The sequence below is a fragment of the Pseudomonas sp. MS646 genome (assembly GCF_036693845.1).
Taxonomy (GTDB): Bacteria; Pseudomonadota; Gammaproteobacteria; order Pseudomonadales; family Pseudomonadaceae; genus Aquipseudomonas; species Aquipseudomonas chlororaphis_E.
The window spans coordinates 785,001-1,015,686 of sequence record NZ_CP144763.1; the positions used below are offsets into that span (position 1 = coordinate 785,001).

The 230,686-nt window shown below is 60.9% G+C and carries 174 protein-coding genes, 3 tRNA genes, 2 rRNA genes, 1 other RNA gene and 1 pseudogene (1 of these 181 running past the window's edge); 110 read left to right on the forward strand and 71 right to left on the reverse strand.

Annotated features, from left to right (window positions below; translation table 11 throughout):
- Positions 1-69 precede the first annotated feature (69 nt).
- The 8 genes from V3H56_RS03380 to V3H56_RS03415 all read left to right on the forward strand — a co-directional run bounded on the left by V3H56_RS03380 (position 70) and on the right by V3H56_RS03415 (position 15,086).
- Positions 70-2,961, forward strand: a 23S ribosomal RNA gene (locus tag V3H56_RS03380).
- 137 nt (positions 2,962-3,098) lie between these two features.
- Positions 3,099-3,214: ribosomal RNA gene (gene rrf / locus V3H56_RS03385) — 5S ribosomal RNA — on the forward strand.
- A gap of 154 nt (positions 3,215-3,368) precedes the next feature.
- Positions 3,369-6,821 (forward strand): exodeoxyribonuclease V subunit gamma, encoded by a 3,453-nt coding sequence (gene recC / locus V3H56_RS03390; RefSeq protein ID WP_338474209.1) that lies wholly within the window; start codon positions 3,369-3,371, stop codon positions 6,819-6,821.
- Complete coding sequence (recB, locus tag V3H56_RS03395) at positions 6,818-10,507, forward strand: exodeoxyribonuclease V subunit beta (protein ID WP_338474210.1); 3,690 nt, start codon at positions 6,818-6,820, stop codon at positions 10,505-10,507. Before recC ends, recB begins: the two co-directional genes overlap by 4 nt.
- Positions 10,504-12,603, forward strand: a complete 2,100-nt coding sequence (gene recD, locus V3H56_RS03400) for an exodeoxyribonuclease V subunit alpha (protein ID WP_338474211.1) — start codon at positions 10,504-10,506, stop codon at positions 12,601-12,603. Before recB ends, recD begins: the two co-directional genes overlap by 4 nt.
- 135 nt (positions 12,604-12,738) lie before the next feature.
- Positions 12,739-13,314 carry a YfiR family protein gene (locus V3H56_RS03405; RefSeq protein ID WP_042732471.1) on the forward strand — a complete coding sequence of 192 codons (576 nt, stop codon included), beginning with the start codon at positions 12,739-12,741 and terminating at the stop codon, positions 13,312-13,314.
- Positions 13,311-14,579 carry a diguanylate cyclase gene (locus tag V3H56_RS03410; RefSeq protein ID WP_047738444.1) on the forward strand — a complete coding sequence of 423 codons (1,269 nt, stop codon included), beginning with the start codon at positions 13,311-13,313 and terminating at the stop codon, positions 14,577-14,579. The genes V3H56_RS03405 and V3H56_RS03410 overlap by 4 nt, the downstream gene beginning before the upstream one ends.
- 3 nt (positions 14,580-14,582) lie before the next feature.
- The gene (locus V3H56_RS03415; protein WP_053145719.1) at positions 14,583-15,086 is read left to right on the forward strand and encodes an OmpA family protein; all 504 of its coding nucleotides are present in this window, start codon (positions 14,583-14,585) and stop codon (positions 15,084-15,086) included.
- On the opposite strand, the gene V3H56_RS03420 is transcribed toward V3H56_RS03415, so the two are convergent.
- Entirely contained in the window at positions 15,083-16,030 is a 948-nt protein-coding gene (locus V3H56_RS03420; RefSeq protein ID WP_047738440.1) for a LysR family transcriptional regulator, read from the reverse strand. The genes V3H56_RS03415 and V3H56_RS03420 overlap by 4 nt on opposite strands.
- Before the next feature lie 138 nt (positions 16,031-16,168).
- Here V3H56_RS03420 and V3H56_RS03425 point away from each other — a divergent pair, with 138 nt between their 5' ends.
- Together V3H56_RS03425 and mmsB are read left to right on the forward strand one after the other, a co-directional pair.
- On the forward strand, positions 16,169-17,695 hold the full coding sequence (locus tag V3H56_RS03425; protein ID WP_123578290.1) for a CoA-acylating methylmalonate-semialdehyde dehydrogenase: 1,527 nt from the start codon (positions 16,169-16,171) through the stop codon (positions 17,693-17,695).
- Positions 17,696-17,705: 10 nt separating this feature from the next.
- Positions 17,706-18,593 (forward strand): 3-hydroxyisobutyrate dehydrogenase, encoded by an 888-nt coding sequence (mmsB, locus tag V3H56_RS03430; protein ID WP_338474212.1) that lies wholly within the window; start codon positions 17,706-17,708, stop codon positions 18,591-18,593.
- Between the two features lie 190 nt (positions 18,594-18,783).
- Here the strand turns inward: mmsB and V3H56_RS03435 are convergent, their stop codons facing one another.
- Both V3H56_RS03435 and V3H56_RS03440 read right to left on the reverse strand, forming a co-directional pair.
- Positions 18,784-19,128 (reverse strand): cupin domain-containing protein, encoded by a 345-nt coding sequence (locus tag V3H56_RS03435; protein ID WP_003177747.1) that lies wholly within the window; start codon positions 19,126-19,128, stop codon positions 18,784-18,786.
- A 98-nt stretch (positions 19,129-19,226) separates the two neighbouring features.
- A complete protein-coding gene (locus V3H56_RS03440) occupies positions 19,227-20,108 on the reverse strand; it encodes a LysR substrate-binding domain-containing protein (RefSeq protein WP_042732449.1) in 882 nt (293 codons plus the stop codon).
- A gap of 214 nt (positions 20,109-20,322) precedes the next feature.
- On the opposite strand from V3H56_RS03440, the gene V3H56_RS03445 reads away from it, so the two are divergent.
- Positions 20,323-21,087 carry a sulfite exporter TauE/SafE family protein gene (locus tag V3H56_RS03445; RefSeq protein ID WP_042732450.1) on the forward strand — a complete coding sequence of 255 codons (765 nt, stop codon included), beginning with the start codon at positions 20,323-20,325 and terminating at the stop codon, positions 21,085-21,087.
- Here the strand turns inward: V3H56_RS03445 and V3H56_RS03450 are convergent.
- Complete coding sequence (locus V3H56_RS03450) at positions 21,077-21,391, reverse strand: putative quinol monooxygenase (RefSeq protein WP_042732451.1); 315 nt, start codon at positions 21,389-21,391, stop codon at positions 21,077-21,079. The two genes, V3H56_RS03445 and V3H56_RS03450, sit on opposite strands and share 11 nt — an antisense overlap.
- 199 nt (positions 21,392-21,590) lie before the next feature.
- Here V3H56_RS03450 and V3H56_RS03455 point away from each other — a divergent pair, with 199 nt between their 5' ends.
- The 3 genes from V3H56_RS03455 to V3H56_RS03465 all read left to right on the forward strand — a co-directional run bounded on the left by V3H56_RS03455 (position 21,591) and on the right by V3H56_RS03465 (position 24,210).
- A complete protein-coding gene (locus V3H56_RS03455; protein WP_042732452.1) occupies positions 21,591-22,181 on the forward strand; it encodes an NAD(P)H-dependent oxidoreductase in 591 nt (196 codons plus the stop codon).
- Positions 22,182-22,302: 121 nt separating this feature from the next.
- Positions 22,303-23,220 (forward strand): LysR family transcriptional regulator, encoded by a 918-nt coding sequence (locus V3H56_RS03460; RefSeq protein ID WP_042732453.1) that lies wholly within the window; start codon positions 22,303-22,305, stop codon positions 23,218-23,220.
- A 96-nt stretch (positions 23,221-23,316) separates the two neighbouring features.
- Entirely contained in the window at positions 23,317-24,210 is an 894-nt protein-coding gene (locus tag V3H56_RS03465; RefSeq protein WP_123578288.1) for an NAD-dependent epimerase/dehydratase family protein, read from the forward strand.
- A gap of 125 nt (positions 24,211-24,335) precedes the next feature.
- Here the strand turns inward: V3H56_RS03465 and V3H56_RS03470 are convergent, their stop codons facing one another.
- Positions 24,336-25,781, reverse strand: a complete 1,446-nt coding sequence (locus V3H56_RS03470) for a SulP family inorganic anion transporter (RefSeq protein ID WP_047738428.1) — start codon at positions 25,779-25,781, stop codon at positions 24,336-24,338.
- Positions 25,782-26,073: 292 nt separating this feature from the next.
- Between V3H56_RS03470 and V3H56_RS03475 the strand changes: the two genes are divergently transcribed.
- The 4 genes from V3H56_RS03475 (at position 26,074) to V3H56_RS03490 (ending at position 30,377) form a co-directional block, all read left to right on the forward strand.
- Positions 26,074-27,423, forward strand: a complete 1,350-nt coding sequence (locus V3H56_RS03475; RefSeq protein ID WP_338474213.1) for a gluconate:H+ symporter — start codon at positions 26,074-26,076, stop codon at positions 27,421-27,423.
- A gap of 27 nt (positions 27,424-27,450) precedes the next feature.
- Positions 27,451-28,311, forward strand: a complete 861-nt coding sequence (locus V3H56_RS03480) for a MurR/RpiR family transcriptional regulator (RefSeq protein ID WP_123578286.1) — start codon at positions 27,451-27,453, stop codon at positions 28,309-28,311.
- 1 nt (position 28,312) lies between these two features.
- A complete protein-coding gene (locus tag V3H56_RS03485) occupies positions 28,313-29,758 on the forward strand; it encodes a D-aminoacylase (RefSeq protein WP_338474214.1) in 1,446 nt (481 codons plus the stop codon).
- 250 nt (positions 29,759-30,008) lie between these two features.
- Positions 30,009-30,377 (forward strand): glyoxalase superfamily protein, encoded by a 369-nt coding sequence (locus tag V3H56_RS03490; protein ID WP_042730888.1) that lies wholly within the window; start codon positions 30,009-30,011, stop codon positions 30,375-30,377.
- A gap of 19 nt (positions 30,378-30,396) precedes the next feature.
- Here the strand turns inward: V3H56_RS03490 and V3H56_RS03495 are convergent, their stop codons facing one another.
- The 4 genes from V3H56_RS03495 to V3H56_RS03510 are packed head-to-tail and all read right to left on the reverse strand — an operon-like array spanning position 30,397 to position 44,806.
- On the reverse strand, positions 30,397-33,177 hold the full coding sequence (locus tag V3H56_RS03495) for an RHS repeat-associated core domain-containing protein (protein ID WP_338474215.1): 2,781 nt from the start codon (positions 33,175-33,177) through the stop codon (positions 30,397-30,399).
- Positions 33,174-37,646, reverse strand: coding sequence for a SpvB/TcaC N-terminal domain-containing protein (locus tag V3H56_RS03500; RefSeq protein ID WP_338474216.1), 4,473 nt, complete (start codon positions 37,644-37,646; stop codon positions 33,174-33,176). Before V3H56_RS03500 ends, V3H56_RS03495 begins: the two co-directional genes overlap by 4 nt.
- On the reverse strand, positions 37,643-42,214 hold the full coding sequence (locus V3H56_RS03505) for a neuraminidase-like domain-containing protein (RefSeq protein WP_338474217.1): 4,572 nt from the start codon (positions 42,212-42,214) through the stop codon (positions 37,643-37,645). Before V3H56_RS03505 ends, V3H56_RS03500 begins: the two co-directional genes overlap by 4 nt.
- A 33-nt stretch (positions 42,215-42,247) precedes the next feature.
- A complete protein-coding gene (locus V3H56_RS03510) occupies positions 42,248-44,806 on the reverse strand; it encodes a Tc toxin subunit A (RefSeq protein WP_338474218.1) in 2,559 nt (852 codons plus the stop codon).
- A 235-nt stretch (positions 44,807-45,041) separates the two neighbouring features.
- Between V3H56_RS03510 and V3H56_RS03515 the strand changes: the two genes are divergently transcribed.
- Both V3H56_RS03515 and V3H56_RS03520 read left to right on the forward strand, forming a co-directional pair.
- Positions 45,042-45,287, forward strand: a complete 246-nt coding sequence (locus V3H56_RS03515) for a plasmid stabilization protein (RefSeq protein ID WP_042728168.1) — start codon at positions 45,042-45,044, stop codon at positions 45,285-45,287.
- Positions 45,284-45,703 carry a type II toxin-antitoxin system VapC family toxin gene (locus V3H56_RS03520; RefSeq protein ID WP_123578281.1) on the forward strand — a complete coding sequence of 140 codons (420 nt, stop codon included), beginning with the start codon at positions 45,284-45,286 and terminating at the stop codon, positions 45,701-45,703. Before V3H56_RS03515 ends, V3H56_RS03520 begins: the two co-directional genes overlap by 4 nt.
- A gap of 54 nt (positions 45,704-45,757) precedes the next feature.
- Here V3H56_RS03520 and V3H56_RS03525 read toward each other — a convergent pair whose 3' ends face one another.
- On the reverse strand, positions 45,758-47,677 hold the full coding sequence (locus V3H56_RS03525; protein WP_338474219.1) for a methyl-accepting chemotaxis protein: 1,920 nt from the start codon (positions 47,675-47,677) through the stop codon (positions 45,758-45,760).
- Between the two features lie 244 nt (positions 47,678-47,921).
- Between V3H56_RS03525 and V3H56_RS03530 the strand changes: the two genes are divergently transcribed.
- The 4 genes from V3H56_RS03530 (at position 47,922) to V3H56_RS03545 (ending at position 52,130) form a co-directional block, all read left to right on the forward strand.
- Positions 47,922-48,614: a histidine phosphatase family protein gene (locus V3H56_RS03530; RefSeq protein WP_338474220.1), complete on the forward strand. Its 693-nt coding sequence runs from the start codon at positions 47,922-47,924 to the stop codon at positions 48,612-48,614.
- A 23-nt stretch (positions 48,615-48,637) separates the two neighbouring features.
- A complete protein-coding gene (locus V3H56_RS03535; protein ID WP_338474221.1) occupies positions 48,638-49,486 on the forward strand; it encodes a phosphatase PAP2 family protein in 849 nt (282 codons plus the stop codon).
- 736 nt (positions 49,487-50,222) lie between these two features.
- Positions 50,223-50,564 (forward strand): DUF6124 family protein, encoded by a 342-nt coding sequence (locus V3H56_RS03540; protein ID WP_042728173.1) that lies wholly within the window; start codon positions 50,223-50,225, stop codon positions 50,562-50,564.
- A gap of 60 nt (positions 50,565-50,624) precedes the next feature.
- Positions 50,625-52,130 (forward strand): leucine-rich repeat domain-containing protein, encoded by a 1,506-nt coding sequence (locus tag V3H56_RS03545; protein WP_338474222.1) that lies wholly within the window; start codon positions 50,625-50,627, stop codon positions 52,128-52,130.
- Between the two features lie 19 nt (positions 52,131-52,149).
- Here the strand turns inward: V3H56_RS03545 and V3H56_RS03550 are convergent, their stop codons facing one another.
- The 6 genes from V3H56_RS03550 to V3H56_RS03575 form a co-directional block, all read right to left on the reverse strand.
- The gene (locus V3H56_RS03550) at positions 52,150-52,455 is read right to left on the reverse strand and encodes a HigA family addiction module antitoxin (protein WP_042728178.1); all 306 of its coding nucleotides are present in this window, start codon (positions 52,453-52,455) and stop codon (positions 52,150-52,152) included.
- A gap of 8 nt (positions 52,456-52,463) precedes the next feature.
- Positions 52,464-52,742 carry a type II toxin-antitoxin system RelE/ParE family toxin gene (locus tag V3H56_RS03555; RefSeq protein ID WP_047738402.1) on the reverse strand — a complete coding sequence of 93 codons (279 nt, stop codon included), beginning with the start codon at positions 52,740-52,742 and terminating at the stop codon, positions 52,464-52,466.
- 173 nt (positions 52,743-52,915) lie between these two features.
- A complete protein-coding gene (locus V3H56_RS03560; protein WP_047738400.1) occupies positions 52,916-55,288 on the reverse strand; it encodes a TonB-dependent siderophore receptor in 2,373 nt (790 codons plus the stop codon).
- Between the two features lie 121 nt (positions 55,289-55,409).
- Positions 55,410-56,390: a DUF4880 domain-containing protein gene (locus tag V3H56_RS03565; RefSeq protein ID WP_047738399.1), complete on the reverse strand. Its 981-nt coding sequence runs from the start codon at positions 56,388-56,390 to the stop codon at positions 55,410-55,412.
- On the reverse strand, positions 56,377-56,892 hold the full coding sequence (locus V3H56_RS03570) for a sigma-70 family RNA polymerase sigma factor (RefSeq protein WP_042728200.1): 516 nt from the start codon (positions 56,890-56,892) through the stop codon (positions 56,377-56,379). The genes V3H56_RS03565 and V3H56_RS03570 overlap by 14 nt, the downstream gene beginning before the upstream one ends.
- Before the next feature lie 126 nt (positions 56,893-57,018).
- The gene (locus tag V3H56_RS03575; RefSeq protein WP_047738397.1) at positions 57,019-57,942 is read right to left on the reverse strand and encodes a LysR family transcriptional regulator; all 924 of its coding nucleotides are present in this window, start codon (positions 57,940-57,942) and stop codon (positions 57,019-57,021) included.
- 144 nt (positions 57,943-58,086) lie between these two features.
- Between V3H56_RS03575 and V3H56_RS03580 the strand changes: the two genes are divergently transcribed.
- From V3H56_RS03580 to V3H56_RS03590, 3 genes are all read left to right on the forward strand, one after another.
- Positions 58,087-59,622: an MFS transporter gene (locus tag V3H56_RS03580; RefSeq protein ID WP_338474223.1), complete on the forward strand. Its 1,536-nt coding sequence runs from the start codon at positions 58,087-58,089 to the stop codon at positions 59,620-59,622.
- 162 nt (positions 59,623-59,784) lie between these two features.
- Complete coding sequence (locus V3H56_RS03585) at positions 59,785-60,618, forward strand: oxidoreductase (protein WP_338474224.1); 834 nt, start codon at positions 59,785-59,787, stop codon at positions 60,616-60,618.
- A 23-nt stretch (positions 60,619-60,641) separates the two neighbouring features.
- Positions 60,642-61,580, forward strand: coding sequence for an AraC family transcriptional regulator (locus tag V3H56_RS03590; protein ID WP_123578273.1), 939 nt, complete (start codon positions 60,642-60,644; stop codon positions 61,578-61,580).
- A 1,192-nt stretch (positions 61,581-62,772) separates the two neighbouring features.
- On the opposite strand, the gene V3H56_RS03595 is transcribed toward V3H56_RS03590, so the two are convergent.
- From V3H56_RS03595 to V3H56_RS03615, 5 genes are read right to left on the reverse strand one after another with little or no spacing between them, the layout of a single operon-like run.
- Positions 62,773-63,618, reverse strand: coding sequence for a hypothetical protein (locus tag V3H56_RS03595; protein ID WP_338474225.1), 846 nt, complete (start codon positions 63,616-63,618; stop codon positions 62,773-62,775).
- Positions 63,615-65,264: an AAA family ATPase gene (locus V3H56_RS03600; protein ID WP_338474226.1), complete on the reverse strand. Its 1,650-nt coding sequence runs from the start codon at positions 65,262-65,264 to the stop codon at positions 63,615-63,617. Before V3H56_RS03600 ends, V3H56_RS03595 begins: the two co-directional genes overlap by 4 nt.
- 18 nt (positions 65,265-65,282) lie before the next feature.
- Positions 65,283-66,878 carry a restriction endonuclease subunit S gene (locus V3H56_RS03605; RefSeq protein ID WP_338474227.1) on the reverse strand — a complete coding sequence of 532 codons (1,596 nt, stop codon included), beginning with the start codon at positions 66,876-66,878 and terminating at the stop codon, positions 65,283-65,285.
- Positions 66,871-68,349, reverse strand: a complete 1,479-nt coding sequence (locus tag V3H56_RS03610) for an N-6 DNA methylase (protein WP_338474228.1) — start codon at positions 68,347-68,349, stop codon at positions 66,871-66,873. Before V3H56_RS03610 ends, V3H56_RS03605 begins: the two co-directional genes overlap by 8 nt.
- Positions 68,346-69,509: a Fic family protein gene (locus tag V3H56_RS03615; RefSeq protein WP_338474229.1), complete on the reverse strand. Its 1,164-nt coding sequence runs from the start codon at positions 69,507-69,509 to the stop codon at positions 68,346-68,348. Before V3H56_RS03615 ends, V3H56_RS03610 begins: the two co-directional genes overlap by 4 nt.
- 716 nt (positions 69,510-70,225) lie before the next feature.
- Between V3H56_RS03615 and V3H56_RS03620 the strand changes: the two genes are divergently transcribed.
- The 5 genes from V3H56_RS03620 (at position 70,226) to V3H56_RS03640 (ending at position 74,806) form a co-directional block, all read left to right on the forward strand.
- Positions 70,226-70,762 carry a LasR-specific antiactivator QslA gene (locus V3H56_RS03620; RefSeq protein ID WP_338474230.1) on the forward strand — a complete coding sequence of 179 codons (537 nt, stop codon included), beginning with the start codon at positions 70,226-70,228 and terminating at the stop codon, positions 70,760-70,762.
- A gap of 1,067 nt (positions 70,763-71,829) precedes the next feature.
- Positions 71,830-73,236, forward strand: coding sequence for a YfjI family protein (locus V3H56_RS03625; RefSeq protein WP_338474231.1), 1,407 nt, complete (start codon positions 71,830-71,832; stop codon positions 73,234-73,236).
- Positions 73,223-73,576, forward strand: a complete 354-nt coding sequence (locus tag V3H56_RS03630) for a hypothetical protein (RefSeq protein WP_338474232.1) — start codon at positions 73,223-73,225, stop codon at positions 73,574-73,576. Before V3H56_RS03625 ends, V3H56_RS03630 begins: the two co-directional genes overlap by 14 nt.
- Positions 73,560-74,540, forward strand: coding sequence for an integrase domain-containing protein (locus V3H56_RS03635; protein WP_338474770.1), 981 nt, complete (start codon positions 73,560-73,562; stop codon positions 74,538-74,540). The genes V3H56_RS03630 and V3H56_RS03635 overlap by 17 nt, the downstream gene beginning before the upstream one ends.
- On the forward strand, positions 74,537-74,806 hold the full coding sequence (locus V3H56_RS03640) for a hypothetical protein (RefSeq protein ID WP_338474233.1): 270 nt from the start codon (positions 74,537-74,539) through the stop codon (positions 74,804-74,806). The genes V3H56_RS03635 and V3H56_RS03640 overlap by 4 nt, the downstream gene beginning before the upstream one ends.
- Before the next feature lie 166 nt (positions 74,807-74,972).
- Here the strand turns inward: V3H56_RS03640 and V3H56_RS03645 are convergent, their stop codons facing one another.
- The 8 genes from V3H56_RS03645 to V3H56_RS03680 form a co-directional block, all read right to left on the reverse strand.
- Positions 74,973-76,229, reverse strand: coding sequence for an integrase domain-containing protein (locus V3H56_RS03645; protein WP_338474234.1), 1,257 nt, complete (start codon positions 76,227-76,229; stop codon positions 74,973-74,975).
- A gap of 186 nt (positions 76,230-76,415) precedes the next feature.
- Positions 76,416-76,812: a transfer-messenger RNA gene (ssrA, locus tag V3H56_RS03650) on the reverse strand.
- Between the two features lie 97 nt (positions 76,813-76,909).
- A complete protein-coding gene (locus V3H56_RS03655; protein ID WP_338474235.1) occupies positions 76,910-77,191 on the reverse strand; it encodes a hypothetical protein in 282 nt (93 codons plus the stop codon).
- 127 nt (positions 77,192-77,318) lie between these two features.
- Positions 77,319-80,129 (reverse strand): FAD-binding and (Fe-S)-binding domain-containing protein, encoded by a 2,811-nt coding sequence (locus V3H56_RS03660; protein ID WP_338474236.1) that lies wholly within the window; start codon positions 80,127-80,129, stop codon positions 77,319-77,321.
- On the reverse strand, positions 80,126-80,797 hold the full coding sequence (locus V3H56_RS03665; protein ID WP_047738376.1) for a lactate utilization protein: 672 nt from the start codon (positions 80,795-80,797) through the stop codon (positions 80,126-80,128). Before V3H56_RS03665 ends, V3H56_RS03660 begins: the two co-directional genes overlap by 4 nt.
- The gene (locus tag V3H56_RS03670; RefSeq protein ID WP_042730884.1) at positions 80,794-82,251 is read right to left on the reverse strand and encodes a LutB/LldF family L-lactate oxidation iron-sulfur protein; all 1,458 of its coding nucleotides are present in this window, start codon (positions 82,249-82,251) and stop codon (positions 80,794-80,796) included. Before V3H56_RS03670 ends, V3H56_RS03665 begins: the two co-directional genes overlap by 4 nt.
- On the reverse strand, positions 82,248-83,072 hold the full coding sequence (locus V3H56_RS03675; RefSeq protein ID WP_042730883.1) for a (Fe-S)-binding protein: 825 nt from the start codon (positions 83,070-83,072) through the stop codon (positions 82,248-82,250). Before V3H56_RS03675 ends, V3H56_RS03670 begins: the two co-directional genes overlap by 4 nt.
- 150 nt (positions 83,073-83,222) lie before the next feature.
- Complete coding sequence (locus V3H56_RS03680) at positions 83,223-84,917, reverse strand: lactate permease LctP family transporter (protein ID WP_047738373.1); 1,695 nt, start codon at positions 84,915-84,917, stop codon at positions 83,223-83,225.
- 263 nt (positions 84,918-85,180) lie between these two features.
- Between V3H56_RS03680 and V3H56_RS03685 the strand changes: the two genes are divergently transcribed.
- Positions 85,181-85,948, forward strand: a complete 768-nt coding sequence (locus V3H56_RS03685; RefSeq protein ID WP_042730881.1) for an FCD domain-containing protein — start codon at positions 85,181-85,183, stop codon at positions 85,946-85,948.
- A 111-nt stretch (positions 85,949-86,059) separates the two neighbouring features.
- Here V3H56_RS03685 and smpB read toward each other — a convergent pair whose 3' ends face one another.
- On the reverse strand, positions 86,060-86,542 hold the full coding sequence (smpB, locus tag V3H56_RS03690) for an SsrA-binding protein SmpB (RefSeq protein ID WP_042730880.1): 483 nt from the start codon (positions 86,540-86,542) through the stop codon (positions 86,060-86,062).
- A 118-nt stretch (positions 86,543-86,660) separates the two neighbouring features.
- On the opposite strand from smpB, the gene V3H56_RS03695 reads away from it, so the two are divergent.
- Genes V3H56_RS03695 through V3H56_RS03705 form a run of 3 tightly spaced genes read left to right on the forward strand, consistent with a single transcriptional unit; the run spans position 86,661 to position 88,814 of the window.
- On the forward strand, positions 86,661-88,064 hold the full coding sequence (locus tag V3H56_RS03695) for a sodium-dependent transporter (protein WP_042730887.1): 1,404 nt from the start codon (positions 86,661-86,663) through the stop codon (positions 88,062-88,064).
- A gap of 7 nt (positions 88,065-88,071) precedes the next feature.
- Positions 88,072-88,515: a type II toxin-antitoxin system RatA family toxin gene (locus tag V3H56_RS03700; protein WP_042730879.1), complete on the forward strand. Its 444-nt coding sequence runs from the start codon at positions 88,072-88,074 to the stop codon at positions 88,513-88,515.
- A complete protein-coding gene (locus tag V3H56_RS03705) occupies positions 88,512-88,814 on the forward strand; it encodes an RnfH family protein (RefSeq protein WP_042730878.1) in 303 nt (100 codons plus the stop codon). The genes V3H56_RS03700 and V3H56_RS03705 overlap by 4 nt, the downstream gene beginning before the upstream one ends.
- A 56-nt stretch (positions 88,815-88,870) precedes the next feature.
- Here V3H56_RS03705 and V3H56_RS03710 read toward each other — a convergent pair whose 3' ends face one another.
- Positions 88,871-89,398: an outer membrane protein assembly factor BamE gene (locus V3H56_RS03710; protein ID WP_042730877.1), complete on the reverse strand. Its 528-nt coding sequence runs from the start codon at positions 89,396-89,398 to the stop codon at positions 88,871-88,873.
- A gap of 97 nt (positions 89,399-89,495) precedes the next feature.
- Here V3H56_RS03710 and fur point away from each other — a divergent pair, with 97 nt between their 5' ends.
- Positions 89,496-89,900: a ferric iron uptake transcriptional regulator gene (gene fur, locus V3H56_RS03715; RefSeq protein ID WP_042730876.1), complete on the forward strand. Its 405-nt coding sequence runs from the start codon at positions 89,496-89,498 to the stop codon at positions 89,898-89,900.
- An 86-nt stretch (positions 89,901-89,986) separates the two neighbouring features.
- Here the strand turns inward: fur and recN are convergent, their stop codons facing one another.
- Positions 89,987-91,660 (reverse strand): DNA repair protein RecN, encoded by a 1,674-nt coding sequence (gene recN / locus V3H56_RS03720; RefSeq protein WP_338474237.1) that lies wholly within the window; start codon positions 91,658-91,660, stop codon positions 89,987-89,989.
- A 241-nt stretch (positions 91,661-91,901) separates the two neighbouring features.
- Here recN and grpE point away from each other — a divergent pair, with 241 nt between their 5' ends.
- From grpE to V3H56_RS03760, 8 genes are all read left to right on the forward strand, one after another.
- A complete protein-coding gene (gene grpE, locus V3H56_RS03725; protein ID WP_042730874.1) occupies positions 91,902-92,468 on the forward strand; it encodes a nucleotide exchange factor GrpE in 567 nt (188 codons plus the stop codon).
- A gap of 65 nt (positions 92,469-92,533) precedes the next feature.
- Positions 92,534-94,486 carry a molecular chaperone DnaK gene (gene dnaK, locus V3H56_RS03730; RefSeq protein WP_256207084.1) on the forward strand — a complete coding sequence of 651 codons (1,953 nt, stop codon included), beginning with the start codon at positions 92,534-92,536 and terminating at the stop codon, positions 94,484-94,486.
- A gap of 368 nt (positions 94,487-94,854) precedes the next feature.
- Positions 94,855-95,979 carry a molecular chaperone DnaJ gene (gene dnaJ, locus V3H56_RS03735; protein ID WP_042728695.1) on the forward strand — a complete coding sequence of 375 codons (1,125 nt, stop codon included), beginning with the start codon at positions 94,855-94,857 and terminating at the stop codon, positions 95,977-95,979.
- Positions 95,980-95,988: 9 nt separating this feature from the next.
- Positions 95,989-96,795, forward strand: coding sequence for a 4-hydroxy-tetrahydrodipicolinate reductase (dapB, locus tag V3H56_RS03740; protein WP_042728696.1), 807 nt, complete (start codon positions 95,989-95,991; stop codon positions 96,793-96,795).
- Positions 96,796-97,050: 255 nt separating this feature from the next.
- Complete coding sequence (gene carA / locus V3H56_RS03745) at positions 97,051-98,187, forward strand: glutamine-hydrolyzing carbamoyl-phosphate synthase small subunit (protein WP_338474238.1); 1,137 nt, start codon at positions 97,051-97,053, stop codon at positions 98,185-98,187.
- 105 nt (positions 98,188-98,292) lie between these two features.
- Complete coding sequence (carB, locus tag V3H56_RS03750; protein ID WP_042728698.1) at positions 98,293-101,514, forward strand: carbamoyl-phosphate synthase large subunit; 3,222 nt, start codon at positions 98,293-98,295, stop codon at positions 101,512-101,514.
- Positions 101,515-101,516: 2 nt separating this feature from the next.
- The gene (greA, locus tag V3H56_RS03755) at positions 101,517-101,993 is read left to right on the forward strand and encodes a transcription elongation factor GreA (RefSeq protein ID WP_042728715.1); all 477 of its coding nucleotides are present in this window, start codon (positions 101,517-101,519) and stop codon (positions 101,991-101,993) included.
- Positions 101,994-102,021: 28 nt separating this feature from the next.
- Complete coding sequence (locus V3H56_RS03760; protein WP_042728699.1) at positions 102,022-102,426, forward strand: hypothetical protein; 405 nt, start codon at positions 102,022-102,024, stop codon at positions 102,424-102,426.
- Between the two features lie 9 nt (positions 102,427-102,435).
- On the opposite strand, the gene V3H56_RS03765 is transcribed toward V3H56_RS03760, so the two are convergent.
- Entirely contained in the window at positions 102,436-102,744 is a 309-nt protein-coding gene (locus V3H56_RS03765; protein WP_003177852.1) for a YhbY family RNA-binding protein, read from the reverse strand.
- Positions 102,745-102,851: 107 nt separating this feature from the next.
- On the opposite strand from V3H56_RS03765, the gene rlmE reads away from it, so the two are divergent.
- From rlmE to V3H56_RS03845, 16 genes are all read left to right on the forward strand, one after another.
- The gene (gene rlmE / locus V3H56_RS03770; RefSeq protein WP_039592319.1) at positions 102,852-103,502 is read left to right on the forward strand and encodes a 23S rRNA (uridine(2552)-2'-O)-methyltransferase RlmE; all 651 of its coding nucleotides are present in this window, start codon (positions 102,852-102,854) and stop codon (positions 103,500-103,502) included.
- 191 nt (positions 103,503-103,693) lie between these two features.
- Positions 103,694-105,604: an ATP-dependent zinc metalloprotease FtsH gene (gene ftsH, locus V3H56_RS03775; RefSeq protein ID WP_047738366.1), complete on the forward strand. Its 1,911-nt coding sequence runs from the start codon at positions 103,694-103,696 to the stop codon at positions 105,602-105,604.
- A gap of 8 nt (positions 105,605-105,612) precedes the next feature.
- The gene (gene folP / locus V3H56_RS03780) at positions 105,613-106,464 is read left to right on the forward strand and encodes a dihydropteroate synthase (protein ID WP_047738364.1); all 852 of its coding nucleotides are present in this window, start codon (positions 105,613-105,615) and stop codon (positions 106,462-106,464) included.
- Between the two features lie 16 nt (positions 106,465-106,480).
- On the forward strand, positions 106,481-107,818 hold the full coding sequence (glmM, locus tag V3H56_RS03785; protein ID WP_042728702.1) for a phosphoglucosamine mutase: 1,338 nt from the start codon (positions 106,481-106,483) through the stop codon (positions 107,816-107,818).
- Between the two features lie 66 nt (positions 107,819-107,884).
- Positions 107,885-108,640 (forward strand): triose-phosphate isomerase, encoded by a 756-nt coding sequence (gene tpiA, locus V3H56_RS03790; RefSeq protein ID WP_042728703.1) that lies wholly within the window; start codon positions 107,885-107,887, stop codon positions 108,638-108,640.
- Between the two features lie 4 nt (positions 108,641-108,644).
- Entirely contained in the window at positions 108,645-109,028 is a 384-nt protein-coding gene (gene secG / locus V3H56_RS03795) for a preprotein translocase subunit SecG (protein WP_080964337.1), read from the forward strand.
- Between the two features lie 21 nt (positions 109,029-109,049).
- Positions 109,050-109,135: transfer RNA gene (locus V3H56_RS03800), tRNA-Leu, on the forward strand.
- A 97-nt stretch (positions 109,136-109,232) separates the two neighbouring features.
- Positions 109,233-109,309, forward strand: a tRNA-Met gene (locus V3H56_RS03805).
- Between the two features lie 140 nt (positions 109,310-109,449).
- Positions 109,450-109,908 carry a ribosome maturation factor RimP gene (gene rimP / locus V3H56_RS03810; protein WP_042728716.1) on the forward strand — a complete coding sequence of 153 codons (459 nt, stop codon included), beginning with the start codon at positions 109,450-109,452 and terminating at the stop codon, positions 109,906-109,908.
- Positions 109,909-109,967: 59 nt separating this feature from the next.
- A complete protein-coding gene (gene nusA, locus V3H56_RS03815) occupies positions 109,968-111,449 on the forward strand; it encodes a transcription termination factor NusA (RefSeq protein ID WP_042728705.1) in 1,482 nt (493 codons plus the stop codon).
- Between the two features lie 26 nt (positions 111,450-111,475).
- Positions 111,476-114,004, forward strand: a complete 2,529-nt coding sequence (gene infB / locus V3H56_RS03820) for a translation initiation factor IF-2 (protein ID WP_042728706.1) — start codon at positions 111,476-111,478, stop codon at positions 114,002-114,004.
- Between the two features lie 158 nt (positions 114,005-114,162).
- Positions 114,163-114,558 carry a 30S ribosome-binding factor RbfA gene (gene rbfA, locus V3H56_RS03825; protein WP_042728707.1) on the forward strand — a complete coding sequence of 132 codons (396 nt, stop codon included), beginning with the start codon at positions 114,163-114,165 and terminating at the stop codon, positions 114,556-114,558.
- 3 nt (positions 114,559-114,561) lie between these two features.
- The gene (gene truB / locus V3H56_RS03830) at positions 114,562-115,479 is read left to right on the forward strand and encodes a tRNA pseudouridine(55) synthase TruB (protein ID WP_024779941.1); all 918 of its coding nucleotides are present in this window, start codon (positions 114,562-114,564) and stop codon (positions 115,477-115,479) included.
- Positions 115,480-115,621: 142 nt separating this feature from the next.
- Positions 115,622-115,891 (forward strand): 30S ribosomal protein S15, encoded by a 270-nt coding sequence (gene rpsO / locus V3H56_RS03835; protein ID WP_039592311.1) that lies wholly within the window; start codon positions 115,622-115,624, stop codon positions 115,889-115,891.
- A 175-nt stretch (positions 115,892-116,066) separates the two neighbouring features.
- The gene (gene pnp / locus V3H56_RS03840; RefSeq protein WP_338474239.1) at positions 116,067-118,172 is read left to right on the forward strand and encodes a polyribonucleotide nucleotidyltransferase; all 2,106 of its coding nucleotides are present in this window, start codon (positions 116,067-116,069) and stop codon (positions 118,170-118,172) included.
- A 125-nt stretch (positions 118,173-118,297) separates the two neighbouring features.
- A tRNA-Thr gene (locus V3H56_RS03845) sits at positions 118,298-118,370 on the forward strand.
- 12 nt (positions 118,371-118,382) lie between these two features.
- Here the strand turns inward: V3H56_RS03845 and V3H56_RS03850 are convergent.
- Positions 118,383-118,928, reverse strand: a complete 546-nt coding sequence (locus tag V3H56_RS03850; protein WP_212803403.1) for a hypothetical protein — start codon at positions 118,926-118,928, stop codon at positions 118,383-118,385.
- 299 nt (positions 118,929-119,227) lie between these two features.
- On the opposite strand from V3H56_RS03850, the gene V3H56_RS03855 reads away from it, so the two are divergent.
- Positions 119,228-119,533, forward strand: a complete 306-nt coding sequence (locus V3H56_RS03855; protein ID WP_042728710.1) for a DUF6388 family protein — start codon at positions 119,228-119,230, stop codon at positions 119,531-119,533.
- A 75-nt stretch (positions 119,534-119,608) separates the two neighbouring features.
- Here the strand turns inward: V3H56_RS03855 and nadC are convergent, their stop codons facing one another.
- The gene (gene nadC, locus V3H56_RS03860; protein ID WP_047738356.1) at positions 119,609-120,457 is read right to left on the reverse strand and encodes a carboxylating nicotinate-nucleotide diphosphorylase; all 849 of its coding nucleotides are present in this window, start codon (positions 120,455-120,457) and stop codon (positions 119,609-119,611) included.
- Positions 120,458-120,726: 269 nt separating this feature from the next.
- Between nadC and V3H56_RS03865 the strand changes: the two genes are divergently transcribed.
- The 4 genes from V3H56_RS03865 (at position 120,727) to V3H56_RS03880 (ending at position 126,697) form a co-directional block, all read left to right on the forward strand.
- A complete protein-coding gene (locus V3H56_RS03865) occupies positions 120,727-122,934 on the forward strand; it encodes a DUF1631 domain-containing protein (RefSeq protein WP_338474240.1) in 2,208 nt (735 codons plus the stop codon).
- 64 nt (positions 122,935-122,998) lie between these two features.
- Complete coding sequence (gene ampD, locus V3H56_RS03870) at positions 122,999-123,559, forward strand: 1,6-anhydro-N-acetylmuramyl-L-alanine amidase AmpD (protein ID WP_042728713.1); 561 nt, start codon at positions 122,999-123,001, stop codon at positions 123,557-123,559.
- Positions 123,556-124,392, forward strand: coding sequence for a regulatory signaling modulator protein AmpE (ampE, locus tag V3H56_RS03875; RefSeq protein WP_338474241.1), 837 nt, complete (start codon positions 123,556-123,558; stop codon positions 124,390-124,392). The genes ampD and ampE overlap by 4 nt, the downstream gene beginning before the upstream one ends.
- Before the next feature lie 274 nt (positions 124,393-124,666).
- Positions 124,667-126,697 (forward strand): methyl-accepting chemotaxis protein, encoded by a 2,031-nt coding sequence (locus V3H56_RS03880; RefSeq protein WP_338474242.1) that lies wholly within the window; start codon positions 124,667-124,669, stop codon positions 126,695-126,697.
- Between the two features lie 484 nt (positions 126,698-127,181).
- On the opposite strand, the gene V3H56_RS03885 is transcribed toward V3H56_RS03880, so the two are convergent.
- Together V3H56_RS03885 and cra are read right to left on the reverse strand one after the other, a co-directional pair.
- The gene (locus V3H56_RS03885; RefSeq protein WP_042729975.1) at positions 127,182-127,958 is read right to left on the reverse strand and encodes a TatD family hydrolase; all 777 of its coding nucleotides are present in this window, start codon (positions 127,956-127,958) and stop codon (positions 127,182-127,184) included.
- A 3-nt stretch (positions 127,959-127,961) separates the two neighbouring features.
- A complete protein-coding gene (cra, locus tag V3H56_RS03890) occupies positions 127,962-128,957 on the reverse strand; it encodes a catabolite repressor/activator (protein WP_042729974.1) in 996 nt (331 codons plus the stop codon).
- Between the two features lie 288 nt (positions 128,958-129,245).
- Between cra and ptsP the strand changes: the two genes are divergently transcribed.
- The 4 genes from ptsP (at position 129,246) to V3H56_RS03910 (ending at position 136,549) form a co-directional block, all read left to right on the forward strand.
- Entirely contained in the window at positions 129,246-132,110 is a 2,865-nt protein-coding gene (ptsP, locus tag V3H56_RS03895) for a phosphoenolpyruvate--protein phosphotransferase (RefSeq protein ID WP_338474243.1), read from the forward strand.
- The gene (pfkB, locus tag V3H56_RS03900; protein ID WP_042729972.1) at positions 132,110-133,051 is read left to right on the forward strand and encodes a 1-phosphofructokinase; all 942 of its coding nucleotides are present in this window, start codon (positions 132,110-132,112) and stop codon (positions 133,049-133,051) included. The genes ptsP and pfkB overlap by 1 nt, the downstream gene beginning before the upstream one ends.
- 13 nt (positions 133,052-133,064) lie before the next feature.
- The gene (locus V3H56_RS03905; RefSeq protein ID WP_042729971.1) at positions 133,065-134,807 is read left to right on the forward strand and encodes a PTS fructose-like transporter subunit IIB; all 1,743 of its coding nucleotides are present in this window, start codon (positions 133,065-133,067) and stop codon (positions 134,805-134,807) included.
- 200 nt (positions 134,808-135,007) lie between these two features.
- Positions 135,008-136,549, forward strand: coding sequence for an alkaline phosphatase D family protein (locus V3H56_RS03910; protein WP_047738344.1), 1,542 nt, complete (start codon positions 135,008-135,010; stop codon positions 136,547-136,549).
- A gap of 133 nt (positions 136,550-136,682) precedes the next feature.
- Here V3H56_RS03910 and V3H56_RS03915 read toward each other — a convergent pair whose 3' ends face one another.
- Positions 136,683-139,208, reverse strand: coding sequence for a sulfite reductase flavoprotein subunit alpha (locus tag V3H56_RS03915; RefSeq protein ID WP_047739540.1), 2,526 nt, complete (start codon positions 139,206-139,208; stop codon positions 136,683-136,685).
- A gap of 269 nt (positions 139,209-139,477) precedes the next feature.
- Positions 139,478-141,796, reverse strand: a complete 2,319-nt coding sequence (locus tag V3H56_RS03920; RefSeq protein WP_047738342.1) for a TonB-dependent siderophore receptor — start codon at positions 141,794-141,796, stop codon at positions 139,478-139,480.
- 211 nt (positions 141,797-142,007) lie between these two features.
- Here V3H56_RS03920 and V3H56_RS03925 point away from each other — a divergent pair, with 211 nt between their 5' ends.
- From V3H56_RS03925 to V3H56_RS03940, 4 genes are all read left to right on the forward strand, one after another.
- On the forward strand, positions 142,008-142,688 hold the full coding sequence (locus V3H56_RS03925; protein ID WP_042729968.1) for a Fe2+-dependent dioxygenase: 681 nt from the start codon (positions 142,008-142,010) through the stop codon (positions 142,686-142,688).
- A gap of 57 nt (positions 142,689-142,745) precedes the next feature.
- Positions 142,746-143,456, forward strand: coding sequence for a tetratricopeptide repeat protein (locus V3H56_RS03930; protein WP_042729977.1), 711 nt, complete (start codon positions 142,746-142,748; stop codon positions 143,454-143,456).
- A 216-nt stretch (positions 143,457-143,672) separates the two neighbouring features.
- Entirely contained in the window at positions 143,673-145,943 is a 2,271-nt protein-coding gene (locus V3H56_RS03935) for an alpha-xenorhabdolysin family binary toxin subunit A (RefSeq protein WP_338474244.1), read from the forward strand.
- Positions 145,944-145,964: 21 nt separating this feature from the next.
- Positions 145,965-146,876, forward strand: a complete 912-nt coding sequence (locus V3H56_RS03940; protein WP_338474245.1) for a hypothetical protein — start codon at positions 145,965-145,967, stop codon at positions 146,874-146,876.
- Between the two features lie 48 nt (positions 146,877-146,924).
- Here V3H56_RS03940 and V3H56_RS03945 read toward each other — a convergent pair whose 3' ends face one another.
- Positions 146,925-148,088: a type III PLP-dependent enzyme gene (locus V3H56_RS03945; protein WP_042732281.1), complete on the reverse strand. Its 1,164-nt coding sequence runs from the start codon at positions 148,086-148,088 to the stop codon at positions 146,925-146,927.
- Positions 148,089-148,955: 867 nt separating this feature from the next.
- Between V3H56_RS03945 and V3H56_RS03950 the strand changes: the two genes are divergently transcribed.
- Both V3H56_RS03950 and V3H56_RS03955 read left to right on the forward strand, forming a co-directional pair.
- Positions 148,956-150,395, forward strand: a complete 1,440-nt coding sequence (locus V3H56_RS03950) for a DUF2599 domain-containing protein (protein ID WP_047738337.1) — start codon at positions 148,956-148,958, stop codon at positions 150,393-150,395.
- Positions 150,396-150,533: 138 nt separating this feature from the next.
- On the forward strand, positions 150,534-152,051 hold the full coding sequence (locus tag V3H56_RS03955; protein ID WP_212803413.1) for a hypothetical protein: 1,518 nt from the start codon (positions 150,534-150,536) through the stop codon (positions 152,049-152,051).
- A gap of 3 nt (positions 152,052-152,054) precedes the next feature.
- Here V3H56_RS03955 and V3H56_RS03960 read toward each other — a convergent pair whose 3' ends face one another.
- From V3H56_RS03960 to V3H56_RS03975, 4 genes are read right to left on the reverse strand one after another with little or no spacing between them, the layout of a single operon-like run.
- The gene (locus tag V3H56_RS03960; RefSeq protein WP_042731842.1) at positions 152,055-153,212 is read right to left on the reverse strand and encodes an ABC transporter ATP-binding protein; all 1,158 of its coding nucleotides are present in this window, start codon (positions 153,210-153,212) and stop codon (positions 152,055-152,057) included.
- Positions 153,209-153,862: an ABC transporter permease gene (locus V3H56_RS03965; protein WP_042731843.1), complete on the reverse strand. Its 654-nt coding sequence runs from the start codon at positions 153,860-153,862 to the stop codon at positions 153,209-153,211. The genes V3H56_RS03960 and V3H56_RS03965 overlap by 4 nt, the downstream gene beginning before the upstream one ends.
- A 12-nt stretch (positions 153,863-153,874) precedes the next feature.
- Positions 153,875-154,768, reverse strand: coding sequence for a glycine betaine ABC transporter substrate-binding protein (locus V3H56_RS03970; RefSeq protein WP_042731844.1), 894 nt, complete (start codon positions 154,766-154,768; stop codon positions 153,875-153,877).
- A gap of 23 nt (positions 154,769-154,791) precedes the next feature.
- Positions 154,792-155,481, reverse strand: a complete 690-nt coding sequence (locus V3H56_RS03975; protein ID WP_185057636.1) for an ABC transporter permease — start codon at positions 155,479-155,481, stop codon at positions 154,792-154,794.
- 355 nt (positions 155,482-155,836) lie between these two features.
- On the opposite strand from V3H56_RS03975, the gene V3H56_RS03980 reads away from it, so the two are divergent.
- Positions 155,837-157,420, forward strand: a complete 1,584-nt coding sequence (locus V3H56_RS03980; protein ID WP_042731846.1) for a peptide chain release factor 3 — start codon at positions 155,837-155,839, stop codon at positions 157,418-157,420.
- 335 nt (positions 157,421-157,755) lie between these two features.
- Entirely contained in the window at positions 157,756-158,001 is a 246-nt protein-coding gene (locus tag V3H56_RS03985) for a hypothetical protein (protein ID WP_042731847.1), read from the forward strand.
- A gap of 68 nt (positions 158,002-158,069) precedes the next feature.
- Here the strand turns inward: V3H56_RS03985 and V3H56_RS03990 are convergent.
- Positions 158,070-158,201 (reverse strand): annotated as a pseudogene (locus V3H56_RS03990) (dipeptide ABC transporter ATP-binding protein); the annotation flags it as partial.
- 635 nt (positions 158,202-158,836) lie between these two features.
- Here V3H56_RS03990 and V3H56_RS03995 point away from each other — a divergent pair.
- From V3H56_RS03995 to V3H56_RS04035, 9 genes are read left to right on the forward strand one after another with little or no spacing between them, the layout of a single operon-like run.
- Complete coding sequence (locus V3H56_RS03995; protein WP_047738333.1) at positions 158,837-159,862, forward strand: ATP-binding cassette domain-containing protein; 1,026 nt, start codon at positions 158,837-158,839, stop codon at positions 159,860-159,862.
- Complete coding sequence (locus V3H56_RS04000; RefSeq protein ID WP_047738332.1) at positions 159,859-160,650, forward strand: ABC-2 family transporter protein; 792 nt, start codon at positions 159,859-159,861, stop codon at positions 160,648-160,650. The genes V3H56_RS03995 and V3H56_RS04000 overlap by 4 nt, the downstream gene beginning before the upstream one ends.
- Positions 160,650-161,432, forward strand: coding sequence for an ABC-2 family transporter protein (locus V3H56_RS04005; RefSeq protein ID WP_047738330.1), 783 nt, complete (start codon positions 160,650-160,652; stop codon positions 161,430-161,432). The genes V3H56_RS04000 and V3H56_RS04005 overlap by 1 nt, the downstream gene beginning before the upstream one ends.
- A 41-nt stretch (positions 161,433-161,473) precedes the next feature.
- The gene (locus tag V3H56_RS04010) at positions 161,474-167,584 is read left to right on the forward strand and encodes an amino acid adenylation domain-containing protein (RefSeq protein ID WP_338474246.1); all 6,111 of its coding nucleotides are present in this window, start codon (positions 161,474-161,476) and stop codon (positions 167,582-167,584) included.
- Positions 167,541-168,494 carry a 2,3-diaminopropionate biosynthesis protein SbnA gene (gene sbnA / locus V3H56_RS04015; RefSeq protein WP_080964335.1) on the forward strand — a complete coding sequence of 318 codons (954 nt, stop codon included), beginning with the start codon at positions 167,541-167,543 and terminating at the stop codon, positions 168,492-168,494. The genes V3H56_RS04010 and sbnA overlap by 44 nt, the downstream gene beginning before the upstream one ends.
- Positions 168,495-168,544: 50 nt before the next feature.
- Positions 168,545-170,308 carry a non-ribosomal peptide synthetase gene (locus tag V3H56_RS04020; RefSeq protein ID WP_047738327.1) on the forward strand — a complete coding sequence of 588 codons (1,764 nt, stop codon included), beginning with the start codon at positions 168,545-168,547 and terminating at the stop codon, positions 170,306-170,308.
- 3 nt (positions 170,309-170,311) lie between these two features.
- On the forward strand, positions 170,312-171,598 hold the full coding sequence (locus V3H56_RS04025; RefSeq protein WP_047738325.1) for a condensation domain-containing protein: 1,287 nt from the start codon (positions 170,312-170,314) through the stop codon (positions 171,596-171,598).
- Between the two features lie 8 nt (positions 171,599-171,606).
- A complete protein-coding gene (gene sbnB / locus V3H56_RS04030) occupies positions 171,607-172,656 on the forward strand; it encodes a 2,3-diaminopropionate biosynthesis protein SbnB (RefSeq protein ID WP_053007396.1) in 1,050 nt (349 codons plus the stop codon).
- Between the two features lie 60 nt (positions 172,657-172,716).
- Entirely contained in the window at positions 172,717-174,957 is a 2,241-nt protein-coding gene (locus V3H56_RS04035) for a PhpK family radical SAM P-methyltransferase (protein ID WP_047738322.1), read from the forward strand.
- A gap of 54 nt (positions 174,958-175,011) precedes the next feature.
- Here the strand turns inward: V3H56_RS04035 and V3H56_RS04040 are convergent, their stop codons facing one another.
- The 10 genes from V3H56_RS04040 to V3H56_RS04085 form a co-directional block, all read right to left on the reverse strand.
- A complete protein-coding gene (locus tag V3H56_RS04040) occupies positions 175,012-175,452 on the reverse strand; it encodes a DUF2087 domain-containing protein (RefSeq protein WP_047738321.1) in 441 nt (146 codons plus the stop codon).
- A 345-nt stretch (positions 175,453-175,797) separates the two neighbouring features.
- Positions 175,798-176,778, reverse strand: coding sequence for a peptide ABC transporter ATP-binding protein (locus tag V3H56_RS04045; RefSeq protein WP_047738320.1), 981 nt, complete (start codon positions 176,776-176,778; stop codon positions 175,798-175,800).
- Entirely contained in the window at positions 176,778-177,746 is a 969-nt protein-coding gene (locus V3H56_RS04050) for an ABC transporter ATP-binding protein (RefSeq protein ID WP_042732219.1), read from the reverse strand. The genes V3H56_RS04045 and V3H56_RS04050 overlap by 1 nt, the downstream gene beginning before the upstream one ends.
- A gap of 10 nt (positions 177,747-177,756) precedes the next feature.
- Entirely contained in the window at positions 177,757-178,668 is a 912-nt protein-coding gene (locus V3H56_RS04055) for an ABC transporter permease subunit (RefSeq protein WP_042732218.1), read from the reverse strand.
- 10 nt (positions 178,669-178,678) lie between these two features.
- Positions 178,679-179,689: an ABC transporter permease subunit gene (locus tag V3H56_RS04060; protein ID WP_030139822.1), complete on the reverse strand. Its 1,011-nt coding sequence runs from the start codon at positions 179,687-179,689 to the stop codon at positions 178,679-178,681.
- 73 nt (positions 179,690-179,762) lie between these two features.
- Positions 179,763-181,358 (reverse strand): ABC transporter substrate-binding protein, encoded by a 1,596-nt coding sequence (locus tag V3H56_RS04065; protein WP_047738318.1) that lies wholly within the window; start codon positions 181,356-181,358, stop codon positions 179,763-179,765.
- Positions 181,359-181,431: 73 nt separating this feature from the next.
- Positions 181,432-182,847 (reverse strand): OprD family porin, encoded by a 1,416-nt coding sequence (locus tag V3H56_RS04070; protein WP_047738316.1) that lies wholly within the window; start codon positions 182,845-182,847, stop codon positions 181,432-181,434.
- Between the two features lie 172 nt (positions 182,848-183,019).
- Positions 183,020-184,606, reverse strand: a complete 1,587-nt coding sequence (locus V3H56_RS04075; RefSeq protein ID WP_047738314.1) for an ABC transporter substrate-binding protein — start codon at positions 184,604-184,606, stop codon at positions 183,020-183,022.
- 394 nt (positions 184,607-185,000) lie between these two features.
- Positions 185,001-186,626: an ABC transporter substrate-binding protein gene (locus V3H56_RS04080; protein WP_042732602.1), complete on the reverse strand. Its 1,626-nt coding sequence runs from the start codon at positions 186,624-186,626 to the stop codon at positions 185,001-185,003.
- Positions 186,627-186,881: 255 nt separating this feature from the next.
- Complete coding sequence (locus tag V3H56_RS04085) at positions 186,882-188,483, reverse strand: ABC transporter substrate-binding protein (RefSeq protein ID WP_047738313.1); 1,602 nt, start codon at positions 188,481-188,483, stop codon at positions 186,882-186,884.
- Positions 188,484-189,578: 1,095 nt separating this feature from the next.
- Here V3H56_RS04085 and V3H56_RS04090 point away from each other — a divergent pair.
- On the forward strand, positions 189,579-189,968 hold the full coding sequence (locus V3H56_RS04090; protein ID WP_047738311.1) for a DUF6124 family protein: 390 nt from the start codon (positions 189,579-189,581) through the stop codon (positions 189,966-189,968).
- Between the two features lie 208 nt (positions 189,969-190,176).
- On the opposite strand, the gene V3H56_RS04095 is transcribed toward V3H56_RS04090, so the two are convergent.
- Positions 190,177-190,893: an SIMPL domain-containing protein gene (locus V3H56_RS04095; RefSeq protein WP_042732382.1), complete on the reverse strand. Its 717-nt coding sequence runs from the start codon at positions 190,891-190,893 to the stop codon at positions 190,177-190,179.
- A gap of 349 nt (positions 190,894-191,242) precedes the next feature.
- Here V3H56_RS04095 and V3H56_RS04100 point away from each other — a divergent pair, with 349 nt between their 5' ends.
- The 4 genes from V3H56_RS04100 to V3H56_RS04115 all read left to right on the forward strand — a co-directional run bounded on the left by V3H56_RS04100 (position 191,243) and on the right by V3H56_RS04115 (position 195,922).
- Positions 191,243-192,502 (forward strand): ATP-binding protein, encoded by a 1,260-nt coding sequence (locus V3H56_RS04100; RefSeq protein WP_042732381.1) that lies wholly within the window; start codon positions 191,243-191,245, stop codon positions 192,500-192,502.
- Positions 192,499-193,059: a response regulator transcription factor gene (locus V3H56_RS04105; protein WP_042732380.1), complete on the forward strand. Its 561-nt coding sequence runs from the start codon at positions 192,499-192,501 to the stop codon at positions 193,057-193,059. The genes V3H56_RS04100 and V3H56_RS04105 overlap by 4 nt, the downstream gene beginning before the upstream one ends.
- Before the next feature lie 98 nt (positions 193,060-193,157).
- The gene (locus V3H56_RS04110) at positions 193,158-194,885 is read left to right on the forward strand and encodes an ABC transporter ATP-binding protein/permease (RefSeq protein WP_047738309.1); all 1,728 of its coding nucleotides are present in this window, start codon (positions 193,158-193,160) and stop codon (positions 194,883-194,885) included.
- A 290-nt stretch (positions 194,886-195,175) separates the two neighbouring features.
- Positions 195,176-195,922 carry a FadR/GntR family transcriptional regulator gene (locus V3H56_RS04115; protein WP_172679703.1) on the forward strand — a complete coding sequence of 249 codons (747 nt, stop codon included), beginning with the start codon at positions 195,176-195,178 and terminating at the stop codon, positions 195,920-195,922.
- A 554-nt stretch (positions 195,923-196,476) separates the two neighbouring features.
- Here the strand turns inward: V3H56_RS04115 and V3H56_RS04120 are convergent.
- Positions 196,477-196,875: a hypothetical protein gene (locus tag V3H56_RS04120; RefSeq protein ID WP_080964412.1), complete on the reverse strand. Its 399-nt coding sequence runs from the start codon at positions 196,873-196,875 to the stop codon at positions 196,477-196,479.
- 359 nt (positions 196,876-197,234) lie between these two features.
- Here V3H56_RS04120 and kdgD point away from each other — a divergent pair, with 359 nt between their 5' ends.
- The 5 genes from kdgD (at position 197,235) to V3H56_RS04145 (ending at position 203,932) form a co-directional block, all read left to right on the forward strand.
- Entirely contained in the window at positions 197,235-198,146 is a 912-nt protein-coding gene (gene kdgD, locus V3H56_RS04125) for a 5-dehydro-4-deoxyglucarate dehydratase (RefSeq protein ID WP_042731719.1), read from the forward strand.
- A gap of 67 nt (positions 198,147-198,213) precedes the next feature.
- Positions 198,214-199,659, forward strand: coding sequence for an aldehyde dehydrogenase family protein (locus V3H56_RS04130; protein WP_042731718.1), 1,446 nt, complete (start codon positions 198,214-198,216; stop codon positions 199,657-199,659).
- An 84-nt stretch (positions 199,660-199,743) separates the two neighbouring features.
- Complete coding sequence (locus V3H56_RS04135) at positions 199,744-201,108, forward strand: MFS transporter (protein ID WP_042731717.1); 1,365 nt, start codon at positions 199,744-199,746, stop codon at positions 201,106-201,108.
- A gap of 13 nt (positions 201,109-201,121) precedes the next feature.
- Positions 201,122-202,675 (forward strand): galactarate dehydratase, encoded by a 1,554-nt coding sequence (garD, locus tag V3H56_RS04140; protein ID WP_047738305.1) that lies wholly within the window; start codon positions 201,122-201,124, stop codon positions 202,673-202,675.
- 315 nt (positions 202,676-202,990) lie between these two features.
- Positions 202,991-203,932, forward strand: coding sequence for an AEC family transporter (locus V3H56_RS04145; protein ID WP_042731715.1), 942 nt, complete (start codon positions 202,991-202,993; stop codon positions 203,930-203,932).
- A 144-nt stretch (positions 203,933-204,076) separates the two neighbouring features.
- On the opposite strand, the gene V3H56_RS04150 is transcribed toward V3H56_RS04145, so the two are convergent.
- From V3H56_RS04150 to gatC, 6 genes are all read right to left on the reverse strand, one after another.
- The gene (locus V3H56_RS04150) at positions 204,077-204,457 is read right to left on the reverse strand and encodes a carboxymuconolactone decarboxylase family protein (protein WP_047738303.1); all 381 of its coding nucleotides are present in this window, start codon (positions 204,455-204,457) and stop codon (positions 204,077-204,079) included.
- Positions 204,454-205,515: a calcium/sodium antiporter gene (locus V3H56_RS04155; RefSeq protein WP_042731713.1), complete on the reverse strand. Its 1,062-nt coding sequence runs from the start codon at positions 205,513-205,515 to the stop codon at positions 204,454-204,456. Before V3H56_RS04155 ends, V3H56_RS04150 begins: the two co-directional genes overlap by 4 nt.
- Before the next feature lie 49 nt (positions 205,516-205,564).
- Positions 205,565-205,942 carry a septal ring lytic transglycosylase RlpA family protein gene (locus V3H56_RS04160; RefSeq protein ID WP_042731712.1) on the reverse strand — a complete coding sequence of 126 codons (378 nt, stop codon included), beginning with the start codon at positions 205,940-205,942 and terminating at the stop codon, positions 205,565-205,567.
- Positions 205,943-206,126: 184 nt separating this feature from the next.
- Positions 206,127-207,572: an Asp-tRNA(Asn)/Glu-tRNA(Gln) amidotransferase subunit GatB gene (gene gatB, locus V3H56_RS04165; protein ID WP_338474247.1), complete on the reverse strand. Its 1,446-nt coding sequence runs from the start codon at positions 207,570-207,572 to the stop codon at positions 206,127-206,129.
- Positions 207,573-207,721: 149 nt separating this feature from the next.
- Positions 207,722-209,173: an Asp-tRNA(Asn)/Glu-tRNA(Gln) amidotransferase subunit GatA gene (gatA, locus tag V3H56_RS04170; RefSeq protein WP_338474248.1), complete on the reverse strand. Its 1,452-nt coding sequence runs from the start codon at positions 209,171-209,173 to the stop codon at positions 207,722-207,724.
- Between the two features lie 16 nt (positions 209,174-209,189).
- Positions 209,190-209,477, reverse strand: a complete 288-nt coding sequence (gatC, locus tag V3H56_RS04175; RefSeq protein WP_338474249.1) for an Asp-tRNA(Asn)/Glu-tRNA(Gln) amidotransferase subunit GatC — start codon at positions 209,475-209,477, stop codon at positions 209,190-209,192.
- Positions 209,478-209,714: 237 nt separating this feature from the next.
- Between gatC and mreB the strand changes: the two genes are divergently transcribed.
- From mreB to tldD, 8 genes are all read left to right on the forward strand, one after another.
- The gene (gene mreB, locus V3H56_RS04180) at positions 209,715-210,752 is read left to right on the forward strand and encodes a rod shape-determining protein MreB (RefSeq protein ID WP_002555108.1); all 1,038 of its coding nucleotides are present in this window, start codon (positions 209,715-209,717) and stop codon (positions 210,750-210,752) included.
- Positions 210,753-210,921: 169 nt separating this feature from the next.
- The gene (gene mreC, locus V3H56_RS04185) at positions 210,922-212,037 is read left to right on the forward strand and encodes a rod shape-determining protein MreC (protein WP_237614162.1); all 1,116 of its coding nucleotides are present in this window, start codon (positions 210,922-210,924) and stop codon (positions 212,035-212,037) included.
- A complete protein-coding gene (gene mreD, locus V3H56_RS04190; RefSeq protein WP_042730611.1) occupies positions 212,034-212,519 on the forward strand; it encodes a rod shape-determining protein MreD in 486 nt (161 codons plus the stop codon). Before mreC ends, mreD begins: the two co-directional genes overlap by 4 nt.
- Before the next feature lie 120 nt (positions 212,520-212,639).
- Positions 212,640-213,239, forward strand: a complete 600-nt coding sequence (locus V3H56_RS04195; RefSeq protein WP_042730610.1) for a Maf family protein — start codon at positions 212,640-212,642, stop codon at positions 213,237-213,239.
- Positions 213,240-213,284: 45 nt separating this feature from the next.
- Positions 213,285-214,742 carry a ribonuclease G gene (gene rng, locus V3H56_RS04200; protein ID WP_042730609.1) on the forward strand — a complete coding sequence of 486 codons (1,458 nt, stop codon included), beginning with the start codon at positions 213,285-213,287 and terminating at the stop codon, positions 214,740-214,742.
- A 60-nt stretch (positions 214,743-214,802) separates the two neighbouring features.
- Entirely contained in the window at positions 214,803-218,606 is a 3,804-nt protein-coding gene (locus tag V3H56_RS04205; RefSeq protein WP_042730608.1) for a YhdP family protein, read from the forward strand.
- A 140-nt stretch (positions 218,607-218,746) separates the two neighbouring features.
- Complete coding sequence (locus tag V3H56_RS04210) at positions 218,747-219,610, forward strand: carbon-nitrogen hydrolase family protein (RefSeq protein ID WP_042730607.1); 864 nt, start codon at positions 218,747-218,749, stop codon at positions 219,608-219,610.
- Between the two features lie 5 nt (positions 219,611-219,615).
- A complete protein-coding gene (gene tldD, locus V3H56_RS04215; RefSeq protein WP_042730606.1) occupies positions 219,616-221,058 on the forward strand; it encodes a metalloprotease TldD in 1,443 nt (480 codons plus the stop codon).
- 167 nt (positions 221,059-221,225) lie between these two features.
- Here the strand turns inward: tldD and yjgA are convergent, their stop codons facing one another.
- Positions 221,226-221,750 carry a ribosome biogenesis factor YjgA gene (yjgA, locus tag V3H56_RS04220; RefSeq protein ID WP_042729892.1) on the reverse strand — a complete coding sequence of 175 codons (525 nt, stop codon included), beginning with the start codon at positions 221,748-221,750 and terminating at the stop codon, positions 221,226-221,228.
- Positions 221,751-221,857: 107 nt separating this feature from the next.
- On the opposite strand from yjgA, the gene pmbA reads away from it, so the two are divergent.
- The 5 genes from pmbA to V3H56_RS04245 all read left to right on the forward strand — a co-directional run bounded on the left by pmbA (position 221,858) and on the right by V3H56_RS04245 (position 226,202).
- A complete protein-coding gene (pmbA, locus tag V3H56_RS04225; RefSeq protein ID WP_042729891.1) occupies positions 221,858-223,204 on the forward strand; it encodes a metalloprotease PmbA in 1,347 nt (448 codons plus the stop codon).
- Between the two features lie 131 nt (positions 223,205-223,335).
- Entirely contained in the window at positions 223,336-223,731 is a 396-nt protein-coding gene (locus V3H56_RS04230) for a hypothetical protein (protein WP_042729890.1), read from the forward strand.
- Positions 223,724-225,100 carry a class II fumarate hydratase gene (locus V3H56_RS04235; RefSeq protein ID WP_123578226.1) on the forward strand — a complete coding sequence of 459 codons (1,377 nt, stop codon included), beginning with the start codon at positions 223,724-223,726 and terminating at the stop codon, positions 225,098-225,100. The genes V3H56_RS04230 and V3H56_RS04235 overlap by 8 nt, the downstream gene beginning before the upstream one ends.
- Positions 225,101-225,126: 26 nt before the next feature.
- The gene (locus V3H56_RS04240; RefSeq protein ID WP_338474250.1) at positions 225,127-225,567 is read left to right on the forward strand and encodes a hypothetical protein; all 441 of its coding nucleotides are present in this window, start codon (positions 225,127-225,129) and stop codon (positions 225,565-225,567) included.
- Between the two features lie 2 nt (positions 225,568-225,569).
- The gene (locus V3H56_RS04245) at positions 225,570-226,202 is read left to right on the forward strand and encodes a superoxide dismutase (RefSeq protein ID WP_338474251.1); all 633 of its coding nucleotides are present in this window, start codon (positions 225,570-225,572) and stop codon (positions 226,200-226,202) included.
- Here V3H56_RS04245 and V3H56_RS04250 read toward each other — a convergent pair.
- The 7 genes from V3H56_RS04250 to lptA form a co-directional block, all read right to left on the reverse strand.
- Positions 226,181-226,456, reverse strand: coding sequence for an HPr family phosphocarrier protein (locus V3H56_RS04250; RefSeq protein ID WP_042729886.1), 276 nt, complete (start codon positions 226,454-226,456; stop codon positions 226,181-226,183). The genes V3H56_RS04245 and V3H56_RS04250 overlap by 22 nt on opposite strands.
- 15 nt (positions 226,457-226,471) lie before the next feature.
- Complete coding sequence (gene rapZ / locus V3H56_RS04255) at positions 226,472-227,329, reverse strand: RNase adapter RapZ (protein WP_042729885.1); 858 nt, start codon at positions 227,327-227,329, stop codon at positions 226,472-226,474.
- A gap of 2 nt (positions 227,330-227,331) precedes the next feature.
- The gene (gene ptsN, locus V3H56_RS04260) at positions 227,332-227,796 is read right to left on the reverse strand and encodes a PTS IIA-like nitrogen regulatory protein PtsN (RefSeq protein ID WP_042729884.1); all 465 of its coding nucleotides are present in this window, start codon (positions 227,794-227,796) and stop codon (positions 227,332-227,334) included.
- 12 nt (positions 227,797-227,808) lie between these two features.
- The gene (gene raiA / locus V3H56_RS04265) at positions 227,809-228,117 is read right to left on the reverse strand and encodes a ribosome-associated translation inhibitor RaiA (RefSeq protein WP_003178005.1); all 309 of its coding nucleotides are present in this window, start codon (positions 228,115-228,117) and stop codon (positions 227,809-227,811) included.
- 76 nt (positions 228,118-228,193) lie between these two features.
- Positions 228,194-229,687 (reverse strand): RNA polymerase factor sigma-54, encoded by a 1,494-nt coding sequence (locus V3H56_RS04270; protein ID WP_042729883.1) that lies wholly within the window; start codon positions 229,685-229,687, stop codon positions 228,194-228,196.
- 164 nt (positions 229,688-229,851) lie between these two features.
- The gene (gene lptB / locus V3H56_RS04275; RefSeq protein ID WP_018614004.1) at positions 229,852-230,577 is read right to left on the reverse strand and encodes an LPS export ABC transporter ATP-binding protein; all 726 of its coding nucleotides are present in this window, start codon (positions 230,575-230,577) and stop codon (positions 229,852-229,854) included.
- Positions 230,577-230,686, reverse strand: partial view of a lipopolysaccharide transport periplasmic protein LptA gene (gene lptA, locus V3H56_RS04280; protein WP_042729882.1) — the 3' end only. The gene runs 436 nt beyond the window's last position; 110 of the gene's 546 nt are visible here — the last part of the coding sequence; its start codon lies beyond the right edge, outside the window; it ends in the stop codon at positions 230,577-230,579. Before lptA ends, lptB begins: the two co-directional genes overlap by 1 nt.

Genomic DNA, 230,686 nt, shown 5'->3' on the forward strand with positions numbered 1-230,686 from the left:
CTTAATTGAGCATGCAAATTTTCGGCGAATGTCGTCTTCACAGTATAACCAGATTGCTTGGGGTTATATGGTCAAGTGAAGAAGCGCATACGGTGGATGCCTTGGCAGTCAGAGGCGATGAAAGACGTGGTAGCCTGCGAAAAGCTTCGGGGAGTCGGCAAACAGACTGTGATCCGGAGATGTCTGAATGGGGGAACCCAGCCATCATAAGATGGTTATCTTGCACTGAATACATAGGTGCAAGAGGCGAACCAGGGGAACTGAAACATCTAAGTACCCTGAGGAAAAGAAATCAACCGAGATTCCCTTAGTAGTGGCGAGCGAACGGGGACTAGCCCTTAAGCTTCTTTGATTTTAGCGGAACGCTCTGGAAAGTGCGGCCATAGTGGGTGATAGCCCTGTACGCGAAAGGATCTTAGAAGTGAAATCGAGTAGGACGGAGCACGAGAAACTTTGTCTGAATATGGGGGGACCATCCTCCAAGGCTAAATACTACTGACTGACCGATAGTGAACTAGTACCGTGAGGGAAAGGCGAAAAGAACCCCGGAGAGGGGAGTGAAATAGATCCTGAAACCGTATGCGTACAAGCAGTGGGAGCAGACTTCGTTCTGTGACTGCGTACCTTTTGTATAATGGGTCAGCGACTTATTTTCAGTGGCGAGCTTAACCGAATAGGGGAGGCGTAGCGAAAGCGAGTCTTAATAGGGCGTCTAGTCGCTGGGAATAGACCCGAAACCGGGCGATCTATCCATGGGCAGGTTGAAGGTTAGGTAACACTGACTGGAGGACCGAACCGACTACCGTTGAAAAGTTAGCGGATGACCTGTGGATCGGAGTGAAAGGCTAATCAAGCTCGGAGATAGCTGGTTCTCCTCGAAAGCTATTTAGGTAGCGCCTCATGTATCACTGTAGGGGGTAGAGCACTGTTTCGGCTAGGGGGTCATCCCGACTTACCAAACCGATGCAAACTCCGAATACCTACAAGTGCCGAGCATGGGAGACACACGGCGGGTGCTAACGTCCGTCGTGAAAAGGGAAACAACCCAGACCGTCAGCTAAGGTCCCAAAGTTATGGTTAAGTGGGAAACGATGTGGGAAGGCTTAGACAGCTAGGAGGTTGGCTTAGAAGCAGCCACCCTTTAAAGAAAGCGTAATAGCTCACTAGTCGAGTCGGCCTGCGCGGAAGATGTAACGGGGCTCAAACCATACACCGAAGCTACGGGTATCACGTAAGTGATGCGGTAGAGGAGCGTTCTGTAAGCCTGTGAAGGTGAGTTGAGAAGCTTGCTGGAGGTATCAGAAGTGCGAATGCTGACATGAGTAACGACAATGGGTGTGAAAAACACCCACGCCGAAAGACCAAGGTTTCCTGCGCAACGTTAATCGACGCAGGGTTAGTCGGTCCCTAAGGCGAGGCTGAAAAGCGTAGTCGATGGAAAACAGGTTAATATTCCTGTACTTCTGGTTATTGCGATGGAGGGACGGAGAAGGCTAGGCCAGCTTGGCGTTGGTTGTCCAAGTTTAAGGTGGTAGGCTGAAATCTTAGGTAAATCCGGGGTTTCAAGGCCGAGAGCTGATGACGAGTTACCCTTTGGGTGACGAAGTGGTTGATGCCATGCTTCCAAGAAAAGCTTCTAAGCTTCAGGTAACCAGGAACCGTACCCCAAACCGACACAGGTGGTTGGGTAGAGAATACCAAGGCGCTTGAGAGAACTCGGGTGAAGGAACTAGGCAAAATGGCACCGTAACTTCGGGAGAAGGTGCGCCGGTGAGGGTGAAGCACTTGCTGCGTAAGCCCACGCCGGTCGAAGATACCAGGCCGCTGCGACTGTTTATTAAAAACACAGCACTCTGCAAACACGAAAGTGGACGTATAGGGTGTGACGCCTGCCCGGTGCCGGAAGGTTAATTGATGGGGTTAGCTAACGCGAAGCTCTTGATCGAAGCCCCGGTAAACGGCGGCCGTAACTATAACGGTCCTAAGGTAGCGAAATTCCTTGTCGGGTAAGTTCCGACCTGCACGAATGGCGTAACGATGGCGGCGCTGTCTCCACCCGAGACTCAGTGAAATTGAAATCGCTGTGAAGATGCAGTGTATCCGCGGCTAGACGGAAAGACCCCGTGAACCTTTACTATAGCTTTGCACTGGACTTTGAATTTGCTTGTGTAGGATAGGTGGGAGGCTTTGAAGCGTGGACGCCAGTCTGCGTGGAGCCATCCTTGAAATACCACCCTGGCAACTTTGAGGTTCTAACTCAGGTCCGTTATCCGGATCGAGGACAGTGTATGGTGGGTAGTTTGACTGGGGCGGTCTCCTCCTAAAGAGTAACGGAGGAGTACGAAGGTGCGCTCAGACCGGTCGGAAATCGGTCGTAGAGTATAAAGGCAAAAGCGCGCTTGACTGCGAGACAGACACGTCGAGCAGGTACGAAAGTAGGTCTTAGTGATCCGGTGGTTCTGTATGGAAGGGCCATCGCTCAACGGATAAAAGGTACTCCGGGGATAACAGGCTGATACCGCCCAAGAGTTCATATCGACGGCGGTGTTTGGCACCTCGATGTCGGCTCATCACATCCTGGGGCTGAAGCCGGTCCCAAGGGTATGGCTGTTCGCCATTTAAAGTGGTACGCGAGCTGGGTTTAGAACGTCGTGAGACAGTTCGGTCCCTATCTGCCGTGGACGTTTGAGATTTGAGAGGGGCTGCTCCTAGTACGAGAGGACCGGAGTGGACGAACCTCTGGTGTTCCGGTTGTCACGCCAGTGGCATTGCCGGGTAGCTATGTTCGGAAAAGATAACCGCTGAAAGCATCTAAGCGGGAAACTTGCCTCAAGATGAGATCTCACTGGAGCCTTGAGCTCCCTGAAGGGCCGTCGAAGACTACGACGTTGATAGGCAGGGTGTGTAAGCGCTGTGAGGCGTTGAGCTAACCTGTACTAATTGCCCGTGAGGCTTGACCATATAACACCCAAGCAATTTGCGCTTAGAAAGCCAGATTGCGGTGTGGTGAAGACGAAACGAACCGAAAGTTTGCGGCTCACACCCGATCACATACCCGATTCGCTGGAGCGCTGAAAAGCGCGCTGGCTCAAGAATTTCTTGACGACCATAGAGCATTGGAACCACCTGATCCCATCCCGAACTCAGAAGTGAAACGATGCATCGCCGATGGTAGTGTGGGGTTTCCCCATGTGAGAGTAGGTCATCGTCAAGATTAAATTCCGAAACCCCAATTGCGAAAGCAGTTGGGGTTTTGTTTTGCCCGCAGGAAAACTCTGACAACAAGCTCGGAAAGCGGGCGGCTGTCACAGCCCCCCGACAGTGCTAAGGTTCTGTCCTAGCTTTTTGCATTTTCAAGGATGCCTTTCATGCCGGACGCAACGTCCCTCAGCCCAGCGTTCATGGTGGTTCACGGGAATCGCCTGGATGAATTGCGCAGCCTGGTGATCAGCCTGATGCGGCGTTATCCGTTGGCTCCTCTTGAAAATGAAATAGCCCTGGTACAGAGCAACGGCATTGCCCAATGGCTCAAGCTGGCCCTGGCTGAGGACCCGGAGGATGACGATACGGGTGGTTGCGGTATCGCCGCTGCCATTGATGTGCAACTGCCCGGCAGCTTCATGTGGCAGCTCTACCGAACCGTCCTGGGGCGTGACGAGATTCCGGCCAAATCCTTGCTCGACAAGTCACCGTTAACCTGGCGCCTGATGCGCTTGCTGCCGCAACTGATCGAGCAACCCCATTTCGAACCGTTGCGTCGTTTCCTTACCCACGACACCGATCTGCGTAAGCGCTATCAATTGTCCGAACGCCTTGCCGACCTGTTCGACCAATACCAGGTATACCGCGCCGACTGGCTGGAAGACTGGGCTGACGGTCGACACCAAACGCGAAACGTGCGAGGGGAAATCAAACCCCTTGCACCGGAAAATTGCTGGCAGGCCGAACTGTGGCGAGCCTTGTTGGTAGACGTGGGGGAGGCCGGTATGGCGCAGAGCCGGGCCGGCGTTCACCAGCGCTACATTGAACGCATCAACAGCCTGGAGACGGCGCCCCACGGTCTGCCGGCGCGGGTCATCGTCTTCGGCATTTCGTCGTTGCCCGCCCAGGCGCTCGAGGCGCTCGCCGGGCTTTCCCGGTTCAGTCAGGTCTTGCTGTGCGTCCACAACCCGTGCCGCCACCACTGGGCGGACATCGTGGCCGACAAGGACCTGCTGCGGCATCAATACAAGCGCCAGGCCCGCAAGAGCGGCATGCCCGTCGCCCTCGATCCGCAAACCCTGCATCAGCACGCCCACCCGCTCCTGGCTGCCTGGGGCAAGCAGGGGCGTGACTATATCAACCTGCTCGACAGCTACGATGATCCCAACAGCTATCGCTCGGTATTTCGCGACGGGCGTATCGACCTGTTCAGTGAAGCGAATCCCACGATGCTGCTTGGCCAGTTGCAGGATGACATCCTCGAACTGCGCCCCCTCAACGAAACCCGCGAACATTGGCCGGCTGTCGATACGGCGCAAGATGGTTCGATCCGCTTCCATGTTGCCCACAGTGCCCAGCGCGAAGTCGAGATTCTCCATGACCAGTTGCTGGCTCATTTCAGCGCGGATCCGACCCTGCGTCCCCGGGACATCATCGTCATGGTTCCTGACATCGACAGCTACGCGCCGCACATTCGCGCGGTGTTCGGCCAACTGGATCGAACCGACCCTCGCTTCATTCCCTTCACGTTGACGGATCAGGGGCAGCGCGGACGCGATCCGCTGCTGATCGCCGTGGAGCATTTGCTCAAGCTGCCTGACAGTCGTTTCCCCGTCAGCGAAATCCTCGATTTGCTCGACGTCCCGGCGTTGCGTGAACGGTTCGGTATCGATGAGGCCGACCTGCCGACGTTGCACCTTTGGATCGAAGGGGCTGGTATCCGCTGGGGCATGAACGCCGAGCATCGCGCCGGGTTGGGTTTACCGGCGGAGCTTGAGCAGAATAGCTGGCGATTCGGGCTGCGCCGGATGTTGCTGGGGTATGCTGTCGGTCGCTCGGATGCTTACGAAGGCATCGAGCCCTACGATGAGATTGGCGGCCTGGACGCAGCCTTGATCGGTCCGCTTGTGGCTTTACTGGACGCACTGGAGGTCGCTCATCAGGCACTCACCCAGCCGGCCTCTCCACAGGAATGGGGAGCGCGCCTGCACGACCTCCTACAGCTGTTTTTCCAGGCGAGCAACGAACACGACGACTACCTGCTGGCCCAACTCGAAGACCTGCGTGAAACCTGGCTGGAAACCTGTGAATCGGTTGGCCTGTTGGACGAAATGCCGCTGACGGTCGTACGTGAAGCCTGGCTGGCCGGGCTGGATCAAGGCCGACTGTCCCAACGCTTTCTGGCCGGCGCGGTCAATTTCTGTACCTTGATGCCGATGCGGGCGATTCCCTTCAAGCTGGTGTGCCTGTTGGGCATGAACGATGGTGACTACCCGCGCGCCCAGCCACCCCTGGATTTCGACCTCATGGGCAGCGACTATCGTCCCGGCGATCGCTCCCGACGTGAGGATGATCGTTACCTGCTGCTGGAGGCGCTGCTTTCGGCTCGGGAAAAACTGTACATCAGTTGGGTGGGCCGCAGCATCCGTGACAACAGCGAGCGCCCCGCCTCGGTATTGATCGGCCAGTTGCGTGATCATCTGGCCAGCGGGTGGCGGTTGGTCGACGACCGCGAAACGCTGCTCGACGCACTGACCCAGGAACATCCGCTGCAACCATTCAGTGCGCGTTATTTTCATCGCGGTGATGTGCTGTTCAGCTATGCCAGCGAATGGCGAATGCTTCACGATGCCCCGGACCACACCGGCAAGCCCCAGGTGTTGGATCCCTACATCCAGGACGAGCCCTTGGGCCTCGGCCAACTGCAGGATTTCCTGCGCAATCCGGTCCGCCATTTCTTCAGCCAGCGGCTGAAAGTATTCTTCGAGGCCATCGAAGCCCCCCTGGCCGACGACGAACCCTTCGTGCTCGACGCCCTGCAACGCTACAGCCTGAGCGACAGTTTGCTGGAGGCCGCGCTGATGCGCCTGGACCAACCGGATCTCGCCCTGAGCGCTCACGCCAGGCGGCTTCAGAACAGCGGCCTGTTGCCGATGGCCGGCTTCGGTGAGTGCATGCAACGCGAGTTGATCGAGCCCTTGCCGGACCTGCTCCAGCGTTACCAACAACTCCTGGCGCTATGGCCCACGCCGCTGACCAGCGCCGTGCAGGTCAGTGTGCAGTCGCAAGGTGTGAGCGTCGAAGGGTGGCTCAGCGGCCTGCATCAGCGAGGCGACGGCGCGGTCCTCGCGATCACGGCGATACCCAATGGCATTGGCGCCTCCAAGACGCGTAAATGGCATCGCCTGATACGTCCGTGGGTCAACCATCTTGTGGCCTGTGCCAATGGCCTGTCGCTGACGACAGCGTTGGTGGCCAGTGATGACAGCTTGTTGCTGGATCCTTTCGAGGCGCCTGTGGCGCAACGGCTGTTGGGCGACCTGTTGCAAGCCTGGCAGGCCGGTATGCGCCAGCCGCTGCCCATTGCAGTGAAGACGGCCTTTGCCTGGCTTGGCCAGAGCGAGGTGCCCAAGGCTGAAGCGGCTGCGCGAAAAGCCTATGAAGGCGACGGGCAGACCTCTGAAGGCGAGCGACGGGAAAGCCCAGCCCTGGCTCGCCAGTTCCCGGACTTCGATGCGCTGATGGCCGACGAAACCTTTCCCGATTGGTGCGACGCGCTTTACCGGCCATTGCTCCAGGCGCCATGGGTTTCATCGGCCGGCGAGCAGGTGCGTCCATGAGTCGGCAAACACCGCTGGCCCTGGCGTTTCCGCTACGTGGCAGCCAACTGATCGAAGCCAGCGCCGGTACCGGCAAGACCTTTACCATCTCGGCGCTGTACCTGCGCCTGGTGCTCGGGCACGGTGGCCCTGCCAGCGGGTTCGGCCGCGAGCTGCTTCCGCCGCAGATCCTGGTGGTGACCTTTACCGACGCGGCCACCAAGGAGTTGCGCGAACGGATCCGTACCCGTCTTGCCGAAGCGGCGCGTTTCTTTCGTGACGAAATTCCCGCCCCGGACGCGCTGATCGCCGATCTGCGTGATGAGTTCGACACCGCGCAATGGCCGGCCTGTGCGAACCGTTTGGACATTGCCGCGCAGTGGATGGATGAAGCGGCCGTCTCCACCATCCATAGCTGGTGCCAGCGGATGTTGCGAGAGCATGCGTTCGACAGTGGCAGTCTATTTACCCAGACCCTGGAAACCGATCACAGCGAATTGCTCGGCGAGGTGCTGCGCGATTATTGGCGGTTGTTCTGCTACTCGATGCAGGGCGATGCATTGAATTGGGTGCGTAGCCACTGGGGAAGCCCGGCTGCGCTGCTGCCACGTGTGCGAGGGTTGTTTTCCAGCGAACGGGATAACGGTGACGGGACCGAACCGGCCGAACTCATCGCCGCGTCCTTGCAGGAGCGCAGTGCCGCCTTGCTTGATCTCAAGGCGCCCTGGCGTCAATGGGCCGTGGAGTTGCTACAGATCTGCCAGCAGGGCGTCGCCAGCAAGAGCGTCGATGGGCGCAAGATGCAGACGCGTTATTTCGAACCGTGGTTTCAGAAGATCACGGCCTGGGTCGAGGACGAAAGCCTCGAGCTGTTGGACATTGGCAGTGGCTTCACCCGGCTGACGCCCGAGGGGATGGCTGAAGCCTGGAAGGGCGAAGTGCCCAGCCACCCCGGACTGGATGCTATGGCCGGCCTCAAAGCCAGCCTGGACGCATTGCCCACACCCGATGCTGCCGTGCTGCAACATGCCGCGCAATGGGTCGGTGCGCGCTTCGAGTCCGAGAAGCGTCGTCGGGCGGAGATGGGCTTCGACGACATGCTGCTGCGTCTCGATGCAGCGTTGCAGGCCGACGGCGGTGAGCGCCTGGCGAGTCTGATTCGCGAGCAGTTTCCGGTGGCGCTGATCGACGAATTCCAGGACACGGATCCGGTTCAGTACCGGATCTTCGAGAGTATCTATCGCATCGAAGAGAACAATCCTGAAACCGGGCTGTTCCTGATCGGCGATCCGAAACAGGCGATCTATGCCTTTCGCGGGGCCGACATCTACACCTACCTGCGTGCTCGCGAGGCCACCGCTGGCCGATTGCACACGTTGGGCACGAACTTCCGCTCGAGTCATGCCATGGTGGGCGCGGTCAACCACATTTTCCTGAATGCCGAAGCTCGGCGGGAGGGCCGCGGGGCTTTTCTGTTTCGTGAGCGCTCGGGCGAGAACCCGGTGCCATTCCTGGCCGTCGAGTCCCAGGGCCGCAAGGAATCCTTGCAGATCGCCGGGCACACTGTCGCCGCCCTGAACGTCTGGCAGTTGCCTTCGGATCAACCGGTTTCCGGTGCGGTGTACCGGCAGCACATGGCGGCTGCCTGCGCCAGCCAGATCACCGCGTTGCTCAACGGCGGCCAGGCGGGGCGCGACGGCTTCAGGGGCGATGACGAGACCCTCCGCGGATTGCGCCCGGCGGACATCGCCATCCTGGTGCGCGACGGCAAGGAAGCACAGGCCGTGCGAGATCAGTTGTCCGCCCGGGGTGTGCGCAGTGTCTATCTGTCGGACAAGGACTCGGTCTTCGCTTCGCAGGAAGCACGGGACCTGCTGACCTGGCTCAAGGCCTGCGCCGAGCCGGATGTGGAACGACCGTTGCGGGCAGCGCTGGCCAGCATCACGTTGAACCTGCCGTTGACCGAACTGGAGCGCCTCAACCAGGACGAGTTGGCCTGGGAAGCCCGGGTCATGCAATTCCGTGGCTATCGCACCGTCTGGCGTACCCAGGGCGTGCTGCCGATGTTGCGGCGCCTGCTGCATGATTTTGAGTTGCCCCAGGCACTGATGGCGCGCAGCGATGGGGAGCGGGTGCTGACGAACCTGTTGCATCTGAGCGAGCTGTTGCAGCAGGCGGCTGGCGAACTGGATGGCGAACAGGCCCTGATCCGGCATTTATCCGAACACCTGGCGTTGTCCGGGCAGGCCGGGGAAGAACAGATCCTGCGGCTGGAAAGCGATGAGCAACTGGTCAAGGTGGTCACGATCCACAAGTCCAAGGGCCTCGAATATCCGTTGGTCTTCCTGCCTTTCATCTGCTCGACGAAACCGGTGGATGGCAGTCGATTGCCGTTGCATTACCACGATGAAGCCGGCAGGGCGCAGATCAGTCTCCAGCCTACGACCGAGTTGATTGCCAAGGCCGATGACGAGCGGTTGGCCGAGGATCTGCGGCTTCTCTACGTGGCGCTCACGCGAGCGCAACATGCCTGCTGGCTGGGCGTCGCCGATCTCAAGCGGGGCAGCAATAGCCGCTCGATCCTGCACCTCTCTGCGCTGGGCTATCTGTTGGGCGGTGGCAGCCCGCTGGCCGAATCGGTCGGGTTGAGGCGCTGGCTGGAGGACCTGCAACAAGGCAGCGATGCAGTCAGTTGCCAGGAAATGCCCCAGGCCACCGACGAGCGCTATCACCCTCCCCGCAACGAGGCGGTGTTGCTCGAACCCCTGGTACCCGTGCGCAAAGCCAGCGAGCATTGGTGGATCGCCTCCTACAGCGCGTTGCGCATTGGCGAAGTGATGAGCGAAGGCAGCGATGCCGCGCCAGAAAATCCGCAGGCCCAGAAACTGTTCGACGATGAGCGTCTGGACCCGCAAGCCCCCAGAGAGGCCAACGCCGTGGGCGGCGATATCCACCGCTTTCCTCGGGGTCCCAACCCGGGCACTTTCCTTCACGGCCTGCTGGAGTGGGTGGCCGGAGAGGGCTTTTCTCCTGCGCCCACGGTTATCGAGGATGCGGTGGCCCGACGCTGCAATCGCCGAGGCTGGAAGGGCTGGATCGCCACGCTGAGCGATTGGCTGCAGCACGTGGTCAAGACGCCTTTGCCTGTCGGCGATGGCCAGGCGCCGGTGGTGCTCGAACACCTGGCCCAGTTCCAGGTGGAGATGGAGTTCTGGTTCGCCAGCCACAAGGTCGACGTGCAAAAGCTCGACCAGTTGGTCTGCCGATTCACCCATGGCGGCGTCGCCCGTGTCGCGGCGGAGCCTGTGTTGCTCAACGGCATGTTCAAGGGCTTCATCGATTTGACGTTCGAGCACGGTGGTCGGTATTACGTGGCCGACTACAAGTCCAACTGGCTGGGTGTCGATGACACGGCCTACACCGCACAGGCCATGGAGCAATCGATCCTGGATAACCGCTATGACCTGCAATACGTGCTGTACCTGTTGGCCCTGCACCGACAGCTCAAGGCGCGGTTGCCCGACTATGACTATGACCGGCACGTCGGTGGCGCGCTGTACCTGTTCCTACGCGGGACCCGCTCGGCCAGCCGTGGCGTGTATTTCACCAGGCCGCCACGGGCCTTGATCGAACAGCTCGACCGCCTGTTCCAGGGCGCGCCCGAACCCAAGGCCGAGCCCGCGTGGGTACAGGGAGAATTGCTATGAGCCGTTCCTTTGCCGACCTGCTACCCACGCCGGCCGACGACGAGCGCCTGGTCGACCTGGCCCCTTTGAGCCGGGCAGATGATCTGCTGTTGCTGCTGACGCGCTGGGTCGAGCGAGGCTGGTTGCGTGCCCTGGACAAGGCCTTCGTCGCATTCCTCCATGAATTGGCGCCGGATGACGATCCGCTGGTCCTGCTCGCCGCCGCCCTCACCAGTCACCAATTGGGCCACGGGCACGTTTGCCTGGACCTGTTTGAAACCCTCAAGGAACCGGACTTCGCACTGTCGCTGCCTCCCGAGGGCGATGCGCAGGCCGGGGCCATGCTGCTGCCCTCGCAGATACTGCGCACACTGGACGGGGCCCATTGGTGCAAGGTGCTGGCGGCCAGTCGACTGGTGGCGCTGGCGGTCGATGAGCATGAAGAAGCCCGGCAACGGCCGTTGGTGTTGTCCGGCAAACGGCTTTACCTGCGCCGCTACTGGGGCTACGAGCGCCGTATCGACGAGGCATTGCGGCAACGGCTCGCTGAGCAGGAAGCCGCGCCCGACGACCTGCGCGAGCGTCTGGACGGGCTGTTTGGGCCGGCCCATGCGGCGGGCCCGATCGATTGGCAGAAACTGGCCTGTGCCCTGGCGACCCGCGGTGCCTTCAGCATCGTGACGGGAGGGCCCGGCACGGGCAAGACCACCACGGTCGTGCGCTTGCTGGCCTTGTTGCAGGCACCGGCCGTCGAGGCGGGGAAGCCGCTGCGGATCCGCCTGGCCGCCCCGACCGGCAAGGCCGCGGCGCGCCTGACCGAGTCCATCAGCCAGCAGGTCCGCACCCTGGACGTGGCTGACGCGGTACGCGAACGCATTCCCTGTGATGTGACCACGGTCCACCGTTTGCTGGGCAGTCGTCCCGGCACCCGGCATTTCCGTCACCATGGCGGTAACCGGCTGCCGCTGGACCTGCTGGTGGTCGATGAAGCGTCCATGATCGACCTGGAGATGATGGCCAACTTGCTGGATGCGCTGCCGCCCCAGGCGCGATTGGTGTTGCTGGGGGACAAGGATCAGTTGGCCTCGGTTGAAGCAGGGGCCGTGCTGGGGGATTTGTGCCGGGACGCCGAGGACGGCTGGTATAGCCCCCGGACCCGCGCCTGGCTTGAGTCGGTCAGCGGCGAAAACCTTGCGGCCAGCGACTTGCAGCAGGACCTGGACGGTTCTCATCCCCTGGCGCAGCAAGTGGTCATGCTCAGGCATTCACGGCGTTTCGGCGAAGGCAGCGGGATCGGCCAGATGGCTCGCCAGGTCAATCAGCAGCAGCCTGAAAAAGCTCGTCAGTCATTGGTGGGCGGCCAGTATGCCGACCTGTTTTCCCTGGCGTTGACGGGGGAGCACGATGGCAAGCTCGAGCGTCTGGCGCTCGAAGGCCATGCCGGCGGGCCACAGGGCTACCGGCACTACCTGAACGTGTTGCGCGAGCGTCGCCCGGCCCCGGATCGCCCGCTGGCGGACAGCTGCTGGGCCGATTGGGCCCGGGACGTCCTGTCGGCGTTCGACGCCTTCCAGTTGCTCTGCGCCGTGCGCAAGGGCCCATGGGGCGTTGACGGCTTGAACCAGCGGGTCACCGCCGCGTTGCTCAAGGCTCGCCTGATCGAGAGCGATCACCAGTGGTATGAAGGACGCCCGGTGTTGATGACCCGCAATGACTATGGCTTGGGGTTGATGAACGGTGATATCGGAATCGCCCTCAAATTGCCCGAGGGTGCCGGGCCCGATGCCGGCAAGCAGGTCTTGCGGGTGGCCTTCCTGCGCAACGACGGCGAGGGGGGCGTGCGCTTCGTGTTGCCCAGTCGCCTGAACGATGTGGAAACCGTCTACGCCATGACCGTACACAAGTCACAGGGCTCGGAGTTCACCCACACCGCGCTGATCCTCCCGGATGCACTGAACCCGGTATTGACCAAGGAACTGGTGTACACCGCCATTACCCGGGCCAAGCAGTGGTTCAGCCTGATCGAACCGCGTGCGGGGGTATTCGAGGAAGCGGTGCGACGCAAGGTCAAGCGCTTGAGCGGTTTGATGCTGGAACTGGAGCGGGAGACGGACTGATCTGCTTTTAGTGTGCAAGGGATCTGACGTTGTTTTGACGCTTTTCTGTCGCAGGTCACTGTAGAACGGCTTCTCGCTGGCTTTTTGGCACTGTGCTATCGTTCCGACATTTACTGTATCGGATAGAGACTTGCCATGGTTTTGGCTGTTCGGGAGGCAATGCGCTACGGAAGCTGGAGGCATTACGTGCTGGCCAGTCTCCTGTGCCTGTTGCCGCCTGTCGTGATGGCCGAGGAACAAGTGTCGCCGAGCAAGGCCGAGCTGCGGGCCGAATCCGTGACGCAGGTGGTCCTGGGCATCCTCAGCTACGCCCGTTGGCCTGTGGAGCCTACGCAATTGGCGTTGTGCATCGTCGGGCCGACCCAGTACACCGACGACCTGATCAACGGCACTACCCAGGCCACCGGCCGGCCAGTGATCGTGCAGCGCTTGCTGGCCGACAGCCCTCGCATCGCCACCGATTGCAACGCCCTCTACATTGGTCGGCTGACCGACGATGAGCGCTCGCGGCTGTTCGCCTCGTTGATCGATAAACCCGTGCTGAGCATCAGCGAAGGCGGTGACCAGTGCACGGTTGGTAGCCTGTTCTGCCTGAGGGTCGGCGATGATCAGGTCTCGTTCGAGGTCAACCTCGACTCGGTGGCGCGCAGCGGCGTGCGCATCCATCCGAGTGTCCTGCAGTTGTCCCGCCGCCGGCCGGCAAGCCCATGAGCCCGGCCCCGACACGGATCCGCCCGACCCTGGGCTCGGTCATCGGTCGAGGTCATTTGATCGTCGCGCTGGTGGCCGTGGCCATGGCCAGCGTCTCCTTGACCCTGCTTGGGGTGCTTGCGCTGCGGGTCTACGCCGATCACAACCTGCACCTGATCGCCCGCTCGATCAACTACACCGTGGAGGCGGCGGTGGTGTTCGATGACTCGGCCGCGGCCACCGAGGCGCTGGCGCTGATTGCGACCACCGAAGAAGTGGCCGAAGCCCAGGTCTTCAATGAGCACGGTCGCCTGCTGGCGCGGTGGCAACGACCGGACACCGGATTGTTGTCTGAACTGGAAATGCACATCGCCAAGGCGTTTCTTGAAAAACCCATCAGCCTGCCGATCGTCCACCAGGGGCAGAACATTGGCAGGATCCAATTGGCGGGGCACGGTGGCAGCCTGTTGCGTTTTTTGCTCAGCGGTCTGGCGGGAATTATCGTCTGTACAGCGGTGAGTGCCGGGGTGGCACTGTACCTGGCGCGGCGCCAGTTGCGGGCGATCACCGGGCCCCTGCGCAGCCTCGCCGAAGTGGCGCACGCGGCGCGTAGCGAGCGGGCCATGGACCGACGAGTGCCGCCGGCCGCCATCGCCGAGCTGGACAACCTGGGCAACGACTTCAATGCGCTGCTCGACGAGCTTGAGTCCTGGCAGACCCATCTGCAAAGCGAGAACGAAACCCTGGCTCACCAGGCCAGCCACGACAGCCTGACCGGGTTGCCCAACCGGGCGTTCTTCGAAGGCCGGCTGATCCGCGCCTTGCGCAACGCCAGCAAACTCGACGAGCAGTTGGCGGTGCTGTACCTGGACAGCGACCGGTTCAAGGGCATCAATGACAATTTCGGCCACGCCGCCGGTGACGCGGTGCTGACGGCGGTGGCGACCCGCGTTCGGGCGCAGTTGCGTGAGGATGACCTGGTGGCGCGCCTGGGCGGCGACGAATTCGCCGTGTTGCTGGCTCCCCTGCACGATGCCGAGGACGCCGAGCGAATTGCCGAAAAGATCATCGCCTGCATGGAACTGCCGATTCAATTACCCGGAGATGCGTCGGTCCTGACTTCCCTCAGTGTCGGCATTGCCGTTTACCCCGATCATGGCGCCACCCCCGGCGCACTGCTTCATGCCGCCGATGCGGCGATGTACCAGGCCAAACGCCTCGCCCGAGGTGGGCAACACATGGCGGGGGCGGAGCACCCTGTCACTGACTTTCAAACCAGGAGCTGATTCGTGCGTGTACTTTTTCAACTTCCCTTGAGGCGGTTCGCCGCGTTCGTGTTGATCGCCGTCCTGGCCCTGACCGGCTGCCAGACCGCACCGCAGAAAGGCTTGAGCCCGGCCCAGGTTGCCGTCCTCAAGCAACAGGGGTTCGAACTGACTGACGAAGGCTGGGCCTTTGGCCTGTCGGGCAAGGTGCTGTTCGGCAGCGACGTGGAAAAGCTCAACCCGGCCAGCACCGAAATCGTCGAGCGCATCGGCAAGGCACTGTTGGGCGCCGGTATTGCGCGGGTACGGGTGGATGGCCATACCGATGCATCGGGCTCGCAAGCCTACAACGAACAACTGTCGAAGCGTCGGGCCAGCAGCGTCGGCACGGTGCTGGCAAGTGTCGGCATGCGCGAGGAAAACATCCAACTGCGCGGCCTCGGCAGCAGCAAGCCGGTCGCCTCCAACGACACGGCCAGCGGGCGCACCGAGAACCGTCGCGTCGCCATCGTGGTCATCGCCGATTAATCGGCGAACACCATCTCCCGACTCTCGCCCATCAACAACGCCTGATTGCGCTCCGTCACCTCGCGGATGTAATCCCACAGCAACGTGATCCGTTTGAGCTTGCGCAGGTCCTCGCGGCAGTACATCCAGAACTGCCGGGTGACGGTGATCTCGTCCGGCAACACCGGCAGCAGGCGCGGGTCCTGGGCGGCGAGGAAGCACGGCAGGATCGCCAGCGACCGGCCTTGTTGCGCGGCCACGAACTGGGCGATCACGCTGGTGCTGCGCAGGTGGGCGTTGGCGCCGGGGAGTACGTTCGCCAGGTAGAGCAGTTCGGAGCTGAAGGCCAGGTCATCCACGTAGCTGATGAACGAATGCCTGCTCAAGTCGGCCGGGCGCTGGATGGGCGGGTGGTTGTCGAGGTAGGGCTGGGTGGCATAGAGCTGGAGCCGGTAGTCGCAGAGTTTGCAGCACACATACGGGCCGTGTTCCGGGCGTTCGAGGGCGATGACGATGTCGGCTTCGCGCTTGGAGAGGCTGATGAAGTGCGGCAGCGGCAGGATGTCCACCGAGATGGCCGGGTAGGCGTCGACAAAATGGCTCAGTTGCGGGGTGATGAAGAAGCTGCCGAAACCTTCGGTGCAGCCCATGCGCACGTGGCCGGACAGCGCGACGCCAGAGCCGGACACCTGCTCGCACGCCATGTGCAGGGTGCTTTCGATCGATTCGGCGTAACCCAGCAGGCGCTGGCCTTCGGCGGTCAGGACAAAACCGTTGGTCCGGGATTTCTCGAACAGCAGCGTGCCTAAAGATGCCTCCAGCGAACTGATGCGTCGCGACACCGTGGTGTAGTCGACGGCCAGGCGCTTGGCTGCGGTGCTGGCCTTGCGGGTGCGGGCCACTTCGAGGAAAAACTTGAGGTCGTCCCAGTTCAGCGAGCCCAGGGAGGTGAGGTTTTTTTGCATGATGGACCGGTTTTTATGTGCGTTCTTATTAGAAGTTTGCACATCTATACTCCACAAACGGTCTTATCACCAAGGTGTCTGTACGCCCTGGTTCCTGCTGAAGCAGCGCTCTCTATAAGAACAATCCCGGAGGCCAGCATGAATGTTTCCCTTACCCCCAGCGATACCACCCTGCAAACCGTCAAACTGCTGATCGATGGCGAGTGGGTTGAATCCCAGTCCAGCGAATGGCACGACATCGTCAACCCGGCCACCCAGCAGGTGCTGGCGAAAGTCCCCTTTGCCACGGCGGCGGAAGTCGATGCCGCCATCGCCGCTGCTCAGCACGCGTTCCAGACCTGGAAGCTGACGCCCATCGGGGCGCGGATGCGCATCATGCTCAAGCTCCAGGCGTTGATCCGCGAACACTCCAAGCGTATCGCCGCCGTGCTCAGCGCCGAGCAGGGCAAGACCATCGCTGACGCCGAGGGTGACATTTTCCGTGGCCTGGAAGTGGTCGAACACGCCTGCTCCATCGGCACCCTGCAAATGGGCGAGTTCGCCGAGAACGTCGCCGGTGGCGTCGACACCTACACCCTGCGCCAACCGATCGGGGTGTGCGCGGGCATTACGCCGTTCAACTTCCCGGCGATGATCCCGCTGTGGATGTTTCCGATGGCCATCGCCTGCGGCAACACCTTCGTGCTCAAGCCCTCGGAACAGGATCCGCTGTCGACCATGCTGCTGGTGGAGCTGGCGATCGAGGCCGGTGTGCCGGCGGGCGTGCTCAATGTGGTGCACGGCGGCAAGGACGTGGTGGATGCGCTCTGCACCCACCGGGACATCAAGGCGGTGTCCTTCGTCGGCTCGACTGCGGTCGGCACCCATGTGTATGACCTGGCGGGCCGCCATGGCAAGCGCGTGCAATCGATGATGGGCGCCAAGAACCACGCGGTGGTGCTGCCGGATGCCAACCGCGAGCAAACCCTCAATGCCCTGGTCGGCGCCGGTTTCGGCGCGGCGGGCCAGCGCTGCATGGCCACCTCGGTGGTGGTGATGGTGGGCGCGGCCAGGCAGTGGTTGCCGGAGTTGAAGGCACTGGCGCAAAAACTCAAGGTCAACGCCGGCAGTGAGCCGGGCACGGACGTGGGGCCGGTGATTTCCAAGCGGGCCAAGGCACGGATCCTCGAGTTGATCGAGAGCGGCGTGCAGCAAGGGGCGAAGCTGGAACTCGACGGCCGTGACATTCGCGTGCCGGGGTTCGAGCAGGGCAATTTCGTCGGGCCGACCCTGTTTTCCGGGGTGACCACCGACATGCGCATCTACACCGAGGAAATCTTCGGGCCGGTGCTGGTGGTGCTGGAAGTCGACACCCTCGACCAGGCGATTGCCCTGGTCAACGCCAACCCGTTTGGCAACGGCACGGGCCTGTTCACCCAGAGCGGCGCGGCGGCCCGCAAGTTCCAGAGTGAGATCGACGTCGGCCAGGTGGGGATCAACATTCCGATCCCGGTGCCGGTGCCGTTCTTCAGCTTCACCGGTTCGCGGGGTTCGAAACTCGGCGACCTCGGCCCGTACGGCAAACAAGTGGTGCAGTTCTACACTCAGACCAAGACCGTTACCGCGCGCTGGTTCGATGATGACAGCGTCAATGACGGCGTGAACACCACCATCAACCTGCGTTAAGGAGCCGGACATGAACATCGCATTTATCGGCCTTGGCAACATGGGCGCCTCGATGGCGCGCAACCTGCTCAAGGCCGGCCATTCGTTGAACCTGTTCGACTTGAACCAGACGGTATTGGCCGAGCTGGCGGCGTTGGGCAGCACGATCAGCGCCTCGCCGCGCGATGCGGCCCAAGGGGCTGGACTGGTGATCACCATGTTGCCGGCCGCGGCCCATGTGCGCAGTGTCTGGCTGGGTGAAGACGGCGTACTGGCCGGGATCGCCGCCGGCACGCCCGCGGTGGATTGCAGCACCATCGATCCGCAGACCGCCCGCGAGGTCGCCGCCGCTGCCGCCAAGCAGGGCGTGGCGATGGCCGACGCACCGGTCTCGGGTGGCACCGGTGGCGCGGCGGCCGGCACGCTGACGTTCATGGTGGGCGCGAGCGCTGAACTGTTTGCGACCCTGCAACCGGTGCTGGCGCAGATGGGCCGCAACATCGTGCATTGCGGCGACGTCGGCACGGGGCAGATCGCCAAGATCTGCAACAACCTGCTGCTGGGGATTTCCATGGTCGGCGTCAGCGAGGCCATGGCCCTGGGCGACGCCTTGGGCATCGACACCCAGGTGCTGGCCGGCATCATCAACAGTTCGACGGGCCGTTGCTGGAGCTCGGACACTTACAACCCATGGCCGGGCGTGATCGAAACCGCGCCGGCGTCCCGGGGTTACACCGGTGGCTTTGGCGCCGACCTGATGCTCAAGGACCTGGGCCTGGCCACCGAGGCCGCGCGACAAGCCCATCAGCCGGTGGTGCTGGGGGCGGTGGCGCAGCAGTTGTACCAGGCGATGAGCCAGCGGGGCGAAGGCGGCAAGGATTTTTCAGCGATCGTTAACAGCTATCGCAAGCCGCAGTAACGCTGTCACGACAGTTAGAGGCGACTTTCGTGGCGAGGGAGCTTACTCCCGCTCGGTTGCGCAGCAACCGCTTAAAGCAAAGGGCCGCTGCGCTGCCCAGCGGGAGTAAGCTCCCTCGCCACGGGGAAAGGTGTGTAGGCCGTCAGTACTTTGCGAGGGACCACGTCGGGTGGTCCCTCGCTTTTTTGCTTCAGGCAAAGACGAAGTATTTGCGCACGGTCTCGACCACTTCCCAGGTGCCTTTCATGCCGGGCTCGACCACAAAGATGTCACCGGCACGCAGGTGGATCGGCGCCATGCCGTCGGGGGTGATGACGCAGTAGCCTTCCTGGAAATGGCAGTATTCCCACTTCACATAATCCACCCGCCATTTGCCGGGGGTGCAGATCCAGGTGCCCATGATCTTGCTGCCGTCCTCGCTGGTGTAGGCGTTGAGGTTGACGGTGTGCGGGTCGCCTTCGAGTTTTTCCCATTTGCAGGCGTCGAGTACGGGCAGCGGATGGGTGTCGCGCAGGACGGTGATGGGTGCGGTCATGTGAGCTCCGAAAAGGGGCGGAAGAGAACCGGCACCCTAACGCGCGGGATGAATGCAAAGATGCCTGTGTTCGACACCGGGTTGTCCAGAACCGCGCTTCAACCGGCCAGATGCCGCGCCAGGGCCCTGGCATAGGCGGGCAAACCGTCGAAGTCGCGGGCACACAGCAACAGCGCCCGGTGCGCCCAGGCCTCTTGCAGCGGGAGACACCGATACCCGGGTTCGGTTGGACGCCGGTCGATGGCCGCCTTCGGCACGATGGCAATGCCTGCCCCATGGGCCACCATACGAATCATCCCGTCGAAACCATCGGCGCGAATGCGCACTTGCATGCGCGAGCCGATGTGCAGGGCCTGCTCTTCCAGGTGGATCGCCAGGGCGCTGGATGCGTTCAGGCCGACATAATCGTGGCTGAGTGTCTCGCTGAAACGTACGGCGCGACCGTCAGCCAGGGGGTGTCCGGTCGGTAGGATCAATACCAGCGGATCGTCCCGAAAAGGCCAGGTCTGAAGGCCATCGGTGTCCACTGCGTCGGAAACGATCCCGAGGTCTGCCGCGCCTTGGCGCAGCGCATGGGTGATCCGTGAGCTGGGCAATTCCTGCAGGTCAATGTCGAGGTTGAGATGGGCCTGGAGAAAATCGGCCAACAGCTCGGGCAGGTATTCGGTCATGGCGCTGGTGTTGCACAGCAACCGCACCCGGCCTTTGACGCCCTTGGCGTATTCGGCCAGGTCCTGTTGCAGGCGTTCAGCCTGTTGCAGCAAGCCTCGGGCATGCTGGGCCAGGGCTTTGCCTGCGGGAGTCGGCGTCACGCCGCGCCGGCCGCGTTCGAGCAGGTCGATGCCCAGGGACGCCTCCATGGCCCGGACGCGAGCACTGGCCGCCGCCAGCGACAAATGGCTACGAGCCGCACCGGCGGTGATGTTGCCGGTGTCGAGGGTGTTCAGGTAGAGGCGCAGGTCGGTGAGGTCGAAGTGCATGGAAGGGGTCCTGTCTCGAATTCTGCGGTGTTGGGTATGCCGCCTTCGCGGGCAAGCCCGCTCTCACCGTTTGAAATACGATCCACGGTGGGAGCGGGCTTGCCCGCGAAGGCGCCAGTGGCACCCCACAAGGTTTTCAGCCTCTTGCGGGAAGAGAGGCTGCCTCAGTATATGGCAGATTTAAAACCTGTCCTCCAGGGCTCACCATGGCCCCATGAACACACTCATCGCTTTCTATCAGAACCTTGGTCCGGCCCTTTCTTTATTGGTCATGGTCACCTTCTTGCTGGCTGGCACCCTCAAGGGCGTCATCGGCCTCGGCTTGCCGACCCTTTCCATGGGCTTGCTCGGGCTGGCTATGGCGCCGACGCAGGCTGCGGCGCTGCTGGTCATTCCGGCGACCCTGACCAACGTCTGGCAACTGGCGTTTGGTGGGCACCTGCGAGCGTTGATCCGGCGATTGTGGCCGTTGCTCCTGGCGATAGGCCTGGGCACCGGGCTCGGTACGCTGTGGATCGGCATGACGGGCGGGGCGTGGGTCGTGCGTGCCTTGGGCGGAGCCTTGTTGCTGTATGCACTGGCCGGGCTGTTGCTGCCGACGCTGCGGGTGGGGGCTGGTGTCGAGCCGTGGCTCGGCCCGCTGTGCGGAATGATCACCGGCGTCATCACCAGCGCCACCGGGGTGTTCGTGATTCCGGCGGTGCCTTATCTGCAAGCCTTGGGCTTGGACAAGGATGAGCTGGTGCAGGCCCTGGGCCTGTCGTTCACGGTCTCGACCCTGGCCCTGGCCGCCGGCCTGTTCTGGCGCGACGCCCTGGGCGTGGGTGAGATGAGCGCTTCATTGCTGGCGTTGTTGCCGGCGCTGCTGGGCATGTGGCTGGGGCAATGGTTGCGCCAGCGGATCAACGCCGTGTTGTTCAAGCGTGTGTTCTTCGTGGGCCTCGGGGTGCTCGGCGGCCATCTGCTGATCAGCGGCTAGCCGAGGATGGGCTGAGCATGTCGATGCGACGGATCTCGAAGTCGCGCTCCAGGTAATCCATGCGCTGCGCGAAGAATTGCTGCATGTGCGGCAGGTTCGAGTGCACGTCCAGGTGTGCCTGGGAGGCCCACACCTCGTAGAAGATAAACAGTGTGGGATCCTGCTGGTCCCGCAGCATGTGGTATTCGATGCAGCCGGGTTCGGCGCGGCTCGGTTCGACATAGGCGCGAAACAGTGCTTCGAAGGCGTCGGCTTTTTCCGGGCGGGTCTTGGCGTGAAGGATGAAAGCGTGTTGCTCGCTCATCGCGTGGCTCCTGGAATGAATTTCGGTGCAGGAGTCTAAGGCAACAATCTGTGGTTGATTCGTGCGTTTGCGTCAAATCAGTTTTGCCGGTGCGGGGCTTATTCCGCGCGAGGTGCCTCGGTAGTCTGCCGCCATCATTTTCAACCTTCTCCTTCGGCAGCCTTCGAGGCGGTGCCGTGGAACCCGAATGAGGCGCTCCATGAAAAAAGTCCTGTTGCTCAACGGCGGCAAACAATTCGCCCACTCCGATGGTCGCTACAACGCCACCCTTCACGACACGGCGCTCAGCGTGCTGGACCGTGGCGGCCTGGATGTGAAGACCACGTTCATCGACGGCGGCTACGACATCCAGGAAGAGGTGGCCAAGTTCCTCTGGGCCGACGTGATCATCTACCAGATGCCCGGCTGGTGGATGGGCGCGCCGTGGACCGTGAAAAAATACATCGACGAAGTCTTCACCGAGGGCCATGGCAGCCTTTATGCCAGCGACGGTCGAACCCGCTCCGACGCCTCTCAGAAGTACGGCAGCGGTGGCCTGATACAAGGCAAACAATACCTGTTGTCCCTGACCTGGAACGCCCCGCAACAGGCCTTCGACGACCCCACCGACTTCTTCGAGGCCAAAGGTGTGGACGCGGTGTATTTCCCCTTCCACAAGGCCAATCAGTTCCTCGGCATGACCGCGCTGCCGACGTTCCTGTGCGTGGACGTGATGAAGCGCCCGAACATCGAGGCGGATGTGGCGCGGTATGAGCAGCATCTGGTTGAGGTGTTCGGTCTGAAGGCTTGACCTTCCTTTCCCTACGCATCCCGTTACTATCCTGTGGCAATGGATTTGCCTGTGGCGAGGGGATAAATCCCCTCGCCACAGATAGATCCTTGCCACAACAGCTCAGTCGACAGGGGGATACGTGAAAGCCAGATCCGACGAACTGCAGATCTTCGTCTGCGTCATCGAGTGCGGGTCGATTTCCGCCGCCGCCGAGCAGGTCGGGCAAACGCCGTCGGCGGTCAGCCGCACGTTGTCGCGCCTGGAAGCCAAGCTCGAGACCACGCTGATCAACCGCACCACGCGGCGCATGGATCTGACGGAGGAGGGCAAGTATTTCTTCGAGCAGGCCAAGGGCATTCTCGACCAGATGGACGAACTGGAAGAGCGTCTGTCGTCGCGCCAGAAAAACCCCGCCGGGCGCTTGCGGATCAACGCCGCGTCGCCGTTCATGCTCCACGCCATCGTCCCTCACATCGAAGAGTTCCGCAGCCTTTACCCGGACATCCAGCTTGAACTCAACAGCAATGACTTGATCATCGATTTGCTGGAGCAAAGCACCGACGTCGCCATTCGCATCGGCACCCTCACCGATTCGACGCTGCACGCCCGCTCGCTGGGTTGCAGCCCGCTGCACATCCTGGCGAGCCCGGCTTACCTGAAGCGACACGGCACCCCTGCCAGCGTCGCCGAACTGGCGGAGCATGCGTTGCTGGGGTTTGCCCAGAACGAAGGGCTCAACCAGTGGCCGTTGCGCCATGTGCACGGCGACCGCTGGCCGATCCAGCCGCTCATCAGCGCTTCCAGTGGCGAGACGGTGCGGCACCTGGCGCTGGAAGGCCAGGGCATTGCCTGCCTGTCGGACTTCATGACCCGTGACGACATCCGTACCGGCCGGTTGAAGGTGCTGCTGGCGGAGGCCAACAGCGGCTACCGCCAGCCGATTCATGCGGTGTACTACCGCAACTCCCAACTGGCGTTGCGGATCCAGTGCTTTCTCGATTTCATCCAAGGCAAGCTTGCCGACTACGCCTCGCGGGAATTCAAGGGCGATTCGTGACTCCAGGACAAGAGTGATTTGGGCAAGGCGGTCTGTTTCCCCCGGCAGCCGTCCTCGATACTCGTCCCATCACTTATCTGGCCAAGGAGTTTGACCATGAACGTATTCATCACCGGCGCCGCCGGTTTCATCGGCGGTTCCATCGCCACCGGTTTGGTTCGCGCCGGGCATCGAGTCACCGGGTTGGTGCGTAACGCCGAGCAGGCGAGCGAACTGACTGCGCTGGGCATCGAGCCGGTGATCGGCACCCTTGACGACAGCGCGCTGCTGGCCGAGCAGGCCCGTGCCGCCGACGCGGTGATCAACGCCGCCAGCAGTGACCACCGCGGGGCGGTCGAAGCCTTGATCGACGGGCTCAAGGGCTCGAACAAGGTGCTGCTGCACACCAGCGGTTCGAGCATTGTCGGCGACGCTTCGGGCGGGCATCACAGCGATGAGATCTACCAGGAAAACCACTTGCCGCAGCCCACTGCCGACAAGGCCGCGCGTGTCGCGATCGATACGCTGGTGCTGGACGCCGCCAGCCAGGGCGTGAATTCGGCGGTGATCTGCAACACCCTGATCTACGGCCACAGCCTGGGCGTCAAGCGCGACAGCGTGCAATTGCCACGCTTGCTCAAGCAAGCGCGCAAGAGCGGGGTGGTGCGGCATGTCGGGCCGGGGCAGAACATCTGGTCCAACGTGCACATCGAAGACGTGGTCCAGTTGTACACACTGGCCCTGAGCCGCAATGTGCCGGGCACGTTTTACTTCGTCGAAAGCGGCGAGGCCTCGTTCATCGACATGACCACCGCCATGGCCCAGGCCCTTGGCCTCGGGCAGCCACAGGACTGGCCATTGGCCGAGGCCGAGGCCGAATGGGGCTACGAAATGGCCAACTACGGCCTGGGCTCCAACAGCCGCGTGCGTGGCCGCAATGCTCGTGAACTGCTGGGCTGGGTGCCGAAGCGGACGTCGGTGGTGGAGTGGATACGCAACGAGATGGTGTGAACGATCCCCTGCTTGTGGGAGCGAGCGTGCTCGCGAAGCGGTGTGCCGGTCGACATCGAGGTTGGCTGGGTCGGCGCCTTCGCGAGCAAGCTCGCTCCCACAAGGGTTTGTGGGAAGCTTGATGCTCAGTCGTGATGCGCATCCGCGCGCTTGAGCATCTGCTTGCATCGCTCGGAGAGGTGGAACACCCGCAGGTGCTTGCCGGCCTTGCTGTAGCGCTCGCGCAGGGTCATGAGCGCGGCGATGGCCGAGTAGTCGACGAAGCGCAGGTGGCGGCAGTCCAGGGTGACCTGGGCCGGGTCGTTGGCCGGGTCGAACTGGTTGAGGAACGGTGTGGTCGAGGCGAAGAACAAGGTGCCGTGCAGGCGGTAGAGCTTGCTGCCGTCGGCTTCCAGGTGCGTGTCGGCGTACAACTCCCGCGCCTGCTGCCAGGCAAAGTTCAGCGCGGCGATGATGATGCCGCAGAGCACGGCGACGGCCAGGTCGGTGAACACGGTGATGAGGGTCACCGCGATGATCACCAGCACATCGTTGACCGGCACCTTGTTGAGCACCCGCAGCGAGGCCCAGGCAAACGTCTGCTGCGACACCACGAACATCACGCCCACCAGCGCGGCGAGCGGGATGCGCTCGATCAGCGGTGACAGGAACAACACGAACAGCAACACCATCACCCCGGCCACCACGCCCGACAGGCGCCCGCGTCCGCCGGAGCTGAGGTTGATCACCGTCTGGCCGATCATCGCGCAACCGCCCATGCCGCCGAACAGGCCCGAGACGATGTTCGAGGCGCCCAGGGCCACGCATTCACGGTCCGGGTAACCGCGGCTCTCGGTGATTTCGTCGGTCATGTTCAGTGTCAGCAGGGTTTCCAGTAGGCCTACCATGGCCATGATCACGGCGTAGGGGGCGATGATCTGCAGGGTTTGAAGGTTCCAGGGAATGTCCGGCCAGGCGAGGCTTGGCAAACCGCCGGCGATGTGGGCCATGTCGCCCAGGGTGCGGGTGGGCAGGCCGAGCAGGTAGACCGCCAGGCCGACACCCAGGATCGCCACCAGGGCCGGTGGTACGCTGCGGGTCAGGCGCGGCAACAGGTAGACGATGGCCATGGTCAGTGCCACCAGGCCTGCCATCAGGTACAGCGCTGTACCGCTCAGCCAGGTGCCGCCACTCTTGAAGTGTTCCAGCTGGGCCAGTGCGATCACGATCGCCAGGCCGTTGACGAAACCGAGCATCACCGGGTGCGGCACCATGCGCACCAGCTTGCCCAGCCGCAACAGCCCAAACGCCATCATGATCACCCCGCCCAATAGCACGGTGGCCAGCAGGTACTGCACGCCGTGCTGCACCACCAGGGCGACAATCACCACGGCCATCGACCCCGCCGCGCCGGACACCATGCCCGGACGCCCGCCGAACAGGGCGGTGAGGGTGCAGAGGATGAACGCGCCGTAGAGCCCCATCAGTGGATTGAGGTGAGCAACCAGGGCGAAGGCGATGCATTCGGGAAGCAAGGCGAAAGACGTGGTGAGGCCGGCGAGGACGTCGGCGCGAGGGCGTGCTGGTTTCATGATTTACCTGACAGGGCACCGATTGAGGCTCGGCGGCCGGGGGACGTGGTGCAAAAACAGGGGCGGATGGTACGCAATTGCCGGGCGCAAGAACAGTGAACCTGTGGGCGCCGGCGCTGCTTGCACAGGAATGAAAGTTTCACAGCGGATTTTCATCAGGCCTGCCGGGCGATGTCCCTGGGCGACACTTCTTGTCTGTGCACGAAAATGACTTTCAGAATGTTTGAAGAATGCTCCTTGAAATGATTTATGAGTTTCACAACTCGCCGTGACCCTGTTCAAGGAGTACCGCATGGCCCCTGCTTTCGGATACTGGCTGCTGGTCTACGCGGCCATTGCCATCATTGCGCTGATCGTGCTGATCGCCCGTTACCGGCTCAATCCGTTCATCGTGATCACGCTGGTGTCCATCGGCCTGGCGTTGCTGGCGGGGATGCCGCCGTCGGGCGTGGTGGGGGCCTATGAGGCCGGAGTCGGCAAGACGCTGGGGCACATTGCGCTGGTGGTGGCCCTGGGCACGATGCTCGGCAAAATGATGGCCGAGTCCGGCGGGGCGGAGCGGCTGGCGCAGACGCTGATCGAACGCTTCGGCGAGCGCAACGCCCATTGGGCGATGGTGTGCATCGCCTTCCTGGTGGGGCTGCCGTTGTTCTTCGAAGTCGGTTTCGTGCTGCTGGTGCCCATTGCCTTCACCATCGCCCGGCGCGTGGGGGTGTCGATCCTGATGGTGGGGTTGCCGATGGTCGCCGGGCTCTCGGTGGTCCATGCCCTGGTGCCGCCGCATCCGGCGGCGATGCTGGCGGTGCAGGCGTTCCAGGCCTCCGTGGGGCAGACCCTGTTGTACGCGATCCTGATTGGCATCCCCACCGCGATCATCGCCGGGCCGCTTTATGCGAAATTCATCGTGCCGCGCATCCCGCTGCCGGCGGAAAATCCGCTGGAACGGCAGTTTCTCGACCGCGAACCCCGCGCCCGGTTGCCGGGGTTCGGCATCACTCTAGGGACCATCCTCCTGCCGGTGTTCCTGATGCTGATCGGCGGTTGGGCCAACCTGATTTCCACGCCGGGCAGCGGTTTCAACCAGTTCCTGCTGTTCATTGGCAACTCGGTGATTGCCTTGCTGCTGGCGACCCTCCTCAGTTTCTGGACCCTCGGCCTGGCCCAGGGCTTCAACCGCGAATCGATCCTCAAATTCACCAACGAATGCCTGGCACCGACGGCGAGCATCACCTTGCTGGTGGGCGCCGGCGGCGGCTTGAACCGGATTCTGGTGGACGCCGGGGTCACCCAGCAGATCGTCGGCCTGGCCCAGGCATTCCAGTTGTCGCCACTGGTCATGGGCTGGCTGTTCGCGGCCTTGATGCGCGTCGCCACGGGGTCGGCCACGGTGGCGATGACCACGGCCTCGGGTATCGTCGCGCCCGTGGCGATCAGCCTCGGCTACCCGCACCCCGAGCTGCTGGTGCTGGCCACCGGGGCCGGGTCGGTTATCTTTTCCCACGTGAATGACGGCGGCTTCTGGCTGATCAAGGAATACTTCAATATGACCGTTGCCCAGACCTTCAAGACCTGGACGGTGCTCGAAACCCTGATTTCCCTGGTCGCCTTCGGCCTGACCCTCGGGCTTGCGCGTTTGCTCTGAGCGTTACGCACCCACACAGGAGCCCCCATGGACATCCTCTACCAGATCCGCGCTCGCCAGGATTCCTTCAGTGCCGGCGAAGGCCGAATCGCCCGGCTGATGCTCGACGACGTCGGCTTTGCCGCCTCCGCCAGCCTGGACGAACTGGCCCAGCGCGCCGACGTCAGCAGCGCCACGCTGTCACGGTTTGCCCGTAGCGTCGGTTGTCGCGACCTGCGGGACCTGCGCCTGCAACTGGCCCAGGCCAGCGGTGTCGGCAGTCGGTTTCTCGACCCGACGGGCGCGCCCGAGCAATCGGCGTTTTATGGGCAGATTGTCGGCGACATCGAGTCCACGTTGCGCCAGCACCTCTCGGCATTCGAAGAAACACGGTTCGCTGATGCTGTGCGGATGCTGGGCAAGGCGCGGATGATCCATGCGTTCGGGCTCGGCGGCTGGTCGGCGCTGTGTTGCGAAGAGTTGCAGGTGCGCCTGGTGCGTTTCGGCTATCCGATTGCCGCGTGCCGCGATCCGGTGATGATGCGCATCACCGCCACCTCGCTCAGCGAAGCCCATCTGGTCATCGCCTGCTCGCTCACCGGCATCACCCCGGAACTGCTCGATGCCGTTGAACTGGCCCGCGGCTATGGCGCGCCGATCCTGGCCATTACCCGAGCCGACTCGCCGCTGGCCCAACTGGCCGATGGGGTGCTGCCCCTGCAAGGCGCCGAAACCTCGTTCATCTACAAACCCACGGCGGCGCGCTACGGCATGCTGCTGGCCATCGACGTGCTCGCCACCGAGCTTGCCCTGGCCCACCCCGAAGACAATCAAGAGCGCCTGCGGCGAGTCAAACTCGCGCTGGACGACTACCGTGGCGGCGACGACGACCTGCCGCTGGGAGACTGACATGCTGTACGACACGCTTATCCGCAACGCGCACGTCATCGATGGCCGCGACACCCCTGGCTACGATGCCGACGTCGCAATTCGCGCCGGGCGCATCGAGCGCATCGGTGACGTAGGCGCTGCGCGGGCGGTGGTCGACATCGACGCCGCTGGCCGCGTGCTGGCGCCGGGGTTCATCGACGTGCACACCCATGACGACACGGTGGTGATCCGCCAACCGCAGATGCTGCCCAAGCTCAGCCAGGGCGTGACCACGGTGATCGTCGGCAACTGCGGCATCAGCGCCTCGCCGGTGAGCCTGCGGGGCGATCCGCCTGACCCGATGAACCTGCTCGGCCCGGCCTCGGCGTTTACCTACCCGCGCTTCAGCGATTATCGCGACGCCGTGGAAGCGGCTGCACCGGCGGTTAACGTTGCCGCGTTGGTGGGCCACACGGCGTTGCGCAACAATCACATGGACGATCTGCTGCGCACCGCCAGCGCGCCGCAAATCGCCGCCATGCGCCGGCAACTGCGCGAAAGCCTGGAGGACGGCGCGCTGGGGTTGTCCACCGGCCTGGCCTACGCCAACGCGTTTTGCGCGTCCACCGACGAAGTCATGCAACTGACCGAAGAGCTGCAGGCCTTCGGTGCGGTCTACACCACTCACCTGCGCAGCGAATTCGAGCCCGTGCTCGAGGCCATGGCCGAAGCGTTCCAGATCGGTCGTCATGCGCAGAGTCCAGTGATCATTTCCCACCTCAAATGCGCTGGCGCCGGTAATTGGGGGCGCAGTCCACAGGTGCTCGCGGCGCTGGAAAATGCCGCGCGAAACCATCCTGTCGGTTGTGACTGCTACCCCTATGCGGCGAGTTCTTCGACGCTGGACCTCAAGCAAGTGACTGACGCCCATCGCATCACGATCACCTGGTCGACGCCGCATCCGTCGATGGGTGGCCGCGACCTGACCGATATTGCCGGCGAGTGGGGCGTGTCGCTGCTGGACGCGGCGCAACGCCTGCAACCGGCGGGTGCGGTGTACTACGGCATGGATGAAGGTGATGTAAGACGAATCCTCGCCCACCCGCTGTCCATGGTCGGTTCCGACGGATTGCCCGAAGACCCGTTTCCCCACCCGCGCCTGTGGGGCGCTTTCCCACGGGTGCTGGGACATTTCAGTCGTGACGTCGGGCTTTTTCCGCTGCATACCGCCGTGCATAAAATGACCGGCCTTTCTGCGGCGCGCTTCGGCTTGGAAGGGCGCGGGGACATCCGTGAAGGGCATTGGGCTGATCTGGTGCTGTTCAATCCACAGACCATTCGTGATGTCGCCGATTTCATCGAACCGCAACGGGCTGCCGAAGGCATTGATGGCGTGTGGGTCAATGGCGTCCTGAGTTATGACGAAGGCCAGGCGAATGGGCGCCGGGGAGGACGGTTCCTGGCGCGGGGAAGTCTCGCGGGGTGATGAGTCAGTGTGGCGAGGGCGCTTGCTCCCGCTGGGGTGCGAAGCAGCCCCTGTGTTGACATCATCACACGGCAGGGGACGCTGGCGCGTCCAGCGGGAGCAAGCTCCCTCGCCACGGGTTCGTTGGAGCCTTCGAATGTGCAGTGTTATCCAGGGGGGTGGCACTTCGACATTAAAGAACCCCGCGCCAAGGCCGAAGCACTGGGTTCAACCCAGCTAGACTGGGTCCTTTCAGCCAGGGAGCAAACCCATGAGCTTCGGTAAAACCACTCCGATCCTGCGGATCTTCGATGAAGCCAAGGCGATGGAGTTCTACGTCGACTTCCTGGGCTTTACCGTCGACTGGCAACACCGCTTTGGCGACAACTTCCCGCTCTACCTGCAAGTGTCCCGTGGCGAGTGCGTGTTGCACCTGTCCGAGCACCATGGCGATTGCACGCCGGGCTCGGCGCTGCGCATCGAGACGGATGAACTGCAAGCGTTCCAGCAGCAATTGCGGGCCACGCAGTACCGTTACGCTCACCCAGAGATCCAGGCGATGCCTTGGGGGACCCAGGAACTGACCGTCACCGACCCGTTCGGGAACCGGTTGGTGTTTACCGACGCGATCAGTGCCTGAGTCCTGAACTGCCAAGGCGCTAAGGTCGTGTGATTGCCTGGACGTGATCGTTGTACATCTCATAGCTCCTGGGGTGGCGCTGCGTGGGAATATGGACGTTTTCGGGAATGATCCCGCTGCAGTTGAAGCAGGCAATGAACGGTTCCGGTTGAGCCACGCCGGTGATTTTTTCGGTGAACAGGTACGTGTCCGAAAGCACTCGCTCGGCCTGGCCCGGATAGAGCGCGACGACATCGTTCAGTACCCGGACTTCCCCATGCGCCCCCGGCCCCCCGGCGCGCACGGGGATGATGCCGTTGCAGCGCTCGATATGCGTGGCGATGAGGTTCTGGGTGTTGGGCTGGAGCTCCGACAGGGCATCGACCGTCCTGCTCAGCGTGGGCTCGCGCTTGAGTAACTCGGGATCCACTTCGAGTCTGTGGATCGGGTCGTTCTTGGTGGCGCGGTAGCGTTCGGCCAGGTCGCTCAGGTACTCGCTGGTATTGCCGATCCTGTAGCTGCCGAAGTTCAGGTAGAAACTGTCGCTTTTAGCGCTGCCTTCGTAGTGGGCGTCCACGCCGCGATAACCCGTCGGGCCGGATTTGGGGCCGGAGAGATTGTGGTACTCGTAGAGCGCCACCGGCTTACTGTCCAGGGTATCGCCGGTCACGCCAAACGAGTGAACCACCAGGTCCTTGCGCTTTGTCTTGCTCAAGCCTGGGGTCGGACGCAGGGCCAGGTTGAGCGCGGCGTTTTCTCGGTCGTCACCGGCCATTCGCCTGGGCGGCAGGGCCGAGGGAGGCTGCATCATCGCCAGGGACCGGGCGTGCCCATCAGCCTCCACCCCTTTGACGACGTCATCCTTCAGCCATCCCTGATGGTCGACGAACCTGAGCGGATTGTTGGCCACCATGGCGTACAGGTTCAATCCGTCGACCGCCCCCGCCGGGTCGGGGCTGATCCAGCGTTGCAACCAGGGCGCGTAGTAGCGTTGGCCGTAGTAATACAGGCCGCTGGCGTCGCGCTCCTTGCCGCAATAGCGAAGGGTGCGATAGCTGACTTCCAGCGCCGAGCGCGAGGCCAACCAGGCGGTCCCTCCGTAGGGCAGGTAGCCTTCCTGGCTGATCAACCCGCCTTGGGCGTCGAGCTCCAGTGAGCAGGAGCTCAGGTGGTCGCCAAGGCCGTAGCGCATTGGGTTGGCGGCGATGCCGGAGGGTCGGCCTGCGGTCCAGTGCAGGTAACGCACGCTGAAGCGGCCGGCTTGCAGGCTGATCATTTCCAACCGTTCATTGGGACGGGTGTGGATTTCCAGGCCCGGCAGGTAGCGCACCTCCCGGGTATGGATGATGGCCTCGGTGTGGACCGTGCGGACCTTGCGCACCCGTTGGCCGCCGTTGTCGTAGAGATAGCGCTCAACGTCGTCGGGCGCGTCTGCACGCTGGACCAGCACCACGCTGTCGAGTTGATTGCGGTTGTTCCAGGCCAGCGCCTGCCCGGGCAGCAGCGCCTGCTGGTTGCCGTTGGCATCGAAGGCCATCGTGACGTCGGGCGCCGACTGGCCGGTGTTCCAGCTCAGCAGGCGGTTGCTGGTGGGGCTGACGTTGAACGTCCGGGTGTAGTGGTTGCGCTCGCGGACATGGCGCAGCTCGGTCAGGTTGCCGCCGATGTCGTAGGTGTAGTGCTCGGTGTAATTGAACAACTGACCGGCATCGATCGGAATGTTGAGGAGGGTCGGAGCCAGGCCTGCGGTTTCACGCCCTGTCGCACGGATCAATTGATACAGGCTGTCGTAGGTGAAGGTGCGCGTGGCTTCGACCCGCTGGTTACTGCCGTACTGCACCGGCTGGGCCTTGTCTTCGATGCGCAACACGTTCCCCACCGGGTCGTAGGTGTAATGCAGGTCCTGCAGGGTTCGGGTGGACAGCGATGCGCTGAGGGCGGTCAGTCGCCCGGTGGCCGGGTCGAACACGGCGCGGCTGATGACACCGTTGCCGGCGGCCTGGGATTCGAGCTGGCCGGAGGCGTTGTAGGTGAGTTGGCTTGCGACGGTTGTTTCGACGGTGGCGTCCCGGGGCTTTAGGCTCACGGCACTGAGCTGGCCCGCGCGATCGAACGTGTACCGCTGTTGGTGCCGGGCCGCATCGGTTTGTTGGATGACCTGCCCGAGTGCGTCGTAGCGCCAATGTGTGGTGTGGCCGTCGCCCTGTTCCAGCAGCAGGTCTCGGTCTTTTTCGTTCCCTGGCCAGTCGCCGGGCGCGGTGTCGGCTGACAGGTGCCGGGTCTGACTCAGCGGGTTGGCGCAAAGCGCGTAGGCATGGGTGAGCAGGGTGCCGGCGCTGTCATCCTGACGGACCAGGGCACCACACAGGTTACGGGCGGCAGACGCTGGCGAACTGTCGCCGTAGCGCAGGCATTCGACTGTGCGTGGCGCCTGCCCTGGCGTTTGCTCGCGACGCATGACCGGCCGCCGTTGATCGTCGAAGGTGGTTTGCTCCTGATTTCCCCGTTGGTCCCAACGGCGCAGCACCTGCCCGGCGTCGCCCGGCAGGCTCAGGCGCCACCCGGCGTCGACACTGCTCACCCGCAGTGGCTTGCCCGACAAGCTGTAGACAGTGTGCAGGTTGGCCTCGGGGGCGTTGGCGAACAGCCGGGCGTCCCACTGGGCCACCTGCCGCCCCGCCGCGTCGTAGTGATGCCGGATGATGCGCGCCTGGCTTGGCTCGTCTGCCTCGCGTCGGTGGTAAGCCACCTGCCGCACGGGCAGGCCACGGTTGTCGATGACGTTGATCGTGGGCGTCTTGTGGTGAAGGCGGGCGCTCATGCAGCACCCCCGCGGGTCGACATGACCTCCTGCAAGGTGTCGTTCTCGTCCTCGTCCACGCTGTACCAGGGGTGGCGCGTGTGGCGGCGCAAATAGCAGAGGTCATCCTGCCGGGCGAGCCAGGTGTGGGTCAGGCGTCCGAGGGGGTCGTGGACATGCTGGTCGAAATGACCGCACTGGCGCAGGGACGCATCGTTGATGTGGCGATGATGATCGGCAAAGTAAGGCCGATAGACCCGCACCACCCACCCCTTGCCGTTGTATTCCACCCGTTCGCTGACACGCCAGCGCACCGCGGCGATCTGCGCCTTGGGCTTTCCATCTGCCAGGGTCAGTTCGCCTTTGGCGTCGACGACACAGGCCATGCCCGACTCGACCCGCTGTTTGTTTTGCAACGTTCGACCGAAGCCATCGAAATGGGTGATGGCAATGCGGACCTGTTGCTGCGGGTCATCGGGGTAGCGGTCGGCGACCAGGGTCGCGACATGCACGGGCTCTCGGCTTGAGGCCTCGAGTTCGTCTTTGAGCTTCAGGTCGTCGCCGGACAGTGCTCGGCCAGACGACAACCGGGTTCGGGCTGACGCGCAGAGATGCCCGTCGGCAAGCAGGTCCCCTCTTGCTACGCAACGCGCCAGCCAGTCGGTGTCGGCCAATGCGGCCGTCGATACCCGCCCCATCCAGCTGAAGGGCGCGTAATAGTGGGCCGTGGCGGCGCCCTGCACGGCTTCCCTTTCCCGGCGGACGGCCTGCGCCGCAGGCTCGAACGAAGGGCGCTTGAACTGGGCGAGGGGCTTGAAGCCCACGGTCGTGCCGTCTTCATCGCCATGAAAAGAGCTGGCCAGGACCTGGCCGAACCCATCGAACAAGCCTTCTTGGACGTTGCCGTTGGGGTCGGTGATGCGCACCGGTTGCAGCGAGCGGTAGTCGTGGACAGCCTGGGTGGTGCAGCCATCGGGCAGCGTGAAGGCGATGACCCGGCAGGCATACGGGTCGTAGCTGATCTGGGTCACGCCCTGGCTTTGGCTCGGCTGTACAGCGTTGACCTTGTAGAAACCTTCCAGCGGCGCGTAGCTCGCGAAGTCGCTCTTGACTGACCAGAGCCTTGCGGAGGGAGCGGAGGGCAGGAAGTCGGTCATGTGGTGATAGCCGATTTGCTCCAGCAGTTTTCCTTGAGGGCGGGCGTCTTGTGGCAGCGACTGGAAGGCTTCCAGGGCCTTTTCATCCAGCTCGGCGTGCTCCAGGTGATCGACCAGGGCCTGCAGGTCGGCGACGCCGTCGGGCCAGATGGCTCCGTTCGACGCCTGTTTATAGCGCTGCACGGACAGGCCGGTGAGCACGCCTTGGGTGTTCCAAGTGGTGGCTGTCACACGGTCATCGAGTGTTTCGAACGTGATGTCCCGTGGGGCCAGCCCTTCGTCTACAGGGGCCTTGGGGCGCTGCAACGTCTGGGTACGCTGGCGATAAGGCAGGCCGAGTCGCCATTGCTGGGCTGTTTGCAGGTGGATGAACTCGGCGCGGGTTTCGTTCAGGTGGTAGCGCTGCTGCGCCGGGTCGTGAGCGTCGCGCCACCACTGCTGTTGGTCGGCGTCGTTGAATGGCGGGGTGTCGCTGGCGGTTGTTCGTCGGGCGTAATGGACATCCACGCTGCGGGTCTGCGCACCGTACAGGTCGTGTTGCAGATTCAGGGTGTGCCGGCATTGCGGGTCATCGACAAAGCCGTCGTATTGATACGTGATCGACTCCAGCAGCAGCGGCAGCATCCGGGCCTGGCGGCGATGGTTGTCGGGGGCTTGTAGCAGGCGCAGCCCGTAACGGTGCTCCTGGACCGTATAGAGGCGGGTGGCGTTGCGGCGTTCATCGACGCCGAAGATTTCGCTTCGCAGCACTCGGCCACACAAGGCGCGGGCCATTTCCAGGTCGGTGGTCGCGTCTGGCGAGGCGATGATCCGGTCGCGCGGCGTCTCGGGTTGGTATTGGCAAAGCAATGTCTTGCCCAGCGCCATGGCGTGCTTGTCTGCGCGGCTGTAGCCGTTTCGCGGAATATCTACCCTGCGCCCGGTGTGAAACCAGGTTTTCTTAAGGCACGTGGCGCTGAAGTCCTGGGGGGCGCCATCGCCGGGGCTGGCTTGGGTATCGGTTTGCAGCAGCAGGCCGAAACCGCGAAATTCCCGCTCGCTGCCGTCGTAGTAACCTTGGCGATAGGCGAACGCCTGGGTCAGCTGGTTGCCGATGGTTTCGTCCAGGCGGGTCTGACTGCTCACCAGGTGCAGGGCCAAGGGCAGGCGGCAAGTGAGTGGCTTGCCAGCGGCGATTCTCTCCTGTTTCTCATCCAGCCATTCCTGCGCCGAGCTGCGGTAGTCGATGCGGTCGTCGGCGCCCATGTTGTTGTTGGTGCCGGTGAGCAGATACGGTTTGGCGCTGACGAAGTCGTAGTGCCAATGTTGCGAGCTCATGTGCGGTGAACTCAGGATCAGGCTTGAACAGCCGAGCCCTTGCAGGTCGGCGACGCTCACTTGGCACAACGGATCGTAGCGCAGCTCTTCGGGCCAGGGCAGGGCCACTGCGGGGGCGAAGCCCTGGCCGCAGCGGTTCATGAAAATCAGTGCCTGATCCGCTTGCAGGTAGATCAGGTCGACGGCGCCGGAGCCATCCAGGTCCGCCAGGCGAATACGCGAGGCGTCGAAGCTTTCGTGGGCCAACCCGGGGAAATCCAGCACCCGGCCTTGGCCGAAGCGTCCACGCCCGAGGTTGTGCCAGCACTTCACTTCGTTATGACGAATGCGCACCAGGTGCTGCTGGCCGCTGCCCAGTACATCGCTGAAAGCCACCAGTTCGCCGGGAGAGCCGGTGAGCACGGGCAGGGCGTCTTCATGCGCTTCTCGGGGGACCTCGAATGGCGGTGAAAAACCGTATTTGCGTTGGTTGGCGTACAGACGAACGCTACGCGGGCCGATCAATGCCAGATCGCCGAGCCCGTCCCCCATCAGATCGGCCAACTGCCCCTGAGGACTGAAGAACTCTGGGGGAAATGCATCGAACGTGGCGAAGTCCGACCAGCTTCGATCGGCTTCGAGGGAGAAGAAACCGCTCACTTGCGGCCGGGCGATGAGCCAGTCCAAACGACCGTCCCCCGTGAGATCGCTCAAGGCCTGGTGCACCGATGTTGTCGCGTCGGCTACCGGGAGGTTGGGGAGCGTTCGCCACGGCGCGTAGGCCACTTCGTTGCCGTTGTCCTTGGCGCGCATGGGTTCACGGTAATGCCAGCCTTTTTCGTTTCGATGGAGCACACCCGGCAGGCCTTCGCCGTACAGGTCCACCAACTGATAGCTGTGGCCGTCGTTGAGCCCCGGCATGTCCGCAAAACGTTGCCAGGCGAGCGGGTCGAGCGTGAGCTTGAATGTGCTGTAGCTGAACTCGACGGGAGGGCGTCGTTCGACGGTTTCGTCTTCGGCGAACGCCTGTTCGTGGGCGGCGCTCAAGTGCTGGTAACCCAAGGGCGTCTGTCGATAGTCAAGCAGCAGGCGCCGCACCAGGATGGGGGCCGCGCCCAGCTCATCGGGAAAACGGTGAAACATCAGGACCTGGCGGCACAGGCGTTCGGTGCGTAATTCAAAACCGTAGGCGAAGCTGGAAAATGGATCGCTGCGGGTCGGCCACTGCCGGCCCTCATACGGCGGCTTTTCTGTATAGGCAGTGGTTCGTTCACCGTAGTCGAACACCAGTTCGAAGTGCCATTGCACGGCCGTGAGCCGCTGCGCAGTCCATGAATAGAGCTGCGTGTCGGCCTTGAAATTGCCATAGCTGACCCGGCTCAAATAGCGTTGGGCCGTGGCGTCTGTCTGGTATTGATAGAGGATATGTTCGCCGTGGGCGTTCAGGCTTTCCTCCAGCAGCCATTCGCCGACTCGGCGCGCATCCTCGGGATCGACGCGCCGCGAGGCCTGGCTCTTTCCGAACACGTGGAGGCTGCCGTCGGCACCGTGCACCAGCCAGAAGCCCGGCGTATCGCCTGGCGAAGCCCAATGCTCGATCCGGTCGAAACGGCTTTCGGTCCTGGGAAAGTGTCGGGTGACGGTGTAGGTCGTTCCCAGTGCCAGCGCGTTGTAGTGGTCGACGCGGGTCGAGTCGACAGCCTCTTGCGCATCACGCTCGGGCAGCCACACCACCCCGGTGGGGCCGATGATTTCGTCGTCTTGCCCGTAGGCCGGCACACCCTGGCTGGTGCGTCGTGCCACGCTGGGCAATGACAGCCCCCAGCCGATGCCGAACACACCGTTGCCGAGCGTACTGGCGTAGTTCAAGGACAGAGGCGGCGCAAAGCCGCGCCCCGGCGAAATGGGCAAGGCCATCTCATAGACAGCCGTACCGTGGGCGCCCACGGGGCTCCATCCTTTGCCAATGCTTTGAATGGCGCCCCCACCCTTGGACAGGGAAGGGGCGGTGACCGGCAACGCGGAGGGCTCGTTCATTGCGCACCTCCGCCGACCCTGGCCGTGTAGCTCACGTGCACGATGATGTCGGTCAGCGATTCCAGCAGGTCTTTTTGCGCCTTGGGGTTCGGGAAGGTCAGCTGCCATTGGGAAATGGCACCGGTGTATTCGAACGGCAGGTAGCGTTCATCGTTGAAGCTCAGGGTAAACAGACCGTTGTCGTCGATCCCTGTCGACAGGGCGATCTGCTGATTGGCGCGGCGGCTCTCCATGGCCTTGCCTCGGTCACCTGGCGACAGGAACACCGTGCTGGCGGTCTGGGTCAGCGTGGCCCGAATGTTTTCGTAAGGACCGACGACGGCCGGCAAGGTCACGCTGATGGTCTTGAGGCGCCGCAGGTAATGTTGCTGGCCCTGGTAATCGTCTTCGAACAACTGATGAGGCAGTTCGAACTCACACGCGCCTTTCTTCAGGTTGTCCAGCATCTGCGGCCATGGTTTGTTCAGGTGGCTGGCCGGGGTCTTGTCCTTCAGGTGTCGCAGCGACACCGTCTTGCGGATCTCCAGCTCGCGCTCATGGCGTTGCAGGTAGCCGGCGTGCATGTTCATCAGGTTCAGCTTCAGCGACTCGCCGGCGCCGAGCCCTCGATAGGTCGTGTGCCACGCCCCGGGTTGAATAAAGCGACTGTCGAAGTCGGCGGTCTCATATTGCCAACAGGCTTCGGCGGCCAGGCACAGGCTCAGGGTGGCGTCGTAGGCCTGGCGATAGACCACGGCCAACTGGCTGTTGAGCCATTGGTACAGTTGCGTCCTGGAGAAGCGCTTGCTCAGGAAATCGTAGTTGGCTTTGGCCTGGCCGAGGGTCGCTTCGACCAGGCGCAATTGCAGGCGGGTGGCGGTTTCCTGCTCGGCGAAGTGCGCCAGTTGGGCGTCGAGTTGCTCCAGTTCGAGTTGGGCCTGGTCGTACGCATGGCGCCACTCGTCCCACCGACGATTGAACGAGGCTGTACGCTCGCAGTGGTCCGCTGCCGTACGGGCGAGGATGGCCGCGCTGTGAGCCGCCGCCGAGGCGGCGAGCGTTGGCCCTTCCCAGCGACTGCCACCGTTGGCGAGGCCAAAGATGTTGGGCAGCGTCATCATGGCGCCTGCCGCGATCTGGCAGGTCATGGCGGCGAGCTCGGCACTGCCGCTGGCCAGGTAGAACTGAGTGGCGTGTTTTTCCGAGTCGTTGAGGTTCTCTTCCATCAGTTTTCCGTAATGGCGGGCTCGGTCCTGGACGATCCCTTTGGTGGCCTCCAGTGCCTGACGGTTGCGATGATCGATGTTCAAGGCCTGGCGTTGCAGGTCGACGGCGCGCTTCGCCAGGTCCCAGGCTTGCTGTTGCTGCAAGGCCTGCAACTGGGCTTCTTCCTTGCGTTCGATCAGCGACAGCAACAGGGTGCCGAATTGGCTGAGGCTGTCCACCGCTTGCAGGGCGTGGCTATGCAGGGTCGTGAAGCGGTAAGGGGGAATGGCGGCGGTGGGCAGGCGGGTCGTTGCACTGTCCGCCAGGTTCAGGGCCAGGGTGCTGGAGAGGGCGCGAGGGTCCAGCGGCGCCGCGATGACCGGCAGGTGCAGCGGCTTGCCGGCGATGTCGAGGTTGTGCCGCAGGTTGTGCAGCCGGCTCTCGGCCGTGTCCCAGCCTCTGAGCAACTGCGGGTTGAACGGCAGATGCAGATACGGGCTATCGATGGCCGGCAGGGTCGAGCGTGCACTGCCTTCGCGAAGGACCAACGCGCGGTGGTCGTTCAGGCGGGTCAGCGAGTACTCGAAGGTGCGCAGGTCGTCGTCGGGTGTTTCGACCAACGTTTGCAGGCTGAGGGCCGTCCAGGGCGCCACTGGCCGAACGACCGGGCGCGGGCCCAGCAGGTCGAGCACACGCACGTACCACAGCTTCGCTTCGCTGAGGCCTTCCGGCGTCATGGCGCGGTATGCGGCATCGCCCCGGTTGATCAGGATGTCCAGGTACAGGAAGTACAGCGCCTTGCACAAGTGCACGGGATGACTGAGGGCGATCTGGTGCGGGTCATGAGGCGCCTGATCGGCGTACGACGGCACGCCGCGATCGACCAGCGGCACGCTGCGCCAGCATTCATCCTGGTTGCGATCCGGATCGAAGGCGTAGCGCAACCAGCGCTCGGCTTCCTCATACCGCTGCTCCGCGTTCAAGCGATGGGCGACCAGCCATGGCACATGGAGGAACAGCTCGGTGAAGTAACGGCCGTAGGCGCCATGAAAATCCATCGCGATGTTCGGGTCGTCGGGTATCGCGGGTTCCTGCAGGTGTTGTGTCGTCCAGTCGAACAGTTCATCCAGGCCGTCCTCGGTACGCCGGATCAGTTCGGCGGCGAACACGGTGTTCAAACGGATCGGCGAGCGCCGTCGACTGGAGGCGTCACTGGTTTTGATCGTGGACTTGGCGAAATCGATGAACTGGGTGGACCCCACGCCGGGCGCCGTGACCTGGGTAATGTCGGGCGGTTGCTGGCGCTTCAAGGGGCGTTTGAGCGTGACGGCCCGGAGGACGGAGTAGAGCTTTCTTGTCGGATCGAGAGGGTGGACGAACGCCACCCCGAGAAGCAGGATGGTGCCGTCGCCGCCGGGATCGGTGCCGGGCCACTCGAAGTCAAAGGACGGCGGCAGATGCTCGGCCGGAACGGACTCGGCCACGACGCTCAGGTCTGCGTAGGTCAGCGGTCGGTCTAATGAGGCGGCGGGTTGCCGGAAGACGACGTATTGCTTGTCCAGCGGTTCATCGCAGAGCACGGCGACGTGTTCCACGTCAAAAGTTTTGGCATGCTCGGTCTGCAGGGTCATGGTTTGCGAACCGCTGGTGGAGGAGCTTCTGTTCTTACGCCGGCTGGCCTTGATCAGGTGTCTGACGGCATCCGTGGAGATGAATTTTCCCTCAAGGCTGGTCTGGCTGGAGAGCGTAATGTTGGGCGTGTGTTCGCTGTCTCTCAGAACGTCAGCCGTGTGCGAAAAGGACACCGTGAAGCTTCGATCGAGGGCGACGGGGAGCTTGCTGAGATTAAGGCTCGAACCGCCATGAAGCCGCATGTAGGGTGCCTGCGGCAGGCGTTGGGCAGGGAACAGCAGGTTCATTTGCAGGCGAGGTTCAAGACTGAAGGCGTTCTCCACCCTCAAGCGCATTACGTTGCGCGGCAGGTACCCCATGTTCCCTGCGCTGGTCATGTCGATGTTGGCCGCCATTTGCAACGTGAGCCTGGAGTCGTGCCGGGTGTAGGTGAGCGTGATGCGATCGCGATAGGCGCTTTCGAAATCCGACAGAGTGGGGGGCAGGTTGCCGGGCAGGGCAACTTCTGTGATTTCGAGGTTGGTGGACGTTGTGGCTTGGATACGCTGTGCGGCGGCGCTCAGGAGTTGCTGTTCGTTGTCCGCGTCCGTTGAGCGACCCGGCTCATGATTGAGGTGCCTGTCGATGCAGACCGTCTGTCTGAAGGCAAGCTCCTTGCCGCTGGCCAGGCCTGACGCTGCCGGTGATCCATAACCCTGCAAGGCGAGAAACAGCGAGTCGCGCGAGCCTTGGCGATAATGCACGGCGACCGTGGCGAGCAACGTCTTGATCGCCGCAAGGCCTTTGTTGCCCAGGGAACTGTCTTCCCAATGGCTTTGCAGGGCCACCCGCGGCGTACTCCAGGTTCCATCGTGTTTTTTGAAGCAATAGCTCAGGCGCAACAGCGGATGGTGCTTGCTCGCTGCCGTTGTATCGTCCTGCGAAGAGGCGCTGGAGGCTGAAGGGTCCTGGTGAATGCATTCGGCCCAGATAACGAACAGCCGATTGTTGAACCAGACCGGTCGCACCGAATGCTCGGGCGCGTTCTCGGGGATGGGGACGTCGGCTTTTTCCCAGTCCGACCAGGCGTACGGGGCCGGCGGGTCCAGCTTGGGCGTGATGCCCGGTGGTTGTGTCGGCACACCCGCGAGGGGCCGCTGCGCCATGTTCAGTGAACGCCAGAAGTAGCTGTTTTCGCTGCGGGACTTGGCGATGAAATAGTAGGTGCTGTTGGCGTAGTCCTCGCCATCGATGTAGCCGTTGAGGATGTTCAGGTTGGCCACTTCTTCGAATCGGGTCAGGTACGCCATGACCGCCGATTGAACGGCGTCGGGTTGGATCTGGTTCTGGTTGAGGGCGTTTTCCAGTTGTTGGAAGTTGGCGCTTTTGTCGGCTCTCAGGTTCGGGTCGAGGTACATCGCAGGGAAGTAAAGCAACTGCTGGTGGGCGGCCCAGGTCGGGTACTGGTGCATTTCGTCGCGCCAGATTTGCCGCAGATCGGTGGTGATGTCGGCGGGCTCATAGCCGGGCTCCAGGTTCATCAGGATGCGGTTGATGTACTGCTGCAAACTGGCAATGGCGCAGGCCACGGGGGTGGTGGGCACGTCCTGGCTGACGAGTACGTCCAGCAGCCAGAATTCGTAGAGGTCCCGGGCGGTCTTGATCTTGTAGGGTTTCATCCTGTCCCGATCGGGCGCGACCTTGTTCAGGTAAAGCGCCAACAGCGCATCGCGCAGGCTTTCATCGAGCTGCTTCTTAAGGGCAACGGTCATATTCAATCCTTGAATGTTGAAGCGGGGCGCCGGTCAATGGCAGGCCGCGATCAGTGCTGCGCCGACGGTTTTCCAGTCCGATGCAGGACTTTGGGTTTTCAGCGAGGTTGCCTGGAGCAACAGGTCTGCCGACAGTCCTGTGCTGACGCAGCACGCCTGGCAGCGCATGATCCAATCCACCGCTTCCATTGAGGTGGCCTGTCCTGGCTCCAACTGCGCCGTCAGACGACTCACTTGCTCAGTGTTCCAGTTCAAAAGGTTGGCCAGCAGGTTGTTGGCCTCTTTTTCCGAGGAATGCCCATCCTGATTGGCCACTTGCAGGTAGTGCAGCAGGTTCTCTTGCGACTGCGCCTGATGGCGGGCGCAATGGCTGAAGCGTTCGAGCAGATACAGCGTGTGGGGTGTGAGGGTTACGGAGGTCTTCGAGGCCAGCCATGTCGGATTATCCATCAGGGTTTTCAGCGTGCTGCTGTCCAGGTGCAGGCGCTGGAAGGCCTCGGCGATGCGAAGGACTGTTGCCAGCACAGGCGGCATCATGCCCGGGGTTGTGTTGATGGCCGTGACGATCGCCTTTGCGTCGGTACCGGCCATTTGCGTCGCGCAAAGGACGTATTCGGCCGGAAGGTCCGCAATGTCATGCAGCAGCGTTTCAATCAGACGCTGAGGATCCTGGTTGGCGTTGTTGTCCGCTCGTAGTCTCGCCAGTCGTTCCTCCAACTTCTGATTCAGCGGCAAGCTCGTTCCTGGTTCATCGAACAGACGGCACCACTGCAGTACATCAAGCTGGTTTTGCCTGAGCCAGTCCACGGCCCATTCCAGCGCCATCAACACGTCGAGAATGTCCGCCTCTTTGGATTGCGAGGTGTGCAATCGCCCGGTTACCAGTGCCTTGCAGAAGTCGTCTCCTCCCAACAACCGGGCCAGCTCGGTGCATTCAAGAGGAGACAGGCCCAGCATCCGGGCGATACGGGCCTGGCGGTAGAGTGAAGAGACCGTCGGCAAGTCGTGTTTTGGCGAGCCCAGGTACTTCTCGCTCTGCCGCACAAGCAGTAGCAGTGCATCCTGGGTCATGGGGAGTCCGAGACCTGCGCTCAGATAGCTGAGGGTTTGCCGGCCGGCGGTCAGAGGGCTCTGGGGGAGTTCCCACACGGGGCTTTCAAGCAGTCGGGTGCGATTGAACACTTGATCGAACAATGGCATGCGGTCGCCGCAAGCATCCACCGGCATGTCGTGCAGCAAAGAGGCAAACTCTTCAGGGGCAATGCCATGGCGTTGATTCAGGTAGCGGTAGACGCCCAGTGTGCGCAACGTGTTGGCGTTGAGTGTGTCAGTCCCTTCGGAGCGCTGGGCATTGACGATCAGCGTATCCAGTTCGGCAACGGGGATGCCGGTCCAGCGATGCAGGCGGATCATTCGCTGCGCACGGTCGAAACGCTCATGGGAGTGATGGGTGAAAACCTGCGTCTCCCCTTGGGTGGCAATACTCAGGACGGAAGTCTGTTCCGGCCCGTTGATGTAGCTGGCGCCATAGCCGGTCTGCCTGGCGTCTGGGCTGTTGATTGAGGACCGAGGGGTGTAATTACCTTGCGCCAACAGTTGTTCCACTTGCCCCGTCGTCAGGCCGGTGCGTTCCTTGAAAAACTCCAGCTGACCCAGGTTCGTTATGTTTCGGGTTCCGTAGTTCTTCTTCAGTGGATCTGGCTTGGAGATCGACGCAATGGGCGCGAGCAACAGGTTCTGTTGTTCCGGACTGAGACCGGACAGCAGTATTTGCGCGTCGAGAGGGGACGTCGTTACGCTGCCGTAGGTTGAGTTGCCTCGTGAAAACGGCAATTGCAGGCTGACCCGATAGTTCAGCTCGCCCAGCGCGGGCTTGCCGGCCCCCAGCCCGAGCAGACACTGGTGATGGTGCAGGTTGTAGGGCAGCGAAAAGGGATAGCGCTCGCTGCTCAGCGCCTGCGGGATTGCCCTGTCCTTGCCTTCCTCTTTCAGGTAAGCCTCGATGTTGCTGCGCAGGGTGTCATTGATGAGGTCAAGCATCGGACGCGTGGCGAAGGCGCTCTGCCGATCGAGCATTAGTTGCTTGAGGTCCGGACGGCGTTCTTCCAGGGTGATCCTGGCGGATGAGGCGGACGCCGGGAGCTGCTCCAGTTGCCTGGCAAACAGATACAGGGCACGTAGATACGCCACGGGTGAGTCGATTGCCGCGATATCGCCTTCGTTGCAGAACTGATCCCAGTTTTCCTCGAAGAGGGCCTGGTAGCCGGCGGACGCGGGCGTCGAGTCCGATCCCAGGCTGCGCCGCACGCGCCCCGGGGCCTCCTTCCCGGCCGACACACGATGCGCCTGGTACCGGCGAGCGATTTGCCCGGCGTAGCTCGCCGCACGGTCATAGGCCAGCCCGGCATCCGCGTCGCTGTACTTGGCCAGCTCAAGGGCGAACGGTGCCTTGCCCATGCGCACGATATCGAAAACCGACGCCAGCCCCATCCGCTGCAGGGCGGTTGCAAAGCGAGCCTTTGCGGTGTCGCTGTCGTTGTCGTCGGCAAAGGCGACGAGCCTGTGCAGCAGCGAGTCATTGCTTGCGTCCATGTAGGGTCCATCTCCTGTTCGCACAAAGGTGCTTGTCCAGGGGAAACCGTACAACAGCGGTCAAAAAAAGGCGGTAGGACGAGAGTGGGGGATTTGTACGAAAGGGCGATGCGTGGGGAGGGTTTTGGTTAACCGGGAATCCAGGAGAGGGGCTGGTGAGTGGAGGGTGGCTGGACAAATTGGCTATTCTTAAACTAGGCTGCAATCAATGATTTCATTGATTGCATGGAGCGCTATGGCCAGCATCACTATTCGAAACCTGGACGATCAGATAAAGGAACAATTGCGTATCGCGGCAGCCCATAACGGCCATTCCATGGAAGAGGAGGCTCGGCTGATTTTAGGGCGTGCACTGGCAAAAGTGAGTCCGGAAGGTGGATTGGGAAGTCGTATCCGAAAAAGATTCAGTACTCTGGGCGATGTTGATCTGGATCTACCCTCGCGCGACGAAAAGGCCACTGCGGCGGATCTTTTCGAATGATAGTGCTCGATACCAATGTTATTTCAGAGTTTATGCGTGCAGAGCCAAACCCCAGTGTCTTGGCCTGGATTGATTCGCAGCCGGCAATGGATCTGGTCATTTGCGCTATTACCGTGGCGGAAATTCTTCATGCTGTCGCCCGGCTACCCTTTGGTAAGCGCAAGCGAAAGCTTGAAGCCCATGCAATGGCAATGTTCGAAGAGGATTTTGCCGGCAGGATCCTGCCTTTTGATGCCCATGCTGCCGTTGAGTATGCGACCCTCGTTGCGTCATGCGAGGCCAAGGGGAGGGCGGCAAGCACGGCTGATGCTCAAATCGCCGCTATTTGCCGGACTCACGGGGCGTGGATTGCAACCCGCAATATCAGAGACTTTGAGTTCCCAGGCGTTGAGGTGATCAACCCCTGGAACGCCTGAAGGAGGCCTGGCGCAAAACGCCCGTGTCCCACCGGACCCGGGCGTTGTGCCTGATCAAACGCGGAAGTGGCTGACCATCATCTGCAACTGATTGCCCAACCGCGCCAGCTCGACACTGGAGGCGGCGGTTTCTTCGCTGGCGGCGGCGGTCTGTTCGGAGACGTCGCGCACGTTGATGATGCTGCGGCTGATCTCTTCGGCCACGGCGCTTTGTTGCTCGGCCGCGGCGGCAATCTGCTGGTTCATCGACTGGATGTTCGACACCGTGCGGGTGATGTTCTCCAGTGAGGCGCCGGCCTTGCGGGTCAGGGCCACGCTGCTGTCGGTGAGGCTGCGGCTGTTGTTCATCACCGCGGCCACTTGTTGCGTGCCGTTCTGCAGGCCGGCCACCAGGCCTTCGATTTCCTCGGTGGATTTCTGCGTGCGCTGGGCCAGGCCACGGACTTCGTCGGCCACCACGGCAAAGCCGCGACCGGCTTCACCGGCACGTGCCGCTTCGATCGCGGCGTTGAGGGCCAGCAGGTTAGTCTGCTCGGCCACGGCCTTGATCACGTCCATGACGCTGCCGATCTTGTCGCTTTCCTGTTGCAGCACGGTCATGGCGTCGGTGGAGCGCACCACTTCGCTGGCCAGGCGCTCGATCTGGGCGATGGCTTCGCTGACCACCTGGTCGCCGGCACGGGCTTCGCCGTCGGCCGCGGCGGCGGCTTGAGACGCTTCCTCGGCGTTACGCGCAACTTCCTGCACGGTGGCGGTCATCTCGTGCATGGCGGTCGCCACCTGGTCGGTCTCGACTTTCTGGCTGTTGACGCCGGCACTGGTCTGCTCGGTGACGGCGGACAGCTCTTCGGCGGCGCTGGCGATCTGGGTCACGCCATCGCGGATGCCGCTGATCAGGTCGCGCAGGGTCACGCCCATGCGAGCGATGCCTTGTTGCAGCACGCCGAGTTCGTCGCGGCGGGTGACGGTGACCGTGTGGGACAAATCGCCACTGGCGATGCGTTCGACCACGGCCAGGGTTTCGCGCAACGGCCCGGTGATCTGGCGCGTGATGACCACGGCGGCAATGATGCCCACCAGCAACGCCAGCAATGTGCTGACCAATTGCAGGGTACGCGCCTGGGCGCTTTCGGCGTCGCGACGGTCAAGCTGGATCTGGTACAGCTGCTCGCTCAGGTTCACGATGGCCGTGCCCTGGTCGGTCATTTCCTTGCGTGCCTGCACTGTATCGGCGGTGGCGACCTTGAAGGCCTGCAACGCGCTGCGGTACTGAACCAGGGCGTTCTCCAACTGGCGCATTTCAGCTTGGCGGGTGCTGGCGAAATGTTCATCCAGCGGCTTGAGCGAAGCGATGGCGGCGTCCAGTTGAGCGACGGCCTTGCGTTCGGTATCGGCGTTGCTGTTGGCGGTATAGCCGCGCACTTCATAGCGGGCCAGCATGAATTCCTGCTTGGCGCGGGTGATCGCCTGGAATTGCTCGAAGCGCTGGTCGCTCAGGGCCATTTGCTGCACGTCGGTGTTGATCGCCTCGATCAGCTTGTAGGCGGCCTCGGCGTTCGCGCCCATGGCATCGCGGGCGGTGTTGCCCGTGCGATAGGCACTGCGCATTTTGTTCAGGGAAACCTGGTAGGCGCTGATGGTCGCGCTCTGCTCCTTGAGCAGCCTGACGTTTTCAGGGCTCTTGAAGCTATTGAGCAGCGCGTTCTGTTGCGCCATGAAACCATCGAGGGTGGTCTGCACATTTTGTGCGGCGGTTTCGTCGCCGTTGGTCAACATGTATTGCAGGCGCGCGACCCGCAACTTGGTCAGGCCGGCATTGAGCTGGGTGATGTCGCTCATCCAGTTGCTGCGATCGATCAGCCCGCCCAGGCTGGTCCAGCCGGTCAGGGCCAGGATGCAAGTCAGGACCAGGACCAGGCCGAAGCCCAGGCCCAGCTTCATGTTGACGCTAATGTTGCCAAACCAGCTGTTCATCCAATTCCTCCAGGAAACGTTGTGCTGCTTGTCGTCGGTTGGCTGGAAGAGTTGTTGTTGTTAAGCACCAGCAGAAATGTGTAGCAGGCTTGTATCGGCCGCCGCCTCTGGATCTGAAAGATTTTTTTCCGGGGCTTCGGCTTTCGTTGAAAGATCGGGATCTGCGCCAAGCTTTTTTTCACATCGGTTTCACCGCTTGCCTACGTGAGCCCCTCTACTGTCGCGCCATCGAATGTTTGGGTGGATGCCGTCGGGGCGGCTTGATGTGGAACTGAGACTGAGTCTTTTCGGCCAGACACGCTCGATTGATACGAGCCGGTTTGCCCGTTACCGAAACACCGCGGTCGTCCTGGCTTCGGCGCTGCTGGTGAGTGCGCTGAGCCTCTGGCTGCTGGGCCCGGCGACGCTGCCGGACCTGGCCCATGGCAACGTCGCCGGTGCGCAGGCGTTGGCTGACGGCTGGGCGAAGGGGGAAATGATCGTGCTGGTACGCCACGTCGAGCGCTGCGACCACTCCAAGGCGGCGTGCCTGAACGATCGCGAAGGCATCACCGATCGCGCCCGTGCCGTGGCGGTGGGCCTGGGAGCGCAGTTCGAGCAATTGGGCCTGGACCACGCCGACCTCTACAACAGCCCGTTGACCCGCACCGCCCAGACGGCGGGGTACATGTTCAACAAGGTCAGCGCCGGCGACGATTGGCTGGTCAATTGCCGGCACGACCTGCTGCGCAACGCCCTGGCCCACAAGGTGCCCGGGCGCAACCTGATCCTGGTGACCCACAGCGAATGCATGCAGGCCATGGAAACCGCGCTCAAGCAACCGACCTCGACGTTTGGCTATGGCGCGTCGCTGTTCGTTTCCACCGCCCAACCCCAAGCGCCCCGGCTGCTCGGCTTTATCGAAGCGTCTGACTGGCGCTCGGTGACCTTTCAGTAACCTTCCCACGATCAGGACTGCCCATGCTGACGTCTGCTCGCTCCCGTTTCTACGGGCTCAATCTTGGAATTCCCCTGGTTTGCGCCGTTGTGGTGTTCCTGCTGTTCGACATGACCCGCATCGACATCGCCATCAGCGATTTTTTCTACGACCCGGTGCACCAGGTGTTCCCTTTGGAACATGTACGGCTGTTCGAGCAGATCACCCACAAGTGGGCCAGGATCATCCCGAACTGGACTGGCGAGGCGGCGATCATCGGTGCGCTGCTGTCGTTCATCTGGCCGCTGCTCAAGCCGCAGAATCGCCCTGGGTTATTGCGCGTGCTGGACAAGGCCAGGCTGAGCAAGCCACTGCGTTTTGCCTACAGGCACCGTCGTGATTTCCTGTATGTGGTCTTCGCTTTTTCCCTCAGCACGGGGGTCATTCATTACCTCAAGGGACACACCAGCGTGTACTGCCCGGTGGAAACCACCCAGTACGCCGGCAAAATCGAGCACAAGGAGTGGTATCAGAATTTCGACCTGCTGAAGGTCGCCGGTGACGGCCGCTGCTGGCCCGGCGGCCATGCCTCCGGCGGCTTTACCATGCTCGCGCTGTACTTTGTCGCCCGTCGTTATCGCTGGCGTCATTCCAAAGCGTTGATGTACGGCGCACTGGCCCTGGGGTTCGTCTACGGCACCACACGCGTCCTGCAGGGCTGGCACTACATGTCGCACACCTTCTGGGCGGGGATTTTCGTCTGGTTGAGCTGCTGGCTGATGGCGCTGGTGTTCTACGGCCGCCGGGTCCTGGAGCAACCTGTGCTGAACAAACCCCAGCCGATGGCGACCCGTGTCTTGCCGAACCTGGACGGGGCTCATCCTTCGGCCTGAAGGGCAGGCAAAAAAAAAGCCCGCGGGAGAGCGGGCTAAAACCTTAGTTTCTTGAATGAGCGAGGGGACTGTACCGAATCAGGCAGGCGCATGGGGTGAAGAAAAGTTTATACGGGTAAAGGGGATTTCCTGATCCGCTGGCCGAACAATCGCTTTTTTGTGGGAGCGGGCTTGCTCGCGAAGACGGTGGGTCAGTCGATATCGATGCCGGATGCTAGAGCGCTTTCGCGGGCAAGCCCGCTCCCACAGGTGACTTGGGGTGCTCACAAAGGCTGTATTCACCCTAAAGCCCATGTGGGAGCGGGCTTGCTCGCGAAGACGGCGGCACAGTCAACACCACCACAAACTGACCCACCGCTTTCGCGAGCCTGCTCCCACCAGTGTGGGTGCAGGCTCGTGCTCTAAATTTTGAAATGCCTTGTGTAGGCACCTTTCCCATTGACTTGCAGGACATTTCCTAGAAAATTCCAACCCCTTGCGCCTGCGGATTTCGGTGCCTAGTCTCTGTTCGCCGCTGCCCATTCAGCGGTCGGGTTTAGCAGCTCGGAAATCACGTTAGGCGCATGGCAATCACCATGAACGCGGGCATCTTGATCGTCCGAACTTATGGCGGCTGTGCGCAGGGCATCTTCGGGTGCGCCGGTTTCCTAACGTGCCGGTCTGCTAACCTGCGCATGGCTGCCACCCAATCGTTTAGCAGCGAACGTGGCGGCTCCGACATACGTTAGGAGTACCCATGGAAAAACTCATCCCAGACCCGCCCGTCCCACCGCTGCACCTGGACATCGCCGCCGATCCCAACGCCGAACGTGTCATCGATTCCTACCTGAACGCCAACGCCGCCCAGCCCGCAGAGAACCCCTCGCCGGACCTGCTCTTCACCATCGTCGATGGCGTCGATGCGGAGAGTCTGTTGGCCAACCTCAGCGAAACCCTGGCCTCTGCCAACGTCATGGCCGGTGACCTGGCATTCGAACTGGAGGGCTCGCGACGGCACTTTGCGTTGGGGCTGCAACAGCTGATCGAACTGGGCCAACTTTTGGCCAACCGGGCGCTGGATACGGTGGACCCGAGGTAGAAGTAAAAAATGTGGGTTTGGTCGATGATCAAACCCATTTTTTGCGGCAGCATACCGGGCATGTTCACTTCGGACCTCCAGCCCGTGCCAACCCCCAACCGCGACGCCCTGACCGCCCACCTCGCCCGCGCACCCGATGACGTGGCGGCGCGTGCCTCCCTTTATCGTGATCTGCTCGATGGCGCCGAGGTTTCCCTGGCGGGCGTGCGGGTGGCGGCCGGGTTGTGTGACCCGGCTGCGATGGCGGTGATTGCCGCGTTGAACGTCACGCCCCATTGCAATCGCCCCGGCCCTTTATTGCCGCAGTTGCGTGGCCTGCCGGTGGACCAGGTGGTGCTGGAGGAGGCCGAGTCGCAGTGGCTCGATGCCCTGGCTGGGTTGCCGTTGCGGACACTGGTGCTTAACGGCCCGAGGTTTTGTTGCGGGCCGGACATCTGGGGGCGTTTGCCGGGTGTCGCCCTCGAAAGCCTGGCCATCAGCGGCTTTGCCCGCAGCGATGACGCCACCAGCCTCCCGTCGCTCGAACGTCTGCGGCACTTGAAGCTGGACACCTACGGTGAGGACTTCGACGACGGTTTTCTTCGGCGATTGGCCGGCAGCCCGTTGCAGACGTTGTCGTTGAACCGCTGCGATGACATCACCGATGACGGCCTTCGCGCGTTGTCGTCTTTCTCGTTGCGCTCGCTCACCTTGGGCTGTGCAGGGGCGCTGACTTCTGCCGGTATGCGGCACCTGTGCGCGCAGCCACTGGAACAACTGAGCGTCGGCTCCAGCAGCGCCATCCTGCAAGATCCTGCGTGGCTCAGCGCGCTAACGGCGTTGCGGTCATTGAGCCTGAACGATTGCTACGCGAGCGATGCCGCGCTCCAAGCCATTCGCGATCTGCCCCTCGAGCGACTGTCACTTCACGCGGCGTATGTTTGCGAGGACGATTTCGAAGGGCTCGAAGGCATGCCGCTCGCCGACCTGGACCTCAAGGGCTCACGGCAAATGATCGAGCGACTCGATGTACTGCACGGTTTTCCACTCAAGCGGCTTGGGCTCTGCGATGTGCAGGGGATCAGCGCGCAGACGTTGCGCGATCTTGAAGGGTTGGGGCTGGAGGCGCTCGACCTGTCCTTGAACGAGGTCACCTGGAAGGAACTCAAACAACTGGCCGGCCTGCCGCTGAAGCGATTGAGTCTGAGTTTCTGTCAGGGCGTGGATGGCAAGGTGTTGCGCAAGCTCACCGAACTGGGATTGCCGTTGGAGCAACTGGAAATCAGCGGCCTGGACCTGCGCGACAGCGACCTGGCGTGTCTGCGTAACCTGCCGTTGCAACGCCTGGGCTTGTATGAAAGCCCGTGGCTGACCGATGCCGGCGTCGCCCATCTGGCCGGGCTGCCGTTGCGGGATCTGACGCTTGAGGCGGGGCCGGGGGAGTCGCGGCTTACGTCGGCCATGGTGTCGGTGCTGGAAGGGTTGCCGCTGGAAAGGTTGTCGTTGCGCAATGGCTCGCAGATCAGCGCAGACGGGTGGGATCGCCTGGCCAGGCTGCCGGCCCGCGTCAGCGGCCCGGGTATTTGATGCGCCGCGGTACTTTTAGTTATGCGCAGTGAGGAACCTTCTCCACTTCCCGGTAGATCTGCTCACCTTTAGCAATCTCGGCTGTACGTAAATCATAGGCAATCTGCAGGTTCAGCCAAAATTGCGCTGACGTATCCAACGCGGCTGCCAAGCGCAAGGCAACATCTGCGCTGATGCTGCGACGCTTCAACACAATGTCATTTATCGTGGGAGCCGAAACGTGCAAAGCCCTTGCAAGCGCGGCTGCCGAAAGACCAAGTGGTTCCAGGTATTCTTCTTTGAGAATTTCCCCGGGATGTACAGGCCTCATGCCGTTCTTAAACATGGCTCACCTCAGTGATAATCGACGATTTCTACCTGTTCGGGGCCATTGATGCCCCAGACAAAACAGATTCGGTACTGACCATTGATCCGAATGCTGTGCTGACCCTGTCTGTCGCCCTGCAGCGGCTCCAGCCTGTTTCCCGGTGGGGAGCAGAGGTCATTGAGTTCGACCGCTGCGTTGAGCATCCCCAGCTTTCGTTCCGCAACTGAAAGGATAGCGGCCCAGCGCCGGGCCTTGCCGGTTTCAAAAAGGGCTTGGATGTCGGCGCATTTGAAGCTTCGGATCATAGCTTAATGCTTAACGTTATTCGTTAAGGCGAGTCTACATCGTTTGCAGGGATACTCAACGGGTTGCCGCATACCGGTTGTCGTGAGGCAGCAAGCCTTGATGCTGGTCGGGCCCATAGAACCCTGTTCGATAACTGACCGCATCAAGTCGAGCACCGCCATAAACAGCAGACTTACCAGTTGTAACTCAGCTTCGCGGTGATTTCGCGGCCGGGGTTGTAGTAGTTCGCGGTCCCTGAGCCGACCACATGCTGCTCATCCAGCAGGTTGCTGACGTTGATCGCCAGGTCGGTGCCTTTGAAGAGTTTGTAGTTGAACGCCGCGTCGAACAGTGTCGTGCCATCGCTGGTGTCGGTGTTGGCCGCGTCGAAGTAGTAAGCGCCCACATAGCGTGCACCCAGGCCAACGCTGACATCGGTGTCGGGTACGTTGTAGTAGGTCCACAGCGATGCGGAGTGTTTTGGCGCCGTGGCGAATTCATTGCCCTTGAGTGAGCTGCCGTCATACAGCGTGCCGCGCAACACTTCGGACTCCATGTAGGAATAACCACCCACCAGGCTCAGGTTGGGGGTCAGCTCGGCCTTGGCTTCCAGGTCCAGTCCGCGGACCCGTGATTCACCCACGGTTTGTTGTTCGATGACACCGCTGGGCAGTACCACGGCGATGCTGACATTTTCCTGGGTCAGGTCGTAGACGGCCGCCGAGAACAACGCGTCCATGCCGATGGGCGCATATTTTACCCCCACCTCATATTGTTTGCCGGTTTTCGGAATGACCCCCACCGTTGGTGGCGAGACCGACTCGACCATGCTGATGTAGGTGGAAACTTCGTCGTTGACGATGTAGGTCAGCGCGCCACGATAGGACGTCTCGGAGAAGTTGTCCGACTCTTTTACGCGGTTGATGTCGGTGCTGGACAGGTCCATCGAGTCGTTACGCACACCGGCGGTGACGATAAAGCGCTCGTAGAAGGACAGGTTCTGTTGCAGGAACACGGCCTTGGTCTTGGTATCGAGCTTGTCATTGCTATAGGGCGCTACGCCGCGTGGAACGCCGGTGAACACCGGGTTGGCCAGGTCGATGGAGCCGGTTGGGGCATAGACAGATCGTTCCTCGGTCGAGGAGTCGCCATACTCCACGCCCACCAAGGTGCTGCTGTCGATGTTTTCGAAGCGGGCATCGTATTGCAGCATCAAGTTGCCGTTCAGTTGCTCGGCTTCGCTGTCCGTGCCAAAGATGTAGCGAGGCACGGTGGTGCCGGTGCGCGTGGTGGAGTCGCTGAGGAACACATAGCCGAAATCATCGGTCAGCTCGCTGTAGCGCAGGTTGCTGCGCAAGACGAAACCATTGTCGAAGTCATGGCTGAAGGTGCCGCTGAGGTTGGTGCGTTCGACATCGTGGAAGTTGTAGCTGGGTTCGCCGTAGAACTTCTTGCGGTCGTATTCCTTGTCCAGCGGGTAACCGCCACTGTTGGGCGAGCTTTGGGTTTTCAGGTAGTCCACGATCACCGAGGCCGAGGTGAAGTCGGTGGGTGACCAGGTCAGACCGCCCATCACAAACTTGTTGTCGTCCTGGGAGTGGTCGTACTCGCGCTCACTGTCTTGCATTTTTGCCGTGAAGCGACCGGCCACGGTCTTGTCTTCATTCAGCGAGTCGCCGACGTCGATGCCGGTTTCGGCGTGGTCGAAAGAGCCGTAGGTGACATAGCCCTGGCCGAACTTTTCGAAGCGCGGCTTCTTGCTGACGAAGTTCACCGAGCCGCCCGGGTCGGCGGGGCCGAACAACGTGGAGTTGGCCCCGCGTATCACTTCAACGCGTTCATAGGCGAACGGTTCCTCGCGCACACCGCGCATCGAGCCCAGGGTCAGGCCATCCCGATAGGTGGTGGCCTGGAAGCCGCGGATCTGGAAGTAATCGTTGCGGTCGTCAGTGCCGTAATAGTCGGTGATCACCCCCGGCGTGTACTGCAGCAATTCTTCCGTGGTGCTGGCGCTGCGTTGCTGCATTTCCTTGTCGGTTACCACGGAAACCGAGGCGGGCGTGTTGAGAATGCTGGTGGCCACCTTGCCACCGACCCAGAGTTCCTGGGCGACCACCGACTGGGTGTCCTCGGTGCCATCGACCCGGGCCTTGGCGTTGACGAGGATGGGGGCGAGGCGATAGTCGTCCAGTTCGCCGTCCACCTTGGCTTGCGGCGTCAGCAGGTAAGCGTTCGGGCCTTGCTTTTGAATCTCCATGTCGCTTCCCTGTAACAGCGCCGACAGGGCTTGAGGGGTATCGAGTGCGCCGCTCACACCCGAGGTCGTGCGGTTCGCGACGCTTGGCGCATCGAAGGAAAGACTGATGCCGGCTTCACGCGCAAAGCGATCCAGCGCCGGTGCCAGTGGACCGGCAGGGATGTTCCAGTGGTGAACGGCGTGGGGCTGCTCGACGCTTGAGGTTTGCGCCAGGGACGGTAGCGCGTAGCTGCTGACGATGACGCCAAAGACCGCGCCGTGCAGGGCGCGATTCAGTCGAAGGCGCTGTGGAACCAGGGACGAACTCATTTACTCGCTCCGTGAAAGGGGATCGGCAGATCGGCCTGTATGTCGGCCTTTCTTACATGCCGAACGAGAATGAGAAATCACCTCATTTTTATTTGATAAGGTTGCGCAACGAGAACGTCACTCAGCTGGCGGCGCTCAAGGTCACCCAATAGTGGGTTCGATAATCGATGCGCAACTGCAATGACTGCGCAACCAAGGCCAGTACCTGATCGGTATCGGCGAGCTGGAAAGTGCCGGAAACGCGCAGCCCCGAGACTTCTTTGGCGCAGCGCAACACGCCGGGGCGATAGCGCGACAAGGCCTCGATAAAATCATCGAGGCGCATGTGGCGGGCGCTGATCACGCCGTCGCTCCAACTCCATAGGTCCAGGCCGTTGTCCTGGAACTCAGCCACGCCCTTGGCGGTGAACAACCGTTGGTTGGCGGCTTGGACGGTGTCGCTGGCCAGGCTTCGACTGGACCCGGGAAACACCGTGACGGCGCCCGACTGCACCGCGAGGAGGGTGCCGTCGTCACGCTCGTGCGCCAGGAAGCGGGCATTGAGGGTGCGTATGAACCCGTCGCGGGTCTGCAGCCAGAATGGACGCGGTTGCGCCGCGCCGGCATCCGCACCGGTGTTCACGATGATTTCGCCGCGCCGCAGAATCACCAGACGCCTTTCTGCGGTGAAGTCGCTGTCGACGGCACTGTCGCTGTTGAGCTGGATAAGACTGCCATCGTCGAGTTGGACGCGTTTGCGCTCGCCGGTTTTGCTGTGCTGTTGGGCGAGCAGGGCCGGCAGCGGCGTGTAGTCCCGGCTGAGCCAGGCCGCGCCGCCTGCCGTGGCAAACATGCCCAGCAGCTTCAGGCTCTGGCGCCGATGCAGGCCTGAGCGCGTGCCCTTGAGGGTGTGCCGGGCCAGATCAGGCGGGATACCGGCGAAGTCATCGCCAAGCGCTTCGACACGTTGCCACGCCAACCGATGCTCCGGCCGCTGGGCCAGCCAGTGCTCGAAGGTGCGTTGGGTTTGCTCATCGGCCGGGTTGAAGCGCAGGCGCACCAGCCAGTGGATCGCCTGGTCGACCACGGCCGGGTCCAGCCCCCGGGCTTCACTGGTCGGCATAGCGCAAGCGATAGCAGTGTTGCAGGGCCTTGGCCAGGTCGCGTTCCACCGTAGAACGGGAAACCCCCAATTTTTCGGCGATTTGCAGGCAGGTCAAACCGTCGAGCTGGGCGAGCAGAAACGCCTCGCGCACTCTCGGCTTGAGCAGGTCAAGCAGGCGGTCGATCCGTTCGAGGCTGTCGAGAATCAGCAGCCGTTCTTCTTCAGAGGGAGCCTCTTGGGCAGGCAGCAGCGCGAGGCTTTCAAAGTAGGCACGTTCGAGCTCGCGACGGCGGTACCGATCGATCATCAGCCCGCGGGCGATGCTGCTCAGATACGCGCGCGGTTCGCGCAAAGGGCTGGATTGACGGGACTTGAGCAGACGCACGAACGTGTCCTGCGCCAGGTCTGCTGCGCTTTCGCGACAACCGATGCGCCGGCTCAGCCAGCCATGCAACCACGAATGGTGGCTGCGGTAGAGCAGCGCGAGATCGGCATCACCCAGTGTGTCGTTGCTGCGCATCAGCATCCCGGAAACTACATAATTGATAATGAATCGCATTATATTCAGGCGGCAGACGCCAGAGCAAATTTGCCGGCTTTTGGCGTTCGCCACGGTGTTCTCGGGCTGCTAGGAGCAGGCAAGGCTTCACGAGCGAGCTGTGCCCGGGCCCTCCAGCGGTGGATTGGCAAACAGGTGCTCGGCGGCGAAGTCTACGAATACGCGGATTTTTGGCGAAAGATGACGACTGGACGGCCACAGTGCCCAGAATTGCCCCTGGTCTTCGCTGTGACCATCGAGCAGCGTTTCCAGGCGACCTTGGGCGATGGCTTCGCGCGCCAGGAAGTCCGGGACAAAGGCGATTCCGTGCCCATCCACCACGGCCATCAACATGGCCTCCATGTTGTTCAGCGTCAGGGCGGTGGGCAGGCGCAACTGCACGAACTCCGGGGCGGCAGACATGCTCCAGTCCATTATTTTGCCCGTCGTGACAAATCGATAACGCAAGCACTCGTGGTGTTCGAGGTCGCTGATCGCGGTGGGCCGTCCCTTGCGTTGCAAGTAATCGGGTGACGCGCACAGGACAAACTTGAAAGGCCCCAGCTTTCGCGCCATCAACTTCGAGTCGGCCTGGCCGCCGCTGCGAATCACCACGTCAAAGCCCTCATCGATCACATCCACCAATTGATCGTTGAAGTCCAGCTCCAGCTCGATGTCCGGATAGGTCTTGCGGAACCGCGTCATGTGCGGCAACAGAAAGCGATAGCCAATGGTGGGCAGGCTCACGCGCAGCTTTCCGCGGGGCTCCTGCGTGGCGTGGGACAGCATCGCCTGGGCGTCTTCAAGGTCGTCGAGGATCTTTCGGCAGCGTTCATAGAACAGCTGTCCTTCGGCTGTCAGGCTGACTTTGCGCGTGCTGCGGTGCAGCAGCCGCACATTCAACGAGGCCTCCAGTTTGGCCACGTTCTTGCCCACGGCGGAGGCGGAAATCCCCAACGCCCTGGCGGCACTGATAAAACTCAGCGCCTCGGCGGTTTTTACGAAAGAGGTCACGCCACTGAGACTGTCCACGAATCGATTACATCCTTTTAGTTCATTATAAGTGGAATAAAAGCCCGTTTATCTTCGATTGTATCCTAACTAGAGTGTACGAAACGATCGCGCGCCTTAGCCTGGACAGCACGGTTACTTCAAAGATATGCAGGGAATGACGTCATGAACTCAGCTACCGAACCGCTGCCGACCCGGGGCCGGTATTCCATCCTGGCTGCCATTTGCCTGGCAGCCCTGGTATTGCCCATGAGCTTTACCGGCGGGGCAGTGGCCACGCCGTTCATTGGTCAGACCTTCGATGCCCATCCCACCGAACTGGCCTGGATCACCAACGCCTTCATGCTCAGTTTTGGCAGCCTGTTGATGGCGGCCGGCACGCTCGCCGACCTCTATGGGCGTAAGCTGGTGTTCATGTGCGGTATCGCGCTGTTTGCGTTGGTGTCGATCCTGTTGGCGGTGGTGCCCGACATGATCTGGCTGGACCTCTTGCGTGGCGTACAAGGCATCGCCGCGGCGGCTGCGTTGGCCAGCGGTTCGGCGGCCCTGGCCCAAGAGTTCGACGGACATGCCAGGACACGTGCGTTCAGCCTGCTGGGCACCACGTTTGGCGTTGGCCTGGCCTTCGGCCCGTTGGTATCGGGTTTGCTGATCGAGTCCATGGGCTGGCGCAGCATTTTTCTTTGCACCGCCTTGCTCGCCATTCTTTCCTTGATCTTTGCGCTGCCCAAAATGCGCGAAAGCCGCGACCCGCAGGCTCAGCGCTTGGATACGCCCGGCGTGCTGACGTTTTCCGGCCTGTTGGTGGCCTTCACCACGGCAGTGATCCTGGCGCCGGAGCAGGGCTGGGGTTCGCCGGTCATCCAGGCCCTGTTTGGCGCGGCGGCGGTCTTCTTGCTGCTGTTCATCATTGTTGAAAATCGGGCGAAGCATCCGATGCTGGAACTGGGCTTGTTCCTGTTTCCGCGTTTTGTCGGCGTACAGATCCTGCCGATCGGCACCTGCTATTGCTACATCGTCTTGATCGTACTGCTGCCGTTTCGGTTTATCGGTGTGGAGGGGGCCAGTGCCTTTGAAGCGGGGTTAATGATGTTGGCCCTGTCCGCCCCGATGCTGGTGATCCCCATGATCGCCGCGTCGCTGACCCGCTGGTTGTCCGCGGGCGTGCTGTGCGCCATTGGTTTCGTGATCGCCGCGGTGGGGCTCTACTGGCTCAGCGTGATCCCGGCCGGCGAACACGGGCAGATCCTCGCGGCCATGTTGCTGACCGGGATCGGCACAGGACTGCCCTGGGGCCTGATGGATGGCTTGTCGGTCAGCGTGATCCCCAAGGAACGAGCCGGGATGGCCGCCGGTATCTTCAACACGACACGAGTGGCCAGCGAAGGCGTCGCCCTGGCAATCACTGTCGCCGTGCTGACGGCGCTGGTCGCGCACCACCTGAGCCTCAATGCCTCGGTCAGGCTGCCTGTCGCTGATTATTCAACGATCGCGCAACGGCTGGTCATGGGCGATCTCCAGCACGCCAGCACCAGCGCCAGCCAGATCCCCTTGACGATGCTGCGCTTGGCCTACACCGCAGGCTTCAAGACCTTGCTGCAACTGCTGGCGATCTTCACCTTGCTCACTGCCACTGTGGTCTTTCTGTTTTTGGGACGCCAAAGCGAAGTCGGTACCGAGTCCATGCCGATAATGAATTAAGTTATGTTTGGGCTGGAGACCCCAAGGCAAATTTGCCGGCCATTGGCGTTCGCCACGGTGTTCTTTGCCTGATAGGAATAGGCAATGCTGCAAGGCAAATCGGCATAGGTGAGGCGCCTGCCGATGGCTACCATGGCGCACACCAACCGATGGGAGTTCGTCATGAATGGTATAAAAACCCTGTTCATCACCGGCGTCAGCAGCGGCTTCGGCAACGCCCTGGCCCAGGAAGCCCTGGCGGTCGGGCACCGGGTCATCGGCACCGTGCGCAGCGAGGCGGCCTTGCAGGCTTTCGAGCAACTGTCTGCCGAGCGGGCCCACGGCGTTCTTTTGGATGTCACCGACTTCGCCCTGATCGACAGCGTGGTCGCCGCCACAGAAGCTGCTCACGGCCCGGTCGATGTGCTGGTCAACAATGCCGGCTACGGCCACGAGGGCATTTTCGAAGAGTCGCCGCTGGAAGAGATGCGGCGTCAGTTCGACGTCAATGTGTTTGGTGCCGTGGCGGTGACCAAGGCGTTCCTGCCGTATTTCCGCCAGCGCCGCGCCGGGCATATCCTCAACATCACGTCGATGGGGGGCACCATCACCATGCCAGGCATCACCTACTACTGCGGAAGTAAGTTCGCCCTGGAGGGGATCTCCGATACCCTGAGCAAGGAGTTGCAACCGTTCAACATCTTCGTGACGGCCGTCGCGCCCGGTTCGTTTCGAACGGACTGGGCCGGTCGTTCGATGCAGCGCACCCCGCGCAGCATTGCCGACTACGATGCCAGTTTTGACCCGGTTCGCCAGGCGCGCCAGGAGAAGAGCGGCAGGCAACTCGGCGACCCGCACAAAGCGGCGCGGGCGATGTTGCAGGTGATCGCCAGCCCGACCCCGCCTGCCCACTTGCTGCTGGGCAGCGACGCCTTGAACCTGGTGCGCGACAAGCTCAGTCGTGCGGCCAGTGAGATCGATCAGTGGGAAGCGCTGACCCGTTCGACCGACGGCTGAGCGACCCGCGCAAGGAGAAGTGGATGACCGAGGCTGATCCGCGCACCGCGCGCATGGTGACGTTGATGGAGCGGCTGGCGCCGGTGGAAGGCTACAACCTCAGCGCTCTGGAGGATGTGCGTTTCCTGCGTTCGAACCGGCCATTGAGTCGCACGCCGGTCTTGTATGACCCCGGTATCGTCATCCTGTGCCAGGGGCGCAAACGCGGTTACCTGGGGGATGACGTCTATGTCTACGACGCCCGGCATTACCTGGTGGTGTCCGTTCCCGTGCCGTTCACCATGGAGACCGACGCCAGCGAGGCGCAGCCCATGCTGGCGGTGTATATGCGCCTGGACCTGCAGCTGGCGAGCGAGTTGATGTTGCAGGTCGACGAAGCCCTCGGCCCGAGCGATGCCCCGCCCAAGGGCATGTACGCCTCGCCCATGGACGAGGGCTTGTGCGCCTCGACGCTGCGCTTTCTTGAAGCCATGAGCACACCGGGTGACGCGCACATTCTCGGGCCAGCGCTGGTGCGGGAAATCTACTACCGCATTCTCACCGGCGAGCAGGGCGGCTCGATGCGTGCGGCGCTGAGTCGTCAGGGCCACTTCGGCCAGATCACCCGCGCGATCCGCAAGATCCACAGCAGCTATCCAGAGCGCCTGGATGTCGAGACTCTCGCCCGCGAAGCCAACATGAGCGTGCCCAACTTCCACCTGCACTTTCGCAGCGTGACAGACGCCTCGCCCATGCAATACCTCAAGTCGACACGCCTGCACCAGGCGCGCCTGCTGATGCTGCGCAACGCCATGAACGCCAGGGCGGCGGCGTTCAGCGTGGGCTACGAAAGCGCCTCCCAATTCAGCCGTGAGTTCAAGCGCCTGTTCGGACGAACGCCTCAGGCTGAGGTGCAGTGGATGAAGGCGACGTATGCGTTGCCGGCGCCGGTGGGGGCGTCGGTTTATGTGGCGTCGCATTAGGCATCGGGTGAGTTGGCCAGGGCTGTCGCCGCGCATCGACGAGGCGCGGCAGATTGCGCCGTTCAATACGGTTACCAGCTTGCAAGTGGCTGCTGGTGTGTACTCAGGCATCATCTGGGGCGTCGAAAATATGGTGGTGGTTATTGGACGGTAAGCTGTTTGTCGTCTTGTTAAAGCGATTCCCTGCGTATGGGAATTCGGAGCCTTCCTATGCGCAGCGACTTTGCTGAAAAACGCAAAGCGGGATGAAAAATGGCGGCGGTTGCCCTATCTGTCGCTAGAGGGCGTGCTCGAATTTAAAGGGGCAGCGCCGCTGTCGCCGTTGTCGCAATCGGACCTTGTAGCTCCAGAGCCGATGTTGATGCGCTTTTGGGGCACCGGTTCGCGGTAGTTGAAATCCAGAGCGCCGAGCCGTCGCTGCGTACGCGGAGCTGCAAACTGTCACCTTCTGTGAGGGCTTAGGCTATGTACGAAATAGCTTGAAACTTGGTTATTCGGCGTTAAAAACCGGCTCGGAATGCTCATTGACAACCAGTCAACTGCGCTTCCTCGCCGGTTTTTGCCTTGCCTAACCTGCGTTTCAAACTATTTCGTACACAGCCTAATCCCTTGGACTCTGGAGGCCGCGTATTTACTGGAGCGCAGGCACAAAAACAAACATCTGTGGAGGTCTTTAGATGATGAAATGGGGGGCCGGGGTAATCTGAATCGGTCCTCTAGGTTATTGATTATTGAGTTAAATATGAATTTTGTATTTTGATTGGAATACCAATTGGAATACATCATGGAATAGTTTTTCCATTGAGCCGCCTAGATGTAACCAGAAATATTGCTTCGCAGTGATTTCGTGCGGCAGTCAGGATAGGAGGCAGCAATTGATCCGAGTTGGAAGACTAGGGCAAAAAACACGGCCATCAACAGCTTTTCGTTGGCCGTACGCCGGTCAATGACAGTCATCCTTTAAAAAGGTTATACCTGAATTAGAGTTGTATATTGAAAATACCCAAAAAAATAAGCCTAGGATACCTAAAATAGCGCCGATATTCGGGGCTTTGTAATTAAATCGTGTTTGTTGCTCGTGCTTTATTTGAAACTAATTCCTAAAATCCTCGACGGACTTTTGATCAGTAATTGTAAATGGGGCGACCTAAGGGCTAGGCTCTAAGGTGCCGTGCGCATTCAATCACCGTATCTAAGCCGCATCCATAGCTCTATCAATGAATATATCTGATGCTCCAAGCTTTTGGAGCTGCACGCGCACTGCCCGGCTAAATGCTGAATCGGCACGAGTTTTCGCCTTGAGTGTCTCAATTTGCCGTTCAATTGCTCGCATTGGAGCCTGATCGCCCAGCATATCTAGATCCTCAGCGTTTATTTGTATGGTTTCATAAAGCTCCTTTGCCTCTTTCATTGCCGCAAATCGAGCTTCCCTCATGCGCTCGAAATTTAGCCCATAAATAATAGCTGACTCTTTGATACGTCTCGCTGGTAAACCAACACAAAATAAGCTCTTAACGAAAAGTCCACGGTCATCAAAATCTATAAAGTTCAGATCGCCTCTAACCAGCGGGTCAAGTAACAACGGTAACTCATCATCAATGCAACGGTCGTCCCAACTAGCTTTTTTGCTGCCGTCCAGTAAAGGGAACCAACTTCCCTTGCCTACGGTAACTTCATTGCCTTCATCTTTATTCAAACGATTACAATTCTGGGCTGAAAGCCGGAAATTTTCCCAACTGAAGGCGAGCCATGCGTAGCCGTGTTCGTCCATAATTTCTTCAGTGCGTTTAGCCTCTGACTTCGGACGAAAATGATCTACATCAAAATTGGCGCCCGCATCCTTTGCCTCGGAATACCAGCATTTCCCATGCGACATCTTTGAGAGGTGCTTAGCGAAGCCACGCCAAATGTGAGACTTGCTCTTAATATAATCTTTTCTTTCCTCTATAGGTAGTTGCTCCAGCTTTATCTGTGCACGCGAAGCGACATCAAGAACTTTCTGAGGAATAATATCAGCATTTCTATTGATATAAATCATTTGCTCAGAACCTCTTTTTCTAATAGAGCGGTAATAACCTTTTTCATTGCTTCGCGCCTTCTCGCAGCTTTGTCAGGCGTTAACGGTGGTTTTTCAGCATATCGCAAGTCCTGCCAAGCCAAAAGAAACTCATTATAAAGTGGCTCCCTGTTTTCGAAGGAAAATCCCAAGCGATTAAGTTCATCATTAAGGACGGCTAGAGCATCATCTTGATCAGGGGACCGTAATTGAATATGAGCCAGTTCATTACGATCATCTACAAGCTTTTGAGTCTCTAGGTCTAGCGTTGTATTTAGCCCAAAGATCTCCGTTAAAGTTGACATAAATCCAATGCCACGAGGATCTACATATGGCTCCCTTGAATGGACCCTGTAATTGTCATCCCGCCACATCACTTGGACTTGTTGTCTTTTAAGCTCCGCTATTGCTAGCGGATGGTGTGTGACCATAAGCAAATGACTAGTTTCGTGATTGGGTACAAATTCTCGTAAAAATTGGAGGTACTTTATGGCCCAAGAAGGGTTTAAGTGGGTGTCGGGCTCATCCAATAAAAACAATGAATCTTTACCGCCTGTAAATCTTAACAAGCCTAGCACTGTTAATAATTGCTGCTCACCTTCGCTAAGCTCACGAAAAGTTAACGCTTCATTACTACTAGAAACTTTGACGCGTATACTGACTTCTGAAATTATTTCAGAGAGAAGCGTGCTTTCCAGCATTTTAAATAGCTCAGCTGCTGTCAACCCTTCAGCAAATTCGCGTAATGAATCCAAGTTCGGCAAGAATAAATGAAAAAACTCATTTTTATTTCCCTTCCCCGTTAAGGTCATCCCTTCGTTTCGCTCAACCTTTACCGGAGCTATTACATGGGGATATAGAGCATCTAGAAATTTTCTTACGACACCAAATGCGCCCCAGAAAAGCTCTTTCTTTTTATCTGACTGAGTCCATGCTGCACGTCTCATAACAAAATGAATGCTGTCTAGCCCTTCGATACCTAGATGCTCTCGAAGAAAATTACTTTGAGTTTCACTTTTTTCAGCAAGAAAAAAAGCAAGCAATACAAACTGACTATGGTTAGGCTTGGCATAGAATAGCGGCCGGATATCACCCTTGAGGTCAACTTTACTCTCGAGCAACCTTTTATAAAAATTTGCACGGTGTCTATGAAAGTATTTTTCAAGTCTATCGCTAGGGCCGGAGTAATAAGCAAACACATACTTAGGAAGATAAGGGGCATTACCATCCTTATCTCTTTTTACCTTGGAAAATGGAACGGTTAAACCAACTGCTTCACCGAGCAATTTCGAGGAGTCAAGAGTTAGAAGATCTACGACTTTAACCTCATATTGTTTGGCAAGCGTGCCCCGATTTGGTTCTCCGTCAATGGTTACCTCTAACCAATTATCACTGGGGCTATTCTCGTGAGGTTGTTGTCCGAGCCGATAGACTAGATGATAGGAGAACGGGGGAGCTTCGCCCAAGTCCAGATTTCGAAAAATCGATACTAAAGCTTCCAATACGTTGGATTTGCCGGAACCGTTACGTCCAACAATAACAGTCATCAGGTTGTTCTCATCAAACTCAACAAGAACATTTTCTAGGTTTTTGAAGCGTGACCGAATATGTAGCTTATCGACTTTCATGAGCCTTCCCTAGCAATTTTATTCCGTCTCTTTCAAGGCGAACCAGTCTTGGCCGTCGTTATCCCGATATTGCTTGACGATTTGCTGCAAATTCAAGGCAGATCGGATATCCAAAAAAAACTGTTCGAGTTGCTCAACGTTACTATCGCGGGGGTAGCCAGCAGCACTCAAAAGTTGCTGACCGCTTAAAGGTTTGCCAGATTTTTTAAGCGCATCTACAACTTTAATGGGCTGATCGCTTACGATCTTATCTTTCATTTTTCTCGTACCATTTTTCTTTGGAGTTGACGGCTTGGACAAAGCCTTGCGCTCAGCTTCTATTTTTTCCAGTAGTGTCTGTGCGCTATTTTCCCCATTAACTAAGTCTGGATTCGCCGCGCGCCAGTCAGCTGTGAGTTCGCCGCTGAAAGCTAGCATCAAAATGCTTTGTGGCAAACGGTCAACATGCGCTTGTGCTTCAAATACTTTTGCTTCGAACCGATCGGCAAAAGCGAGAAGTTTTTCAGCACGTCGAACTATCTCCTTTTGCTCTTCAAGAGATGGGACAGGAAATAAGAAATTTCGACACTGAGATAGTGAGATGTTTATCTGTCCGGCCGACCCCTTTGTTTCATGCATTATGTTTTTTAGATTGTCTCCTCCCTCGAGCACAATATTAATCCAGCCAGAAATAATTTCTTTACTCGGCCGGAATAGCGCAATTGCCTGGTTAAGGTTCCACTCTGGATAAGAATCTGGAATCACTGCAATCTTACCGAGTGGTGGGCCTACAATGTTCATAACTACATCGCCAGGTAATGCTATTGACTTTGAGGATGAGGTTTTGTGTATAGATTCTTCAATAAATTGTGACCTATATTCGAAATCAATTTTTTGATCAACGATATTATAGACCTTTAAGAATGGAATGCCGCTTTGGGTGAATCCAGTTTTTGGCGTACCGCCACTTTGAACTTTCTCGCAAATATCCATTGCTTTCTTGTAAGACCAAGCAGAACGGCTAGCTGTTGACCAGTTCTCTGTGAGTCGGCCAGAGACCGCGGCTGTGAAGACAGATTGGCGGAATTTTTTAATTTGGACAGGAATCGCGTCAATTCTGGCTTTAAGCATGCTAACACGAGCAATTAAGCCATCTACCTTCTTGGCAATATAAATTTGCTCATGAAGAGGAGGTAAAACAAAAGGAGCTGCTTTTGCCTTAGGTGTCCCTAAGCGTGGCATACCCATGCCATGAGATGCCTCTTTTACATACTCGAGAAATGACGGCGACTTTAGCGAGTAAAACAGATAGCCACGATCAAGAAATCCGGGCGATATGGTAATTATTTCGCTTGAGCAATAACCATCCTGGTCTACCTTAAGAACTTTATTCAAGTATGGTCGTAATTTTCCGTAAAGAATCTGCCCTGCTGTAAACTTATTTTTAGAGCTCTTCGGGGCGCGTTCCTTTACGGTTTTAGTATCTATTAGTCTGGATGTATCACGCTCGACGTCTTCAAGCTCAATTAGCAGAGCTGATAAATCCATGTCCCGAGGTTGAACGGTAGTAGTATTTCCATAGTTGATCACATCCCCAAGAGTCACTTGGAGCCAAGAAGCTGGGAATTCAGTCATACCCCGCCTCCAGCTCTTGCATCAGTTGCTCGAGGTCATGGAGGGCTTCAGTAAGCTCAGTCATAATTTCGCTAGCGAGTATTTCTGGCGTGGGTAGATCAACCGAATTAAGACTGTCCGTATCCTTTAACCAACTAATGTCCAATGAATCACCTCGCTCCCTGATTTCCTCGCGAGTAAATACTCGAAAACGACTTAAATCACCAATGCCTTCTACATTTTCTGCCCTTTGACTATTTCCATTTGGGTCATCTCCGTATGCGTCTTCGAAAGGCTGGAGGTGATATGCCCCAAAGGTTGTACGCTTCCCAAAACTAGGCATATTACTGCGTAAGTTGTACACCCATACTCGCTGAGTGGAGCCTTCTTGTTGCTTGGGATTCTCGGCACTTCCTTTCTGAAAAAATAGAACGTTGGTTTTGACACCTTGTGCATAGAAAATGCCTGTGGGCAGTCTGAGGATGGTATGCAGATTGCACTTGTCCATTAGTTCGCGACGTACTTCGGTACCGACACCAGCGTCGAACAGGACATTATCTGGAACCACAACTGCGGCTCGCCCACCGGCCTTGAGCCCATGATAAATGTGCTGAAGAAACGCTAGTTGCTTGTTACTTGTCTTATGAGTAAGGTCATCCCGTATAGGGCCGCCACCGCCCTTGGCAGTACCAAAAGGAGGGTTGGAAAGAATTAGATCAGCCTTGGGTAAGTTTACTCCAGCCTGGCCGAGGGTATTTCCTAGTCGTATAACTCCTTCGCTGTTACCTTCGATACCATGTAGTAAGCAATTCATCAGTGCAAGGCGACGGGTGCCGGGAACTAATTCAATACCGATAAAAGCGTCGTTGCGCTGGAAATGGCGACCCCGCTCGTCCAAATCTGCATGATCGTTGCTGTTTTGCTTGATATAAGCATCGGCTGCAATCAAAAAGCCGGCTGTTCCGGCTGCGGGATCTTGGATCACCTCACCTGCTCGGGGCTTTATAACGCGGATAATGCTATCGATTAGTGGGCGTGTAGTGAAGTATTGTCCAGCGCCTGATTTGGTTTCACTTGCATTCTTTGCAAGTAGACCCTCATAAAGATCACCAAGGCCATCCTGGCGAGCACTGAACCAGTCGATTGCGTCGAGATTCTTAATTAACTGGTCGAAATGGTGTGGTTCAATGAGGCGAGTTTGGGCTTCTGAGTATATAGCAGCGATCATTGGGTCGGAACTCGCGCCCAAATCCGTTAGCATCTGTCTATAGTGATTTAGACGAAGCAAACCGACTTTGTCGGTGAGATCTGTCCAGCGGCAGCCAACTGGCAATTTATGCTCAAAGTTTAAGTTGTTCTGTACCTGTTCATACTCCATTTTTATAAACAACAGCAGAACGAGCTCTGTCACATAATCGCTGTAATTGATGCCATCATCGCGCAGTACGTCGCACAGGCTCCAGAGTTTATGGACGATGTCGATGTTAGTCATGCATTACTCAATGTAAGTGTCGGGCAGCATGTGCTGCCAGGCTGGTTTATCTGGTAACGGGTGCTTCGTCCTCCGCCGGGCAGACGTCGCAAGCAGCCCTTCTCAAGCAGATCGCTTAAGTGACGCGTAGCAGTAGCTTTAGATACTTTGGATAAGGCTTGGTACTGAGCTGCGCTGATTCCGGCCTCGAATCCTTTCTCGCCGCCATCAAGTAGGCGATTAAGCACTTTTATTTGCTCCGAGGATAATCCGGCCTCACGGTATGCCTCCCAAAAGCGGGTCTTGGCTAAGATACTGTCTAAATGTGATAACGCCTGATCCAAACTGTGCAGAAGGGTAGCGAGAAACCACTCTAGCCAATCTGTAATGTTCAAATCACCTTTTTGCCGAGTTTCTAAAACTTGGTAATAACCAGCGCGATTACTGAGTATGCTAGACGCCATAGCGTAGTGGCGAATAGCGTTACTTCCGCCCTGTGCGAGAGCCATGTCAGTAACAATTCGGGCCAAACGGCCGTTACCATCCTCAAACGGATGTAAAGTGACAAACCAAAAATGAGCGATTCCTGCTCGAAGAAGAGGATCCAGAGATAGATCTTTTTGGCTGGTTTCTAGCCAATCCAAAAAATCAGCTAGTTGTTTCTCTAGATTTGTACGAGGGGGAGCTTCGAAATGCACGGTCGGGCAATCCAAGCGGCCGGATATAACCTGCATCGGCCCCTCACCGCGTAGTTGGCCAATTTTTTCGCACCCAACGAGCGAAAAATCATCTCGGGTAAATAACCAACTATGCCAAGCAAATAGGCGTTGCTCATTCAATGGTTGATCATCACCACTTATGGCGTCCATCAGCAATGCCACTAGGTTCTCACTGCGAGAACCTGGATTGTTCTCTCCAACTATTCCAAGACGGTAAGCTAATGAAGAGCGCACAGATTCTACATTAATTAGCTCGCCTTCGATGGCAAATGAAGAAACTATATTCTGCAACATCGCGTCAATACTATTTTGTGTTACTGCAACGCTATCAACGGCACCAACTATACCCAGTAGCCGGCCTTGCGTTTCGATACAGGATCGCAACAATGGTGACAATCGTTCCGACTGCCAGGTAAATTTCGGCCAGTCGGGGTGCTGCCAAATCCAGTCAGCATTGTGCATAGGGAAAGAGTCTCATGTGAGTCAAATTGACTCTCTTTATTTGGCTCGTGACATGAGCCGATTATGCGGTTTGCTCTGTCTCTTGTCTAGGTTAGGTAAAGCTGCCGATAAACAATTTAACGATTCGCTCTCGAACTCAGCTTTACTCGAAGGCCATTTCTCACCTCCCATATAGATCAATGTCTCGTACCATCCGGCAAAGCTAAGGTCATGCATCCGTATTTTTCCAAAGCTGTCGTGGCAAGCCATCCTTCCAATGATGCAGCGGGGGTACCCAGAAACAATAGGAAGGGAGACAGGAAACGTGGAGCGCCAGCGGTGGGCCGACAGCTTCGGATGCAGGGCTTATTGACACTGCAAGCTTGTGTTGTCGCGACTTCACATTTACGCTTTGCTCCGTCGTGGTCAATCCCGCGACCGGGTGTGACAACCTGAATTGTTCGAGGCGCATGGCGCCATAGCTACTAGCAAGTGCTAACACAGGCTTAGCTGCTGCTTTTCTATGGCGGATCGTGCGGGGCAGGCTTACGCCTGGCCGGTACCCTCGGACGCCGGTTTGTCACCCCCGTACGGTCTGCCACCCAACCGCGTGACAACGGTTGATGGCAGTTTTTACTTGTCCGAGGAGATAAGGAAAATGGCATGCCCCCCTTTTAAGCTCGTGCGCCTCCCTGGCGATTTGATTCAAGGTGCAAACTATTCCGGAGGGTTCCGTGATGTTTGATCTCTCGCTTCTAATCAGCCTACCCAAACCCAACACCATCGATACTGCATCGCTTACCCCTGAAGGTTCAGCGATTAAACTGCGGCAGGCTGCCACTCTCCGGCTTAACGGAGCCCAGAGTATTCTGCTTCATTTTCCGCAAGACGTTGAGCTGGCAGTTGAGCTGTTGGATGACGCTGCCGTATTGTACGACAAGGCGTTCCGGAGTCTAACTGGCATTCCAGCTCAAAGCGTTCATCAACAGATCCACGAGTATGTCACTGTCCCGTCCGCTGAAGGGGCCCCCGCGATCCAAACACCGTGGGGTGATGAGTTCGCTCCGGTAGTAAAGGTGGGTGTTCGTTGTGCAGAGACTTGGCTTGAAGGCTCATCATTACCGCTATGGTGGGCGCTATCTCAGAACCGAAAACGCCATCGTCCAGGTGATCCACAAGACGCATTTGAAGCAGGTTTTTTGCTGCGGTTGCAGCAGACGCTGATCATGCGACGTGAGGCCGTCACTTCTCAATCAACCCGCTTTGATGCCTGAGTCTGTAATTGACGTTTGAGATTTGCTTTTCCCGCCAAACCCTCCGATCAAGCGATCTTTGATCGCGCCGATCGGAGGGTTCACTCGCTTTTTTTTCGAGGCCGTTGCGTTCCCCCCCATTTTCAAATTTGACGAACGCCACGCTTGCTTTCACCCGTCAGTAATTCCCTGCAATCTTTATCAAGCGCAGCGCCATTTCAGTGTATGTGCGAATCTTTTCGTTTGGCATGGATGTAGGTGTAGCGACAGCGGCGACGCCGGCGACAACCCACGTATAACGTGGCCTGGAGCATGGCGACAAAATTGGCGACAGTCGCCACTTTCTGAGCACTTCGGCAGGGACGCTTGACCGCCTTTTCGAGTGGGTATAAAAATTGGCGCACGGATCGCTGTCGTTGACAGCACCAGCCCAGGTAGCCAGAACCTTTAAGGCTACGCCACTTGTGTGGTGGTTCTTCCGAAGTGCGATTAGCGTCCGGCGGCTCGCACGGTCACTCCCAAGAGTGATGGATGCCTACTCGACTAATCTGCCCACTGCGGCAGACGATGGACCTTCCTCGCTGCACTGCAGCAACCTCACCTTTCGGCACGCTTCGCTGCGCCAATCCGCGCCCGTCTCTTTCTCCTGGAAAGAGACGGGCGCTCGTACCACTGCTGCAAGCCACGTCGTACATGGCATTGCGGCAACTCTCCTCGTGACAATCGGCCTGACAACTCCGATTCGTCGCCATCCGCAACGACACAGGCACCGGTGCCGCAGCCAATGGACAGGCCGCACCTGACTGACAGTCAGGCATGCCCCCAGGTGTCGATGTTGTTGCCTTCTCCCACCCAGGATCTCCAGGTGCCGAACTCGTCAGTCGGCGCAACCTCCACCCGCCCGCATCTTCGGATGCGTCTAAGGAGGCCAGATTCATAGGTTTATGCCCTTGCTCCCGGTTGTAAGGAGCCGTTCGTTCCGCGTCAGTGAACACCTCACAGGCCGCAGGGGCCTTGATCCCTGATAACACTCAACAGCCGTGGCGGGACTATGTGAGGACAACCAGTAATGATCGAGGAGAGGGCCCATGCAGCAGTTAGATCCGAAGCTTGAACTACCACGACCACCTCGACCGTTGATTGAGTCGAGCCACGTGCCCCAGCCTTATCCGGTGCAGGCACTCGGTGGAATTCTTGGGCCTGCGGTTGAGCGCATGGCCGAGGTCATCGGCGTGCCCCAAGCACTGGCCGCGCAATCGGTGTTGGCCGCCTCGGCCCTAGCCACTCAAGGTCATGCGGGCTTACAACTCGACGGGAGACATTATCCCCTGTCGTTGTACCTGATCACGGTGGCTGCGTCCGGTGATCGCAAGACCGCGGCAGACCGATCCGCACTGCTGCCAGCGCGCCAATGGGAGCGTGAACAGTGGCAACATTATCGTGAACAGCTCTCCCGGTACCGTGCCGCACAGCGACAAGCGCAGCGTATCAATCCTACCGATCCCACCCCCACAAACAGCGTACCGCTCGAAGCGGAGCCTTCGGCCCCTAGGCTGATCACCACAGACCCGACGATCGAGGCCCTGATCAAGGGGCTCTGCCATGACTTACCGAGCATGGGGCTGTTCTGTGACGAAGGCGGACAATTCCTTGGCAGCAGCACCATGAGTCGGGACAACCGTTTGAAAGCGGTCACGACCTTGTCGTTGCTCTGGGACGGTAGCCCGATTGATCGTGCTCGCTCTATGGCAGGCGAAAGCCTACGAGCATATGACCGACGCCTGAGCCTGCACCTGATGCTGCAACCGTATTTGGCCATGCAGTTACTCAGTGACCCGTTGCTGCAGGGGCAAGGCATTCTAGGGCGCTGCTTGATGACCTGGCCAACCAGTCTAGCCGGGCAACGTAGCTACCAGGCTGTCGACTTGTCCAAAGACGCCGCCCTCAAGCGCTATCATCACCGGCTTTCGGCTCTGTTTTATCAGCCTTGGTCACTTTCCGCTGACGGAGCCTTGCAGCTGTCAAAGTTGAGTCTCAGTCCGCTGGCGCGTCGTCGCTGGATTGATTTGCACGATGCTATCGAAGCTCAGCTGGGGGAGTTTGGCGAACTGGCCAGCGTACGGCCCAGCGGATCAAAGGCCGCCGATAACCTGCTGCGCGTCGCCGGCATTCTTGCAGTTGTGGAGGAGAGCAGCGTCGTGGAGGTCGACCATATCCAACGGGCCTCCGCTTTAGTCGGCTACTACCTCTCCGAGATCCAGCGCCTGACTGAGCAGGAGGCAGTGTGTCGGGTAAAGGAAGAGGCGGACCGGTTGCTGCGATGGTTACAGGTCAAAGATTGGAAGCGTTTCAGTATTCGTGAATTGAATCGCAACGGTCCCCGCTTTGCCCGTAAGAGCAGTCGTCATACCGCCAAGCTGTTGGTCGAATTGATTGATCATCAGTGGCTCATCACTGACGGCCACACCTTCGAGGTGCGCCATGTTCAATATTGATGAAGCCCTACGCAACCATCTGGCTCAGCGCCAAAAGGGGCCGAATGCGCGATTTGTCGCCGCTACTGTCGCCACTTTGTCGCCACGTTCAAAGCTAGCCAGGACAAGGGGTGTCGCCGCTGTCGCCGCTGTCGCCACTACCTACAAAACTATTGCCTCGACGGCAGCCATCATCCAATGGTTGGAAGAGCAGGACGCGCAACTCTACGTCGTCAACAACACGCTTTGTTTCCGTCCAACTGATTGGGCCCAGTTCGCTATTGTGAGTGCACACTGGCAAGCCCTTCTACATGAGCTCGCTGCAGTCGATCAGGAACAGAAAAATGGTTCGCGCCGGTAAGCGAGCGGGGCGCAATTTCGGCTTCGGTCGCCAGCTCAGCTATGCCGGACCGCAAGCCCTGAAAGATCTGTTTGGCGACGGCCATTTTGCTACCGTCAAAGCCCATAGCGATCGGTGGCAGGCCTTCGTGAATTGGTGTCGATCCGAGGAAGGGCCGAGGCTCAATGACGCGCGTCAGATCGACCGCGAGATCCTCATGCGGTACGCCGCCCATATGAGGCAGCAGGTTGACCAGGGCAACGTCGGCATCGCCACCGCGCAGAACCGACTGTCAAGCGTGAACCGAACGATGGCTGCGCTGCGCGGTGATCAGTACGTCAAAATCCCCAGTCCGAGCAAGGCGCTGGGTATGCAGCGCTCAAACGTGCGCGGGGAGGCACCGCAAGGCCAAGATCGTGCTCAGATCGAGTTGATCGCACGCGCACTGTCAGAGCTAGGTCAGCAACGAGTGACCGCAATTGTGCATCTGGCTCGGGAGACTGGTATGCGCCTGCGTGAAGCGATCTTGGCTGACCTGCCCCGACTGCAACGTGAGGCCGGGCAACTGGGCAAGATCAACATCCAAGACGGCACCAAAGGTGGTCGATCAGGCGCGTCAGCACCGCGCTGGATCGCGGTCACTGATCAAATCCGTGGCGCCTTGGATAGGGCCTGGGAGGCTTCACCCAGCGGCAGTCGGAACCTGTTGGCTCCCAACGAGAGCTACAAAGAGTTTATGCAATCAGTTGTGCGACCGGCACGGGACCTCCTGCATGAACATGGATTGAAAGGCTTTCATGAGCTGCGGGCGGCTTACTCCTGTGAGCGTTATGAGCAACTAATCGGCTTTCCTGCACCCGCTAATGGTGGTCGTGTTCATCAAGAGGATCGAGCACTCGATCAGCTAGCCCGTAAGCAGATCAGCCACGAGTTGGGACATAACCGCATCGATGTGGTGAGTGCCTACATCGGAGGCCGGCGATGACGGCCGAGTTCGACATAGCGTTGTTCCTGCGCCCCGTGCTCAAAGGTGCACATGCCACGCAGCAGCGGCACATCAGGCAAGCAGAAAGGATGCACGAGGTGATTCGTGAACGCTGGGGTTGCGCGACTCCCTGGTCCTGGAGAGAGAAGCACGTGAGATGGTTTCTGGAGCACTATTTGCGATGCTCAGCTCCAGCTACCATCTATTACTACGAGTTAACAGCAGGGATGATCCGCCGTAGAAAGGCAAAAACCGTGGTTGCCTGATAGACCTTTAAGCGTGAGCCCCTGAGTATGGGAATGCGGAGCCTTCCCATACTCAGGGGCTTGGCTGAAAAAGCGCAGGCATACCAAAGATCTGGCAACTGTCGTCACTCCTTTCACCCTACTACACGACACGAATCGTAGCCGGTGCCGCGTACCTTTTGGATGTTCAGCGAATCGGTACGACGTTGCGGTCTCTGGTTTGATTGATAGCCGATGCCGACAGGCTGCCGGTGGCCGCGTTCTGGATGTATTCACTCCACCAAGCCATCATCGGACGCCGGCGTTCGATGTAGTCAGTCCTGTTGTAGGCGCTACGAACTTCGTCCTTGTCGACATGCGCCAGCGCGACCTCGATCAGTTCCGGATCCCAGCCATGCTCATTGAGGATGGTGCTCGCCATCGAGCGCAAGCCGTGGCTGACTAGACGGTCCTGAAAGCCCATGCGCTTCAACGCCATGTTGGCGGTCTGGCTATTGGCATGGGTGCGGGGGTTTCTATCTGAGGGGAACACGTACTCTCTGTTACCACTTAGTTGCTTGAGCGTTTCCAGTAACGAAAGTGCCTGATCGGTGAGGGGGATTGTGTGCGGGCGCCGCTTTTTCATGCGCTCTGGCGGAATGGTCCAAATGCGCTTGTCAAAGTCGATATCTGCCCATCGTGTGGTGGCTGCTTCGGCGGGGCGGGTCATCGTGTGCAACTGCCATTCGATCAGGCAGCGGGTCGTGCGCTTGATGCTGGCATTCGCGATTTCCATCATGAGCTCGGGAAGCTCCTCAGGTGGCAGCGCAGCCATGTTCTCTTTCTTGGGTTTCTTGAACACCGCCCGAATTCCATTGAGGGGGTTCGCAAATATCAGCCCGGAGTTTACCCCGTAGGTCATGATCTCGTTGAGTCGTTGACTCAATCGTTTCACGGTTTCGAGACTCCCTTTGGCCTCGATTGGGCGAAGGATCTTGATAACCATCGGAGCAGTGATTTGAGAGAGAGGCGTTGTTTTCATGCTTGGGAACACATGGAGCGTCAGCGATCTCCAAATGTCTTCGGCGTAGGCTTTGGTTACGGAGTCTTTCTTCAGCTCGAACCAGGCGGTGGCCACCTTCTCGAAAGTGTGTTCAGTCTCAGCAAGTTTGGCTTGCCTTACCTCATCACGCTGGGTTTTGGGATCAATGCCCAAAGCGAGCAGCTCACGCGCCTCTGCTGCTTTCTTCCGGGCGTTGGCTAGCGAGAGGTCGGGGTATGGACCGAGCGCCATATTAAGACGGCTTCTGGTTAACGGCTCGCGGTAATTGAAATTCCACATCATCGAGCCGCTGGCGCGTACTCGAAGCTGCAGGCCGTCGCCGTCAGTGAGAACGAAGTCTTTTCCTGTTGCCTTGACTGCCTTGAGCTGGCGGTCTGATAGGCGGGTTGCATTAGTAGGCATGAGAGCTACCTCCGACACCGTTTTGGTATCCCAAAAATAGCACCGGTGGGTCCGGGATACCAAATGGGATACCAAAACGCCTGGAACTCAAAATTCTTCTACGGAAGCCAGTAGCCCTGAACCCCTTGATTTACCTGGATTTCAGGCACAAAAAAAGACGTCCATGGACGTCTTTAGATGATGAAGTGGTGGAGCCGGGGGGATTTGAACCCCCGTCCGCCAGTACTCCGCTGTCGGTACTACATGCGTAGCCGTGTCTATTAAGTTAACCCTCAGCGACCCGACGGGCAGGGTGCTTTGGGCGAGTTGTGTAAGTTTTAGCCGCTTCGTCCACAACGTACTGCACGGCGATTCTGTTCTATATGACAATCACTTTGGGTTTACAGACATCCCCTAATGATTGCTGGACCCGAAGGTACCAGAAGCTCAGGATCTAAGGCTGCTTACGCAGCGATAGCGAATTCCTGGCCGTAGTTTTCGTCATTGGCAACTATAGAAGTTGCAACAGTGGATTTACGAGTTCTGTTACCAACTCGGCATGCACCTAAAGTTTCGCAACCGGCGTCGAATCCTAAACGGCCCCGAACCTGTCGCTTCGTGAAACTGCTGAAGCGACAGGCGTTTGCAGTGTACGCCAATCTGGGGCTGAGGCCAACCCGGAGGTTGGCCTTGCCCGCCGATCACTTGTTGGTGCCGTCGGAGGTCTTTCTGATTTCCAGGATGGTTTGCTGGGTTTCAGCAACGCATTCGTCAATTTTGCCTTGCGCTTTGAGCTCTTGTGCCTTTGTCACGCTGGCTGTCACACGTGCATTGAGATCGGCCGAGGATTGGTACTGTGTCTTGGCATTGTTGATGGTTTGGATATTGGCTTCGCACAGGCTGTCCGGCTTATCGGCGGCGAACGAAGCGGAGGCCATCATCGAGGCAGTAATGAATAGACCTAACAGCGCAGAACGTTTCATATGTATCTCCTTGAACTGAGGATCCAGACTTCGCTGGCCGTCAGACGGACAACCGAATGTAGGAAAAGCCCCAACGTTTGGGGCTTGTTCTGTGGACTACCGTCGCGCTAAAGGGTTCTATTTTTCTTCAGGTGGCCCTGGCTTGAGTCACCCGATCCACCAGGTAGACCAGTCCGTGGTAGTCGATGGTGCCGTGTTGTGTCAGGCCGATCTCGCAGGTGCGGCTGGTGGAGATGCCTTCGCTGCAATGCTGGACGGCGTCCTTGAGTGTGCGCAGTGAGTGGGCGTTGAGTTCCGGTGTGGTGAAGCCTTTGTCGCCGGCAAAGCCGCAACAATGAATGCCTTCGGGAATGACCACGTGCTTGCTGCATTTGCGCGCCAGGTCGATCAGTGCCTGGCTTTCGCCCAGGTGTTGGGTGCTGCACGTGACGTGTACCGCGATGGGGGCTTCTTGTGGGGTGAAGTCCAGGCGATCCATCAAGTGCGTGCGGATGAAGCGCACCGGGTCGTACAGGTCCAGGCGTGTTTCGCCAAGGTCCTGGACCAATCGCAAGGTGCAGGGGCTGGTGTCGCAGTAGATCGGATCGAGCCCGCCGCGGCTGGCGTGCAGCAGGGCGGCGATCAGTTCCTGGCGCTTGTGGTCGGCTTGTTCGGCGTAGCCTTTGGAGGCAAAGGGTTGGCCGCAGCACAGGTTGTCCTGATTGTCGGGAATGACGACTTGATAGCCGGCTTTTTCCAGCAAGCTACGGGTCTTGCCGTACAGCGAGGCCTGTTCTTTGTCCCCTGCCGCCGGGCCCATGACGCGTGACACGCAGGCCGCCAGGTAGACCACGCGCGGGCGTTCGTCCGCCACGGCAGGGCTGAAGCGGATGGCTTTTTCCGGCTGGGGCATGGCGTTGGTCCATTGCGGCACCTGGCCCTTGGACAGCCGTGACAACGTTGCCGAGAGTTTCGCCAGGCGCGGCGCCCCCAGCAGCATGCGTGCGCCGTTGGCGACGTGCAGGGTGAAGCGCAGGCCTTGCAGTGTGGTGGCGAAGTTTCCTTCAATCCAGTTGGCGGTTTTCGTGCGCGTGGCTTCTCGGCTGCGCAGCTTTTTCACCAGCTCACCGGTGTTGATGCCTACGGGGCAGCGTTGAGCACACAAGCCGGTGGCCGCGCAGGTGTCGATGCCCTGGTATTGATAGGCCTGTTCCAGCTCGGTGGTGTCGGTGCCGGCCCGTTGTTTGGCCTGGATGTCGCGCCAGATCACGATGCGTTGGCGCGGGCTCAAGGTCAGGTCTTTGGAGGGGCAGACCGGTTCACAGAAGCCGCACTCGATGCACTTGTCCACGATCTCGTCGGCGGCGGGCAGCGGTTTGAGGTGCTTGAGATGGATCTGTGGGTCTTCGCTGAGCACCACGTCCGGGTTGAGAATCCCCTGGGGGTCGAGCAGGCGCTTGAGCTGCCACATCAGTTGATAGGCATCGCTGCCCCATTCCAGCTCGACGAAGGGCGCCATGTTGCGGCCGGTGCCGTGTTCGGCTTTCAGCGAACCGCCGAACTCCACGGCCACCAGTTGCGCGACGTCGTCCATGAACGCCTGGTATCGTGCGATTTCGTCGGCGCTGTTGAAGCCTTGGGTGAAGACGAAGTGCAGATTGCCTTCCAGTGCATGTCCGAAAAGGATCGCTTCGTCGTAGTGATGTTTGTCGAAGAGTTCGATCAGGCGGTTCACGCCAATGGCGAGTTGTTCCACCGGGAAGGTCACGTCTTCGATGATCACCGTGGTGCCGGTCTTGCGGACTGCGCCCACCGCCGGGAAGGTGTCTTTGCGGATGGCCCAGAGCCGGGCGTTTTCCCGTGGGTCTTCGGTAAAGTCGACTTGTTTTTCCACCGGGAAGCCGGCCAACGAGGCCATGATCCGGGCGAGTTGCTCTTGCAGCAGGGATGAAGACGCCGCGCGGGATTCGATCAACAGGGCGCAGGCATTCGTCGACAGATACTGTACGAAATCCGGCATGCCCGGCTTGTCCTGCACCGAGCGCAGGCTGCGTCGGTCGAGCAGTTCCACGGCCGACACCGGCTGGCTTTTCAGCACGGTGACGGCGTTGCAGCAGGTTTCTACGTCAGGGAACACAATCAGCGCCGAGGCTTTGTGCGGATGGTCGATCACGGTGTTGTAGGTCACCGCGCTGATGAAACCCAGGGTGCCTTCTGAGCCCACCAGCAGGTGGCTCAAGATATCCACAGGCTCGTCAAAATCCACCAGCGCGTTGAGCGACAGCCCAGTGGTATTTTTCAGACGGTACTTGTGGCGAATTCGGGCAGCCAATTCGGTGTTGTCGCGGGTCTCGCGGCCCAAGGTCGCCAGGCGCTCCAACAGGTCTGCGTGGCTGTTGCGAAACGCCGCGACGCTGGCGGCGTCCTCGGTGTCGAGGCGGGTGCCATCGGCCAGCACCAGGCGAATGCCGGCCAGGGTGTGATAGGTGTTTTGCGCCGTGCCGCAGCACATGCCGCTGGCGTTGTTGGCGACGATGCCGCCAATCTTGCAGGCGTTGATCGAGGCCGGATCGGGGCCGATCTTGCGCCCGAACGGTGCCAGCCAGGCGTTGGCCTGGGCGCCAATCACGCCCGGTTGCAAGCGGATCTGCGTGCCTTGCCCGCGAATCTCCCGGGCGTTCCAGTTATCCCCCAGCACGATCAGCACCGAGTCGCTGATGGCCTGGCCGGACAAGCTGGTGCCAGCCGCGCGGAAGGTGACCGGAACCTGGTCGCGCTGGGCCAGTTGCAGCAGGGCGACCACTTCATCTTCGGTTTCGACCCGCACCACCAGTTTCGGAATCAGCCGGTAGAAACTGGCGTCGGTGCCGAAGGCCAGGGTCGACAGCGGATCGTCGAATCGGCGCTTGGCTGGGATCAGTTGGTGGACGTCGTGTAGGAAAGCAGCCGGAAGCGTCATTGGTCCTCCAGGATCAACACCACCAGGTCCTTCGGACCGTGGGCGCCGTAGGCCAGCACCTGTTCGATGTCGGCGGTTTTCGATGGGCCCGACACCAGCAGGGCATTGGTGGGCATGCCTTGGGCCCATTCGAATGCCTGCTGCACTTCATAGAAGTTGTTGTGGATCTCGCTGGCCTTGAGCAAGGCGAAATGCACCGGCGGCACCAGGCTCATCAGGCGTGGCTCTTCCCGCGTTGGCCAAAGGATCAGGCTGCCGGTGGCGGCGATGGCGCCGAGGGTTCCGGTCAGGCTGGCGGGCGTCTCGTTGAACAGCTCGGCTTTCCATTCTTCTATCGGCCGGTCGTAGGCCTTGAGGGTCGGCAGGTCCGGATGATTCGCCCAGTACTGCATGATTTTTTTCCCGTGGGGTGTCGTCGGGGCAATCAGCAGGCTCGGCAGTTGGCGGTCGCGCAGCAGTTGGGCGAGCAACGCCGGCCAGTCTTCGGCACGGGTCAGGTGGATTTCGGTGTGCACCGCTTCCATCAACTTGCGCAACTGCGGGATGCGTTCTTCGGGCGCATAACGGTAGGTCTGCGTCACCAGGTCGACATCGAAGTTGTCGGCCACGGGCGTGGTGCCGGTCAGGCTTTTACGCAACTTGGCGAGGATGTTTTCCTTGGCGCTCATCGACGGTCTCCCGGGCGGTTCAGGTGTTCGCGGGCCAGGTCATGCAATGAGCGGGCGGCGGGTTGGGGGGCGCTGTGGTTTTGCGTCCAGGGGCCGACGTTGCGCGGCGTGAGGGCGCGCAGGCGCGTGGCGAGGAAACCGAACAGCCGATACAGGCGCGGCGAGCTGTTGAGCCACGCCCAGGCATTCCAGATGAAGCGTTCCTTGGGCGAGTATTTGCTGCCCTGGCCACGCATCACTTGATGCGGGCTGTCCGGTGCCTTGACGTTTTCTTCGCGCAGGCGCCGCAGCAGGGCCGGGATCGGAATCTTCACCGGGCACACTTCTCCACAGGCACCGCAGAGTGATGAGGCGCTGGGGTGATCGGGCACCTTGGCCAGGCCGACCATGTGTGGCGTGATGATTTTTCCGATAGGCCCCGGGTAAACCTCCCCATAGGCGTGGCCGCCGATTCGGGTGTACACCGGGCAATGATTCATACAGGCGCCGCAGCGGATGCAGTTCAGGGTCTGGCGCAATTCACTGTCGGCAAAGGCCTGGCTGCGACCGTTGTCCAGCAGCACCAGGTGAACTTCCTGGGGGCCGTCCAGTTCCTCGGCCTTGCGTGGGCCGGAGATCATGTTGACGTAGGTGGTAATCGGTTGGCCGAGGGCCGAGCGAGTCAGCAGCGAGAGCAATGGCACGACATCGCGCAGGTTCTCCACCACTTTTTCGATGCCGGTCACGGCGATGTGCACCGGTGGCACGGTGGTGGACATCCGTCCGTTTCCTTCGTTTTCCACCAGCAGCAGCGTGCCGGTTTCGGCGACGGCGAAGTTGACGCCCGACACGCCGATATCGGCTTCGAAGAATTTCTGCCGCAACACCTTGCGACCGATCTGAATGAGTTGGTCGACGTCCTTGGTGTACTCCACGCCGAGTTTGTCGTGGAACAAGGACGCGACCTGACCGGCATTCTTGTGGATCGCCGGCATAATGATGTGTGAAGGCTTCTCGTGATCGAGCTGGACGATGAACTCGCCCATGTCCGATTCCAGGCATTCAATGCCTTGAGCCGCGAGGACATGGTTCATTTCCATCTCTTCGCTGACCATCGATTTGCCCTTGATCACTTGCCGCGCCTCGTGAGCGCGGATGATCGAGAGGACGATGCCGTTGGCTTCGTCCACCGTTTCCGCCCAGTGCACGTTCACACCGTTGCGGGTCAGGTTGGTTTCAAGTTGTTCGAGCAGGTCGGGCAACTTGGATAACGCACGGGCGCGGACGGCATTGCCCAGCACCCGCAGGTGTTCTCTTTCGTGGGCATCGCTGAAGGACGTTGCCCGCTTGGTCATCAGTGAATCCATCGCGCTGCGAAAGTTGTTTCGCAGTTGCGTGTCGCCCAGCGCCTTGTGGGCTCGGGCGCGAAAATCTTCCTGCACCTCTACAGTGGGGATCAGCGTCGGCGTGCTCATGCGGCACCTCCGGTTCGCTGCCAGAGGAAACTCGCCAGATGCTGCCCGCGTAGCGCCTCCTGCTGCTTTTCCAACGCACCGTTGATGTTCATCAAGCAGCCGCAATCGGCACTAATGACCTTATGTGCGCCGGATTCCTTCAGCGCCCGGGTCTTGTCGGCCACCATCGCGCCGGAAATATCCGGCAGGCGCACGCTGAATGTCCCACCGAACCCGCAGCATTCACTTTCGTGACTGTGCTCCACGCGCTCCACGTTGTGCAGTTGCGCCAACAGGGCGCGGCCGTGCAGGTGGGTGTTCATTTCCCGCCGCGCCGAGCACGAAGTGTGCAGCGCCACTTTCACCGGCTCGCCGCCATCCTTCAGCTGCACCTGACAGACGAACAACAGGAACTCGGCCAACTCGTAGGTCCGGGCGGCCAGGGCCCGGACTTGTTCAAGCGTGTCGGGTTCGTCCTTGAACAGGTCGCCGTAGTGCTCGCGCAACATGCCCGCGCAGGAGCCCGACGGCACGACCACCGGATAATCTTCGGCAAACAGCGCCAGTTGTGCCCGCGCCACCGTGCGTGCCTGCTCGGTGTAACCCGAGGTGTAGGCCGGTTGCCCGCAGCAACTCTGTCCTTGCGGGTATTCCACCCGGATCCCTTCGCGTTCCAGCAGGTGGATCGCATCCATCCCGGCTTCGGGGTAGAACAGGTCCACCACGCAGGTGCCGAACAGGTAGACCCGTTGCGGTTTCACGCTGGGGTATTGCCGCGGTTCAGGCAGTGGCGGGGCGACACGGGTCGCGTTCGGCACAGCGTTGTAAAAAAGCTCGCTCATCAGGCGTGTCTCCGGGTGGTCCCGGTTATCCGTCCGCTGAGGCCGCTGAATATAGAGAGCAAATCTTTCAGCAGCCTTGCAGACCCGGTGATCAATAGCGAACGCCGGCGGCTATTCCGGCGTCGGTTTTTTCTCTGCGGCGTGTGGTACTCAGTGCACCAGCATGCCGGTAAACCAGTAGGCCTGGGCCAAGGTGATCAGGCCGACGATCGTTGCAAAGAATAGGCTGTGTTTGAGGGTGAACCGGAACAGATCCGATTCCTTGCCCACCAGCCCGGTCGCGGCACAGGCCACGGCGATCGATTGCGGCGAGATCATCTTGCCGGTCACGCCGCCGCTGGTGTTGGCGGCCACCAGCAAGGTGTCGTTGACGCCGAGTTGGTGCGCGGTGGTGGCTTGCAGAGAGCTGAACAGCGCGTTGGACGAGGTGTCGGAGCCGGTCAGGAACACCCCCAGCCATCCGAGGAACGGCGAGAAGAACGGGAACGCCGCGCCTGTGCCGGCCAGTACCAGGGCCATGGTCGACGACATGCCCGAATAGTTGGTGACGAAGGCAAACGCCAGGACCATACCGATGGACAGGATCGGCCAGCGCAGCTCGAAAAGGGTCTCTTTAAAAGTGGTAAGACCAGTTTTGAGGTTGATTTTCAACACCAGCATCGAGATCAGCGCGGAGAAGAAAATCGCCGTGCCGGTGGCGGAAATCGGGTCGAGTTTGAACACGGCCGGAATGGCGGTGGGGTTGATCACGATCGGCGCGACCTTGATCACCATCTGGTCCAGGTGCGGGATGGCAAAGTTGAACACCCAGCCGTACATCGAGCCGCCCGCGGCGAACATCGCCTTGAACGGTTTCAGGGTCCAGATCGTGACCAGCACGGTGAGGATCAGGAAGGGCGACCAGGCCTTGATGATTTCCCCCAGGCTGTAGGGCGAAGCCACGGTGCTGCGCGGTTGGCCGAAACCACCCACGCTGGCGGTGACCGTTGCGCCAGACGTGGCGCCGGCAATCTGGGCGCCCGCGGTGCGCTTGGGCTGCCAGACCTTCAGGAACAGGGTCAGGGCGATCAGGCTGGCGAGGGCCGAAGTGATGTCCGGCAGTTCCGGGCCAATGAAGTTGGAGGTGAAGTACTGGGTGACGGCAAAGCTCAGGCCGGCCACCAGTGCGGCTGGCCAGGTTTCCCGCACGCCGCGCAGGCCGTCCATCATGAACACCAGCCAGAACGGCACGAACAGCGACAGCAACGGCAGTTGGCGACCGGTCATGGCGCCGATCTTGAAGGCGTCGATCCCGGTGACCTGGCCGGCCACGATGATCGGAATACCCAGCGCGCCAAACGCGACTGGGGCGGTGTTGGCGATCAGGCACAGGCCGGCGGCATACAGCGGATTGAACCCCAGGCCGACCAGCAGCGCGGCGGTGATCGCGACGGGTGCGCCGAAACCGGCGGCGCCTTCCAGGAAGGCCCCGAAGCAGAAGCCGATCAGCAGCACTTGCAGGCGTTGGTCGTCGGTAATCGACAGCACCGAGCTGCGGATGACCTCGAACTGACCGCTCTTGACCGTCAGTTTGTACAGGAACACGGCGGCCACGATGATCCAGGCGATGGGCCACAGGCCGTAGGCAAAGCCATATCCGGCGGCGGCGAAGGCCATGTCGGCGGGCATGTTGAAGGCAAATATCGCCACGGCAATCGCCAGGGCCAGGGTGATGCTGCCGGCCACGTGTCCCTTGAGGCGAAACACCGCCAGGGCCAGGAAGAAAAACACGATGGGAATGACGGCCGCGAGTGCGGACAAGCCGAGGCTGCCGAGCGGGCTGTAGAGCTGTTGCCAGGTTTGCATAGTGGGTGGGCCCCTAATTGTTGTTGGTCAGGCACTGATCAGCGAAAGTGGATAATTGGTAATACCAATTTACAAGCGCTGTCGGCTAGGGTAAAAGCCTTGGTTGTCGTGTGTCAATTTGCCGCTTGGAAACTTTCGTCGAATAAGCGATGCAGATCGCATCTGATCTGTGTATGCAAATGGCGTCTGGTGGGTGTGGCCGGGGCCCGGATGGGCCAGAATAGAGAGCCCGGCGAGCGGTCGGGATCGTGGAGAGTGGAGTTATGGGGTTTGATCAGATTCGTCAGCGCCGTTTGTCTGACGATATTGTCGAGCGGCTTGAAGGCATGATCCTTGAGGGCACGTTGAAGTCTGGCGAGCGGCTGCCGGCCGAGCGGACCCTGGCCGAACAGTTCGGTGTGTCACGGCCTTCGTTGCGCGAGGCGATCCAGAAGCTGGCGGCCAAGGGCTTGCTGGTCAGTCGCCAGGGAGGCGGTAACTACGTCGTGGAGTCACTGGGCTCGACGTTCAGTGACCCGTTGTTGCAATTGTTGGAAAGCAACCCCGATGCGCAGCGGGACCTGCTGGAATTTCGTCACACCCTGGAAGCGTCCTGTGCCTATTACGCCGCACAGCGGGCCACGGATGTCGATCGCGAACGCCTGACGGCAGCCTTCGAAGAATTGCAGGATTGTTATTCGCGGCACGAAGAGGTGAGTCGGGCGGAGGAGGGGGCGGCGGATGCGCGCTTCCACCTGGCGATCGCCGAAGCCAGCCATAACGCGGTCTTGCTGCACACCATCCGTGGCTTGTTCGACCTGCTCAAGCGCAATGTGGTGACCAACATCGGCGGCATGTACAAGCAACGCAGCGAAACCCGCGACATGCTGATCAGCCAGCACCGCGAGCTGTACCAGGCAATCATGGACGGGCACGCCGAGCAGGCGAGGGAAGTGTCCAGCCGGCATATTCTGTACGTGCAGGAAGTCTTGGAAGAGGTGCGCCAGGAAGTGCAGCGAGTGGCGCGGGCAGAGCGGCGCAAGGGGATTTAGATTCGATCCTGTGGGAGCGAGCTTGCTCGCGATGGCGTACTGTCAGTCAACATCGATGTTGACTGACCCGCCGTTATCGCGAGCAAGCTCCCACATTCGATTTTCCGAGGGCTAGTCTTCCTTGCCCTTGTTGCGCACCGCACGCTGCAGTTCACGACCGGCGTCGCGCTCGCGTTCGGTATCGCGCTTGTCGTATTCCTTCTTGCCCTTGCCCAGCGCAATCTCGCACTTGATCAGGTGCTTGCTCCAGTACAGCGACGTACAGACGCAGGTGTAGCCTTTCTGCTGCACGGAGGCGAAGAGCTTTTCCAGCTCGCGCTTGTTGAGCAGCAGCTTGCGCGAGCGTACCGGGTCGGCGATCACGTGGGTGCTGGCCGTGGTCAGCGGGGTGATGTGACTGCCCAGCAGCCAGGCTTCGCCGTCCTTGAGCAGCACGTAGCTGTCCACCAACTGCGCCTTGCCGGCGCGCAGGCTCTTTACTTCCCAGCCGGCCAGGACCATGCCAGCCTCGAAACGTTGTTCGATGAAGTAGTCGTGTCGCGCCTTTTTATTTTGCGCGATGGTCCCTGTGGGGTGTTTCTTCTGTTTAGCCATAGGGGCGGCATTATAGGCAGTTGCGTGCGTGTCGGCTACGGTGAACCTGCATGCTTGAGCACCTTGAGTGAATCCCGGACAATGCGGCCTCTTTTTTGAACGCTTGGGCGTGATCACGATGTCGACAGACAAGGTTTCTGTCCACGGCAGTTGGGCTAGCCGCTGGGTCTTCATACTCGCTGCGACCGGTTCTGCGGTGGGGCTGGGTAGTATCTGGAAGTTTCCGTACATGGTCGGGGTCTACGGTGGCGGCGCCTTCGTATTGATGTTCCTGGCGTGCATCGCACTCATCGGCGCGCCGGTCATGCTCGCCGAGACCCTGATCGGTCGCCGCGCCCGGCAAAGTCCGGCCAATGCCTTGAAGGTGCTCGCGGTGGAAGCCGGGCACTCGACCAAGTGGTCGTGGGGCGCCTTCGCCGGAATGATCACGGCCTTGTTGATCCTGTCTTTCTATAGCGTGGTCGGCGGCTGGTCGCTGGACTACATCATCGACATGGGCCGCGGCGATTTCCAGGGCGTCGCGCCTGACCAGGTCGGAGCGTATTTCGGCAAGGTCATCGATGATCCCTGGCGGTTGACCCTCTGGCATACGATCTTCATGGTGCTGTCGGCGGTGGTGATCGCCAAAGGCGTGGTGGCCGGGCTTGAGCGCAGCTTGCGAATCATGATGCCGCTGCTGTTCGTGATGATCCTAGTGCTGCTGGGTTACAGCATGACCACCGGGCACTTCATGGAGGGCCTGCACTTCATGTTCGATTTCAAGCCGGAGAAAGTCCTGGATGGCTTGCTGCCGGCCATGGGGCACGCGTTCTTCTCGCTGAGCGTGGGGGTCGGCTCGATCATGATCTACGGCGCCTACATGCCCAAGAACGCTTCGCTTACCCGCACCGTCGTCGGTGTCGCGCTGCTGGACACCTTCGTGTCGCTGATGGCGGGCGTGGCTTTGTTTCCGATTGTGTTCGCCGCCGGGCTCAACCCCAGCGAAGGACCGGGGTTGATGTTCGTCAGCCTGCCCTTTGCCTTCGGTAGCATGGCGTTCGGCCAAGTCATGGGCGTGGTGTTTTTCGTGCTGGTGGCTATTGCGGCCTGGAGTTCGGCGATTTCCCTGCTGGAACCCATGGTGGCTTACCTCGTGGAACGGACCCGGATCGGTCGCGCCTGGGTCACGTTCTGGCTGGCTTTCACCTGCTGGTTCGTAGGCCTGGGCACGGTGTTTTCCTTCAATATATGGAAGCAGGCGAAGTTTTTCGTGAACGAAGACGGCTTGTTCCACCTCTACCAGTGGGGAGCAACCGGAGGCCTGGATTTCTTCGGCGTGATTGATTTCTTCACATCACGGATCATGCTGCCATTGGGCGGTTTGTGTTTCGTGGTGTTTGCAGGATGGGTCATGGGGCGTGAGGCGGTGCGTGATGAATTGTCGCTGCGCAGCCCTGTATTGTTTGCCTTGAGCCTGTTCTTGATGCGCTACGTGGCGCCCATCGGCATTCTCGTAGTGTTTGCCGCCCAGCTGTGGAAGTGACGCTTACATGACGACACATATTCAACGCTCGGCCTTGCTGCCTTACCCGGCGCAGGCGCTGTACGACCTGGTCAACGATGTGGCCAGTTATCCACAGTTCCTGCCGTGGTGCTCGTCCGCCGAGGTGCTGGAGAGCTCCGACACCCACATGCGCGCCAGTCTCGATATTGCCAAGGGTGGGTTGAGCCAGCGCTTTGTTACGCGCAACACCCTGGTGCCGGGGCAGTCCATTGAAATGAACCTGGAGGAGGGGCCGTTCAACCAGCTCCACGGCGTCTGGGTGTTCAAGCCTCTGGGCGACAAGGCCTGCAAGATCAGCCTGGACTTGTCCTTCGATTACGCCGGTCCATTGGTGCGGGCGACGCTGGGGCCGCTGTTCAACCAGGCGGCCAACACCCTGGTCGATGCGTTCTGCCAGCGTGCCAAGCAGAACGCAGAGCTCAAGCGTTGATTGAAATCGAAGTGGTGTACGCGTGCGTGGAGCGCCAGTTCTTGCGCGCATTCGCGGTGCCGGAGGGTACGAGCGTGCGTGCGGCGTTGACGGCCTCCGGGGTAGCCGAAGCCTTTCCTGAACTCGATCTGGCGACCTGCCCGGTCGGGATCTTTGGCAAGGTGGTTGCCGATCCCGAGAACCAGCTGGTGCAAGCCGCCGATCGCCTGGAAATCTACCGGCCGCTGTTGGCGGATCCGAAGGAGATTCGTCGCCTGCGTGCCCTCAAGGCAGCGCAAGCGCGCCAGTCCGAGCAGTAGTCCGTCGAATCGAGGCAATAAAAAACCCGGCATGCCGGGTTTTTTCATGTCGCTGATTATTGCGGCGAGGTGTCCAGCGGTTCTGGCGTCGGGACGGGTACGGTCTCGACGTTGTCCACATCCTTCTGGATCTGGTCCAGCAGTGATCCTGGCTTGGCCGGTTTTTCCGGTTTCGGCTTTTCGGCATTCTGGGTCGGATCGGTAACGGTCGTGCCGCTGTCCTTGCCCATGATGGCCTCGTCGCGGCTCACACCGGGCATGAAGTCGCCCGACAGGCTGACGAGCTGGTCATTGCCATTGAAGATAACGCTGATGCGTTCCTGTTGGCGCTCACCGCCACCTGGCTGCAAGCTGTACAGATAATCCCAGCGATCGGCATGGAACGTGTCGGCGAGCAGGGGGTTGCCCATGATAAACCGTACTTGCCGGCGGGTCATTCCCGGGCGTAACTGGTCTATCATGTCCTGCGTGACGACATTGCCCTGCTGGATGTCGATTTTGTAAACCCCGGGGAATGAACAACCGGCGAGTGCGAGCAGTCCCACGAAGGTGAAACTGGTTAGCAAGAGCTTGGTGTTTTGCATCGGTGGGCGACTTCCACTATCTTGGCTGGGACAACGTAAACGCCGATCATACCCGCATTAAGAGAAGCTGCGAAGCAGCATCGCGAGAAAGCTGACCATGGTTGAAAATAGCGAACTACGCAAAGCCGGCCTCAAAGTGACCCTGCCACGGGTCAAGATTCTACAAATGCTCGATTCTGCCGAGCAACGCCACATGAGTGCCGAAGACGTCTACAAGGCGCTTATGGAAGCTGGCGAGGACGTTGGTCTGGCCACGGTTTACCGTGTCCTGACTCAATTCGAGGCAGCGGGTCTTGTGGCTCGTCACAATTTCGATGGCGGTCATGCGGTCTTCGAATTGGCTGACGGGGAGCATCACGATCACATGGTGAACGTGGAAACCCGTGAGGTCATCGAATTCGTCAGCCCGGAAATCGAAAAGCTGCAAAAGGCAATTGCTGAGGAGTATGGCTTCGAGTTGATCGACCACCATCTCGTCCTGCACGTGCGCAAAAAGAAGTAAGCACGTTGCGTGAGCCACGGCTCCCAAAACGATAGAAGGCGACCCCAGGGTCGCCTTCTTGCTTTGTGGCTTTTATCGGTCGTATGTCAGGTTTTTGCGGCGACGACCATTTTTTTCGCGTGGGCCAGGGATTCCTTGGTGAGGTCGATCCCTCCCAGCATTCGAGCCACTTCCTCCACGCGCTCGCTCTTGTTGAGCTTGGACACGGCCGTTCGGGTGGCATCCTCGCCGCGCACCTTATGCACAAATAGATGCTGGTGCCCTTGGGCGGCCACTTGAGGCAAGTGAGTGACGGTCAGCACCTGGCCGCGCTCCCCCAGTCGGCGCAGCAACTGGCCGACAATCTCCGCCGTCGGGCCGCCGATGCCCACGTCCACTTCGTCGAAGACCAGTGTCGGCACGCGCGAGGTCTGCGCCGTGATGACCTGGATGGCCAGGCTGATCCGTGACAACTCACCGCCCGAGGCGACTTTTGCCAGGGCCTTGAGCGGTTGCCCGGGGTTGGCGCTGACCAGCAATTCCACTTGCTCCAATCCGTTGGGCTGGAGTTCATCGCTGGCATTGGGTTTCAGCTCGATGGTGAAGCGGCCCCCGGGCATGCCCAGGCGCTGGATTTCCTGTTCCACGGCGCTGGCCAGCCCGGTGGCGGCCTGCTGCCGAAGTGCGCTGAGCTCCTTGGCCTTTTCCTGGTAATGACGGGCGTAGGATGCCAGTTCCTCCCCCAGGCGCTCGATGGACTCATCGTTGGCGTTCAGGGTTTCCAGTTCCTCCAGCAGGCGTTGCTGAAGTTCGACGACGTCGGTCGGCTGGACGCGATGCTTGCGTGCCAGGGTATAGATGGTATCCAGCCGCTCTTCCAGGTATTGCAGGCGCGCTGGGTCGGCATCGAAGTGGTCGAGGAAGCGGTTCAGTTCCCCGACGGCTTCCTCGACCTGAATCTGTGCACTCGTCAGCAGGTTGGTCGCTTCGTTCAGGGCTCCGACCGAGTTGTTCACGCTGGTGAGTCGATTCAGGCTGGCGGTCAGCGCATTGAGCACGTTTCCCGAATCGCTTTCGCTGCACTGCTCCACGACCTGGCGGCAGATGCCCAGCAGGGCTTCGGCGTTGGTCAGGTTCTTGTGTTCCTGCTCCAGCTCTTCCAGTTCATTTTCGCCCAGGGCCAGGTTTTCCAGCTCCTCGAGCTGATAGCTCAGCAGTTGGTGGCGCGCCCGTTGTTCGTCGCCGGAGTTGGACAGTCGGTCCAGTTCCTGGCGCGTTTGTCGCCAGCGCTGGGCCGCCAGTTGAACCTGGCGCGCCAGGTCGGTGGCACCGGCGTACTCGTCGAGCAGGCGTCGATGGGTGTCGGTCTTGAGCAGGGATTGGTGTTCGTGCTGGCTATGGATGTCGATCAGCAGTTCGCCCAGGGCCTTGAGGTCGCCCAGTGGGCAGGGCGTGCCGTTGATGTAGCCTCGCGAGCGGCCTTCCGCCGTGATGACCCGGCGCAAGATGCACAGGCCGTCGGTGTCCAGGTCGCGCTCGGCCAGCCAGGCACTGGCTTCGGGGATGTCGACCAGGTCGAAGGTCGCCAGGATGTCGGCCTTGTCCGCGCCGGGACGCACCACGCCGTTGTCGGCGCGATCGCCCAGCGTCAGGCCCAGGGCGTCGAGCATGATCGATTTGCCGGCACCGGTTTCACCGGTGATCACGCTCATGCCTCGATCGAGTTCGAGGTCGAGGTGTTCGACGATGGCGTAGTTGTGTACGGACAGGTGCACCAGCATAAGGCCGCTCCCAGGCTTTAGGTCTGGTTATTTATACAGTGTTTTGTTTTGGCCTGACAATGCCTTCGCTTAGCTCGATTTGCTTGAGCGGAAGCATTTCTTAGCGCTGGCTGGAATGGATATGCAGCTGTTTTTTGTAAGGTTAATTCGTCGGCAAGCCCTTGAAGCTGAAAAACCTGGCCCCATATACCGGGGCAGAAGCGCGAGTCGAGCTCGCGGACGAAATTGAAAGGAGAAATCTATGGCTGACGAACAGACGCAGGATACGCAAAATCTAGACGCCAATCAGGCTCCCCAGGATTCGGGTGATGATCTGGCAGCACGTGTACAAGTGCTCGAAGAGCAATTGGCCGGCGCGCAGGATCAGGCGTTGCGTGTGGCAGCCGACCTGCAGAATGTCCGCCGTCGCGCCGAGCAGGATGTGGAAAAAGCCCACAAATTCGCCCTGGAGCGTTTCGCCGGCGACCTGCTGCCGATCATCGACAGCCTGGAGCGCGGCCTGGAGCTGTCCAGCCCGGACGACGAAAACATCCGTCCGATGCGCGAAGGCATCGAGCTGACCCTGAAAATGTTCCAGGACACCCTCAAGCGTTATCAGCTGGAAGCCATCGACCCGCACGGCGAACCCTTCAACGCCGAGCATCACCAGGCCATGGCGATGCAGGAAAGTGCCGACGTCGAGCCGAACAGTGTCCTGAAGGTGTTCCAGAAGGGCTATCTGCTCAACGGCCGCCTGCTGCGCCCGGCCATGGTCGTGGTCAGCAAGGCGCCAGCACCGGTTTCGCCTTCTATTGATGAGCAGGCTTGAAATCGGTCGTAACGGCCCCATCTATAAGTCAAGCGTTTAAGTGCTACCGCAGTTAGCCACCACTGCTGCGGCAACCAAATCCAAGTTCCGGGAGAGTTAACATGGGCAAGATTATCGGTATCGACCTGGGGACCACCAACTCGTGCGTCTCCGTGCTGGAAAACGGCAAGGCCAAGGTGATTGAAAACGCCGAAGGCGCGCGTACCACGCCGTCGATCATCGCGTACGCCAACGATGGCGAAATTCTGGTTGGCCAGTCGGCCAAGCGTCAGGCCGTGACCAATCCGCATAACACCCTGTACGCGGTGAAGCGTCTGATCGGTCGCAAGTTCGACGAAGAAGTCGTTCAGAAAGACATCAAGATGGTGCCTTACAAAATCGCCAAGGCTGACAATGGCGACGCCTGGGTCGAAGTGAACGGCCAGAAAATGGCACCGCCACAGATTTCGGCTGAAATCCTGAAGAAGATGAAGAAAACCGCCGAAGACTACCTCGGCGAAGCGGTCACCGAAGCCGTTATTACCGTGCCTGCCTACTTCAACGACAGCCAGCGTCAGGCCACCAAGGACGCCGGTCGCATCGCGGGCCTGGATGTAAAACGTATCATCAACGAACCGACCGCTGCGGCGCTGGCCTACGGCATGGACAAGGCCAAGGGCGACCACACCGTGATCGTCTATGACCTGGGTGGTGGTACTTTCGACGTTTCCGTGATCGAAATCGCCGAAGTCGATGGCGAGCACCAGTTCGAAGTACTGGCAACCAACGGTGACACGTTCCTGGGTGGTGAAGACTTCGACATCCGCCTGATCGACTACCTCGTCGACGAGTTCAAGAAAGAAAGCGGCATGAACCTCAAGGGTGACCCGCTGGCGATGCAGCGTCTGAAAGAAGCCGCTGAAAAAGCCAAGATCGAACTGTCCTCGAGCCAGTCGACCGACGTGAACCTGCCGTACATCACCGCAGATGCCACCGGTCCTAAGCACTTGAACGTGAAGATCTCCCGCGCCAAGCTCGAAGCGCTGGTGGAAGACCTGGTTCAACGCACCATCGAACCTTGCCGCATCGCCATGAAAGATGCCGGTATCGACGTCGGTTCGATCAACGACGTGATCCTGGTGGGCGGTCAGACCCGTATGCCACTGGTCCAGAAGCTGGTGACCGATTTCTTCGGCAAAGAAGCACGTAAAGACGTGAACCCGGACGAAGCCGTTGCCATGGGTGCTGCGATCCAGGGCGCCGTTCTGGCCGGTGACGTGAAGGACGTCCTGCTGCTTGACGTCAGCCCGCTGACCCTGGGTATCGAAACCATGGGTGGCGTGATGACTGCGCTGATCGAGAAGAACACCACGATTCCTACCAAGAAATCCCAGGTGTTCTCGACGGCCGACGACAACCAGAGCGCCGTGACCATTCACGTGCTGCAAGGTGAGCGCAAGCAAGCCGCCCAGAACAAGTCCCTGGGCAAGTTCGACCTGGCCGAGATTCCACCAGCACCACGTGGCGTGCCACAAATCGAAGTGACCTTCGACATCGACGCCAACGGCATCCTGCACGTCGGCGCGAAAGACAAGGCCACCGGCAAGACCCAGTCGATCGTGATCAAGGCCAACTCCGGCCTGTCCGAGGAAGAAATTCAGCAGATGGTTCGCGATGCTGAAGTCAACGCCGAGGAAGACCGCAAGTTCGAAGAGCTGGCCAGCGCCCGTAACCAGGGTGATGCCCTGGTGCACTCGACTCGCAAGATGATCGCTGACGCCGGTGACAAAGTGACTGCGGAAGAGAAGACTGCGATCGAAGCCGCCGTGGTTGCCCTGGAAGCCGCTGTGAAAGGCGACGACAAGGCAGCCATCGAAGCGAAGATCGAAGAGCTGTCCAAGGTCTCCGCGCCAGTGGCCCAGAAGATGTACGCCGAGCAGGCTCAACCTGCCGAGGGCGCGGCGGCACAGGGCGAATCGGCCGAAAAAGCCGACGACGTCGTGGACGCCGAGTTCGAAGAAGTGAAAGACCACAAGTAATCGCTTGTTGGTCGGCCGGTTGACTGCATTTGTGCGGTGGCTGGTAGGATGTCGCCGCGCGGGGGCTTGCTCCCGCGTTGGCGTGTCTGGAGCCAATGAATTTTTACAGCGTGCGACAGTGCTCGGACGCTGGCGGTGTGAACGGGAATGCTCCTGCTTTCCGGGCAAGTGACACCGCGTTTTGGCCGGTTCCCTGGCTGAAAGATGTGGGTTTGCATGAAGGGTTGCGCAGGCGCTTTTCATGCAGAGCCTGAGACCAGGATCGTTGAATCGACGTGGTTGGGCCTGGGCCTTTGCGGGGAGGGCTCAACGAGTTTGGCAAGGTTCAGGAGAGGTTTGCCGAACGTCCTATAAGAGTGCAAAGACTAATGGCAAAGCGTGACTATTACGAAGTATTGGGTGTTGAGCGGGGGGCCAGCGAGGCAGAGCTGAAAAAGGCCTATCGTCGTCTGGCGATGAAGCACCACCCGGATCGTAATCCCGATGACAAGGCGTCCGAGGAACTGTTCAAGGAAGCCAACGAGGCTTACGAAGTCCTGTCCGACTCCAGCAAGCGCGCGGCCTACGACCAGTATGGTCATGCTGGTGTCGACCCGAGCATGGGGGGCGGCGGTGCCGGGTTTGGCGGCCAGAACTTCTCCGACATTTTCGGTGACGTGTTCAGTGACTTCTTTGGTGGCGGTCGCGGCGGTGCCCGTGGCGGCGCCCAGCGTGGCAGCGATCTGCGCTACACCCTGGAGCTGAACCTGGAAGAAGCGGTGCGCGGTACCACCGTCAACATCCGCGTGCCGACGCTGGTCAATTGCAAGCCGTGCGACGGCTCGGGTGCCAAGAAGGGTTCCTCGCCCGTCACGTGCCCGACCTGCGGTGGCATCGGCCAGGTTCGCATGCAACAGGGCTTCTTCTCGGTGCAGCAGACCTGCCCGCGCTGCCATGGCCAGGGCAAGATCATTTCCGATCCGTGCGACTCCTGCCACGGCGAAGGGCGTGTCGAAGAGTACAAGACGCTGTCGGTCAAGGTGCCGGCCGGTGTCGATACCGGTGACCGCATTCGTCTGTCCGGCGAAGGCGAGGCGGGTGCCCAGGGCGGCCCGACCGGCGACCTGTACGTGGTGATCAATGTGCGCGAGCACGCGATCTTCCAGCGCGACGGCAAGCATCTGTTCTGCGAAGTGCCTATCAGCTTCGTCGATGCGGCCTTGGGTGGCGAGCTCGAGATCCCGACCCTCGACGGTCGCGTCAAGTTGAAGATTCCCGAGGGTACGCAAACCGGCAAGCAATTCCGGATCCGCGGCAAAGGTGTTGCGCCCGTGCGCGGCGGTGGCGCTGGCGACCTGATGTGCCGCGTCGCGGTGGAGACGCCGGTCAACCTGAGTCGGCGCCAGCGTGAGTTGCTGGAGGAGTTCCGCAGTTCGCTGGAGGGTGACAACAGCCACTCCCCGAAAACCACCGGTTGGTTCGAAGGCGTGAAGCGCTTCTTCGGCGATCTGTAAGGAGGTCGCATGCGACGTATAGCTGTGATGGGCGCTGCGGGGCGCATGGGCAAGGCGTTGGTCGAAGCGGTGCAGCAGCGCTCGCCGCTCTCCGGCCTGACGGCGGCCATCGTGCGGCCCGACAGCACGCTGGTGGGCGCGGACGCGGGTGAGTTGGCTTCGCTTGGGCGCATTGGCGTGCCGATGTCTGGCGGCCTGGAAAAGGTGCTCGACGAGTTCGATGTGCTGATCGACTTCACGCTGCCAGACGTGATGCTGAAGAACCTGGCCATCTGCCGTAAGCACGGCAAGGCCATGGTGATCGGCACCACCGGGCTGGACGCTGCGCAAAAGCAGTTGCTGGCCGAGGCGGGCAAGGACATTGCGATCGTGTTCGCGGCGAACTTCAGCGTGGGCGTGAACCTGTCGCTCAAGCTGCTGGACATGGCAGCCCGGGTCCTGGGTGACGATGCGGATATCGAAATCATCGAGGCGCATCACCGGCACAAGATCGACGCGCCTTCGGGAACGGCCTTGCGCATGGGTGAGGTGATTGCTGATGCGCTGGGGCGCGACCTGCAACAGGTGGCCGTGTACGGACGCGAGGGGCATACCGGCGCTCGCCAGCGCGACACCATCGGTTTTGCCACGGTGCGCGGTGGCGATGTGGTGGGTGATCACACGGTGCTGTTCGCCACCGAGGGCGAGCGCCTGGAAATCACCCACAAGGCTTCGAGCCGGATGACCTTTGCCAAGGGCGCCGTACGTGCCGCACTGTGGCTGGATGGCCGCGAGCCTGGTTTGTACGATATGCAGGACGTTCTCGACCTGCGTTGATGCCAAAGAAAGCGGGGTTCACGTTATACTGAGCCCCGTTTTGCACCGCTTCGCGACGGCCTGTCGCATTCCCCTGCCTTTAAGGCTCATTAGCGGTGGACCAAAAAAGCCTTTTTCTGTAAGCTACAGCTTTAGTGTGTCCACTAAAAGCGCGCAGAATAATTCAGTGAAGAAGCGGGGTGACGTGTCCATACGTCACTCCGCTTTTTTACAACCTGCGATCGCCCTTTCAGGCTTTATTTACGGGAGGTCTTCTTGACTAAGCCAGCCATACTCGCCCTTGCTGATGGCAGCATTTTTCGCGGCGAAGCCATTGGAGCCGACGGTCAGACCGTTGGTGAGGTGGTGTTTAACACCGCAATGACCGGCTATCAGGAAATTCTTACCGATCCTTCCTACGCCCAGCAAATCGTTACCCTGACTTACCCGCACATCGGCAACACCGGTACCACGCCGGAAGATGCCGAGTCCGATCGTGTCTGGTCCGCCGGCCTGGTCATCCGTGACCTGCCGCTGGTAGCGAGCAACTGGCGTAACACGATGTCCCTGTCCGATTACCTGAAAGCCAACAACGTCGTGGCGATCGCCGGTATCGACACTCGCCGTCTGACCCGTATCCTGCGGGAGAAGGGCGCGCAAAACGGCTGCATCATGGCCGGCGACAATATCTCCGAAGAAGCCGCCATCGCTGCCGCCCAAGGGTTCCCGGGCCTCAAGGGCATGGACCTGGCGAAAGTCGTCAGCACCAAAACGCAGTACGAGTGGCGTTCCTCGGTCTGGAGCCTGAAGACCGACAGCCACCCAACGATCGAAGCGTCCGAGCTGCCGTATCACGTGGTGGCCTACGACTACGGCGTCAAGCTGAACATCCTGCGCATGCTGGTCGAGCGCGGTTGCCGCGTGACCGTGGTGCCGGCACAAACCCCGGCCGCCGACATCCTGGCCCTCAAGCCCGACGGCGTGTTCCTGTCCAACGGCCCGGGCGACCCCGAGCCTTGCGACTACGCGATCCAGGCGATCCGGCAAGTGCTGGAAACCGAAATCCCGGTATTCGGCATCTGCCTGGGCCATCAACTGCTGGCCCTCGCCTCGGGCGCCAAGACCGTTAAGATGGGTCATGGCCACCACGGTGCCAACCACCCGGTGCAGGACCTGGATACCGGTGTCGTCATGATCACCAGCCAGAACCACGGTTTCGCCGTGGACGAAGCGACCCTGCCGGCCAACGTGCGGGCGATTCACAAGTCGCTGTTCGACGGCACGCTGCAAGGCATCGAGCGTACCGACAAGAGCGCGTTCAGCTTCCAGGGCCACCCTGAAGCGAGCCCGGGCCCGAACGACGTGGCTCCGCTGTTCGATCGCTTCATCAACGAGATGGCCAAGCGACGCTGACCGCGCGAAGCCTGAGGGCGGCCCCGAGCGCGGCGGCCCCCTTGGGCGCTTCAAAGATTGTTCGACGGCCTAGCCGACTGACCTGCGGATTTGAGTGACAAACCCATGCCAAAACGTACAGACATAAAAAGCATCCTGATTCTCGGCGCTGGCCCGATCGTGATCGGCCAGGCCTGCGAGTTCGACTACTCCGGCGCCCAGGCCTGCAAGGCCCTGCGCGAAGAGGGCTACCGCGTCATCCTGGTGAACTCCAACCCGGCCACCATCATGACCGACCCGGCCATGGCCGACGCCACCTACATCGAGCCGATCAAATGGCAGACCGTCGCCAAGATCATCGAGAAAGAGCGTCCTGACGCCCTATTGCCGACCATGGGTGGCCAGACCGCGCTGAACTGCGCCCTGGACCTGGAGCGCGAAGGCGTCCTGGAAAAATTCGGTGTGGAAATGATCGGTGCCAACGCCGACACCATTGACAAGGCCGAAGACCGTTCGCGCTTCGACAAGGCAATGAAGGCCATCGGCCTGGAGTGCCCTCGCTCGGGCATCGCCCACAGCATGGAAGAGGCCAACGCGGTCCTCGAGAAGCTCGGCTTCCCTTGCATCATCCGTCCGTCCTTCACCATGGGCGGCACCGGTGGCGGTATCGCCTACAACCGCGAAGAGTTCGAAGAAATCTGCGCCCGTGGCCTGGACTTGTCGCCGACCAAGGAACTGCTGATCGACGAATCGCTGATCGGCTGGAAAGAGTACGAGATGGAAGTGGTCCGCGACAAAAAGGACAACTGCATCATCGTCTGCTCCATCGAGAACTTCGACCCGATGGGCGTGCACACCGGTGACTCGATCACCGTCGCGCCGGCCCAGACCCTGACGGACAAGGAATACCAGATCCTGCGTAACGCCTCCCTGGCGGTGCTGCGTGAGATCGGCGTGGAAACCGGCGGCTCCAACGTCCAGTTCGGTATCTGCCCGGACACCGGTCGCATGGTGGTCATCGAAATGAACCCGCGGGTATCCCGCTCGTCGGCCCTGGCCTCGAAAGCCACGGGTTTCCCGATCGCCAAGGTCGCGGCCAAGCTGGCCGTGGGCTACACCCTCGACGAACTGTCGAACGACATCACCGGCGGCAAGACCCCGGCGTCCTTCGAGCCGTCCATCGACTACGTCGTCACCAAGCTGCCGCGCTTTGCCTTCGAGAAGTTCGCCAAGGCCGATGCCCGCCTGACCACCCAGATGAAGTCGGTCGGTGAAGTCATGGCGATTGGCCGGACCTTCCAGGAGTCCCTGCAGAAAGCCCTTCGCGGCCTGGAAGTCGGTGTCTGCGGCCTCGATCCGAAGCTGGACCTGAGCCATCCGGACAGCATGAGCGAGCTCAAGCGCGAGCTGACCGTGCCAGGCGCCGAGCGCATCTGGTACGTGGCCGATGCCTTCCGTGCCGGCATGACCGTCGAGCAGATCTTCGGCATGAACATGATCGACCCTTGGTTCCTGGTGCAGATCGAAGACCTGATCAAGGACGAAGAAAAGGTCAAGACCCTGGGCATGTCCAGCATCGACCGCGACATGATGTTCCGCCTCAAGCGCAAGGGCTTCTCGGACCAGCGCCTGGCCAAGCTGCTCGGCGTGACCGAGAAGAGCCTGCGCGCCCATCGCCACAAGCTGGAAGTTTTCCCGGTCTACAAGCGCGTCGACACCTGCGCGGCCGAGTTCGCCACCGATACCGCGTACCTGTACTCCACGTACGAAGAAGAGTGCGAAGCCGCGCCTTCGACCCGCGACAAGATCATGATCCTGGGCGGTGGCCCTAACCGGATCGGCCAGGGCATCGAGTTCGACTACTGCTGCGTGCACGCTGCACTGGCCCTGCGCGATGACGGGTACGAGACCATCATGGTCAACTGCAACCCGGAAACCGTCTCCACCGACTACGACACCTCCGACCGCCTGTACTTCGAGCCAGTGACCCTGGAAGACGTGCTGGAAATCGTCCGCGTCGAGAAGCCCAAGGGCGTCATCGTCCAGTACGGCGGCCAGACCCCGCTGAAACTGGCGCGTGCCCTGGAAGCCGCCGGCGTACCGATCATCGGCACCAGCCCGGACGCGATCGACCGCGCCGAAGACCGTGAGCGCTTCCAGCAGATGGTCGAGCGCCTGAACCTGCGCCAGCCGCCAAACGCCACCGTGCGCAGCGAAGACGAAGCGATTCGTGCCGCCGCCAAGATCGGCTACCCGCTGGTGGTGCGTCCGTCCTACGTATTGGGCGGCCGTGCGATGGAAATCGTCTACCAGGAAGAAGAACTCAAGCGCTACCTGCGCGAAGCGGTCCAGGTGTCCAACGATAGCCCGGTGCTGCTGGACCACTTCCTCAACTGCGCCATCGAAATGGACGTGGATGCGGTCTGCGACGGCAAGGACGTGGTGATTGGCGCGATCATGCAGCACATCGAGCAGGCCGGTGTTCACTCCGGTGACTCCGCGTGCTCGCTGCCGCCTTACTCGCTGCCGGCCCACATCCAGGACGAGATGCGCGAGCAGGTCAAGAAAATGGCCCTGGAACTGGGTGTTGTCGGCTTGATGAACGTGCAGTTGGCGCTTCAGGGCGAAGACATCTACGTCATCGAGGTCAACCCGCGCGCTTCGCGTACCGTGCCGTTCGTCTCCAAGTGCATCGGTGTTTCCCTGGCCATGATCGCCGCGCGCGTCATGGCTGGCAAAACCCTGAAGGAACTGGGCTTCACCAAGGAAATCATCCCGAATTTCTACAGCGTGAAAGAGGCGGTGTTCCCGTTCGCCAAGTTCCCAGGTGTCGACCCGATCCTCGGCCCGGAAATGAAATCCACCGGTGAAGTGATGGGCGTCGGTGACACCTTCGGCGAAGCCTTCGCCAAGGCCCAGATGGGCGCCAGCGAAGTGCTGCCGACCGGTGGTACGGCGTTCATCAGCGTGCGTGATGACGACAAGCCACTGGTTGCAGGCGTGGCCCGTGATCTGATCAACTTGGGCTTCGAAGTGGTCGCCACTGCCGGTACTGCCAAGCTGATCGAGGCGGCAGGCCTGAAAGTGCGCCGCGTGAACAAGGTGACCGAGGGCCGTCCGCACGTGGTCGACATGATCAAGAATGACGAAGTCACGCTGATCATCAACACCACCGAGGGTCGCCAGTCGATCGCCGATTCCTACTCCATTCGTCGCAACGCCCTGCAGCACAAGATCTACTGCACCACGACCATTGCTGCGGGCGAAGCGATCTGCGAAGCGCTCAAGTTCGGTCCCGAGAAGACCGTGCGCCGCTTGCAGGATCTACATGCAGGATTGAAGGCATGAGCATAACCAAGTACCCGATGACCGTTCAGGGCGCCAAGGCCCTGGAAGAAGAACACGCTCACCTGACCAAGGTCGAGCGCCCGCGCTTGAGTCAGGCCATTGGTGAAGCGCGTGAGCTGGGGGATCTGAAGGAAAACGCCGAGTACCATGCCGCCCGTGAAGAGCAGGGCATGGTCGAGGCGCGGGTTCGCGATATCGAGGGTCGCCTGCAAAATGCGGTGATCATCGACGTCACGACCATTCCTCACACCGGCAAGGTGATCTTCGGCACCACCGTGGAAATCGCCAACGTCGAGACGGATGAAAGCGTTACCTACCAGATCGTGGGTGAGGATGAGGCTGACATCAAACTCGGCAAGATCTCTGTCGGTTCGCCTATTGCCCGCGCCTTGATTGCCAAGGAAGAGGGCGATGTGGTGGCGGTGAAGACACCTGGCGGTGTCATCGAGTATGAGATTGTCGAAGTCCGTCACGTCTGAGCGAAGGCGCCCGCTACGTGCCGGCGCCATGATCTGGCAGCTTGCCCAGATGTTGTGGGTGGGCGGCGTGTGGTTGTTGCACATCGGTTTGCTGCCGGTGCTGGGCCGAATCGGCCTGGCACCGCTGCTCATCGATGAAATCGCGAGTATGCTGACGGCACTGCTGGTGGGTTTTTGTGCAGTGTGCGTGACGGTTCAGGCTTTGGTGCTGGTTCAGGCCGAGGGCCTTGCCAGCCTATGGCGCGACATTCGTGGGCAATTGCTGCTCATGGCCTTGTACGCGTGCGGGATGTTCTTTGCCGTGCGGCTTGGCTGGCCGGATGCAAGCCAGTGGCAGGTCTTCAGTTACCTGGTGCTGGGGTTTTCCGGTTTGGTGCTGGTGCTGCAACCGGTTCCCGGGTGGAGCGGCAGGGTGCGCGAAGCACACCCTTGAGCCTTGGCATCACTTGAAGCGGTGAACGTTCGACAGTTGCTTGTTGACGCTGAAGTTCTTGCGATAAATCAGTGCCATCTTGCCGATGACCTGCACCAGGTCGGCCTTGCCGGTCTTGCACAGTTCAGCAACGGCAGCCAGGCGGGCTTCGCGGTCGAGGATATTGAGCTTGATCTTGATCAGCTCATGATCACCCAGTGCGCGTTCCAGCTCGGCGAGTACACCTTCAGTCAAACCGTTGTCAGCCACAGTCAAAACCGGTTTCAGATGGTGGCCAATGGATTTGTATTGTTTCTTCTGCTCTTGAGTGAGCGGCATAATCTGACCCCTGCGTCTGATCTTGTAAAAAAGCGGCGGCCAGTTTACCCGAGCGAGTCCGGGACCGCCCACTTAATCACGACCCGTTTTATTTTTAGAGGTGGCCCGTGGCCCGTTCCAAGACTAGCCAGAACTGGCTCAAAGAGCATTTCAACGATCCGTACGTCAAAATGGCGCAAAAGGACGGCTATCGCTCTCGTGCCAGCTATAAATTGCTGGAGATCCAGGAAAAGGATCGCCTGATCCGTCCCGGCATGACCGTGATCGACCTCGGCGCGGCGCCGGGCGGCTGGTCCCAGGTGACCAGTCGTCTGATTGGTGGCCAGGGGCGGTTGATCGCCTCCGACATCCTGGAAATGGACGGCATCCCTGACGTGACCTTCATTCAGGGCGATTTTACCGAAGACGCCGTATTGGCAAAAATCCTGGAGGCCGTCGGAAATACCGAGGTTGACCTTGTGATTTCCGATATGGCCCCCAATATGAGTGGATTGGCGGCTGTCGACATGCCTCGTGCAATGTTCCTCAGCGAGCTGGCCCTGGATCTTGCCGGGCGGGTTCTGCGTCCGGGTGGTGATTTTTTGATCAAGGTCTTCCAGGGTGAAGGCTTCGATGAATACCACAAGGGCATACGCAAGTTGTTCGACAAGGTGCAAATGCGCAAACCATTGTCGTCCCGTGACCGTTCGCGCGAGCAGTACCTGCTGGCGCGGGGGTTTCGCGGTATCGAAGGCGCTGCCAGCGATGAGCGTCTCTGACTGGGGCGATAGATTTTTTTGTCTCGCGTTGAAAACGCCGCGTAACGAAAATGATGCGGTCAAAGTTTCACAAAGGGTTACAGACGGCGCCTGCCAGAGTCGTAGGTAATGTAGTAAGTTAGGCCGGTGAATATCATGCGAAGCGCGCGCCAGTAGCGGAGCTTGCTTCAGAGGGTAGTTAATTGAACGATATGGCAAAGAATCTGATCCTGTGGTTGATCATCGCCGCTGTCCTTGTGACCGTGATGAACAACTTCTCCAGCCCTAACGAGCCGCAGACCCTCAACTATTCCGACTTCATCCAGCAGGTCAAGGATGGCAAGGTCGAGCGCGTAGCCGTTGATGGCTATGTGATTACCGGCAAGCGCACCGACGGCGACAGCTTCAAGACCATTCGTCCGGCGATCCAGGACAATGGCCTGATCGGCGACCTGGTGGACAACCATGTCGTGGTCGAAGGCAAGCAGCCTGAACAGCAAAGCATCTGGACCCAGCTGCTGGTCGCCAGCTTCCCGATCCTGGTGATCATCGCCGTGTTCATGTTCTTCATGCGCCAGATGCAGGGTGGTGGCGGTGGCAAGGGCGGGCCGATGAGCTTCGGCAAGAGCAAGGCCCGGCTGCTGTCCGAAGACCAGGTGAAAACCACCCTGGCCGACGTCGCCGGTTGCGATGAAGCCAAGGAAGAGGTTGGCGAGCTGGTCGAATTCCTGCGCGACCCGGGCAAGTTCCAACGCCTGGGCGGCCGTATCCCGCGTGGCGTGCTGATGGTGGGCCCGCCAGGTACCGGTAAGACCCTGCTCGCCAAGGCGATTGCCGGCGAGGCCAAGGTGCCGTTCTTCACGATTTCCGGTTCCGACTTCGTGGAAATGTTCGTGGGTGTCGGTGCAAGCCGTGTCCGTGACATGTTCGAGCAGGCCAAGAAGCATGCGCCGTGCATCATCTTCATCGACGAAATCGACGCGGTCGGTCGCCATCGTGGCGCCGGCATGGGCGGCGGTCACGACGAGCGCGAACAGACCCTCAACCAGTTGCTGGTGGAGATGGACGGTTTCGAAATGAACGATGGCATCATCGTGATTGCCGCCACCAACCGTCCCGACGTGCTGGACCCTGCGCTGTTGCGTCCAGGTCGCTTCGACCGTCAGGTCGTGGTGGGGTTGCCGGACATTCGTGGTCGTGAGCAGATTCTCAAGGTCCATATGCGCAAGGTGCCGATGGGTGACGATGTCGCTCCGGCCGTCATCGCCCGTGGTACGCCTGGCTTCTCCGGTGCCGACCTGGCCAACCTGGTCAACGAGGCCTCGCTGTTTGCCGCTCGTTCCGGCAAGCGCCTGGTGGAAATGAAGGAATTCGAACTGGCCAAGGACAAGATCATGATGGGCGCAGAGCGCAAATCCATGGTCATGTCCGAGAAGGAAAAGCAGAACACGGCCTACCACGAGGCGGGTCACGCCATCGTCGGTCGTGTGGTGCCCGAGCATGACCCGGTCTACAAGGTCTCGATCATTCCCCGTGGTCGTGCCCTGGGCGTGACCATGTTCCTGCCGGAAGAAGATCGTTACAGCCTGTCCAAGCGGGCGCTGATCAGCCAGATCTGTTCGCTGTACGGCGGTCGTATCGCCGAAGAGATGACATTGGGTTTTGACGGTGTGACCACTGGCGCCTCCAACGACATCATGCGTGCCAGCCAGATTGCCCGGAACATGGTGACCAAGTGGGGGCTTTCCGAGAAGCTGGGGCCGCTGATGTACGCTGAAGAAGAGGGCGAAGTGTTCCTCGGCCGTGGTGGCAGTGGCCAGCATGCAAGCTTTTCCGGCGAGACGGCCAAGCTGATCGACTCCGAAGTGCGCAGCATCATCGATCAGTGCTACGGCACCGCCAAGCAGATTCTCACGGACAACCGTGACAAGCTCGACGCCATGGCCGATGCACTGATGAAGTACGAAACCATCGATGCCGAGCAGATCGATGACATCATGGCGGGGCGCGTGCCTCGTGAGCCACGAGACTGGTCGGGAGGCACCGGTACTTCCGGTACGCCGCCGGCGGTCCAGGGCGAGCGTCCGGAAACACCGATTGGCGGTCCGGCTGCTGATGTATAAGGCGTGAAATGACTTCTGTTCAGTCCTCGACCCGGTTGCCTTGCGGCAACCGGGTTCTTGATTTGGCCCAGGCGCATGTCATGGGCATCCTCAATGTCACCCCTGATTCCTTTTCCGATGGTGGGCGATTCAGCCAGCTCGATGCTGCGTTGCGCCATTCCGAGGCAATGGTGCTTGCGGGCGCCACGCTGATCGATGTGGGCGGCGAATCGACCCGGCCGGGTGCGCGGGCTGTCTCGCCTACCGAGGAGCTGGAGCGAGTGGCGCCGATTGTCGAGCGCATCCACCGTGAGCTCGATGTCATTATCTCGGTCGATACGTCCACGCCGGCGGTCATGCGTGAGACGGCGCGGTTGGGCGCTGGCCTGATCAACGATGTGCGGTCGCTGCAGCGCGATGGCGCCCTGGATGCGGCGGCGGCCACCGGCCTGCCGGTTTGCCTGATGCATATGCTCGGCGAGCCCGGCACCATGCAGAACGACCCGCATTATGATGATGTGGCCCGCGAGGTGAGTGAGTTCCTGGCCCAGCGCATGAGCCAATGCGCCGCCGTGGGCATCCCTGCCGAGAAAATCATCCTTGATCCCGGGTTTGGCTTTGCCAAGACACTGGATCACAATCTGAGCCTGTTCAAGCATATGCAGGCATTGCACGCGCTCGGGCGGCCCCTGTTGGTTGGGGTTTCGCGAAAGAGCATGATAGGCAATGCATTGGGGCGTCCGGTGGGAGAGCGCCTGTATGGCGGTCTTGCACTGGCTGCCTTGGCCCTGACCAAGGGCGCGCGCATATTGCGCGTCCATGACGTGGCCGAAACGATGGATGTTGTACGGATGATCGCAGCTGTGGATTCAGCCGAATAAGAATGACGGAGCACTTATGAGCAAAAAATATTTTGGCACCGACGGTATTCGTGGTCGGGTCGGCGAATATCCGATTACTCCGGATTTCATGCTCAAGCTCGGCTGGGCTGCCGGCATGGCGTTCCGCAAGATGGGCGCCTGCAAGGTGTTGGTTGGCAAGGACACGCGTATTTCCGGCTACATGTTCGAATCGGCGCTCGAAGCTGGCCTGACCTCGGCGGGTGCCGATGTGATGCTGCTGGGGCCGATGCCGACGCCAGCCATCGCCTACCTGACGCGTACGTTCCAGGCGCAGGCCGGGATCGTGATCAGTGCTTCGCACAACCCGCATGACGATAACGGCATCAAGTTCTTCTCCGGCCAGGGCACCAAGTTGCCGGATGACATCGAGCTGATGATCGAAGAACTGTTGGACACACCGATGACGGTGGTTGAGTCGAGCAAGATCGGTAAGGTGTCGCGGATTAACGACGCATCGGGTCGCTACATCGAATTCTGTAAAGGCAGTGTGCCGACCGGCACCAGTTTTGCCGGCCTGAAAATCGTCGTCGACTGCGCTCACGGGGCCACCTATAAAGTCGCGCCGAGTGTATTCCGAGAGTTGGGTGCTGAAGTGGTGGTGCTTTCCGCCCAGCCCAATGGGCTGAACATCAACCACAACTGTGGTTCCACCCATACCGAGGCGTTGCAGGCTGCGGTGCTGGCCGAGCAGGCTGATCTCGGTATCGCCTTCGACGGCGATGGTGACCGGGTACTGATGGTCGATCACACCGGTACGGTGGTCGATGGTGACGAGTTGTTGTTCATCATCGCCCGCGACCTGCACGGGCGCGGCAAGCTGCAGGGCGGCGTCGTCGGTACATTGATGAGCAATCTCGGCCTCGAACTGGCGCTGGCGGACCTGGATATCCCGTTCGTGCGGGCCAACGTGGGCGATCGTTATGTGATCTCGGAGCTGCTGGAACGCAACTGGGTGATCGGTGGCGAGAATTCCGGGCACATCGTGTGCTTCGATCACACCACCACCGGTGATGCGATCATCGCGGCCTTGCAGGTGCTGATGGCACTCAAGGCGCGGGATGAAGGGCTCGCACAGTCGCGCCAGGCGTTACGCAAGTGTCCGCAGGTGCTGATCAACGTGCGTTTCGGTGGTGGCGCCAATCCGATCGAGCACGCGACGGTCAAGCAGGCCAGCGAGCGCGTGACACAGGCGATGGCGGGGCGTGGGCGGGTGTTGCTGCGCAAGTCCGGTACAGAGCCTTTGGTGCGTGTCATGGTCGAGGGCGAGGACGAAGCACAGGTTCGAGGCTATGCCGAAGAGCTGGCAAAACTGGTTACTGAAGTTTCTGCCTGAATTCGGCTTGCCAGTCATGAATCGGTTGGGTAACATCTGCGCCCACTTTGACCGACGAGGTACAGCATGCGTCGCCCTATGGTAGCTGGTAACTGGAAGATGCACGGTACCCGCGCCAGCGTCGCTGAGCTGATCAATGGCCTTCGTCATCTGGCCTTGCCAAGCGGTGTTGACGTCGCGGTATTCCCGCCTTGCTTGTATATCAATCAAGTGATTGATGGCTTGAAAGGCAAGTCGATTTCGGTCGGCGCGCAGAACTCTGCGGTGGAATCCATGCAAGGTGCGTTGACCGGTGAGGTTGCGCCGAGTCAGCTGGTGGATGCAGGTTGTACCCTGGTCCTGGTCGGACACTCCGAGCGTCGCCTGATCATGGGCGAGCAGGATAAGACCCTGATTCGCAAGTTTGCAGCGGCCCAGGCGTGTGGTCTGACTCCGGTGTTGTGTGTAGGGGAAACCCTCGAGCAGCGTGAAGCCGGCAAGACCCTTGAAGTTGTCGGGCGTCAGCTGGGCAGCATCATCGAAGACCTGGGTGTCGGCGCTTTTGCAAAGGCAGTCATCGCTTACGAGCCAGTCTGGGCCATTGGTACCGGGCTGACGGCTTCGCCGCAACAGGCGCAGGATGTGCACGCAGCCATCCGCGCGCAGTTGGCGGCAGAGAATTCTGAAGTGGCGCGAGGTGCGCGACTTCTATACGGCGGCAGCGTGAAGGCGGCCAATGCGGTCGAACTGTTCGGCATGCCGGATATCGATGGGGGGCTCATTGGTGGAGCGTCCCTGAATGCAGATGAGTTCGGTGCGATCTGTCGCGCCGCGGGAAACTGAAAAAATGCTGGAAACAGTCGTAGTCGTTTTTCATCTGCTGGGTGCACTGGGTGTAGTAGCCCTCGTATTGCTGCAGCAGGGTAAAGGTGCGGATGCTGGCGCGTCTTTCGGTGCAGGTGCTTCAAATACTGTGTTCGGAAGCCAAGGTTCCTCTACCTTTCTTAGTAAGTTTACTGCTATACTTGCCGCCGGTTTCTTCATGACCAGCTTGGGGTTAGGTTACTTTGCTAAAGAGAAAGCTCATGAGCTGACTCAAGTAGGTTTGCCAAACCCAGCGGTACTGGAGACACCTAAGCAACAACCGGCTTCTGATGATGTCCCGGTGCTTCAAGAGCAAAAGTCGGCCAATCCGGCGACTGACGTGCCTCCAGCTCAAGAGCAGAAGTAAGAAGGTTTCAAACGCTGTATTGCCGAGGTGGTGGAATTGGTAGACACGCAACCTTGAGGTGGTTGTGCCCATAGGGTGTAGGGGTTCGAGTCCCCTTCTCGGTACCAATTATCAGGAGAGCCCGCAATTGCGGGCTTTCTTGTCGGTGGAAGGGTTACATTGACCCTGTAATGGATCGGTCGTATACTTCCGCCCCAGCTTTGTCGCGGGATGGAGCAGTCTGGTAGCTCGTCGGGCTCATAACCCGAAGGTCGTCGGTTCAAATCCGGCTCCCGCAACCAGTTTCAGAGGCCCCTTCCAAGGGGCTTTTTGTTAGCTGGACACTTTATAGCGCCGTTGCTTGACGGCGTTTCAGGGATGGGCGATTCGCCCATTTTTTTTTATTTGCACAGCATGCACAAACATGCACGAGGGGGTTCAGGTGTCGAGCAAGCTAGAACAGTTGCAGGCCTTGTTGGCCCCGGTGGTCGTGGCCCTTGGCTATGAATGCTGGGGTATTGAGTTTTCGGCTCAAGGTCGCCACTCACTGTTGCGCGTTTATATCGATAAGGAAGGCGGCGTGTTGGTGGACGATTGCGCCATCGTCAGCCGTCAGATCAGCGGTGTACTGGATGTTGAAGATCCAATCGCCTCCGAATATACCCTTGAAGTTTCCTCGCCTGGCATGGAACGCCCGCTGTTCACCCTTGAACAGTTTGCTTCGTTTGCCGGTGAACAAGTGAAGATCAGGCTGCGTTCGCCTTTCGAAGGTCGACGCAACTTCCAAGGCCTTCTGCGCGGTATAGAAGAACAGGATGTCGTGGTGCAGGTAGATGACCATGAGTTCCTGTTGCCGATCGATATGATCGACAAGGCCAACATTATTCCCAGTTTTGACTGATACGTGCCAGATACTGCGGATCCCGCGGATCCAATGGCTTGCGAAAGGCGAGGCGTACGATGAGCAAAGAAGTACTGCTGGTTGTTGAGTCGGTATCCAATGAAAAGGGCGTACCGGCTAACGTGATTTTTGAAGCGCTGGAGCTGGCCCTGGCCACTGCTACCAAGAAGCGGTTTGAAGACGAAGTTGATTTGCGTGTGGAGATCAATCGCCACACGGGTGCCTACGAGACATTCCGTCGCTGGACGGTCGTCGAGGAAGCCGACCTGGACGATCCCGCTATCGAAACCTGGCCGAGCAAGGTTGCGCAAACGCATCCGGGCGCCAAGGTCGGTGATGTCGTCGAAGAGAAGATCGAGTCCATCGAGTTCGGCCGCATTGCTGCACAGACCGCCAAGCAGGTCATCGTGCAGAAGGTTCGCGAGGCCGAGCGTGCACAGGTGGTCGACGCTTACCGCGAGCGCCTCGGGGAAATCATCTCCGGCACCGTGAAAAAAGTTACCCGCGACAACGTGATCGTCGACCTGGGCAACAACGCCGAAGCGTTGCTGGCCCGTGAAGACATCATTTCCCGCGAAACTTTCCGTGTCGGCGTGCGCCTGCGTGCGCTGCTCAAGGAAATCCGCACCGAGAACCGCGGCCCGCAGCTGATCCTGTCGCGTACAGCGCCGGAAATGCTGATCGAGTTGTTCCGCATCGAAGTGCCGGAAATTGCCGAAGGCCTGATCGAAGTCATGGCCGCCTCCCGTGATCCGGGTTCGCGCGCCAAGATCGCGGTCCGCTCCAAGGACAAGCGCATCGACCCGCAAGGCGCCTGCATCGGCATGCGCGGTTCGCGTGTCCAGGCCGTATCCGGCGAGTTGGGCGGCGAGCGTGTGGACATCGTCCTGTGGGACGATAACCCGGCTCAGTTCGTGATCAATGCCATGTCGCCTGCTGAAGTGGCGGCAATTATCGTCGACGAAGATGCCCATGCCATGGACATCGCCGTTGGCGCAGACAATCTGGCTCAGGCCATTGGTCGCGGCGGTCAGAACGTGCGTCTGGCGAGCCAGTTGACTGGCTGGACCCTGAACGTGATGACCGAATCGGACATCCAGGCTAAGCAGCAAGCTGAAACCGGCGACATCCTGCGCAACTTCATCGAAGAGCTTGAAGTCGATGAAGAGCTGGCACAGGTGCTGGTGGATGAAGGCTTTACCAGCCTGGAAGAGATTGCCTACGTACCGGTGGAGGAGATGCTCAACATCGACGGCTTTGACGAGGAAATCGTCAACGAGCTTCGCGCTCGGGCCAAGGATCGCTTGTTGACCAAAGCCATCGCTACTGAGGAAAAGCTGGCAGACGCCCATCCGGCCGAAGACCTGCTCTCGCTTGAGGGCATGGACAAGGATTTGGCGATGGAACTGGCGGTGCGCGGCGTAATTACCCGCGAAGACCTGGCCGAGCAGTCTATTGACGACCTGCTCGACATCGACGGCATTGACGATGATCGTGCCGGCAAGTTGATCATGGCCGCCCGAGCCCACTGGTTCGAGTAATAGGCGCGGCCTGAGGAGAGAAGTGCATGACGCAAGTCACGGTGAAACAACTGGCCGATGAGGTCAAAACACCGGTAGAGCGCCTGTTGCAGCAGATGCGTGAGGCAGGTCTGCCGCACACCGCCGCCGAGGAACATGTGACCGACAGTGAGAAGCAATCCCTGCTGACTCACTTGAAGAGCAGTCACAAGGCTAAAGTGGAAGAACCACGCAAGATCACTCTGCAGCGTAAGACCACCAGCACCCTGCGTGTTGCCGGTAGCAAAAGCATCAGTGTCGAAGTACGCAAGAAGAAAGTCTTCGTACAGCGTAGCCCGGAAGAAATCGAAGCCGAGCGCAAGCGCGAGCTGGAAGAACGTCGCGCAGTAGAAAATGCTGCCCGCCAGAAGGCTGAAGAAGAAGCCAAGCGTCGCGCCGAAGAAGAAGCGCGTCGCCAGCCTGCTGCTGCGCAACCGGAGCCGGTCGAAGCCGTTGCGGCACCTGCCCCGGCGGCCGAACCTGTGCGTGAAAGCGCGCCGGTCGTTGCGCCTGCTCCAGCACCTGCGGCCGATACCCGCAAGCGCGACGAACAGCGTCGTCCCGACAAACCACGTGCCGACGACAACCGTCGTGGCGGTGGCGGTGGTGATGGCGAGCGCAAGAACGCGCCTCACCGTGCCTCGGTCAAGGAAAAGGCGCCGGCACCTCGTGTTGCGCCACGTACCACCGACGAAGAAAGCGATGGCTTCCGTCGCGGCGGTCGCGGCAAGGCCAAGCTGAAGAAACGCAACGCCCACGGTTTCCAGAGCCCGACCGGCCCTGTCGTGCGTGAAGTGAAGATCGGCGAGACCATCACCGTGGGCGACCTGGCCCAGCAGATGTCGGTCAAGGCTGCTGAAATCATCAAGTTCATGTTCAAGCTGGGTACCCCGGCCACCATCAACCAGGTACTGGACCAGGAAACTGCCCAGCTGGTTGCTGAAGAACTGGGCCACAAAGTGACCCTGGTCAGCGACACCGCCCTGGAAGATTCCCTGGCCGAGTCCCTGAAGTTCGAAGGTGAAGCGGTTCCACGTGCGCCGGTCGTGACTGTCATGGGTCACGTTGACCACGGTAAGACCTCGCTGCTCGACTACATCCGTCGTGCCAAGGTAGCTGCGGGCGAAGCCGGCGGCATCACCCAGCACATCGGTGCGTACCACGTTGAAACCGAACGCGGCATGGTCACCTTCCTCGACACCCCGGGTCACGCCGCGTTTACCGCAATGCGTGCCCGTGGTGCCAAGGCGACCGACATCGTGATCCTGGTGGTCGCGGCGGACGACGGCGTGATGCCGCAAACCATCGAAGCCGTTCAGCATGCCCAGGCTGCTGGCGTACCGCTGGTGGTTGCGGTGAACAAGATCGACAAGCCGGGTGCTGACCTGGATCGCATCCGTAGCGAATTGTCGGCTCACGGCGTGACCTCCGAAGAGTGGGGCGGCGACACCCCGTTCGTACCGGTTTCGGCGAAGATGGGTACCGGCGTCGACGAATTGCTCGAAGCGGTATTGCTGCAGGCCGAAGTGCTCGAACTGACCGCCACTCCGTCGGCCCCTGGCCGTGGTGTGGTAGTTGAATCGCGCCTGGACAAGGGCCGCGGTCCGGTGGCGACGGTCCTGGTTCAGGACGGTACGCTGCGTCAGGGCGACATGGTGCTGGTTGGCTCGAACTATGGCCGCGTGCGCGCCATGCTCGACGAGAACGGCAAGCCCATCAAGGAAGCCGGTCCGGCTATCCCGGTCGAGATCCTCGGCCTGGACGGCACCCCGGACGCTGGCGACGAGATGAGCGTTGTGGCTGACGAGAAGAAGGCCCGTGAAGTCGCGCTGTTCCGTCAAGGCAAGTTCCGCGAAGTCAAACTGGCTCGCGCACATGCCGGCAAGCTGGAAAACATCTTCGAGAACATGGGCCAGGAAGAGAAGAAGACGCTCAACATCGTCCTCAAATCCGACGTCCGTGGTTCCCTGGAAGCCTTGCAAGGCGCTCTCAACGGCCTGGGCAACGACGAAGTGCAAGTGCGCGTGGTCGGCGGCGGTGTCGGTGGTATCACCGAGTCCGATGCCAACCTGGCACTGGCCTCCAACGCGGTACTGTTCGGCTTCAACGTGCGTGCCGATGCCGGCGCGCGCAAGATCGTCGAGCAGGAAGGTCTGGATATGCGTTACTACAACGTGATCTACGACATCATCGAAGACGTCAAGAAAGCCCTGACCGGTATGCTGGGCAGCGACGTGCGGGAGAACATCCTGGGCGTGGCCGAAGTTCGCGACGTGTTCCGTTCGCCGAAGTTTGGTGCCATCGCCGGTTGCATGGTGATCGAGGGTGTCGTTCACCGTAACCGTCCGATCCGTGTACTGCGTGAAGACATCGTGATCTTCGAAGGCGAGCTGGAATCGCTGCGTCGCTTCAAGGATGACGCTTCCGAAGTCCGTGCCGGCATGGAGTGCGGTATTGGCGTCAAGAGCTACAACGACGTCAAGGTCGGCGACAAGATCGAAGTCTTCGAGAAGGTCCAGGTTGCTCGCAGCCTCTGACTCGCGTACTTCAAGAGCCGCAACGGGCAGCCGCATGAACATGCGCTGCCGCGCTGGCGGACTCTAAACGCAACGCCCGGTCCGGCTTTCGCCAGGCCGGGCGTTTGCCGCTTTCAGACCTTGCGGGTTTCCCGTAGGGCAGTAACAGGTAACAAGACATGGCAAAAGAATACAGCCGTACCCAACGAATCGGCGATCAGATGCAGCGCGAGCTGGCCCAGTTGATCCGCCGCGAAGTCAAGGACCCGCGTGTCGGCCTGGTCACCATTACCGCAGTGGAAGTCAGCCGTGACGTCGGTCATGCGAAGATTTTCATTACCGTGATGGGCCAGGACGGTGCCGAGGAAATCGCCCAGAGCATCAAGGTGCTCAACTCCGCCGCTGGTTTCCTGCGCATGCAGTTGGCCCGTGAAATGAAGCTGCGCAGCGTTCCACAGTTGCACTTCCACTACGACGAAAGCGTCGTGCGGGGCGCGCACCTGTCGGCGCTGATCGAACGCGCGGTGGCTGAAGACAGCCAGCACGCGGCTGAACCCGAAGACTCCAAGGAGTAATCGGTGGCCCAGGTCAAACGTATCCGCCGCAACGTCAGCGGCATCATCCTGCTCGACAAGCCGCTGGGGTTTACCTCCAATGCGGCACTGCAGAAGGTTCGCTGGTTGCTCAACGCCGAGAAGGCCGGGCACACCGGCAGCCTCGACCCACTGGCCACCGGCGTGCTGCCGCTGTGCTTTGGCGAGGCGACCAAGTTCTCCCAGTACCTGCTCGATTCCGACAAGGGTTATGAAACCCTGGCGCAGTTGGGCAAGACCACCACCACGGCGGACGCCGAAGGTGAGGTTCTGCGCGAGCGTCCAGTGACCGTTGGTCAGGCTGATATCGAAGCTGTGCTGCCAGGTTTTCGTGGGCAAATCAGTCAGATACCGCCGATGTACTCCGCCTTGAAGCGTGATGGGCAACCGTTGTACAAACTGGCCCGTGCAGGCGAAGTAGTGGAGCGCGAACCGCGTTCTGTTACTATTGCGCGCTTGGAATTGCTGGCCTTCGACGGTAATACTGCGCGGCTGGCCGTGGATTGCAGCAAAGGCACCTATATCCGCACGCTGGTCGAGGATATTGGCGAGCAATTGGGCTGTGGTGCGTACGTGGCAGAGCTGCGGCGGACCCAGGCCGGTCCTTTCACGCTGGCCCAGACGGTCACGCTGGAAGAGCTCGAGGCCGTGCATGCCGAAGGCGGCAACGAAGCGGTCGACCGCTTCCTGATGCCATCGGACAGCGGTCTGCTGGATTGGCCGCTGCTGCAGTTCTCGGAACACAGTGCGTTCTACTGGCTCAACGGCCAGCCAGTACGTGCCCCGGATGCGCCGAAGTTCGGCATGGTCCGGGTACAGGATCACAACGGTCGCTTCATCGGTATCGGTGAAGTGAGCGAAGACGGGCGCATTGCGCCGCGTCGATTGATTCGGTCGGAATGACCGGAACCCGCCTGGGTAACAGCAGGCGGGCGAGTGTGGCTGTTAACAGGCACGGTCACGACTCATTTATAGATACAGGGATTTGTCCCTGGCCTGTTGGTACGGTTTCCCTGGAAACGGTACCTCACAAGAGGAAAGCCACATGGCACTCAGCGTTGAAGAAAAAGCTCAGATCGTGACCGACTACCAGCAGGCTGTTGGTGATACTGGTTCGCCAGAAGTGCAAGTTGCACTGCTGACCGCCAACATCAACAAACTGCAAGGTCACTTCAAGGCCAACGGTAAAGACCACCACTCCCGTCGTGGTCTGATCCGCATGGTAAACCAGCGTCGTAAGCTGCTGGACTACCTCAAGGGCAAAGACGTTAATCGTTACAGCACCTTGATCGGCCGCCTGGGCCTGCGTCGCTAATCAGCGATTGCGCTATGAGGTTGGTTGTCTGTCGGTTGCCCGCGCCTTGCGTCGGCAATGGGCAGGCTTCCAGCCTCAAGTTTTATCTGGACAGTGGTTGGGCCGATTCCCCGCGCTGCCCAAGAATTTCGCAAGAAGACAAGTTCCCCAAGAGCCACAAAGAAGGTAGGACACCGTGAACCCGGTAATCAAGAAATTCCAGTTCGGTCAGTCGACCGTTACCCTCGAGACTGGCCGTATCGCCCGTCAGGCCTCCGGCGCAGTGCTGGTCACCGTTGACGACGACGTCAGCGTATTGGTGACCGTTGTCGGTGCCAAGCAAGCCGATCCAGGCAAGGGCTTCTTCCCTCTGTCTGTCCACTACCAGGAAAAGACTTACGCTGCCGGTAAGATCCCTGGCGGTTTCTTCAAGCGCGAAGGCCGTCCTTCCGAGAAAGAAACCCTGACTTCCCGACTGATCGACCGCCCGATCCGTCCGCTGTTCCCAGAAGGCTTCATGAACGAAGTGCAGGTTGTCTGCACCGTCGTGTCCACCAGCAAGAAGACCGATCCGGACATCGCTGCGATGATAGGTACCTCGGCTGCCCTGGCCATCTCCGGCATTCCTTTCGATGGCCCGATCGGCGCTGCCCGCGTAGCGTTCCACGAAAGCACCGGCTACCTGCTGAACCCAACCTACGAGCAACTGCAGGCCTCGAGCCTGGACATGGTCGTTGCCGGTACTTCCGAAGCCGTGCTGATGGTTGAATCCGAAGCCAAGGAACTGACCGAAGACCAGATGCTGGGCGCTGTCCTGTTCGCCCACGACGAGTTCCAGGTGGTGATCAACGCCGTCAAGGAACTGGCCGCCGAAGCCGCCAAGCCAACCTGGAGCTGGGCTCCGCAAGCCGAAGCCACCGAGCTGCTGCGCGCGATCCGTGCCGAGTTCGGCGACGCGATCTCCCAGGCCTACACCATCACCGTCAAGGCTGACCGCTACGCGCGCCTGGGCGAGCTGAAGGACCAGGTCGTCGCCAAGCTGTCCGGTGAAGAAGGCCAGCCGTCCGCCGCTGAAGTCAAAGCCGCTTTCGGTGAGATCGAATACCGCACCGTTCGCGAAAACATCGTCAACGGCAAGCCGCGTATCGACGGTCGCGACACCCGCACCGTACGTCCGCTGAACATCGAAGTCGGCGTGCTGCCAAAGACCCACGGTTCGGCGCTGTTCACCCGTGGCGAAACCCAGGCCCTGGTCGTTGCAACACTGGGTACCGCCCGTGACGCGCAACTGCTGGACACCCTGGAAGGCGAAAAGAAAGACCCGTTCATGCTGCACTACAACTTCCCACCGTTCTCGGTCGGCGAGTGTGGTCGCATGGGTGGCGCCGGTCGCCGCGAAATCGGTCACGGTCGCCTGGCGCGTCGTTCGGTCCAGGCCATGCTGCCGGCTGCCGACGTGTTCCCGTACACCATTCGCGTGGTATCGGAAATCACCGAGTCCAACGGTTCGAGCTCGATGGCTTCGGTCTGCGGCGCTTCCCTGGCCCTGATGGACGCCGGTGTGCCGATGAAGGCACCGGTTGCCGGTATCGCCATGGGTCTGGTTAAAGAAGGCGAGAAGTTTGCCGTCCTGACCGACATCCTGGGTGACGAAGACCACCTGGGCGACATGGACTTCAAAGTGGCCGGTACCGCCAAAGGCGTCACCGCACTGCAGATGGACATCAAGATCAAGGGCATCACCGAAGAAATCATGGAGATCGCCCTGGGCCAGGCCCTGGAAGCTCGCCTGAACATCCTCGGTCAGATGAACCAGATCATCGGTCAGTCCCGTACCGAGCTGTCGGAAAACGCTCCGACCATGATCGCGATGAAGATCGACACCGACAAAATCCGTGATGTTATCGGTAAAGGCGGCGCGACCATTCGTGCGATCTGCGAAGAAACCAAGGCTTCGATCGACATCGAAGACGACGGTTCGATCAAGATCTTCGGCGAAACCAAGGAAGCGGCAGAAGCAGCTCGCCAGCGCGTCCTGGGCATTACCGCAGAAGCCGAGATCGGCAAGATCTACGTCGGCAAGGTCGAGCGCATCGTCGACTTCGGCGCCTTCGTCAACATCCTGCCGGGCAAGGACGGTCTGGTTCACATCTCCATGCTGAGCGATGCTCGCGTCGAGAAAGTGACCGACATCCTCAAGGAAGGCCAGGAAGTGGAAGTGCTGGTGCTGGACGTGGACAACCGCGGCCGTATCAAGCTGTCCATCAAGGACGTCGCAGCAGCCAAGGCATCGGGCGTTTAATCACCCCCACGCCTGACCGCTGAACAAGCAAACGCCCCGACTGGTTCGGGGCGTTTTGCTGTGGGTCGAAAAATCTTCCGGCGCCGGTTGCCTGGCTACAGGGGACGATGCTAGGTTTAGCCACCGCCCGTGTAGCTCAGTCGGTAGAGCAGCGCACTCGTAACGCGAAGGTCGCAGGTTCGATTCCTGTCTCGGGCACGATTACCCTCGCTACTTCACCTTCCTGCTCAGATCCTCGACCGTGCGTTTGAGCTGGTCCATTTCCCGATCCTGATCACTCAACTCCCGTTTAAGCGTCGAGATTTCACTGCTGTTCGAGTTCGAACTGGAACCGCTGTTGCGCTTGAGGTCTTCCACCTGCTTGCCAAGGTCGCGCAGGTCTTGCTCCTGTTCCTTGACGGTACGCTTGAGTTCTTCGATTTCCTTGTTGCTCGAACTGGAGCTCGAGCCACCGCTGCGCTTGAGTTCTTCAATCTGGCGGGCTTGCTCGGTGAGGGTGCGTTTCTGCTCCTCCAGTTCAGTGGTGTTGGCCTTTACATTTTTTGGCAGTTCTTCCAGAACGCCGACGCTGATATTGGTCTTGAAGAGCAAGTCCTTGTTGAATGAGCTGCGCAGGGCTGGAATGGTGTCGGAGGGCAATGTGTAACCAGAGTCGGTTTCGACAGCTGCCTGGGCTGTGCCTGCCAGGATCATATTGCCGAGCAACAGGGTGGCAACGCCGACGTGAAATGAAGGCAAAATGCAAAAGCTGCGCATCACTGGGTTCCTTGTGAGGTGCCGACATGGCACATCGCTATGACTGGAAATTCTGATGGTTGTTCCCAGCTTATCTCCGCGTTTATGGCCTATGTTTTGTAGGGCAGATGTAAAGAGCCGTGTAAATCGTCGGCAAAACGTCCTATATTCGTCCCGGCACGAAGATCGCCCAGCAGTTTTCAGATGATCCCCGAATGGTTCTGAAGGCCAGGTAAACCGGGCTTCTAACGGTTTTCTGCGGCAGAGAGATCCTTGATGATCCAGATCCATCCTCCATTCCTCCGATCAACGAGAACGACATGACCGCTAAAGAACTGACGCAAGAAGCCAGACACGAAGAAGCACTGCGCAAATACGCCCTGGACACGCCTCAGTTACTGGAAGAAATCAAGAACCTGAGCGCTGACGAGCAGAAAGACCAGCTCCAATGGGCGTTCGAGGACGAGGCCGAAGCCCAGGGGCTGCAACCTTGGGAGTTGACGCTCAAGTACACCAGCACACCTGAAGAATTCGAGGCGCAGCGCCTTGCATTGCACAAGGAGGCGGCCGAGGTGTTGGGAGTGGAGTGGGATGAGTACTGCGAGATGAATAATCTAGTCGTTTAGCAACAAGCTACAAGCTACAAGCTACAAGCCAAGCACGGAACAGCTTGCAGCTTGTAGCTTGCGGCTTGAAGCTGCTCAGAGACTGAGCCGCATCGACAGGTCCACAGCCTTCACATCCTTGGTCATCGCTCCGATCGAGATGTAGTCCACCCCGGTCTCGGCAATCGGGCGCAATGTGCTTTCGTTGATCCCGCCGCTGGCCTCCAGCTTCGCCTTGCCGCCGTTCAGGCGCACGGCTTCACGCATGTCGTCCAGGCTCAGTTCGTCGAGCATGATGATGTCGGCATTGGCCGCCAGCGCTTCCTTCAATTCCGCCAGGCTTTCCACTTCGACCTCCACCGGTTTGCCCGGGGCGATCTTGTGGGCGGCCGCAATGGCCTGTGCGATCCCGCCGCAGGCGGCGATGTGGTTTTCCTTGATCAGGAAGGCGTCGTACAAGCCGATGCGGTGGTTGTGGCAGCCGCCGCAGGTGACTGCGTACTTCTGCGCCAGGCGCAGCCCGGGCAGGGTTTTGCGGGTGTCCAGCAGCTTGACCTGGGTGTCGGCGACAAAATCGGCCAGGTAGCGGGCCCGCGTGGCGACGCCCGAGAGCATCTGCAGGAAGTTCAGCGCGCTGCGCTCGCCGGTCAGCAGCGAACGCGCCGGGCCTTCGAGGTGGAACAGCGCTTGGTCGGGGCTCACCCGGTCGCCGTCGCGCACCTGCCAATGCACCGCGACGCGCGGGTCCAGTTGCCGGAACACGGCATCGACCCAGGCCGTGCCGCTGATGACGGCGGCGTCGCGGGTGATGATGGTGGCCTTGGCCAGGCGTTCGGCGGGGATCAGTTGCGCGGTGATGTCGCCGCTGCCGATGTCTTCGAGCAACGCACGGCGCACATTGGCTTCGATTTCAACGGTCAGATCGGCGAGACGTAGATTCGGCATAACAGGCTCCACAAACAAAGTGGTCCGATTATAGGGCCAGGCCATGAACGAACCCAAGGCGCTGGCGGGCGACTGCACCCAATCAAACCTGCATTTGGTCGCGTCTTCGCAACGTTTACGCATTTCTCGGGTCACTTGATGCGCGGTATTTCGAGCGGGATCACAGCACCCTCTGGTGCGACACCGTTCTTTTGGTCGATAATCCGCCTTTCGATTGACGTCATGTCTTTGACGTCGCCAGCCGAAGACCACCGTTCCAGGAGGCCAGGATGCACAATGACGGGAATGTAGTGCCTTTACACAAGGTATCTGCCGATCAGGCGAATCGTTCGCCGCTCCCGCGCCTGCCGGTGATTCTGCTTCAGGTTCGCGACAAGGCCGCGCAGCAGTTGCGCGTGGGCCTGCAAGGGTTGTTCGATAACGCCGACGACACCCTGTTTGAAATGGCCGACCGGGCACGCGACGACATCGAGCAGAACCTGTTCTTCGAAGCCATGCGCGACCTGCGCCTGAAGCGCAAAAGCATCGAACGTGAATTCATCGAGCAGTTCTTCGAGGCCTTCGTCAGCCTTGCCCAATACGACGTCACCCAGGCCACCCTCGCGCCCATCCAGGCTTGCAGCGCCTCGCCCCAGCTTTCTCAAGACGAATTGGAGCGACACCTGGCCGTCGAGGCCATGGTCACCCGGGTGCTCAAGCGTGATGGCCTGGCGCTCGAACAATTGACCGCCCGGCTGAGTGCGTTGCTGGCCCGGCCGCTGGGCAACCCGCAAAACCCCCTGAGCCCCGCGCTGCTGTGTGAGAACTTCCTGCAAGCCGGGCGCAACCTGGGCGTGGGGATCAAGGTCAAGCTGATCCTGCTCAAGCTTTTCGAACGCTATGTGCTCAGCGAGTGCGACCCGCTCTACGCCGAAGCCAACCAGTTGCTGGCGGCCACCGGTATCCTGCCGGAGCTCAAGGCCGCGCCGTCACGGCGCGCGTCGGATCGTCTCGACGAGCCCCCACGGCCCAAGGCCGATACGATGGCCAAGCCCAGGTCGGCCGAGGTCGATGACAGTGTGCAGGAGGTGTTCGCGGCGTTGCAGAAGCTGTTGATGCAGGTGCGCGGCAGCGTGGCGCCGACCCTGGAAGCCAGCGCGCCGGCCCAGCCGATCTCCACTCGCGACCTGCTGCGACTGCTGTCCCATTTGCAGCAGTACGCGCCCACCGTCCAGGACGAATTCGACCTGCGCAGCCAGCTGGAGCAGTTGCTGACGCGGGTCAGTGTCCGCAGCGGCAAGTCCCGGGTGGTCGAAGACGCGGATGAAGACGTCATCAACCTGATCTCGATGATGTTCGAGTTCATCCTCGACGACCACAACCTGCCGGATTCCTTCAAGGCCCTGATCGGCCGCCTGCAGATCCCGATGCTCAAGGTCGCGGTGCAGGACAAGAGCTTCTTCAGCCGCGGTAACCATCCCGCCCGGCGGTTGCTCAACGAAATTGCCGCCGCGGCCATGGGCTGGGGCGATTGCGACGATCATCAGCGCGACGCGCTCTACCTGCGTATCGAGCAGGTGGTGCAACGCCTGTTGAACGATTACGTCGACGACCCGGCGATCTTTTCCGAACTGCTCGCCGATTTCCTCGCCTTCACCAGCGACGAGCGTCGCCGCAGCGAGCTGCTCGAACAGCGCATCCGCGATGCCGAGGAAGGGCGTGCCAAGGCCGAGTTGGCGCGCTTGCGGGTCGAGGGCGCGTTGAACCAGGTGATGCTGGGCAAAGTCTTGCCCCAGGCCGTGGTGGAGTTCGTCCTGCAGGCCTGGAGCCAGGTGCTCCTGCTGACTTGTTTCAAGCATGGCAAGTATTCGGCCGAGTGGCAGGCCGACGTCCTGACCCTGGAGCGGTTGATCTGGAGTGTCCAACCCCACGACGAGCCCGATGCCGGCCTGCGTCTGCTGGCGATGGTACCGGAGTTGCTCAAGGCTTTGCGCGAGGGGCTGAGCCGCTCGGCGTTCGACCCGTTTGCCACCAGCGAGTTTTTCAGCGAACTGGAGGTCTTGCACGTCCAGGCCCTTGAGCGGATGGGGCAAGCACAGACGCAGGCTTCGTCGGCGGATTCGCCGGTCATGGTCGAGGTGGCGGAGAAAATCGTCTTGCGCACCGCCCATAAAGGCACGGGAGACAGCGCGGCGGTGCGCCTGCCGGCCGATGACGTGGGGCTGATCCAGGTCGATCAACTGCGCCTGGGCAACTGGGTCGAGTTCCAGGAAGAGGATGACAACACCCTGCGCTGCAAGCTGGCGGCGATCATCGAGGCCACCGGCCAGTACATCTTCGTCAACCGCACCGGCCTCAAGGTGCTGGAGCACAGCCGCACCAGCCTGGCCCTGGAGTTTCGTCGGGGGGCGGCGCGCCTGTTGGACGACACGTTGTTGTTCGACCGGGCGCTGGAATCGGTGCTAGGCAACCTGCGCCAGCTCAATCGCGGCAAGTGATCGCGCAGCGCGGGCCGATCACGGCATACTGACGGCATCCACCGTCGTCTTCGAAGGAACCTGTATGCAGTTGGACTCCGCGAGCGGTTGGTGCGAGGGCGTGCGTCATTGCCCTTCGCCCAACTTCAATGCGCGCCCCGAGGGCGAGATCTCCCTGCTGGTGATCCACAACATCAGCTTGCCACCGGCCCAATTCGCGACGGGCAAGGTGCAGCAATTCTTCCAGAATCGCCTGGATGTCACGGAGCACCCTTACTTTGCCGGTATCGCCGACCTGCGGGTTTCTGCACATTTTTTGATCGAACGTGACGGCGCCGTCACCCAGTTTGTCTCTTGCCTGGACCGGGCGTGGCATGCGGGCGTCTCGTGCTTCGAGGGGCGAGAGACCTGTAATGATTTTTCCCTGGGCATCGAGTTGGAGGGCACCGATGATCTGCCCTTTACCGACGCGCAGTACGCGGCCCTGGTGGCGTTGACCCGGCAGTTGCAAGCGGCTTTCAGTGCGATCACGGTGCAACGCATCTGCGGACATAGCGACATTGCCCCGGGACGCAAGACCGATCCGGGACCGGCATTTGACTGGGCGCGCTATCGTGCGGCCCTGACAGAAGGGGAAGGACAATGAGTTTTCTGGTGTTGCTGCTGGCGGTGTGGATCGAGAAGTTCTCGGCCCTGCGTCAGCGGGTCCAGCGCGATGGCGGTTGGCTGCAAGAGCTGAACAAGCTTGAGGCAAGGCCGCGCTGGGTCAATCGGCCCTGGTTGGTGTTGGTCGTGATGGTGCTGCTGCCGGTGGCGTTGCTGGCATTGCTGCTGTGGGTGCTGGAGCCGGTGGCCTATGGCTTGCTGGCGCTGCCGGTGCACTTGCTGGTGGTGATCTACAGCCTGGGGCGCGGCGATCTGCTGGCCGACCTCGGGCCGTTTCGCGATGCCTGGCGTCGCGAGGATCTGCAAGCGGCCACCCATGTGGCCAAGCGAGACCTGGACATTGAAGCCGACGACGGTGACCAACTGCTGGAGCGGGTCCAGGGGCATCTGCTGTGGCAGGCCTACCAGAGCTTTTTTGCGGTGATCTTCTGGTACTTCTTGCTGGGCCCGGTCGCGGCGCTCAGCTACCGCCTGCTGGCACTGGCCGCCGAACACAGTCACAACGCCGGCGTCGCCGAGCGTGCCGTGCAACTGCGCCACGCCTTCGATTGGGTGCCGGTGCGCCTGCTCGCGGCGAGCTTCGCCCTGGTGGGCAACTTCGTCGCGGTCAGCCGGGTGATGTTGCACGAACTGTTGAACTGGAACATCAGCGCCGCCGACCTGATCGACAAGGTCGGCCTGGTGGCCGGCGAGATCCCCAAGCCCATGGCCGGGCCGGACGGCATCAACAGCCTGGATCGGCTCTGGGAATTGCTGCTGCGCGCGGCGGTGCTCTGGTATGCCGGGTTCGCATTGTGGACGGTGCTGGCCTGACCTGTGTAAATGATGTGGGGTGCATGATTTTCGCGGCGAGGAAGCTTGCTCCCGCTGAGGTGCGAAGCACCTCCCCAAAGACGGCGTCCGCCTGGCGCCCGAGCGGGAACAAGCGTCCTAGTCACAGTGCTCAGCGTCCCCTGTGACTCGTTAACCTTAAGTTACAAATCTCCCCGCCGATTTAGGCTATATAGGGACAGCGCCCCGAATGGTGGCTTTCTGCTGTCTCTGTGCGCCAGCCATAACAATAAGAACATTCCCGGGAGGCTTCCTTGTGAAGAGTTTGCTCTGGCCCGCTGTCGCGCTGATGAACCGCCTGAGCTTCGGCATGAAGTTCAGCCTGATCAGTGTGTTGTTCCTGGTGCCGATGCTGGTGACCAACTTTTTTCTGGTACGCGATTCCTATCGGGAGTTCCAGGGAACCCAGGTGGAGCTGCAAAGCCTCGACCTGTTGGCCAGCAGCCTGGCCCTGCGCCGAGACCTGGAAACCCTGAACAACCTGGTGCAGATCAACGCCAGCCTCGGGCAGTCCGGCAAGGCCGGCGACGTGGAGGCGAAGATCGGCACCCTCGAACAACAGGTCCTCGCGCGGTTGCAAGGCATGACCGCGATGGCGGTCGAGCCCGAGCAGGTCAGCGCCTTCGATGCCAAACGCGACGAAATGATTGCCGCATTCAAGGCCCAGCAGGCGGAAAGCTCCTTGCAGAGCAAGAGTGCGCTGATCGGCAAGCTGCTCAACAGTGCGCAGACGTTCAGCCAGATCATTGCCAGCCAGGCGGGGTTGAGCCGCGACAACCAGAGCGACATTCGCCAGCTCAGCGAATTGATCGTCGGCATGACCCCGAAAGTCACCCAGATCCTCGGCGAGGGCCGGGCGCTGGGGGCTTCGTCGCTGGGATTGGGGTTTCTCAATTCGGCGTCCAGTACCCGCTTCGATGAATTGCTGGCGCAGATCGAAAAGCTCCAGGGCGAATACGAGGTGAAACTGCAGGACACCCTGGGCGCCAGCCAGGCGGCCGGGCAAGCTCTGGCCGAACAGGCCAACGGCAGCAAGGCCAGCCTCAAGAAGGCCAGTGAGCTGATCGAAGAACAGGTGGTGATGGCCGATACCCTCGATGCGCCGTGGCCGGCGTTCTACGAGCAGATCAGCGGCCTGATGGCGCAGACGTACCGGCTGAATGAGGCGACCCAAGACTTTCTCGGGGTCCAGTTGCAGCATCGCCTGGAGCAGAACCGCAGCCACATGGTGTTGCAAGCCGTGGCATTGGCCGCGGTGTTCCTGCTGATCTTCTACCTGTACGCCGGTTTCTACGCCTCGACCCGCACCACCCTTCAGCACCTGGGCCTGATGATGGACAAGGTGGCTGCCGGGGACATGACGGTCAATTTCGTCGCCCGCAGCAAGGACGAGCTGGGCGAGTTGGGCGAGGTGTTCAACGGCACCGTGGCGAAAATCCATGACTTGATCGAACAGGTCGGGCGTACCGTCGCCGAAGTCGAGCGCCAGGCCGGGCAGGTGGAAACGGTGTCGGCCCAGAGCAACCAGGCTGTTGCCGGACAACGCAGCCAGATCGAACTGGTCGCGACGGCGATGAACCAGATGTCGGCCACGGCTCAGGAAGTGGCCCGCAGTGCCGCGGCGGCGGTCAGCAGCGCCCACAGCGTCAACGATGAAACCCTGAGCGGCCGCGGCCTGGTGGAATCCCAGCAGGGCAGCATTGCCCGGTTGGCCAGCGAGATCGATCAGTCGGTGCAGGTGATCAATCAACTGGCGACCGACAGCCAGGCCATCAGCCGGGTGTTGGATGTCATCAAGAGCATTGCCGAGCAGACCAACCTGCTGGCGCTCAACGCCGCCATCGAGGCGGCCCGGGCCGGTGAACAGGGCCGGGGTTTTGCGGTGGTGGCCGATGAAGTGCGGACGCTGGCCAAGCGGACCCAGCAATCGACCGAGGAAATCGAAGCGATGATCACCCGCCTGCACGGTGGCGTGGGGGCGGCGGTGAAGGCGATGGGCACCAGCCATGAGATGGCCAACGGCACGGTCGGTCAGTCGGAAAAGGTCCAGCAGGCCTTGGAGAATATCCTCGGAGCGGTTGGCATGATCGTCGACCAGAACCAACAGATCGCCGCGGCCGTGGAGCAGCAGACGGCGGTGGCCCATGACATTGACCAGAACATTGTCGAGATCAATCGCGCGGGTGAGCGTACCGCTGAAGGGGCGCACCAGACGGAAGATGCCAGTCGTGAGTTGTCTGCGCAGGTGGTGCAGCTCAAGCAGTTGATCAATGCGTTTCGGGTGTAGGTGGTTGTGGGGGTGAGCCTGCTCGCGATGACGGTCTTGTGATGTGGGTTTTGTTGATTGAGTGCATATCCGTTGCTGCGGTAACGGCGGCTTAGGGTTCCGCCCTTACGGCGGCTTACTTTTTTTCAGACGCCAAAAAAAGTAAGCAAAAAAGGCTTGGCCCCACCACTGAGCACCTCGCCTAGGCTCGGTGTGCCCGAACGCAGGCATTGCTCCGTGGGCCCGCCGCGAAGGGCCCTCCATGGCCCAGCGCGGCTATCCCGGCCTCCATGCCGGGATGCCCACTACGCAATGCCTGCGTTCGGCCCTTGTGGTTAATGGGGCCCAAGATCAAAAGCAGGATCAAAAGCCTGCGCGAGGCGGCCTAACTCTCGCGGCTATACCTCAATCCCCTGTGGGAGCGGGCTTGCCCGCGAAAGCGGCCTGGCAACCGACCAATCTCTCCCAGCAGTACACAATTGCCCTATGGCAAGCGCCGCTCAGTTCACCAGCCGAACAATTCTCGGGCGTTGGCCGTGCTGGCCTTGGCCAGTTGTTCGGGGGGCACTGCCATGATTTCGGCCAGGGCTTGGCAGATGGCCGGCAGGTGTGCCGGGGTGTTGCGTTGGCCGGGGTACATGGCCGGCGGCATGTCGGGGGAATCGGTTTCCAGTACGACCGCTTCCAGCGGCAGTTGGGCCAGTACCCGATGCATGCGCAGGGCCTGGGGCCAGGTTGCGGCGCCGCCCAGGCCGAGCTTGAAGCCGAGCTTGATGTATTCGCGGGCCTCTTCGAGGCTGCCGGCGAAGGCGTGGATGATCCCCGCCCGTGGGTTGGCCAGGCGCTTGAGCGTGGCGATCACGGCGGCGTGGCTGCGCCTTACGTGGATCAGCGCCGGCAGTTCGAAGGTTGCCGCCAGGTTCAGTTGCGCTTCGAACAGCGCCTGCTGGCGCTCGCGGTCCAGGTCCTGAAGGTAGTAGTCCAGGCCGATTTCGCCCACCGCACACAATTGTCGATGCCCGGCGAGGCGGGCCAGCCAGTCGCGCAAGCGCAGGACATCCTCAGCCCCGTGCTGTTCGAGGTACACCGGGTGCAGGCCCAGTGCGGCGTGCAGGTCGGGGTCGCTCTGCACCAGGTCCCAGACCCGCTGCCAGTTGTCCCGATACACCCCCAGCACCACCATTTGCCGCACGCCCAGGGCGCGGCTTTCGGCGAGCAGTGCCGGGCGGTCGGCGTCGAAGTCGGGGAAGTCGAGGTGGGTGTGGGTGTCGATCAGCTGCATGCCTCAGCCCTGATGAATGCGCTGCTTGAACGTCCGTGCAATGGCCTGCACGCCAGGTTGGTAGTCGTTGTTCTCGATGGCCGCCAGTGCCAACTCCAGGGCTTTTTCGGCGATCAACTGGTGCTGCTGGGACATGGCGTTGACCGGCAGCGGCAGGAAGTCCAGCAACTGCGTATCGCCGAACGTGCCCAGGCGCAGCGGACGCGACTTCAACGGGAAATCATGCAGGGCGTCGAACACCCCTTGCAGCAGCACGTAGGACGTGGTGATCAGCGCGTCGGGCAAGTGGCCCAGGCGCGCGAGCATTTCATCCATCAACTGGCGCCCGCATTCACGGCTGAAAGACTCGCCATGTTCGATCAGCACCTGGCCCTCGAAGCCGGCCAGTGCATCGCGAAAACCCGCGGTCCGTTCCTGGCTGATGCTCAGTTCGGGGCGAGCGCTGATCAGGGCGATCTGCCGAGGGTTCGTTTCCAGCAAACTGCGGGTCAGGTGCAGGCTGGCCTGGCGGTCGTCGCTGATGACCGAGCAGAACTGCGTCGGCTCCATCACCCGGTCGATGGCGATGATCGGGATGCCCTTGGCCTGCAACTGCTGGTAGCTGTCGTCGCCGGCCGGCAGGCAACTGGCGACGATCAGCGCATCGCAGCGCCGGGCGCGGAACAGCTGCAACAATTGCCGTTCACTGTCGGGTGCGTCGTCGGAACTGGCGATCAGCAACTGGTAGCCCCGTGCCCGGGCGCCTTGTTCCAGCAACTTGGCGATGCGTGCGTAACTGGGGTTTTCCAGATCGGGCAGGATGAAGCCCAGCGTGCGGGTATGCCGGCTGCGCAGCCCGGCGGCCTGGGGGTTTGGCGTGAAGCCGTGTTCTTCGACCACCGCACGCACCCGCTCGACGGTCGCGTTGCTGATGCGTTGCTGCTCGGCCTTGCCGTTGATGACATAGCTGGCGGTGGTCACGGACACACCGGCCAACTGGGCGATATCACTGAGTTTCAACCGGTTTTTCCTTGTTTTTCCGGGTTTGACCCGACAATGAGGGCCATCCTACCCGATTCGTGCCGAAGGTCACTGCCGATGGCTGACGACAAGTTGCACTTCAAGGATGAGAGATTATCGAGTAACGTGCCAATCTTTCTAGATTAAACGTTTCAGCAGGCGTATTTTCAAGGCTAGCAGGATTTTTTGGCCGCACTGCCGCGATACCGCCAAAAGCTGTCCTGCAACGCTAAGCTGATTCTTTCAAAACAATACCTGGCGCCGACCGGACGCCAAAAAGGAGAAGGCATGCTCGAGCTCACTCTAGGGCAGATATCCATGGCGCAGACAGCCGTGGATAAAGACGCTGCGTTGCAATTGCTCGCTGACAAACTGGTGGCCGATGGCCTGGTGGCTGACGGCTACCTCGCCGGCTTGCAGGCTCGCGAAGCCCAGGGCTCGACCTTTCTTGGCCAAGGTATCGCCATTCCCCACGGCACTCCGCAAACCCGCGACCTGGTCTACTCCACCGGCGTGCGCCTGCTGCAATTTCCCGAAGGCGTGGACTGGGGCGACGGGCAGATTGTCTACCTGGCCATCGGCATCGCGGCCAAGTCCGACGAGCACCTGCGCCTCCTGCAATTGCTGACCCGCGCCCTTGGCGAGACGGACCTGGGCCAGGCCTTGCGCCGGGCCGGGTCTGCCGAAGCGTTGCTGAAGCTGCTGCAAGGCGCGCCGCAGGAACTGGCCCTGGACGCGCAGATGATCGGCCTGGGCGTGTCGGCCGACGATTTCGAAGAGCTGGTGTGGCGCGGCGCTCGTCTGTTGCGCCAGGCCGATTGCGTGAGCAATGGCTTCGCCGGTGTGCTGCAACAGGTCGAGGCGCTGCCCCTGGGCGATGGCCTGTGGTGGTTGCACAGCGAGCAGACGGTCAAGCGTCCGGGCCTGGCCTTCGTGACTCCGGACAAGCCCATCCGTTACCTGGGCCAGCCGTTGAGCGGCCTGTTCTGCCTCGCCAGTCTCGGCGAGGCCCATCAGAGCTTGCTGGAGCGGCTCTGCGCGCTGCTGATCGAAGGTCGTGGTCACGAATTGGGTCGCGCCACCAGCAGCCGCAAGGTGCTGGAAGTGCTCGGCGGTGAACTGCCTGCCGACTGGCCCAGCGCACGCATCGGCCTGGCCAATGCCCACGGCTTGCACGCGCGCCCGGCGAAGATCCTCGCCCAGTTGGCGAAAAGTTTCGACGGCGAAATCCGCGTGCGCATCGCCGACGGCCAGGACAGCGCCGTGTCGGTCAAGAGCCTGAGCAAGTTGTTGAGCCTAGGGGCCAGGCGCGGCCAGGTCCTGGAGTTCGTGGCCGAGCCAAGCATTGCCGCCGATGCGTTGCCGGCCTTGCTGGCGGCCGTCGAGGAAGGCCTGGGCGAGGAGGTCGAGCCGCTGCCGCCAGCAACGACGCCCGAGCAAAGCCCGATGGCCGACGTCGCGACCGTGGTGCTGGCGCCCGAAGCCGGCAGCCTGATCCAGGCCGTGCCGGCGGCGCCGGGTATTGCCATCGGCCCGGCCCACATCCAGGTGCTGCAAGCCATCGATTATCCGCTGCGCGGTGAATCGGCGGCCATCGAGCGTGAGCGCCTGCAAAACGCACTGGGCCAGGTGCGCCGCGACATCGAGGGGTTGATCGAGCGCGCCAAGGCCAAGGCCATTCGCGAGATCTTCATCACCCACCAGGAAATGCTCGACGACCCGGAGCTGACGGACGAAGTCGACACCCGCTTGAAGTTGGGCGAGAGTGCGCAAGCCGCCTGGATGGGCGTGATCGAAGCCGCCGCGAAAGAACAGGAAGCCTTGCAGGACGCCTTGCTCGCCGAGCGCGCCGCCGACCTGCGCGACGTGGGCCGCCGTGTGTTGGCGCAGTTGTGTGGCGTCGAAACCCCGAGCGAACCCGAGCAACCCTACATCCTGGTGATGGACGAAGTCGGCCCATCCGACGTGGCGCGCCTGGACCCGAGCCGGGTGGCGGGGATCCTGACCGCCCGCGGCGGCGCCACGGCCCACAGCGCCATCGTCGCCCGCGCCTTGGGCATTCCCGCGTTGGTGGGGGCCGGTGAGGCGGTGTTGTTGCTGGCGCCGGGCACCTCGTTGTTGCTCGACGGCCAGCGCGGTCGCCTGCACGTGGAGCCCGACGCCGCCACCCTGCAACGGGCCAAGGAAGAACGCGACACCCGCGAGCAGCGCCTCAAGCTGGCCGCCGAGCAGCGTCACCAGCCGGCGTTGACCCGCGATGGCCACGCCGTGGAAGTGTTCGCCAACATTGGTGAAAGCGCCGGTGTCGGCAGCGCGGTGGAGCAGGGCGCCGAAGGCATCGGGCTGTTGCGCACCGAACTGATCTTTATGGCCCACACCCAGGCGCCGGACGAAGCGACCCAGGAAGCCGAGTACCGCAAGGTCCTCGATGGCCTGGCCGGCCGGCCGCTGGTGGTGCGTACCCTCGATGTCGGCGGCGACAAACCACTGTCGTACTGGCCGATCGCGAAAGAAGAAAACCCGTTCCTCGGCGTGCGCGGCATTCGCCTGACCTTGCAGCGTCCGCAGGTCATGGAAGCGCAACTGCGGGCCTTGCTGCGCTCGGCCGACAATCGTCCGTTGCGGATCATGTTCCCGATGGTGGGCAGCGTCGTCGAATGGCGCCAGGCCCGGGCCATGACCGAACGCCTGCGCCAGGAAATCCCGGTGGCGGACCTGCAACTGGGGATCATGATCGAAGTCCCGTCCGCCGCATTGCTGGCGCCGGTGCTCGCCAAGGAGGTCGACTTCTTCAGCGTCGGCACCAACGACCTGACCCAATACACCCTGGCCATCGACCGTGGTCACCCGACCTTGTCGGCCCAGGCCGATGGCTTGCACCCGGCGGTGCTGCAACTGATCGACATCACCGTGCGCGCCGCCCATGCCCAGGGCAAGTGGGTCGGCGTGTGCGGCGAGCTGGCGGCTGATCCGCTGGCGGTGCCGGTGCTGGTGGGCCTGGGCGTGGACGAGTTGAGCGTTTCGGCCCGCAGCATCGCCGAGGTCAAGGCACGTGTGCGCGAGCTGAGCCTTGCGCACATTCAAACCCTGGCCCAGGAGGCATTGGCCGTGGGCAGCGCCGATGATGTGCGCGCATTAGTGGAGGCGCTGTAATGGCGAAGATTCTTACCCTGACCCTCAACCCGGCGCTCGACCTCACGGTGGAACTGGCGCGCCTGGAACCGGGCCAGGTCAACCGCAGCGACGGCATGCACACCCATGCCGCCGGCAAGGGCGTGAACGTGGCCCAGGTGCTGGCCGATCTCGGCCACACGCTGACGGTCAGCGGCTTTCTCGGCCAGGACAATGCCCAGGCGTTCGAGACGCTGTTCACCCAGCGCGGTTTTGCCGACGCCTTTATTCGCGTGCCGGGTGAAACCCGCAGCAACATCAAGTTGGCCGAACAGGACGGACGCATCACCGACCTGAACGGTCCCGGACCTGTGGTCGACGTCGCCGCGCAGCAAGCGTTGCTCGATCGGCTGGAACACATTGCCCCTGGCCATGACGCGGTGGTGGTGGCAGGCAGCTTGCCCCGCGGTGTCAGCCCGCAGTGGTTGCAGGCCTTGATCACACGTTTGAAGGAACTCGGCCTGAACGTCGCACTCGACACCAGTGGCGAGGCCTTGCGCGTTGCGCTGGCGGCGGGGCCGTGGCTGATCAAACCGAACACCGAGGAACTGGCCGATGCGCTGGGGTGCGAGGTGGTGAGTGAGCGGGCCCAGGCGCAAGCGGCGCAGCGCCTGCATGCCCAGGGCATCGACCATGTGGTGATTTCCCACGGTGCCGATGGCGTGAACTGGTTCAGCGTCGGCTCGGCCCTGCATGCCACGCCGCCCAAGGTCAGCGTCGCCAGCACGGTGGGCGCCGGGGACTCGCTGCTGGCCGGCATGCTGCACGGCCTGCTGGGTGCGCAAGCCCCGGAGCAGACCCTGCGCACCGCCACCGCCATCGCGGCCATGGCGGTCACGCAGATCGGTTTCGGCATTCGCGACACCGCGCTGCTGGCGTCGCTTGAACAGGGTGTGCGCGTGCGCCCCCTGACAGAACAATAAGAGGGTTCGCGAGATGAAATTAGCCATTGTGACGGCCTGCCCGAACGGCATGGTCACCAGTGTGTTGTGCGCCCGCCTGCTGGATGCGGCGGCGCAGCGCCAAGGGTGGAGCACCAGCGTCGAGGTGCATGACGCGGCTCATCCGGAGCGCCAATTGTCGGCGGCAACCCTCGAAGCGGCCGAATGGGTCTTGCTGGTGGCCACCGGACCGGTGGACCTGTCGCGGTTCGTCGGCAAGCGCCTGTTCCGCAGCACTCCGGCCCAGGCCCTGCAAGACGTCGATTCGCTATTACGGCGCGGCGCCGAAGAAGCCCAGGTGCTGGTCGAGTCGCAGGTGGCGGAAGAGGCGCCGGGCGCTTCGGCCGAACGGGCGCCGCGCCTGGTCGCCATCACCGCGTGCCCGACGGGCGTTGCCCACACCTTCATGGCCGCCGAGGCGTTGCAGCAGGCCGCGAAGAAGCTCGGTTATGACCTGCAAGTGGAAACCCAGGGCTCGGTGGGCGCGCGCAATCCGTTGAGCGCCGAAGCCATTGCCGAGGCCGATGTGGTGCTGCTGGCCACTGACATCGAAGTCGCCACCGAGCGTTTCGCCGGCAAGAAAATCTACCGTTGCGGCACTGGCATTGCCCTGAAACAGGCTGAAGCCACGCTGAACAAGGCCTTGGTCGAAGGCCGCCAGGAAAGCGTTTCGAGCAGCGCCGCCGGCCCGGCCAAGTCGGAGAAGACCGGGGTCTACAAACATTTGCTGACCGGCGTGTCGTTCATGCTGCCGATGGTGGTGGCGGGTGGTTTGTTGATTGCGTTGTCGTTCGTGTTCGGCATCACGGCCTTCAAGGAACCTGGCACGCTGGCCGCCGCGCTGATGCAGATTGGTGGCGACACCGCCTTCAAGTTGATGGTGCCGTTACTGGCCGGCTACATCGCCTATTCCATCGCCGACCGTCCGGGCCTTGCGCCCGGGATGATCGGCGGGATGCTGGCGAGTACCCTGGGCGCCGGCTTCATTGGCGGGATCATCGCCGGTTTCCTGGCCGGTTACGCGGCCCAGGCGATCAACCGCTACGCACGCTTGCCCCAGAGCCTGGAAGCGCTCAAGCCGATCCTGATCATTCCGCTGCTGGCGAGCCTGTTCACCGGCCTGGTGATGATTTACGTGGTCGGCAAGCCGGTGGCGGGCATGCTCGAAGGCTTGACCCATTTCCTCGACAGCATGGGCACCACCAACGCCATTCTGTTGGGCGTGCTGCTGGGCGCGATGATGTGCATCGATCTCGGCGGGCCGATCAACAAGGCCGCCTATGCGTTCTCGGTGGGCCTGCTGGCATCGCAAAGCTATGCGCCGATGGCCGCGACCATGGCCGCCGGGATGGTGCCGCCGATTGGCCTGGGCATCGCCACCTTCATCGCCCGCCGCAAGTTCGCCCAGACCGAGCGCGAGGCCGGCAAGGCGGCGCTGGTATTGGGGCTGTGCTTCATCTCCGAAGGTGCGATCCCGTTCGCCGCCAAGGACCCGCTGCGGGTGATCCCGGCCAGCATCGCCGGTGGTGCGTTGACCGGTGCGCTGTCGATGTACTTCGGCTGCAAGCTCATGGCGCCCCACGGTGGACTGTTCGTGATGCTGATCCCCAACGCCATCAACCATGCGCTGTTGTATTTGCTGGCGATCGTGGCGGGGAGCCTGGTGACCGGCGTGGCGTATGCGCTGCTCAAGCGGCCTGAAGCAGTGGAGATGGCGTTGGAGCCGGCCAAGGCCTGATTACGTTCCAGAAGACTGAACCCCCCCTGTGGGAGCGAGCTTGCTCGCGATAGCGGTGTGTCAGTTGACGATGATGTCATCTGACACACCGCTATCGCGAGCAAGCTCGCTCCCACAGGGGGTTATGGCGTGTTTATAAAACCTGTCACACCCGATTCACACACCCATGCTTAAGTCTCCCTAATTCAAGGGAGAACACCATGAGCGAATTCGACCGGGACCGGCGTCGTGTGATACAGGCCGTGGGCGCAGGATTATTGTTGCCGGGGTTGGCGCCGGTGGTGATGGCTTCGGTCAAGGATCGCCCGGTGCTGACCGACGGTGTGCAGTCCGGCGATTTGCAGGGCGATCGGGCGATGATCTGGAGCCGCAGCGACCGCCCGGCGCGGATGGTGGTGGAGTGGGACACCCGCAGCCAATTTCGTAATCCGCGGCGGGTGGTTTCGCCATTGGCCGACCGCCGCAGCGACTTCACCGCTCGGGTCGAGCTCACCGGCTTGCCGCCCGACCAGGCGATTTTCTACCGGGTGCGCTTTGAAGATGCCCAGAGCGGCGTCGCCAGCGAGCCCTGGTTCGGCCATCTGCGCAGCGCGCCGCAGTTCAAACGCAACATTCGCTTTGTCTGGAGCGGTGACACCGTCGGCCAGGGCTTTGGCATCAACCCCGACATCGGCGGCATGCGCATCTACGAAGCCATGCGCCTGCGCCTGCCGGACTTCTTCATCCACAGCGGCGACACCATCTACGCCGACGGTCCGGTGCCGGCGCAAATCACCACCGAAGGTGGCCGCGTCTGGCGCAATCTCACCACTGAAGCCAAGAGCAAGGTCGCCGAGACCCTGGATGAATATCGCGGCAACTACCGCTACAACCTGATGGATGAAAACGTGCGGCGCTTCAACGCCGAGGTGCCGCAGATCTGGCAGTGGGACGACCACGAAGTGGTCAACAACTGGTCGCCCGGCAAGCAACTGGACGAGCGCTACCAGACCAAGGATATCCACAGCCTGGTGGGGCGTGCGCGGCAGGCCTGGCTGGAGTACGCGCCGATGCGCCTGCAGAAGGCCGATAACGGTGGGCGGATCTATCGCAAGCTCGGCTACGGGCCGATGCTGGATGTGTTCGTACTCGACATGCGCAGCTACCGCGAAGCCAACGACGCCAACCTCGGCGCGGCCAAGCCGTTCCTCGGGCGCGAGCAGTTGAATTGGCTCAAGCGCGAATTGAAGCAGTCCCGGGCCCAATGGAAGGTCATCGCCGCCGACATGCCCATCGGCCTCGGCGTGCCTGATGGCGAGGTCAGCCCCGGCGTGCCGCGCTGGGAAGCGGTGGCCAACGGTGACCCGGGGCAGGCCCAGGGCCGGGAAGTGGAAATCGCCGAACTGCTCGGCTACCTGCGCAAGCATCAGGTGCGCAACTACGTCTGGCTCACCGCCGATGTCCATTATTGCGCGGCCCATCATTATCACCCGGAACAGGCGGCGTTCCAGGATTTCGTGCCGTTCTGGGAATTCGTCGCCGGGCCGTTGAACGCCGGCAGCTTCGGCCCCAACGCCCTGGACAAGACCTTCGGCCCCGAAGTGGTGTTCCAGAAGGCGCCCCCCGCCCAGAACGCCTCGCCGTTTGCCGGCTACCAGTTCTTTGGCGAGGTGAACATCGACGGACAGAGCGGGGCGATGAGCGTGGTGTTGCGGGATCTGGAAGGGGTGGCGGTGTTCGAGAAGAAGTTGGAGCCGGTTTGACCCAAGGCTGACCGGGATTCCCTGTGGGAGCGGGCTTGCTCGCGAATGCGTCGTGTCAGTCATGCATCTATCAACTGACACACCGCTTTCGCGAGCGAGCTCGCTCCCACAGGGGATCGTGTTGCCTGGGCGGTCAGTAGACGTCCCGCCGATAGCGTCCCTGTTCGATCAGTTGCTCCACGGCCTCACGTCCCAGCGCCTCGTTGAGCACCTGGTCCACGCCCGATGCCATGCCTTGCAAGCTGCCGCAGACGTAGATCACCGCGCCGTCGGCCAGCCATTGCTTGAGCCGTGCGGTGGATTCGCGCAACCGGTCCTGGACGTAGATTTTCTCCGGCTGGTCCCGAGAGAACGCCAGGTCCAGGTGTTCCAGGTCGCCCGAGGTGACCCATTCCTGCAACTCATCGCGGCAGTGGAAATCATGTTCGCGCTGGCGCTCGCCAAACAGCAGCCAGTTGCGCTGCATGCCTTCGGCGACGCGGGCCTTGAGCAGGCTGCGCAGGCCGGCCAGGCCGGTGCCGTTGCCGAGCAGGATCATCGGCACGCCCTGGGGCGGCAGGTGGAAGCTGCTGTTGCGGTGTACCCGCAGGCTGATGGCGCTGCCCAGCGGCGCATGTTCAGTGAGCCAGCCGGAACCGATGCCCAGGCTGCCGTCGGCGTGACGCTCCTGGCGCACGATCAGCTCCAGCACGCCGTCGGCCGGGATCGAGGCGATGGAGTACTCACGCATCGCCAGCGGTGCCAGGGCATCCACCAGTGCCTGGGCGTGCAGGCCCACCAGGTGGGCGCGGTTTTCCGGCAGATGGCGGGTGGCCAGGGCTTGTTCGAGCGTCTGAGTCAAACCATCGAGCTGGACGCGGGCGTGGCCGGCGATGCCGAGGCCGTCGAGGAAGTGCTCGATGGCCCACGGGTCATTGCGCGGCAGCACGTGCACCAGGTCACCGGCCAGCCAACTGCTCGGGCCGGGCGCCGTGAGGCCCAGCAGGTACACGCCCGCGCCGCTGCTGTCGGGGTTGAGCAGGGTGCGTTGGCTCAGCGTCCATGGCTCGAAGGCGGGCGCTTGCCAGGTGTCGGCGGGCGCCTGGCCGGTCAAGTCGGCCAACTGTTGCTGCCAGTGGCGCAGAGCGTACGGGTCGCCGCTGTCGACTTCCACCGGGGCGAACAGCGTCTTGCCGCCATAGGCCGACAGCCAGGCGTGCAAGCGCCGGGCGAAGCCGCAGAAGTGTTCATACTGGCGATCGCCCAGGCCCAGCACCGAGTACTGCAGGCGTTCCAGGCTCAGGGCGCGGCCCAGTACCTTGCGTTCGAAACCGCGGGCACTGTCCGGCCCTTCGCCGTCACCGAACGTGCTGACGACGAACAGCGCGTGGGTGGCGTTGCTCAGGTCCTGCTCGCTGACCCCGGCCAGGGCCTGGACCTTGACCGGCAACCCGGCGGCCTGGAGCTGGCCGGCGGTCTGCCAGGCCAACTGCTCGGCGAAGCCGCTCTGGCTGGCGAAGCCGATCAGCCAGGCCGGCCCGGCGCCCGGCTGGGTAACCAGTTCCTGGCGAGCCTGCCGGACCTGGCGCTGCTTGCGGCGCCGGTCCAGGTACAACAACCAGCCGGTGATGAAGAATAGCGGCATGGCGAGGGCGGCGACCGTCACCAGAATCCGCCCGACCAGGCCGAAATAGCTGCCAACATGCAACGCATAGACGCTGGTGAGCAATTGCGCCTTGAAGCTCTTGTCGCTGTAGCGGCTGTGCCGGCTGATGGCGCCGGTGGCCGGGTCGAGCATGAGCTGGTTCAGGGCCCGGTCATGGGGCGAACTCTTCAGCAGATAGAACACCGTGGCCGGTTGCCCGGCCACGGGCGGCATGCGCACGTTGTAGGCGGACAAGTCCGGGCCGGCCGCGCTGTAGATGCTGCTCCACATGGCGCGGTAGTCGGCCACCGGCGGCGGGCCCTCAGGCGCCGGGCCGCGATTGCGCGCGCGTTCTTCCTGGGGGGCATCGGAGAACAGGCGGGTCACGCCTTTGTTGTACCAGTCGTAGGACCAGGTCAGCCCGGTCAGGGCCGCCAGCAGATAGAACAGCAGGCACCAGGTACCGGCCACCGAGTGCAGGTCCCAATTGAAGCTGCGACCTTTCTTGGCCCAGTCGAGGGTCAGCCAGGCGCGCCAGTTGCGCCATTGGCGTGGCCAGCGCAGGTACAGGCCCGACAGGCAGAAGAACACCAGGATCAACGTGCAGGCGCCGGTGATTTGCCGGCCCACTTCGTCGAGGGTCAACACGCGGTGCAACTTGAGCATCAGGCCGAAAAAATCCTGGCCTACCACGTCACCCATGAACTGGGCGGTGTAGGGGTTGAAATAGCGCATGGCCCCGCGCTTTTCCCCGGGCGGCGCGGTGAAGATCACCCGCGCGGCGTTGCCGTTGTCGGTCTCGACCCAGAGCATGGCGACGGTCTTGCCGGACGCGGCTTCGATCTGTTCCACCAACTCGGCGGGGGGCAGCACGCCGGCCGGTTGTTTCTCGACTGTCAGCACCTGGGGGTTCAATGCCCGCAGGATCTCGTCCTGGAACGACACCATCGCCCCGGTGATGCCCATCAACGCCAGGACCAGCCCGGCACTGATGCCGAAAAACCAGTGCAACTGGAACAGGGTTTTCTTCAACACGTCGCCGCCTCGTTCATTCATTACTGTTCATCACGGCGCGCATTATGCCGTGTGTTATCGAGAACCATTCATAAACACGCATAAAAGCCCCACTCATGCGGATGAGTGGGGCTTTTATGCGTGGAGCGAATGGTCATCTTGTGGGAGCGGGCTTGCTCGCGAAGGCGCAGTGTCAGGCAACCTGTTCGTCGACTGACTCGCCGTCTTCGCGAGCAAGCCCGCTCCCACAGCTCCTCAGGCTGACCATTGAGCCGGGTTCCTGGCTCCTATCAGAAGTGGAAGTTGGTACTCAGCAACGCGGTGCGCCCGGCCGCCTGGTTGGCGAAGTGGGTCGAGAACGCTTTGTCGTAGTAGGTTTCGTCGGTCAGGTTCTGCACGTTGAGCTGCAGGTCCAGGTGCTTGTTGACCTTGTAGTTGGCCATCGCGTCGTAACGCACGTAGGCGTCGACCTGGGTGGTATTCGCCACGTTGCCGAACACGTCGTCGACATAGAACGCGCCGCCGCCAATGGTCAGCTTCGAGGTGAGCGCGTAGGTGGTCCAGATGCTGGCGCTGTTCTTTGGCGTGTTCGGCAGTTCGTTTCCGTCGGTGGTGCTCATCGGGCCGCCATCGACTTGCTCGCTGTCCAGGTAGCTGTAGCCCGCGAAGACCTGCCACTTATCGGTGATCTTGCCGCTGGCCGACAGTTCGAGGCCGTCGACGCGGGTCTTGCCGGCGTTCTCGTACGTGGTGGTGTCGACCTGGACCCGGGCGTTGTCTTTCTCCGTGCGGAAGATCGCCGCGGTCAGCGAGAGGCGGGCGTCGAGCAGGTCCCACTTGGTGCCGATCTCGTAGTTCTTGGTGGTTTCCGGTTCCATGTCGCTGGCCAGCAGGTTGCCGCTGCGGTCCGGCGTGCCGCCCAACGGATTGCCTTCGGTGCCTTCGCCGACCATGTTGCCTGGCGGTGTGGCCGATGTGGCGTACGAGGCGTAGAGACTGCCGTTGTCCGCCGGTTTCCAGACCAGGCCGAACTGGCCGGTGATGAACTCGCTGGTGTCATCGCCCTTGGACGTGGTGGTGCCAGCGGCGTTGTAGGTCTTGTACTTCGTGTCGAAATGGTCGTAGCGCAAGCCCATGTTCACCAGCCATTGCGGCGACAGCTCCAGGGTATCGAACACATAGAGCGCGCGGGTGACGCTGGTGGTGTCGGTGCCGGCGTAGTTGCGTGCAATCGTGCCGTTCCACGGGTCATTGGGATTCGGGTTGGAGAGCGAAGTGCAGTTGTAGCCGCTCGACGCGCCGACCATCGACGGCGTGCAGTTGGTGTTCGCTGCCGTGGTCCCCGGCACCGTGTCGGTGTTGACGGTGTAGGAAGACTTTTCACCTTTCTCGCGGCTCAGCTCGATCCCGGTGGAGAAACTGTTCTTGAAGCCGGCGACGTAGAAGTCACCGAACAGGTCGGTCTGGTTGGTGGTGGTGTCGACGTTGCTCACGCGGCTATTGGCCCGGCGCCAGACCGTGCCGTTGTTGACGTTGCCCTTGCTGTCGTCAGGTTGGGTCAGGATGTAGTCCTGCATGCTCGAACCGTGGCGCAGGGTGTTCTTGAGCGTCAGCGCGTCGCTCAAATCGTGCTCGATGGCGAAGGTGGCCGTGTCGGTGCGGGTCTTGCGAAAGTCCCGGTCGGTGAGGCCGTAGAAGTTGCTGCTGTCGCCGCCGTCGTTGGGCTTGTCCGGGTTGGCCTTGGTGCGGTCGGCCGTGCGGCCCGAGGCCGGTACGGTGTAGGGGATGCCCGAGTCTGGCAGGTCGTTGCTTTCCAGGTGGTAGTAATCGAGGTTGACCCGGGTATCGGTGCCCAGGCCGAACGCCAGCGATGGCGCGATGCCCCAGCGGTCGTAGTCGACCTTGTCGCGGCCGGCGACATTGCTTTCATGGCTCATCAGGTTGAGGCGGCCGGCGGCGGTGTCGCTGAACTGATAGTTGCCGTCCAGGGTGTAGCGCTGGGTCTGGTCCGAGCCCCAGGTGAAGCCGCCGTCGAGGCTGTCGCCCAGGTGCGCTTTCTTGCTGACCAGATTGATCGTCCCGCCTGCGGCACCGCGCCCGCCGACGGCGGAGTTCGGGCCTTTGCTCACTTCAATCGATTCCACGGCGAAGATCTCGCGGCTCTGCGAACCGGTGTCGCGCACGCCGTCGAGGTAGGTGTCGCCCTGGGCATCGAAACCGCGGATGAACGGACGGTCGCCCTGAGGGTTGCCCCCTTCACCGGCACCGAAGGTGATGCCGGGCACGGTGCGTAAGGCGTCCTGCATGTTCAGTGCGCCCGTATCCTTGAGCACCTGTTGCGGGATGACGGTGACCGAGCGTGGCGTGTCCACCAGCGGCGCGGTGTATTTCGGGGAAGAGGCTTTTTCGACCTGATAGGACGTCGCGTCCAGACCCTGGCCGGTGATGCGGGTGGCGTCCAGGGCGATGGCGTTGCGCGGGGCGTTCTCATCGGTGTCCTGTGCGGCCTGGGCCACGTGCGTCGCGGACGTTGCACTGAGGGCAACGCCGATGGCCGACGCCAGCAGGCGAGGTGAGTTGACCGGTGATGGTGTGGGTTGACGCGACATGAAAAATTCCTTCCCCCAAGGATTCGAGGCCGCGGAATATAGGGTAAACAGGGTTTTGTATCAATTGCGAAATATTGCTATTTGAGAGGAATTTACATTCTTTACAATTTGCCTTTACGGCTGCTCCAGGGTGCGACATCGACGGGGGTTGTGCACAGCCAATAAGAATCACTACCATTGGCGCCCCATTTTATCCACAGGTCCAAATGCCATGTTGCTGCACATTCCCGGCGTGTTTTCTCCTGAAGAAGTGCAGCGCATCCGCGAGGCGCTGGAGCAGGCCGAGTGGGCGGACGGCAAGGTCACGGCGGGTTTCCAGTCGGCCAAGGCCAAGCACAACCTGCAGTTGCCCGAGGGCCATCCGCTGGCCAAGGAGATCGGTGCCGCGATGCTGGACCGGCTGTGGAAAAACCCGTTGTTCATGTCGGCCGCGCTGCCGCACAAGGTGTTCCCGCCCCTGGTGAACTGCTACACGGCGGGCGGCAATTTCGATTTTCATATCGACAACGCGGTGCGCCAGCCCAAGGGCAGTGCCGAGCGGGTGCGCACCGACCTGTCGGCCACGTTGTTCTTCAGCGATCCGCAGGACTATGACGGCGGCGAACTGGAAATCCAGGACACCTATGGCACCCAACGGGTCAAGTTGCCGGCCGGGGACATGGTGCTGTATCCGGGTACCAGCCTGCACAAGGTCACCCCGGTCACCCGCGGCGCACGTTATGCCTCGTTCTTCTGGACCCAAAGCCTGGTGCGCGAAGACAGCCAGCGGGCGCTGCTGTTTGAAATGGACGGCGCGATCCAGCAACTCACCCAGGACATGCCCGATCACCCCTCGTTGATTCGCCTGACCGGCACTTATCACAACCTGCTGCGCCGCTGGGTCGAGGTGTAAGTGACGGACTTTCGTCTGCGCCGCCAGGAAGTGCTCGACACTGATGCGCTCACGACCATGCTCGACGAAAGCCCGGCGCGGGCCGCCCAGGCGATCCTGGTCGCCGCCCGTGAGGGGGTGCTCGAAGCCCAGGCCCTGCTCGGGCAGATCCTGCTCGACGGCCAGGGCATCAGCCGCGATGGGCCGCTGGCCCTGCGCTGGTTCAGTATTGCCGCCGGGCGCGGGCACCTGATGGCGCGCAACATGCTCGGGCGCTGTCATGAACACGGCTGGGGCTGCACCGCCGATGCGTCGATCGCCGCCAGGCATTATCGCCAGGCCGCCGAGGCAGGCCTGGACTGGGCGATGTACAACTACGCCAACCTGTTGGCGACCGGGCGTGGTGTACCTGAGGACCAAGGCCAGGCGCTGCGTCTGTACCGTCGTGCCGCCGAACAGGGGCACGCGAAGTCGATGAACCTGCTGGGCCGTTACCTGGAAGAGGGGCGTGCCTGTCCAGCGGACCCGGTTGCCGCGGCCCAGTGGTATCGACGTTCAGCCGAAGGCGGTGATTTTCGCGGGCAGTTCAGCCATGGCTGCGTGTTGCTGGCCGGCCACCGGGTCGACGAAGGACTGGCCTGGCTGCGGCGCGCCCTGGAGGGCGGCAATCTCAATTTCCTGCGGGTGGCGGTGCACACCTTGGCCCGGGCACAGATGCCGGTGTTGCAGCCTTTGGTCGAGGCCTATCAGGCGCGTATCGCGGTATTGGATCAAGGTGCCGTTGCGTAATAGCCGAACGGGTTATTTATCTATTCATACTTGAATGTCGTCGCTTGCTATAAGCGGTTGGCGGGTTTGTAGTATCCGCTAATGTTTGCATTGTTTTCGCGCTTTGACTTCATTTGCTTCGATCGACTAGTGTCCGAGCGGCTGTATGTAACTTGTACTTCGTTCGGCAGCGTTTAGTTAATGGTTGTCGGTCAATCGATAATTAAAGGATTAATTATGAATACCCATGCTGTGTGGAGCGAGGCACTTGAAGATGCTTCGTCCGAAGAGATCACCCTGTTTGCGCAATTGGCGCCGAAGACGCTGTCCAACGCCTCGGCACCGACCCAGGAAGGCGAGTCCCGTGGCAAGGGCCTGTTGCTGACCAAGAAACAGATCATCGACCTGAGAAAGTATGAGTCGGCTGCCCTGGCGCTGCCCTATCACGTGGCCGATGTGAAGGATTACCTGAATTTCGGTGATCCTGCCGGGGGCGGGGCGGGGCTGCGCGTCGACGACTTCGTCAAGACCTTCCGCGCCACCCGTACCCACGCCCGCCGCTGGTCGCCCCTGCGTGAATCGATCATGCTGACCGGCAGCCAACTGAAGTTGTTTGCCGCCAGCATGGCCATTTACGAAAGGTCCATGGAGGAAGTCTATGACGATGTCCGGGCCGCCCGGTTACTGGATAAAAATAATATTGAAACCCTGGAACAGCTAAAACAACTGGAGTTGGAACTGGGGGGTAAGTTTCCCGGTATTGACTTGCCGCCGGGCACGGTGGAAGACATCGGTTACTACCTGGATCAGATCTACAAGAAAGTGGGGGATAATCTCAAGGTCGTTAAAAGCATCAAGTTGGCACTGGATTACTTTGGCTATGACTTGCGCCAACACATCCTGCCGGAGATCAAACTACGCCTCAGCTTGATTGGCAGTACGTTGTTGCCGGCCGAAGTCGAGATGCTCAAGCGACAGGTCGATGACCGGGCCTTGCGCATCGAAGAGAAAAATACCGAATACGCCAATGCCGTGGAGCGGTCCCTCGGTGCGGCCACGGGCATGAACCTGATCGGCCTGGCGCTGGCCATTTACCTGGGGGTGGAGGCCGAAAACATCCGCGCCGAACGCAACCGCCTGTACCAGGAGCAGGAAGCGGCCATTGAAGAGCTACGGGGCAAACACCAGACCCTGGGTTCCCTGAGCCGGGTCAAACACGACCTGCAAGGCCTTGAACTGGTGGCGATCGACGCCGACATCGCCACGCAGAACCTGATGCACGTCTGGAATGTCATGCACCTTTACATCCAGTCCTCCCAGGATGCGGTGGCCAAGATCACTGATGCCCTCAGGCTGCGCCTGTTCATGCAGGCCTTCCGGGCAGTGGCCTCGCCGTGGAAGCAGATCGAGCACGATGCGGATGCCCTGATCGCGGTGTTCAAGGAAGCCGACGAGGAATACGAGCGTGTCTATGGCATCAGGACACGCGCCGCGTTTGCCATGCTGCCGAACACCGATTACCCGACGGTCGATACCGGCATCCTGGCCGACAGCAACCGGCTGATGAGGGACGGCGCCGTTCAATCCCGCGTGCTGTTCATCCGCTGGAATTACCTGCCGCAACTGCATCAACGGTTCGATGCCCTGGTGCTCGGCGTGGACAACAGCAGCGATGTGCTCAAAGAGGTGGCGCTGAGCACCCGGATGGCCCTCGAAGGCCGGGTGCGTCGCTTGCAGGCGCTGGACAAGGAGCTGGCAAGCGCCCTGGACGAGCAGGATGTCCAGGACATCGAGGCGGACCGCGCCGGGGAGCTGGCGCAGATGAGTCGCTGCGTGACGCAGTCCACTCGGCAGCTCAGCGATCAGTTGTCGACCATCCGCGACGTGTTCGACCGACGCCTGAGCTTGGGCTTCGTCGAAGACATGGAACGCGAACAACACCGCGTCGAGGCTGGCCTCAAGCGTCTGGAAGACGAGCGGGCCGAGCGTCAAAAGGCCCGTGGCCTGGCCAGCGACGCCATCGGCCTGCTCAAGACGGGTGGTATCGAAGCGATTGGCAACGACCTGGTGCTGACCCTGGAGCACGTGACGAAACTCGGTATCGCGCCACCGGAGGTCCAACTGATCATGCAGGCGATCGAGCAACTCAAGAAGACCCTGGCACAGGTCGGCGAAGGGGTTCGTTTCCTCGACCTGGTACGCGCGCGCGACCAGTTGGTCGGGAAAATCCAGGCGCTGGACGCCGATATCGACAAGCTCCACAGCCAGCTCAACGCCCTGAAGGGCAAGGTCCAGTTCATCCGGGTCATTCATGGCATCGACGATGAGCGCCAGCGCTATGTGGGCCAGTACCAGGGCGTGGTCGCGGCTTACCGCTCGTTCGCCCGGTTGATCGAGGCCAATGCCTACCTGGCGCAAGAGCAGCGCAGCCTCGACCTGATCCACCAGGCGCAGCGGTTCATGGCGTTCCTGGCGCCGCTGGCCTTGCCCTTGGCGCTGCATGGATGACGCCCACGGCGGGGAGGGAGCATGGTCGATTTTCTGTTGGACGAGAAACACTTCTCGGCGTTGGGCGAATACATCGGTTTCCTGAGCGACCTGCCGTGCAGTCTGGCGGAAATCGAGCAGTTCTCCGGTCTGTTCCGCCGCTCGGGGCATGTGTTGCTGACGCCCCCCGATGCGCAGGCACTGACCCGCGCCGCGACGGACAATCAAAACCGTTGGAACGCGATTGTCTGTGTGGTCCCGTCGTTGGGTTTCATGGTGCATCGGCTGGTCGAGAAAACCGCTACCTTCGTGGCAGAGTTCGAGCAGGTGGCCCGGGATGCCATGCTGGCGACCGATCCCCCGTTGCTCGGCGACCTCGACCCGTCGCGCTTCTCGCCGGTCAACGTCGGTGCACAGGGGAGCAATCGCACCGCCAGCGTCATGCAACTGATCGACAACCTCTGTCGGCGGCTGGATGAATGTGCGGCCGCGGGTGCTCGCCTCAAGGCCTTGATCGTGAGCGTCTCACAGACCATCCACAGTCTGTTCGTGCGTTTCATCGATTCGTTGACGCTCAGGCTCTGTGCCTGTCATGGGCCGGTGCCCAAGATCGAGGTCTACTACGCCTTGGGGCGGATCAGCCTGCCCGGCATGCAGTACGATGCGGGCGCGCAGCATTCCCAGGCGCAGCGCAAGGCATTGGCGCAAGCACACCTGAAAGCGTTGAACGGGCTCTATGTGCGTTCGACGTCGGCGGCGAACAACATTGCCGACCTGTGCCATCGCCTGGGGTATTTCCTGACCCAGGTGAAGCTCGAACTGCAAACCCATGATCGACAGCAGAGTCTGCGCCGAGCAAGGACTTCGTTCGCTCAGTTGGCCTATCCGCTGGCGCAATTGAGGGCGATGGCCCACGCCTTGCGAGCGATGCCGTTGCGAGTGGAGGCGGGGTGATTGACCGTTCCCACGCAGGTGCGTGGGAACGTTCTGACGGGCGTCGATTTATACGTAGAAGGATTTCAGCGGCGGGAAGCCATTGAATTCCACCGCGCTGTAGCTGGTGGTGTAGGCACCGGTCGACAGCCAGTACAGGCGATCACCGATGGCCAGGTTCAGCGGCAAGCCGTACTTGTAGTTCTCGTACATGATGTCGGCGCTGTCGCAGGTCGGGCCGGCGATGACCACTTCTTCCATCTCGCCTTTCTTCTCGGTCCAGATCGGGAACTTGATGGCTTCGTCCATGGTTTCGATCAGGCCGGAGAACTTGCCCACGTCGGTGTACACCCAACGCTCGACGGCGGTGCGCGATTTACGCGCCACCAGCACCACTTCGCTGACCAGGATGCCGGCGTTGGCAATCAACGAACGGCCCGGTTCCAGGATGATTTCCGGCAGGTCGTCGCCGAAGTCTTCCTTGAGGAAGCGAATGATTTCTTCGGCGTAGGTTTCCAGGCTGTTGGTGCGGGTGATGTAGTTGGCCGGGAAGCCACCGCCCATGTTGATCAGCTTGAGCACGATGCCGTCTTCTTCCTTGAGACGCTCGAAGATGACCTTGACCTTGGCGATCGCGGCGTCCCAGACGCTGATGTCGCGCTGTTGCGAGCCGACGTGGAACGAAATGCCGTAGGGCACCAGGCCCAGGTCGCGGGCCAGGATCAGCAGGTCCATGGCCATGTCGGTCTGGCAGCCGAATTTGCGCGACAGCGGCCAGTCAGCCGTGGTCGAGCCTTCGGTGAGGATGCGCACATAGACTTTCGAGCCCGGCGCGGCCTTGGCGATGTTGCGCAGGTCGGCTTCGGAGTCGGTGGCATACAGGCGCACGCCCTTCTCGTAGAAGTAGCGGATGTCCTTGGATTTCTTGATGGTGTTGCCGTAGCTGATCTGGTCTGGCGTGACGCCGCGGCTCAGGACCTTGTCCAGCTCATAGATCGAGGCGATGTCGAAGTTCGAGCCTTTTTCCTTGAGCAGGTCGATGATTTCCACCGCCGGGTTGGCCTTCACGGCGTAGTAGACCTTGGCGAACTCGAAACCGGCGCGCAAGTCGTCGTAGGCCTGGGCAATCATCGCGGTGTCGATCACCACGAACGGGGTTTCCTGCTTGTCGGCGAACGCTTTCATCTTCTGGAAAGTTTCGCGCGCGAAATAATCTTCGACCTGGATCGACATACTTGGGACTCCTACTGGCAAACATCAGGATCAATGGGTGTGAAGGCCGGGTAGCCTTCGTGAACGTCCTCCGTATCCCCACTTTGGTTCGCCTACTTCCCAAGGCATTGCCGCCGAAAGCAAAAAGGCCATCCAGGTCGTTTGAGAGCTACTGCGCTTGGCAATACTGCGTTGGAAAGAGGCTCGGAATGCTCATTTACAATCAGTAAACTCCGCTTCCTCGCCTCTTCCCGCCTTGTCTTGCCTGCGCTCGCTACGCTCTCAAACGACCTGGATCTAGGGATGCCCTTGGCCTTGCTGTCTCGTCGTCAGTACTTGAGCCGGATGGATCGTTTCCAGCATGGACGTTCGGCGCGAACTTTAGGGCGTGAGGGGCCTGAGATCAACTAAAAATGTCGCGTTTTTGCACACATCCGTCGTGCGGGCGGCGACAGCTCCTGATGTAACCGACCTGCATGACAGATTGATGTTCCCCTGGATCGGTCAATGACGGCGCTCGCTGCGATACAGGTTCGAGGTTTGGGGTCTGTGTGGGGCGAGCGCGCTTACTCGCGCTGAGGTGCATAGCGGCCCCAAAAGGTGGTCATTACGCAACCGAGCGGGAGCAGGCTCCTGGCTACAGGGACAGGCGTAGCTCATTTGTTGATCAATGACCCGCCTGTTATGAGGAAAACGTTTAATTAACCTCGATTGACTGTCACTTCTGACAGTAGGCGCTCGCCCAAGATTACCGAATACTCAAATCCAGACAGTCGTTCTTCATGATTTTAATGCTGCGGATACCGGCTTATATCCGGCGCGCGGCGTATTGAATTGTGCCTTGAATCACTGCGGATTTTGCGATGTAGAGAACTCCAGGAGAGGGACATGCGCAAGTATCGGGTCATCTTGAACGCTTCTTTAATGATCGGACTCTTCACCAGTTGCGGCTTGTCACAGGCCGACCCGGGAACGGACACGGCGAAGTTGATGGAGTACTGGTATCGCTTGACTGCTCGCGATTGTGGCAGCGGCAGGTTGGCGTCCGATTGTTCAGGTCTGATACTTCGCGGGATCGCCAGTAAACAAAGTTACTTGCCCTGGGATGCCAGTCCGTTTTCACACAGCGTTGAAGCCGGCGGAAGCGGTCTTTCGGCCGGTGGCACATCGGTTTCCTACTTGAGGAAGGACGTTGAGTTCAACGGGCTGGGAATGCTCCGCTACAACGGCTTTGCGCTGACGCCCAATGATTTCGTGGACGACAAGACCCAGTTCAAGATCAAGGTGCTCTGCGCGTTTGTCATCGACTCCTGGACCAATTATCGGAACAACAACGGTTGCGGTGATTACCAGGAGAATGGCAATACCCTGGGCGTCGTCGAGGACTACTGCCAGAAGCTGAGCATCAGCAACCCCAAGGCCTGGATGGAACACTACGATCGCCAGACCCAGGACCCCGAGGTGACGAAAGCCCACCGCTTCCAATGCGGTTTCGATACGACCCGGGATTACTTCGGCAGCTATAACAAGGCCGACGCATTGAACACCTTTGTCGAGGCTCGCAAGGTGCTGGCCAAGGACCCGGAGGAGCAGGGCGATGCGATAAACACCCAGTCCGAGTTGCGGATCGAAACCTGGCCGGATAACAAGTACTGGAACAGGGACTGGAGCAGCCAGGACCGCAAGAAGTTCGACGCGCCTGTCGCCAGTGACAGCGATTCAGCAAAAGCCACGCGCCTGGAACTTCCCATCGCCGCGTTCATTTATGAAAGTGGCGTGGATTACATCGACAGAACGACCCGGGCGTTCACCGCCCGCGACTTCGCCCGTGATGACCAACGCCGTTGGGTGGAGCAGGGTAATGCCTGGAAGCCGATCATCAAGGTTCAATTTCCTCGTTCTATCGGCGAAGACGCGAAGTTTGCCTACTATCCGGTCGATCAACAGATACCCGCCCCCGCGGACAGCCGTTCTTGTGATAACTACATCGAAAAACTCGAGTGGGATAACAACTATGTAGAACCGGTGCTGGGAACGATCTCCTCGCTCAAGATCACGCCCACGGCGTGTGGCAGAAAAGCCGGTGTCGGGAAAACCAATGTGGTGTTGGCCGAGTTGGCGATCAAGGCCGCAGCGCTCGATCCGAATCGCAAGGATTGGAATTTCGACAACATGGGCAGCAGCATGCGCCGCCAACTGGCTTGCCACCTCGACTCTCCGGACATCGCCGAGAACAAGCCCACCTGGAGCATTGAGCCCGCCCGTCCCTACGTGCCCCATGACGTGATCATGAAGTTGCCGGGTGACAACAGATGTAATCCGCATTGAACGCAGGGGCCAGGCTGTCTGACCCGCCTCTGTGAGGGGCAGACGGCCCGGCCCGGGTGATGACCGGCCTTCCAGGTGACGAGCATGGCGAATCTCAGCCGCAAAAAATCGGTAAAGCTGTTCTTTTTGACGGGTTGCATGATTATCTCGTTGCAGTCCCTTGCTGAAACGCTCACGGGCGCGGCCCTGCAATCGGGCGAAGAGACGGCCGCCGACTTGACCCGCCGTTACTACGATACGGCGCTCAACTGCGGTTCGCCGACGGCACCGGCCTTTCTATGCTCGGGGGTGGTGGCACGCACGACCTACGCGGGCAACTTCGACCCTTGGGACCATAGCGAGTTTTCCAGGACGACCGGGGCCGTTTCGTTTTCCTACCTGCGCGCCGATGCCCGGTTCGGCGCAGCGCCCTGGGGCACTAACGACGCCAAGCATGGCTATATCTTTTACCCCATCCTCCAGACGCCGCCGGGTAAGGCCAAGCCTTCGGTCATCTGTTATTTCCCTTACGACGGCGCCACCCTCTACCGCAGCAAGCCAGGGGCCTACGGTTGCCGGGACAGCATCACGCAGTTCGTCTACCCACAGAGCAAGCCCTGCAATGAACAGAATATTTTCACCGCCAAAGCCTGGTTGGCGCATTTTCGCAAGGTGGCCTACGGTAACCCCGCCAGTTGTGCGTGGATGGTCAACGATGGGTTGAATGAGCAAGCCACCGCCAACTTCAATGCCGGCTTGCAAGTGCGAAAGGACGTTGAACTCGAGGCCGGTGGCGCCGATTTCAACTTCAAGAACCACAACGAACTTCGAATCGAGGCGTGGCCGGAAAAAAATCCGACCCCGTTGCCCATCCAGGCGTTTTTCTGGATCTCGGGCTCCAACGATCTGGAGGCCGCCAGGACCGACCAGAAGAAATACTTCGAACGGACCCAGGGGCTGGTCGTCCCCATTGTCCGGGTGACACTGCCGCCCGGTCCGAAGGAGCATTTCAGCTTTCAATACGTCAGTGCCGACCAGGCGATCAACCCGGTGGTGCCGGCCACCGCGTGGGGCGCGCCCGGCGTGCCCAAGGCCTACAGTTCAGCCACGGGCGAGCGCTTGAGTATCAAGAATATCTACCGGGACGATTACCTCGCCGTGCAATTGCCGCTCAGTGGCCTGGGGGCTGCCGATACGGTAAGCGTGCAGTGGCGAGGGCGGGTGCCGTACAGCAGCCCGCCGGTGCGTTATGGTGACCTGCCTGCCGACAAGCAGGTGTTGATTCCCCGTCCCGAAGTGGTCGACAGCGTCGGGCTGACGGTGCCGGTGAGCTACACCGTCAAGAAAGGTGGCGTCGGCGAAACCCAGACGTCCGCCGTGTTGTACCTGGCCGTTGATCCCCAGGCCCTGGACCTTCCAGCGCCCGGTTACTCGGCCGGCACGGTGATCATCTATTCACCCGCCCCAGTGGGCTCGACGCTACGCGTACGGGCCATGGGACAGACCATCCTCGATACGGGCAGCCAACTCGTCACCGCCGGCCAGGCCAATCGCTTCGTGCTCGACCCGGCCTGGGTGGCGCAAAACCGAGGAAGAACGGTGTTGATCAACTACTCGGTCTTCACCAACCTGAGCCCGCAGTGGCTGTTTTCCCGGGTCCTCAGGGTTTCGCTGTAACGCTCAGCCGGCTGCCACTTCGGCCGGCGACACGATGCTGGTCTTGCCGCCCCGCGAGCGTCCGGAGCTCAGGTATTCGGCGATGGATTCCTGGGTCACCTCGCCGAGGAAGACCCGTTCGGCGTCCATCACCGGCAGCCACGAGCGGTTGAACTCGTACATACGCGACAGCAGGATCCGCAAGTGTTCGTCGTAGGCCGCCGTGGCGTTGAACTCGCGCAGGAACTGCGCGCAAGTACCGGTCTGACGGTGCAGGTCACGGCGGCGTACATAGCCCAGCGCCTTGTTCTGGGCGCAGGTCACCACCACGTGGCGCCGGTCATGTTCGTCCATCAATTCCAGCGCCTCGGCCACCGGGGTTTCCGGGCTCACCGACGGGGCGTTGTCGGCCGCGTCCTCGGCCTTGACCAGCAGCAGTCGCTTGAGGGTGCTGTCCTGGCCAACGAAGTTGCTGACAAAGTCATCGGCCGGGTGCGCCAGCAGCGTGTCCGGGTGATCGCACTGGATCAGCTTGCCTGCGCGGAAAATCGCAATCTTGTCGCCCAGCTTGATGGCTTCGTCGATGTCGTGGCTGACCATGATCACGGTCTTGTTCAGCGCCCGTTGCATCTCGAAGAACTCGTTCTGGATCATCTCGCGGTTGATCGGGTCCACCGCGCCGAAGGGCTCGTCCATCAGCAGCAACGGCGCATCGGCCGCCAGGGCGCGGATCACGCCGATCCGCTGTTGCTGGCCACCCGACAGTTCCCGTGGGTAGCGGTGCAGGTACTGCTTGGGTTCGAGCTTGATCATGCTCATCAGCTCGCGGGCGCGGTCGTGGCATTTCTGCTTGTCCCAGCCGAGCAGCTTGGGCACCACCACGATGTTTTCCTCGATGGTCATGTTCGGGAACAGGCCGATCTGCTGGATCACATAGCCGATGTTGCGGCGCAGGGTCACCTCGTCGAGCCCGGTGGTGTCTTCGCCGTTGATCAGCACCTTGCCCGAGGTGGGCGGGATCAAGCGGTTGATCATCTTCAGCGTGGTGCTCTTGCCACACCCCGATGGCCCGAGGAACACGCAGATCTCGCCTTCATTGACGGTCAGGTTCACCGAGTCCACGGCCTTCACATCCTTGCCGTTGCTCTTGAAGGTTTTGCTGAGGTTTTGAAGTTCGATCATTTGAGGAGTCCTTTTGGAGTCAGCGAGCGTTGCAGCCATTGCAGGAGCAGGTCGGCGAAGATGGCCAGGAGGCTGACCAGCACGGCGCCGACGATCAGCATCGACATGTCGCTGCGGCTGATGGAAGCGAGGATGAGCACGCCCAGGCCACCGGCACCGATGGTGGCGGCGATGGTCATGACGCCGATGTTCATGACCACGGCGGTGCGCACGCCAGCCAGGATCACCGGCACGGCGATGGGCAACTCGACCATGCGCAGGCGCTGGCCGAAGGTCATGCCGATGCCGCGGGCGGCTTCACGGATGCCGGGTTCGACACCCGTGAGGGCCAGGTAGGTGTTGCGCATGATCGGCAACAGGGAATACAGGAACACGGCGGTGATCGCCGGCATCGGCCCCAGGCCCTGGCCGAACTTGGAGTAAAACGGCAACAACAGGCCGAACAGTGCAATCGACGGGATCGTCAGCAGCACCGTCGCGCTGGCTTGCAACGGACCGGCCAGCGCCGGGAAGCGGGTCATGAAAATGCCCAGGGGCACACCGATGAAAATCGCCAGGCTCACGGCGATGCCCACCAGCGTGACGTGCTGCCAGGTCAGGTGCATCACTTGCTGCCAATCGAGATGGGAAAAGGCGTTCAACAGTTCCATGGCTTTTCCTCCTCAGGGGATGGGGTGCTGGCGCAGGAAATCGGCGGCAACGGTGGAAGGGCTTTGGTGGTCGACGTCGACCCGGGCGTTGAGCTGGCGCATGGTTTCGTCGTCGAACAGCGCCGCCAGGGGCTTGAGTTGCTCGGCCAGTTGCGGGTGGGCGTCGAGGAATGCCTGGCGCACCACCGGCGCGGCGGTGTAGTCGGGGAAGTAGTGCTTGTCGTCTTCGAGCAACTTCAGCTTGAACGCGTTCAGCCGCCCGTCAGTGGTGTACACCAGGCCGGCGAACACCTGGCCATTGCGCAGGGCGGTGTAGACCAGCCCGGCGTCCATCTGGCGGATGTTCTTGCGGGTCAGGTTCATGCTGTACTGCTCGACCATGCCTGCCAGGCCATCGGAGCGGTTGGCGAACTCGGTGTCCAGCGCCACCAGGTGGTTCTCCTGCGATTCGGCCTGCAACACCGTGTTCAACTGGCTGATGTTGTTGATCTGCGGGTACTGGCGAGCGATTTTTTCCGGCAGGGCCAGGGCGTAGGTGTTGCTGAACTTCGACGGTGCCAGCCACGCCAGGCCTTTTTTCGCGTCGAGTTCTTTTACCCGGGCGTAGGACTGGGCGCTGTCGAGTTTTTCCGTGACGTGGTTGTAGGCCACCAGCGACACACCGGTGTACTCCCAGAGCAGGTCCAGTTGTCCGGTTTCATGGGCGCTGCGGGCCAGGTTGCTGCCCAGGCCGCCGGTGATCTGCGCGTCGTAGCCTTTGCTGCGCAGGTATTGCGCGGTGATTTCCGCCAACAGCGTCTGTTCGGTGAACACGCGCGCGCCAAGGCGGATCACCGGTTTTTCCGCCGCTTGGGCGAACCCGGCCAGCAGCAGGGCGCAGCCCAGTATCAAGCTCAACTTCTTCATGATGATTCCTTTATCCAGCGGCTTCAGGACGCACGCAAACCGCGCTCCAGCCAGAGTCGGCTGGCCAGTGTCACCAGGCCGTCGAGCAGCAGCGCCAGCAGGGCGGTGCAGGCCGCGCCGAGCAACAACTGCGGCTGGTTGTTCAAGGCGATGCCGGGGAAGATCAGGCTGCCGAGGCTGTTGGCACCGATCAGGAACGCCAATGGGGCGGTCCCGACGTTGATCGCCAGGGCCACGCGCACGCCGCCGACGATGATGGGCACGGCATTGGGCAACTCGACCTTCCACAGCACCTGGCGTGGGGTCATGCCGATGCCGACAGCGGCTTCCTTGAGGGAGCCCTGGACGTTCTTCAGGCCTTCATAGGTGTTGCGCACGATGGGCAGCAGCGAGGCGAGGAACAGGGCGAAGATCGCCGGCCCGCTGCCGATGCCGAGGATACCCAGGGCGATGGCCAGCACGGCCAGGGGCGGAACGGTGTTGCCGATGTTGAACACTTGCATGAAGCGTTCGGCGCGCCCGACCATGCCAGGGCGGCTGAGGGCGATGCCGGCGGGGATGCCCACGATCAAAGCCGCGAACATGGAAGCAAGTACCAGCATCAGGTGGGCTTGCAGGTAGAACAGCAAATCGTCGCGGTAGTGCTGGATCGTATCGATGCCGATCCAGTGGACCAACAGGGCCAGGAGGGCGACGACGACCGCACCTCCCATCAGCCCTTTGCCATAGCGGATAGCCACAGGCGGACTCCTTTGTCTTTCAGTCGGCGCACGCGTTCCCGGGCGGCGTACCTTCATTGGCGGCCGGGAAAGCGTTCGCGGGGAGCAGCTCTTGTCGATGCCGGCCAGCGGCATGTCACGGGAGCCATGGGCGCAGCTTCGTCAGGCTAACTTGCTGATTTTCCAGGCCCTGACGAAAAGCTGTCGCAGGGGGTGGACGTCTGCGCCGGGCAAAAGGTTCCCAGGTCGGGAAAGATCGGGCCCACAGGGATGCGCTCAACGGTTCGGTTCCTGGCACAAGTTGAGCTATAATCGCCGCCCTTTTTTGTCACCAGCCAGGCGATTTCCCATGACCAAACAGGCCGCCGAAGTCGCGAAACGCCGCACTTTCGCCATTATTTCCCACCCCGATGCCGGTAAGACCACCATCACCGAAAAACTTTTGCTGATGGGCAAGGCGATTGCGGTCGCCGGCACGGTGAAGTCGCGCAAGTCCGACCGCCATGCCACCTCCGACTGGATGGAAATGGAAAAACAACGGGGTATCTCCATTACCACGTCGGTCATGCAGTTCCCGTATCGCGATCACATGATCAACCTGCTCGACACCCCAGGCCACGAAGACTTCTCCGAAGACACCTACCGCACCCTGACGGCCGTGGACTCGGCGCTGATGGTCCTCGACGGCGGTAAGGGCGTCGAGCCACGGACCATCGCGCTGATGGACGTCTGCCGCCTGCGGGACACGCCGATCGTCAGCTTCATCAACAAACTCGATCGTGACATCCGCGACCCGATCGAACTGCTCGACGAGATCGAAGCGGTTCTCAAGATCAAGGCCGCGCCCATCACCTGGCCGATCGGCTGCTACCGCGATTTCAAGGGCGTGTACCACCTGGCGGGCGACTACATCATCGTCTACACCGCCGGCCACGGGCATGAGCGCACCGAAACCCGGATCATCGAGAAGCTCGACTCCGACGAGGCCCGCGCCCACCTGGGCGACGAGTACGAGCGCTTCATCGAGCAACTGGAGCTGGTGCAGGGCGCCTGCCACGAGTTCGACCAGCAGGCATTCATCGACGGCCAGATGACGCCGGTGTTCTTCGGCACCGCCCTGGGCAACTTCGGGGTCGACCATGTCCTCGACGCCGTGGTCGACTGGGCCCCGCGCCCGCTGGCACGGGTCGCCAACGAGCGCACCGTCGAGCCGGTGGAAGAGAAGTTCACAGGCTTCGTGTTCAAGATCCAGGCGAACATGGACCCCAAGCACCGCGACCGCATCGCGTTCATGCGCATTTGCTCCGGCAAGTACGAAAAAGGCATGAAGATGCGCCACGTGCGCACCGGCAAGGACGTGCGCATCGGCGACGCCCTGACCTTCTTCTCCTCGGAGCGCGAGCAACTGGAAGAGGCCTTCGCCGGTGACATCATCGGCTTGCACAACCACGGCACCATTCAGATCGGCGACACCTTCACCGAAGGCGAAGCCCTGGGCTTCACCGGGATCCCGCACTTCGCCCCGGAACTGTTCCGCCGCGTACGCCTGAAAGACCCGCTCAAGTCCAAGCAACTGCGCCAGGGTCTCCAGCAACTGGCCGAAGAAGGCGCCACCCAGGTGTTCTTCCCGGAGCGCAGCAACGACATCATCCTCGGCGCGGTCGGCGTGCTGCAGTTCGACGTCGTCGCCAGCCGCCTGAAGGAGGAATACAAGGTCGAGTGCTCCTACGAGCCGATCACCGTCTATTCCGCCCGCTGGGTGGATTGCAGCGATAAGAAAAAGCTCGAGGAGTTCTCCAACAAGGCTGTGGAAAACCTCGCGCTGGACGGCGGTGGCCACCTGACCTACCTGGCGCCGACCCGGGTCAACCTGGCGTTGATGGAAGAGCGCTGGCCGGATGTGAAATTCCGAGCGACGCGCGAGCACCACTAAGCGTCAAGGCCTGCCACCCAAACCCCGCTGTGAACGCAGCGGGGTTTTTTATTGCCCGTATGCCGGGCCAGGGCCCCTGTGGGAGCGAGCTTGCTCGCGAAGGCGGTGTGTCATTCAAGAGGGATGTTGGCGGATAGACCGCTTTCGCGAGCAAGCCCGCTCTCACAAGGGCAGGGGTCATAACTGGACGAGATAAGCGTTATTCGAAACCAATCTGCCCATCGACGGCATTTCTGGCCATCTCTGAGCGTCCTAATGGGTGAACCGGTCTGTTCAGCATTGGATTTTCTTGAGCCGTCAGGCCTTGGCTTCATCCGCGAAAGAAGGAATCGGCTATGAACACACTGCTGCGCATGATGTTTTTGTTGAAGGTGTTGGTGATGTTGTCCCTCGGTTCGTCGGCGGCTTGGGCGGAGTGCGACCAGCACGAACAACACGCCTGGAACGGGCAGGTTGGCCAGGGCGACATGATGCTGGCCGCGACCCAGGAGCCCGGCGATCAGGACGATGACGATTCGACCATCGACCAGCCGGACACTGACGACGGTGATGAAGGCGACGAGGGCGACAGCCAGACGTAGCTTTCACCGCTCAGAAAAATTGTGGCGAGGGGATTTATCCCCTCGCCACAGGAGACGCGAACTGATCGTTACGCCGCGCCGTCGAGGAACTGCTCGGCGTAGTGGCACGCTACCAGGCGGTTATCGAGCGGGCGCAAGGCCGGTTCTTCAGTCTTGCAGCGCTCGGTGGCATACGGGCAGCGCTTGTGGAAGGCGCAGCCAGACGTAGACTGCTGACCTAAAGGAAAACCCCTCCAGCCCAAACCGATACTCAGTTCGGGGCTGGAGGGTTTTTTTTATGCAGGGCGCATTATCCAAGGCAAGGACTTACCCCTGTGGCGAGGGAGCTTGCTCCCGCTGGACTGCGCAGCTGATGAATCGGATACCGACGATGGCGATGGCGACAGGCAGTCGTAAATCACCGGCAAAATAACGCCCTTCTGCCTTGACGGATTGCACCCGAAACTGCGGAGTTTTAGCAGCGGGCCGAAGACATTTGTAGGTTTTTTCTGTAACGCTTTTCTCCGTCACTCGTAGCTCCATTCTTCTTTTTCATGACCAAACGCTTTGCTCTCGACGTTGAAGTCACAAGCGATTAGTTTTAAGCCGTCGGCAAACATCGACAAAGGAAAAACCGCGAACCAGGGGGCTGTTTTGTCAGGGCTGATTTCATTAAGCCATTATCGTGGCAGCGCGTTGATCCCATGCTGGTCTACGCAATGATCAATTAGAAATCGATATTTAAAATTAAATTTACAATGATGTTTCTTGACGGTATGGATTATTGCGTGATATTTCTCGACGTCGAAACGATATGCGCAATGGATAGCTCATTTTTTTCAAGGTCTCAGTCGCGATGGATAGCATCAGTGTAAGAAATTTGTCCAAGACTTATCGAATAAAAGAGCGCTCAGAAAGGGCGTTTGGTTGGTTGACAGACCTTGTATCTCCCAAGGCTTCTGAAAAAACAGCGGTTGACGATATTTCCTTCACCGTCAAGCAGGGTGAGGTCGTGGGCTTTCTCGGCCCGAATGGCGCAGGTAAAACCACTACATTGAAAATGCTGTCGGGGTTACTCTACCCGACTGCCGGAAAAATATCGGTTCTGGGTCGGAAGCCTCAACTGCGGAATAAGGAATTTCTCAAGTCCATCTCGCTGATCATGGGGCAGCGTCAACAGTTGATCTGGGACTTGCCGGCCATGGAAACCTTTCGGCTGAATCAGAAGATATTTGAAATTCCTGATGCGCAGTTCAAAAAGACTTATGGTTATTTGGATGAGTTGCTTCAGGTGTCGAAGTTGGCCAAGGCGCCAGTGCGTACCTTATCGCTTGGCGAGAAAATGAAGTGTGAGCTGGTTGCGTCATTACTTCATGATCCCAAGGTTCTTTTTCTCGATGAGCCTACCATTGGGCTTGATGTCGGTGTGCAGAAGATAGTTCGTTCGTTTATTCGGGACTATAGTCGCGAGCGCAATGTAAGCGTACTGCTAACGTCGCATTACATGCAGGATATTGAGGCCCTGTGTGAGCGAGTCGTTGTGGTTTCCGATGGCAAGATATCCTTTGATGACACCCTGGAGTCATTGCGTAAACGCATGTCGGATCACCGCATCATCACTGTGGAGCTATCCGAAAATATCGTGGCTTCAGCGCTGGGCAGATATGGTCTGGTGCGTTCCACGGACGGCTTTGTGCATGAAATGCTGGTCCCGGCTGCCGAGGTCGTGGCCGTTTGTTCGCGGGTTCTGGCCGAGCAGCCGGTCATCGACATTTCCATTGGTGATCCGCCGATCGAAGAGGCGCTGTTGAAGCTGTTCGTGGCCTCTCAGTCCGATACCCGGAAAAAGGTCCCGGGTGCTTCCGGGGAGCGTGTCGCATGAGCCGGTTTGCAGTGAAAGTCGCAGGGGTGGCGCGCACGGCCATTCGTCGCAAAATTGCACATCGCGCAGAGTTGTTCGTATTGGTGCTCGCGTCTTTGGTGCCGTTGTTCATGATGGTCATCTGGATGGGTATTGCAAAAGATGCCGCACTGGAAGGTTTCACACCATTAAGGTTTGCGGCTTACTTTGCGCTAGTGTTTCTAGTTGGCGAAATAGTCTCTAGTACGGCTGCTGAGGAAGTGGAGAACGACATCCATTCGGGCGATATCGGCAGTCTCCTGTTAAGGCCATTCAACATTGCGCTGTATTATTTTTTGAGCGAGCTGGCTTCAGCGATGGTCAGGGTTATTCCAGTGTTTTTTCTGGTGGTCGGCGTATTCCTGTTTTCTGAAGCGGGTCAATATTTACACCTGAGCTATCTTCTCCCCGCACTGCTCGGGGTAATGCTTGGGTTTGCCATAAATTACTTGTTGTATTTCATTGGCGGGCTTGCGGCTTTCTGGTCCGATCAGGCAAGTACCTTTGATCTGGTATTGACTTACATGCTTACTCTGTTTGGTGGTGTTCTCGCACCCTTGACACTTTATCCCGAATGGATGCAGTCGATACTTGAGTGGTCACCGTTCCCTTATATTATTAGTTTTCCAATACGAATCATTATGGGGGAGCTGACCGTCGAGCAACTGATCAACGGATTGCTGTTTCAGATAGTGCTGGTCGTTGCGTTCTCGTTGTTGGCTCATTTTGTCTGGGCCAAAGGTGTTAAGCGTTATTCGGTGTTTGGGTAATGAAGACATTAGGCGCAGTCAAGGCGCTTCTAACTGCAAGGTTGCAGGCGAATATGAAGGATCGTGTTCCGGTCTTTGTCAGCCTGCTGAACACTGCTTTGCTGGGATTGTCCGTTTATGTCGTGATCGAGATTTTCTTTGGAAATGTCGAGACAATTGGTGGCTGGAACAAGCAGCAGTCGATTGTGCTGTATGGGGCATTCATTTTTATTCGCTCCTTTGTACAAATGTTGGTGTTGCCTAACTGCGAGGCTGCCTCGAAGTTGATTATCAACAAGTCCATTGATACTTACTTGTCCAAGCCGGTTGACCTTCAAACTATCCTGGCTTTTGGGCAGCTACGCCTGTGGCATATCTTCGGCGCCCTGCTGGGGCTGGGATTGATGCTGGGCGGTAGCCATGCGCAGGGACAATTGACGTTGCAGACGCTGGGCGCTTTCTTCGTGTTCCTGACACTGGCATGTGCGCTGGTTTACTCGGTCTGGTTCAGTATCGCGAGCCTGGCGTTTTGGACCAAGAAGACCGGCAACATTTCCCACCTGCTATTCATGTTTTTGACTACCGGTCGGTTTCCGTCCAGCGCGTACCCGGAGTGGATCCAAGTCGTGATCATGACCGTAGTACCTGTCTTTTTCATCATGGAAGTGCCCGCACAATCAGCGATGGGGTTGACGACGGGGCGGTCATTGGCGGGCGCTGTTCTGGCCACCCTGGCCTTCTTGTTGTTGTCGAGATTGCTTTGGCATTGGGGGGTCAAGAAATACCTTCGAGAAGGTGCCTGACACAAGAAGCATCGAAATTTAGGCCATAAACATGGAATGATATGGACAATTTTCTGAATGTATTCGCCGATCAGGTTCGGCGGGCGCCTGGCGCCATTGCAGCTTCGGATGGCTGCAACCGTCTGAGCTATCGCGATCTTGACGAAATATCCGACGGCTTCGCCCGCATGCTGATCGCCGCATCTGTCAGGCCGGGCGATATTGTCGCTATCGGTCTGGAAAGGGGACTCGGATTTCTGATTTCGATGATTGGCCTGTTCAAGGTAGGGGCCGCTTATCTCCCTCTGGATCGTACTCTGCCGCTGGATCGGCGGGCCTATATGCTGGAGCAATGCAGTTGCCGATGGCTGATAGCGGAAGACGACGCCCAGTTACAGATCGACGGTATTGGCCTTCTGACAATGCCGGTCCGGCTCGAAGGCCTTAAGGACGGGGCGCCGCTCGAGCGCTGCATACTGGAGGACGACAGTCTCGCTTATGTGATTTTCACCTCTGGCTCGACAGGGATGCCCAAGGGGGTGATGGTCCATCACGGTGGAATGCTCAATCATCTGCTGGCCAAAGTCGAAGATCTGGGCATGCACAAGGCGCCCAACGTGGCGCAAACAGCGCCACAGAGTTTCGACATTTCCGTCTGGCAGTTCCTGGCGCCGCTCATCTGCGGCGGGCGTACGGCAATCCTGACCCGTTCGGAGTTTCTTGACCTGGATCGTCTGGGGGCACGGATCGAGCTCGACGAAATCGATATCCTGCAAGTGGTGCCGAGTCATCTGTTGGCCATTCTGGATGCGATTTGCGTAGATGCCCAAAACGCACGCTTCGACCGTTTGAGCTGCCTCGTCGCTACGGGCGAGGTGCTGCCCGTTTCACTTGCCCGACGTTGGTTGACGACCAAGCCTCACGTCCCTTTGGTCAATGCCTACGGGCCGACTGAATGCAGTGACGACGTCACTCACCAGGTTATTACCCGGATGCCTGTGGCTGACCAGGCGATCCCGATCGGGCGAGCGGTACGCGGTGTTCGGCTGGTGGTACGCGATGCTGACCTGGTAGCTTTGCCCGTAGGTGAAGTCGGCGAACTCTACGTTGAAGGGGTTGCGGTGGGGCTCGGCTATATCGGTCACCCCGACCTGACTGCCAAGGCGTTTGTCATTGTCGATGGTCGCCGAGCCTACAAGACCGGCGACCTCGTCAGTTGTGATGGTGAGGGTGTCTTTCACTATCACGGTCGGGCCGATGATCAGGTCAAGGTCCGAGGTCACCGGATCGAGCTGAGTGAAGTCGAATTCGGCATCCTGCGACTGGCTTACATCAAACAGGCGGCAGTGGTACTCAACACTTCGCGCACTCGTGCCTTCCTGACGGCTTTCATCGTCGAGCAGGAGGGCACCGCAACCGATCTTGATAGGCTGCGTCTCGACCTGCACGACGTCTTGCCGGAACACATGATTCCATCCGAGTTTCGGGTTCAGTCGTCTCTTCCCCAAACGTCCAATGGCAAGATCGATAAGAAAAAGCTCACGGCCATCGCTAATGAAACAACGGCGCCTGACACCGTACAGAGCGTTGCGACAACTGCAACTGTCGGCGCAGAGGCGCTACTTGAGACCTGGCGTGAATTGCTGCGTAACCCGGCGTTGCGACCCGCCGACGATTTTTTCAAGCAGGGGGCTGATTCGATTCTCGCCTTGCAGTTCATTGCACGGGCGAAGGCCCACGGATATGCCTTCACACTCGGGGACATCTTCCGGCATCCAACCACGATCGGGCTGCTCAAGATAGCCAGAACCCAAAACGCGGTGGCCGGTACCGCAGCGAGGGTGGGCGTTACACAGTTGGATCCGCAACAAGCGAAGGGCGATTCGACATCCTTCAAGCAGATTTCGCCGGCGCAGAAGGGCATCTACGTTCAGTCGCTGCGAACCCGTCATCGCACGACTTACGTGCTGCAGTATTCGTTCCGCATGCTGCTGCCTGATGGCGGTGCCGTGCTGGAAGACGGATGGCGCAAGGCACATCAACACCATGAGTTGCTGCGCAGCGCGTTTGTTCTCGCGCCGACGGGCCAACCGGTGCGTGTCGTTGTCGAAGACGCTCCACTACGATGGACTCGGACCAGTCTTCTGCACCTTTACGACGAGCACCAGCGCAAGCATCTGGAAGACTTCCTCGTTCAGGACAAACAGACCGGTTTCGAGCTGGATCAGCCGGCGCTCTATCGGGTGCATCTGTTCCATTTGGGGGGCCACGATTATCAATTTATCCTCAGTGCCCACCATCTCGTGCTCGATGGTGCATCGATCTTTGCGCTGATGAGCGAAGTATTCTCGGGAGCGCCGGTGGCGCAGGATGCATTTTCAACCTATATCGCCGGCCAGGAAAAATTCCACTTGCAACGGGAGGATCAGCAACTCTGGTCGGATCTCCTGGAACCCTTCCATGTGCCGGTCTGCGTAGCTGACAAGCTTGCTGAGCCGTCCTTGAAACCGGTCGAACATCGAGTCTTCAACAGACGACTGCCCGCGACGCTTGAGCAGGGCATCACGGGGCTGTGTGGTCGTGCCGGGGTCACGATTGCCGCTGTTGCGGCAACGGCCTGGGGGATGGCACTCAATGCAATAAATGGCGGGCAGCACCAATTATTTGGAATGATTGTCTCGGGGCGTGCCGACACCGGGGTTGGGCTGGATGATATCGGGATGTACGCCAATACCTTGCCGATTCCCTTGGCACTGGCGGCGACGCAGAGCCCCGAGGTCAGCCTGCAGGCGGTCAGTAGGCGCATCGCCGAGCTGCTTCGCTTCGAATCGATATCCATGAACGAGGCGTTGGCCAGCACGCGTTCGCGTTTTGCCAACGGCGCTTTTGATACGGTGCTGAACGTCGAGACGTTGGCGGATTGGGCTGTGCTTGAGGCCCCCGGCGTCACGGTCGAACTCACGCAGGTGACTGACCTCACCGAGTTTGCCTTTGCCGTTGAAGTCCTTAGCGGCGCAGATGCCATCACTGTGGATTTCATTCGCGATCCTGAATATGTCTCCGAGGAGCGAGCAGAGGCGCTGTGCGAACATTTCCTGAGTGCACTGACCTATATCTGTGAAGCACATCGCCCGCTGCAAGAGTGGCGGGGCTGGCAAGGTGTGCCCATGGTCAGTGACGAAACTTCGGCTCCGAAAGATCAATACCCGACGTCTTCGCAGCACACGTCCTTCGACACGATGGTGCTGGCTGTGGCGCGTGCAATCATCGGCGATGACACGATTGCCCTGCAGCAGAATTTCTTCTCTTCGGGCGGAGACTCGATCGGTGCGTTGCAACTCATCGCTCGTTTGAGAAGCGATGGGATGACAATTGATCTCGACAGCATCTTTGCCAGTCGATCACTGTCCGAAATCGCCCAGGCAGTGCGGCCGCTGCACTGTACCGCCCGTGGAGAAATTCATCCGCCGACCGGTGCAACCGCACTAGTGCCTGTACAGCGCTGGTTCGCCGAACAGCAGCTAGTCAACCCTGCCCATTGGTGTCTCGGCACGGCGGTCGAGATTCACCGTCCCGTCGCGGCCGATACCCTTGTCGCGATCACTCACAAGATACTGGAGCGCTATCCGATATTGAGTGCGCAGTTCAAGATCGGCGATGGATACGACCAGACTATTCCGGCCAATCCCGTCGATGCGCAGTCGAGTTGCAGAACAGCGCAACTCGCTGCATCGATCGATCAATCGACGGAGCATATCCGGGCGGTGCTGGACGAGTCTCTGTCCGGTCTCGACCTCGAGCAGGGCGATCTGTTTCGCGCGGTGCTGTTTCGCACCCCGGATCCCGACACCAATCTACTGGTGCTGGTGGCGCATCACCTCGTGATCGATGCGGTGTCCCTGCGAATCCTCGTCGAGGATTATCTGCGCCTCTATGCCGGCAGCACGGTTCCTGCGCAGGTCACCCCGTTTCGCGTCTGGGCGCAGCAGCTTGCGAGTCACGGCCAGGCATTCAAGAACGATGTCCTGTCGCAGACCGCCTACTGGTCGCGGGTCATCGAGGCAATTCCCGCTGCGATACCTTTTGACCTGAACCGGCGACCATCGGGTCGCACCGCAATGTTGTCCCGGGGGTTGAGCTGCGCGGCGACCAGCGCCTTGATCCGGGAGGTACCTGCGGCTTACAACACCCATATCAATGACATTCTGATCTCCGCGCTGGTCCGGGCGTTTTCCGGCTGGCGGGCGAGACCGGACATTGCGATCAACCTCGAAGGACATGGCCGTGAAAGCGTCCTGGAAGGTGTCGACGTGTCCCGCACGGTAGGCTGGTTCACCTCTGTGTTCCCGGTATGCCTGAATGATCCCCAAGAGGGGCTTGGAAGTTTGATTCAGGCGACCAAACGTACACTCGCGGATATCCCGCAACGAGGTATAGGGTATGGTCTGCTGCGTTATCTGTTCAATGAGTCCCGGGTGATTCCTGCTGCCGAGCCCATGGTGCAGTTCAACTATCTCGGGCAATGGGACAACGTGTCATTTGTTGACCCGGATGCGTGGATGCCGTCTGCCCAGGTCCTGAGTCTCCTCGATCAGGTGTCGGTGGACCCGCGCAACGGACGCCAACATGCACTGGAGATCGAGGCAAGGATTGCCCAGGGTCGATTTGAAATCGACTGGTATTACGACGACGGAATCCTGTCCCCGCAAGAGGCCGAGGATCTTGCGACGCGCTACGTCGATGCATTGGCGCAGATCATCGAGCATTGCACGGCGGGCGCCGTGGTGCGGGTGCCCGGCGACTATCCGGATGTCGATCTGACGGACGATGAGTTGCAGTCGCTGATTGCAGGCGTCGGCGCCGTACCGGCGGATATCTATCCGTTGTCACCGACACAGGAGGGAATCCTGTTCCAGCACCTGATGAGCGGTGACGACACCTATACACTGCAGTACGTCATGGACATTAATGGTGACGTCGACATCAGTGTGCTGGATGCGGCGTGGCAGGTGCTGGCCGAGCGTCATCCGATCCTGCGCACGGGGTTCTTCTGGGATGCGGTGGCGGGACCGGTGCAATATGTGCTGCAGAAGGCAACTTGCAGTTGGCAGATCATCGCGGGTAACGGTGATCCGGCGCAATATGAACGCCTGATGCATGATGATCGTTCACGGATCTTTGATCTTGCAACGCCTGCTTTGACTCGCTTCACGTTGCTGTCCGATGGTTTGCAGGCGCACAAATTGATCTGGACCTACCATCACATCCTTCTGGACGGCTGGTGTGTGGCCAAGGTCATCAAAGAGCTGTTTGCCATCTACGACCAGATGATCCGCGGTGTGCAGCCCGAGGCGGTCTTCGGTCCCGTCTATCGTGACTACATCGAGTGGCTGGCCAGTCAGCAGGCGCGGGAAAATCGTCCGTTCTGGCGACATTATCTGGCGGACGCAAAGCCCAGTCTGTTTACCAGTCCGGTTGCCTATCAGCCGTCCTCGCGTGCAGATCACAACGTCTACCGGTTTACCCTCGGACGTGACCTTTCGGGTTGCATCGAGCGATTCTGCGCCGGGCTGGGTGTGACCGTTGCGGTTCTCTTCCAGCGTATCTGGGCACAGATCCTGGCCGATAACACCCAGAGCTTCACACCCATCTTCGGCTGGGCTATTTCGGGACGGCCTGTCGACCTTGAGGGCTCCCAAGACATCATCGGGCTGATGACTTCCATCGTCCCGTGCAAGGTCGATGCACAGGCGCCGTTCGCCGCCGAGGCCCTTCGGCAGTTGCAGCGCAGCAGTGCAGCCCTGCAGGACGAAGGGCATGTCTCGATGAGTCATTTCCGGAGTGCTACCGGACTTGGTCTGGAGGCGTTGTTCAATACCGTTCTCGTGGTCGAAAACTTCGAGCTTCAGGACAACTTGCCGGTCGGTGATCGCTACCGCCTCAGTAATCTGCAGTGGATCGAGAAGTCGGAGTTTCCTTTGGTTCTCGGTCTGGTTCCGGCAGATGATTTTCTGATCGAACTCAATTTCAACCCCGAAAAGTTCTGCGTTGCGCAAATGGTCGATCTTCAACAAAGGATTGTTTTCCATTCGCGTCAAATATCTTCTCTTGGAAATGGATACCTTGAGCATGATGCAAATTTACAGTGCGAATCAGTATCACAAGCTGGCTAACTTCATTGGCGACGTGCCGGTCTACCTGAAGATAGAAGGGTTGAATCCGGCCGGGTCGATAAAACTCAAGACTGCAATATCGCTGATCGAAGAAAGTGAGCGTCTGGGCCTACTTTCGCCCGGACGAAAAGTAATCGAGTCCAGCTCGGGAAACCTCGGTGTTGCGTTATCGATGATTTGTGCGCAGCGCGGTTATCCGTTTACCTGCATAACCGATACCAACGTCAATCAGGTCAGTGTCAACCTGATGAAGGCTTACGGCGCCGAAGTCATTGTCTGTGACACCCGCGACCGAAATGGCGGTTTTCTCGGGGCGCGCATTGCGCTGATTCAGGAAATGATCCGTCAGGATCCGAGGTATTTCTGGACCAACCAGTACGCCAACCCGGCCAACCCACTGGCGCACTACAACCGGACTGCGCCGGAAATCCTGCAGCAGCACCCCAACTGCAAATGGTTGTTTGTCGGTGCCGGTACCACCGGGACGCTTATCGGCTGCGCGCGATATCTGCGTGAAAAAGCGCCAGAGGTAAAACTGATTGCCGTCGATACCGTGGGTTCGATCAACTTTCAGGAGGTGCCCAAGAAGAGGCTCATTCCCGGTTTGGGGACGAGTCGGCGCCCGGAAATTCTCGAGCGGGATCTAGTCGAGCATATCGAGTTCGTTGATGAGGTCGAGACGATCCGCATGTGTCGCAGTGTTGCGCTGGACTACGGACTGCTACTCGGGGGGTCCACGGGGACCGTACTGGTTGCGGTCAAGCGCCTGAGGAAACAGATTCCGGCGGGCGACGAAGTTGTCGTGATCAGCCCCGATATGGGTGAGCGGTATCTCGAAACGATCTACTCGGATAAGTGGTGTGACGCCAACTTTGGTAGCCAGATGTATCAACACGCGATGGTGGGTTGAGTCTCGGCGGTGCGTTGGTTGATGTTTTCTCAGAGCAGAAGGAACCTAGCTTGTCACAACTTCAATTCCCCCCGAGCGGCGCTGCGCAAACACAGATATTTCTCGATCAGTGGGCCCGCGTTAGTCACGATTTCAAAGGAGAACCCGCCATAGATGATGGCGGTGTTCTGTATACCTATGGCGAAGTGGACACCGACAGTCAGCGAATCGCGGCCTACCTGGCACACAACGCGATTGGTGCAGGCGCGGTAGTGGTCATCGGTTGTCCGCGCGGCAAGGATCTATTGGTGGCCTTGCTAGGTGTCATGAAGAGTGGCGCAGCGTTCATCCTCATGGACCTGGACGCCGCCCCAGCCCGCTTGTCCGTACAGCTGGACGCTGCCAATGCGAAGCTGGTTCTGGTCCCTGATGGGTACATCGTTGACAACAATCCTGCCCTGGTCGCTGAAAAGGTCGTGACCCTCGGCCAGGCTCGGGATACGGCGCAGTCCCTGCACTTCGAACAACCGCGGATAGCACCACAAGACCTGGCGTACATCATTTTCACTTCGGGCTCTACTGGGCAACCGAAAGGGGTGATGGTTTCGCACCGGGGCATCCCTAACCTTGCCCATCATGCGCTGACATATGGCATTACGCAGGGCAGTCGGGTGCTGATGTTTTCCCCGGTCTGTTTCGACGCGATCATTGCCGAAATCACCATGACCCTGTTTGCAGGTGGCTGTCTGGTTGCCGTGGCTGACCACGAGCTGCGAGATTTCGACAATCTGCAAAACCTGCTGTGCAATCGTCGCATCGATGTCGCCACGTTGCCTCCGTCACTGGTGTCGTTGCTGCCGTCCGAGTTACCGATCAGCCTGAGTACATTGATCGTGGCCGGCGAGAGGTGCAACAAGGAAGTCATTGTCAACTGGGCGAGCAAGATCCGTTTGATCAATGCCTATGGGCCTTCTGAGGCGACGGTCGCTACAACGGTGAAGTTGTGCTCTCTCGACACCTCTCCGGCGGATATTGGCCAAGCGATCTCCAACGTCACGGTACGCCTCCTTGACGAAGCGCTGGAGGACGTTCCGGATGGCGAACTCGGCGAGATCTACATCAGCGGAGTGAGTGTTGCCTTGGGCTATCTGGGCAATCCGGACCTGAGCGATGCGCGGTTTATCCGTGGCTTGGCCGGCGACGACAGCTTGAGCTTTCGAACCGGGGATTTCGCCAGGCGCGATGTGAACGCAGGCATCCTGTTCGAGGGACGCAAGGACGATCTGGTTAAGATCAACGGAAACCGTGTCGAGCTGGCCGAGATCGAGGCCTGTGCCATGGCTTCGCGGCTGATTAGAAGCTGCCACGCTTGTTGCGTCGATGCCGGCACTTCGGGCGTGAGGATCTCGCTTTTTGTGACGCCGTCTGACAAGGCTGACGATGGGCGGCTGGAGCCTGAGCTGAGGGCCCGGATCAGCGCCGAGTTGCCCGCTTACTTCATGCCTGCGCGGATCGTCGTTCTGAATGAACTGCCGCGCAATCCGGCGGGTAAAGTCGATCGGGCAGCGTTGATCGCGCAGTTGGGCGACTTGGTGGAGGAGGGCGGGGCCCCGGAGGCAATGACCCCTCAGGAAGAAACCCTGGCGCTGATCTGGGCACAGATTCTAGGGCGTCCGATTGAAAACCGTGAGGCGAATTTCTTTGCGTTGGGTGGTAACTCCCTCTTGGCGATGCGTCTCGTCGCGCTGATGAAACGCAGTGGTATTCAAATCAATCTCAAGCGCGTGTTTGGCGCTCCGACACTGGCAAAAATGGCCTGTCTGATGGAGGGGTAGGTAATGGCGGGCAAAGGACTGAACCCATACCAACGCTATTATTGGAGCGCGTCCAGCGCCTACGACCTCGCGGAAACGGCCTGCGTGAGCATTGGGTTTGTACTGGACGGGCCATTGAACATCGCGCAGTTCAGCCGAGCAGTGGACGCGGTGGTCAATCGTCACGAACAACTGCGGTCCCACTTCTACGAAACGGAAGAAGGCCCTCGACGGTTTCCCGCAACCGAGGTAACTGACGTACTGAGCGTCGATGGTGAACCGTTCGAGTTGTCCAGACTGGAAGACTGTATCGAGAACTTGTGCCGACGGCCGCTCGATCTGAAGGTGGATATACCGTTCAGGGCCTATCTGAAAAAGCTCGGGCAGGATCGTTGCCTGTTTGCACTGATCATTCACCACATCGTTGTCGACTCATGGTCGCTGGAGGTCATCCTCGACGATCTGGCGACCGCCTACAACGGTTTGATATCCGCCGCGCCGGAACCGTTGCTGGAGCCGCTCACTTTCGATCATGAAACGCTGGCAACGCCGTTGGAGCAGGATGAGCATCAGCGTCAGGCGCTGTTCTGGCGACACTATCTCAAGGACGCGAAGATCCCGCTGATTCCGGGTTTGCTCATCGGCGAGAGCGCGCAAGCCAAGTCGATCTTCGATGTAATGACCCCCGGTGTGGAGATTCATGGGGCCATCAACCGACTTTGTAATACGTTGGATGTAACGCCTTTTGTGGTTTACACCGCGGCGGCGTCTATCGCTCTCGCACATTTTTGCGCGACGGACGATTTCTTGATCCAGACCAATGTGACGCCGCGTTGGATGGAAGGCACGCAGACTGTCGTCGCCTACTTGTCAGCGCGCATTCCATTGCGAATACGCGTTGACTCGAAATTGTCGTTGCAGGCTCACATCCTTAATGTCGCCGACTCACTCTACGAAACCTTCGACAGTGTCGGTCTTTCTATCGGTGAAATCATGGCCGAATCCGAAATCAGACAAAGCCTGCCTGTTCATATCGGTGCCGAAAGCCCGTTTGAAAGTTGGGATCTTGAAGGTGTCGCTGTCTCCCAGGTCCAGCTACCCGACTATCAGCCGTGGCCGCTATTTTTGTGGGTACCTGTCACGACTGATCATTGCTTTATCAAGCTGCAGTACCAGGCCGACAGAATCTCGCCTGAAAACATGCTGAAACTAAAACATCTGCTGAACGAAACGTTAGATCAATTCAGTCTCCTGGAGGCCGAAGGAAGCGCTCGCGACACAGAGGTTTTACAACACGATGCCATTCAATGAGACCTTCCATGAAAGACTCCCTACACCTGTCGTCCCATGCATTGACCGTCGTTTCCGGCGCGCAGATCGCCAATCTGATGCCTTCGTTGCGCGAGGACATTCTGCGTCTGGTCGAAGAAACCTACTTGCAGCACGATGCCGGCCTGACCAACAACCCCGACAGTTATTTCCTGAGATTTGAAGAACGCCAATCGGATCGGATCATCGCTTTGCCGGCTGCCATTGCCAACGACACGCCCATTTCTGGCATCAAGTGGATTGCCAGTTATCCGAAGAACATTGAGCAAAATCTACAGCGTGCCTCGGCCGTCCTGTTGCTCAACGATTACGAAACGGGTTACCCGGTGGCATGCCTTGAAGCCTCGCAAATCAGTGCGGCCAGAACCGCGGCGTCTGCAGTGCTCGCTGCAAGGGCGCTGGTGGCGGATCCGAAGAAGGCGGTAAAAATTACATTCGTCGGCGCCGGGGTGATTTCCCGCGCAATCTTTGATTTTTTCATGGCCGATGGCTGGAGGTTCGGTCAGGTAAATGTCTGTGATCTGGACGCGGGGGCGGCCGCTGAGCTTCGTCATCACATAGAGGCCGGGACAGGCCAGGAAGCGCGTTTTGTCGAGAACTGGAAGTCTGCTATCAATGCTGCCGATATCGTTGTTTTCGCCACCAACGCAGGCACGCCTTATGTATCGGGAGACGATGTCTTTGCGCCGGGACAGATCATTCTGAATGTCTCGCTACGCGATATCAGCCCGGACATCATCTGGCATGCGTTCAACCTATTCGATGATGTGGAACATTGTATGAAAGCCAATACTTCCCCCCATCTGGCGGAACAGAAGTACGGCGATCGCTCATTTGTGCACGGCACGCTCGCGCAAGTCCTGAAGAACCCGCGCTTGATCAACCGTTCGCGTCCGCTGATTTTCTCGCCATTTGGGTTGGGTGTCCTGGATCTTGTGGTGGGCCAACTATTCGTCGACAAATGTATGGAGGCTGGGGCCTATACCAACATCGCGGACTTCATTCCGGACACGCGACGTTGGGCCACGTCCCACGGCTGAAGCCATCAAGCAGTAGAAACGCGAGTATTTGCTCGTTCCATTCCAGGGAGGAATGACCCGATGCCCATTAAAAAAAGCATGATCATCGGCTTCAATGATTTCTCGTTTGACGACTACTGTCAGATGCTCGATCAACTTGCACCTGAAGCGGCAGCGAAACGGGATCTGCGCTTGGCGTTTGTCAATTATGAGGGTTCGCGGTTTCATGCATTGGGCGTGCTGAACAAGACGCGTGAATTGCAGGGGCTAGCTGACCTGGACCTGAACAATGCCGACTTTCTATGGCCGGTTGTGATGGTGTTGGGGACCTATCTAGACAAGCACGGTATTGCCTTTGACTACGTCAACCTTTTTCAGAAAGAGAAGGACGTTCTGGCGCAAAAACTGACATCCGGGACGATCAACGCGGTGGTCATCACCACGACCCTCTATGTCATGCCCCATCCGGTGCAGGAGATTGTGGACTTTGTGCGCTCCTTTGCCCCTGAGGTGCAGATCATCATCGGCGGGCCCTATATCAGCGGTCTGTTCAAGGCCCATGATCGCGAGCTGCTCGGTGACTACTTGAGTGTTCTTGGTTGTGATATCTATATCAACAGCAATGAAGGGGAGGACACACTTCGCCAGGTACTGGAGGCACTCAACCAGAACCGTTCAGTCATCGGCTTGAGCCGCACGGCGGTATGGGACGGTGATACGTGGGTGTTCGGTGCGGATGAGCCGGAATACAACGAGCTGAAGGAAAACTTCGTCAATTACAAGTTGTTCGAACCGCGCGGCATCGGACGTTTTTTGTCCACGCGTACAGCTAAGTCGTGCCCATACTCCTGTGCATTCTGCGGTTTTCCCCAGCGGGCCGGTAAGTACCGCTACTTGTCCACCCGCGATGTAGAACGCGAACTGGACGCGGTGAAGGCGATCGGCACCGTGGATACGCTGACGTTCCTGGATGACACATTCAATGTGCCCAAGCAGCGCTTCCGAGAAATCATGCAGATGATGATCGACAACCAGTACAACTTTAAGTGGAACTCCTTCTATCGCTCTGATCAGGGCGACCCGGAAACCATCGAACTGATGGCGCGCGCAGGGTGCGAAGGCGTTTTTCTGGGGATCGAGTCTGCCTCCGATAAGATGCTTGCATTGATGCGCAAGACGTCACGTCGCAAGAACTATGAACAGGCCATTAGTGCATTCCGCTCGGTGGGCATTGCGACGCACGCCTCGTTCATCATTGGCTTTCCAGGGGAAACCATCGACACGGTGCAAGAGAGCCTGGACTTCATCGAAACCTTTCGGCCGGACACCTTCCGAGCGCAGGTGTGGTATTGCGACCCGCTGACACCCATCTGGAATGATCGGGAGAAGTATGGCATCACCGGGTCGGGCTTCGACTGGGCGCACGATACGATGGACAGCGAACTGGCTGCATCCATTACCGAGCGGTTTTTTCTTACCGCACAAAACTCCACGTGGTTGCCACAGTTCGGCTTTGAGCAATGGAGTCTGTTTTATTTGCATCGCCAGGGAATGGAGCAGAGTAATATCCTCGGGTATCTGGACGGCTTCAATGCGGCAGTCAAGCATCAGCTGTTGCATGGCGATGAGGTTGAGTTGCCTGCCTCAATCGTCGACCGCTTCAGGTTCAGTGCCCATTTGCCGGCGCAAAGTCCTGCCGTGCCGCAGTCCAGGTTATCAATGGAATCGGCGACGCACTTCAAGGCTGCTGAAGCACGCTTGCGGGCCGTGGCCGCGTGGCTGGATCCGCAGAATATCGGGGCAATGCTGGTGCACACGGGGGAGCAGACGCAAACAGCGCTGAGCTGGCCCGAGGGTATCGTCAATGGCAGCGATCCGGACGTCGGCTGGATCGTGGCCTTTTTGAAGCACGCTTCGAGCATTCTTCAGGGCAGTCGATTTGTTTGGCAACACGTCGTCAAGGAAGGCTCCCGACTGATTGCGATCGATGATGTCGACCGTTGCAGCGAGACTGCGCTGTATGACCGCGTCGCGACATTACTTGCCCAGACCCCACTACTCGACAGTCACGACAACTATCTGCTGTCGCGCAATTCACGGTTGGGGGCTTGCGGCATCGTTTTATGTCAGCCGGTCCTTCGCGTGTTCGCCGATAATGTTGTCGCCCCTTCGTCTGATAGCGGGCTTTACATGCACCTGCTGCTGCCCGGTAACGGGCAGGGACGGGTGCTGAGCAATTTTGTCCGATGGGCTCCCGAGCTTCACACTGCGGATGCGCAGAGTTCGCTTGCCGAGCAGGCCGTGTTTGTCAGAGTGCAATAGGTGCGATCCGGGGAGGAGAACGCCAGCTCCCCTCCCTGATCCTTTGTCACACGCTTAGCGGGGGGAACCTTGCAACGCCGCTCTCTTGCGTTCTTCGCGGGCGCGGGCAGCCGCTAACAGTTGTTCGGCTATGCGCCTTTCCAGACGCTCCTCACCGAGCCGGATGAACAACGGATGGCCGACAATGGTCGCGTCGAGTTCATAACCGCGTCCTTCGGGTTCTCGCATCCAATAGTTGCCATCAATCAGCGTACGCCGCAGCTCCACCACATCGCTTCGCAGCATGGGGGCGTATTGGGTTTCCCATTGATCCAGCCGCGCGGTGGCTTCACGTTCGCTATAGCGTTCGCCGGGCTTGAGCGCGCAGCTGATGTACAAAAGTATTACCGCCAGTTCCTGGCGATTTAGCCGGCCCAGGGTCAAGCCGTTCTTGTTGCTCAAGCGCGTCAGTATCTCGACGAAGTGCTCAAAGTCTGTTGGAAGTTCCTTGTTCAATGTCTTGCTCCTTTGGATATTCATGGTTCTCGCAGTTTAGTGGTGAAGCACGGCACGAGTGAGCCGGTATGGCGGTTGTCATGCAACGTTGTATGGGCGTTCCCGAAAAAAGAAAACCCCGCCAGCCCAAACTGAGACTCAGTCGGGGCTGGAGGGTTTTTTCATGCAAGGTGCACTACTCAAGGCGAAGATTTACTTCTGTGGCGAGGGAGCTTGCTCCCGCTGGACCGGCCCGGCGCTTTGGGCGCAGAAGGCCCAAGAGAGGGTCCGCTTCGCGGCCCAGCGGGAGCAAGCTCCCTCGCCACAAGTGTTTTTCTGCCTTAAGTGCTTTGCAGCCTTTCAGCCTTACGCCGCACCTTCGAGGAACTGCTCGGCGTAGTGACACGCCACCAGCCGGTTATCGAGCGGACGCAGGGCCGGTTCTTCGGTCTTGCAGCGCTCGGTGGCATACGGGCAGCGCTTGTGGAAGGCGCAGCCGGGCGGTGGGTTGAGCGGGTTGGGCAGTTCGCCGACGATCTTGATCTTGGGCTTGTTCGGGTCCGGGTGGATGGTCGGGGTGGCCGACAGCAGCGCCTGGGTGTACGGGTGCAGCGGGCGGCTGTAGATGTTTTCGTTGGGCCCCATTTCCACCGGACGACCGAGGTACATCACCATCACGTCATCGGCCACGTGCTGGACCACTGCCAGGTTGTGGGAGATGAACACGTAGGCGGTGTTGAACTCCTGCTGCAGGTCCATGAACAGGTTCAGCACCTGGGCCTGGATCGAGACGTCCAGCGCCGAGGTCGGTTCGTCCGCCACCAGCACCTTGGGTTGCAGCATCATGGCGCGGGCCAGGGCGATGCGCTGGCGCTGGCCGCCGGAGAACATGTGCGGGTAGCGCTGGTAGTGCTCGGGGCGCAGACCCACCTGCTTCATCATGGCCTGGACTTTTTCCCGACGCTCGGTGGCCGACAAGCTGGTGTTGATGAGCAGCGGCTCGGCCAGTTGGTCGCCGACTTTCTGCCGAGGGTTGAGCGACGCGTACGGGCTCTGGAACACCATCTGCACGTCTTTGCGCAACTGCTTGCGCTCGGCCTTGTTGGCGCCGGCCACTTCCTGGCCAGCGATCTTCAGGGAGCCAGAGGACGGCTCTTCGATCAACGTCAGGGCCCGGGCGAGGGTGGATTTGCCGCAACCGGATTCGCCCACCACGGCCAGGGTCTTGCCGGCCTCGAGTTCGAACGACACACCGTTGAGGGCGCGCACGGTCGCATGGCCCTTGAACATGCCACGGGACACTTCGTAATGACGGGTCAGGTCACGGGCGGTAAGTACGACGGCCATCACGCCACCTCCTGGTTCAACGGGTAGAAGCAGCGGGCGAGGCTGGCGGTTTTCGGGTCAAGGGCCGGGCGTTGTTGGCGGCAGTTTTCCTGCACGTAGGGGCAGCGCGGCGACAGCAGGCAGCCTTGCGGGCGGTCGTAGCGGCCGGGAACGATGCCTGGCAATGTCGCCAGCCGCTCGGCGCCCATGCTGTGCTCGGGAATCGCCGCCAGCAATGCTTCGCTGTAGGGGTGTGCCGGGATGTCGAACAGCTCCGGCACCTTGCCCACTTCCACGGCCTGGCCGGCGTACATCACGCACACGCGCTGGGCGGTCTCGGCCACCACGGCGAGGTCGTGGGTGATCAGCACCAGGCCCATGTCCTGCTCTTTTTGCAGGGCCAGCAGCAGGTCCATGATCTGCGCCTGGATGGTCACGTCCAGGGCGGTGGTCGGTTCGTCGGCGATCAGCAGCTTTGGCTCGCCGGCAATGGCCATGGCGATTGCCACGCGTTGGCTCATGCCACCGGACAACTGATGAGGGTAGGCGTCCATGCGGCTGGCGGCGCCGGGGATCTCGACTTTTTCCAGCAACTCGATGGCACGCTTGCGGGCAGCCTTGCCGGACATTTTCAGGTGCAGGCGCAGCACTTCTTCGATCTGGAAGCCCACGGTGTAGCTGGGGTTGAGCGCGGTCATCGGGTCCTGGAAGACCATTGCCAGGTCCTTGCCGACGATCTGCCGACGCTGGCGAGCGCTCAGCTTGAGCATGTTCTTGCCGTCGAAGTTCAGCGCGTCGGCGGTGACGATGCCGGGGTGCTCGATCAGGCCCATCAGCGCCATCATGGTCACGGATTTACCCGAGCCCGACTCGCCGACGATCGCCAGCACTTCGCCTTTTTCCACGCTCAGGTCCAGGCCGTCGACCACCGGCACGGCCGTGGCGTCGCCGAAGCGGACGTTGAGATTCTTGATTTCTAACAGTGACATGGGAATCTCCTCAGGCGGCATTCTTGAGTTTCGGGTCCAGCGCATCGCGCAGCCCGTCGCCCATCAGGTTGATTGCCAGCACGCTGAGCAAAATGGTCAGGCCAGGCAGGCTCACCACCCACCAGGCGCGTTCGATGTAGTCGCGGGCCGAGGCCAGCATGGTGCCCCACTCCGGAGTCGGCGGCTGGACGCCGAGACCGAGGAAGCCCAGGGCGGCGGCGTCGAGGATCGCCGAGGAAAAGCTCAAGGTCGCCTGCACGATCAGCGGCGCCATGCAGTTGGGCAGCACGGTGATGAACATCAGGCGCGGCAGGCCGGCACCGGCCAGGCGGGCAGCGGTCACGTAGTCGCGGTTCAGTTCACCCATCACCGCTGCGCGGGTCAGGCGCACATAGGACGGCAGCGACACGATGGCGATAGCGATCACGGTGTTGATCAGGCCTGGGCCGAGGATGGCGACGATCGCCACGGCCAGCAGCAGCGAAGGCAGGGCCAGCATGATGTCCATCAGGCGCATGATGGTCGGGCCGAGGATGCGCGGGAAGAACCCGGCGAACAGGCCCAGCAGGATGCCCGGGATCAGCGACATCACCACCGACGACAAGCCGATCAGCAGCGACAGGCGCGAGCCCTGGATCAGGCGCGAGAGCAGGTCGCGGCCCAGTTCGTCGGTGCCGAGCAGGAACTGCATCTGGCCGCCTTCGAGCCAGGCCGGCGGCGTCAGCAGGAAGTCGCGGTACTGCTCGCTCGGGTCATGGGGTGCGACCCAGGGCGCGAAGATCGCACAGAACACGATCAGGATCATGAACAGCAGCCCGGCCACGGCGCCCTTGTTACGGGAAAACGCCTGCCAGAATTCTTTGTACGGGGACGGGTACAGCAGGCTTTGATCGACTGCTACCGAAGGAGTTGGAGTACTCATGGATTTGATCTCAGCGCTGGTGACGGATGCGTGGGTTGGCAAAGCCGTAGAGGATGTCCACGACGAAGTTGACCAGAATCACCAGGCAGGCGATTAACAGGATGCCGTTCTGCACCACGGGATAGTCCCGGGCGCCGATGGCTTCGATCAGCCACTTGCCGATACCCGGCCAGGAGAAGATCGTTTCGGTCAGCACCGCACCGGCCAGCAGGGTGCCGACTTGCAGGCCGACCACGGTCAGCACCGGGATCAGTGCGTTGCGCAGGCCATGCACGAACACCACCCGCGACGGCGACAGGCCTTTGGCCTTGGCGGTGCGGATGTAGTCCTCGCGCAGCACTTCGAGCATCGAGGAGCGGGTCATGCGGGCGATCACCGCCAGCGGGATGGTGCCCAGCACGATGGCCGGCAGGATCAGGTGGTGCAGGGCATCGAGGAAGGCGCCCGGCTCATCGGCGAGCAGGGTGTCGATCAGCATGAAGCCGGTTTTGGGCTCGATGTCGTAGAGCAAGTCGATCCGGCCCGACACCGGGGTCCAGCCCAGGCTCACCGAGAAGAACATGATCAGGATCAGGCCCCACCAGAAGATCGGCATCGAATAACCCGCCAGGGAGATGCCCATCACCCCGTGGTCGAACAGGGACCCTCGCTTGAGTGCCGCGATCACCCCGGCCAGCAGGCCCAGGATACCGGCGAACAACAGGGCGGCCATGGACAGTTCCAGGGTCGCGGGAAACAGGGAGCTGAACTCGGTCCATACGCTTTCACGGGTGCGCAGCGATTCGCCGAGGTCGCCGTGGGCCAATTTGCCGATGTAGTCCAGGTACTGGGCATACAGCGGCTTGTTGAGGCCAAGGCGTTCCATTGCCTGAGCATGCATTTCGGGATCGACCCGACGTTCGCCCATCATCACTTCCACGGGGTCGCCGGGGATCATGCGAATCAACGCGAAGGTCAGCAGGGTGATGCCGAAGAACGTGGGGATCAGTAATCCCAGTCGGCGGGCAATAAAACTAAACATCTTAAGGTGTACCTCATCAGCCGGTTAGGCGTGCCCGGCGCCGCTTGGTAAGCGATGCCGGGCGTTTTCTTATCTACTTCACCTGGGTAGTGGCGAAGTTGTTGGTGGTGAGCGGGCTAATCACATAGCCCTCTACGTTGTTGCGCATTGCCGTGAACATCCGGGTGTGGGCCATGCTGATCCATGGCTGGTCCTGGTTGAAAATCACCTGGGCCTGTTCATAGAGCTTGATGCGCTCCTCAGGGTTCACCGAGGCGCGGGCCTGATCGATCAGTGCCTGGAATTTCTCGTTGCACCAGCGTGCATAGTTTTCGCCGTTCTTGGCCGCCTCGCAACTGAGCATAGGCGTCAGGAAGTTATCCGGGTCGCCGTTGTCGCCCGCCCATCCGGCGGAAACCATGTCGTGCTCGCCGTTTTTCGCGCGCTTGAGCATTTCGCCCCATTCCATCACGCGAATGTCGACCTTGATCCCGACCTTCGCCAGGTCCGCCTGCATCATCTGCGCACCGAGCATCGGGTTGGGGTTGGTCGGGCCGCCGCCGTTGCGGGTAAACAGAGTGAACACGGTGCCTTCCGGCACGCCGGCTTCCTTGAGCAACTGGCGGGCCTTGTCCAGGTCACGAGGCGGGTTCTTCAACTCATGGTTGAAGCCTAGCAGGGTCGGTGGGTACGGGTTGACCGCCACGGTGGCGTTGCCCTTGCCGAACAGCGCATTGACGTAGGCTTCCTTGTCGAAGGCCAGGTCGATGGCCTGGCGCACCCGCACGTCGCTCATGTACTTGTGGCTGGTGTTCATGGCCACGTAGGACACGGTCATCGCGTCCAGCTCGGTGACCTTCAGGTTCGGGTCTTTCTTGATGTTCGGGATGTCATCGGGCTTGGGGTACAGCGCGACCTGGCACTCGTTGGTCTTGAGCTTCTGCATGCGCACGTTATTGTCGGTGGCGATGGCCAATACCAGCGCGTCCGCCGGCGGCTTGCCGAGGAAGTAGTCCGGGTTGGCCTTGAAGCGAACCTGAGCGTCCTTGTTGTAGCGCTGGAAGACGAACGGGCCGGTGCCGATTGGCTTGCTGTTGAGGTCGCCGGTCTTGCCGGCCTTGAGCAATTGGTCGGCGTATTCGGCCGGGTAGATCGAAGAGAAGGCCATGGCGATGTCGGCCAGGAACGGTGCTTCGCGGCGGGTCAGGGTGAACTTGACCGTGTGCTCGTCGACCTTCTCGACATTCTTCAGCAGTTCCCTGAAGCCCATGCTTTCAAAGTAGGGGAAGCCCACGCTCGACAGTTTGTGCCACGGGTGATTGGGGTCCAGTTGGCGCTGGAAGCTCCAGACCACGTCGTCGGCGTTCATGTCGCGGGTCGGCTTGAAGTAGTCCGTGGTGTGGAACTTGACGCCTTTGCGCAGGTGGAAGGTGTACGTCAGGCCGTCGTCACTGATTTCCCAGGTATCTGCCAGCGAGGGAATCACTTCGGTAGTGCCGGGCTTGAAGCCCACCAGACGATTGAAGATGGTTTCGGACACCGCGTCGCCTGTGACTGCAGTCGTGTACTGGACCATGTCGAAGCCTTCCGGGCTGGCTTCTGTGCAAACCACCAGGGGCTTGGCCGTGGCGCCGACGGCGACGCTCAGCAGCGCGGCGGCGATGGCTGCACGTAGGGGAATCATGTTCATCGTCAATCCTCTGCAATCGGTTAATGGCAAAAGCCGGACGGCCGACCTCGTGAGTCGACCGTCCGGTGGAGCGTTAGAGAATGTTGAACGGGATGGTGGTCACCAGGCGGAACTCGTTGAGGCTGCCGTCGGCCTGGTTTTCGCTGGCCCGGTGTGCAGTGTAGGTCGCCCGGATCGCGGTGGCCTTGAGCGGGCCACTCTGTACGGCGTAGGAAGCACCGACGCCGTATTCGTAGTGGTGCTCGCCGTCCATCGCTTTCACATCGCTGTAGCCGGTGCTGTTGTAGTGGGTGCCGTCGATGCCCCAGCCGCGGGCCTGGTAGATGTTGAACTTCAGGCCTGGCACGCCGTATTCAGCCATGTTCAGGCCATAGGCGATCTGGAAGGACTTCTCGTTCGGGCCGTTGAAGTCCGACAGCAGGGAGTTGGCCAGGTAGATGCCGTTGGTTTCATGCAGGTAGTCGAAGTACTCGTTGCCGTTCACTTCCTGGTACGAGAACGTCAGGCTGTGGGCCTGGTGGGTCAGGCCGAACGACAGGGAGTAGGTGTCGTTGTCGATATCGCCCAGTTTGCTTTTGCCCGAGTCCACGGTCTTGTAGTAGTTCAGGCCGGTGGTCAGGCTCAGCACCGAGCTGTCGCCCAGTTCATGGGTGGCGCCGAAGTAGTACTGGTTCCACATGTCTTCGGCCTGGGTCGCCCAGAGGCTGGTCTTCAGGCTGGCCAGAGGCTGGTAGGTGATACCGGCGGTGTTGACGTGATCGGTTTCAACGCTGCTGTCGCCGTATTCGGAGCGGAACTTGCGCAGGCTCTCTTCGGTACGTGGCGAGTTGCGGTCGAAGGTGGCGATGTCGAAGCCGAGGTTCTCGAACTCCTCGCTGTGCAGGCTCACGCCCTGGAAGCTGGAGGGCAGGGCACGGTTGCCGATCACGTCGACCATCGGGCTGCTGAAGTTCTGGCGGCCGGCGGTCAGGGTGGTGTTCGACACGCGGGCCTTGACGTTGGCCAGGCCCAGTTTGCTCCACTGGCCGACGGCGTCGCCGCCTTCGCGGGTCAGGGTACGGTTGTTGCCGGCGCCCGGACGGGTGGTCGGTGCGCCGCCATTGTTGGAGGCCAGGTCCTTGCGATCCTGGTCCAGGGCGATGGCGTTGTAGGCGGCCAGTTCGGTGCTGAAGCCGACGGTGCCTTCGGTGAAGCCCGAGTTGTACTTGATGATGGTGCCTTGCAACCAGTTGATACGGCGGTCGGTTTCACGGGCTTCGCCGTTCTTGCGATAGGTGAGTTTCGCCCCCCGCTTGAATTGCTCGTTGGCGTACCAGTTACGGGTCGACCCGGTCACTGATTGCCCATCGATGAACCCCTTGGCTTCGCTTTGTTCACTGCTGGTCTTGAGGGTCACCGGGGTGACCGCCTGGCTTTGCGACTCGGCATACGCCGTCGCGGTCACGCTGCTGATGGCCAGGGCCAGTAACGCGGTGCTGCTCAATTTCATGGGTGAAGCTCCTTTTTTCTTTCTTTATTTATGCCGGTCTTTTTGGGTGATACGGCTTGGGTTTACAGCTCATTCATGCCTGGCAAACGTTTGCATGACGCCAAATCGACGAATTCAGGCAAGACGCCTGCGCAAGAGCCCCCGTGGGGGCCCTCGTGGCATGGCTAATCGGTTATGGGTTCAGGCTGACGCCCGAGAACACGTTGCGACCGAAGGGGCTGACCTTGAACCCTTCGACTTTGGCACTCAGCGGCTGGTTGACCGTCGAGTGGGCAACAGGGGTGATCGGCACTTGCTGCTTGAGCAACTGCTGGGCCTGTTTGTAGAGCACGGTGCGCTGCTCACGGTCGGTGACGACCTTGGCCTGCTTGATCAGTTTGTCGTAATCCTGGTCACACCACATGGAGTAGTTGTTGCCGCCAATGGCGTCGCAGCTGTACAGCGTGCCCAGCCAGTTGTCGGGGTCACCGTTGTCGCCGGTCCAGCCGATCAGGCTGACGTCGTGCTCGCCGTTCTTGGTGCGCTTGATGTACTCGCCCCATTCGTAGCTGACGATCTTCACCTTCAGGCCGATCTTCGCCCAGTCGGCCTGGAGCATCTCGGCCATCAGTTTGGCGTTGGGGTTGTAGGGGCGTTGCACGGGCATGGCCCAGAGGGTGATCTCGGTGCCTTCCTTGACCCCGGCGGCCTTGAGCAACTCCTTGGCTTTTTCCGGGTCGTAGGCGGCGTCCTTGATGGTGTCGTCGTAGGACCACTGGGTCGGCGGCATGGCGTTGACCGCCAGTTGCCCCGCACCCTGGTACACGGCATTGAGGATGCCTTGCTTGTTCACCGCCATGTCCAGCGCACGCCGCACCTCGACCTGGTCGAACGGTTTGTGGCGGGTGTTGTAGGCGATGTAGCCGAGGTTGAAGCCGGGCTTCTCGATCAGTTGCAGCTTGGGGTCGTTCTTCAGCGCCGGTACATCGGCCGGGCGTGGATGCAGGGTGACCTGGCACTCGTTGGCCTTGAGCTTCTGCACCCGCACCGAAGGGTCGGTGTTGATGGAGAAGATCAGGTTCTTCAACTTGACCCGCTCCGGCGCCCAGTATTGTGTGTTGGCGACGTAGCGGATGTTGGAATCTTTCTGGTAACTCTTGAACTCGAACGGCCCGGTGCCGATCGGCTTCTGGTTGATGTCGCTCGGCTTGCCGCTCTTGAGCAACTGGTCGGCGTACTCGGCCGACAGGATTGCGGCAAAACTCATGGCGATGTTCTGGATGAACGCGGCGTCGACGCTGTTGAGCGTCATGACCACGGTCAACGGCCCGGTTTTCTCGACCTTGGCGATGTTCTTGTTCAGGCTCATCCCGTTGAAGTACGGGAACTCGGTGGGGTAGGCCTTGCGGAACGGGTGCTGGGGGTCGAGCATGCGGTTGAAGGTGAACAACACGTCGTCGGCGTTGAAGTCCCGGGTCGGGGTGAAGTAGTCGGTGGTATGGAACTTCACGCCTTCGCGCAGGTGGAAGGTGTACGTCAGGCCGTCTTCGGAAATATCCCATCGGGTCGCAAGGCCAGGTACGACGTTGGTCGCGCCTTTTTCAAACTCGGCCAGGCGGTTGTACAACGGTTCGGCGGCATCGTTATCGGTGGCGGTGGTGTACTGCGCGGTGTCGAAACCGGCAGGGCTGCCTTCGGAACAGAACACCAGGCTGCCTTCGGCGGCCTGCGCCGCGGATGTCGCGGCCAGCAATGCGGATAAAACCAAGGTATGGCGCATGACGCTCCCTCTCTCGTTCGGGGTGTTTATCAGTGGACCGGTGTCCTTCCAGGGACGTAGCCGGAGCACTGAGCTCATTCCATTGCGATGCAATGCCGCAGGATCCGCAAGCCGACCAGCCCCGACGGTAGGAGTCGTGGACGTGCTGGTAAATGCGTAATGCCTGAAAGACTTGTGGGAAAAGGCGACACGTCCTAAACCATCTGCTGTGGTACGCAGTGCTTTTGGATGTAGGCGATTTCCCGGGTCTCGGCATAAAGCGGTGTGGCGTGGGCGCTGGCTCCGCTCGCAATGACGTCGCGGGTGCACCGCCATTGCGCTTTTAAAAAGGGGCCGTTACGCCCGAAGCGTCGGGCCGGCCCAGCGGGAGCAAGCTCCCTCGCCACAGATCGCTTTATTTGCTGACGCTGACGCCGTAGAAGGAATTCAAGCCAAAGGGGCTGATCTTGAAGTCCTGCACGTTGGCGCGCATGGGTTGATACACCGTCGAGTGGGCGATAGGTGTCATCGGCACGGCATCCTTGAGGACGTGTTGTGCCTGTTTGTACAGTTCGGTGCGCTTGGCCTGGTCGGTGGTGCGCTTGGCTTCCTTGACCAGACCGTCGAATTTCTTGTCGCACCATTTGGAGAAGTTGTTGCCGGCCAGCGAGTCGCAGCCGAACAGCACGTTGAGCCAGTTGTCCGGGTCACCGTTGTCACCGCTCCAGCCGATGATCATCGCCTGGTTCTCGCCGCCCTTGGAACGCTTGATGTACTCGCCCCATTCGTAGCTGACGATGTTGACGTTCAGGCCGATCTTCTTCCAGTCGGACTGCAGCATCTCGGCCATCAGCTTGGCGTTCGGGTTGTACGGACGCTGGACCGGCATCGCCCACAGGGTGATGTTGGTGCCTTCCTTGACGCCGGCTTCCTTGAGCAGCGCCTTGGCTTTCTCAGGGTCGTACTTGGCGTCCTTGATGGTGGTGTCGTAGGACCACTGGGTCGGTGGCATGGCGTTGACCGCCAGCTGGCCGGCGCCCTGGTAGACCGAGTCGATGATCTGTGGCTTGTTGACCGCCATGTCCAGTGCCTGGCGGACCTTCAGGTCAGCGAGCACGTTCGGCTCGTTGCTGCCCTTGATCTTGTCCATCACGTTGTAGGCGATGTAGCCGAGGTTGAAGCCGGCCTGGTCGGGCATCTTCAGGGCCTTGTCGTCTTTCAGGGCCTTGAGGTCGGCTGGGCGTGGGAAGAGGGTGACCTGGCACTCGTTCTTCTTCAGCTTCTGGATACGCACCGATGGGTCGGTGGTGATGGCGAAGATCAGGTTGTCGATCTTCACATCTTCAGGCTTCCAGTAGTCCTTGTTGCCGGTGTAGCGGATGTTGGAGTCTTTCTGGTAGCTCTTGAACACGAACGGACCAGTGCCGACAGGCTTCTGGTTGATGTCGCTGGCCTTGCCTTCCTTGAGCAGCTGCGCGGCGTACTCGGCGGACTGGATCGAGGCGAAGCTCATGGCCATGTTCTGGATGAACGCGGCGTCCACATCCTTGAGGGTGAACTTGACGGTGTGGTCGTCGACTTTATCGATCTGGGTGATGTTGGTGTCCATCCCCATGTCGGTGAAGTACGGGAATTCGGTCGGGTACGCCTTACGGAACGGGTCGTCCTTGTTGATCATCCGGTTGAAGGTGAACAACACGTCGTCGGCGTTGAATTCGCGGGTCGGCTTGAAGTACGGGGTGGTATGGAACTTGACGCCTTCACGCAGGTGGAAGGTGTAGGTCAGGCCGTCTTCGGAAATATCCCACTTGGTCGCCAGGCCAGGAATCACGGCGGTGCCGCCGCGCTCGAACTGGGTCAGGCGGTTGAACATGGTTTCAGCAGAGGCGTCGAAGTCGGTTCCGGTGGTGTACTGACCAGGGTCAAAACCGGCTGGGCTCCCTTCGGAGCAGAACACCAGGTTAGTCGCGGCTTGGGCGAAGGGTGCGCTGGCTAATAGGCTTGCGCCGACTAAAAACGGAATGACCGCGTGTTTAAGCATGTTGGCCTCATGATTTGTTGTCATTTTTGGATTAGAGGGCGACCTCGTGAGTCGTCCTGCGGATACTTATGCAGGCCCCATACCCAATGCAAGATCCAGAGCGGTCGCAAGTCTGAAACAGTGGCACGAACGTACCTTAATGTCGCATTCGTGTAACTTCTGACGCAGTTGACCGTTTGCGGGCGTTTTTTTGGCGTCAAACGCGCCCCTCGCCGGTGCGTCGCGACGCCGTTTCGCACCGGTTTGGGGCGGGTATCACTTCGTCAAACCCACGCCGTAGAAGGGTGTAAGCCCAAATGGACTGAGTTTGAAATCCACCACTTTCCTGTTTATTGGCTGGAAGACCGTGGAGTTGGCGATGGGTGTGATCGGCACCTGTTGCTTGAGGATCTTCTGCGCCTGGCGGTACAGGTCGATGCGTTGCTGGCGGTCGGTGGAGACCTTGGCCTGCTGGATCAACCGGTCATAAGCGGGGTCGCACCACTTGGCGTAGTTGCTGCCCTTGACCGCCGCGCAGCTGTAGAGCACGCCCAGCCAGTTGTCCGGGTCGCCGTTGTCGCCGGTCCAGCCGTAGATCATTGCGTCATGTTCGCCATTTTTTGCACGCTTGATGTACTCGCCCCATTCGTAGCTGACGATGTTCGCCTTGATCCCGATCTTGGCCCAATCCTGCTGGATCATCTGTGCCGACATCCGTGCATTGGGGTTGGACGCGCGCTGCACCGTCATCGCCCACAAATTGATGGTAGTACCCGGCGCAACCCCGGCTTCCTTAAGGAGCGCCCGGGCTTTAGTCACGTCGTGGGGCGCATCCTGGATGCTCGGGTCGAACGACCATTGCGCCGGCGGCAGGGCGTTCTGCGCCAGTTGGCCGGCGCTCTGGTACACGGCCTTGATGATCGCCGGCTTGTCGATGGCCATGTCCAGGGCCTGGCGAACCTTGAGCTGGTCCAGGGGCGGGTGGGTCACGTTGTAGGCCAGGAAACCGAGGTTGAAACCCGGTTGCTTGAGCACCTGCAGGTTCGGGTCCTGCTCCATCACCTCGATGTCGGCCGGGCGTGGATAGCCGCTGACCTGGCACTCGTTCTTCTTGAGCTTCTGCAGGCGCACGGCGGCGTCGGGGGTGATCGAGAAGATCAGGTTGTCGAGCTTCACGTCCTCGGGCTTCCAGTACGCTGTATTGGCGGCGTAGCGGATCTGCGAATCCTTCTGGTAGCGCTTGAACACGAACGGGCCGGTGCCGACGGGCTTCTGGTTGAGGTCGCCGGCCTTGCCTTCCTTGAGCAACTGCGCGGCGTATTCGGCGGACTGCACGGAGGCGAAGCTCATCGCCAGGTTCTGTACGAAGGCGGCATCGACGTTGTTCAGGTTGAAGCGCACGGTGTGTTCGTCGACTTTCTCGACGCTTTTGATCGTGGTGTTCAGGCCCATGTCGGTGAAGTACGGCGACTCGGTGGGGTAGGCCTGGCGGAACGGGTGCTGGGGGTCGAGCAGGCGTTGGAAGGTGAACAGCACGTCGTCGGCGTTGAAGTCGCGGGTGGGGGTGAAATAGTCGGTGGTGTGGAATTTCACGCCGTTACGCAGGTGAAAGGTGTAGGCCAGGCCGTCGGTGGAGACGTCCCAGCTTGTCGCCAGCCCTGGCTCGACTTCGGTGCCGCCGCGCTTGAATTGGGTGAGGCGGTTGAAGACGGTTTCGGCCGAGGCATCGAAGTCGGTGCCGCTGGTGTATTGGCTGGGATCGAACCCGGCGGGACTGGCTTCGGAGCAGTAGACCAGGGTGGTGGCGGCCTGGGCCATGGGCGCGCCGCTGATCAGGGCGAGGGTGAGTAGAAGTGGTTTGAAGGTAGTCCGGTCCATGAAATCCCTTGGCGGTGATGACGATTTTCCGAAGGGTAGCGGTTGGGGCGGGGTGGGGGAAATAGCCAAAAGTGTGGGGGACTGGTGGGTTTGGGTATAGGCCCGGGATTTGGGCGGTGCTCCGCTTCTATTGTGGGAGCGAGCTTGCTCGCGATGGCGGCCTGGCAGTCGGCCGGGATTTTTGTGTACATATCCATTGCTGTGGTAACGGCGGCTTAGGGTTCCGCCCTGACGGCGGCTTACTTTTGATAGAGCGCAAAAGTAAGCAAAACGCTCTTGCCCCACCACTGGGCACCTCGCTTACGCTCGGTGTTCCCTCACTCCGGCATTGCTCCGTGGGCCCGCCGCGAAGGGTCATCCATGACCCAGCGCGGCTAACCCGGCATCCATGCCGGGTTGCCCACTACGCAATGCCTGCGTTCGGCCCTTGTGGTTAATGGGGCGTCCAGATCAAAAGCCAAAGCAAAAGCGAGGCGGCCTGACTTTTCCGGTTGTACCTGAATCCTGTGGGAGCGGGCTTGCTCGCGAAGACGGCCTGACAGCCGACCAATCCTCTGCGGTTGTAACCCGATCCATTGTGGGTGCGCCTGCTCGCGATGGCGGTCTGAGTTTAAAAGGGGGCTCGACGATTGAGTGCATGGGGATTTCTTTAGCGGGTCGGATCCTCAAGGACTTCTCTGCGAAGTGTCCGGTTCGGGGCTGCTTCGCAGCCCAGCGGGAGCAAGCTCCCTCGCCACGTGTGGATGAGTAGAGATCACTCTGTAATGTCGGACGGATCGCCTGCCCCGAAACGAAACGTCTCACGAGTTTTTCAGGTTGTCCGTCGGAAGTGGGGTCTCTAGTCTTTTCTATGCCGCTGGGAAACAGCGGCCGGGCGTGAGAAACCCGACTAATAGGCATACAGCGTTCAGACCTGCATATAATTGCCGCCAGCTTATCCGCTGCCGGTAGATGCGTTATGGCGGCTGTGTGCGGGCAGACCTCGGTCTGGCCGAGTACCTATTCTCGGATTTCTCACCCTGCACATAGCTGCCACCACTTTGCCGAGTGAGAAACGGCGAGTGATGGCCCTCATCACTAAATAGGTACGAGCACATGGATAAGTCAGTTCCCGACCCACCCCTCAATAAAACCACACCCCTTTGCGGCTTCGACGCCCTCGAAGACCTCCTCAAAGACCGCGCCGCCGCCGAGCGTGCACTGAACCATTACCTCAATCCAGAACCCTCAGGGGACGCCCCCTCCGACTCGCGCATCGACAGCCTGTTCTCGGTCACCGCCAAGGCCGACACCGATACGCTGCTGGCCAGCACCAGCGAAACGTTGGCCTCGGTCAAGGCCATGGCCGAGGACCTGGCCTTCGAAGTGGACGGCACGCGGCGCAGTGTGGCGTTGGGGATTCAGCAGTTGGTGGAGTTGTGCCAGTTGCTGGTGGACAAGGCGCTGGACCAGCTTGAGGCGCCGGCCCGGCCGGTCGAGGCGTAGCAAGGAAGTGTCACCTGATAAAGTGCGGGCACTATCCTGTGGCGAGGGGATTTATCCCCGCTGGGCTGCGCAGCAGCCCCCAACCTGATACCTCGGTGTGTCAGATTAATTGAGGTCGCTGCCTTTGGGTCTGCTACACAGCCCAGCGGGGATAAATCCCCTCGCCACAAAGTGTGTCACTGGGCTGGATATCTCTGTCAGTCCTGCATCACTGCATCAAAACCTCAATCGCCCCATCCGCCGTCATGCTCACCTGGCTGGTGCCCGCTTCCACCTCAGGCGTCACGGATTCCGCGTCCATGGAGGCGCCTTTCATCATCATCGGCGCGCGCAGGTAGGGTTGTGGATAACCGTTGCTGTTGAGGTTCAGGCTGACGATTTTGTAGCCCTTGCCGCCCAGGGCCTCGGTGGCCAGTTGGGCGCGGGCCTTGAAGGCGTTGACGGCGTCCTTGAGCAGGGCGTCTTCGCTGCTTTGGCGGGTGGCGGTGGAGATGGCGAAGTCCATGCCGCCCATCTTCATGTCGGTGAGCAACTCGCCGGTGAGTTTGGACAGGGCGGCGAAGTCGGCGCTTTCCAGGCGCAGTTCGGCGCGCTCACGCCAGCCGGTGATCTTCCCGCCCTTGTTGTCGTAGATCGGGTAGCTGTTGCGGCTGCCCTGGCGCAGGGTGATGTCCTTGACCTGCTTGGCCTGGCCGATGGCTTTGTTCAGCGTGGTGCTGACGGCGGCGGCGAGCTTGGCCGGGTCGGTGTTCTGTTCCTCGGTGTAGAGGGTGACGATCATCAGGTCGCGGGCCACTTCCTGGCTGGCTTCGGCGCGCAGCGAGATCTGGTTGTAGTGCAGCTCATCGGCGGCCAGGGCCGGCAGGCTGGCGACCGTGCCGAGGCTGAGGGCGAGCAGGGCGACGTGGCGACTGAACGTGTGCATGAAAGCTCCTTGGGATGATGCGCAGGGATGAGGTCCGGGCCTGCGTGAACGATAAGACTCTAGCTGCTGCGATCCGGTTCGCACAGTTACAACTTCTATACAGATGCATGAGGCCAATGAAGCACTCTTGTGGCGAGGGGATTTATCCCCGTTGGGTTGCGCAGCAACCCCAAGACCAGCAACTCGGTCCATCTGACATAGCGCAGGGGCCTGTTTTAGGTCTGCTTCGCAGCCCAGCGGGGATGCGTCGCACTCAGAGGCTGTGGCGCTTTGCCGCACACTTGTCTGCGCAACCCGTGCGTTGGTTATACTCCGTGCGATTCGCCTGGAGCACTCATCAGGAGAGCTCATGCTCGCCCCTTTGCAACTGACTTCTGCCTCTCGCCAGAATCTCTGGCGCCTGACGTTCATCCGCATTCTGGTCCTGGCTGCCCAGGCTGGTTCGGTGGGGCTCGCCTACTGGTTCGACCTGCTGCCGTTGCCCTGGCTGCAACTGGCGATCACGCTGGTCTGCTCCTCGGTGCTGTGTGCGCTGACGGCGGTTCGCTTGCGTGCCTCGTGGCCGGTGACCGAGCTGGAATACGCCGTGCAACTGGCCGGCGACCTGTTCATCCACAGCGCGCTGTTGTACTTCTCCGGCGGCTCCACCAACCCTTTCGTGTCTTATTACCTGGTGCCGTTGACCATCGCCGCCGTGACGCTGCCATGGCGATTTTCGCTGATTCTTTCCGGCATCGCCCTGGCGTTGTACACCTTGCTGCTGGTGCGCTTCTATCCCCTGGAAACCTTCCCCATCGCCCGGGAAAACCTGCAGATCTATGGCATGTGGCTGAGCTTTGCCCTGGCCGCGGCGGTCATCACGTTTTTTGCCGCGCGCATGGCCGAGGAGTTGCGGCGCCAGGAAGAGCTGCGGGCCATTCGTCGTGAAGAGGGCCTGCGGGACGAGCAGTTGCTGGCCGTGGCGACCCAGGCCGCCGGTGCCGCCCACGAGTTGGGCACGCCGTTGGCGACCATGAGCGTGCTGCTCAAGGAAATGCAGCAGGATCACCCTGATCCCGCATTGCAGGACGACCTCAGCGTCCTGCAGGACCAGGTCAAGCTCTGCAAGGAAACCCTGCAATACCTGGTGCGGGCCGCCGAGGCCAATCGTCGGTTGGCCATCGACATGCAGGATGTCACCGATTGGCTCGACGAAGCCTTGAACCGCTGGCACCTGATGCGCCCCGAAGCCAGTTATCGCTTCCAACGTCTGGGCCAGGGGCCAGTGCCGCGCATGGCGCCACCGCCGGACCTGACCCAGGCACTGCTGAACCTGTTGAACAACGCCGCCGATGCCTGCCCCGAAGGCATGGAAGTGACGCTGGACTGGAATGCCTTCGATTTGACCATCAGCATTCGAGACCACGGCGCGGGCGTGCCGCTGGCCATCGCCGAGCAGATCGGCAAACCGTTCTACACCACCAAGGGCAAAGGCCTGGGCCTGGGCCTGTTTTTGAGCAAAGCCAGCGTGACACGCGCCGGCGGCTCGGTGAAACTCTACCCCCATGAGAGCGGCGGCACGCTCACCGAGCTGCGCCTGCCCCATGCCGACCGAGGAGACGAAACATGAGTGACGAGATCCAAGTCGACGGCGAAGAGCTGCCGCACCTGTTGCTGGTCGATGACGACGCCACCTTCACCCGCGTCATGGCACGGGCCATGTCCCGCCGCGGCTTTCGCGTGAGCACGGCCGGTTCCGCCGAAGAAGGCCTGGCCCTCGCCCAGGCCGACTTGCCGGACTACGCCGCCCTCGACCTGAAGATGGACGGCGATTCGGGCCTGGTGCTGCTACCCAAGTTGCTGGAGCTGGACCCGGAGATGCGCGTGGTGATCCTCACCGGCTATTCGAGCATCGCCACCGCGGTCGAGGCCATCAAGCGCGGCGCCTGCAATTACCTGTGCAAGCCGGCGGACGCTGACGATGTGTTGGCGGCGCTGCTGTCCGAACATGCCGACCTCGACACCCTGGTACCGGAAAACCCCATGTCGGTCGATCGCCTGCAATGGGAGCACATCCAGCGGGTGCTGACCGAGCACGAAGGCAATATTTCCGCCACCGCCCGCGCCCTGGGCATGCACCGGCGGACCTTGCAGCGCAAATTGCAGAAGCGCCCCGTGCGTCGCTGAACCTGCGCTGAACAGATGGTGTCCACACCCTCGCGGTCAATCGGGCCGTTGCACTATGATCGGCCCGAGTCTGTTCTTTTTTCTATCGAGCCTTAACCATGAATCAGAACGCTGAATATTCCGCGGTCAATGACGCGGTGCGCGGGCAGTTTTTCCGCCGTGTCTGGCAAATGACCACGCCGTACTGGCGCAGTGAGGAGAAGGGCAAGGCCTGGACGTTATTGATTGCCGTCATCGCGCTGTCGCTGTTCAGCGTGGCGATTTCGGTGTGGATCAACAGTTGGTACAAGGATTTCTACAACGCCCTGCAAGAGAAGAACAGTGCGGCGTTCTGGCAATTGATCCTGTACTTCTGCGGCATCGCGGCGGTGGCGATCCTCGGGGCGGTGTACCGCTTGTACCTCACGCAGATGCTCACCATCCGCTGGCGGGCCTGGCTCACCGAGCAGCATTTCGCCCGCTGGCTCAGCCACAAGAATTACTACCGCCTGGAGCAGGGCGGCTATACCGACAACCCCGACCAGCGGATTTCCGAAGACCTCAACAGCTTCACCACCAATACCCTGGGCCTGGGGTTGGGGCTGCTGCGTACCGTGGTCAGCCTGGTGTCGTTCTCGATCATCCTGTGGGGCGTGTCGGGCAGCATCGAAGTGTTCGGCTACACCATCCCCGGCTATATGTTCTGGGCCGCGCTGATCTATGCCGCGGTGGGCAGTTGGCTGACGCACCTGATCGGTCGCCGGCTGATCGGCCTGAACAACAACCAGCAACGCTTCGAAGCCGACCTGCGTTTTTCCATGGTGCGGGTGCGCGAGAACGCCGAGAGCATTGCGTTGTACAACGGCGAGCCGAATGAGAATCGTCGTTTGAGCGGACGTTTCGGGCTGGTCTGGCACAACTTCTGGGACATCATGCGGGTGTCCAAGCGCTTGACCTTCTTCACCTCCGGCTACGGCCAGATCGCGATCATCTTCCCGTTCATCGTCGCGGCACCGCGTTATTTCGCCGGCAAGATCCAGCTGGGCGAGCTCATGCAGATCAACTCGGCCTTCGGCAGCGTGCAGGAGAATTTCAGCTGGTTCATCAGTGCCTACGCCGACCTCGCCGCGTGGCGCGCCACCTGCGATCGTCTGCTGAGTTTCCGCCAGGCCATGAGCGACAACGAGGAACGCGTACCGGCTATCGATGTGCAGAGCCAGGGCAACGTGCTGAAAGTGCACAACCTGGGACTGGACCTGGCTGACGGTCGGCATCTGCTCAGCAACGCCGACATGACGGTGGCGCCGGGTGAGCGGGTGATGCTCAGCGGTCGTTCAGGCAGTGGCAAATCCACCTTGTTCCGCGCGATGGGCCATCTGTGGCCGGCCGGGCATGGCAACATTCTGCTGCCTTCGGCGCGCTACCTGTTCCTGCCGCAAAAGCCTTACCTGCCCATTGGCAGCCTGCGTGAGGTCTTGAGTTATCCACAGGCCGGCGACGTCTACCCCGACGAACGTTATGCACAGGTGCTGGAAACCTGCCGTTTGCCGCACCTGATCGCGCGCCTGGACGAAAGCGATCACTGGCAACGCATGCTGTCCCCGGGCGAGCAGCAACGCCTGGCCTTCGCCCGTGCATTGCTGTACGCACCGCAATGGCTGTACATGGACGAAGCGACGTCGGCGATGGATGAAGAGGACGAGGCAACGCTGTACCAGGCGTTGATCGACCAGTTACCAGGGCTGAGCATCGTCAGCGTCGGGCATCGAAGCAGTTTGAAACGTTTCCATCCGCGACATGTGCGTATTGAAAATGGCCAACTGATGGAGCATGTCGTGACAGCATAAACACTCAAAATCTGTGGGAGCGAGCTTGCTCGCGATAGCGATGGATCAGTTGATATTGATGTGGCTGACCCACCGCCATCGCGAGCAAGCTCGCTCCCACAGGGGTTTTGTGGTGAGCCGGATGCTAATGTACGCAACTGCTCCAATGTGGGAGCGAGCCTGCTCGCAATGGATGGCAACTCGGTTTGCCAGACTGTTCAATAGATTGGCCTCGTCGCACCAAAAGTGATCGTACAACCACGTTGCGCTATCATGATGCGCATTCAGCCGCTTGCCGAGACATGAGCCCCATGGAAAACCCGATCGACATACCCCGCCTTCCCCGCAAGCGCCGCAGCCTGGCGCAGGAGCTGGTGACGGTGCTGACCGAGCAGATTCGCGACGGTCTGCTCAAGCGTGGCGATAAATTGCCCACCGAGTCGGCGATCATGGAAGCCCATGGTGTCAGCCGCACCGTGGTGCGCGAGGCGATTTCCCGGTTGCAGGCCGCCGGCCAGGTGGAAACCCGCCATGGCATCGGCACCTTCGTGCTGGACACGCCGAGCCCGAGCGGCTTTCGTATCGACCCGGCCACGGTGGTCACTTTGCGTGACGTGCTGGCGGTCCTGGAATTGCGCATCAGCCTGGAGGTGGAATCCGCCGGCCTGGCCGCGCAACGCCGCAGCGCCGAGCAACTGGCGACCATGCGCGCCGCCCTCGACGCGTTGAAGGAAAGCGCGGCCCATGCCAGCGACGCGGTGGCCTCGGACTTCGCCTTCCACCTGGAAATCGCCCTGTCCACCGGCAACCGCTACTTCACCGACATCATGACCCACCTGGGCACCAGCATCATCCCGCGCACCCGGCTGAACTCGGCGCGCCTGGCCCACGACGACCAGCAGCACTACATGGACCGCCTGAGCCGCGAGCACGAGGAAATCTATGAAGCCATCGCCCGCCAGGACTCCGACGCCGCCCGCGCCGCCATGCGCCTGCACCTGACCAACAGCCGTGAGCGCCTGCGCCAAGCCCATGAAGAGGCGCAAGCCCAGGGCTAGAAGGGCAGGGCTCCCCCCGGGGCCGAAAGTATCCCCAGACAACCCAAATTCCCGTGGCGAGGGAGCTTGCTCCCGCTTGGGGGCGCAGCACCCACCGAGCGGGTCTGCTGCGCAGCCCAGCGGGAGCAAGCTCCCTCGCCACAAGGGGCGGTGGTGAATTTGGATGTTGGTTTTATGCCTTGAGCTGCACATTCAGTGACGTGAACGTCTGACGGCATCCCCATCCCCCAGACAACCCAAATACCCGTGGCGAGGGAGCTTGCTCCCGCTTGGGGGCGCAGCACTCACCGAGAGGGTCTGCTGCGCAGCCCAGCGGGAGCGAGCTCCCTCTCCACAGGGGGCGGTGGTGATTTGGATGTTGGTTTTATGCCTTGAATCGCACGTTCAGTGACGTGAACGTCTGACGGCATCCCATCCCCAGACAACCCAAATTCCCGTGGCGAGGGAGCTTGCTCCCGCTTGGGGGCGCAGCACCCACCGAGCGGGTCTGTTGCGCAGCCCAGCGGGAGCGAGCTCCCTCGCCACAGGGGGCGGTGGTGATTTGGATGTTGGTTTTATGCCTTGAATCGCACGTTCAGTGGCTTGGACGTATCGGCCCCGCCACTCTCGTAGGTAAACGTGTAGCGCAGTTCAACCAATCGGCCGCTGAATGCCTTCAGTGTGTCGCCGGGCACTGTCAGGGTTACGCCCTTGCGCAGTTCCGCCACCTCGAAGTCATCCGGGTGCGTCTCGGGTGTCTTGTTGACCATCATGGGTTCGAGATTGCCCGTCCATTCCGGCGGCTTGGAGGCCGCACCCAGGGTCAGGTGTACGGACGAGTAGGGTGAGATATCCGAGTCCGGGATCTGCACGGTCAGTGCCTTGCCCGCCTTCGACAGGCTCACCGTCGCCTCCCCGCTGGCCGAGGCGGCTGGAAAATCCTTGAGCGTGGGTTTCTCGAATGTCGTCGTCATGGTGTCGCTCCCGGTGAGGTCGGCCGTGACCATCGCGCACGGGCGGCTCACGGCAATAAGGCCATGTGAAACCTACAGGAAGGAGCCAGGACTGCGGGTTGCGAATGGCCGTTCGGCAGGGTCCTTCGAGATGTCAGGGCGTTCGTGGGTATGGCACGGCCACCTGCCGGTTATGCCTGCTTCCCAAAAGGCCGCCTACTGGCAGAGTCGACAGTGCTGACGAACGGTCCATCAGGCTTTTTTACCCTTCGATGACGAAATGCAGTTGACGCAGGTTATTTAAGTTGTACGATGACCTACAACTTCTGGCCGAAGCTTAACTCTCTCATACATACATTGCGTCCCAGGGTGTTCGAATAATGAATCCACAAGAACTGAAGTCCATCCTCTCGTCTGGCCTGCTGTCTTTCCCGGTCACCGATTTCACTGCCCAAGGCGATTTCAATCGCGACAGCTACATCAAGCGCCTCGAGTGGCTGGCCCCGTACGGCGCCTCTGCCTTGTTCGCAGCCGGTGGCACCGGTGAATTCTTCTCCCTGGCCGCCAGCGAGTATTCGCAAGTCATCAAGACCGCCGTCGATACCTGCGCGACCAGCGTGCCAATCCTGGCCGGTGTCGGCGGTGCCACCCGCCAGGCCATCGAATACGCTCAAGAAGCCGAGCGTCTGGGCGCCAAGGGCCTGTTGCTGCTGCCGCACTACCTGACCGAAGCCAGCCAGGACGGCGTTGCCGCCCACGTTGAAGCCGTGTGCAAATCGGTGAAGATCGGCGTGGTGGTCTACAACCGCAACGTCTGCCGCTTGAACGCCAACCAGCTGGAACAACTGGCCGAGCGTTGCCCGAACCTGATCGGCTACAAGGACGGCCTGGGCGACATCGAACTGATGGTGTCGATCCGTCGTCGCCTCGGCGATCGCTTCAGCTACCTGGGCGGCCTGCCGACCGCAGAAGTCTACGCCGCGGCCTACAAGGCCCTGGGCGTGCCGGTCTACTCCTCGGCGGTGTTCAACTTCATCCCGAAAACCGCGATGGACTTCTACCACGCCATTGCCCGCGACGATCACGACACCGTTGGCAAGATCATCGATGACTTCTTCCTGCCATACCTGGACATCCGCAACCGCAAGGCCGGTTATGCCGTGAGCATCGTCAAGGCCGGCGCGAAGATCGTTGGCTATGACGCCGGTCCTGTGCGCACGCCGCTGACCGACCTGCTGCCGGAAGAATACGAAGCCCTGGCCGCGCTGATCGACAAGCAAGGCAAGCAGTAACAGACCCGACAAAGCCGCTGAGCAATCAGCGGCTTTTTGCGTAAGGCTTTTTGTGAGGAGAGCATCCGTGACTGATGCAAAGCGTTTCGATAACTACATCAACGGTCAGTGGGTAGCCGGTGCCGACTATTGCACCAACATCAACCCGTCCGATTTGTCCGATGTCATCGGTGAATACGCCAAGGCTGACGCAGCGCAAGTCAACGCCGCCATCGAAGCGGCCCGCGCCGCCTTTCCGACCTGGTCGACCTCGGGCATTCAGGCGCGTCACGATGCGCTGGACAAAGTCGGCAGCGAGATCCTCGCCCGCCGCGAAGAGCTCGGCCAACTGCTGGCTCGCGAAGAGGGCAAGACCCTGCCCGAAGCCATCGGCGAAGTGACCCGCGCCGGCAACATTTTCAAATTCTTCGCCGGTGAATGCCTGCGCCTGTCCGGCGACTACGTGCCGTCGGTGCGCCCGGGCGTCAACGTCGAAGTGACCCGCGAAGCCCTGGGTGTGGTCGGCCTGATCACCCCGTGGAACTTCCCGATCGCCATCCCGGCTTGGAAAATCGCCCCGGCCCTGGCCTACGGCAACTGCGTGGTGATCAAGCCCGCCGAACTGGTACCGGGTTGCGCCTGGGCTCTGGCGGAAATCATTTCCCGCGCCGGTTTCCCGGCCGGCGTGTTCAACCTGGTGATGGGCAGCGGCCGCGTCGTCGGTGAAGTGCTGGTCAACAGCCCTAAAGTCGACGGCATCAGCTTCACCGGCTCCGTGGGCGTGGGGCGGCAGATCGCCGTCAACTGCGTGTCGCGCCAGGCCAAGGTGCAGTTGGAAATGGGCGGCAAGAACCCGCAGATCATCCTCGACGACGCCGACCTCAAGCAGGCCGTCGAGCTGGCGGTGCAGAGCGCGTTCTACTCCACCGGCCAGCGTTGCACGGCTTCCAGCCGCCTGATCGTCACCGCCGGTATCCACGACAAGTTCGTCGCGGCGATGGCCGAGCGCATGCAGTCGATCAAGGTCGGCCATGCGTTGAAGGCCGGCACCGACATCGGCCCGGTGGTTTCCCAAGCTCAACTCGACCAGGACTTGAAGTACATCGACATCGGCCAGAGCGAAGGTGCGCGGCTGGTCAGCGGTGGCGGCCTGGTGACGTGCGACACCGAAGGCTACTTCCTGGCGCCGACCTTGTTCAGCGACAGCGAAGCGTCGATGCGCATCAGCCGCGAAGAGATCTTCGGCCCGGTGGCCAACGTCGTGCGCGTGGCGGACTACGAGGCGGCGCTGGCGATGGCCAACGACACCGAGTTCGGCCTGTCGGCCGGTATCGCCACCACATCGCTGAAGTATGCCAACCACTTCAAGCGCCATTCCCAGGCGGGCATGGTGATGGTCAACCTGCCGACCGCCGGCGTGGATTATCACGTGCCGTTCGGCGGGCGTAAGGGTTCGTCCTATGGTTCGCGTGAGCAAGGTCGCTACGCGCAAGAGTTCTACACAGTGGTGAAGACCTCTTACATCGGATCGTAACTGCAACACCGGCCGGGCTGGTGATCCAGCCTGGCCGTACAATCTGCTGACCCGCATAAAAATAAATAGTGGGAGTACTTTTACATGCAAGCGACCAAGCCGACACACGTCCGCTATTTGATCCTGCTCATGCTGTTTGTGGTGACAACGATCAACTACGCCGACCGTGCCACCATCGCCATCGCAGGCTCCAGCCTGCAAAAAGACCTCGGCATCGATGCCGTCACCCTCGGTTACATCTTCTCCGCTTTCGGCTGGGCCTACGTGGCCGGGCAGATTCCTGGCGGCTGGCTGCTCGACCGGTTCGGGTCGAAAAAAATCTACGCCCTGAGTATTTTCACCTGGTCGTTGTTCACCGTGCTGCAAGGCTATGTGGGTGAATTCGGCATGTCCACGGCCGTGGTTGCCCTGTTCATGCTGCGCTTTCTGGTGGGTCTGGCCGAAGCGCCGTCCTTCCCGGGCAACGCCCGTATCGTCGCCGCGTGGTTCCCCACCGCAGAACGCGGCACCGCCTCGGCGATCTTCAACTCGGCGCAGTACTTCGCCACCGTGTTGTTCGCTCCGCTGATGGGTTGGATCGTCTACCGCTTCGGCTGGCAGCACGTGTTCATCGTGATGGGCATCATCGGCATCGTGTTCTCGCTGATCTGGCTGAAGGTGATCTACAGCCCGCGCCAGCACCCGATGATCAACGAAGCCGAGTTCAATCACATCGCCGCCAACGGCGCGATGGTCGACATGGACCAGGACAAGGGCAAGAAAGCCAAGGGTGACGGTCCGAAGTGGGACTACATCCGCCAACTGCTCACCAACCGCATGATGCTCGGCGTGTACCTGGGCCAATACTGCATCAACGGCATCACCTACTTCTTCCTGACCTGGTTCCCGGTGTACCTGGTGCAGGAACGTGGCATGACCATCCTCAAGGCCGGTTTCATCGCGTCCTTGCCGGCAATCTGTGGTTTCATCGGCGGCGTGCTGGGCGGGGTGATCTCCGACTACCTGCTGCGCAAGGGCCACTCGCTGACCTTCGCCCGCAAGGCGCCGATCATCGCCGGCCTGCTGGTGTCCAGCAGCATCGTGGCCTGCAACTACGTCGAGATCGAATGGATGGTGGTGGGCTTCATGGCCCTGGCATTCTTCGGTAAAGGCGTGGGCGCACTGGGCTGGGCCGTGGTGTCCGACACCTCGCCGAAACAGATCGCCGGCCTCAGTGGTGGCTTGTTCAACACCTTCGGCAACCTGGCTTCGATCACCACGCCAATCGTCATCGGCTACATCATCAGTGCCACCGGTTCGTTCAAGTGGGCGCTGGTATTCGTCGGTTGCAATGCCCTGGTGGCGGTGTTCAGCTACCTGGTCATCGTCGGGCCGATCAAGCGCGTCGTACTCAAGGAACCTACGGCCAAGGATGCCGACGTCTCCAGTCTGTCCGAAGCTAAATCCTGAAGGAGCGGCGTCAATGCAATTGATTGAACATGCCGATTCGCCACGTTACATCCGCCTGCATGAGCGGGACAACGTCGTGATCGTCGTCAATGACCAGGGCGTACCGGCCGGGACCGAATTCCCGGACGGCCTGGTCACCGTGGACTTCGTGCCGCAGAGCCACAAGGTCACCCTGCAGGACATCCCTGAGGGTGGCGAGGTGATTCGCTACGGCCAGGTCATCGGCTACGCGCTGCAACCGATCCCCCGTGGCAGCTGGGTCAAGGAAGACCAGCTGCGCATGCCCACCGCGCCGCCGCTGGACAGCCTGCCGCTGTCCACCGACGTGCCGGCGGCCGATGCACCGCTCGAGGGCTATACCTTCGAAGGCTATCGCAACGCCGACGGTACCGTGGGCACGCGCAACATCCTGGGCATCACCACCACGGTGCAGTGCGTGACCGGGGTGCTGGACCACGCGGTCAAGCGCATCAAGGACGAGTTGCTGCCCAAGTACCCGAACGTCGACGACGTGGTGGCGCTGACCCACAGCTACGGCTGCGGCGTGGCAATCACCGCCACCGACGCGTACATCCCGATCCGCACCGTGCGTAACCTGGCGCGCAACCCGAACCTGGGGGGCGAGGCGTTGGTCATCAGCCTGGGCTGCGAGAAATTGCAGGCCGGGCAGGTGATGCACGACAACGACAGCTCGGTGGACCTCAGCGAGCCGTGGTTGTATCGCTTGCAGGACTCCAGCCACGGCTTCACGGAAATGATCGAGCAGATCATGGACCTGGCCGAAACCCGCCTGAAGAAGCTCGACCAGCGCCGTCGCGAAACCGTGCCGGCGTCGGAGTTGATCTTGGGCATGCAGTGCGGTGGCAGCGATGCGTTTTCCGGCATCACCGCCAACCCGGCCCTGGGCTATGCCTCGGATCTGTTGCTGCGCGCCGGGGCGACGGTGATGTTTTCCGAAGTCACCGAAGTGCGCGATGCGATCTACCTGCTGACCTCTCGGGCGCAAACCCGGGAAGTCGCCCAGGAACTGGTGCGGGAAATGGACTGGTACGACCGTTACCTGGCCAAGGGCGAGGCGGACCGCAGCGCCAACACCACGCCGGGCAACAAGAAGGGCGGGTTGTCGAACATTGTCGAAAAATCCCTGGGCTCGATCGTCAAGTCCGGCAGCAGCGCGATCAACGGCGTGCTCGGCCCGGGCGAGCGGTTCAAGCAAAAAGGCCTGATCTTCTGCGCCACACCGGCCAGTGACTTTGTCTGCGGCACGCTGCAACTGGCGGCGGGGATGAACCTGCACGTGTTCACCACCGGCCGTGGCACCCCGTACGGCCTGGCCATGGCGCCGGTGGTGAAGGTCTCGACCCGCACCGAGCTGGCCCAGCGCTGGCCGGACCTGATCGACATCGACGCCGGGCGCATCGCCACCGGTCGTGCCTCGATCGAGGAGCTGGGTTGGGAGCTGTTCCACTACTACCTGGACGTGGCCAGCGGCAAGAAAAAGACCTGGGCAGAACAGCACAAACTGTTCAACGACATCACCCTGTTCAACCCTGCGCCGATTACCTGAGCCGGCGTTCATCATGTAGGGGCGGGATTGCCCGCGAAGACGGCAGTACATGCGACATGGGTGTCGACTGAACTAACGCTTTCGCGAGCAAGCTCGCTCCCACAGGGTTTTGGTGGCGGACACAAACGCTGTGACCATCCACGATCAAGTGTGGGAGCGAGCTTGCTCGCGAAGGCGGTGGTTAAGCTTGCATCGATGTTGGATGTGCCGGCGTCTTCGCGAGCAAGCCCGCTCCCACAGGAATCTCCAGACGCCGGTGCCGCGAGTGGCTTATCATTAGCCACCTAACGACACCCCCCTCGAAAGGTCCCCGGCATGCTGGCAATTTTCCTCGAAACCCTGAACATCACCGCGCCGGTGTTTGCCATGCTGTTTCTGGGGGTGGTGCTCAAGCGCATCGACTGGATCAACGACAACTTCATCCACATCGCCTCGTCCCTGGTGTTCAACGTCACCATGCCGGCGCTGTTGTTCCTTGGCATCCTCCATGCCGACCTGCACGCCGCGTTGCAACCTGATCTGCTGATCTACTTTTCCGTCGCCACCCTGGTGAGTTTCGCCATGGCCTGGGGTTGGGCGATCTGGCGGTGCCCGCGGGAAGACCGCGGCATCTACACCCAGGGCGCGTTTCGCGGCAACAACGGGGTGATCGGCCTGGCGCTGGCGGCGAGCATGTATGGCGACTACGGGATTTCCCTGGGGGCGATTCTCGCGGCGCTGGTGATCCTGTTCTACAACACCCTGTCGACCATCGTGCTGGCGGTCTACAGCCCGGTGATCAAGTCGGACCCGTGGAGCATCTGCAAAAGCGTGTTCAGCAACCCGCTGATCATCAGCGTGATCGTCGCCGCGCCGTTCGCCTATTGGCAGATCGGTCTGCCGAACTGGCTCGAGACATCAGGCAAATACCTGGCGCAGATGACCTTGCCCCTGGCGCTGATCTGCATCGGTGGCACGCTGTCGCTGGCAGCACTGCGCAAGAGCGGCAAGATGGCCATGAGTTCGAGCCTGGTGAAGATGGTCGGCCTGCCGCTGCTGACCACCCTGGGCGCCTGGGTCTGGGGCTTTCGCGGCGCGGAGCTGGGGATCCTGTTTCTGTACTTCGGCAGCCCCACTGCCGCCGCGAGCTTCGTCATGGCCCGTGCGGCCGATGGCAACCATGAACTGGCGGCGGCGATCATCGTCATCACCACCTTGATGGCGGCGATCACCACCAACATCGGGATTTTTGTGTTGCAGTGGGGTGGGTGGATCTAGGCTTGGGCTTCTGGTGTTCTCTGGAGCCTCTTCGCGGGCAAGCCCGCTCCCACAGTGATCGGGCTTCTTCAGAAGGAATGCGGTCGAATGTGGGAGCGGGCTTGCCCGCGAAGAGGCCGGTCCATTCACGGAAAATCCCGCGCTTTACTCCGGCTTCTGATACGCCTCGATCACTTCCTGCGCCGCCCGAAACGCATCGATCGCCGCCGGCACGCCGGCGTACACCGCGCAATGCAGCAGTGCCTCGCGGATCTCTTCCACCGTGCAGCCATTGTTCAGCGCGCCGCGCACGTGGCCTTTCAATTCCTGTGGGCACTTGAGGGCGGTGAGGGCGGCGAGGGTGATCAGGCTGCGGGTTTTCAGCGGCAGGCCTTCGCGACGCCAGACGCTGCCCCAGGCGTGTTCGTTGACGAAGTCCTGCAACGGCTGGGTGAAGTCGGTGGCGTTGCCCAGGGCGCGGTCGACGAACGCGTCGCCCATGACCTGGCGACGCATGTCGAGGCCGGTCTTCGGAATGTCGGTCATGGCAAATCCCTCTTGTGGTGTTGGCGGCGCCAGGCGCGCACGAAAGTGAACAGCAAGAACGCGAGCAAGGTGGGCAGCACATAGAACAGCATCAGCCGTTCCAGTCGGCCGGCCAGGGGCATGCCGGTGGTGAATGACACCACGTGCAGCCCATAGACCAGGTACAGGCCCAGCAGCAGCAGGCCTTCGGCGCGGGTGACCCGGTACCCGGAATAGAACACCGGCAGGCACAGCACCGCCACACCGAGCATCACCGGCAGGTCGAAGTCCAGGGCGTTCGGCGAAACCGAAAGCGGCGTGGGCGCGACGAGGGCGGTCACCCCCAGCACCCCCAGCAGGTTGAACAGGTTGCTGCCGATCACGTTGCCCACCGCAATGTCGCGCTGGCCGCGCAGGGCCGCGATCAGCGAGGTGGCGAGTTCCGGCAGCGAGGTGCCGACGGCGACGATGGTCAGGCCGATGATGCGTTCCGACAAGCCCAGGTCCGTCGCCACCGTCACTGCCGCGCCCAGCAGCAGGTGCCCGGCGTAGATCAGCATCGCCAAGCCGAGCACGATCATCGTCAGGCTCCTGGGCCAGGACACCTGCGCCGCGTCGACGCTCGCCGCGTGGGGGCGCATGGAGTGCCGTGACTGGCGCAGCAGTAGGCCGAGGTACACCGCCAGGGCCGCCAGCAACAATGTCCCGTCCAGGCGGGTCAGTTCTTCGTTCAAGGCCAGCACGAACACCAGCAGGCTGGCGCCGATCATCAACGGGATGTCCAGGCGCACCAGTTGGCGCGAGACGCGCAACGGCATGATCAGCGCCGACAGCCCCAGGGTGACGAGGATGTTGAAGATGCTGCTGCCGATCACGCTGCCCACGGCGATGTCGGCGTTTTGCGCCAAGGTCGCTTGCAGGCTCACGGCCATCTGTGGCGCGCTGCTGCCCAGGGCAACAACGGTCAGGCCGATGATCAGCGGGCGCACCTGCAAGCGTGCCGCCACGCCGACGGCGGCGCGCACCAGCAACTCGGCGCCGACAATCAGCAACAGCAGGCCGCCGAACAGTTCGATCAGGCTGAGCAGCGATAAAGCGGCGAGTAGGGAAATGGCCGGGCTCCGTCTATCAGTCGTCGAGGGCTTGCACGCGTACCCGCGCGGTGCCGGTGCGTAACATGCCCAGTTGCTCGGCTGCTTCGCGAGACACGTCGATCAAGCGTCCCCGAGTATACGGGCCACGGTCGTTGATGCGGACCACGACGCTGTCATTGTTGCCCAGGTTGGTGATTTTCACCCGTGTGCCGAATGGCAACTGGCGATGGGCGGCGGTCAGGCCGTGCTGGTCGAAACGCTCGCCGCTGGCGGTGCGTTTGCCATGGTGCCTGGCACCGTAATAAGACGCGACGCCAGTCTGGTCGTAGCCGTGTGGATCAACTGTCCCGCTCTGGCTGGCGCAACCGGCCAACAGGGACAGCAGGGCGCAGGCGCCGAGGAGACGCTTCATCGAAAGGTTTTCCACATCAGTGTGGTTGTAAATTTATTGTGGCGAGGGAGCTTGCTCCCGCTGGGCTGCGCAGCAGCCCCCCGACTCTGGCAACAGAAAGCCGGGGGGCGCTGCGCGCCCCAGCGGGAGCAAGCTCCCTCGCCACAGGGGAATGAGCCAGACTTGCGGACTGGCTCCATCGCACTCAACCCTCGAGCTTGCTTTTGAGCAATTCGTTGACCTGTTGCGGGTTGGCCTTGCCCTTGGAGGCTTTCATGGCCTGGCCGACGAAGAAGCCGAACATCTTGCCGCGCTTGGCTTCGTCTGCCGCGCGGTACTGTTCGACCTGCTCGGCATTGGCCGCGAGCATTTCATCGAGCACGGCGCTGATCGCCCCGGTGTCGGTGACCTGCTTCAAGCCGCGCTTGTCGATGATCTCGTCGGCGCTGCCCTCACCATTGGCCATGGCCTCGAACACCATCTTGGCGATCTTGCCGGAAATGGTGTTGTCCTTGATCCGCAACAGCATGCCGCCCAGTTGCTCGGCCGACACCGGCGACTCGTCGATCTCCAGGCCCTGCTTGTTCAGCAGGCTGCCCAGCTCGACCATCACCCAGTTGGCCGCCAGTTTGGCGTCGCCGCCGATACTCACGACTTTCTCGAAGTAGTCGGCCTGTTCGCGGCTGGTGGCCAGGACGTTGGCGTCGTAGCTCGACAGCCCGAACTGCGCCTGGAAACGCTCGCGTTTTTGCGGTGGCAGTTCCGGCAGGGTGGCGCGCACGTCATTGAGGAAGGTGTCCTCGATGACCACCGGCAGCAGGTCCGGGTCGGGGAAGTAACGGTAGTCGTTGGCTTCTTCCTTGCTGCGCATCGGACGGGTTTCGTCCTTGTTCGGGTCGTACAGGCGGGTCTGCTGGATGACCTTGCCGCCGTCCTCGATCAGTTCGATCTGGCGCTGGATCTCGCTGTTGATCGCCTTCTCGATGAAGCGGAACGAGTTGACGTTCTTGATCTCGCAGCGGGTGCCGAACTCGGCCTGGCCCTTGGGACGGATCGACACGTTGCAGTCGCAGCGCAGCGAACCTTCGGCCATGTTGCCGTCGCAGATGCCCAGGTAACGTACCAGCGCGTGGATCGCCTTGACGTAGGCCACGGCTTCCTTGGCGCTGCGCATGTCCGGTTCGGAGACGATTTCCAGAAGCGGCGTGCCGGCGCGGTTCAGGTCGATGCCGGTGGCGCCGTTGAATTCTTCGTGCAGGCTCTTGCCGGCGTCTTCTTCCAGGTGCGCCCGGGTGATGCCGACGCGCTTGACCGTGCCGTCTTCCAGAGCGATGTCCAGGTGGCCCTTGCCAACGATCGGCAGTTCCATCTGGCTGATCTGGTAGCCCTTGGGCAGGTCCGGGTAGAAGTAGTTTTTGCGGGCGAACACGTTGTGCTGGCCGATCTCGGCGTCAATCGCCAGGCCGAACATTACCGCCATGCGCACGGCTTCGGCGTTGAGCACCGGCAGCACGCCGGGCATGCCCAGGTCGATCAGGCTGGCCTGGGTGTTGGGCTCGGAACCGAAAGTGGTAGCGCTGCCGGAAAAGATTTTCGACCGGGTGGTGAGCTGGGTATGAATCTCCAGCCCGATCACGACTTCCCATTGCATGTGTTTCTCCTCAGAAGTCTTATCAGGGGATTTTGAAACGTCGCGAGCGAAGGTAAGGCAAGGCGAAAACTGGTGAGAAAGCGGAGTTGACAGTAGTCAATGAGCATTTCGAACCAGTTTTCAACGCAGCATTACCGAGCGCAGCAGTTTCAAAACCCCTGAGGGGTGCGGGTGTGCCAGTCAGTGTGTAACTGATACTGGTGGGCAACGTTCAACAGGCGGCCTTCCTGGAAATACGGCGCGAGCAACTGCACGCCCACCGGCAGGCCATCGACGAAGCCGGCCGGCATGGACAGGCCCGGCAAACCGGCGAGGTTGGCGGTGATGGTGTAGACGTCTTCCAGGTAGGCGGCCACCGGGTCGCTGTCCTTGGCGCCGAGTTTCCAGGCCGGGTTCGGCGTGGTTGGGCCGAGGATGACGTCGACCTCGTTGAAGGCGGCCATGAAGTCGTTCTTCACCAGCCGACGGATCTTCTGCGCCTTGAGGTAGTAGGCATCGTAGTAGCCGGCAGACAGGGCGTAGGCCCCGACCATGATCCGGCGCTGCACCTCGACACCGAAGCCTTCGCCACGGGAGCGCTTGTACAGGTCCATCAGGTTTTCCGGGTTCTCGCAGCGATGGCCGAAGCGTACGCCGTCGAAACGCGACAGGTTCGACGAGGCTTCCGCTGGCGCGATCACGTAGTAGGCAGGAATCGCATGCTGCATGTTCGGCAGGCTGATCTGCTTGACGACCGCGCCGAGTTTTTCCAGCGTCTTGACGCTGTCGTGTATCAGCTCGGCAATGCGTGGGTCGAGGCCGGCGCTGAAGTACTCCTTCGGCACGCCGATGCGCAGGCCTTGCAGGGAACCGTTGAGGTTGGCGCTGTAGTCCGGCACCGGTTCATCGATGCTGGTGGAGTCGTTCGGGTCGAAGCCGGCCATGCCTTGCAACAGGATCGCGCAGTCTTCGGCGGTGCGGGCCAGCGGGCCGCCCTGGTCGAGGCTCGACGCGTAGGCAATCATGCCCCAGCGCGACACCCGGCCGTAGGTCGGCTTCAGGCCGGTGAGGTTGGTGAAGGCTGCGGGCTGGCGAATCGAACCACCGGTGTCGGTGGCCGTGGCGGCCGGCAGCAGGCGCGCGGCCACGGCGGCAGCGGAGCCGCCGGACGAACCGCCCGGCACGTGTGCCAGGTTCCACGGGTTTTTCACCGCGCCGTAGTAGCTCGACTCGTTGGCCGAGCCCATGGCGAACTCGTCCATGTTGGTCTTGCCCAGGGTCACGGCGCCGGCGGCGGCCAGCTTGGCGACCACGGTGGCGTCGTACGGGGCCTTGAAGTTGTCGAGCATCTTCGAGCCGCAGCTGGTGCGGATGCCCTGGGTGCAGAACAGGTCCTTGTGAGCGATCGGTGCGCCCAGCAGCGCGCCGTTCTCGCCTTTGGCGCGCCGGGCGTCGGCGGCGGCGGCCTGGTTCAGGGCCAGTTCTTCAGTGAGGCTGATGAAACTGTTGAGCTGCGGGTCGAGTCGGGCGATGCGCGCCAGCAGGACTTTGGTCAGCTCTTCGGAGGAAAACTGCTTGTCGGCGAGTCCGCGGGCGATCTCGGCCAGGGTCATGTGATGCATGAGAGGCTCTTTCCCTTTAGTCGATGACTTTCGGAACCAGGTACAGGCCGTTTTCGACCGCTGGTGCGATGGACTGGTAGGCTTCGCGATGATCGGATTCGGTCACGACGTCGGCGCGCAGGCGCTGGCTGGCTTCCAGTGGGTGGGCCAGCGGCTCGATACCGTCGGTATTGACCGCCTGCATCTCGTCGACCAACCTCAGAATGCTGTTCAGGGCAGAAGTGATGTGTGGAAGATCGGCTTCATTGAGGCCCAGGCAGGCCAGATGAGCGATTTTTTCCACGTCGGAGCGTTCAAGCGCCATGGGATTCTCCAGTGGAAAACAGAACGGACGCAGTCGGTCCGTGTGTTAGATTGTCGGAACACTACCGCATTTCTACGGTCCAGTGCCCTGTATCACAACAGGGCATTGGCCGCGATTGTAGGGTTTGGTGCACAGAAAAGCGGCCAATTTAACATATTGGCGCCTTGCCCAAAATCCCTGTCGTTGTTAGAGTTTGCCGCACTTTTTTACCCACGCGTTGCCTAGGGTCCCTTTCCCATGTTCAAGAAACTGCGTGGCATGTTTTCCAGCGATCTTTCCATTGACCTGGGCACTGCCAACACCCTTATTTACGTGCGCGAGCGCGGTATCGTCCTGAATGAACCCTCGGTCGTGGCCATCCGTACCCACGGCAACCAGAAAAGTGTCGTGGCTGTCGGTACGGAAGCCAAGCGCATGCTGGGCCGTACACCGGGCAACATCGCTGCCATTCGCCCGATGAAGGACGGCGTGATCGCCGACTTCAGCGTCTGCGAAAAGATGCTGCAATATTTCATCAACAAAGTTCACGAAAACAGTTTCCTGCAGCCCAGCCCTCGCGTGCTGATCTGCGTGCCGTGCAAGTCCACCCAGGTGGAGCGTCGGGCCATCCGTGAATCGGCCCTGGGTGCCGGTGCCCGCGAAGTGTTCCTGATCGAAGAGCCGATGGCCGCTGCCATCGGTGCCGGCCTGCCGGTGGAAGAAGCCCGCGGTTCGATGGTCGTCGACATCGGTGGCGGTACCACCGAGATCGCGCTGATCTCCCTCAATGGCGTGGTCTACGCCGAGTCCGTGCGTGTGGGCGGCGACCGTTTCGACGAAGCGATCATCACCTACGTACGTCGCAACTACGGCAGCCTGATCGGCGAATCCACCGCTGAGCGCATCAAGCAGGAAATCGGTACGGCCTACCCGGGCGGCGAAGTGCGTGAAGTCGACGTTCGCGGCCGCAACCTGGCCGAAGGCGTGCCACGTGCCTTCACCTTGAATTCCAACGAAGTCCTGGAAGCGCTGCAAGAGTCCCTGGCGACGATCGTCCAGGCGGTGAAAAGCGCCCTGGAGCAGTCGCCACCGGAGTTGGCATCGGACATCGCCGAGCGCGGCCTGGTGCTGACCGGTGGTGGCGCGCTGTTGCGTGACCTCGACAAACTGCTGGCCCAGGAAACCGGCTTGCCGGTAATCGTTGCCGAAGACCCGCTGACCTGCGTGGCTCGCGGCGGTGGCCGTGCTTTGGAAATGATGGACAAGCACACCATGGACCTGCTCTCCAGCGAATAAGCCTGGCGGTGGTGCATGTTGTTCGCGCCCGGGCAGCACTTTGCAGTGCTGCCCGTTGGCGTTTATCTTCTGCCATTCGTATCCAGGCCGGTCTGATGCCGTATGAATAAAGAAAACATTTGCCTGGGAGGAGCGGCCTATTAAACCGCTTTTCGCCAAAGGCCCCTCATTGGGCGTACGCCTGCTGGTGCTGGCCGTGCTGTCGGTCGCGCTGATGGTGGTCGATGCCCGCTTCACGCTGCTCAAGCCTGTGCGCAGCCAGATGTCGCTGGTGTTGATGGAGTCCTACTGGATCACCGACCTGCCACAGCGCTTGTGGCAGGGTGTGGCCAGCCAGTTTGGCAGCCGCACCGAACTGGTCGCCGAAAACGAAAAACTCAAGACCGAGAACCTGCTGTTGCAGGGGCGCATGCAGAAGCTTGCGGCCCTCACCGAGCAGAACGTGCGGCTGCGCGAGTTGCTCAACTCCTCTGCGCTGGTGAACGAGAAGGTCGAAGTGGCCGAGCTGATCGGCATGGACCCCAATCCCTTTACCCACCGTATCCTCATCAACAAGGGCGAACGCGACGGTGTGTTCCTCGGCCAGCCGGTGCTCGACGCCCGGGGCCTGATGGGCCAGGTGGTGGAACTGATGCCTTATACGGCCCGGGTGCTGTTGCTCACTGACACCACCCACAGCATTCCGGTGCAGGTCAACCGCAACGGTCTGCGCGCGATTGCCAGTGGCACCGGCAACCCGGAACGCTTGGAACTGCGGCACGTGGCTGATACCGCCGACATCAAGGAAGGCGACCTGCTGGTCAGCTCCGGTCTCGGCCAGCGTTTCCCCGCCGGTTATCCGGTGGCGACCGTCAAGGAAGTCATCCACGATTCCGGCCAGCCGTTCGCCATCGTCCGCGCGGTGCCGACTGCCGCGCTGAACCGCAGCCGCTACCTGCTGCTGGTGTTCAGCGACAATCGCACCCCGGAAGAGCGCGCCAACGATGCCGCGGTGGCCCAGGAAGCCCAGGACCGGCAGGGCGGGGACTCGGCCACGCCAGGCACCCAGGCGCCGGCGGCTGTCCCGGCCACCGTGCCCAAGCCAGCGACCGCCCCGACCACCCCGGCGGCCCCTGCGCCGGCCACGACGCCGGTGACCCCAGCGGCCCCGGCCACGGCGCCTGCCGCTAACGGCAGCCGTTCGACCAGCCATGCGCCGGCGACGCAGCACGCCCGGCCCGCGCCCAAGCCTGCCACCTCCACGCCGGCCACTGCGCCCGCCACCAGGGGAGCACGAGAAGAATGAGCAGTAAATCCGGTAACGGCTGGATGGTCTGGCTGACCTTTGCCATCGGCCTGTTGCTCAGCGTTTCGCCACTGCCGCAGTTCATGGAAATCCTGCGACCGCTGTGGCTGGCCCTGCTACTGGCCTTCTGGGCGCTGGCCTTGCCGCACAAGGTCGGCATGGTCACTGCCTGGTGCCTGGGCCTGGCCGAAGATGTGCTTTACGGCACCCTGCTGGGGCAGAACGCGTTGATCCTGACCTTGATCACCTTTCTGGTCCTGTCCCTGCAACAGCGCCTGCGGATGTTTCCCATGTGGCAGCAGTGCCTGGTGATCCTGGTGATCTTCGGCCTGGCGCAGTTGGTCCAGCTATGGCTCAGCGCCTTGACCGGCAATCGTCAGCCGACCCTGGCGCTGGTGTTGCCAGCCCTGGTCAGCGCGCTGCTCTGGCCGTGGGTCAGCTTCGGTTTGCGTGGCCTGCGCCTGCGTTTCAAGATCAACTGATTCGGTCAGATATCTACACTTTTTCTGATGAGTTACATCCCTGTCGCGAGGGAGCAAGCGCCCTCGCCACAAAAAGCTGTTTGTGTTCGGATGGCCGTGCTTTGAGAGGGAGATGTCTTGATGAAACCGCTTTACCTCGCCTCAGGCTCGCCACGTCGGCGTGAATTGCTCACACAGATCGGCGTGCCCTTTACCGCCATCAGCGCGGACATCGATGAAACGCCCCTGGATCACGAAACCCCGGCCGCCTATGTCGAGCGCCTGGCGCGCGGCAAGGCCGAAGCCGGACGGCGCAGCGGCGCGGACGGCTGCGTGTTGGGCGCCGACACGGCGGTGGTGCTGGACGGACAGATTCTCGGCAAGCCGCGGGATCAAGCCGATGCCCAGGCGATGCTCATGAGCCTGTCCGGACGCGATCATGAAGTGCTGACCGCCATTGCCGTGCTCGACGACCAGCGATGCGAGTCCCGGGTGGTCCGCAGCCGGGTGCGGTTTCGTCCCATCACAGAACCGGAAGCGGCGGCCTACTGGGCCAGCGGTGAGCCCCGGGACAAGGCGGGCGGCTACGGCATCCAGGGCTTGGGGGCGGTGTTCGTCGCCGGGCTGGAGGGCAGCTATTCTGCGGTGGTTGGCTTGCCGCTGTGCGAAACCGCGCAACTGCTGGGTGATTTCGGCATACCCTGTTGGCAAACCCTGGAGCGCCCCTTGGGCGTCGTCTGACTTGATGCGGCCATAAACGTGAACATGCCTGAACGAGACCCTGCCATGAGTGAAGAGATCCTGATCAACATCACGCCGATGGAATCGCGCGTGGCGGTGGTTGAAAACGGTGTGTTGCAAGAGGTTCACGTCGAACGCACGCAAAAGCGCGGCATCGTTGGCAATATCTACAAAGGCAAGGTGGTAAGGGTGTTGCCGGGCATGCAGGCGGCATTCGTCGACATCGGCCTGGACCGCGCGGCATTCATCCACGCATCGGAAATTTCCATGCGCGAGGGGCCGGCCGTGGAGACCATCAGCGCATTGGTCCACGAAGGCCAGAGCCTGGTGGTGCAGGTCACCAAGGACCCCATCGGTTCCAAGGGCGCACGCCTGACCACGCAGTTGTCGATTCCGTCGCGCTACCTGGTGTACATGCCACGCACGGCCCACGTCGGCATTTCCCTGAAGATCGAAGACGAAGCCGAGCGCGAACGCCTCAAGCAGGTGGTCAGCGACTGCGTGGAAAAGGAAGGCATCAAGGAGGCCGGTGGCTTCATCCTGCGCACCGCCGCCGAGGGGGCCGGTGCCGATGAGATCCTCATGGACATCCGCTACCTGCGCAGGCTCTGGGACCAGATCGCCGCGCAGATCAAGACCATCGCCACCCCCAGCGTGATCTACGAGGATTTGGGCCTGGCGCTGCGTACCCTGCGCGACCTGGTCAGCCCGAAGATCGAGAAAATCCGCATCGACTCCCGGGAAACCTTCCAGAAAACCACGCAGTTCGTCGCCGAGCTGATGCCGGAAATTGCCGACCGCCTCGAACATTACCCCGGCGAGCGGCCAATCTTCGACCTGTACGGCGTCGAGGATGAAATCCAGAAGGCCCTGGAGCGCAAGGTCCCGCTCAAGTCCGGCGGTTACCTGGTGGTGGACCCGGCCGAGGCCATGAGCACCATCGACGTCAACACCGGAGCGTTCGTCGGCCATCGCAATCTCGAAGAGACCATCTTCAAGACCAACCTGGAGGCCGCCACCGCCATCGCCCGACAACTGCGCCTGCGCAACCTGGGCGGGATCATCATCATCGACTTCATCGACATGGAAGATGAAGAGCATCAGCGCCAGGTGCTGCGGACCCTGGAAAAACAACTTGAGCGCGATCACGCCAAGACCAACATCATCGGCATCACCGAGTTGGGCCTGGTGCAGATGACGCGCAAGCGCACCCGTGAAAGCCTTGAGCAGGTGCTGTGCGAGCCGTGCAGCAGTTGCCAGGGCCGGGGCAAGCTGAAGACCCCGGAAACCGTGTGTTACGAAATCTTCCGGGAAATCCTCCGGGAGGCGCGCGCCTACCAGGCCACCGGCTATAGAGTGTTGGCGAACCAGAAAGTGGTGGATCGCCTGCTCGATGAAGAATCGGGCAATGTCGCCGAGTTGGAGGCTTTTATCGGACGCACGATACGTTTTCAGGTCGAAACCATGTATTCCCAGGAACAATACGACGTGGTGCTGCTCTGAAGGGCTCGGGAAGCGGAGAGTCCGCCGTTTTGATCATTTTTTGCCGGGGAGGCCACTGACATGGAGCGTCTGATACGCTTTTTGGCTGCGCTGACCCGCTGGGGGCTGGGCCTGTGTGCATTGCTGCTGGTGCTGGTGGCGTTGTACGTCAGCCTGGGGCGCGAGCTGGTGCCGCTGGTGGCCGAGTACCGTGCCGAGGTCGAGGACCGGGCCGGCCAGGCCCTGGGCCTGCCCGTGCACATCGGCAGCCTCGACGGTAGCTGGAGCGCACTGGCGCCGATCCTGGCCGCGCGCGATGTGGTGGTCGGCGAGGGGCCCAATGCCCTGCACCTGGATCAAGTGCGTGCGGTGCCAGACCTGTGGGCGAGCCTGATGGCGCGCCAGGTGCGTCTTGCTCACCTGGAGCTCAGCGGCCTGAAGATCAGCCTCAAGGAAGGCGCCGACGGCAAATGGGCCCTGGAAGGCCTGCCGGTGCAGGACGACCAGCCTCTCGACCCGCAGCAATTGCTGGAGCGCATGCAGGTGGTGGCCAAGCTGTCGCTGCTCGACAGCCAGGTCACCCTGCAACCCCTCGAACAATCCCCCCTGACCTTGACCTACGTCGGCCTGAGCCTGCGCACGGGCGCGACGCGCCAGCGGCTCGACGCACGCCTGACCCTGCCCGACGGCCAACCCGTGGCAATCAACCTGCGCACCCGGATCCGCGCCAGCGATTGGAAGAATGGCGCGGCCGACGCCTACCTGAGCCTGCCGCAGAGTGACTGGTCCAAGTGGTTGCCCAAGCGCCTGACCGGGCAATGGAATGTCGCCCGGCTCCAGGCCGGCGGCGAATTCTGGCTCAGTTGGGGCGCCGGCACCGTGCAGAGCGCGGCCATGCGCCTGAACGCGCCGCAACTGCAGGGCGGCTATGCCGAGCGCAAGCCGGTGCAGATCCACAACCTGGCCCTCAACGGGTATTTCCAGCGCGGCGACCAAGGGTTCACCGCGACGTTCGATTCCCTGGCGATGAACCTGGGCGAGACCCGTTGGGAGTCGCGCCTGCAATTGCAGCAGAGCAACGCCACCGGACAGGCTGAAGAGCGCTGGCATGTGCAGGCCGATCGCCTCGACCTGACCCCGCTGACCCCGTTGCTCAATGCCCTGGCGCCATTGCCCGAAGGCGTCGCCACGGTCATCGACCGGCTCAAGGTGACCGGCAGCCTGCGCAACGTGCTGCTGGACTACCGGCCGCAGAACACCGGCGACCAGAAGATCAGCTTTGCCACCAACCTCGACACCGTCGGCTTTGATGCCTACCACGGTGCTCCGGCCGCGCGAAACGTCTCGGGCAGCCTCAGCGGCGACCTGGGCGGCGGCGAGCTGCGCATGGACAGCAAGGATTTTTCCCTGCACCTGGACCCGATCTTCGCCAAGCCCTGGCAATACCTGCAAGCCAATGCCCGGTTGACCTGGAAGCTGGACAAGCAAGGCTTCACCCTGATCGCGCCGTACCTGAAGGTACTGGGCGAGGAGGGCCGGATTGCCGGCGATTTCCTGATCCGCCTGCACTTCGACCACAGCCAGGAAGACTACATGGACCTGCGGGTCGGCCTGGTGGACGGTGACGGCCGCTACACCGGCAAGTACTTGCCTGCCGTCCTCAGCCCGGCACTGGATGAATGGCTGCGTACCGCCATCGTCAAGGGCGCGGTGGACCAGGGGTTCTTCCAGTACCAAGGCTCGCTGAACCACGGTGCCGAGGACGCGGCGCGCAGCATCAGCCTGTTCTTCAAGGTGCATGATGCCGAGCTGGCATTCCAGCCGGGCTGGCCGTCGGTCAGCAAGGTCAGCGGTGATGTCTTCGTCGAGGACAGCGGCGTACGCGTCTATGCCAGCCAGGGGCAATTGCTCGACACCCAGGTCAAGGATGTCTCGGTGAACATTCCCCACGTTCCCAGTGGGCAGAGCTCCCACCTGTTGCTGGACGGCGGGTTCACTGGCGGGTTGGGGGACGGACTGAAGATTCTCCAGACGGCGCCAATCGGCACGGCCGAGACGTTCGCCGGGTGGGAAGGCGAGGGCGATCTGCAAGGCAGCGTGAAACTCGACATCCCGCTGGTCAAGGGCGAACAGCCGAAGATCCTGGTGGACTTCGCCACCGACAAGGCCCGGCTCAAGCTCAGCGAGCCGGCGCTGGAGCTGACCCAGCTCAAGGGTGATTTCCGCTTCGACAGCAACAAGGGCCTGAGTGGCAAGGGCATCAGTGCCCGGGCGTTCGACCGGCCCGTGACGGCACAGATCTTTGCCGAGGGCCGTGCCGGCGAACTCAATACCCGGGTCACGGCGTCTGGCCAGGTGGAGGTCAAGAAGCTTGCCAGTTGGCTGGATGTCACCCAACCGTTGCCGGTATCCGGCGTGGTGCCTTACCAGTTGCAGGTGGTCCTCGACGGCGCCGACAGCCAGTTGTCGGTCAATTCCAACCTCAAGGGCGTGGCGGTGGACCTGCCGGCACCTTTCGGCATGGCGGCCGATGTCGGGCGCGATACGTCGTTTCGCATGACCCTGCAAGGGCCGGAGCGGCGTTATTGGGCAACCTATGGCGACCTGGCCCGTTTCGCTTACGCCGCGCCAAGCGGGAAACTGGCCGACGGTCGCGGTGAATTGCTGCTGGGCACGGGCGACGCGGTGTTGCCGGGCGCCAAGGGCCTGCGCCTGCGCGGGACGCTGTCGGAGCTGGATGTCAGTCCCTGGCAGGAGCTGGTGACCCGATACGCTGGACAAGACCCGGGCGGCAGCGCCAAGCAACTGCTCAACAGCGTCGACCTGAACGTCGGCAAGCTGACGGCGATGGGCACCACCCTGGACCAGGCCTCGGTGCAACTCGACCGCAAGCCGGACGCCTGGGGCTTGCGCCTCGCCAGCCAACAGGCCAAGGGCAATGTCACGCTCCCGGATGCCAAGGGGGCGCCGATTGGCATCGCGATGGATTATGTTCGCTTGCCGCCGGTGGACCCGACGGTCCAGGCGGATGAGAACGCCCCGGATCCGCTGGCCTCGGTCGATCCGACCAAGGTCCCGGCCATGGATATCGCCATCGACCAGCTGTTCCAGGGCCCTGACCTCATCGGCGCCTGGTCGCTGAAAGTGCGCCCGACCGCCAAGGGCATTTCCCTGAACAACCTGGACATGGGCCTGCGGGGCATGGTCTTGAATGGCAGCGGCGGCTGGGAAGGCGTGCCCGGTGCCACCAACAGTTGGTACAAGGGGCGCATCAGCGGCAAGAACCTGGCCGATGTGCTCAAGGGTTGGGGCTTTGCGCCGAGCGTGACCAGCCAGGAGTTCCACCTGGATGTGGATGGCCGCTGGCCCGGTTCGCCGGCGTGGGTCGCCACCAAGCGCTTTTCCGGTAGCCTCGATGCGTCACTGAGCAAAGGGCAGTTCGTCGAAGTCGAAGGCAGTGCCCAGGCGTTGCGGGTTTTTGGCCTGTTGAACTTCAACTCCATCGGTCGACGCCTGCGCCTGGACTTCTCCGACCTGTTCGGCAAGGGCCTGAGCTACGATCGGGTCAAGGGCCTGCTGGTGGCGAGCGATGGCGTCTACGTGACCCGCGAGCCGATTACCCTGACAGGACCGTCAAGCAACCTGGAGCTCAACGGCACGTTGGACATGGTGGCTGACCGGGTCGATGCCAAGCTGCTGGTGACCCTGCCGGTGACCAACAACCTGCCGATCGCCGCGCTGATCGTGGGCGCACCGGCGGTGGGTGGGGCGCTGTTCCTGATCGACAAGTTGATCGGTGACCGCGTGGCCCGTTTCGCCAGCGTAAGATACGACGTCAAGGGGCCGTGGAAAGAGCCGAAGATCACGTTCGACAAGCCGTTCTGACAGACGATGCGATAACCCCTGTGGGAGCGGGCTCGCTCGCGAAAGCGCCGGCACAATCAACATTGATGTGACAGGCACACCGCTTTCGCGAGCAAGCCCGCTCCCACAGGGGGAAGGATGCAGACAATGAGGAAAGCACCATGCCAATCGCCGTGATTCAAATGGTCAGCCAGAGCGACGTGCTCGCCAATCTGGCGCGGGCCCATGTGCTGTTGGAGCAGGCAGCTGCCAGTGGCGCAAGGCTGGCGGTGCTGCCCGAGAATTTCGCGGCCATGGGGCGGCGGGACGTGGCCGACATCGGCCGTGCCGAGGCCATTGGTCAGGGGCCGATCCTGCCCTGGTTGAAACAGGTCGCCCGCGACCTCAGGTTATGGATTGTCGCAGGCACGTTGCCGTTGCCGCCGGCGGGCCGGCCCGAGGCCAAGGCCCACGCCTGTTCGTTGCTGGTCGACGATCAGGGTGAGATCGTGGCGCGCTATGACAAGCTGCACCTGTTCGATGTGGACGTGGCGGACAATCGCGGTCGCTACCGTGAGTCTGACGACTATGCTTATGGCGGCCAGGTGGTGGTCGCCGATACCCCGGTGGGCCGGGTGGGATTGACGGTCTGCTACGACTTGCGCTTCCCGGAGCTTTACAGCGAGCTGCGGGCGGCCGGGGCCGAGCTGATCACGGCGCCCTCGGCGTTTACCGCGGTGACGGGCGAGGCCCATTGGGAGGTGCTGATTCGCGCCCGGGCCATCGAGACCCAGTGCTATGTGCTGGCGGCCGCCCAGGGCGGCGTGCACCCTGGGCCCCGGGAAACCTTTGGCCATGCCGCGATTGTCGACCCGTGGGGGCGCGTGCTGGCGCAACAGGATCAAGGCGAGGCCGTGCTGGTGGCCGAGCGCGACAGCAGCGAACAGGCGTCCATCCGGGCGCGCATGCCGGTGGCCAGCCATCGGCGCTTTTTCTCGCAGGGCGCTCGACAGCGGCCTGTCCAAGACGACGAATTCAAGGCGTAGAACATATGAGCGGGTTGTTGTCCTCAGTCAGTGAACACCTTCTAGCCCCCGGTGGCGTGACCCTCGAAAGCCTGCAAGGCGTGCTGGGCGATCTGGCCGGCCCGGGCATCGATGCGGCCGACCTGTATTTCCAGGGCCAGATTTCCGAGTCCTGGTCGCTGGAAGACGGCATCGTCAAGGAAGGCAGCTTCAACCTTGACCAGGGCGTGGGCGTGCGTGCCCAGTCCGGGGAAAAGACCGGTTTTGCCTACAGCAATGCCATCACCCTCGAGGCCTTGGGCGCCGCGGCCCGTGCCGCCCGCTCGATTTCCCGGGCCGGACAGAACGGCACGGTCCAGGCCTTCAGCAGCCAGGACGTGGCGCAGCTGTACGCACCGGACAACCCGCTGGAAGTCATGACGCGCGCCGAAAAGGTCGAGTTGCTCAAGCGCATCGACGTTGCCACCCGCGCCCTCGATCCACGCATCCAACAGGTGTCGGTGAGCATGGCCGGGGTTTGGGAGCGGATCCTGGTGGCCTCCACCGACGGCGGCCTGGCGGCGGACGTGCGGCCGCTGGTGCGTTTCAACGTCAGCGTGATCGTCGAGCAGAACGGCCGCCGCGAGCGGGGCGGCCATGGCGGTGGCGGGCGCACCGACTATCGTTACTTCCTCAACGAGGACCGCGCCATGGGCTATGCCCGCGAGGCGCTGCGCCAGGCACTGGTCAACCTGGAGGCCATTGCGGCCCCGGCGGGAACCCTGCCGGTGGTGCTGGGCTCCGGTTGGTCCGGCGTGCTGCTGCACGAAGCGGTGGGCCACGGCCTGGAAGGCGACTTCAACCGCAAAGGCAGTTCGGCCTACAGCGGTCGCATGGGCGAAAAGGTCGCCTCGACACTCTGCACCATTGTCGATGACGGCACCCTTGCCGGACGTCGCGGGTCCCTGAGCGTCGACGACGAAGGCACCCCGACCGAGTGCACCACGCTGATCGAAAACGGCGTGCTCAAGGGGTACATGCAAGACAAGCTCAACGCCCGCCTGATGGGCGTCGCCCGTACCGGCAACGGTCGCCGCGAGTCCTACGCGCACCTGCCGATGCCGCGCATGACCAACACCTACATGCTGGGCGGCCAGAGCGATCCGGCGGAAATCATCGCTTCGGTGAAAAAAGGCATCTACTGCGCCAACCTCGGCGGTGGCCAGGTGGACATCACCAGCGGCAAGTTCGTGTTCTCCACCAGCGAGGCGTACCTGATCGAAGACGGCAAGATCACCGCGCCGGTCAAGGGCGCGACCCTGATCGGCAACGGGCCGGAGGCGATGAGCAAGGTGTCGATGGTCGGTAACGACCTGTCGCTGGACAGCGGCGTGGGGACGTGCGGCAAGGATGGGCAATCGGTGCCGGTGGGCGTTGGCCAGCCGACGCTGAAGATCGATGCGATCACCGTGGGTGGCACCGGTGCGTGAAATGCGCCAAGGCTTGTGTAACTCATTGTGGCGAGGGAGCTTGCTCCCGTTGGGCTACGCAGTAGCCCCAATGCGGTCGCTACGCCCGAGGCGTCGTACCGACCGAGCGGGAGCAAGCTCCCTCGCCACAACAAAGGCAACTCCCAAAGGGGAGTGGGCGTGAGCGATCAGCGCAAACCGCGTTGGGTCTCGTCCAGCTCACGGATGTACTTGAAGATTTTACGGCTCGAGGCCGGCGGCTTGTTCTGCGCCACCTCGTGCTGGGCCTGACGGATCAGGGAGCGCAGTTGCTGGCGATCGGCCTCCGGGTAGTCGATGACGAATTTTTCCAGGGTGCCGTCGTCGCCTGCGATCAAGCGATCGCGCCAGCGCTCCAGGTTGTGGAAACGTTCGTTGTATTGCCGGGTGGAAGCATCGAGTTGATCGAGCAGCACCAGGATGGCGTCAGTGTCCTGGTCGCGCATCAGTTTGCCGATGAATTGCAGGTGCCGTTTACGCGCGATGTTCGCGGTGTGCTTGGGCGCATCGGCCAGGGCCCGGCGCAAGGCGTCGGTCAGGGGCAGTTTGGCCAGCAAGTCAGGCTTGAGTGTTGTCAGGCGCTCGCCGAGGTCAACCAGAGCATGCAGCTCGCGTTTGACCTGGGATTTGCTTTTTTCGCCCCCGTAGAGGGCGTCGTCGTAAGAATCAACCATGGTGGCAGTCCGCAAAGAAACGCCGCCATGATAACCAGTCGGGGGCCGCTTGTCCGGCCCGGTCGCTCGAAGGCCTAACCGAAAGCCGAATTTGATGGAGAAAACCAATGAGTGCAGTTCAGAGCGTCGGCCCGCAAGCATTGCCGGCACTGCAGGAGCAGGTCGAGCAGATCCTCGCCGAGGCCAAGCGCCAGGGTGCCAGCGCGTGTGAAGTGGCGGTGTCGCTGGAGCAGGGCTTGTCGACGTCGGTACGCCAGCGCGAGGTGGAAACCGTCGAGTTCAATCGCGACCAGGGTTTTGGCATCACGTTGTACGTCGGCCAGCGCAAGGGTTCGGCCAGCACCTCGGCCAGCGGCCCGGACGCCATTCGCGAAACCGTCGCCGCCGCGCTGGCGATTGCCAAGCACACGTCCGAAGACGAAGCCTCGGGGCTGGCCGACGCCGCGCTGATGTGCAAGGAGGCGCGCGACTTTGACCTGTTCCACGCCTGGGACATCACGCCCGAACAAGCCATCGAGCAGGCGCTGCGCTGCGAAGCGGCGGCGTTCGATGCCGACGCGCGAATCAAGAATGCCGACGGCACGACGCTCAATACCCACCAGGGGTGCCGGGTCTATGGCAACAGCCACGGCTTCATCGGCGGCTATGCTTCGACGCGCCACAGCCTCAGTTGCGTCATGATCGCCGAGGCGAACGGCCAGATGCAGCGCGATTACTGGTACGACGTGAACCGCCAGGGCACATTACTGGCGGACCCGCTGAGCATCGGCCAGAAAGCCGCGCAGCGGGCGGCCAGCCGTCTCGGCGCACGGCCGGTCCCCACCTGTGAAGTGCCGGTGCTGTTTTCCGCCGAGCTGGCCGGAGGGCTGTTCGGCAGCTTCCTGTCGGCGGTGTCCGGCGGCAACCTGTACCGCAAGTCGTCGTTCCTCGAGGGCGCCCTGGGCCAGAAACTGTTCCCAGAATGGATGACCATCGATGAACGCCCACACCTGATGCAGGCCATGGGCAGTTCCGCGTTCGACGGCGATGGCCTGGCGACCTATGCCAAGCCGTTCGTGGAGAACGGTGAACTGGTGTCCTACATCCTCGGCACCTATTCGGGCCGCAAGCTCGGCATGCCGAGCACCGCCAACGCGGGTGGCGTGCACAACCTGTTCGTGACCCATGGCGAGGAAGACCAGGCGGCGTTGCTGCGGCGGATGGGCCGCGGCTTGCTGGTGACCGAACTGATGGGCCATGGCCTGAACATGGTGACCGGTGATTACTCGCGCGGCGCGGCGGGTTTCTGGGTCGAGAATGGCGAGATCCAGTTCCCGGTCCAGGAAGTGACCATTGCCGGCAACCTGCGTGACATGTTCAAGCAGATTGTCGCCGTGGGTAATGATTTGGAGCTGCGCAGTAATATCCGCACCGGTTCGGTGCTGATCGAACGAATGATGGTGGCGGGCAGCTGATCGCCAGGGCAATGAAAAAAGCGCGTTCTCCCTGACGGGGGGGACGCGCTTTTTTTATGTCCGTGGACTTCTCTTGTGTTGAGTTTGATTGTCATTTAATAATGACTCTCATTTTCCGAATGAGCCCGGTCATGAGTTCTGCACTGCACGAGCCACCCTACCTCGAAAGCTGGCGCTGGATGAGTCGCCAGATCCGTTGCGCAATGGACCCGGACGAGCCGCGGCTCATCGAGCACTACCTGGCCGAAGGTCGTTACCTGGCCTGCTGCACCGTCACTTCGCCGTGGATGATTGGCGAAACCGCATTCCGCCTGCTGCTCGACACCGCTTCGGATGTCGCGTTGCCCTGGCACTGGCGAACCCTCTGCCTCGACCAGGCGTGGCGCCCCCTGCGTGACCTCGAACGACAATCCCTGTGCGGCTGCCGCCTGAAGCGTTGGCAGGCGCATGCCTGGGCGCTGGCGACCTGCGCCCTGGAGCCGTCGATCCCTCTTATTGAACTGGTGCAAGGATCTTCCGATGAGTAATACCCGTATCGAACGCGACAGCATGGGCGAGCTTCAGGTCCCGGAGGCGGCCCTCTACGGTGCGCAAACCCAGCGTGCGGTGGATAACTTCCCCATCAGCGGCCAGCGTATGCCCGCGCAATTCATTCGCGCGCTGATCCTGGCCAAGGCCGCCGCCGCCCGGGCCAATGTCGAGCTGGGGCAGATCAGCGCGGCCCAGGGCAAGGCGATCGTGGAGGCCACCCAGGGTTTGCTCGAAGACGACTTCATGGCGCATTTCCCGGTGGACATCTTCCAGACCGGCTCCGGCACCAGCTCCAACATGAACGCCAACGAAGTGCTCGCCACCCTCGCCAGCCGGTTGCTGGGCGAGCCGATCAACCCCAACGACCACGTCAATTGCGGGCAGAGCAGCAACGACATCATTCCCACCAGCATTCATGTCAGCGCCGCGCTGGCCCTGCACGAACAATTGCTGCCGGCGTTGCTGCACCTGGTGCAGGTGATCGAGCACAAGGCCGTGCAGGTCCACCCGTTCATCAAGACCGGCCGTACCCACCTGATGGATGCCATGCCGGTGCGCTTGAGCCAGGTGCTCGAGGGTTGGGCGCAGCAACTCAAGGCCAACATCGGTCACCTGCAGGACTTGCTGCCGAGCCTGCAAGCGCTGGCCCAGGGCGGTACGGCGGTGGGTACCGGGGTCAATGCCCATCCGCGTTTCGCCGAGCTGTTCAGCCAGCAACTGACGCAATTGACCGGGGTGCAATTCACTCCAGGCAAGCACCTGTTCGCGCTGATCGGTTCCCAGGACACTGCCGTCGCGGTGTCCGGCCAACTCAAGACCACCGCGGTGTCGCTGATGAAAATCGCCAACGACCTGCGCTGGATGAATTCCGGGCCGTTGGCTGGCCTGGGCGAGATCGAGCTCGAAGGCCTGCAGCCGGGCTCGTCGATCATGCCCGGCAAGGTCAACCCGGTGATCCCCGAAGCCACGGCGATGGTGGCAGCCCAGGTCATCGGCAACGACACGGTGATCACCGTCGCCGGTCAGTCCGGTAATTTCGAACTGAACGTGATGTTGCCGATCATCGCCCAGAACCTGTTGAGCAGCATTGCCCTGATGTCCACCGCCAGCCGTTTGCTGGCGGACAAGGCCATCGCCACGTTCAAGGTCAACGAAGCCCGGCTCAAGGATGCGTTGTCGCGCAATCCGATCCTGGTTACCGCCTTGAACCCGATCATCGGTTACCAGAAGGCCGCTGAAATCGCCAAGACGGCCTACCGGCAAGGCCGCCCGGTCATCGATGTCGCCCTGGAATACACCCATCTGAGCCGTAGCGAACTCGAGGTTCTGCTGGACCCCGAGAAGCTCACCGCTGGCGGCGTTTAACCCGACACACCTGTGGAGGATTGATCATGGAACACTGGAAACGAACGATCGAACGCGCCAATCGCTGGTTCAGGCTGGGCGAGTGGGGGGATGCCCGGGAAGCCTATCTGCAGGCACTGGCCTTGGCCCAGGTGTTGTTCGAGCGCTGGCCGGACGCCGATGAAGCCGTGGCTGCCTGTGTCGTTTCCCATCACAACCTGGCGGACCTGCACTTGTGCCTGAACCAGCCGGAGGAGAGCGTCGAGTACCTGTGCGCCATTCACCAACGCCTGTTGCAAACCATGCAGGACGAACGCCTGACACCGGCCCTGCGTGCAGCGGCGCTGCGCCAGAGCCACAAGACCTACGTCGAACTGCTGAATTTCATCAGCGAGCACGGCGAATACCCTCGCACCCAACGCCTGCTGCACTGCGATGCCGCCTCATCGCGGCCGTGCAATGCCCCGGTTCATTACGGAGTTCATTGAAAATGGCTTTTACCTTGCCTGCATTGCCCTACGCCTACGACGCCCTGGAGCCGCACATCGATGCGCAGACCATGGAAATCCACTACACCAAGCATCACCAGACCTACATCAACAACCTCAACGCTGCGGTTGAGGGCACCGAATACGCCAGCTGGCCCGTCGAGAAACTGGTTTCCAGTGTGGCGCAATTGCCCCAGGACCTGAAAGCCGCTGTGATCAACCAGGGCGGTGGCCATGCCAACCATTCGTTGTTCTGGGAGGTGATGAGTTCCCAGGGGGGAGGGCGGCCGGAAGGCGCCTTGGCCGAAGCGATCGAAACGCAACTGGGTGGCCTGGAGCGTTTCAAGGAAGCCTTCACCAAGGCCGCGCTCACCCGCTTCGGCAGTGGCTGGGCCTGGCTGAGCGTGACACCGCAAAATACCCTGGTGGTGGAAAGCAGCGGTAACCAGGACAGCCCGCTGATGAATGGCAATACGCCGATCCTGGGGCTGGACGTGTGGGAGCACGCCTACTACCTGCGCTACCAGAACCGTCGGCCCGAATACATCAGCGCGTTCTACAACGTGATCAACTGGCCAGAAGTGGCGCGGCGCTACGAGGCCGCGCTAGGCGCTTATTCGCCTTCGTCGAAATAGTTGTTGATCAAGGCCACCAGGGCATCCATCGCTTCCTGCGCCTCTTCGCCTTCGGTGGCCAGGTGGATCTTGGTGCCCTTGCCGGCAGCGAGCATCATCATGGCCATGATGCTCTTGCCGTCGATCATGGTTTCAGGCGTCCGACCGACGCGGATAGTCGTGTCCTTGAACCGGCCTGCCACGCCAACGAATTTGGCTGAAGCCCGGGCGTGCAGCCCCAGCTTGTTGATGATTTCTATTTCCTGAGCAGGCATCGCGATGTGAATCCTTTAACTGAGGTCGCGGTGGCGAACCTGGACATTCTTCAGGGATTGTTGCAGGAGCTGACCCAGGCGTTCGGTCAGGTAGACGGAGCGGTGATGGCCGCCCGTGCAGCCAATGGCAATCGTGACGTAGGCACGGTTGCTGGCGGCAAAGCGGGGCAGCCACTTGAGCAGGTAGCTGGAAATATCCTGGTACATCTCTTCGACATCCGGCTGTGCGGCCAGGTAGTCGATTACCGGTTGGTCGAGCCCGGACTGCTCGCGCAACTCCGGTTTCCAATAAGGGTTGGGCAGGCAGCGCACGTCGAACACCAGGTCGGCGTCCACGGGCATGCCACGTTTGAACCCGAACGACTCCACCAGGAACGCCGTACCTGGCTCCGGCTGGTTCAGCAGGCGCAACTTGATGGTGTCGCGCAGCTGATACAGGTTCAGGTTCGTGGTATTGACCTTCAGGTCCGCCAGGTCGGCAATCGGCCCCAGCAGTTGGCTCTCATCCTCGATGGCTTCGGCCAGGGAGCGATTGGCGTTGCTCAGCGGGTGGCGCCGGCGGGTTTCGGAAAACCGCTTGAGCAGTGTTTCTTCATCAGCATCCAGGTACAAGACATCGCACTGGATGTGCCGGCTGCGCACTTCCTCGAGCAGGGCCGGGAAACGCGACAGGTGGCTAGGCAGGTTGCGCGCGTCGATGGACACCGCCACCAAAGGCTGCGCCAGCTCGGTATGGATCATCGCGCGCTCGGCCAGCTCCGGCAGCAAGCCGGCGGGCAGGTTGTCTATGCAGTAGTAGCCGCTGTCCTCAAGCACATTGAGGGCCGTGCTTTTACCGGAGCCGGAGCGACCACTGACGATGATCATGCGCATGTTTAATGACCGTTCTGCTCGTCCAGGACAACCTGATACAAGGCTTGGTTAGTCGGTGCGCTGCGCAATTTTTCGCGCACTTCCTTGCGGTCCAGCATGCTGGCGATCTGGCGCAGCAGCTCAAGATGCGCATCGGTCGCCGCTTCCGGGACCAGCAGTACGAACAGCAGGTCGACCGGTGCGCCGTCAATGGCGTCGAAATCGATGGCGGCTTCAAGGTGCAGCAACGCGCTGATGGGCGAGGTGCATCCCTTGAGGCGGCAGTGAGGAATGGCGATGCCGTTGCCAAAACCGGTGGAGCCGAGTTTTTCACGGGCAACGAGGGCCTCGAAGACGTCCTGCATTTCCAGATCCGGCACTTCGCGGTGGATCAGGTTGGCGATTTGTTCGAGGGCTTTCTTTTTACTGCCGCCCGGCGCGTTCACCAGGGAACGGCCGGGGGTCAGGATGGTTTCTAGTCGGATCATGGATTGGGGGGGTTAACGACCGGTAGCGCCCTGGAGGAGGCTCTGGGTCTTTTCCTTATGCTTTTTGAGTTGGCGATCCAGCTTGTCGGTCAGCAGGTCAATCGCGGCATACATGTCTGTGTGCTCCGCATTGGCAACCACCTCTCCGCCGGGAATATGCAACGTGGCTTCGATTTTCTGCAGCAGCTTCTCGACGTTCATCGTGACTTGCACATTGGTGATCTTGTCGAAATGCCTTTCCAATCGGTCGAGTTTTTCGCCGATATAGGTGCGCAGGGGTTCGGTCACTTCCAGTTGGTGTCCACTGATGTTGACTTGCATACAGCTTCTCCTTCGTTGCCAGTGCATAAAGCGGCAGGCAGAAATGCCTGCCACTGGAACGCTGTGGCGTGGCCTGTTACATCAACCGCTTGCGTTCGCTCGAAGGTGCGATCCCGAGGGATTCGCGGTACTTGGCGACGGTACGGCGGGCCACCTGAATGCCTTGTGCCTCCAGTAAACCAGCGATCTTGCTGTCACTCAACGGCTTTTTCTGATTTTCCGCAGCCACCAGTTTCTTGATGATTGCGCGGATGGCCGTGGACGAGCATTCGCCGCCTTCGGAGGTGCTGACATGGCTGGAGAAAAAGTATTTCAATTCATAGATGCCCCGTGGGGTATGCATGAATTTCTGGGTGGTCACCCGGGAAATCGTCGACTCGTGCATGCCCACTGCCTCGGCAATGTCATGCAGGACCAACGGTTTCATCGCTTCGTCGCCGTACTCCAAGAAGCCGCGCTGATGCTCGACGATCTGGGTGGCCACTTTCATCAGGGTTTCGTTGCGACTCTGCAGGCTCTTGATGAACCAGCGCGCTTCCTGCAACTGGTTGCGCATGAAGGTGTTGTCGGCGCTGGTGTCGGCGCGCCTGACGAAGCCGGCGTACTGGGCGTTGACCCGCAGCTTGGGCACCGACTCCTGGTTCAGCTCGACCAGCCAGCGATCGTTGTGCTTGCGCACGATGACGTCGGGCACCACGTATTCGGGTTCGGTGGATTCGATCTGCGAGCCGGGGCGCGGGTTGAGGCTCTGCACCAGTTCGATGACCTGGCGCAGTTCGTCTTCCTTGAGCTTCATGCGGCGCATCAACTGGCTGTAGTCGCGGCCGCCCAGCAAGTCGATGTAGTCGGTGACCAGTCGCTTGGCTTCGGTCAGCCAGGGTGTCTTGGCCGGCAACTGACGCAGTTGCAGCAGCAGGCATTCGCCCAGGTTGCGGGCGCCGATGCCGGCCGGCTCGAACTGTTGGATCCGGTGGAGAACGGCCTCGATCTCGTCCAGCTCGATGTCGAGCTCGGGGTCGAAGGCTTCCAGGATTTCTTCCAGGGTCTCGTCCAGGTAGCCCTGGTTGTTGATGCAGTCGATCAGGGTGACGGCGATCAGGCGATCGGTGTCGGACATCGGCGCCAGGTTCAACTGCCACAGCAAGTGGCTTTGCAGGCTTTCGCCGGCGGAGGTGCGGGTGGTGAAGTCCCACTCGTCGTCATCGCTGCTCGGCAGGCTGCTGGCGCTGGTCTGGTAGACGTCTTCCCAGGCCGTGTCCACGGGCAGGTCGTTGGGAATGCGTTCGTTCCATTCGCCGTCCTCGAGGTTGTCCACCGTCGGGGCGGCTTCCTGGTAGGACGGTTCGGGGATCTCGGTGTTGGTCTTCTGCTCGACGTTGTCGGCCAGCGGGTCGGTGTTGTCGAAGTCGTCGCCTTCTTCCTGGCGTTCGAGCATCGGATTGGACTCCAGGGCCTCCTGGATTTCCTGTTGCAGGTCCAGGGTCGACAATTGGAGCAGGCGGATGGCCTGTTGCAGCTGCGGCGTCATCGTCAGCTGCTGGCCCATTCTCAAGACTAGCGATGGTTTCATGGCAGGGGCTTAACACCTTATTCGCCGGCGCACATGCGCCATCCACTACAGGGCGCCGAAGCGCCAAACTTAAGCAAATTATATGCCTGAAACTGAAGTGTTTGCCTAGGGCATCACCATAATAAAATCAGCAATGCCCGCGGCGATTCGCCAGACACTCGTGCTTACAGGCGGAACTCATGGCCCAGGTACACTTCCTTGACCAGGTCGTTGGCCAGGATGGCGGCGGAGTCGCCTTCGGCGATCAGCTGGCCGTCATTGACGATATAGGCGGTCTCGCAGATATCCAGGGTCTCGCGCACGTTGTGGTCGGTGATGAGCACGCCGATGCCCTTGGCCTTGAGGTGGTGGATGATCTGCTTGATGTCGCCCACCGAGATCGGGTCCACGCCGGCGAAGGGTTCGTCGAGCAGGATGAACTTCGGTGCGGTGGCCAGGGCCCGGGCGATTTCCACCCGGCGCCGTTCACCACCGGACAGGCTCATGCCCAGGTTGTCGCGAATGTGGCTGATATGGAATTCCTGCAGCAGGCTTTCCAGTTCCTGGCGACGACCGGCCTTGTCGAGTTCCTTGCGGGTCTCGAGGATCGCCATGATGTTGTCGGCGACCGACAGCTTGCGGAAGATCGACGCTTCTTGCGGCAAGTAGCCGATACCGGCCTTGGCCCGGCCGTGCATCGGCTGGTGGCTGACATCCAGGTCGTCGATCAGTACGCGACCCTGGTCGGCCTGGACCAGGCCGACGATCATGTAGAAGCAGGTGGTCTTGCCCGCGCCGTTGGGGCCGAGCAGGCCGACGATCTGGCCGCTGTCGATGGACAGGCTGACATCACGCACGACTTGACGGCTCTTGTAGCTCTTGGCCAAGTGCTGAGCTTTCAGAGTTGCCATTACTGGGCCTTCTGGTCGGTTTTCTTTTTAGGCTGGATCACCATGTCGATCCGTGGGCGCTGCTCGGTCACCTTGCTGCCGGTGGCGCGACCGGCGCTGGCCAGTTTCT

What these genes read in the sequence shown, in the direction of transcription:
- V3H56_RS03570 (WP_042728200.1), bottom strand. Translation starts at nt 56,892, where the DNA reads ATGCGCAGCAACGACACACTGGGTGATGCCGATCTCGCGCTGCTCTAC.
- V3H56_RS03410 (WP_047738444.1), top strand. Translation starts at nt 13,311, where the DNA reads ATGAGCCCGGCCCCGACACGGATCCGCCCGACCCTGGGCTCGGTCATC.
- nadC (WP_047738356.1), bottom strand. Translation starts at nt 120,457, where the DNA reads ATGCCGAATCTACGTCTCGCCGATCTGACCGTTGAAATCGAAGCCAAT.
- V3H56_RS03670 (WP_042730884.1), bottom strand. Translation starts at nt 82,251, where the DNA reads ATGAGCACGCCGACGCTGATCCCCACTGTAGAGGTGCAGGAAGATTTT.
- infB (WP_042728706.1), top strand. Translation starts at nt 111,476, where the DNA reads ATGACGCAAGTCACGGTGAAACAACTGGCCGATGAGGTCAAAACACCG.
- sbnB (WP_053007396.1), top strand. Translation starts at nt 171,607, where the DNA reads ATGAAAGACTCCCTACACCTGTCGTCCCATGCATTGACCGTCGTTTCC.
- V3H56_RS03910 (WP_047738344.1), top strand. Translation starts at nt 135,008, where the DNA reads ATGAGCGAATTCGACCGGGACCGGCGTCGTGTGATACAGGCCGTGGGC.
- V3H56_RS03605 (WP_338474227.1), bottom strand. Translation starts at nt 66,878, where the DNA reads ATGACTGAATTCCCAGCTTCTTGGCTCCAAGTGACTCTTGGGGATGTG.
- kdgD (WP_042731719.1), top strand. Translation starts at nt 197,235, where the DNA reads ATGAATCCACAAGAACTGAAGTCCATCCTCTCGTCTGGCCTGCTGTCT.
- V3H56_RS03510 (WP_338474218.1), bottom strand. Translation starts at nt 44,806, where the DNA reads ATGGACGCAAGCAATGACTCGCTGCTGCACAGGCTCGTCGCCTTTGCC.
- V3H56_RS03595 (WP_338474225.1), bottom strand. Translation starts at nt 63,618, where the DNA reads ATGATTTATATCAATAGAAATGCTGATATTATTCCTCAGAAAGTTCTT.
- V3H56_RS03850 (WP_212803403.1), bottom strand. Translation starts at nt 118,928, where the DNA reads ATGCGCAGCTTTTGCATTTTGCCTTCATTTCACGTCGGCGTTGCCACC.
- V3H56_RS03865 (WP_338474240.1), top strand. Translation starts at nt 120,727, where the DNA reads ATGCACAATGACGGGAATGTAGTGCCTTTACACAAGGTATCTGCCGAT.
- V3H56_RS03555 (WP_047738402.1), bottom strand. Translation starts at nt 52,742, where the DNA reads ATGATCCGAAGCTTCAAATGCGCCGACATCCAAGCCCTTTTTGAAACC.
- V3H56_RS03660 (WP_338474236.1), bottom strand. Translation starts at nt 80,129, where the DNA reads ATGACGCTTCCGGCTGCTTTCCTACACGACGTCCACCAACTGATCCCA.
- V3H56_RS03545 (WP_338474222.1), top strand. Translation starts at nt 50,625, where the DNA reads ATGTTCACTTCGGACCTCCAGCCCGTGCCAACCCCCAACCGCGACGCC.
- V3H56_RS03985 (WP_042731847.1), top strand. Translation starts at nt 157,756, where the DNA reads ATGAACACACTGCTGCGCATGATGTTTTTGTTGAAGGTGTTGGTGATG.
- V3H56_RS04120 (WP_080964412.1), bottom strand. Translation starts at nt 196,875, where the DNA reads ATGACGACGACATTCGAGAAACCCACGCTCAAGGATTTTCCAGCCGCC.
- V3H56_RS03590 (WP_123578273.1), top strand. Translation starts at nt 60,642, where the DNA reads ATGACCGAGGCTGATCCGCGCACCGCGCGCATGGTGACGTTGATGGAG.
- V3H56_RS03975 (WP_185057636.1), bottom strand. Translation starts at nt 155,481, where the DNA reads ATGGGAGGTGCGGTCGTCGTCGCCCTCCTGGCCCTGTTGGTCCACTGG.
- V3H56_RS03500 (WP_338474216.1), bottom strand. Translation starts at nt 37,646, where the DNA reads ATGAACGAGCCCTCCGCGTTGCCGGTCACCGCCCCTTCCCTGTCCAAG.
- rpsO (WP_039592311.1), top strand. Translation starts at nt 115,622, where the DNA reads ATGGCACTCAGCGTTGAAGAAAAAGCTCAGATCGTGACCGACTACCAG.
- V3H56_RS04270 (WP_042729883.1), bottom strand. Translation starts at nt 229,687, where the DNA reads ATGAAACCATCGCTAGTCTTGAGAATGGGCCAGCAGCTGACGATGACG.
- V3H56_RS03940 (WP_338474245.1), top strand. Translation starts at nt 145,965, where the DNA reads ATGGTCGATTTTCTGTTGGACGAGAAACACTTCTCGGCGTTGGGCGAA.
- V3H56_RS04090 (WP_047738311.1), top strand. Translation starts at nt 189,579, where the DNA reads ATGGATAAGTCAGTTCCCGACCCACCCCTCAATAAAACCACACCCCTT.
- V3H56_RS04035 (WP_047738322.1), top strand. Translation starts at nt 172,717, where the DNA reads ATGCCCATTAAAAAAAGCATGATCATCGGCTTCAATGATTTCTCGTTT.
- recN (WP_338474237.1), bottom strand. Translation starts at nt 91,660, where the DNA reads ATGCTGGTGCACCTGTCCGTACACAACTACGCCATCGTCGAACACCTC.
- ampD (WP_042728713.1), top strand. Translation starts at nt 122,999, where the DNA reads ATGCAGTTGGACTCCGCGAGCGGTTGGTGCGAGGGCGTGCGTCATTGC.
- V3H56_RS03435 (WP_003177747.1), bottom strand. Translation starts at nt 19,128, where the DNA reads ATGACCGCACCCATCACCGTCCTGCGCGACACCCATCCGCTGCCCGTA.
- V3H56_RS04245 (WP_338474251.1), top strand. Translation starts at nt 225,570, where the DNA reads ATGGCTTTTACCTTGCCTGCATTGCCCTACGCCTACGACGCCCTGGAG.
- V3H56_RS04205 (WP_042730608.1), top strand. Translation starts at nt 214,803, where the DNA reads ATGGAGCGTCTGATACGCTTTTTGGCTGCGCTGACCCGCTGGGGGCTG.
- V3H56_RS03665 (WP_047738376.1), bottom strand. Translation starts at nt 80,797, where the DNA reads ATGAGCGCCAAGGAAAACATCCTCGCCAAGTTGCGTAAAAGCCTGACC.
- V3H56_RS03760 (WP_042728699.1), top strand. Translation starts at nt 102,022, where the DNA reads ATGATCTGGCAGCTTGCCCAGATGTTGTGGGTGGGCGGCGTGTGGTTG.
- V3H56_RS03980 (WP_042731846.1), top strand. Translation starts at nt 155,837, where the DNA reads ATGACCAAACAGGCCGCCGAAGTCGCGAAACGCCGCACTTTCGCCATT.
- V3H56_RS04070 (WP_047738316.1), bottom strand. Translation starts at nt 182,847, where the DNA reads ATGAAATTGAGCAGCACCGCGTTACTGGCCCTGGCCATCAGCAGCGTG.
- V3H56_RS03905 (WP_042729971.1), top strand. Translation starts at nt 133,065, where the DNA reads ATGAAATTAGCCATTGTGACGGCCTGCCCGAACGGCATGGTCACCAGT.
- V3H56_RS04005 (WP_047738330.1), top strand. Translation starts at nt 160,650, where the DNA reads ATGAAGACATTAGGCGCAGTCAAGGCGCTTCTAACTGCAAGGTTGCAG.
- V3H56_RS03620 (WP_338474230.1), top strand. Translation starts at nt 70,226, where the DNA reads ATGTTTGATCTCTCGCTTCTAATCAGCCTACCCAAACCCAACACCATC.
- gatC (WP_338474249.1), bottom strand. Translation starts at nt 209,477, where the DNA reads ATGGCGCTTGAACGCTCCGACGTGGAAAAAATCGCTCATCTGGCCTGC.
- V3H56_RS04145 (WP_042731715.1), top strand. Translation starts at nt 202,991, where the DNA reads ATGCTGGCAATTTTCCTCGAAACCCTGAACATCACCGCGCCGGTGTTT.
- tldD (WP_042730606.1), top strand. Translation starts at nt 219,616, where the DNA reads ATGAGCGGGTTGTTGTCCTCAGTCAGTGAACACCTTCTAGCCCCCGGT.
- V3H56_RS03540 (WP_042728173.1), top strand. Translation starts at nt 50,223, where the DNA reads ATGGAAAAACTCATCCCAGACCCGCCCGTCCCACCGCTGCACCTGGAC.
- V3H56_RS03550 (WP_042728178.1), bottom strand. Translation starts at nt 52,455, where the DNA reads ATGTTTAAGAACGGCATGAGGCCTGTACATCCCGGGGAAATTCTCAAA.
- yjgA (WP_042729892.1), bottom strand. Translation starts at nt 221,750, where the DNA reads ATGGTTGATTCTTACGACGACGCCCTCTACGGGGGCGAAAAAAGCAAA.
- garD (WP_047738305.1), top strand. Translation starts at nt 201,122, where the DNA reads ATGCAATTGATTGAACATGCCGATTCGCCACGTTACATCCGCCTGCAT.
- rapZ (WP_042729885.1), bottom strand. Translation starts at nt 227,329, where the DNA reads ATGCGCATGATCATCGTCAGTGGTCGCTCCGGCTCCGGTAAAAGCACG.
- V3H56_RS03920 (WP_047738342.1), bottom strand. Translation starts at nt 141,796, where the DNA reads ATGTCGCGTCAACCCACACCATCACCGGTCAACTCACCTCGCCTGCTG.
- V3H56_RS03965 (WP_042731843.1), bottom strand. Translation starts at nt 153,862, where the DNA reads ATGGAACTGTTGAACGCCTTTTCCCATCTCGATTGGCAGCAAGTGATG.
- pfkB (WP_042729972.1), top strand. Translation starts at nt 132,110, where the DNA reads ATGGCGAAGATTCTTACCCTGACCCTCAACCCGGCGCTCGACCTCACG.
- V3H56_RS04025 (WP_047738325.1), top strand. Translation starts at nt 170,312, where the DNA reads ATGGCGGGCAAAGGACTGAACCCATACCAACGCTATTATTGGAGCGCG.
- V3H56_RS04045 (WP_047738320.1), bottom strand. Translation starts at nt 176,778, where the DNA reads ATGGCCGTCGTACTTACCGCCCGTGACCTGACCCGTCATTACGAAGTG.
- V3H56_RS04195 (WP_042730610.1), top strand. Translation starts at nt 212,640, where the DNA reads ATGAAACCGCTTTACCTCGCCTCAGGCTCGCCACGTCGGCGTGAATTG.
- V3H56_RS03420 (WP_047738440.1), bottom strand. Translation starts at nt 16,030, where the DNA reads ATGCAAAAAAACCTCACCTCCCTGGGCTCGCTGAACTGGGACGACCTC.
- V3H56_RS03560 (WP_047738400.1), bottom strand. Translation starts at nt 55,288, where the DNA reads ATGAGTTCGTCCCTGGTTCCACAGCGCCTTCGACTGAATCGCGCCCTG.
- V3H56_RS03885 (WP_042729975.1), bottom strand. Translation starts at nt 127,958, where the DNA reads ATGCAGCTGATCGACACCCACACCCACCTCGACTTCCCCGACTTCGAC.
- V3H56_RS03495 (WP_338474215.1), bottom strand. Translation starts at nt 33,177, where the DNA reads ATGAGCGCCCGCCTTCACCACAAGACGCCCACGATCAACGTCATCGAC.
- V3H56_RS04115 (WP_172679703.1), top strand. Translation starts at nt 195,176, where the DNA reads ATGGAAAACCCGATCGACATACCCCGCCTTCCCCGCAAGCGCCGCAGC.
- mmsB (WP_338474212.1), top strand. Translation starts at nt 17,706, where the DNA reads ATGAACATCGCATTTATCGGCCTTGGCAACATGGGCGCCTCGATGGCG.
- ftsH (WP_047738366.1), top strand. Translation starts at nt 103,694, where the DNA reads ATGGCAAAGAATCTGATCCTGTGGTTGATCATCGCCGCTGTCCTTGTG.
- V3H56_RS03530 (WP_338474220.1), top strand. Translation starts at nt 47,922, where the DNA reads ATGCCGTCGGGGCGGCTTGATGTGGAACTGAGACTGAGTCTTTTCGGC.
- V3H56_RS04080 (WP_042732602.1), bottom strand. Translation starts at nt 186,626, where the DNA reads ATGCTTAAACACGCGGTCATTCCGTTTTTAGTCGGCGCAAGCCTATTA.
- V3H56_RS03440 (WP_042732449.1), bottom strand. Translation starts at nt 20,108, where the DNA reads ATGCACTTCGACCTCACCGACCTGCGCCTCTACCTGAACACCCTCGAC.
- V3H56_RS03935 (WP_338474244.1), top strand. Translation starts at nt 143,673, where the DNA reads ATGAATACCCATGCTGTGTGGAGCGAGGCACTTGAAGATGCTTCGTCC.
- V3H56_RS03520 (WP_123578281.1), top strand. Translation starts at nt 45,284, where the DNA reads ATGATAGTGCTCGATACCAATGTTATTTCAGAGTTTATGCGTGCAGAG.
- V3H56_RS04095 (WP_042732382.1), bottom strand. Translation starts at nt 190,893, where the DNA reads ATGCACACGTTCAGTCGCCACGTCGCCCTGCTCGCCCTCAGCCTCGGC.
- glmM (WP_042728702.1), top strand. Translation starts at nt 106,481, where the DNA reads ATGAGCAAAAAATATTTTGGCACCGACGGTATTCGTGGTCGGGTCGGC.
- V3H56_RS03580 (WP_338474223.1), top strand. Translation starts at nt 58,087, where the DNA reads ATGAACTCAGCTACCGAACCGCTGCCGACCCGGGGCCGGTATTCCATC.
- V3H56_RS03505 (WP_338474217.1), bottom strand. Translation starts at nt 42,214, where the DNA reads ATGACCGTTGCCCTTAAGAAGCAGCTCGATGAAAGCCTGCGCGATGCG.
- V3H56_RS03695 (WP_042730887.1), top strand. Translation starts at nt 86,661, where the DNA reads ATGTCGACAGACAAGGTTTCTGTCCACGGCAGTTGGGCTAGCCGCTGG.
- V3H56_RS04055 (WP_042732218.1), bottom strand. Translation starts at nt 178,668, where the DNA reads ATGAGTACTCCAACTCCTTCGGTAGCAGTCGATCAAAGCCTGCTGTAC.
- V3H56_RS03925 (WP_042729968.1), top strand. Translation starts at nt 142,008, where the DNA reads ATGTTGCTGCACATTCCCGGCGTGTTTTCTCCTGAAGAAGTGCAGCGC.
- V3H56_RS03425 (WP_123578290.1), top strand. Translation starts at nt 16,169, where the DNA reads ATGAATGTTTCCCTTACCCCCAGCGATACCACCCTGCAAACCGTCAAA.
- tpiA (WP_042728703.1), top strand. Translation starts at nt 107,885, where the DNA reads ATGCGTCGCCCTATGGTAGCTGGTAACTGGAAGATGCACGGTACCCGC.
- V3H56_RS04160 (WP_042731712.1), bottom strand. Translation starts at nt 205,942, where the DNA reads ATGAAGCGTCTCCTCGGCGCCTGCGCCCTGCTGTCCCTGTTGGCCGGT.
- rng (WP_042730609.1), top strand. Translation starts at nt 213,285, where the DNA reads ATGAGTGAAGAGATCCTGATCAACATCACGCCGATGGAATCGCGCGTG.
- V3H56_RS03475 (WP_338474213.1), top strand. Translation starts at nt 26,074, where the DNA reads ATGGCCCCTGCTTTCGGATACTGGCTGCTGGTCTACGCGGCCATTGCC.
- V3H56_RS03625 (WP_338474231.1), top strand. Translation starts at nt 71,830, where the DNA reads ATGCAGCAGTTAGATCCGAAGCTTGAACTACCACGACCACCTCGACCG.
- V3H56_RS03640 (WP_338474233.1), top strand. Translation starts at nt 74,537, where the DNA reads ATGACGGCCGAGTTCGACATAGCGTTGTTCCTGCGCCCCGTGCTCAAA.
- V3H56_RS03950 (WP_047738337.1), top strand. Translation starts at nt 148,956, where the DNA reads ATGCGCAAGTATCGGGTCATCTTGAACGCTTCTTTAATGATCGGACTC.
- V3H56_RS03600 (WP_338474226.1), bottom strand. Translation starts at nt 65,264, where the DNA reads ATGAAAGTCGATAAGCTACATATTCGGTCACGCTTCAAAAACCTAGAA.
- dapB (WP_042728696.1), top strand. Translation starts at nt 95,989, where the DNA reads ATGCGACGTATAGCTGTGATGGGCGCTGCGGGGCGCATGGGCAAGGCG.
- lptB (WP_018614004.1), bottom strand. Translation starts at nt 230,577, where the DNA reads ATGGCAACTCTGAAAGCTCAGCACTTGGCCAAGAGCTACAAGAGCCGT.
- V3H56_RS03685 (WP_042730881.1), top strand. Translation starts at nt 85,181, where the DNA reads ATGGGGTTTGATCAGATTCGTCAGCGCCGTTTGTCTGACGATATTGTC.
- V3H56_RS03405 (WP_042732471.1), top strand. Translation starts at nt 12,739, where the DNA reads ATGGTTTTGGCTGTTCGGGAGGCAATGCGCTACGGAAGCTGGAGGCAT.
- V3H56_RS04010 (WP_338474246.1), top strand. Translation starts at nt 161,474, where the DNA reads ATGGACAATTTTCTGAATGTATTCGCCGATCAGGTTCGGCGGGCGCCT.
- V3H56_RS03455 (WP_042732452.1), top strand. Translation starts at nt 21,591, where the DNA reads ATGAAAAAAGTCCTGTTGCTCAACGGCGGCAAACAATTCGCCCACTCC.
- V3H56_RS03700 (WP_042730879.1), top strand. Translation starts at nt 88,072, where the DNA reads ATGACGACACATATTCAACGCTCGGCCTTGCTGCCTTACCCGGCGCAG.
- V3H56_RS04100 (WP_042732381.1), top strand. Translation starts at nt 191,243, where the DNA reads ATGCTCGCCCCTTTGCAACTGACTTCTGCCTCTCGCCAGAATCTCTGG.
- V3H56_RS03470 (WP_047738428.1), bottom strand. Translation starts at nt 25,781, where the DNA reads ATGAAACCAGCACGCCCTCGCGCCGACGTCCTCGCCGGCCTCACCACG.
- gatA (WP_338474248.1), bottom strand. Translation starts at nt 209,173, where the DNA reads ATGCATCACATGACCCTGGCCGAGATCGCCCGCGGACTCGCCGACAAG.
- carB (WP_042728698.1), top strand. Translation starts at nt 98,293, where the DNA reads ATGCCAAAACGTACAGACATAAAAAGCATCCTGATTCTCGGCGCTGGC.
- mreB (WP_002555108.1), top strand. Translation starts at nt 209,715, where the DNA reads ATGTTCAAGAAACTGCGTGGCATGTTTTCCAGCGATCTTTCCATTGAC.
- V3H56_RS03535 (WP_338474221.1), top strand. Translation starts at nt 48,638, where the DNA reads ATGCTGACGTCTGCTCGCTCCCGTTTCTACGGGCTCAATCTTGGAATT.
- mreD (WP_042730611.1), top strand. Translation starts at nt 212,034, where the DNA reads ATGAGCAGTAAATCCGGTAACGGCTGGATGGTCTGGCTGACCTTTGCC.
- sbnA (WP_080964335.1), top strand. Translation starts at nt 167,541, where the DNA reads ATGATGCAAATTTACAGTGCGAATCAGTATCACAAGCTGGCTAACTTC.
- V3H56_RS03945 (WP_042732281.1), bottom strand. Translation starts at nt 148,088, where the DNA reads ATGTCGATCCAGGTCGAAGATTATTTCGCGCGCGAAACTTTCCAGAAG.
- V3H56_RS03645 (WP_338474234.1), bottom strand. Translation starts at nt 76,229, where the DNA reads ATGCCTACTAATGCAACCCGCCTATCAGACCGCCAGCTCAAGGCAGTC.
- V3H56_RS04150 (WP_047738303.1), bottom strand. Translation starts at nt 204,457, where the DNA reads ATGACCGACATTCCGAAGACCGGCCTCGACATGCGTCGCCAGGTCATG.
- recB (WP_338474210.1), top strand. Translation starts at nt 6,818, where the DNA reads ATGAGTCGGCAAACACCGCTGGCCCTGGCGTTTCCGCTACGTGGCAGC.
- recD (WP_338474211.1), top strand. Translation starts at nt 10,504, where the DNA reads ATGAGCCGTTCCTTTGCCGACCTGCTACCCACGCCGGCCGACGACGAG.
- V3H56_RS03675 (WP_042730883.1), bottom strand. Translation starts at nt 83,072, where the DNA reads ATGAGCGAGCTTTTTTACAACGCTGTGCCGAACGCGACCCGTGTCGCC.
- V3H56_RS04250 (WP_042729886.1), bottom strand. Translation starts at nt 226,456, where the DNA reads ATGCCTGCTCAGGAAATAGAAATCATCAACAAGCTGGGGCTGCACGCC.
- ampE (WP_338474241.1), top strand. Translation starts at nt 123,556, where the DNA reads ATGAGTTTTCTGGTGTTGCTGCTGGCGGTGTGGATCGAGAAGTTCTCG.
- V3H56_RS04075 (WP_047738314.1), bottom strand. Translation starts at nt 184,606, where the DNA reads ATGCGCCATACCTTGGTTTTATCCGCATTGCTGGCCGCGACATCCGCG.
- dnaJ (WP_042728695.1), top strand. Translation starts at nt 94,855, where the DNA reads ATGGCAAAGCGTGACTATTACGAAGTATTGGGTGTTGAGCGGGGGGCC.
- V3H56_RS03655 (WP_338474235.1), bottom strand. Translation starts at nt 77,191, where the DNA reads ATGAAACGTTCTGCGCTGTTAGGTCTATTCATTACTGCCTCGATGATG.
- nusA (WP_042728705.1), top strand. Translation starts at nt 109,968, where the DNA reads ATGAGCAAAGAAGTACTGCTGGTTGTTGAGTCGGTATCCAATGAAAAG.
- V3H56_RS03970 (WP_042731844.1), bottom strand. Translation starts at nt 154,768, where the DNA reads ATGAAGAAGTTGAGCTTGATACTGGGCTGCGCCCTGCTGCTGGCCGGG.
- recC (WP_338474209.1), top strand. Translation starts at nt 3,369, where the DNA reads ATGCCGGACGCAACGTCCCTCAGCCCAGCGTTCATGGTGGTTCACGGG.
- rbfA (WP_042728707.1), top strand. Translation starts at nt 114,163, where the DNA reads ATGGCAAAAGAATACAGCCGTACCCAACGAATCGGCGATCAGATGCAG.
- V3H56_RS03585 (WP_338474224.1), top strand. Translation starts at nt 59,785, where the DNA reads ATGAATGGTATAAAAACCCTGTTCATCACCGGCGTCAGCAGCGGCTTC.
- ptsP (WP_338474243.1), top strand. Translation starts at nt 129,246, where the DNA reads ATGCTCGAGCTCACTCTAGGGCAGATATCCATGGCGCAGACAGCCGTG.
- V3H56_RS04235 (WP_123578226.1), top strand. Translation starts at nt 223,724, where the DNA reads ATGAGTAATACCCGTATCGAACGCGACAGCATGGGCGAGCTTCAGGTC.
- raiA (WP_003178005.1), bottom strand. Translation starts at nt 228,117, where the DNA reads ATGCAAGTCAACATCAGTGGACACCAACTGGAAGTGACCGAACCCCTG.
- V3H56_RS03450 (WP_042732451.1), bottom strand. Translation starts at nt 21,391, where the DNA reads ATGAGCGAGCAACACGCTTTCATCCTTCACGCCAAGACCCGCCCGGAA.
- V3H56_RS03680 (WP_047738373.1), bottom strand. Translation starts at nt 84,917, where the DNA reads ATGCAAACCTGGCAACAGCTCTACAGCCCGCTCGGCAGCCTCGGCTTG.
- smpB (WP_042730880.1), bottom strand. Translation starts at nt 86,542, where the DNA reads ATGGCTAAACAGAAGAAACACCCCACAGGGACCATCGCGCAAAATAAA.
- V3H56_RS04060 (WP_030139822.1), bottom strand. Translation starts at nt 179,689, where the DNA reads ATGTTTAGTTTTATTGCCCGCCGACTGGGATTACTGATCCCCACGTTC.
- V3H56_RS03565 (WP_047738399.1), bottom strand. Translation starts at nt 56,390, where the DNA reads ATGCCGACCAGTGAAGCCCGGGGGCTGGACCCGGCCGTGGTCGACCAG.
- V3H56_RS03765 (WP_003177852.1), bottom strand. Translation starts at nt 102,744, where the DNA reads ATGCCGCTCACTCAAGAGCAGAAGAAACAATACAAATCCATTGGCCAC.
- V3H56_RS03610 (WP_338474228.1), bottom strand. Translation starts at nt 68,349, where the DNA reads ATGACTAACATCGACATCGTCCATAAACTCTGGAGCCTGTGCGACGTA.
- secG (WP_080964337.1), top strand. Translation starts at nt 108,645, where the DNA reads ATGCTGGAAACAGTCGTAGTCGTTTTTCATCTGCTGGGTGCACTGGGT.
- V3H56_RS04230 (WP_042729890.1), top strand. Translation starts at nt 223,336, where the DNA reads ATGAGTTCTGCACTGCACGAGCCACCCTACCTCGAAAGCTGGCGCTGG.
- V3H56_RS03855 (WP_042728710.1), top strand. Translation starts at nt 119,228, where the DNA reads ATGACCGCTAAAGAACTGACGCAAGAAGCCAGACACGAAGAAGCACTG.
- V3H56_RS03960 (WP_042731842.1), bottom strand. Translation starts at nt 153,212, where the DNA reads ATGATCGAACTTCAAAACCTCAGCAAAACCTTCAAGAGCAACGGCAAG.
- V3H56_RS03525 (WP_338474219.1), bottom strand. Translation starts at nt 47,677, where the DNA reads ATGAACAGCTGGTTTGGCAACATTAGCGTCAACATGAAGCTGGGCCTG.
- V3H56_RS03485 (WP_338474214.1), top strand. Translation starts at nt 28,313, where the DNA reads ATGCTGTACGACACGCTTATCCGCAACGCGCACGTCATCGATGGCCGC.
- grpE (WP_042730874.1), top strand. Translation starts at nt 91,902, where the DNA reads ATGGCTGACGAACAGACGCAGGATACGCAAAATCTAGACGCCAATCAG.
- gatB (WP_338474247.1), bottom strand. Translation starts at nt 207,572, where the DNA reads ATGCAATGGGAAGTCGTGATCGGGCTGGAGATTCATACCCAGCTCACC.
- V3H56_RS03615 (WP_338474229.1), bottom strand. Translation starts at nt 69,509, where the DNA reads ATGCACAATGCTGACTGGATTTGGCAGCACCCCGACTGGCCGAAATTT.
- V3H56_RS03955 (WP_212803413.1), top strand. Translation starts at nt 150,534, where the DNA reads ATGATTATCTCGTTGCAGTCCCTTGCTGAAACGCTCACGGGCGCGGCC.
- ptsN (WP_042729884.1), bottom strand. Translation starts at nt 227,796, where the DNA reads ATGATCCGACTAGAAACCATCCTGACCCCCGGCCGTTCCCTGGTGAAC.
- pmbA (WP_042729891.1), top strand. Translation starts at nt 221,858, where the DNA reads ATGAGTGCAGTTCAGAGCGTCGGCCCGCAAGCATTGCCGGCACTGCAG.
- V3H56_RS03630 (WP_338474232.1), top strand. Translation starts at nt 73,223, where the DNA reads ATGTTCAATATTGATGAAGCCCTACGCAACCATCTGGCTCAGCGCCAA.
- folP (WP_047738364.1), top strand. Translation starts at nt 105,613, where the DNA reads ATGACTTCTGTTCAGTCCTCGACCCGGTTGCCTTGCGGCAACCGGGTT.
- V3H56_RS04050 (WP_042732219.1), bottom strand. Translation starts at nt 177,746, where the DNA reads ATGTCACTGTTAGAAATCAAGAATCTCAACGTCCGCTTCGGCGACGCC.
- V3H56_RS03710 (WP_042730877.1), bottom strand. Translation starts at nt 89,398, where the DNA reads ATGCAAAACACCAAGCTCTTGCTAACCAGTTTCACCTTCGTGGGACTG.
- V3H56_RS03995 (WP_047738333.1), top strand. Translation starts at nt 158,837, where the DNA reads ATGGATAGCATCAGTGTAAGAAATTTGTCCAAGACTTATCGAATAAAA.
- V3H56_RS04000 (WP_047738332.1), top strand. Translation starts at nt 159,859, where the DNA reads ATGAGCCGGTTTGCAGTGAAAGTCGCAGGGGTGGCGCGCACGGCCATT.
- fur (WP_042730876.1), top strand. Translation starts at nt 89,496, where the DNA reads ATGGTTGAAAATAGCGAACTACGCAAAGCCGGCCTCAAAGTGACCCTG.
- V3H56_RS03490 (WP_042730888.1), top strand. Translation starts at nt 30,009, where the DNA reads ATGAGCTTCGGTAAAACCACTCCGATCCTGCGGATCTTCGATGAAGCC.
- V3H56_RS03930 (WP_042729977.1), top strand. Translation starts at nt 142,746, where the DNA reads ATGCTCGACGAAAGCCCGGCGCGGGCCGCCCAGGCGATCCTGGTCGCC.
- V3H56_RS04065 (WP_047738318.1), bottom strand. Translation starts at nt 181,358, where the DNA reads ATGAACATGATTCCCCTACGTGCAGCCATCGCCGCCGCGCTGCTGAGC.
- V3H56_RS04105 (WP_042732380.1), top strand. Translation starts at nt 192,499, where the DNA reads ATGAGTGACGAGATCCAAGTCGACGGCGAAGAGCTGCCGCACCTGTTG.
- V3H56_RS04240 (WP_338474250.1), top strand. Translation starts at nt 225,127, where the DNA reads ATGGAACACTGGAAACGAACGATCGAACGCGCCAATCGCTGGTTCAGG.
- V3H56_RS04085 (WP_047738313.1), bottom strand. Translation starts at nt 188,483, where the DNA reads ATGGACCGGACTACCTTCAAACCACTTCTACTCACCCTCGCCCTGATC.
- V3H56_RS03515 (WP_042728168.1), top strand. Translation starts at nt 45,042, where the DNA reads ATGGCCAGCATCACTATTCGAAACCTGGACGATCAGATAAAGGAACAA.
- V3H56_RS03445 (WP_042732450.1), top strand. Translation starts at nt 20,323, where the DNA reads ATGAACACACTCATCGCTTTCTATCAGAACCTTGGTCCGGCCCTTTCT.
- V3H56_RS04135 (WP_042731717.1), top strand. Translation starts at nt 199,744, where the DNA reads ATGCAAGCGACCAAGCCGACACACGTCCGCTATTTGATCCTGCTCATG.
- V3H56_RS03480 (WP_123578286.1), top strand. Translation starts at nt 27,451, where the DNA reads ATGGACATCCTCTACCAGATCCGCGCTCGCCAGGATTCCTTCAGTGCC.
- V3H56_RS04210 (WP_042730607.1), top strand. Translation starts at nt 218,747, where the DNA reads ATGCCAATCGCCGTGATTCAAATGGTCAGCCAGAGCGACGTGCTCGCC.
- V3H56_RS03635 (WP_338474770.1), top strand. Translation starts at nt 73,560, where the DNA reads ATGGTTCGCGCCGGTAAGCGAGCGGGGCGCAATTTCGGCTTCGGTCGC.
- V3H56_RS04110 (WP_047738309.1), top strand. Translation starts at nt 193,158, where the DNA reads ATGAATCAGAACGCTGAATATTCCGCGGTCAATGACGCGGTGCGCGGG.
- V3H56_RS03465 (WP_123578288.1), top strand. Translation starts at nt 23,317, where the DNA reads ATGAACGTATTCATCACCGGCGCCGCCGGTTTCATCGGCGGTTCCATC.